Annotated in this window: 207 protein-coding genes, 1 tRNA gene and 3 pseudogenes; 115 read left to right on the top strand and 96 right to left on the bottom strand. The window is 73.6% G+C overall.

The window, feature by feature from the left end:
* Nucleotides 1–156: 156 nt before the first annotated feature.
* The gene (locus tag AC069K_RS01055; RefSeq protein ID WP_358836771.1) at nt 157–513 is read right to left on the bottom strand and encodes a PRC-barrel domain-containing protein; all 357 of its coding nucleotides are present in this window, start codon (nt 511–513) and stop codon (nt 157–159) included.
* 162 nt (nt 514–675) lie between these two features.
* Nucleotides 676–837, bottom strand: a complete 162-nt coding sequence (locus AC069K_RS01050) for a hypothetical protein (protein WP_030931772.1) — start codon at nt 835–837, stop codon at nt 676–678.
* Between the two features lie 223 nt (nt 838–1060).
* Here AC069K_RS01050 and AC069K_RS01045 point away from each other — a divergent pair, with 223 nt between their 5' ends.
* Together AC069K_RS01045 and AC069K_RS01040 are read left to right on the top strand one after the other, a co-directional pair.
* Nucleotides 1061–2071 (top strand): SDR family oxidoreductase, encoded by a 1011-nt coding sequence (locus tag AC069K_RS01045; RefSeq protein WP_365106664.1) that lies wholly within the window; start codon nt 1061–1063, stop codon nt 2069–2071.
* Between the two features lie 54 nt (nt 2072–2125).
* Nucleotides 2126–2800: an HAD family hydrolase gene (locus AC069K_RS01040; RefSeq protein WP_478610738.1), complete on the top strand. Its 675-nt coding sequence runs from the start codon at nt 2126–2128 to the stop codon at nt 2798–2800.
* Nucleotides 2801–2884: 84 nt separating this feature from the next.
* Here the strand turns inward: AC069K_RS01040 and AC069K_RS01035 are convergent, their stop codons facing one another.
* Nucleotides 2885–3271: a hypothetical protein gene (locus AC069K_RS01035; RefSeq protein ID WP_478610736.1), complete on the bottom strand. Its 387-nt coding sequence runs from the start codon at nt 3269–3271 to the stop codon at nt 2885–2887.
* Between the two features lie 235 nt (nt 3272–3506).
* Complete coding sequence (locus AC069K_RS01030) at nt 3507–5330, bottom strand: thiamine pyrophosphate-requiring protein (protein WP_365106865.1); 1824 nt, start codon at nt 5328–5330, stop codon at nt 3507–3509.
* Nucleotides 5331–5719: 389 nt separating this feature from the next.
* Here AC069K_RS01030 and AC069K_RS01025 point away from each other — a divergent pair, with 389 nt between their 5' ends.
* Nucleotides 5720–6673, top strand: a complete 954-nt coding sequence (locus AC069K_RS01025) for an LLM class F420-dependent oxidoreductase (protein ID WP_478610734.1) — start codon at nt 5720–5722, stop codon at nt 6671–6673.
* A 48-nt stretch (nt 6674–6721) separates the two neighbouring features.
* Nucleotides 6722–6973 carry a DUF6479 family protein gene (locus tag AC069K_RS01020; RefSeq protein WP_365106675.1) on the top strand — a complete coding sequence of 84 codons (252 nt, stop codon included), beginning with the start codon at nt 6722–6724 and terminating at the stop codon, nt 6971–6973.
* Nucleotides 6974–6994: 21 nt separating this feature from the next.
* Here AC069K_RS01020 and AC069K_RS01015 read toward each other — a convergent pair whose 3' ends face one another.
* Entirely contained in the window at nt 6995–7465 is a 471-nt protein-coding gene (locus tag AC069K_RS01015; protein WP_365106678.1) for a Dps family protein, read from the bottom strand.
* A gap of 224 nt (nt 7466–7689) precedes the next feature.
* Between AC069K_RS01015 and AC069K_RS01010 the strand changes: the two genes are divergently transcribed.
* A complete protein-coding gene (locus AC069K_RS01010) occupies nt 7690–8277 on the top strand; it encodes a nucleosidase (protein WP_358836986.1) in 588 nt (195 codons plus the stop codon).
* A gap of 26 nt (nt 8278–8303) precedes the next feature.
* Here the strand turns inward: AC069K_RS01010 and AC069K_RS01005 are convergent, their stop codons facing one another.
* Nucleotides 8304–9362, bottom strand: a complete 1059-nt coding sequence (locus AC069K_RS01005) for an aldo/keto reductase (protein ID WP_478610730.1) — start codon at nt 9360–9362, stop codon at nt 8304–8306.
* 127 nt (nt 9363–9489) lie between these two features.
* Here AC069K_RS01005 and AC069K_RS01000 point away from each other — a divergent pair, with 127 nt between their 5' ends.
* Complete coding sequence (locus AC069K_RS01000) at nt 9490–10113, top strand: TetR-like C-terminal domain-containing protein (protein WP_478610728.1); 624 nt, start codon at nt 9490–9492, stop codon at nt 10111–10113.
* Between the two features lie 313 nt (nt 10114–10426).
* Complete coding sequence (locus tag AC069K_RS00995) at nt 10427–12439, top strand: family 20 glycosylhydrolase (RefSeq protein WP_478610726.1); 2013 nt, start codon at nt 10427–10429, stop codon at nt 12437–12439.
* Nucleotides 12440–12454: 15 nt separating this feature from the next.
* On the opposite strand, the gene AC069K_RS00990 is transcribed toward AC069K_RS00995, so the two are convergent.
* The 3 genes from AC069K_RS00990 to AC069K_RS00980 are packed head-to-tail and all read right to left on the bottom strand — an operon-like array spanning nt 12455 to nt 14745.
* Complete coding sequence (locus AC069K_RS00990; protein ID WP_478610725.1) at nt 12455–12949, bottom strand: universal stress protein; 495 nt, start codon at nt 12947–12949, stop codon at nt 12455–12457.
* Between the two features lie 6 nt (nt 12950–12955).
* Nucleotides 12956–14212: an SLC13 family permease gene (locus AC069K_RS00985; protein ID WP_478611987.1), complete on the bottom strand. Its 1257-nt coding sequence runs from the start codon at nt 14210–14212 to the stop codon at nt 12956–12958.
* A gap of 59 nt (nt 14213–14271) precedes the next feature.
* Nucleotides 14272–14745 carry an SLATT domain-containing protein gene (locus AC069K_RS00980; RefSeq protein ID WP_478610723.1) on the bottom strand — a complete coding sequence of 158 codons (474 nt, stop codon included), beginning with the start codon at nt 14743–14745 and terminating at the stop codon, nt 14272–14274.
* Between the two features lie 140 nt (nt 14746–14885).
* Between AC069K_RS00980 and AC069K_RS00975 the strand changes: the two genes are divergently transcribed.
* The 18 genes and pseudogenes from AC069K_RS00975 (at nt 14886) to AC069K_RS00890 (ending at nt 27100) form a co-directional block, all read left to right on the top strand.
* Entirely contained in the window at nt 14886–15548 is a 663-nt protein-coding gene (locus AC069K_RS00975; protein ID WP_478610721.1) for a hypothetical protein, read from the top strand.
* A 79-nt stretch (nt 15549–15627) separates the two neighbouring features.
* Entirely contained in the window at nt 15628–16443 is an 816-nt protein-coding gene (locus AC069K_RS00970; RefSeq protein WP_478610719.1) for a maleylpyruvate isomerase family mycothiol-dependent enzyme, read from the top strand.
* Between the two features lie 143 nt (nt 16444–16586).
* Entirely contained in the window at nt 16587–17918 is a 1332-nt protein-coding gene (locus AC069K_RS00965; RefSeq protein WP_365106705.1) for an NAD(P)/FAD-dependent oxidoreductase, read from the top strand.
* A gap of 2 nt (nt 17919–17920) precedes the next feature.
* Entirely contained in the window at nt 17921–19780 is a 1860-nt protein-coding gene (locus AC069K_RS00960) for a transketolase (protein ID WP_478610716.1), read from the top strand.
* 58 nt (nt 19781–19838) lie between these two features.
* Complete coding sequence (locus AC069K_RS00955; protein WP_365106710.1) at nt 19839–20153, top strand: gas vesicle protein GvpO; 315 nt, start codon at nt 19839–19841, stop codon at nt 20151–20153.
* A gap of 82 nt (nt 20154–20235) precedes the next feature.
* Entirely contained in the window at nt 20236–20655 is a 420-nt protein-coding gene (locus AC069K_RS00950; RefSeq protein WP_358834757.1) for a gas vesicle structural protein GvpA, read from the top strand.
* Entirely contained in the window at nt 20652–21368 is a 717-nt protein-coding gene (locus tag AC069K_RS00945) for a GvpL/GvpF family gas vesicle protein (RefSeq protein ID WP_365106712.1), read from the top strand. The genes AC069K_RS00950 and AC069K_RS00945 overlap by 4 nt, the downstream gene beginning before the upstream one ends.
* Nucleotides 21369–21393: 25 nt before the next feature.
* The gene (locus AC069K_RS00940; RefSeq protein WP_358834759.1) at nt 21394–21630 is read left to right on the top strand and encodes a gas vesicle protein GvpG; all 237 of its coding nucleotides are present in this window, start codon (nt 21394–21396) and stop codon (nt 21628–21630) included.
* Complete coding sequence (locus tag AC069K_RS00935; RefSeq protein ID WP_478610713.1) at nt 21627–22175, top strand: DNA primase; 549 nt, start codon at nt 21627–21629, stop codon at nt 22173–22175. Before AC069K_RS00940 ends, AC069K_RS00935 begins: the two co-directional genes overlap by 4 nt.
* Nucleotides 22168–23337: an SRPBCC family protein gene (locus AC069K_RS00930; RefSeq protein WP_478610711.1), complete on the top strand. Its 1170-nt coding sequence runs from the start codon at nt 22168–22170 to the stop codon at nt 23335–23337. The genes AC069K_RS00935 and AC069K_RS00930 overlap by 8 nt, the downstream gene beginning before the upstream one ends.
* Nucleotides 23337–23699: a gas vesicle protein gene (locus AC069K_RS00925; RefSeq protein ID WP_365106721.1), complete on the top strand. Its 363-nt coding sequence runs from the start codon at nt 23337–23339 to the stop codon at nt 23697–23699. The genes AC069K_RS00930 and AC069K_RS00925 overlap by 1 nt, the downstream gene beginning before the upstream one ends.
* Nucleotides 23692–24489: a GvpL/GvpF family gas vesicle protein gene (locus AC069K_RS00920; protein WP_358834763.1), complete on the top strand. Its 798-nt coding sequence runs from the start codon at nt 23692–23694 to the stop codon at nt 24487–24489. The genes AC069K_RS00925 and AC069K_RS00920 overlap by 8 nt, the downstream gene beginning before the upstream one ends.
* Nucleotides 24467–24667 (top strand): annotated as a pseudogene (locus tag AC069K_RS00915) (gas vesicle protein); the annotation flags it as partial. The gene AC069K_RS00920 and the pseudogene AC069K_RS00915, both read left to right, overlap by 23 nt.
* Before the next feature lie 68 nt (nt 24668–24735).
* Nucleotides 24736–25056 (top strand): gas vesicle protein K, encoded by a 321-nt coding sequence (locus tag AC069K_RS00910; RefSeq protein WP_358834765.1) that lies wholly within the window; start codon nt 24736–24738, stop codon nt 25054–25056.
* On the top strand, nt 25053–26048 hold the full coding sequence (locus AC069K_RS00905) for a cation diffusion facilitator family transporter (RefSeq protein WP_478610707.1): 996 nt from the start codon (nt 25053–25055) through the stop codon (nt 26046–26048). The genes AC069K_RS00910 and AC069K_RS00905 overlap by 4 nt, the downstream gene beginning before the upstream one ends.
* 152 nt (nt 26049–26200) lie before the next feature.
* A complete protein-coding gene (locus tag AC069K_RS00900) occupies nt 26201–26377 on the top strand; it encodes a hydrophobic protein (RefSeq protein ID WP_358834767.1) in 177 nt (58 codons plus the stop codon).
* 137 nt (nt 26378–26514) lie between these two features.
* Nucleotides 26515–26691, top strand: coding sequence for a CsbD family protein (locus tag AC069K_RS00895; protein ID WP_406555088.1), 177 nt, complete (start codon nt 26515–26517; stop codon nt 26689–26691).
* 148 nt (nt 26692–26839) lie between these two features.
* Nucleotides 26840–27100, top strand: coding sequence for a DUF5133 domain-containing protein (locus tag AC069K_RS00890; protein WP_478610704.1), 261 nt, complete (start codon nt 26840–26842; stop codon nt 27098–27100).
* Nucleotides 27101–27184: 84 nt separating this feature from the next.
* On the opposite strand, the gene AC069K_RS00885 is transcribed toward AC069K_RS00890, so the two are convergent.
* Complete coding sequence (locus tag AC069K_RS00885; RefSeq protein WP_478610702.1) at nt 27185–28150, bottom strand: LLM class F420-dependent oxidoreductase; 966 nt, start codon at nt 28148–28150, stop codon at nt 27185–27187.
* Nucleotides 28151–28255: 105 nt separating this feature from the next.
* Complete coding sequence (locus AC069K_RS00880; RefSeq protein ID WP_358834771.1) at nt 28256–28852, bottom strand: TetR/AcrR family transcriptional regulator; 597 nt, start codon at nt 28850–28852, stop codon at nt 28256–28258.
* Nucleotides 28853–29042: 190 nt separating this feature from the next.
* Between AC069K_RS00880 and AC069K_RS00875 the strand changes: the two genes are divergently transcribed.
* Nucleotides 29043–29210, top strand: a complete 168-nt coding sequence (locus AC069K_RS00875; RefSeq protein WP_358834772.1) for a hypothetical protein — start codon at nt 29043–29045, stop codon at nt 29208–29210.
* 34 nt (nt 29211–29244) lie between these two features.
* On the top strand, nt 29245–30009 hold the full coding sequence (locus AC069K_RS00870) for an alpha/beta fold hydrolase (RefSeq protein ID WP_478610699.1): 765 nt from the start codon (nt 29245–29247) through the stop codon (nt 30007–30009).
* Between the two features lie 32 nt (nt 30010–30041).
* On the opposite strand, the gene AC069K_RS00865 is transcribed toward AC069K_RS00870, so the two are convergent.
* Together AC069K_RS00865 and AC069K_RS00860 are read right to left on the bottom strand one after the other, a co-directional pair.
* Nucleotides 30042–30596: an N-acetyltransferase family protein gene (locus AC069K_RS00865; RefSeq protein WP_478610697.1), complete on the bottom strand. Its 555-nt coding sequence runs from the start codon at nt 30594–30596 to the stop codon at nt 30042–30044.
* A 140-nt stretch (nt 30597–30736) separates the two neighbouring features.
* Nucleotides 30737–31000, bottom strand: a complete 264-nt coding sequence (locus AC069K_RS00860) for a UBP-type zinc finger domain-containing protein (protein WP_365106737.1) — start codon at nt 30998–31000, stop codon at nt 30737–30739.
* Between the two features lie 140 nt (nt 31001–31140).
* Between AC069K_RS00860 and AC069K_RS00855 the strand changes: the two genes are divergently transcribed.
* Entirely contained in the window at nt 31141–31413 is a 273-nt protein-coding gene (locus AC069K_RS00855; RefSeq protein ID WP_365106740.1) for a DUF1876 domain-containing protein, read from the top strand.
* A gap of 367 nt (nt 31414–31780) precedes the next feature.
* Nucleotides 31781–32521, top strand: a complete 741-nt coding sequence (locus tag AC069K_RS00850) for a class I SAM-dependent methyltransferase (protein ID WP_478610694.1) — start codon at nt 31781–31783, stop codon at nt 32519–32521.
* Between the two features lie 114 nt (nt 32522–32635).
* On the opposite strand, the gene AC069K_RS00845 is transcribed toward AC069K_RS00850, so the two are convergent.
* On the bottom strand, nt 32636–32998 hold the full coding sequence (locus AC069K_RS00845; RefSeq protein ID WP_358837212.1) for a cupin domain-containing protein: 363 nt from the start codon (nt 32996–32998) through the stop codon (nt 32636–32638).
* A gap of 401 nt (nt 32999–33399) precedes the next feature.
* Between AC069K_RS00845 and AC069K_RS00840 the strand changes: the two genes are divergently transcribed.
* Together AC069K_RS00840 and gcvH are read left to right on the top strand one after the other, a co-directional pair.
* Nucleotides 33400–34923, top strand: a complete 1524-nt coding sequence (locus AC069K_RS00840) for a chitinase (RefSeq protein WP_478610692.1) — start codon at nt 33400–33402, stop codon at nt 34921–34923.
* 187 nt (nt 34924–35110) lie between these two features.
* Nucleotides 35111–35494, top strand: coding sequence for a glycine cleavage system protein GcvH (gene gcvH, locus AC069K_RS00835; RefSeq protein WP_478610690.1), 384 nt, complete (start codon nt 35111–35113; stop codon nt 35492–35494).
* Between the two features lie 200 nt (nt 35495–35694).
* Here gcvH and AC069K_RS00830 read toward each other — a convergent pair whose 3' ends face one another.
* Together AC069K_RS00830 and AC069K_RS00825 are read right to left on the bottom strand one after the other, a co-directional pair.
* Entirely contained in the window at nt 35695–35901 is a 207-nt protein-coding gene (locus AC069K_RS00830) for an antitoxin (protein WP_365106753.1), read from the bottom strand.
* 164 nt (nt 35902–36065) lie between these two features.
* Nucleotides 36066–36668 carry a phosphoribosylanthranilate isomerase gene (locus tag AC069K_RS00825; RefSeq protein WP_478610688.1) on the bottom strand — a complete coding sequence of 201 codons (603 nt, stop codon included), beginning with the start codon at nt 36666–36668 and terminating at the stop codon, nt 36066–36068.
* An 85-nt stretch (nt 36669–36753) separates the two neighbouring features.
* Between AC069K_RS00825 and AC069K_RS00820 the strand changes: the two genes are divergently transcribed.
* Nucleotides 36754–36827, top strand: a tRNA-Met gene (locus AC069K_RS00820).
* A 74-nt stretch (nt 36828–36901) separates the two neighbouring features.
* Here AC069K_RS00820 and AC069K_RS00815 read toward each other — a convergent pair.
* From AC069K_RS00815 to AC069K_RS00800, 4 genes are all read right to left on the bottom strand, one after another.
* Complete coding sequence (locus AC069K_RS00815; RefSeq protein ID WP_478610686.1) at nt 36902–37657, bottom strand: dienelactone hydrolase family protein; 756 nt, start codon at nt 37655–37657, stop codon at nt 36902–36904.
* Nucleotides 37658–37904: 247 nt separating this feature from the next.
* The gene (locus AC069K_RS00810) at nt 37905–38813 is read right to left on the bottom strand and encodes a hypothetical protein (RefSeq protein WP_478610684.1); all 909 of its coding nucleotides are present in this window, start codon (nt 38811–38813) and stop codon (nt 37905–37907) included.
* 289 nt (nt 38814–39102) lie between these two features.
* On the bottom strand, nt 39103–40509 hold the full coding sequence (locus AC069K_RS00805) for a nitrosuccinate lyase (RefSeq protein ID WP_478610682.1): 1407 nt from the start codon (nt 40507–40509) through the stop codon (nt 39103–39105).
* Nucleotides 40506–42470, bottom strand: coding sequence for an FAD/NAD(P)-binding protein (locus tag AC069K_RS00800; RefSeq protein ID WP_478610680.1), 1965 nt, complete (start codon nt 42468–42470; stop codon nt 40506–40508). The genes AC069K_RS00805 and AC069K_RS00800 overlap by 4 nt, the downstream gene beginning before the upstream one ends.
* Nucleotides 42471–42813: 343 nt before the next feature.
* Between AC069K_RS00800 and AC069K_RS00795 the strand changes: the two genes are divergently transcribed.
* Nucleotides 42814–43596: a maleate cis-trans isomerase family protein gene (locus AC069K_RS00795; RefSeq protein WP_478610679.1), complete on the top strand. Its 783-nt coding sequence runs from the start codon at nt 42814–42816 to the stop codon at nt 43594–43596.
* A gap of 96 nt (nt 43597–43692) precedes the next feature.
* Here the strand turns inward: AC069K_RS00795 and AC069K_RS00790 are convergent, their stop codons facing one another.
* Nucleotides 43693–44667: an NADP-dependent oxidoreductase gene (locus tag AC069K_RS00790; protein WP_478610677.1), complete on the bottom strand. Its 975-nt coding sequence runs from the start codon at nt 44665–44667 to the stop codon at nt 43693–43695.
* A 146-nt stretch (nt 44668–44813) separates the two neighbouring features.
* On the opposite strand from AC069K_RS00790, the gene AC069K_RS00785 reads away from it, so the two are divergent.
* Nucleotides 44814–45179, top strand: a complete 366-nt coding sequence (locus AC069K_RS00785) for a winged helix-turn-helix transcriptional regulator (RefSeq protein WP_365106777.1) — start codon at nt 44814–44816, stop codon at nt 45177–45179.
* A gap of 61 nt (nt 45180–45240) precedes the next feature.
* Complete coding sequence (locus AC069K_RS00780) at nt 45241–46140, top strand: alpha/beta fold hydrolase (RefSeq protein ID WP_478610675.1); 900 nt, start codon at nt 45241–45243, stop codon at nt 46138–46140.
* On the opposite strand, the gene AC069K_RS00775 is transcribed toward AC069K_RS00780, so the two are convergent.
* Both AC069K_RS00775 and AC069K_RS00770 read right to left on the bottom strand, forming a co-directional pair.
* The gene (locus tag AC069K_RS00775) at nt 46110–46610 is read right to left on the bottom strand and encodes a GNAT family N-acetyltransferase (protein WP_478610673.1); all 501 of its coding nucleotides are present in this window, start codon (nt 46608–46610) and stop codon (nt 46110–46112) included. The two genes, AC069K_RS00780 and AC069K_RS00775, sit on opposite strands and share 31 nt — an antisense overlap.
* An 85-nt stretch (nt 46611–46695) precedes the next feature.
* Nucleotides 46696–47529 (bottom strand): ATP-grasp domain-containing protein, encoded by an 834-nt coding sequence (locus tag AC069K_RS00770; RefSeq protein ID WP_478610671.1) that lies wholly within the window; start codon nt 47527–47529, stop codon nt 46696–46698.
* 1151 nt (nt 47530–48680) lie between these two features.
* Here AC069K_RS00770 and AC069K_RS00765 point away from each other — a divergent pair.
* The gene (locus tag AC069K_RS00765; RefSeq protein WP_478610669.1) at nt 48681–48932 is read left to right on the top strand and encodes a hypothetical protein; all 252 of its coding nucleotides are present in this window, start codon (nt 48681–48683) and stop codon (nt 48930–48932) included.
* A gap of 95 nt (nt 48933–49027) precedes the next feature.
* On the opposite strand, the gene AC069K_RS00760 is transcribed toward AC069K_RS00765, so the two are convergent.
* The 3 genes from AC069K_RS00760 to AC069K_RS00750 all read right to left on the bottom strand — a co-directional run bounded on the left by AC069K_RS00760 (nt 49028) and on the right by AC069K_RS00750 (nt 52768).
* On the bottom strand, nt 49028–49369 hold the full coding sequence (locus tag AC069K_RS00760; protein ID WP_365106792.1) for a hypothetical protein: 342 nt from the start codon (nt 49367–49369) through the stop codon (nt 49028–49030).
* Between the two features lie 331 nt (nt 49370–49700).
* The gene (locus AC069K_RS00755) at nt 49701–50186 is read right to left on the bottom strand and encodes a lamin tail domain-containing protein (RefSeq protein WP_478610667.1); all 486 of its coding nucleotides are present in this window, start codon (nt 50184–50186) and stop codon (nt 49701–49703) included.
* Between the two features lie 356 nt (nt 50187–50542).
* Nucleotides 50543–52768: an FGLLP motif-containing membrane protein gene (locus tag AC069K_RS00750; RefSeq protein ID WP_478610665.1), complete on the bottom strand. Its 2226-nt coding sequence runs from the start codon at nt 52766–52768 to the stop codon at nt 50543–50545.
* A 695-nt stretch (nt 52769–53463) separates the two neighbouring features.
* On the opposite strand from AC069K_RS00750, the gene AC069K_RS00745 reads away from it, so the two are divergent.
* Nucleotides 53464–54312, top strand: a complete 849-nt coding sequence (locus tag AC069K_RS00745) for a hypothetical protein (protein ID WP_478610663.1) — start codon at nt 53464–53466, stop codon at nt 54310–54312.
* Between the two features lie 86 nt (nt 54313–54398).
* Here the strand turns inward: AC069K_RS00745 and AC069K_RS00740 are convergent, their stop codons facing one another.
* From AC069K_RS00740 to AC069K_RS00725, 4 genes are all read right to left on the bottom strand, one after another.
* On the bottom strand, nt 54399–55766 hold the full coding sequence (locus AC069K_RS00740) for a S1 family peptidase (protein ID WP_478610661.1): 1368 nt from the start codon (nt 55764–55766) through the stop codon (nt 54399–54401).
* A 194-nt stretch (nt 55767–55960) separates the two neighbouring features.
* The gene (locus AC069K_RS00735; RefSeq protein ID WP_365106804.1) at nt 55961–57112 is read right to left on the bottom strand and encodes a trypsin-like serine peptidase; all 1152 of its coding nucleotides are present in this window, start codon (nt 57110–57112) and stop codon (nt 55961–55963) included.
* Between the two features lie 204 nt (nt 57113–57316).
* Nucleotides 57317–57562 carry a WhiB family transcriptional regulator gene (locus AC069K_RS00730; RefSeq protein ID WP_365106807.1) on the bottom strand — a complete coding sequence of 82 codons (246 nt, stop codon included), beginning with the start codon at nt 57560–57562 and terminating at the stop codon, nt 57317–57319.
* A 116-nt stretch (nt 57563–57678) separates the two neighbouring features.
* Complete coding sequence (locus AC069K_RS00725; protein WP_478610658.1) at nt 57679–58917, bottom strand: phosphodiester glycosidase family protein; 1239 nt, start codon at nt 58915–58917, stop codon at nt 57679–57681.
* 254 nt (nt 58918–59171) lie between these two features.
* On the opposite strand from AC069K_RS00725, the gene AC069K_RS00720 reads away from it, so the two are divergent.
* Together AC069K_RS00720 and AC069K_RS00715 are read left to right on the top strand one after the other, a co-directional pair.
* On the top strand, nt 59172–59450 hold the full coding sequence (locus AC069K_RS00720) for a hypothetical protein (RefSeq protein ID WP_365106813.1): 279 nt from the start codon (nt 59172–59174) through the stop codon (nt 59448–59450).
* Nucleotides 59447–60139: a YoaK family protein gene (locus tag AC069K_RS00715; RefSeq protein ID WP_478610656.1), complete on the top strand. Its 693-nt coding sequence runs from the start codon at nt 59447–59449 to the stop codon at nt 60137–60139. Before AC069K_RS00720 ends, AC069K_RS00715 begins: the two co-directional genes overlap by 4 nt.
* A gap of 24 nt (nt 60140–60163) precedes the next feature.
* Here AC069K_RS00715 and AC069K_RS00710 read toward each other — a convergent pair whose 3' ends face one another.
* Entirely contained in the window at nt 60164–60691 is a 528-nt protein-coding gene (locus tag AC069K_RS00710) for an RNA polymerase sigma factor (protein WP_478610654.1), read from the bottom strand.
* Nucleotides 60692–60767: 76 nt separating this feature from the next.
* Nucleotides 60768–62072, bottom strand: a complete 1305-nt coding sequence (locus AC069K_RS00705; RefSeq protein ID WP_478610652.1) for a phthiocerol/phthiodiolone dimycocerosyl transferase family protein — start codon at nt 62070–62072, stop codon at nt 60768–60770.
* An 860-nt stretch (nt 62073–62932) separates the two neighbouring features.
* On the opposite strand from AC069K_RS00705, the gene AC069K_RS00700 reads away from it, so the two are divergent.
* From AC069K_RS00700 to ccrA, 4 genes are read left to right on the top strand one after another with little or no spacing between them, the layout of a single operon-like run.
* The gene (locus AC069K_RS00700; RefSeq protein WP_478610650.1) at nt 62933–71710 is read left to right on the top strand and encodes an amino acid adenylation domain-containing protein; all 8778 of its coding nucleotides are present in this window, start codon (nt 62933–62935) and stop codon (nt 71708–71710) included.
* Nucleotides 71703–75503: a type I polyketide synthase gene (locus AC069K_RS00695; protein WP_478610649.1), complete on the top strand. Its 3801-nt coding sequence runs from the start codon at nt 71703–71705 to the stop codon at nt 75501–75503. Before AC069K_RS00700 ends, AC069K_RS00695 begins: the two co-directional genes overlap by 8 nt.
* Before the next feature lie 53 nt (nt 75504–75556).
* Nucleotides 75557–75769, top strand: coding sequence for an MbtH family protein (locus AC069K_RS00690; protein ID WP_365106828.1), 213 nt, complete (start codon nt 75557–75559; stop codon nt 75767–75769).
* 56 nt (nt 75770–75825) lie between these two features.
* The gene (gene ccrA, locus AC069K_RS00685; RefSeq protein WP_365106877.1) at nt 75826–76986 is read left to right on the top strand and encodes a crotonyl-CoA carboxylase/reductase; all 1161 of its coding nucleotides are present in this window, start codon (nt 75826–75828) and stop codon (nt 76984–76986) included.
* Here ccrA and AC069K_RS00680 read toward each other — a convergent pair.
* Genes AC069K_RS00680 through AC069K_RS00670 form a run of 3 tightly spaced genes read right to left on the bottom strand, consistent with a single transcriptional unit; the run spans nt 76970 to nt 79543 of the window.
* Nucleotides 76970–77830 (bottom strand): 4'-phosphopantetheinyl transferase superfamily protein, encoded by an 861-nt coding sequence (locus AC069K_RS00680; RefSeq protein ID WP_478610646.1) that lies wholly within the window; start codon nt 77828–77830, stop codon nt 76970–76972. The genes ccrA and AC069K_RS00680 overlap by 17 nt on opposite strands.
* Nucleotides 77823–79292 carry a class I adenylate-forming enzyme family protein gene (locus AC069K_RS00675; protein ID WP_478610644.1) on the bottom strand — a complete coding sequence of 490 codons (1470 nt, stop codon included), beginning with the start codon at nt 79290–79292 and terminating at the stop codon, nt 77823–77825. Before AC069K_RS00675 ends, AC069K_RS00680 begins: the two co-directional genes overlap by 8 nt.
* Nucleotides 79292–79543: an acyl carrier protein gene (locus tag AC069K_RS00670; protein WP_358834453.1), complete on the bottom strand. Its 252-nt coding sequence runs from the start codon at nt 79541–79543 to the stop codon at nt 79292–79294. Before AC069K_RS00670 ends, AC069K_RS00675 begins: the two co-directional genes overlap by 1 nt.
* A 193-nt stretch (nt 79544–79736) precedes the next feature.
* Between AC069K_RS00670 and paaA the strand changes: the two genes are divergently transcribed.
* The 11 genes from paaA (at nt 79737) to AC069K_RS00615 (ending at nt 89433) form a co-directional block, all read left to right on the top strand.
* Entirely contained in the window at nt 79737–80732 is a 996-nt protein-coding gene (gene paaA / locus AC069K_RS00665; protein WP_478610642.1) for a 1,2-phenylacetyl-CoA epoxidase subunit PaaA, read from the top strand.
* Nucleotides 80729–81031 carry a 1,2-phenylacetyl-CoA epoxidase subunit PaaB gene (gene paaB, locus AC069K_RS00660; protein ID WP_067162897.1) on the top strand — a complete coding sequence of 101 codons (303 nt, stop codon included), beginning with the start codon at nt 80729–80731 and terminating at the stop codon, nt 81029–81031. Before paaA ends, paaB begins: the two co-directional genes overlap by 4 nt.
* The gene (gene paaC, locus AC069K_RS00655) at nt 81021–81794 is read left to right on the top strand and encodes a 1,2-phenylacetyl-CoA epoxidase subunit PaaC (protein WP_478610639.1); all 774 of its coding nucleotides are present in this window, start codon (nt 81021–81023) and stop codon (nt 81792–81794) included. The genes paaB and paaC overlap by 11 nt, the downstream gene beginning before the upstream one ends.
* Nucleotides 81791–82285 (top strand): 1,2-phenylacetyl-CoA epoxidase subunit PaaD, encoded by a 495-nt coding sequence (gene paaD, locus AC069K_RS00650; protein WP_365106844.1) that lies wholly within the window; start codon nt 81791–81793, stop codon nt 82283–82285. The genes paaC and paaD overlap by 4 nt, the downstream gene beginning before the upstream one ends.
* A gap of 27 nt (nt 82286–82312) precedes the next feature.
* Nucleotides 82313–83410 carry a 2Fe-2S iron-sulfur cluster-binding protein gene (locus tag AC069K_RS00645; RefSeq protein WP_365106847.1) on the top strand — a complete coding sequence of 366 codons (1098 nt, stop codon included), beginning with the start codon at nt 82313–82315 and terminating at the stop codon, nt 83408–83410.
* A 97-nt stretch (nt 83411–83507) separates the two neighbouring features.
* Nucleotides 83508–84290: an SDR family oxidoreductase gene (locus AC069K_RS00640; protein WP_358834448.1), complete on the top strand. Its 783-nt coding sequence runs from the start codon at nt 83508–83510 to the stop codon at nt 84288–84290.
* 32 nt (nt 84291–84322) lie between these two features.
* Nucleotides 84323–85168 carry a tryptophan 2,3-dioxygenase gene (locus AC069K_RS00635; RefSeq protein ID WP_478610637.1) on the top strand — a complete coding sequence of 282 codons (846 nt, stop codon included), beginning with the start codon at nt 84323–84325 and terminating at the stop codon, nt 85166–85168.
* Complete coding sequence (locus tag AC069K_RS00630; protein ID WP_478610635.1) at nt 85161–85979, top strand: alpha/beta hydrolase family protein; 819 nt, start codon at nt 85161–85163, stop codon at nt 85977–85979. The genes AC069K_RS00635 and AC069K_RS00630 overlap by 8 nt, the downstream gene beginning before the upstream one ends.
* A 133-nt stretch (nt 85980–86112) precedes the next feature.
* Nucleotides 86113–87585: an MFS transporter gene (locus AC069K_RS00625; protein WP_478610634.1), complete on the top strand. Its 1473-nt coding sequence runs from the start codon at nt 86113–86115 to the stop codon at nt 87583–87585.
* Nucleotides 87582–88157 carry a TetR/AcrR family transcriptional regulator gene (locus AC069K_RS00620; protein ID WP_365106859.1) on the top strand — a complete coding sequence of 192 codons (576 nt, stop codon included), beginning with the start codon at nt 87582–87584 and terminating at the stop codon, nt 88155–88157. Before AC069K_RS00625 ends, AC069K_RS00620 begins: the two co-directional genes overlap by 4 nt.
* A gap of 109 nt (nt 88158–88266) precedes the next feature.
* On the top strand, nt 88267–89433 hold the full coding sequence (locus AC069K_RS00615; RefSeq protein ID WP_478610631.1) for an alpha-hydroxy-acid oxidizing protein: 1167 nt from the start codon (nt 88267–88269) through the stop codon (nt 89431–89433).
* 83 nt (nt 89434–89516) lie between these two features.
* On the opposite strand, the gene AC069K_RS00610 is transcribed toward AC069K_RS00615, so the two are convergent.
* The 4 genes from AC069K_RS00610 to AC069K_RS00595 form a co-directional block, all read right to left on the bottom strand.
* Nucleotides 89517–90332, bottom strand: coding sequence for an AfsR/SARP family transcriptional regulator (locus AC069K_RS00610; RefSeq protein WP_478610630.1), 816 nt, complete (start codon nt 90330–90332; stop codon nt 89517–89519).
* A 292-nt stretch (nt 90333–90624) separates the two neighbouring features.
* A complete protein-coding gene (locus tag AC069K_RS00605) occupies nt 90625–91857 on the bottom strand; it encodes an alpha/beta hydrolase family protein (RefSeq protein ID WP_365112422.1) in 1233 nt (410 codons plus the stop codon).
* A 115-nt stretch (nt 91858–91972) separates the two neighbouring features.
* Entirely contained in the window at nt 91973–92647 is a 675-nt protein-coding gene (locus AC069K_RS00600; protein WP_478610627.1) for a TetR/AcrR family transcriptional regulator, read from the bottom strand.
* Between the two features lie 2 nt (nt 92648–92649).
* Nucleotides 92650–94245, bottom strand: a complete 1596-nt coding sequence (locus tag AC069K_RS00595; protein WP_478610625.1) for a DHA2 family efflux MFS transporter permease subunit — start codon at nt 94243–94245, stop codon at nt 92650–92652.
* 385 nt (nt 94246–94630) lie between these two features.
* On the opposite strand from AC069K_RS00595, the gene AC069K_RS00590 reads away from it, so the two are divergent.
* From AC069K_RS00590 to AC069K_RS00560, 7 genes are read left to right on the top strand one after another with little or no spacing between them, the layout of a single operon-like run.
* Entirely contained in the window at nt 94631–96427 is a 1797-nt protein-coding gene (locus AC069K_RS00590; RefSeq protein WP_478610623.1) for a fatty acyl-AMP ligase, read from the top strand.
* A 42-nt stretch (nt 96428–96469) separates the two neighbouring features.
* Entirely contained in the window at nt 96470–96784 is a 315-nt protein-coding gene (locus tag AC069K_RS00585) for an acyl carrier protein (protein WP_358834437.1), read from the top strand.
* Nucleotides 96781–99807, top strand: a complete 3027-nt coding sequence (locus tag AC069K_RS00580) for a type I polyketide synthase (protein WP_478610621.1) — start codon at nt 96781–96783, stop codon at nt 99805–99807. The genes AC069K_RS00585 and AC069K_RS00580 overlap by 4 nt, the downstream gene beginning before the upstream one ends.
* The gene (locus AC069K_RS00575; protein ID WP_358835019.1) at nt 99804–100835 is read left to right on the top strand and encodes a 3-oxoacyl-ACP synthase III family protein; all 1032 of its coding nucleotides are present in this window, start codon (nt 99804–99806) and stop codon (nt 100833–100835) included. The genes AC069K_RS00580 and AC069K_RS00575 overlap by 4 nt, the downstream gene beginning before the upstream one ends.
* Nucleotides 100832–102757, top strand: coding sequence for an HAD-IIIC family phosphatase (locus tag AC069K_RS00570; RefSeq protein WP_478610619.1), 1926 nt, complete (start codon nt 100832–100834; stop codon nt 102755–102757). The genes AC069K_RS00575 and AC069K_RS00570 overlap by 4 nt, the downstream gene beginning before the upstream one ends.
* Nucleotides 102758–102759: 2 nt before the next feature.
* Nucleotides 102760–102999: an acyl carrier protein gene (locus tag AC069K_RS00565; protein ID WP_365112403.1), complete on the top strand. Its 240-nt coding sequence runs from the start codon at nt 102760–102762 to the stop codon at nt 102997–102999.
* On the top strand, nt 102996–103790 hold the full coding sequence (locus tag AC069K_RS00560) for a thioesterase II family protein (RefSeq protein ID WP_478610616.1): 795 nt from the start codon (nt 102996–102998) through the stop codon (nt 103788–103790). The genes AC069K_RS00565 and AC069K_RS00560 overlap by 4 nt, the downstream gene beginning before the upstream one ends.
* A gap of 72 nt (nt 103791–103862) precedes the next feature.
* Here AC069K_RS00560 and AC069K_RS00555 read toward each other — a convergent pair whose 3' ends face one another.
* Genes AC069K_RS00555 through AC069K_RS00545 form a run of 3 tightly spaced genes read right to left on the bottom strand, consistent with a single transcriptional unit; the run spans nt 103863 to nt 107870 of the window.
* Nucleotides 103863–104714, bottom strand: coding sequence for an MBL fold metallo-hydrolase (locus AC069K_RS00555; protein WP_365112397.1), 852 nt, complete (start codon nt 104712–104714; stop codon nt 103863–103865).
* 50 nt (nt 104715–104764) lie between these two features.
* Entirely contained in the window at nt 104765–106699 is a 1935-nt protein-coding gene (locus AC069K_RS00550; RefSeq protein WP_478610614.1) for an AMP-binding protein, read from the bottom strand.
* Between the two features lies 1 nt (nt 106700).
* Nucleotides 106701–107870 (bottom strand): thiolase family protein, encoded by a 1170-nt coding sequence (locus tag AC069K_RS00545; protein ID WP_478610612.1) that lies wholly within the window; start codon nt 107868–107870, stop codon nt 106701–106703.
* 163 nt (nt 107871–108033) lie between these two features.
* On the opposite strand from AC069K_RS00545, the gene AC069K_RS00540 reads away from it, so the two are divergent.
* A complete protein-coding gene (locus AC069K_RS00540) occupies nt 108034–108669 on the top strand; it encodes a TetR/AcrR family transcriptional regulator (RefSeq protein WP_358835012.1) in 636 nt (211 codons plus the stop codon).
* 13 nt (nt 108670–108682) lie between these two features.
* On the opposite strand, the gene AC069K_RS00535 is transcribed toward AC069K_RS00540, so the two are convergent.
* The 4 genes from AC069K_RS00535 to AC069K_RS00520 form a co-directional block, all read right to left on the bottom strand.
* Nucleotides 108683–111649 (bottom strand): amidohydrolase family protein, encoded by a 2967-nt coding sequence (locus AC069K_RS00535; protein ID WP_478610609.1) that lies wholly within the window; start codon nt 111647–111649, stop codon nt 108683–108685.
* A gap of 67 nt (nt 111650–111716) precedes the next feature.
* Entirely contained in the window at nt 111717–112088 is a 372-nt protein-coding gene (locus AC069K_RS00530; RefSeq protein WP_358835010.1) for a toxin Doc, read from the bottom strand.
* Nucleotides 112089–112090: 2 nt separating this feature from the next.
* A complete protein-coding gene (locus AC069K_RS00525) occupies nt 112091–112339 on the bottom strand; it encodes a type II toxin-antitoxin system HicB family antitoxin (protein ID WP_358835009.1) in 249 nt (82 codons plus the stop codon).
* A gap of 94 nt (nt 112340–112433) precedes the next feature.
* Nucleotides 112434–113591, bottom strand: coding sequence for a serine hydrolase domain-containing protein (locus tag AC069K_RS00520; protein ID WP_478610606.1), 1158 nt, complete (start codon nt 113589–113591; stop codon nt 112434–112436).
* A 161-nt stretch (nt 113592–113752) separates the two neighbouring features.
* Here AC069K_RS00520 and AC069K_RS00515 point away from each other — a divergent pair, with 161 nt between their 5' ends.
* Entirely contained in the window at nt 113753–114667 is a 915-nt protein-coding gene (locus tag AC069K_RS00515) for an SCO4651 family lipoprotein (RefSeq protein ID WP_478610604.1), read from the top strand.
* A gap of 67 nt (nt 114668–114734) precedes the next feature.
* Here the strand turns inward: AC069K_RS00515 and AC069K_RS00510 are convergent, their stop codons facing one another.
* Nucleotides 114735–115568, bottom strand: coding sequence for a helix-turn-helix domain-containing protein (locus AC069K_RS00510; protein WP_478610603.1), 834 nt, complete (start codon nt 115566–115568; stop codon nt 114735–114737).
* 421 nt (nt 115569–115989) lie between these two features.
* Between AC069K_RS00510 and AC069K_RS00505 the strand changes: the two genes are divergently transcribed.
* Complete coding sequence (locus tag AC069K_RS00505; protein WP_365112375.1) at nt 115990–116613, top strand: histidine phosphatase family protein; 624 nt, start codon at nt 115990–115992, stop codon at nt 116611–116613.
* A gap of 196 nt (nt 116614–116809) precedes the next feature.
* Nucleotides 116810–117622 (top strand): SDR family NAD(P)-dependent oxidoreductase, encoded by an 813-nt coding sequence (locus AC069K_RS00500; RefSeq protein ID WP_478610600.1) that lies wholly within the window; start codon nt 116810–116812, stop codon nt 117620–117622.
* A 40-nt stretch (nt 117623–117662) separates the two neighbouring features.
* Here AC069K_RS00500 and AC069K_RS00495 read toward each other — a convergent pair whose 3' ends face one another.
* Complete coding sequence (locus tag AC069K_RS00495; protein ID WP_478610598.1) at nt 117663–118661, bottom strand: helix-turn-helix transcriptional regulator; 999 nt, start codon at nt 118659–118661, stop codon at nt 117663–117665.
* A gap of 167 nt (nt 118662–118828) precedes the next feature.
* Nucleotides 118829–121054: an RICIN domain-containing protein gene (locus tag AC069K_RS00490; RefSeq protein ID WP_478610596.1), complete on the bottom strand. Its 2226-nt coding sequence runs from the start codon at nt 121052–121054 to the stop codon at nt 118829–118831.
* A 553-nt stretch (nt 121055–121607) separates the two neighbouring features.
* Here AC069K_RS00490 and AC069K_RS00485 point away from each other — a divergent pair.
* Complete coding sequence (locus AC069K_RS00485; RefSeq protein WP_478610594.1) at nt 121608–122711, top strand: sugar ABC transporter substrate-binding protein; 1104 nt, start codon at nt 121608–121610, stop codon at nt 122709–122711.
* Nucleotides 122712–122823: 112 nt separating this feature from the next.
* On the opposite strand, the gene AC069K_RS00480 is transcribed toward AC069K_RS00485, so the two are convergent.
* Nucleotides 122824–123357 (bottom strand): hypothetical protein, encoded by a 534-nt coding sequence (locus tag AC069K_RS00480; RefSeq protein WP_365114445.1) that lies wholly within the window; start codon nt 123355–123357, stop codon nt 122824–122826.
* Nucleotides 123358–123826: 469 nt separating this feature from the next.
* Nucleotides 123827–124177, bottom strand: a complete 351-nt coding sequence (locus tag AC069K_RS00475; protein ID WP_358837289.1) for a VOC family protein — start codon at nt 124175–124177, stop codon at nt 123827–123829.
* Between the two features lie 335 nt (nt 124178–124512).
* Between AC069K_RS00475 and AC069K_RS00470 the strand changes: the two genes are divergently transcribed.
* A complete protein-coding gene (locus tag AC069K_RS00470; protein ID WP_365114441.1) occupies nt 124513–125982 on the top strand; it encodes a lipase maturation factor family protein in 1470 nt (489 codons plus the stop codon).
* Nucleotides 125983–126023: 41 nt separating this feature from the next.
* On the opposite strand, the gene AC069K_RS00465 is transcribed toward AC069K_RS00470, so the two are convergent.
* Nucleotides 126024–127664, bottom strand: a complete 1641-nt coding sequence (locus AC069K_RS00465; protein WP_478610590.1) for a phospholipase D-like domain-containing protein — start codon at nt 127662–127664, stop codon at nt 126024–126026.
* A gap of 307 nt (nt 127665–127971) precedes the next feature.
* On the opposite strand from AC069K_RS00465, the gene AC069K_RS00460 reads away from it, so the two are divergent.
* Nucleotides 127972–128535 carry a dihydrofolate reductase family protein gene (locus AC069K_RS00460; RefSeq protein ID WP_478610588.1) on the top strand — a complete coding sequence of 188 codons (564 nt, stop codon included), beginning with the start codon at nt 127972–127974 and terminating at the stop codon, nt 128533–128535.
* Between the two features lie 8 nt (nt 128536–128543).
* Here the strand turns inward: AC069K_RS00460 and AC069K_RS00455 are convergent, their stop codons facing one another.
* From AC069K_RS00455 to AC069K_RS00445, 3 genes are all read right to left on the bottom strand, one after another.
* Complete coding sequence (locus tag AC069K_RS00455) at nt 128544–128711, bottom strand: hypothetical protein (protein ID WP_478610586.1); 168 nt, start codon at nt 128709–128711, stop codon at nt 128544–128546.
* 145 nt (nt 128712–128856) lie between these two features.
* Nucleotides 128857–129378, bottom strand: a complete 522-nt coding sequence (locus AC069K_RS00450) for a SixA phosphatase family protein (protein WP_358989968.1) — start codon at nt 129376–129378, stop codon at nt 128857–128859.
* Nucleotides 129375–130103, bottom strand: coding sequence for a hypothetical protein (locus AC069K_RS00445; RefSeq protein WP_478610583.1), 729 nt, complete (start codon nt 130101–130103; stop codon nt 129375–129377). Before AC069K_RS00445 ends, AC069K_RS00450 begins: the two co-directional genes overlap by 4 nt.
* Nucleotides 130104–130281: 178 nt before the next feature.
* Between AC069K_RS00445 and AC069K_RS00440 the strand changes: the two are divergent.
* Nucleotides 130282–130653 (top strand): annotated as a pseudogene (locus AC069K_RS00440) (ATP-binding protein); the annotation flags it as partial.
* A 1366-nt stretch (nt 130654–132019) separates the two neighbouring features.
* On the top strand, nt 132020–132841 hold the full coding sequence (locus AC069K_RS00435) for a helix-turn-helix transcriptional regulator (RefSeq protein WP_478610581.1): 822 nt from the start codon (nt 132020–132022) through the stop codon (nt 132839–132841).
* 224 nt (nt 132842–133065) lie between these two features.
* On the opposite strand, the gene AC069K_RS00430 is transcribed toward AC069K_RS00435, so the two are convergent.
* Nucleotides 133066–133977: an NAD(P)-dependent oxidoreductase gene (locus tag AC069K_RS00430; protein ID WP_478610579.1), complete on the bottom strand. Its 912-nt coding sequence runs from the start codon at nt 133975–133977 to the stop codon at nt 133066–133068.
* Nucleotides 133978–134060: 83 nt separating this feature from the next.
* On the opposite strand from AC069K_RS00430, the gene AC069K_RS00425 reads away from it, so the two are divergent.
* The gene (locus AC069K_RS00425) at nt 134061–134432 is read left to right on the top strand and encodes a winged helix-turn-helix transcriptional regulator (RefSeq protein ID WP_478610577.1); all 372 of its coding nucleotides are present in this window, start codon (nt 134061–134063) and stop codon (nt 134430–134432) included.
* Between the two features lie 115 nt (nt 134433–134547).
* Here the strand turns inward: AC069K_RS00425 and AC069K_RS00420 are convergent, their stop codons facing one another.
* Nucleotides 134548–135435: an endolysin gene (locus AC069K_RS00420; protein WP_478610576.1), complete on the bottom strand. Its 888-nt coding sequence runs from the start codon at nt 135433–135435 to the stop codon at nt 134548–134550.
* A gap of 543 nt (nt 135436–135978) precedes the next feature.
* Here AC069K_RS00420 and AC069K_RS00415 point away from each other — a divergent pair.
* Nucleotides 135979–137265, top strand: coding sequence for an AMP-binding protein (locus AC069K_RS00415; RefSeq protein ID WP_478610574.1), 1287 nt, complete (start codon nt 135979–135981; stop codon nt 137263–137265).
* Here the strand turns inward: AC069K_RS00415 and AC069K_RS00410 are convergent.
* A complete protein-coding gene (locus AC069K_RS00410) occupies nt 137225–138193 on the bottom strand; it encodes an AraC-like ligand-binding domain-containing protein (RefSeq protein ID WP_365103138.1) in 969 nt (322 codons plus the stop codon). The genes AC069K_RS00415 and AC069K_RS00410 overlap by 41 nt on opposite strands.
* Nucleotides 138194–138427: 234 nt before the next feature.
* Between AC069K_RS00410 and AC069K_RS00405 the strand changes: the two genes are divergently transcribed.
* From AC069K_RS00405 to AC069K_RS00395, 3 genes are all read left to right on the top strand, one after another.
* The gene (locus AC069K_RS00405) at nt 138428–138745 is read left to right on the top strand and encodes a DUF2087 domain-containing protein (protein WP_478610571.1); all 318 of its coding nucleotides are present in this window, start codon (nt 138428–138430) and stop codon (nt 138743–138745) included.
* A 285-nt stretch (nt 138746–139030) separates the two neighbouring features.
* Nucleotides 139031–139861, top strand: a complete 831-nt coding sequence (locus AC069K_RS00400; protein WP_478610569.1) for a VOC family protein — start codon at nt 139031–139033, stop codon at nt 139859–139861.
* Nucleotides 139862–139972: 111 nt separating this feature from the next.
* Nucleotides 139973–140542 (top strand): PadR family transcriptional regulator, encoded by a 570-nt coding sequence (locus tag AC069K_RS00395; RefSeq protein ID WP_478610568.1) that lies wholly within the window; start codon nt 139973–139975, stop codon nt 140540–140542.
* Nucleotides 140543–140567: 25 nt separating this feature from the next.
* Here AC069K_RS00395 and AC069K_RS00390 read toward each other — a convergent pair whose 3' ends face one another.
* Nucleotides 140568–140969: a cupin domain-containing protein gene (locus AC069K_RS00390; protein ID WP_478610566.1), complete on the bottom strand. Its 402-nt coding sequence runs from the start codon at nt 140967–140969 to the stop codon at nt 140568–140570.
* A gap of 312 nt (nt 140970–141281) precedes the next feature.
* Here AC069K_RS00390 and AC069K_RS00385 point away from each other — a divergent pair, with 312 nt between their 5' ends.
* Genes AC069K_RS00385 through AC069K_RS00365 form a run of 5 tightly spaced genes read left to right on the top strand, consistent with a single transcriptional unit; the run spans nt 141282 to nt 146158 of the window.
* Nucleotides 141282–142403, top strand: a complete 1122-nt coding sequence (locus tag AC069K_RS00385; RefSeq protein WP_478610564.1) for a type III polyketide synthase — start codon at nt 141282–141284, stop codon at nt 142401–142403.
* A 31-nt stretch (nt 142404–142434) separates the two neighbouring features.
* A complete protein-coding gene (locus tag AC069K_RS00380; RefSeq protein WP_478610562.1) occupies nt 142435–143631 on the top strand; it encodes a cytochrome P450 in 1197 nt (398 codons plus the stop codon).
* 35 nt (nt 143632–143666) lie between these two features.
* Nucleotides 143667–144242, top strand: coding sequence for a cupin domain-containing protein (locus AC069K_RS00375; protein ID WP_365103158.1), 576 nt, complete (start codon nt 143667–143669; stop codon nt 144240–144242).
* The gene (locus tag AC069K_RS00370; protein ID WP_365103160.1) at nt 144239–145477 is read left to right on the top strand and encodes a cytochrome P450; all 1239 of its coding nucleotides are present in this window, start codon (nt 144239–144241) and stop codon (nt 145475–145477) included. Before AC069K_RS00375 ends, AC069K_RS00370 begins: the two co-directional genes overlap by 4 nt.
* Nucleotides 145478–145519: 42 nt before the next feature.
* Nucleotides 145520–146158, top strand: a complete 639-nt coding sequence (locus AC069K_RS00365) for a maleylpyruvate isomerase N-terminal domain-containing protein (protein ID WP_365103162.1) — start codon at nt 145520–145522, stop codon at nt 146156–146158.
* A gap of 28 nt (nt 146159–146186) precedes the next feature.
* Here the strand turns inward: AC069K_RS00365 and AC069K_RS00360 are convergent, their stop codons facing one another.
* Nucleotides 146187–146942 (bottom strand): S1 family peptidase, encoded by a 756-nt coding sequence (locus AC069K_RS00360; RefSeq protein WP_365103164.1) that lies wholly within the window; start codon nt 146940–146942, stop codon nt 146187–146189.
* A 294-nt stretch (nt 146943–147236) separates the two neighbouring features.
* Between AC069K_RS00360 and AC069K_RS00355 the strand changes: the two genes are divergently transcribed.
* From AC069K_RS00355 to AC069K_RS00330, 6 genes are all read left to right on the top strand, one after another.
* A complete protein-coding gene (locus tag AC069K_RS00355; RefSeq protein ID WP_478610558.1) occupies nt 147237–147920 on the top strand; it encodes a hypothetical protein in 684 nt (227 codons plus the stop codon).
* Nucleotides 147920–150082 (top strand): SEL1-like repeat protein, encoded by a 2163-nt coding sequence (locus tag AC069K_RS00350; RefSeq protein ID WP_478610556.1) that lies wholly within the window; start codon nt 147920–147922, stop codon nt 150080–150082. The genes AC069K_RS00355 and AC069K_RS00350 overlap by 1 nt, the downstream gene beginning before the upstream one ends.
* Nucleotides 150083–150184: 102 nt before the next feature.
* The gene (locus AC069K_RS00345; RefSeq protein ID WP_478610554.1) at nt 150185–150487 is read left to right on the top strand and encodes a hypothetical protein; all 303 of its coding nucleotides are present in this window, start codon (nt 150185–150187) and stop codon (nt 150485–150487) included.
* Between the two features lie 174 nt (nt 150488–150661).
* On the top strand, nt 150662–151159 hold the full coding sequence (locus tag AC069K_RS00340; RefSeq protein WP_358837847.1) for a peptidylprolyl isomerase: 498 nt from the start codon (nt 150662–150664) through the stop codon (nt 151157–151159).
* A gap of 146 nt (nt 151160–151305) precedes the next feature.
* Nucleotides 151306–151791, top strand: coding sequence for a hypothetical protein (locus AC069K_RS00335; protein WP_478610552.1), 486 nt, complete (start codon nt 151306–151308; stop codon nt 151789–151791).
* A gap of 47 nt (nt 151792–151838) precedes the next feature.
* The gene (locus AC069K_RS00330) at nt 151839–152390 is read left to right on the top strand and encodes a DUF2165 domain-containing protein (protein ID WP_478610550.1); all 552 of its coding nucleotides are present in this window, start codon (nt 151839–151841) and stop codon (nt 152388–152390) included.
* 12 nt (nt 152391–152402) lie between these two features.
* On the opposite strand, the gene AC069K_RS00325 is transcribed toward AC069K_RS00330, so the two are convergent.
* Nucleotides 152403–153926, bottom strand: a complete 1524-nt coding sequence (locus AC069K_RS00325) for an SDR family oxidoreductase (protein ID WP_478610548.1) — start codon at nt 153924–153926, stop codon at nt 152403–152405.
* 179 nt (nt 153927–154105) lie between these two features.
* Here AC069K_RS00325 and AC069K_RS00320 point away from each other — a divergent pair.
* Nucleotides 154106–154456: pseudogene (locus tag AC069K_RS00320) on the top strand (nuclear transport factor 2 family protein); the annotation flags it as partial.
* Nucleotides 154457–154487: 31 nt separating this feature from the next.
* On the opposite strand, the gene AC069K_RS00315 reads toward AC069K_RS00320, so the two are convergent.
* The 5 genes from AC069K_RS00315 to AC069K_RS00295 form a co-directional block, all read right to left on the bottom strand.
* Nucleotides 154488–154937 carry a VOC family protein gene (locus AC069K_RS00315; RefSeq protein ID WP_365103187.1) on the bottom strand — a complete coding sequence of 150 codons (450 nt, stop codon included), beginning with the start codon at nt 154935–154937 and terminating at the stop codon, nt 154488–154490.
* Between the two features lie 153 nt (nt 154938–155090).
* Nucleotides 155091–155453 (bottom strand): hypothetical protein, encoded by a 363-nt coding sequence (locus tag AC069K_RS00310; protein WP_478610546.1) that lies wholly within the window; start codon nt 155451–155453, stop codon nt 155091–155093.
* Between the two features lie 166 nt (nt 155454–155619).
* The gene (locus AC069K_RS00305; RefSeq protein WP_365103193.1) at nt 155620–155913 is read right to left on the bottom strand and encodes a hypothetical protein; all 294 of its coding nucleotides are present in this window, start codon (nt 155911–155913) and stop codon (nt 155620–155622) included.
* 104 nt (nt 155914–156017) lie between these two features.
* On the bottom strand, nt 156018–157055 hold the full coding sequence (locus AC069K_RS00300) for a PHP domain-containing protein (RefSeq protein ID WP_478610543.1): 1038 nt from the start codon (nt 157053–157055) through the stop codon (nt 156018–156020).
* A gap of 137 nt (nt 157056–157192) precedes the next feature.
* The gene (locus tag AC069K_RS00295; protein WP_358834359.1) at nt 157193–157645 is read right to left on the bottom strand and encodes a subtilase-type protease inhibitor; all 453 of its coding nucleotides are present in this window, start codon (nt 157643–157645) and stop codon (nt 157193–157195) included.
* Nucleotides 157646–158043: 398 nt separating this feature from the next.
* Between AC069K_RS00295 and AC069K_RS00290 the strand changes: the two genes are divergently transcribed.
* Nucleotides 158044–158250: a hypothetical protein gene (locus tag AC069K_RS00290; RefSeq protein ID WP_365103198.1), complete on the top strand. Its 207-nt coding sequence runs from the start codon at nt 158044–158046 to the stop codon at nt 158248–158250.
* A 31-nt stretch (nt 158251–158281) separates the two neighbouring features.
* Here the strand turns inward: AC069K_RS00290 and AC069K_RS00285 are convergent, their stop codons facing one another.
* From AC069K_RS00285 to AC069K_RS00265, 5 genes are all read right to left on the bottom strand, one after another.
* The gene (locus AC069K_RS00285; protein ID WP_365103200.1) at nt 158282–158812 is read right to left on the bottom strand and encodes an ATP-binding protein; all 531 of its coding nucleotides are present in this window, start codon (nt 158810–158812) and stop codon (nt 158282–158284) included.
* A 300-nt stretch (nt 158813–159112) separates the two neighbouring features.
* Nucleotides 159113–160414: a radical SAM protein gene (locus AC069K_RS00280; RefSeq protein WP_365103202.1), complete on the bottom strand. Its 1302-nt coding sequence runs from the start codon at nt 160412–160414 to the stop codon at nt 159113–159115.
* Nucleotides 160415–160632: 218 nt separating this feature from the next.
* Nucleotides 160633–161568, bottom strand: coding sequence for a hydroxymethylbilane synthase (gene hemC / locus AC069K_RS00275; protein WP_365103205.1), 936 nt, complete (start codon nt 161566–161568; stop codon nt 160633–160635).
* 220 nt (nt 161569–161788) lie between these two features.
* Entirely contained in the window at nt 161789–162235 is a 447-nt protein-coding gene (locus tag AC069K_RS00270) for an SPW repeat protein (protein ID WP_478610540.1), read from the bottom strand.
* 146 nt (nt 162236–162381) lie between these two features.
* On the bottom strand, nt 162382–163176 hold the full coding sequence (locus AC069K_RS00265) for a hypothetical protein (RefSeq protein WP_478610538.1): 795 nt from the start codon (nt 163174–163176) through the stop codon (nt 162382–162384).
* Between the two features lie 262 nt (nt 163177–163438).
* Between AC069K_RS00265 and AC069K_RS00260 the strand changes: the two genes are divergently transcribed.
* The 3 genes from AC069K_RS00260 to AC069K_RS00250 all read left to right on the top strand — a co-directional run bounded on the left by AC069K_RS00260 (nt 163439) and on the right by AC069K_RS00250 (nt 165691).
* A complete protein-coding gene (locus AC069K_RS00260; protein ID WP_478610536.1) occupies nt 163439–163957 on the top strand; it encodes a winged helix-turn-helix transcriptional regulator in 519 nt (172 codons plus the stop codon).
* Between the two features lie 64 nt (nt 163958–164021).
* Nucleotides 164022–164948: a ketopantoate reductase family protein gene (locus AC069K_RS00255; RefSeq protein ID WP_478610535.1), complete on the top strand. Its 927-nt coding sequence runs from the start codon at nt 164022–164024 to the stop codon at nt 164946–164948.
* On the top strand, nt 164945–165691 hold the full coding sequence (locus tag AC069K_RS00250; RefSeq protein ID WP_478610533.1) for a thioesterase II family protein: 747 nt from the start codon (nt 164945–164947) through the stop codon (nt 165689–165691). The genes AC069K_RS00255 and AC069K_RS00250 overlap by 4 nt, the downstream gene beginning before the upstream one ends.
* A 51-nt stretch (nt 165692–165742) precedes the next feature.
* Here the strand turns inward: AC069K_RS00250 and AC069K_RS00245 are convergent, their stop codons facing one another.
* The 3 genes from AC069K_RS00245 to AC069K_RS00235 form a co-directional block, all read right to left on the bottom strand.
* Nucleotides 165743–166444 carry a 4'-phosphopantetheinyl transferase family protein gene (locus AC069K_RS00245; RefSeq protein ID WP_358834375.1) on the bottom strand — a complete coding sequence of 234 codons (702 nt, stop codon included), beginning with the start codon at nt 166442–166444 and terminating at the stop codon, nt 165743–165745.
* 8 nt (nt 166445–166452) lie between these two features.
* Complete coding sequence (locus AC069K_RS00240) at nt 166453–167295, bottom strand: metallophosphoesterase family protein (protein WP_365103222.1); 843 nt, start codon at nt 167293–167295, stop codon at nt 166453–166455.
* Nucleotides 167296–167359: 64 nt separating this feature from the next.
* Nucleotides 167360–169504 (bottom strand): BTAD domain-containing putative transcriptional regulator, encoded by a 2145-nt coding sequence (locus AC069K_RS00235; protein ID WP_478610531.1) that lies wholly within the window; start codon nt 169502–169504, stop codon nt 167360–167362.
* A 258-nt stretch (nt 169505–169762) separates the two neighbouring features.
* Between AC069K_RS00235 and AC069K_RS00230 the strand changes: the two genes are divergently transcribed.
* A complete protein-coding gene (locus AC069K_RS00230) occupies nt 169763–171811 on the top strand; it encodes a sensor histidine kinase (protein ID WP_478610529.1) in 2049 nt (682 codons plus the stop codon).
* Complete coding sequence (locus AC069K_RS00225; RefSeq protein WP_478610527.1) at nt 171804–172496, top strand: response regulator transcription factor; 693 nt, start codon at nt 171804–171806, stop codon at nt 172494–172496. Before AC069K_RS00230 ends, AC069K_RS00225 begins: the two co-directional genes overlap by 8 nt.
* Before the next feature lie 189 nt (nt 172497–172685).
* Here the strand turns inward: AC069K_RS00225 and lanL are convergent, their stop codons facing one another.
* A complete protein-coding gene (lanL, locus tag AC069K_RS00220; RefSeq protein ID WP_478610525.1) occupies nt 172686–175466 on the bottom strand; it encodes a class IV lanthionine synthetase LanL in 2781 nt (926 codons plus the stop codon).
* A 179-nt stretch (nt 175467–175645) separates the two neighbouring features.
* On the opposite strand from lanL, the gene AC069K_RS00215 reads away from it, so the two are divergent.
* The gene (locus AC069K_RS00215) at nt 175646–176488 is read left to right on the top strand and encodes a helix-turn-helix transcriptional regulator (protein ID WP_478611984.1); all 843 of its coding nucleotides are present in this window, start codon (nt 175646–175648) and stop codon (nt 176486–176488) included.
* Between the two features lie 27 nt (nt 176489–176515).
* On the opposite strand, the gene AC069K_RS00210 is transcribed toward AC069K_RS00215, so the two are convergent.
* From AC069K_RS00210 to AC069K_RS00195, 4 genes are all read right to left on the bottom strand, one after another.
* Nucleotides 176516–176908 carry an SsgA family sporulation/cell division regulator gene (locus AC069K_RS00210; RefSeq protein ID WP_358834370.1) on the bottom strand — a complete coding sequence of 131 codons (393 nt, stop codon included), beginning with the start codon at nt 176906–176908 and terminating at the stop codon, nt 176516–176518.
* 496 nt (nt 176909–177404) lie between these two features.
* Complete coding sequence (locus AC069K_RS00205; RefSeq protein WP_344070880.1) at nt 177405–177653, bottom strand: DUF397 domain-containing protein; 249 nt, start codon at nt 177651–177653, stop codon at nt 177405–177407.
* 159 nt (nt 177654–177812) lie between these two features.
* The gene (locus AC069K_RS00200; RefSeq protein ID WP_358834371.1) at nt 177813–178316 is read right to left on the bottom strand and encodes a hypothetical protein; all 504 of its coding nucleotides are present in this window, start codon (nt 178314–178316) and stop codon (nt 177813–177815) included.
* A gap of 96 nt (nt 178317–178412) precedes the next feature.
* Nucleotides 178413–178871 carry a nuclear transport factor 2 family protein gene (locus AC069K_RS00195; protein ID WP_365103239.1) on the bottom strand — a complete coding sequence of 153 codons (459 nt, stop codon included), beginning with the start codon at nt 178869–178871 and terminating at the stop codon, nt 178413–178415.
* A gap of 123 nt (nt 178872–178994) precedes the next feature.
* Between AC069K_RS00195 and AC069K_RS00190 the strand changes: the two genes are divergently transcribed.
* The 3 genes from AC069K_RS00190 to AC069K_RS00180 all read left to right on the top strand — a co-directional run bounded on the left by AC069K_RS00190 (nt 178995) and on the right by AC069K_RS00180 (nt 184306).
* The gene (locus tag AC069K_RS00190) at nt 178995–179552 is read left to right on the top strand and encodes a TetR/AcrR family transcriptional regulator (RefSeq protein WP_365103241.1); all 558 of its coding nucleotides are present in this window, start codon (nt 178995–178997) and stop codon (nt 179550–179552) included.
* A 90-nt stretch (nt 179553–179642) separates the two neighbouring features.
* Nucleotides 179643–183089: a LamG-like jellyroll fold domain-containing protein gene (locus tag AC069K_RS00185; RefSeq protein WP_478610520.1), complete on the top strand. Its 3447-nt coding sequence runs from the start codon at nt 179643–179645 to the stop codon at nt 183087–183089.
* An 83-nt stretch (nt 183090–183172) separates the two neighbouring features.
* Complete coding sequence (locus AC069K_RS00180; RefSeq protein ID WP_478610518.1) at nt 183173–184306, top strand: serine hydrolase domain-containing protein; 1134 nt, start codon at nt 183173–183175, stop codon at nt 184304–184306.
* A gap of 23 nt (nt 184307–184329) precedes the next feature.
* On the opposite strand, the gene AC069K_RS00175 is transcribed toward AC069K_RS00180, so the two are convergent.
* Nucleotides 184330–185160, bottom strand: coding sequence for an alpha/beta fold hydrolase (locus AC069K_RS00175; protein ID WP_478610516.1), 831 nt, complete (start codon nt 185158–185160; stop codon nt 184330–184332).
* 144 nt (nt 185161–185304) lie between these two features.
* Between AC069K_RS00175 and AC069K_RS00170 the strand changes: the two genes are divergently transcribed.
* The 6 genes from AC069K_RS00170 (at nt 185305) to melA (ending at nt 191986) form a co-directional block, all read left to right on the top strand.
* Nucleotides 185305–185910, top strand: coding sequence for a class I SAM-dependent methyltransferase (locus tag AC069K_RS00170; protein ID WP_478610514.1), 606 nt, complete (start codon nt 185305–185307; stop codon nt 185908–185910).
* 346 nt (nt 185911–186256) lie between these two features.
* Entirely contained in the window at nt 186257–187609 is a 1353-nt protein-coding gene (locus AC069K_RS00165) for an ABC transporter substrate-binding protein (RefSeq protein ID WP_478610512.1), read from the top strand.
* Between the two features lie 11 nt (nt 187610–187620).
* On the top strand, nt 187621–188640 hold the full coding sequence (locus tag AC069K_RS00160) for a carbohydrate ABC transporter permease (RefSeq protein WP_478610510.1): 1020 nt from the start codon (nt 187621–187623) through the stop codon (nt 188638–188640).
* The gene (locus AC069K_RS00155; RefSeq protein WP_478610508.1) at nt 188637–189524 is read left to right on the top strand and encodes a carbohydrate ABC transporter permease; all 888 of its coding nucleotides are present in this window, start codon (nt 188637–188639) and stop codon (nt 189522–189524) included. The genes AC069K_RS00160 and AC069K_RS00155 overlap by 4 nt, the downstream gene beginning before the upstream one ends.
* Before the next feature lie 114 nt (nt 189525–189638).
* The gene (locus tag AC069K_RS00150) at nt 189639–190643 is read left to right on the top strand and encodes a carbohydrate kinase family protein (RefSeq protein ID WP_478610506.1); all 1005 of its coding nucleotides are present in this window, start codon (nt 189639–189641) and stop codon (nt 190641–190643) included.
* Nucleotides 190640–191986 (top strand): alpha-glucosidase/alpha-galactosidase, encoded by a 1347-nt coding sequence (gene melA, locus AC069K_RS00145; protein ID WP_365103261.1) that lies wholly within the window; start codon nt 190640–190642, stop codon nt 191984–191986. The genes AC069K_RS00150 and melA overlap by 4 nt, the downstream gene beginning before the upstream one ends.
* A 9-nt stretch (nt 191987–191995) precedes the next feature.
* Here melA and AC069K_RS00140 read toward each other — a convergent pair whose 3' ends face one another.
* Entirely contained in the window at nt 191996–192634 is a 639-nt protein-coding gene (locus AC069K_RS00140; RefSeq protein ID WP_478610504.1) for an NAD(P)-dependent oxidoreductase, read from the bottom strand.
* A 99-nt stretch (nt 192635–192733) separates the two neighbouring features.
* On the opposite strand from AC069K_RS00140, the gene AC069K_RS00135 reads away from it, so the two are divergent.
* Nucleotides 192734–193231: a MarR family winged helix-turn-helix transcriptional regulator gene (locus AC069K_RS00135; RefSeq protein WP_478610502.1), complete on the top strand. Its 498-nt coding sequence runs from the start codon at nt 192734–192736 to the stop codon at nt 193229–193231.
* A 177-nt stretch (nt 193232–193408) separates the two neighbouring features.
* Nucleotides 193409–193645 (top strand): hypothetical protein, encoded by a 237-nt coding sequence (locus AC069K_RS00130; protein WP_358836676.1) that lies wholly within the window; start codon nt 193409–193411, stop codon nt 193643–193645.
* Between the two features lie 27 nt (nt 193646–193672).
* Here AC069K_RS00130 and AC069K_RS00125 read toward each other — a convergent pair whose 3' ends face one another.
* The gene (locus tag AC069K_RS00125) at nt 193673–194404 is read right to left on the bottom strand and encodes an SDR family NAD(P)-dependent oxidoreductase (RefSeq protein WP_478610500.1); all 732 of its coding nucleotides are present in this window, start codon (nt 194402–194404) and stop codon (nt 193673–193675) included.
* 439 nt (nt 194405–194843) lie between these two features.
* On the opposite strand from AC069K_RS00125, the gene AC069K_RS00120 reads away from it, so the two are divergent.
* Complete coding sequence (locus AC069K_RS00120; RefSeq protein WP_478610498.1) at nt 194844–195335, top strand: DUF2269 family protein; 492 nt, start codon at nt 194844–194846, stop codon at nt 195333–195335.
* A gap of 115 nt (nt 195336–195450) precedes the next feature.
* Complete coding sequence (locus tag AC069K_RS00115; RefSeq protein WP_478610496.1) at nt 195451–195903, top strand: nitroreductase family deazaflavin-dependent oxidoreductase; 453 nt, start codon at nt 195451–195453, stop codon at nt 195901–195903.
* Nucleotides 195904–195961: 58 nt separating this feature from the next.
* On the opposite strand, the gene AC069K_RS00110 is transcribed toward AC069K_RS00115, so the two are convergent.
* Both AC069K_RS00110 and AC069K_RS00105 read right to left on the bottom strand, forming a co-directional pair.
* Nucleotides 195962–196153 carry a ferredoxin gene (locus AC069K_RS00110; RefSeq protein ID WP_358836672.1) on the bottom strand — a complete coding sequence of 64 codons (192 nt, stop codon included), beginning with the start codon at nt 196151–196153 and terminating at the stop codon, nt 195962–195964.
* Nucleotides 196154–196165: 12 nt separating this feature from the next.
* A complete protein-coding gene (locus tag AC069K_RS00105) occupies nt 196166–197353 on the bottom strand; it encodes a cytochrome P450 (protein ID WP_478610494.1) in 1188 nt (395 codons plus the stop codon).
* Nucleotides 197354–197548: 195 nt separating this feature from the next.
* Here AC069K_RS00105 and AC069K_RS00100 point away from each other — a divergent pair, with 195 nt between their 5' ends.
* Both AC069K_RS00100 and AC069K_RS00095 read left to right on the top strand, forming a co-directional pair.
* The gene (locus tag AC069K_RS00100; RefSeq protein ID WP_478610492.1) at nt 197549–198211 is read left to right on the top strand and encodes a transcriptional regulator; all 663 of its coding nucleotides are present in this window, start codon (nt 197549–197551) and stop codon (nt 198209–198211) included.
* A 208-nt stretch (nt 198212–198419) separates the two neighbouring features.
* Entirely contained in the window at nt 198420–199046 is a 627-nt protein-coding gene (locus tag AC069K_RS00095) for a histidine phosphatase family protein (RefSeq protein WP_365103282.1), read from the top strand.
* Here AC069K_RS00095 and AC069K_RS00090 read toward each other — a convergent pair.
* Together AC069K_RS00090 and AC069K_RS00085 are read right to left on the bottom strand one after the other, a co-directional pair.
* Nucleotides 198994–199830, bottom strand: coding sequence for an ATP-grasp domain-containing protein (locus tag AC069K_RS00090; RefSeq protein WP_478610490.1), 837 nt, complete (start codon nt 199828–199830; stop codon nt 198994–198996). The two genes, AC069K_RS00095 and AC069K_RS00090, sit on opposite strands and share 53 nt — an antisense overlap.
* Complete coding sequence (locus AC069K_RS00085) at nt 199827–200702, bottom strand: ATP-grasp domain-containing protein (RefSeq protein WP_365103286.1); 876 nt, start codon at nt 200700–200702, stop codon at nt 199827–199829. The genes AC069K_RS00090 and AC069K_RS00085 overlap by 4 nt, the downstream gene beginning before the upstream one ends.
* Before the next feature lie 608 nt (nt 200703–201310).
* Between AC069K_RS00085 and AC069K_RS00080 the strand changes: the two genes are divergently transcribed.
* Nucleotides 201311–202744: a PP2C family protein-serine/threonine phosphatase gene (locus AC069K_RS00080; RefSeq protein WP_478610488.1), complete on the top strand. Its 1434-nt coding sequence runs from the start codon at nt 201311–201313 to the stop codon at nt 202742–202744.
* Nucleotides 202745–202835: 91 nt separating this feature from the next.
* On the opposite strand, the gene AC069K_RS00075 is transcribed toward AC069K_RS00080, so the two are convergent.
* Complete coding sequence (locus tag AC069K_RS00075) at nt 202836–204329, bottom strand: DNA-binding protein NsdB (RefSeq protein WP_478610486.1); 1494 nt, start codon at nt 204327–204329, stop codon at nt 202836–202838.
* Between the two features lie 232 nt (nt 204330–204561).
* On the opposite strand from AC069K_RS00075, the gene AC069K_RS00070 reads away from it, so the two are divergent.
* Nucleotides 204562–205701, top strand: a complete 1140-nt coding sequence (locus tag AC069K_RS00070) for an aminoglycoside phosphotransferase family protein (RefSeq protein ID WP_478610484.1) — start codon at nt 204562–204564, stop codon at nt 205699–205701.
* Between the two features lie 123 nt (nt 205702–205824).
* On the opposite strand, the gene AC069K_RS00065 is transcribed toward AC069K_RS00070, so the two are convergent.
* From AC069K_RS00065 to AC069K_RS00055, 3 genes are all read right to left on the bottom strand, one after another.
* Complete coding sequence (locus tag AC069K_RS00065) at nt 205825–207156, bottom strand: N-acetylmuramoyl-L-alanine amidase (RefSeq protein ID WP_478610482.1); 1332 nt, start codon at nt 207154–207156, stop codon at nt 205825–205827.
* A gap of 149 nt (nt 207157–207305) precedes the next feature.
* The gene (locus AC069K_RS00060) at nt 207306–207806 is read right to left on the bottom strand and encodes a glycosyltransferase family protein (protein ID WP_101392197.1); all 501 of its coding nucleotides are present in this window, start codon (nt 207804–207806) and stop codon (nt 207306–207308) included.
* Nucleotides 207807–207862: 56 nt separating this feature from the next.
* Nucleotides 207863–210712: an ATP-binding protein gene (locus tag AC069K_RS00055; RefSeq protein ID WP_478611982.1), complete on the bottom strand. Its 2850-nt coding sequence runs from the start codon at nt 210710–210712 to the stop codon at nt 207863–207865.
* A 335-nt stretch (nt 210713–211047) separates the two neighbouring features.
* Here AC069K_RS00055 and AC069K_RS00050 point away from each other — a divergent pair, with 335 nt between their 5' ends.
* Entirely contained in the window at nt 211048–212109 is a 1062-nt protein-coding gene (locus AC069K_RS00050) for an isoafricanol synthase (RefSeq protein ID WP_358833952.1), read from the top strand.
* A 271-nt stretch (nt 212110–212380) separates the two neighbouring features.
* Here the strand turns inward: AC069K_RS00050 and AC069K_RS00045 are convergent, their stop codons facing one another.
* The 5 genes from AC069K_RS00045 to AC069K_RS00025 form a co-directional block, all read right to left on the bottom strand.
* On the bottom strand, nt 212381–212620 hold the full coding sequence (locus tag AC069K_RS00045; protein WP_101386816.1) for a DUF397 domain-containing protein: 240 nt from the start codon (nt 212618–212620) through the stop codon (nt 212381–212383).
* A gap of 135 nt (nt 212621–212755) precedes the next feature.
* Nucleotides 212756–213922, bottom strand: a complete 1167-nt coding sequence (locus AC069K_RS00040; RefSeq protein ID WP_478610479.1) for a thiolase domain-containing protein — start codon at nt 213920–213922, stop codon at nt 212756–212758.
* Nucleotides 213919–214974 (bottom strand): thiolase domain-containing protein, encoded by a 1056-nt coding sequence (locus AC069K_RS00035; RefSeq protein ID WP_478610477.1) that lies wholly within the window; start codon nt 214972–214974, stop codon nt 213919–213921. Before AC069K_RS00035 ends, AC069K_RS00040 begins: the two co-directional genes overlap by 4 nt.
* Nucleotides 214974–215918 carry a Zn-ribbon domain-containing OB-fold protein gene (locus tag AC069K_RS00030; RefSeq protein WP_478610475.1) on the bottom strand — a complete coding sequence of 315 codons (945 nt, stop codon included), beginning with the start codon at nt 215916–215918 and terminating at the stop codon, nt 214974–214976. The genes AC069K_RS00035 and AC069K_RS00030 overlap by 1 nt, the downstream gene beginning before the upstream one ends.
* Nucleotides 215919–215957: 39 nt before the next feature.
* On the bottom strand, nt 215958–216758 hold the full coding sequence (locus tag AC069K_RS00025; RefSeq protein WP_365103310.1) for a crotonase/enoyl-CoA hydratase family protein: 801 nt from the start codon (nt 216756–216758) through the stop codon (nt 215958–215960).
* 165 nt (nt 216759–216923) lie between these two features.
* Here AC069K_RS00025 and AC069K_RS00020 point away from each other — a divergent pair, with 165 nt between their 5' ends.
* A complete protein-coding gene (locus AC069K_RS00020) occupies nt 216924–218543 on the top strand; it encodes an acyl-CoA synthetase (protein ID WP_478610473.1) in 1620 nt (539 codons plus the stop codon).
* Nucleotides 218544–218602: 59 nt separating this feature from the next.
* Here the strand turns inward: AC069K_RS00020 and AC069K_RS00015 are convergent, their stop codons facing one another.
* Complete coding sequence (locus tag AC069K_RS00015) at nt 218603–220126, bottom strand: alpha/beta fold hydrolase (protein ID WP_478610471.1); 1524 nt, start codon at nt 220124–220126, stop codon at nt 218603–218605.
* 196 nt (nt 220127–220322) lie between these two features.
* Here AC069K_RS00015 and paaK point away from each other — a divergent pair, with 196 nt between their 5' ends.
* Together paaK and AC069K_RS00005 are read left to right on the top strand one after the other, a co-directional pair.
* Nucleotides 220323–221621 carry a phenylacetate--CoA ligase PaaK gene (paaK, locus tag AC069K_RS00010; protein WP_478610469.1) on the top strand — a complete coding sequence of 433 codons (1299 nt, stop codon included), beginning with the start codon at nt 220323–220325 and terminating at the stop codon, nt 221619–221621.
* A 272-nt stretch (nt 221622–221893) separates the two neighbouring features.
* A complete protein-coding gene (locus AC069K_RS00005) occupies nt 221894–224299 on the top strand; it encodes a penicillin acylase family protein (RefSeq protein ID WP_478611980.1) in 2406 nt (801 codons plus the stop codon).
* Nucleotides 224300–224401: the final 102 nt, after the last annotated feature.

The raw sequence follows: 224401 nt of genomic DNA, 5'->3' as shown, positions 1-224401 counted from the left end.
TTTTCCCCCAAAGAAAAAAACCCCCTCTCCTCCTCCCCCAAGGGGGCGTTCCCCCCCCCCCCCCCCCCCCCCCCCCCCTCCCCCCCCCCCCCTCCTCCCCCCCCCCCCCCCCGCTGAGGCAGGACTCGCTCTCGCTCGACGGTCCTGAAGCCGGTGTCAGACGACCGGCGGACGACCGCTGTAATAGCCACCGACCTGGTCGTGGTACCCGGCGTCGCCGAGGTGCTTCTCCCTGTCGAACTCGGGGGCGGCCTTGATCTCGGCCTTCGTGCGGTTCACGTAGACCTTCTTCTCCTCCGCGTCCAGCTGCGTCACCGTACCGGCGGGCAGGAGCACGTGCTTGCCGAAGATCCACACACCGGTGTCGACCACGATGTACGCGGAACCCACTTCGTCGGAGTGCTTGTCGACCTTGCCGATGCTGCCGTCGGTCGCCTCGACGCTCCACCCCCGCAGGTCCGCGCCGGCGAGGTGGCCGCTGGTGTCCGGGTAGCCCCAGATGTTCTCCGTCATGAAACGTGATTCCTTTCGTTTGTACGCCGGAAGAGCGTCGCCGTGTACGTCATTTCGGTGACGCCCTCTCCCGACGGACCGGGTGCCCAAATCCTCCCGGTCGACACATGGCGTTCCGGGCGGCCTTCCGGTCTTGCCGGATCCTTCCGCGCGGAAGGGCCGCTACCAGCGATACCAGCGGCCGGATCCGCCCTTGGGCCGGGCGACGAAGCCGATGAGCCACAGCACCAGTACGGCGATCGCGACCCACCACAGGATCTTGAGTGCGAAGCCGGCGCCGAAAAGGATCAGGGCCAGCAGAAGAACGAGGAGCAACGGGACCATGGAAATCAACCTCCAGCTCTTCGTGTGCCCTCATTGGCGGGGCACACACATTCAGGGAGACGCTTTATCGGTGGCCGCTTTCCGGGGGTTCAAACGGTCCCGGCCCAAGAGAATGAGAAAGCTTGTGCGGGGTACCCCTTCGCGGGACCCGCAGAGGTCCGCGGGGGCCCACCGGCACGAGGCCGGGGCCCACCGGCACGAGGGAAGAGAACAGGACGAGACCATGCCGCAGACCGTTGTGATCACCGGCGCCAGCGCCGGGGTCGGCCGCGCGACCGCCCGCCGGTTCGCGCGGCGCGGCGCCCGGGTCGTCCTCCTCGCACGCGGCCGGGCGGGGCTGGAAGCCGCCGCCGCCGAGGTGGAGGAGGCCGGGGGCCGGGCGCTGGTGCTGCCCACCGACGTCGCCCACCACGAGGAGGTGGAGAAGGCGGCCGAGCTGGCCGAGGCCGAGTTCGGCCCGATCGACGTATGGATCAACGTCGCCTTCACCTCCGTCTTCGCGCCCTTCACCGAGATCGGCCCCGAGGAGTTCCAGCGCGTCACGGACGTGGCGTACCTGGGCTTCGTCAACGGCACCCGCGCCGCCCTGGCCCGGATGGTCCCGCGCGACCGGGGCGCCATCGTCCAGGTCGGCTCCGCCCTCGGCGAGCGCTCCATCCCGCTCCAGTCGGCCTACTGCGGCGCGAAGCACGCCGTCAACGGCTTCACCTCGTCGGTACGGACCGAACTCCTGCACCGGGGCAGCCGCGTGCGGGTCACCGTGGTGCAACTGCCGGCGGTCAACACCCCGCAGTTCTCCTGGGTGCGCTCCCGGCTGCCGAAGCATCCCCGGCCGGTGCCGCCGATCTACCAGCCCGAGGTCGTCGCCGAGACCATCGCGTACGCCGCGGACCATCCGCGCCGCAAGCAGTACTACGTGGGCGCCTCCACGGTCGCCACGCTCTGGGCCAACCGGTTCGCCCCCGCGGTGCTCGACCGCTATCTGGCCCGTACGGGTTACGCGTCGCAGCAGACCGACACGGTCCCGCCCGTGGACGGGCCGGGCAACCTGTGGCAGCCCCTCGACGACCGCCCGGGCGACGACCACGGCGCCCACGGCGTCTTCGACGACAGCGCGACCGCCCGCTCCCCCCAGGCGGCGCTGGCCCGCCACCCCGCGCTCGCGGCCGGGGCGGGCGCCCTGGCGGGCGCCGCCGCGCTGCGGTGGGCGAGGGCGCGGCGCGGGGGCGGCTGAGGCACCCACCCCGTACGGTCGGATAAAGGCAGGGACAGACGAAAGGCAGCCGGAATGACACGCGCGGCGATCTTCGACGTCGACGGAACGCTCGTCGACACCAACCACCTGCACGTGGTGTGCTGGTGGGAGGCGTTCCGCCAGGCAGGGCACCGGGTGGCGACCCACGCCGTCCACCGGGCGATCGGACTGCCCTCGGAGGATCTGATCGCCCATCTGCTGGGCGAGGACCGCGACAAGGACCAGGACTCCGAGCTCAGCGCCGCCCACACGGCCCTGTACGCCACCTACTTCGAGCGCCTGGCCCCCATCGCGGGCGCCGCGGACCTTCTGCGCGCGCTGGACGGACGGGGCTGGAGGGTGGTCCTCGCCACCTCCGCGGGCGGCGCCGAACTGGGCGCGCTGCGCAAGGCGATCGACGCCGACGACGTGATCGCCGGAGTGGCCAGCGCGGACGACGTCGACTCCGGGAAGCCGGCCCCCGACCCGGTCCACCAGGCACTGGAGCTGGCCGGCGCGGACGCCGCCTCCTCGGTGTTCGTCGGCGACACGGTCTGGGACATGAAGGCGGCGGCGAAGGCGGGGGTGCGCCCCGTGGCGGTGCTGGCCGGCGGCATCCCGCGCCGCGATCTGGAGGAGTCGGGTGCGCAGGCCGTCTACGACGACCCGGCCGACCTGCTGGCCGCGCTCGACGACAGCCCGGTGGCGGAGCTCGAACGGCGTAACTGAGGGGACGCGGAACGGCGGACGCGAAAAGGCGGACGCGGACGGGCCCTGGGCTCCGTCCGCGTCCGCCGTCGGTTCCGGGCGCTCCTACCGGCCACGGAGGGTCAGCTGGAGGTCCACTTCCTGGTCGCCCGAGGCCGTTCCCGCGTCCTCGACCTCGAAGGTCCGGTGCAGGACGTCCCGGAGGCGGGCGACCGCGACGGGGCCGCCCTGGACGTCGATGGTCACCTTGTCGCCCAGCTCGGCGGGGCTGACGTCCTCCGGCACCTGGGAGGTGTCGAACGTCGCGGTCCACACGGTGGGGCGCGCCGGGTCGGGGGTCGTGGGGCCGTGGATCGCGCCACCGGCGGTGTCCGTCGAGAAGTACCGGCGCAGCGCGTCCAGCACCGTCTCGGCGTCAGCGGCCGAGCACGCGCTGAGCACCACCTGTACGCGCTGCTCGGGCGGCGCCTGGGATGCGGCGGTGGGCTTCATGGGAGAACTCCTCCTGCTTCGATCACTTCGGGTCTGCTTCGGGACTGCTTCGGTCGGTGACGGCCCGCGTCGGTCACCCGAGGCCCTCGTCGTTCGCTCCGGGCGGCTCGCGCCGATCGCGGTGCCCGGCGGCCGGCGGGCCGCGTCGCCCGTGCCCGGGCGCCGGAACCCGCCGTTGCCACTCTGCCCGCCTTCCCCGGTCGCCGCCTCTTCAACGGCGGCGGCAGCCACGGGTTCAGGAGCCGGCGTCGGCGCCCGGCCGGTCCTCCCGGTGCCTGCCGCCCGGCAGCATCTCCTGGACCTTCGCCTTCAGCCCCTGCCGGATCATGCCGACGCGGTCGCTGTCGCCCTTGACGATCGACGCCGCGGCGGCCTCGATCTGGTCCAGCGAGGCGTGCGGCGGGATCGGCGGCACGGCGGGGTCGGTACGGAACTCCACGACGCACGGCCGGTCCGCGGCCAGCGCCCGCCGCCAGGCGCCCTCGACCTCCTCGGGCTTCTCCACCCGTACGCCGTCGAGCCCGATCGAGCGCGCGAAGTCCGCGTACGGAACGTCGGGCAGCTGCTGCGACGGCAGGAACTGCGGGGCACCGGACATGGCGCGCATCTCCCAGGTGACCTGGTTGAGGTCCTGGTTGTTGAGCACGGCGACGATCAGACGCGGGTCCTCCCACTCCTGCCAGTACTTCGCCACGGTGATCAGCTCCGCGAGGCCGTTCATCTGCATGGCCCCGTCACCGACGATCGCGAGGGCCGGGCGGCGCGGGTGGGCGAACTTGGCGCCGATCACGTACGGGACACCGGGCCCCATCGTGGCCAGCGTGCCGGAGAGCGAACCGCGCATCGTGCCGCGCATCCGCAGGTGCCGGGCGTACCAGTTGGCGGCCGAGCCGGAGTCCGCGGCGAGGATGACGTCGTCGGGCAGCAGCGCGTCGAGGGCGTGCACCACGTACTCGGGGTTGATCGGGTCCGCGTCGACCGCGGCGCGCCGCTCCATCACCTGCCACCAGCGGGCGGTGTCCTTCTCGATCTTCTTGCGCCACTTGTCGTGCTTCTTGCGCTTGAGCCGGGGCAGCAGCCGCGTCAGCGTCTCGCGCGCGTCACCGACGAGGTTGACCTCGAACGGATAGCGCAGTCCGACCATGAACGGGTCGATGTCGATCTGCACCGCCCGTGCCTGACCGAATTCCGGCAGGAACTGTGAGTACGGGAAGCTGGATCCGACCACGAGCAGGGTGTCGCAGTCCTGCATGAGCTCGTACGAGGGCCGGGTGCCGAGGAGGCCGATGGCGCCGGTGACGTACGGCAGGTCGTCGGGGAGCGCGTCCTTGCCGAGGAGCGCCTTGGCCACACCCGCGCCCAGCACGTCCGCGAGCTGCTCGATCTCGGCCCGGGCGCCCCGCGCGCCCTGCCCGATCAGCACGGCCACCTTCTCGCCCGCGTTCAGCACCTCGGCGGCGCGGGCGATCTCGTCGTCCACGGGCACCGGGGCGTAGTGGGCGGCGCCGAGGCTGGAGGGCACCATCTTGAAGGCGTGGCCCGGGGGTTCGTAGTCGAGCTCCTGTACATCCGCCGGGATGATCACGGCGGTCACGGTCCGCCGGGCGGCGGCGGTGCGCATGGCCCGGTCGATGACGTTGGGCAGCTGCTCGGGGACGGTCACCATCTCGCAGTACTCGGACGCCACGTCCTTGTACAGGCTCAGCAGGTCGACCTCCTGCTGGTAGGAGCCGCCCATGGCGCTGCGGTTGGTCTGCCCGACGATCGCCACGATCGGCACGTGGTCGAGCTTGGCGTCGTAGAGGCCGTTGAGCAGATGGATCGCACCGGGGCCGGAGGTGGCCGCGCACACCCCCACCTTCCCGGAGAACTTGGCATAGCCCACCGCCTCGAACGCGGCCATCTCCTCGTGCCGCGCCTGGATGAACCGGGGCTTGTCCTCGGCCCGGCCCCAGGCGGCGAGCAGGCCGTTGATGCCGTCGCCCGCGTAGGCGAAGACATGCTCGACCTCCCATTGCCGCAGCCGTTCCAGCACGTAGTCGGAGACCTTCATCGACATGGGATGACCTTTCGGGGTGAGGAAACGGGAGTTCACGGCGACGGGCGGCACGGCGTCGCGGAAGCCGGCGTCCTCCAGGACCTTTACGGCGGAGTGGCCCGGTCCGGTCGACGACGCGGACCCCACCGTCCACCCGGTCGCGCAGCGCCTGCTCCGGCGAGAGGCGTTCGTCATGGCGCTCGCCGTCGCGCGGAGCGGTCCCGCAGGTCGCGCCCATGGCACACCCTCTCCGTCGACACCTCTTCGGCACCGGCCCGGCCGCCGCGGGGCCCGACCGGGCGCGTTGGCCCCGTACCCCCGCGAGGACGCCTCACACGGGCGTGCGAGCGATGTTTCCTTTCCCGTCCACCGGTCACCCGGCGTGCACGAGCGCACCGTGAGGAGCGGCCATGACCGAGTACGGCTACTTTCTGTCGAGCGAGGAGCACACGCCCGCCGGGCTGGTCGAACAGGCCCGGATGGCCGAGCAGGCGGGATTCACCTCGTTGTGGATATCCGACCACTACCACCCCTGGAACGACAGCCAGGGCCAGGCGCCGTTCGTCTGGTCGGTGGTCGGGGCGCTGTCCCAGGCCGTGTCCCTGCCGGTGGAGACCGCGGTGACGTGCCCGACCGTGCGGATGCACCCGGCGGTCGTGGCGCAGGCCGCCGCCACCAGCGCCGTCCAGCTCGGTGGCCGCTTCCGGCTCGGGGTGGGGTCGGGTGAGGCCCTCAACGAGCACATCCTCGGCGACGTCTGGCCCGAGGCCCCGGTGCGCCTGGAGATGCTGGAGGAGGCCATCCAGGTGATGCGCCTGCTGTTCACGGGTGACCAGGTCAGCCATCGGGGCAAGCACTACACCGTGGAGAACGCCCGGCTGTACACCGTCCCGGACGAGCCCGTGCCCATCGACGTGTCCGCCTTCGGCCCGCGGGCCGGGGAGCTGGCGGGCCGCGCCGGGGACGGTCTGGTCGCCATGGCACCGGACACCGCGCTGATCGAGCGCTTCCGGCGGAGCGGGGGCGGCGGCAAGCCCGTGTCCGCCGGGCTGAAGGTGTGCTGGGGTCCGGACCGCGAGAAGGCGGTCCGCGAGGCGCACCGGCTGTGGGCCAACGAGCAGCTGCCGGGCGAGCTGCCGCAGGTGCTGCCGACGCCCCGGCACTTCGAGCAGGCGTCCGAGCTGGTGACGCCCGAGCGGGTCGCCGCCAATGTGACCTGCGGGAACGACGTGGACCAGCACGTCGCCGCGGTGCGCGAGTACGCCGACGCCGGATTCGACACCGTGTACGTCAACCAGATCGGCAAGGAGCAACGCGGTTTCTTCGACTTCTACCGCACCAAGGTCCTGCCGCGACTGGCGTAGGACGCCGGCCGCCCAGGACCACCAGCACAGCAGGTTTAGGAGCCACCCATGAACACCGTCACGCTGTCCCAGACCCTCGCCGCGAGCACCTCGTCGTCCTGGCTGTTCGTGATCGTGGGCGTCCTCGTCGTGGCCGTCCTGATCGGGGCCTTCTGGTACGGCAGCCGCCGGGCCTCGCGACGCCCGGCGCCCCCGCAGGAGCCCCAGCCGCGCGCGGATTCCTGGCAGACGCCGGACGCGGAGGCCCCTCCGGGGCATCCGCAGGGTCCGGACGCCCCGGAGCACGACCACCACATCTGACGCCCCGGGGGGCGGCCGGTGTCAGGCGTTCTCCGCCTGGAACATCCAGGCGTGCTTCTCCAGCTCCCCGGTCAGGGAGATGAGCAGGTCCTGGGTGACGGGGTCGGGCTTCTCGGTCGCGGCGATCCGCTCGCGCATGCGCTCGACGACCTTGCCGAGGGCCACCACCAGCACCTGCACGGCCTCGTTGTCCTTGATCCAGCCCTCCGGGACGGTGCCGATCGCGGAGGTCTCCGCGACGGTGGCGGCCCGTCCGTCGGGGGCGATGCCGAGTGCGGAGGCGCGCTCGGCGACGATGTCGGAGTGCGTACGCGCCGTGGTGACCACATCGTCGAGCTGAAGGTGGACCGAGCGGAAGCGGGGGCCCACCACGTTCCAGTGCACCTGCTTGGCCGCCAGCGACAGGTCCACCAGGTCCACCAGGGCGCCCTGCAGCGCCTCCCCCACGACCTTCAGGTCGGCATCCGGCAGCGAGCTCTTCACGGCAGCCATGGCGTTCTCCATTCCTCACATACTGGTCCCGGTGTGCGGGAGGTGTGCGGGAGGCGTGTTGTGCCGTCCCATCGCTGCGCCTTCCTTGAAACGCGAGGCTCAAACCGGGCGCAGGCAGACGGCACACATCGGACGGCAATAGATCGGACAGCACTCCTCCCGGCCGCCCGCGCGCACCGCCCCCGCCTCCCGGGCCCGGAACCCACGCAAATACCCTGGTCCCCATGGACCTCTCCGGACACATCGCCACCGATCGCCCGCTGCTCGTGCTGGCCGTCAAGGAGGAGGCGCAGTTCCTCGACACGGATCTGCCCGTCCTCCTCACCGGCATCGGCAAGGTGAACGCGGCGAGTGCGCTGGCCACCGTCCTGGCACGCGGCCCGCACCCCTCCCGCGTCGTCAACCTGGGCACGGCCGGTGCGCTGCGCCCGGGCTGGACGGGCACCCACGTCATAGGTTCGGTGCTCCAGCACGATCTGGACAGCGACGTCCTGGCGGCGCTCACCGGTGAGCTGTACGGCCCGCCGCTCGACGTGTCCGGTCCGGGCGGCCCGACGCTGGCGACCGGCGACACCTTCATCGCGGACGAGGAGACACGCGCCCGGCTGGCGCTGCGCGCCCACCTCGTCGACATGGAGGGCTACGCGCTGGCCTCGGTCGCCCAGCGGGCCGGGCTCCCCCTCCAGATGGTCAAGCACGTCAGCGACGAGGCGGGCGAGGGCGCGGCCAGGACCTGGCGCGAGTCGGTGGCCGAGTGCGCCCGTGTTCTCGCCGCCTGGGCACAGGAGAACATTCCGGAGTACGCCGCCTGAGCCGGGCGGACGCCGGGCGGATGCGCCTACGCCTGCCCGCCCGGCGCCCGGCCGGTCAGCGGCGGGTTGAGCCGGGCGAAACCCTCCTGGCGCTCGTAGGGGAAGTACGGGTAGGGCGCGGTCCGGGCGCTCGCCGCGTCGAGGCGGGCGACCTGTTCGTCGGTCAGGGTCCAGCCGAGCGCGCCGAGGTTCTGCCGCAGCTGCTCCTCGTCGCGGGCGCCGATGATGACGGAGGAGACGGTGGGGCGGCGCAGCAGCCAGTTGAGGGCGATCTGCGGGATCGTCCTGCCGGTCTCCTCGGCCAGCTCGTCGAGTGTGTCGACCACCCGGTAGAGCAGCTCGTCCTCGACGGGCGGGCCGTAGTCCGCGGTGCGGTGCAGACGGCTCTGCTCCGGCAGCGGCTGTCCGCGGCGGATCCTGCCGGTGAGCCGTCCCCAGCCGAGCGGGCTCCACACCACCGCGCCGACGCCCTGGTCGGCGGCGAGCGGCATCAGCTCCCACTCGTAGTCCCGGCCCACCAGGGAGTAGTAGACCTGGTGGGCCGCGTAGCGCCGGTAGCCGTAGCGGTCGGCGGTGGCCTGCGACTTCATCAGCTGCCAGCCGGAGAAGTTGGAGACGCCGGTGTAGCGGATCTTTCCGGCCCGTACGAGATCGTCGAGGGTGGACAGGACCTCCTCGACCGGGGTTCCCGCGTCGAAGGCGTGGAGCTGGAAGAGGTCGATGTGGTCCGTGCCCAGCCGGCGCAGCGCGTCCTCGACGCTGCGGATGAGGCGTGAGCGGGAGGTGCCGGCGTCGCCCGGCCCGTCGCCCATCGGCAGTCCCGCCTTGGTGGAGATGAGCACCTCGTCCCGCCGCCCCTTGATCGCCGCGCCGAGCACCTCCTCGGAGGCGCCCGCGGAGTAGACGTCGGCGGTGTCGAACATGGTGACCCCGGCCTCCAGGCAGATGTCCACCAGCCGGCGCGCCTGCTCCGCGTCGGTGTCGCCCCAGGCACCGAAGAGCTCGCCCCGGCCGCCGAACGTCCCGGCGCCGAAGCTCAGTGCCGGAACCAGCAGTCCCGACGCGCCCAGCCTCCTGTATTCCATGACAGATTCCTCTCCGTGCACAGTCGGCGCGGCCACCGGTCGGCAGCCACTAACGGTTCTGCTGTTCCGTTAGGATGTGCCCTCACCGTAGCAGAGCACAACCCTTTAATGGAACAGGAGTCCCGTTATGACGTCCGCAGCCGACGCAGACCCAGGGACCGTCCGGCCCGGCGGCCGGACCGCCCGCGTACGGGCGGCGGTCCTCGCCGCCGCCGGTGACGCGCTGGCGCGCGGCGGCCTCGCCGGTCTGGACCTCGCCGAGGTGGCCCGCCGCGCCGAGGTCGGCAAGACCACGGTCTACCGGCGCTGGGGCACTCCGGCCGGTCTCGTCGCGGACCTGCTGGCGGAGATGGCCGAGCAGTCGCTGCCGCGTACGGAGACGGGGACGCTCCTGGGCGATCTGCGCGCCAACGCCCGGCTCGTCCAGAGCACTTTGGCCGACGCCCGCCAGGGTGCCCTCTTCAAGGCGGTGATCGCCGCCGCGACCTGCGACGAGCAGACGGCCGCCGCCCTGCACCGCTTCTACGAGACGCGCGTCGACGAGTGGGCCGTGTGCGTCCAACAGGCCGTCGACCGGGGCGAGTTGCCGGAGGGCACCGACACGCGCGAGGTGATCCGCGCCGTCTCGGCCCCCCTCTACTACCGCCTCCTGACCACCGCCGCCCCCCTGGACCAGGCGACCGCCGACCGCGCCGCCGAGGCCGCGGCCGCCGCCGCGCGCGCGGGGGTGTTCACGGCCGCGCGGGACTGAGACGCACGGCGGGCCCGGTCGGCCGGCCGTCGGCTACCGGGGTGCCGCGTCGGACCTCGGGGCCGCCGACGGGAAGGGCGGGGTGCCGGTCGCCGGACGGGCACACACAGGATCCCTCCGGCACGGTCGAGGCCGTATACGCGACGCACCGGGTGCGGCCGCGCGGGCCGCACCCGAAGCGCCACGCCTGCGCGATCATGCTCGCTACAGCGGACTTTCGAGCATCTATTGACATGTACGCGCTACTGCGCTGCACTGTTGCGCCATCTGCCCCCGCACCGCCCCCTGCCCCTCCCACGACCGGGGATACGCCATGCGACTGCTCAGATTCCTGATCGCCGCGGTCTGCGCACTGGCCGCACTCACCCTGCCCGGCGTCGCCGCCGCGCCCGCGCGGGCGGCGGCCGCTCCCCCGCAGACCGTTCCCGCGCTGCGGCAGTGGACGGCCGGCTCCGGCGCGTACACCTTCACCAACACCAGCCGCATCGCCGTCGACCCGGCCTCCACCGCCCAGCTCGGCGACGAGGCGGCCACGTTGGCGGACGACCTGGCCGCCCGGACCGGGCGGACCGTCGCCGTCGTCACCGGCGCCCCGGCCATCGGCGACATCGCACTCGGCCTCGGTGACACCACGCTGCCCGCCGAGGGCTACCGGTTGACCGTGGGCGCGGCCGTCACCATCCGGGCCGGGACCGACACCGGCGCCTTCTACGGCACGCGCACCCTCCTGCAACTGCTGCACCAGTCCGCCTCGGTGCCCGCCGGAACGGCGGTGGACTGGCCCACCAAGCCCGAGCGCGGGCTCATGATCGACCAGGGGCGGAAGTTCTTCACCGTCGCCTGGGTCCGGCAGCACATCAAGGAGCTGGCCTACCTCAAGCTCAACTACTTCCACTTCCACCTGTCGGACACCTTCGGCTTCCGGCTGGAGAGCTCCACCCATCCCGAGATCGTCTCCACCGACCACTACACCAAGCAGGACATCGCCGGTCTGGTGGCGCTGGGGCAGAGGTACCACGTCACCATCGTCCCCGAGATCGACACCCCCGGGCACATGAACGCGATCCTGGCCGCCCACCCCGAACTCAGGCTCAAGAACCGCTCCGGCACGGCCAGCGCGGAGTTCATCGACCTCTCCCTGCCCGGCTCGTACACGTTGATCAAGGACCTGGTGAACGAGTACCTGCCGCTCTTCCCGGCCCGCTACTGGCACATCGGCGCCGACGAGTACGTCACCGACTACGGCAGCTACCCCCAGCTCCTCACCTACGCCCGCGCCCACTACGGGCCGGGCGCCACCGCCAAGGACACCTACTACGGATACGTCAACTGGGCCGACGCGCTGGTGCGCGCGGGCGGGAAGACCACCCGGATGTGGAACGACGGCATCAAGTCCGGCGACGGCACCGTCACGCCGAACGCGGACATCGTCGTCGAGTACTGGTACAACTACGGCCTCACGCCCCAGCAGTTGGCGGCGGCCGGGCACACCGTGGCCAACGAGTCCTGGACACCCACCTACTACGTCCTCGGCGGCGCCAAGCCCGACACCAGGTGGATGTACGAGACGTGGACCCCGGACCTCTTCCAGGGCGGCACCACCCTGAGCGACCCCGCCCGCAACCCCGGCTCGCTGATCCACGTGTGGTGCGACAACCCGGGCGCCGAGACGGAGGACCAGATCGCGGGCGGCATCATGTACCCCCTGCGCGGCCTCGCCCAGCAGACCTGGGGCTCCCCCAAGCCGGTGGCCTCGTACGCCGCGTTCACCCCGATCGTCGCCGCCGTCGGCCACAACCCCGCCTGGCCGGGCCTCTCCCAGCCCGGCAACCTCGCCCGCAACCGCCCCACCACCGCCTCCAGCACCGAGACGGCGAACTTCCCGCCCGCCTCGGCCACCGACGGCGACCCGGCGACCCGCTGGTCCAGCGCCTACAGCGACCCGCAGTGGCTCCAGGTCGACCTGGGCTCCTCCCAGAGCGTCGGCCGGGTGGTGCTGCGCTGGGAGGCGGCGTACGGGAAGGCCTTCCAGATCCAGCTCTCCGACGACGCCACCGTCTGGCGCACCCTGTACTCCACCACCGGCGGCAGCGGCGGCGTCCAGGACCTCACCGGCCTCTCCGGCTCCGGGCGGTACATCCGGCTGTACGCCACCCAGCGGGGCACCTCGTACGGGTACTCGCTGTACGAGTTCGAGGCGTACGGAGGGCAGCCGAGCGGTGCGCACACCCTCACCGCGGCCGGCGAGGCGCTCGACGACCCGGCGAGCTCCCCCGCGTCCGGGACGCCTGACGGTGCGGCCTACCAGCAGTGGCGGATCGGCTGAGCCGTCGGACAGGCCCTAGGCAGGTGGTTCCGGGGGAAGCGGGGGGAGCGTCGTGACCCCCGGGGCCGGTTCGGGCCAGACGAGCAGGACCGGGCAGGGGGCGTGGTCGAGGACGAAGCGGGAAGCCGGACCCAGGCTTCTCGGCCCGAGCCGGGAGCGGTCGCCGTCGCGGGCGAAGATCAGCAGGTCGGCGCCCTCGGCGGCGGCGACGACCTCCCGCTCCACCCGCCCGCTGCGCTCCTCGCGCCGGCACGGCAGGCCGAGCCGGTCGGCCGCGGCGTCCAGCAGGTCGTGGGCGGAGGCGTCGGCGAGGTGCTCCAGGCGGGTGCCGGGGTCTCGCTCGCGGTGACCGCGGCCGAGGAGCCCGGCGAAGGCGCCGTGGGCCACGCCGGGGACGTCGTGTCCGGTGACATGGAGGAGCATCACGTCGGCGCCTTCACGCGTGTGGGCGCGGGCGGCGTCGACGCACGCGGGCCAGGAACCCTCGGTGATCCAGACGACGACGGTCATGGTGCATCAGCCTCCGAGCGCGTGCAGCGACCCCCACAGTGCCAGTACGGCGAGCGCCAGCGCGAGGGGCACGACGAGAAGACCGAGCACGGTGAACTCCCGCAGGTCGACGTCGCTGTCGTGCTCGCGGACGATGCGGCGCCACAGCAGGGTCGCCAGCGAGCCGGCGTAGGTCAGGTTGGGCCCGATGTTCACCCCGAGGAGCACGGCGAGCACCGCGCCGGGGCCGGTCGGCGCGGTCAGCGGCAGCAGGACCAGGACGGCGGGCAGGTTGTTGATGACGTTGGCCAGGACGGCGGCCAGCGCGGCGACGCCCAGCAGCGCGAGCAGCCCGGTGCCGCCCGGGACCAGATGGGCGAGGCCCGAGGCGAGGCCGTTGTCGACGACGGCGCGGACCACGACGCCCAGGGCGAGGACGAACGCGAGGAACGGCAGGGCCGCGGCCCCGACGAGCGCGGCGGGCGTGGTGCGGCGCCGTACCAGCGCACGGGTCGCCAGGACGAGCGCCCCGGCCGCCGCCGCCCAGGCCGGGTCGATCCCGACCGCCGAGGTGAGGACGAACCCGGCCAGGGTGCCCACCACGGTCAGCAGCGCGAACAGCGGCAGTTCGGGCGGCTCGCCCCCGGACGGGACCGGCGCGCCGGCGTCCAGGTCGGTGGCGAAGAACCGCCGCAGCACCACGTACTCGACGCCGATGGCCGCCAGCCACGGCAGGGTCATGAGCGCGGCGAAGCGGGTGAAGCTCAGCCCGCTGGCGGTGAAGGCGAGCAGGTTGGTGAGGTTGGAGACGGGCAGCAGCAGCGACGCGGTATTCGACAGATGGGTGCAGGCGTAGACATGGGGCTTGGGCCGCACCCCGAGCCGCGCCGCGGTGGCGAAGACGACCGGGGTGAGCAGCACCACGGTGGCGTCGAGGCTGAGCACCGCGGTGATGGCCGAGGCGACGGCGAACACCTGCGCGAGAAGGCGGCGTGGTTTTCCGGCGGCGGTGCGGGCCATCCAGGCCCCGCACGCCTGGAACAGCCCCTCGTCGTCGCAGAGCTGGGCGAGGACCAGCACCGCGGCCAGGAAGCCGACGACGGGACCGAGCCGGGCGGCCTCGTCCTGCGCGTGCCCCCAGGAGATCGCCCCGCAGGCGATGACCACCCCCGCGGCCGGGACCGCCACGACCGCTTCGGGCCAGCCCCATGGGTGTACCACCGCGCACACCAGGACCGCCAGCAGCAGCCCGGCCGACACAACCTCCGCACCCCAGGTGTTCAGGGCCAACTCCTCGCAGACAGCTCCGGTGATCAGCCTCTATGGAAACAGATGCCGAACCGTCACTGCGGCAGCCCGCCCCCCGGCAGCGGGCCCGGCTGGAGTCCGCGGCGGCCCGCCGCCCAGTTCCGCAGCTCGGTGGTCGCCACGTCCTCGATCTCCTCCTGGAGCCGTCCGCGCAACTCTTCGTCCCGCTCCGCCTCGGGGACCAGCCGGTAGCGGCGGACCGCCAGCCGCAGTCTCGACCAGGCCTCGGCGGCGAGCACATGGCGCTCGGCGTGGTTGAACACCTGGCGGAACCCGCCGATGAAGACGGTGAGTCCGGCCAGGGTGGCGGTGGTCGCGGCGGGCGCCCGGATACCCGCGGCGACGACCGTGGCGGCGCCGGTGAGCAGGGCGCTCAGCTCGGTCGCCCAGTGCCAGCGGCGGGCCCGGTCGCGGGTGCGGGCATACCAGTCGAGATCGGCGAGGGCCTGCTCCAGGAGGGGGTCGTCGACGGGGGCGGGCTGCGGTGGGGTTCGTCTGCGTATCGGCACGCCCCCATGGTCCCCCCGTCACGCCCGTGTTGGGCACGGGGTGGGTATCCCGGTGCGGAACCGGCCGGGTGAGCATCTGAGTACGGAACTGAGTACGACCGCTCAGGTCCGCGTGCCACGGTGGGAGGGAGGCTGGTGCCATGACTACGCCGCCCTTCGTCAGCCCGCCGCCGCTCCCCCCGACGCCCCCGCTCCGGCCCGGACCGTCGCGCGCCAGGCGCGCCGGGATCATCGGTGCCGTCTGCGCGCTGGTCCTGGCGCTCGCCGCCGGGGCGGCGTGGTGGCTGACACGGGACCACGACAGCTCGCCGCTGGCCGGGCGGCCGCGCGTCACGGACACCGCGGCCGGGCTCTCGTACGCCGTGCCCGAGGGCTGGAAGAGCAACGAGGGCAAGGACCTGATCCAGGCCTTCACCTCCTCGATCACCACCAAGGGCGCCGACGGCACCGGCGGAGCCGCCGTGCTCGCGGGCCGGGGCGCTCCTCTCGACGAGTCCGCGCTCCGGGCGCGCACCGAGACCGCGGCCCGCTCCAACGCGGAGTTCTTCTACCCGGACAGCAGGTCCAGCGTGGAGGAGTCCCGGGCCACGGAGGTCAGCGGCCGTCCCGCCTACACGGTGGTGCTGCGCACCCAGGACGAGAACGGCAGGGCGGGGCGGCTGCGCCTGACCATCGTGGCGCGCGGCGAGGACCGGTCGGCCTTCCTCCTCGGCGTCACCGAGGCACCCGCATCAGGCGCATCGGCCGGATCGGCCGAGAGCCGCGAGGTGGACGAGGTGCTGGCCGACGCCGCCGTACGGTAGCGGCACCGCCCGCCACCGGCCCCGGCCGCTGTGACAGGCTGCCCGGGGAAAGAACCGGTCTGCCAGGAGGCGCGACACCATGAACACAGCCGAACCGCTCGACCACCGCGCGGCCGTCGCCGCGGAGAGCGCCCGGTTCGCGGGTCTGGTCGAGGGCGCCGACCTGTCGCTCGCCGTACCCACCTGCCCGGGCTGGACCCTGGCCGACCTGATCAGGCACACCGGCGGCGCGCAGCGCATGTTCACCGCGCTGGTGCGCGCCCTCGTCCAGGAGCGGCCCGCGAGCCGGGGGGACCTGCGGCTGCCGGAGCGGGAGGACGACTACGCCGACTGGCTGGCGGCGGGCGCGGCCGAGGCGGATCGGGTGTTCGCCGGCACCGACCTCGACGCGCCGATGTGGGTCTGGGGCGCGGACGGCCGCGCCCGTTTCTGGGTGCGCCGGATGCTGTTCGAGACACTGGTGCACCGCTTCGACGCGGAACGGGCGCTCGGGCTGCCCTCCGCGATCGACCCGGCGCTCGCCCGGGACGGCGTCGACGAGTTCCTGGTCAACCTGCCCTTCGCCGCGTTCTTCGCGCCCGGGGTGGCCGAGTTGCGCTCCGCCGGGCCCGTCCAGCACATCCGGTTCGCCAGTACGGACACGGACGACGAGTGGCTCGTCCGGTTGCGTCCCGACGGCTTCGGCCTCGTGGACGGCCAGGACGGTCCGGGCCACGGGGATCCGGGCCACGGGGGTCCGAACCACGGGGAGATGACCGCCGACGCCACCGTCCGGGCCGGCGCCGCCGACCTGCTGCTGCTCGTCTACGGCCGCCTCGACCGCTCGGCCGGAGCGGTGCGGACCAGCGGGGACGAGGAACTGCTCCAGCGCTGGTTCACCCACTCGGCCTTCTGATCCCGGAGGGAGAGGAGCGGCCGGATCTCCTCCGGTGAGGCGGCGTCGCGCGGTGGCGCGGCGCCGCCTCACGGTGTTTGGCCCCGCCGACCCAGGGCACGCGGGAACCCTGTCCGCCTGCACCCAGCCCACGGGAGCCGAACGTGACCACCCCTACTCCGGACCGTCCCCGCATCCTCATCGTCGGAGCCGGGTTCGCCGGGTACCAGGCCGCTCGCACCCTCTCCCGCCGCATGCGCGGCCGTGCCCGGATCACCCTGCTCAACCCCACGGACTACTTCCTCTACCTCCCCCTGCTGCCCCAGGTGTCCGCCGGCATCCTGGAGCCACGCCGCGTCACCGTCTCGCTCAGCGGGACCCTGCCCGGCGTACGGCTCGTCCTCGGCGAGGCCGGGCGCGTCGATCTGGACGCCTCGACGGTGCACTACACCGGGCCCGAGGGCAGGGCGGGCGAGCTGGAGTACGACCGGCTCGTGCTCGCCGTCGGCAGCGTCAACAAGCTGCTCCCGGTGCCCGGCGTCACCGAGCACGCGCACGGCTTCCGCGGGATGCCGGAGGCGCTGTACCTGCGCGACCACATCACCCGGCAGATGGAGCTGGCCGCCCAGGGCACCGACACGCTTCGGGAACAGGGCGCGCGCCGCACCTTCGTCGTGGTCGGCGGCGGCTACACCGGCACCGAAGTGGCCGCGCAGGGAAAGCTGTTCACCGACGCCCTCGACCGGCGCCGGCCCGCCCGCTGGGTCCTGCTCGACATCGCCGACCGGCTGCTGCCCGAACTCGACCGCAGGATGTCCACCACCGCGGGGCGGGTGCTGCGCCGCCGCGGTGTCGACGTCCGCACCGGGACCTCCGTCAAGGAGGCGACCGAGGACGGCGTGCTGCTGGACGACGGGGAGTTCATCCCGACCCGCACCCTGATCTGGTGCGTCGGTGTGCGCCCCGATCCGCTCGTCTCCGAGCTCGGTCTGTCGGTGGAGCGCGGACGGCTGCTGGTGGAGCCGCAGTTGAGCGTGCCGGGCAGGCCCGAGGTGTTCGCCTGCGGCGACGCGGCGGCCGTGCCCGATCTGACCCGGCCGGGCGAGTTCACCCCGATGACCGCGCAGCACGCCGCCCGGCAGGGCAAGAGGGCCGCGCTCAACGTCGCCGCCTCGCTCGGCCACGGCGAGCAGCGGCCGTACAAGCACAACGACCTGGGGTTCGTCGTGGACCTCGGCGGGGTGCAGGCCGCGGCCAACCCGCTCGGCGTGCCGCTCTCGGGACCGCTCGCCGGGGCCGTCACCCGCGGCTACCACCTCGCCGCCATGCCCGGCAACCGGGTGCGCGTCGCCGCCGACTGGCTGCTGGACGCCGTACTCCCCCGTCAGGGCGTCCAGCTGGGCCTCGTGCGGTCCTGGTCGGTCCCGCTGGACACGGAGACGCCGGAGCTGGCCCGCGTCCCGGGCGGCCCCGCACCCACGACCCGAAAGGACTGACCATGAAGAGCGACCGTACGGCCGACCTCGCCCGACTCGCGGAACTGGGACAGCAGTTGCGGGTCGACGCGGTCCGTGTCGCCGACGCCGCGGGCTCCGGCCACCCCACCTCGTCGATGTCCGCGGCCGATCTGGCGGCCGTGCTCCTGGCCGGGCACCTGCGCTACGACTTCGACAAGCCCGAGCACCCCGCCAACGACCGGCTGATCCTCTCCAAGGGGCACGCCTCGCCGCTGCTGTACGCGATGTACCGCGCGGTCGGCGTCGTGGACGACGAGGAGCTGCTCACCTTCCGCAAGCTCGGCAGCCGGCTGGAGGGACACCCCACACCCCACCTGCCGTGGGTGGACGTGGCCACCGGCTCACTGGGGCAGGGCCTGCCCGTCGGGGTCGGGATGGCGCTGGCGGGCAAGCACCTCGACCGCCTCCCCTATCGCGTCTGGGTGTTGTGCGGCGACAGCGAGCTGGCGGAGGGATCGGTGTGGGAGGCGGCCGAGCACGCCGGGGACCAGCACCTGGACAATCTGACGCTGGTCGTGGACGTCAACCGGCTCGGCCAGCGCGGCCCGACCCGCCACCAGCGCGACCTCGCCGCGTACGCGCGCAGGTTCCGCGCCTTCGACTGGCACACCATCGAGGTGGACGGCCACGACGTGGAGGCGGTCGACGCGGCGTACCGCGAGGCGGCGCAGACGTCGCGCAGGCCCACCGCGATCCTCGCGGGCACCGTGAAGGGCAAGGGCGTCGCCTCCGTCGAGGACCGCGAGGGCCTGCACGGCAAGCCGCTGCCGGACGCCGTGGCGGCCGTCGAGGAGCTCGGCGGCCCCCGCTTCATCCGCGTGGACGTCCAGGCCCCGCCCTCCGCCCGCGCGCCCCGGCCGTCCTCGGGCCGGCTGGAGCTGCCCCGCTACGAGGTGGGCGAGAAGGTCGCCACCCGCACGGCGTACGGGCAGGCGCTCACCGCGCTCGGCACGGCCCGCGGCGACGTGGTGGTGCTCGACGGCGAGGTGGGCGACTCGACGAAGGCGGAGCTGTTCGCCAAGGAGCACCCCGAGCGGTACTTCGAGTGCTACATCGCCGAACAGCAGATGCTGGCGGCGGCCGTGGGCCTGGCGAGGCGCGGCTGGCGGCCGTACACGTGCACCTTCGCCGCGTTCCTGACCCGCGGCCACGACTTCCTGCGGATGGCCGCGATCAGCCGGGCCTCGCTGACCGTGGCGGGCTCGCACGCCGGGGTCGCCATCGGACAGGACGGGCCCTCGCAGATGGGGCTGGAGGACCTGGCGATGTTCCGTGCGCTGCACGGCAGTACGGTGCTCTATCCCTGCGACGCCAACCAGACGGCGAAGCTCGTCGCGGCGACGGCGGACGGCGAGGGCATCCGCTATCTGCGGACCACCCGGGGCGAGAGCCCGGTCGTCTACGGGCCCGACGAGGAGTTCCCCGTCGGCGGCGCCAAGGTGCTGCGCTCCTCCCCGCACGACAAGGTGACCCTGGTCGCGGCGGGCGCCACCGTCCACGAGGCGCTGGAGGCCGCGGACGCGCTGGAGGCGGGCGGCATCCCGGTACGGGTGATCGACCTGTACTCGGTCAAGCCGGTCGACGAGCAGGTGCTCCAGGAGGCCGCCGCCCTGACGGGGTGTCTGGTGACGATCGAGGACCACCACTCCCAGGGCGGCATCGGCGACGCGGTCGCGGAGTGCTTCGCGGACGGCCGCCCCATGCCCCGGCTCGTCCGGCTCGCCGTCGAGAACATGCCGGGGTCCGCGACCCCCGAGGAGCAGCTGGCCGAGGCCGGCATCGACGCTGCGTCCGTCACCGCGACCGTCCGCGTGCTCTACGAACGCGTCGTCACGAGCTGATCGGCGGGTTTGCTCCGCCGTTGCGGGGCAACCCGGAAAGCATCACACGCGAGGAGCCATGGCGAACACATCTGAGAACCAGTCCGGAAACAAGCGCAAGGCCCAGGAGGACCTGCCCGGCGCGATGGACGTGCTGCGCGGCGCCCGGGCCCAGCTCGCCGAACTCACCGGCATGGAGGCGGAGTCGGTCTCCTCCTTCGAACGGTCCGAGGACGGCTGGCTGTTGTGCGTCGAGGTCCTGGAACTCGCCCGGGTCCCGGACACCATGAGCCTGCTCGCCTCGTACGAGGTGGAGCTGGACCCGCACGGCGAGTTGACCGGATACAAGCGACTGCGCCGGTACGAGCGGGGACGGGCCGACCGCAACACGTGACCCCGGGCGGAACCCCTTCCCCCGGGGCCGCACGGCCCCATCCGACCCGCACACCACTGACAGCGAAGGAGGACCGGACACCATGACGGTTGTCCCGGCACAACAGGGCGGCAGCGGCGGGACCAGTGGTCTCTACGACGTCCTTGAACTGGTACTGGACCGAGGGCTCGTGATCGACGCGTTCGTGCGCGTCTCCCTCGTCGGCATCGAGATACTCAAGATCGACGTCCGTGTCGTCGTCGCGAGCGTCGACACCTATCTGCGCTTCGCCGAGGCGTGCAACCGCCTCGACCTGGAGGCCGGCCCGCGCAAGAGCCCGGGGCTGCCCGACCTGGTCGGCGAGATCACCGAATCCGGAGCGCGCGGCAAGTCCAAGGGCGCGCTCTCGGGCGCCGCGCAGACCATCTCCGACGCCTTCCAGCAGGCGCGTGAGGAATCCGAGCCGGAACAGCGACCCCGCAGCCGGCGGACCGCCGCGCGCCGTAAGGAGGAGCAGGAATGACCACGTACGTCTACGGGATCGCCCACCGCACCCACACGCGGCTGCCCGAGGAGATGGGCGGCGTCGGGGATCCGCCGCGTCCGGTGCGCACGGTGGCCGAGGGCGAGCTGGTGGCCCTGGTGAGCGACGCGCCCGAGGACCTGCGGCCCAAGCGACGTGACCTGATGGCCCATCAGAGCGTGCTCGCCGAGGCGGGTGCGGGCGGCGCGGTCCTGCCGATGCGCTTCGGCGGCGTCTCGCCCGACGACGAGGCCGTCCGGGCCGCGCTCGCCGAGCACGGCGAGCGGTACCTGGAGCGCCTGAAGGCTCTGGAAGGCCGCGTCGAGTACAACATCAAGGCCGCCCACGACGAGGAGGCGGTGCTGCACCAGGTGCTCTCGGAGAGCGCGGAGCTGCGCGCCATGAGCGAGGCCAACCGCAAGGCGGGCGGCGGCACCTACGAGCAGAAGCTCCAGCTCGGCGAGCGGATCGCCGCGGCCGTGCAGCAGCGGGAGTCCCGTGACGCCACCCTGCTCCAGCAGGCTCTGGAGGGCGCCGCCGAGGAGCAGCGGCCCGGCCCGCAGTCCACCGGCTGGCTCGCCAACCTCTCGTTCCTGGTCTCCCGCGACCGCGCCGACGAGTTCGTCGCGGCGGTGGAGACCCTGCGCAAGGAGGCGCCGCACCTCGTCGTCCAGGTACACGGCCCGCTGCCTCCGTACAGCTTCACGGAGTGACCGGCCCGACCGACGGGAGGCCCGCGTGGGCCTGATCAAAGAGCTGCTGCTGCTCCCCGCGGCACCCGTGCGCGGCACCTTCTGGGTGCTGGAGCAGGTGGTGTCGCAGGCGGAGCAGCAGTACTACGACCCCTCGGCCATACGTAACGAACTCGCCGCGCTGGAGGAGAAGTTGATGGCGGGTGAGATCGACGAGGCCGAGTTCGACCGCCGCGAGGACGAGCTCCTCGACCGGCTGGAGAACAGGAATCCCTCACGATGAACAACCGGCTGGCAGTAGGGCTCGCGGTAGGCGCGGGCTATGTGCTAGGTCGCACCAAGAAGGCCAAGCTCGCTTTCGGCATCGGCACCATGGTGCTCGGCAAGCGCCTCAAGCTCAGCCCCGGGGCGCTCGCACAGTTCGCGGCCGGGCAGCTGGAGAACAACCCCCAGTTCAAGGAGATCGGCGACCAACTCCGCCAAGACCTGCGCGGGGTGGGCAAGGCGGCGACCGGCGCCATGGTGAACCGGCGCCTGGAAGGGCTCGCGGACCGGCTGCACGACCGCACCCTCGACGTCCAGGACCGTATGTCCGCAGTGGCGAAGGAGGGGGCCGACAAGGCCGAGGAGGCCTCCGCCCCCGCGAGGAAGACCGCCGACCGGGCGAAGCGGTCCGCTCCGGCGAAGAAGGCGCAGTCGGCGGCGAAGAAGTCCGAGCCGGCCCGCCGGGCCGTCGGCGCGAAGAAGACCGCGGCTCGCCGGACCTCCGGATCCAAGCCCCGCTCCTCGGAGCGCGCCGAGACGAAGGAGGGCCGCGACCGTGAGTGAGAACGGCAAGAATCAGGGGACGGGGCTGATCGACAGCGCGGTCACCGACCGCCTCAAGTCCGAACTCCAGTCCCTGGCGCTCGCCCAGGTCGAGCGGGCCCTGGTCGGCATCGGGCGCAAGCTCGGCGAGTCCACGGTGAAGCTCAACGACATAGCCGAGGGGCGCAGCCCCGGATTCGCCGAGCTGGCCCTGAAGGGCGGGCGCAAGCTCACCGAGGGCAAGGGCCCGATGCGCGCCGCCCTGGAGCTGGGCGCCGACCACCTGAAGGAGAATGTCACGGACGCGTTCAAGAACCTGGGCGGCAAGCGCGGCAAGAGCGGCGGCGGCCGCAAGCCGACGGTCATCATGGAGTCGGTGGACGTGGGCGTACCGGTCCGCGACGCCTACGACCAGTGGACGCAGTACCAGGAGTTCTCCCACTTCGCCAAGGGTGTGCGCAGCGCGGAGAGCGCGGACGACACCACGTCGGACTGGAAGCTGAAGGTCTTCTGGTCCACCCGCAGCTGGAAGGCGCACACCACCGAGCAGATACCGGACGCGCGGATCGCGTGGACCTCGGAGGGCGCCAAGGGCACCACCAAGGGTGTCGTCACCTTCCACCCGCTGGGCGCCTCGCTCACCCGGGTGCTGCTGGTGATCGAGTACTACCCCAAGGGCCTGTTCGAGAAGACCGGCAACATCTGGCGCGCCCAGGGCCGCCGGGCCCGCTTGGACCTGAAGAACTTCGCCCGCCACATCGCCCTGCGCGGGGAGGCCCCGGAGGGCTGGCGCGGTGAGATCCGCGACGGCGAGGTCGTCCTGAGCCACGAGGACGCGCTGGAGCGCGAGGAGAAGACGCGCGAGGCCTCGCACGAGGGGGACGCGCACGAGGAGGACGCGGACGGCGGCGGCAAGGCCTCGCAGGACACCTACGAGGAGGCCTATGACGACGAGGAGCCGCTGGAGGGCGAGTACGACGAGGAGGTCGAGGAGGGCGAGGAGCCCGAAGAGATCGAGGAGCCCGAGGACGTCCCGGAGGACGCCCACGACGAGGCTCCCGAGGACGACTCCGTCGAATACGCCGGCGAGTGGGAAGAGGACGAGGCCGAGGAGCCCGAGCCTGAGCCCGAGCCCGAGGAATCCGGGCGGCGGCCCGCCAAGTCCGGTTCGCGGAGGCGTTGATGACGACCCCGGGACGGCTCTCCGATCCGTATGCGTCGGACGGCGGCAGCGCGAACCTCGCCGATATCCTCGAACGCGTCCTCGACAAGGGAATCGTCATAGCCGGGGACATCCGCATCAATCTCCTCGACATCGAGCTGCTCACCATCAAACTGCGCCTCATCGTGGCCTCCCTCGACAAGGCGAAGGAGATGGGAATCGACTGGTGGGAGGACGACCCGGCGCTCTCCGGTGCCGCCCGACGCCGTGAACTCGCCCGGGAGAACGAGCAGTTGCAGGCCCGGGTGGCCGAGCTGGAGAGCCGCTACGGCTCCCGGGAGGCCGAGCGCGAGGAACAGGCGGAGGCAGTACGTGATGAGTGACGCGCTCTGGTACGTGTACGCGGTGGTGCGCCCCTTCGAGGGGGTGCTGCCCGAAGGGGTGCGCGCCCTGGACGGCGAGCCGCCGCGGCTGATCGACCACCGCGGGCTGTGCGCCGCGGCGAGCCCGGTACCCGCCGAGGACTTCGACGCGGCGCCGCTGCGCAGGCACCTGGAGGACCTGGACTGGCTCTCCGGCACCGCCCGCGCCCATCAGGCGGTGGTGGCCGCGCTGTCCTCGGTGACGTGCGCGGTCCCGCTGCGGCTCGCGACGGTGTGCCGCGACATCAGCGGGGTGCGCCGGCTCCTCGACTCCGGGTACGACAGCTTCACCGCGGCCCTGGACCGTCTGGACGGGCGGGTGGAGTGGGGCGTCAAGGTGTACGCGGACGCCCGTGGCCCCGAGCCCGCGGCGGCGCCCGCGGGCAGGCCCGCGTCCGGGCGGGACTATCTGCGCCGCAGGCTCGGCCAGCGCCAGGCCCGGGACGACACCTGGCGCCAGGCCGGCATCCTCTCCCGCGATCTGCACCAGGAGCTGTCCGGGCACGCCGAGGCGGAGCGGCTGCACCGGCCGCAGAGCGCGCAGGTCTCGGGGCAGCCGGGCGAGAACGTGCTCAACGCCGCCTATCTGGTACCGCGCGAGCGCAGCGCGGAGTTCATCGCTCTGGTGGAGCGGCACAGGTCGCGGGTCGAGGGCGTGCGCGTCGAGGTGACGGGGCCCTGGGCGCCGTACTCGTTCGCGGGCGACCTGGACGCGGAAGGAGGAAGTGGTGACCCGGACGGTATCGGCTGAGGCCGTACCCGCCGAGCGGCAGGTGGCCCTGGTCGACCTGCTCGACCGGCTGCTCGCGGGGGGCGTGGTCCTCGCGGGCGACCTCACCCTGCGCATCGCGGACGTGGACCTCGTCCGGATCGACCTGAACGCCCTGGTCAGTTCGGTGAGCGCGCGGGTCCCCTCGCCGTTCGAGGACGGCGGCGAGAGCGACGCGTCCGCGCTGCCGGCGCCCGGTGGAAGCCGCGGCCTTCCCGGGGAGGGCGTGTGAGCGGGCCGAGGCGGGTCGAGCTGGACCCGGACACGGTGGAGCGCGATCTGGCGCGACTGGTCCTGACGGTGGTCGAGCTGCTACGACAGCTGATGGAGCGTCAGGCCCTGCGGCGGGTCGAGACCGGCGAGCTGACAGAGGATCAGGAGGAGCGCATCGGCCTGACGTTGATGCTCCTGGAGGACCGGATGGGCGAGCTCAGGTCGAAGTTCGGCCTGCGGCCCGAGGACCTCAACATCGACCTGGGCCCGCTCGGCCCGCTGCTGCCCGTGGAGCCCTCCGCCGGTGGCGACGGATCGCAGGAGGGCGGGCGGTGAGCGGGAACGGTGACGGCGCGTCCACCGCGCCGGTCGGGAGCAAGGACTCCGGCGGGTCGGGCGGCAGCAAGGACTCCGGCACCCGGCTCACGGTCTTCGTCGCGCTCGGCGCGAACCTGCTCATCGCGGCGGCGAAGGGGGCCGGCGGGGTCGTCGCCGGCTCCCCCGCGCTGCTCTCCGAGGCGGCGCACTCCGTCGCGGACAGTCTGAACGAGGTGTTCCTGCTGGCCGCGCTGCGCCGCAGCCGCCGCCCGCCGGACCGCCGCCACCCCTTCGGCTACGGCAAGGAGCGCTTCTTCTGGTCCCTGCTCGCGGCCGTGGGCATCTTCGTGATGGGCGGCTGCTTCTCCGTCTTCCAGGGCATCGAGGCCCTGCGCTCGGGTGCCCACGAGACGCACTCCGGGTACATCGCCGGGCTCGTCGTCCTCGCGGTGGCCCTCGTCGCCGAGGGCGCGTCCCTGTGGCGGGCCCTGCACCAGGTGCGGACGCAGCCGGGCGGCATCGGGAGCGACCCGGCGCTGCGCACGGTCGTCGCGGAGGACGGCACGGCTGTCCTCGGCGTCGCCCTCGCGATCATCGGGATGGCGCTGCACATGGCGACCGGGCAGTCGGTGTGGGAGGGCTCGGCCTCGCTGGCCATCGGCGTGCTCCTCGGATACGTGGCGTACCGGCTCGGCAAGGAGGCCCGCGACCAGCTGATCGGCGAGGCGGTGGACCCCGAGATGCGCGACCGCATCCGGGCGCTGCTGGCGGCGCAGCCGGAGATCGACAGCGTGGAGGCCCTGCTCACCATGCGGCTGGGCACCGACTCCGCGCTCGTGGCGGCCCGGGTGGACCTGATGCCGGGAATGGAGAGCGAGGAGATCGAGCTGGTCTGCGAGCGCATCAAGGCATCGGTGGCCAACATCTGGCCGGACGCCGACCAGGTCTTCCTCGATGTGACCGACGCGCCCACGGCCGACGCCCGGGCGCGCGGCGAACGTATCGCCTGAATCGCCTGAACCGCTCGTCGCCCGGCCGCGATTGACCGGGAAAAGGCCTGGGACAAAGGCCGGGACAAGGCCAGGAACAATGCCCCTGTCCGGAATTCACCGTGCATGACACGGCCGGGCGGGGGCACTCGACTGGGTGGAGGTGCATGGGCATGGTTCCCCTGCTTGTCGTTCTGCTGCTCGCGCTGCTTCTCTTCGGCGCCGGCTTCGCACTCCAGGTCCTGTGGTGGGTCGCCCTCGTCGTCCTCGTCCTGTGGCTCGTCGGTTTCGTCGCACGTCCCGCCGCGGGCGGCGGCCGAGGACGGCGGGGGCGCTGGTACCGCTGGTGACGCGACCTTCGGAGCGGCTCGCCAGGCGCGCCCCGCGAAGGTGAGGTACACGTTGTCGCTGTACGCGTTCGAGGAACGGCCGAAAGGGCGGGCCCGGACGTGACCGCCGAATTCCGAGAGATCAGGGTGTGAGTACCGTGACCGCAAAGAACGAGAAGGCCAAGGCGAAGGCCGAGCAGGCCAAGGGAAAGGTCAAGGAGACCGTGGCCCGCGCGGTCGGCAACGAGAGCAAGACCGCCGAGGGCCGCACGGAGAAGTCCAAGGGCGATCTCCGCCAGGCCAAGGAAAAGGCGAAGGACGCTTTCAAGAAGTAACCGTCTCCCGGCCTTGCGGGGCCCCGCGACCAACGCGTCGCGGGGCCCCTTTTCCATGGCTCGTCACGGAGCGCAGTCCTACGGCTCGCGTGGTTCGCCGAACCCGGTCAGGATGGGTGGGCTGGGCCCGCCCCATGTTCAGGAGGACATGATGCTGCTGCCCGACAAGGAGACCCTCGCGCGGCTGCTCTCGCACTACCGGGCGCACGAACGCGCGGTCCTCGTCCAGCCCCACGAGCCTGCCCTGCGCAGGCGCTTCGAGGACACCGCCTACACGCTGTGTGTGCTCATGGGCGAGCGCACCGCACGCGAGGCCGTACACGCCGCCGAGCGCTATCTGGCCCTCGGCCGCCCCGCGCCGCGCCCCCCGTTCGCCCCGACGGCTCCCCCGCCGTCGGCGTCCAGGTAGCGCTCCCCCGACGTACCCGGCCGTACACCGTACGACCGGGTACGTCAGGACGCGTCCGTCCCGGAGAAGGGGGCCGGCGCGGTGTCACAGCTCGCGCAGCGCGGGCAGCAGCTTCGCCTCGGCCCACTCGATGAAGGGGAGCTGGTGCTCGCCGCCGATCTGGACGAGGGCGACCTCGGTGAAGCCCGCCTCGACGTACGGCCGCACCGCGTCGACGAAGGCGCCGACGTCGTCGCCGCACGGGATGGACTCCGCCACGTCCTTCGGGGTGACGAACTGCGTGGCGCCCTCGAAGCCGGACGGTCCGGGCAGCTCGGAGTTGACCGGCCAACCGGAGGCGAACCACCGGAACTGGTCGTGGGCGCGGGCGACCGCCGCGTCCCGGTCGGGGTCGTAGCAGACCGGCAGCTGCCCCACCCGGGGCTTGCCGGCGCCGCCGTGCCGGTCGAAGGACTGGAGCAGCTCCGCCTTGGGCTCGGTGGCGATGACGAGGTCGGCGGAGCGGCCCGCCAGCGCGCAGGAGACCTCGCCCGACACGGCGATCCCGATGGGCGGCGGCTCGTCCGGCAGGTCCCACAGCCGGGCGTTGGACACGTCGAAGTGGGTGCCCTGGTGGTTGACGTTGCCGCCTTCGAACAGGGCGCGGATGATGTCGACGGCCTCGTCCAGCATGTCGAGGCGGACCTGGGGCGAGGGCCATCCGGTGCCCACCACGTGCTCGTTGAGGTTCTCGCCGGAGCCGAGGCCGAGCCGGAACCGCCCCTCGGACAGCAGCTGCATCGTCGCGGCCTTCTGCGCGACGACGACGGGGTGGTAGCGGACGGTGGGACAGGTCACGTACGTCATCAGCGGGATGCGCGTGGTGGCCTGGGCGGCCGCCCCGAGCACGCTCCAGGCGTACGAGGCGTGGCCCTGGGACTCCAGCCAGGGGAAGTAGTGGTCGGAGGTGACGGAGAAGTCGAAGCCGGCGCGCTCCGCGGCGACCAGGTCGGAGACGAGGGCGCGGGGGCCGGTCTGCTCGGTCATCATCGTGTAGCCGATTTGCACCATAACCTCACGTTTACCTGGCTCCTCGGATCGAAAACCTCCGGGCTGCGCCATCGCGGTCACCCTCTTGCGGGAGGCCCGCGAATGGCCCACTCCACGCCGCCGTGGTCAGTCCGGCTGGAGCGAGCGCCACACGCGGTCGGGCAGGAGCCGGTAGGCCTGGGCGAGGTCGATGTCGTACGTACTGGACAGCCAGCGGCGCGCTGTTTCGGCCGGGGGTCCGAGGACGAGGACGTCGATCAGGGGCGAGGGCAGCGGCACGATCTCGCCCGCCTCGATCCGGGGCCCCAGCCAGGCGGCGATCGCGGCCAGCTTGTCCGCCTTGACCCGGCGGATCTCGTCGGCGTGGGCGGCGAGGTAGCCGGAGTAGGCGGAGGCGTGCAGGAAGAGCGCCACGTCGGGGTGCTCCTCGGTGAAGCGCAGATAGCACTGGACGAGCGCGCGGATGCCGGTGCGGGCGGTGCGGGCCCGCATGAGCACGGCGGTCATCTCGTCGAAGAGCTGCTCCATGCAGCGGGTGTAGAGGGCGGCGGCGAGACCGTCGAAGCTGCCGAAGTGGTGGTAGAGGCTCCCGAGGCTGACCCCGCTGGCGCGGGTGACGGCGCTGACCGTGAACCCCTGCTGGCCCGACTCGGCGAACACCCGCAGCGCCGCCGTCAGCAGCCGGTCGATCGTCGCCTCGCCGCGCTGCTGCCTAGGCGACACGGCCGTGCTCCGCGCGGTGCCTGCCGGGCCCGTTCCGTCGCGCTCGGGCGGTGGGGGTGCTCCAGGGGGCACCGGTCGGGACGCTGTCTGCCATGGCGGCAACCCTAGCGCAGCGATCTCCGCCGACCTGTAGAAGACTGTTCTAGAAATCGACTCCCCAACGCCGCTTCCAAGCACCACACTTGCCGGTATGACTCGACTGACGCGACGCCCGACCGGCGAACGGCCGGAGACCGACGCAGCCACCGAGGACGGCATCCTGGACGACTTCTGGTGGCCGGTGGCCACGCTGCCCGCCGCCGGTGAGGGCACCGAGGCGCAGCACCCGGCCGACTCGCTGACGGCGGGAAAACGGTGATGCGCGCGACGGAAGCGGCGTCTACTGTGGCGCGGTGACTCTTTCCCATGATGTGGCCGGAAGCGGCCCGGCGGTTCTCCTGCTCCACTCGACGGTCTGCGACCGGCGGATGTGGGAGCCCAACGTGCCCGCGCTCGTCGACGCCGGCTACCAGGTGGTCCGCTGCGACCTGCGCGGCTTCGGCGAGACCCCCATGCCCGACCGGCCGTACAACAACGCGGAGGACGTCGTCGCCCTCCTGGACACCCTCGGTATCGAACGCACGGCGCTGGTCGGGTCCTCCGGCGGCGGCCGGGTCGCGCTGGAGATCGCGGCCCGCCGGCCCGAGCGGGTCACCGCCCTCGCGCTGCTCTGCACCGCGCTGGCCGGGCACGAACCCGGCGCCGAGCTGCGGGCGTTCGGCGAGCGCGAGGACATCCTGATCGAGACCGGTGACATAGCCGGGGCGACCGACCTCAACGTGGACGCCTGGGTGGGTCCGGAGGCCGACCAGGCGGTCCGCGAGCTGGTGCGCCGGATGCAGCGCAACGCCTTCGACGTCCAACTGGCCGCCGAGGAGGAGTTCGGCCAGATCAGGGTGGAGACCGACCCCGCCTCGATCAAGGCCCCGGCCCTGCTGGTCTCCGGCGACCACGACTTCGCGGACTTCCACGACATCGCCGTCCGCCTCACCGGTCTGCTCGGTGACGCCCGGCACGTCGCGCTGCCCTGGGCGGGCCATCTGCCCAGCCTGGAGCGCCCGGACGAGGTGAACTCCCTGCTCGTCGGCTTCCTGCGCGAGACGCACGCGGCGGGCTGAGCCGGGGCGGGTCCCGCCGGGCCCCGGCACCGTCAGCCGCTCGCCGCGTAACAGCGGACGGCCACGGTCAGCCGGGGCCCCCACTCCTGCTCGACCTCGGCCAGCAACTCCCAGCCCAGCCGCTCGTACAGGGCGATCGCGGCGGTGTCGGAGGCCACCACGTCGAGCACCGGATGCAGCCCGCGCGCCCGGGCCTCGCTGACCGCGCGGGCCAGGAGCAGCCCTCCGATGCCGTGGCCGCGCGCCCCGGGGGCGACGAAGAGCCGGCCGACCACCGCGGTCGCGTCGGGGCCCACACCCGCGCGGGCGCTCCACAGGCCGGGCGCCACATCGCCCGTACCACTGAGCGCCAGACCGACGTGCCCGGCCACCCGGCCGTCCAGTTCGGCCACCCAGGCCGAGAGGAGCGAGGGCGGGGCGAGCCAGTCGGCGGGGCGCTGGGGCCAGTTGACGGGGTAGCCGTCGCGCTCGTGCACGGCGGCGAGCGCCCGGACACAGGCGTCCAGGTCGCGGTCGGTCCGGGGACGGAGGTACGGGTGGGCGTGGGACGGGTGGGCGTGGGACGGGACGGGGCTCTCGTTGTTCACCGCGTCATGGAAACACGGGCCCGGATCCGGTCGGTTCGCCGCCTCCGGGTGCCAGGGGCACGACGGGGGCCGCTGCCCATGAGGTGGGACGCTCGGCATCGGGCCAGCGGGGACGACGGAAGGCTCGCAGGGGCCGCGGGTCAGACCAGCGCGTCGTGGACGAAGCACCAGCGCCAGTCCTCGCCCGGCTCGAAGGACCGCATGACCGGATGGTCCTCGCTCGCGGCGTGCGCGCGGGCGTGCCGGCGCGGGGAGGAGTCGCAGCAGCCGACATGGCCGCAGACGAGGCAGAGCCGCAGATGGACCCAGGGGGAGCCCTCGCGCAGACAGTCCTCGCACCCCTGCGGAGTGCGGGGCTCCACATCGCGGATCATGGCCAGATGCGGGTCGGGCTCGGTGGTCATCGCGTCCTCCGTCGGGGGGTGGCCTCCTGCGTCCTCCAGGGTAGGAACGCCCGGCACCGGCCGCACTCCGTCGCCGCTCGCTTCCGGGGCGCCGCGGAGGGACCCTGGGAGTACGTGGGCGAGCCCTGGAGGTGACCGCCATGACCGCACTCGCCGGGTGGCATGTGGAGCTGGAGTTCTCCGAGGTCGGGGACCGCACCAGTGCCGTGGGCCTGCTCAGACTCGCCGACGGCACCGAGATGAGGGGGCGCGGCTACGCCATGCGCCACCCCTTGGACCCCGAGCAGGTGCGGGTCGGCGAGGAGATCGCCGGTTCCCGGGTCCTGATGGACCTGGCGTCCCAGCTGCTCCAGAAGGCGCACACCGAGATCGACGAGGCGGTGGGACACCGGACCCGCCCGCTGACCCGCTGACCCGCTCACCCACTGACCCGCCGATCCACTGACCCGCCGATCCACTGACCCGCCGATCCGCTGACGCGCTGACCCGCCGATCCGCTGACGCGCTGACCCACTGAACCGCTGACCCGCTGACCCGCTGTCGTTGCGGCCACTGGCCGCGAACACCGTCGAGAAACCCTCTCCGGACCCCCGGCCCACGCCCCCGTGACGGCCTTGGAGGGTGGGCGCGGCGCCCCCGCGCCCCCGCCCCGGGGCGGGCTCCTCTCCCCCGCCGCCCCAGGCCCGCACCCGACCCCGCACGACCTCCCCGCACCCCGTCTGATCTGGCCTTTCGTACGCGCGAAATTTACGATCACAGGACAGGGAAAGGGGGGACCGGATGGACCGGAACATCCGCACCATCGACGACGTACTCAAGCTCATGGACGGCCTGTTCGCGCCCGAGGCCGACCGGTGGACCGCCGGTGCGGCGTCCTGGTGGGACGAGTTCTACGCGGACCACGCCAAACCGGTGCCGTTCTTCGTGGCCAAGCCGGACGAGAACCTCGTGACGTATCTCGACCGCGGTCTGATCACCCCGGGCCGGGCGCTCGATCTGGGCTGCGGGCCGGGCCGCAACGCGCTCCACCTCGCCTCGCTGGGGTTCGAGGTGGACGCCGTCGACCTCTCCCCCGGGGCCGTCGAGTGGGCCGAGGAGCGCGCCAAGGAGGCGGGGGCCGACATCCGGTTCCACCGGGGCGACGCCTTCACGCTCGCCGACACGGTGCTGAGCGGTCCGTACGACCTGGTGTACGACTCCGGTTGCTTCCACCACCTGCCGCCGCACCGCCGTATCAGCTACCTCGGCCTGCTCGACCGGGTACTGGCGCCGGGCGGCCACCTCTCCCTCACGTGTTTCGCGGCCGGTGAGATGGGCTCCGAGCTGCCCGACGGCGACTTCTACCGCCAGAAAGGGCTCCACGGCGGCCTCGCCTACACCCCGCAGTCCCTGCGCTGGATCTTCTCCGACCTCGCGGAGGTCGAGCTGCGCCGGATGCGCAACGAACCCCCGGACTCGCCGCGCTTCGGTGAGCCGTTCCTGTGGACCGCGCTCTTCCGCCGCGAGCCCGAGGCGTCGTAACGGACCGACGGAATCAGGCCGTGCACGACGCGGCACGCCACGGCGCACCGCATCCCCTCCGGGTGGAGGGGGCGCGGTGTGTCCGCGGGTGCGGGGGTCATGCCGTGCGTACGGCTACCGCTTCGCGTAGTCCGAGTAGCCCATCCAGTCGATGATGACGCACGGCTCGTCGCCGAGGACCCAGGCGTCATGGCCGGGTGCCGCGTTCATGTAGTCGCCGGGACCGAAGTCCTCCTCCTGGCCGTCGTTCATGACGACCTTGATACGCCCGGAGATCACATAGCCTGCGTGGGCGACCAGGCAGCTGTCCGTCTGCGCGATCGGTTTGATGTGCTCGGACCAGCGCCAGCCGGGCTCGAACGTCGCGCGGCCGACCTGCCCCCCGCCGACGTTGACCAACTCCAGACGCCCCTTGCCGTCCTCGAACGGACGGACCTCCTCCGGCGCTTCGAAACTCTTGCGTACGAGACCGGCCATGAGTGCTTCTCCTCGGGCGGCGGGGTGGTGGGGGAACGAACGACGCTCCGAACGTAACCAGGGCCGGGGAGGGCCGCACACGGCATGGGCCGTCCGGGTGACGAGTGTGAAGGGTGAGGGCCTACGGGTGACGGGCGACGGGTGACGGGTCACGGGTGAGAGGCGAGGATCCGGGAGCGCCGCGGCGGACGCGTACCGTCCGCCCCGCGAATTCCCCCGGGCAGTGGTCCAGTACACGCCACCCCCGGTGACCCACGCCGTAGCCGCCCTGCGCCCGAAATTGGTCTAGTCCTGTTTTGGTCCAGTCCATTGACATGTCTCTGATCACGGGGATATCCCATACCCAACACCGCTGCGCCCCACGGGAATTGGCGGGCCCTCCCCTCACACCTTGGACAGACATGAGACGCATGCGTACCCTCCGCGCGGTTCTCACCGCGACCGTCACCGCCGTGGCCACCGCGGGCCTCGCCGTGCTCGGCGGCGGCTCCGCCCAGGCCGCCACCCCCCTGCCGGCCCATGTCTTCGCCCCCTACTTCGAGGCCTGGACCGGCGACAGCCCCGCCGCCCTGGCCGCCCAGTCCGGCGCGAAGCACCTGACGATGGCGTTCATCCAGACGGCGTCCAAGGGCTCCTGCACGCCGTACTGGAACGGCGACAGCGGTATGCCGATCGCCTCCTCCACGTTCGGCGCCGACATCAAGACCATCCAGTCGCGCGGCGGGGACGTCATCCCGTCCTTCGGCGGCTACACCGCGGACACCACCGGCACCGAGATCGCCGACAGCTGTACCGACGTCAACCAGATCGCCGCCGCGTACGAGAAGGTCATCACGACCTACGACATCTCCCGGCTCGACATGGACATCGAGGTCGACTCGCTGGACAACAGCGCGGGCATCGACCGGCGCAACAAGGCGATCAAGCAGGTCCAGGACTGGGCGGCGGCCAACGGCCGCAAGGTGGAGATCTCGTACACCCTCCCCACCACCACCTCGGGCCTCGCCTCCAGCGGCCTCGCCGTGCTGCGCAACGCCGTGAGCAACGGGGCGCGCGTCGACGTCGCCAACCTCATGACGTTCGACTACTACGACAACGCCTCCCACAACATGGCCAACGACACCCAGACGGCGGCCCAGGGGCTCTACAACCAGCTCGCCCAGCTCTACCCGGGCAAGTCCCCGGCCCAGCTGTGGGGCATGATCGGCGTCACCGAGATGCCGGGCGTCGACGACTTCGGCCCCGCCGAGACGTTCACGCTCGCCAACGCCACCCAGGTGTACAACTGGGCGGTCTCCAAGGGCATCAACACCCTCTCCTTCTGGGCGCTCCAGCGCGACAACGGCGGCTGCCCCGGCGGCGCCGCCGCGGACAACTGCTCCGGCATCCAGCAGAACACCTGGGACTTCAGCCACATCTTCGAGCCCTTCACCTCGGGCAGCACCGCTCCCGCCAACGACTTCTCCGTGGCGGCCTCACCCGCCACCGGGTCGGTGACGGCCGGTGGTTCGGCCACGACGACGGTCAAGACCGCGGTGACGGCGGGCCAGGCGCAGTCCGTGAACCTCACCGTCAGCGGCGCCCCGGCCGGGGTGACGGCCTCGCTCAGCCCCACCTCGGTGACGGCGGGCGGCTCGTCCACGCTGACCGTGTCGACGACCTCGGCGGCCGTCTCGGGCACGTACACCCTCACCGTGACCGGCTCCAACGCCGCCGCGAGCCACTCGGCGACGTACACGCTGACCATCACCGGCGGCAGCGGCCACCAGTGCACGGCCACCCCGTGGAACACCACCTCCGTCTACACCGGCGGGACGCAGGTGTCGCACAAGGGCCACAACTGGAAGGCCAAGTGGTGGACGCAGGGCGAGGAGCCCGGCACCACCGGCGAGTGGGGTGTGTGGCAGGACCTCGGGGCCTGCTGAACGCGGCGCTGCTGAAATGGGGGTGTCCGGTGCGGTGCTCCGCGCCGGACACCCCCGCGTGCGGGCGCGGTGCGCCCTGGGTGTCTCAAAAGCGTCTGCCACGGGCCACCGGCCCGGCAAGCTTCTCGGTGATCGTCCACAGCGGACGACATCTACATGTGCCGTGTGTGCCGAATGGAGCCCGAGCATGTCGAACATCCCCGCCGACCTGCGCTACACCCTGTTCCACCAGTGGGTCCGAGACGAGGGCGACGGCGTGCTCGCGGTGGGCCTCACCGACTATGCCCGACAGGCCCTCGGCGACATCGAGTTCCTCGACCTGCCCGACGCGGGGAAGACCGTCTCCCGCAAGGAGGCGGTGGGCACGGTGGAGTCGGTGAAGGCCGCGAACGACATCTACGCGCCCCTCGCCGGCGAGATCGTGGAGACCAACGCGGACGCGGTCGCCACCCCGCAGACGGTCAACACCGAGCCGTACGGCGTCTGGCTGTTCAAACTCTCCCCCGCCGAGGGCGAGCCGGTGGATGAGCTCCTGACGGCGGAGCAGTACCGGGCGGCCACGGGCGCCTGAGCGGCGCAACTCCGTTCGCCGCGGCGGGCGGTGGCGACCGGTGCCGGGGCGGGGTCCCCCGCCCGTGTGCCGGGCGGCGACCGCCGGGACGTGAGCGGGTGTCGGAACGTGCGCCGGCGCCGGGACGTGCGCGGGCGCCGGGACGTGCGCGGGCGCCGGCCCCGGTCGTGCCGGGGCCGGCGCCCATGCGCTCGGGTACGTCACGCCATGGGCGGAGTGTTCTGCCCACCGCCCTGCTCGCCCTCCGAACCCAGTTGCTGCTTGAGCCTGTCCTGGGCCGTGTCCACCTGGCCGCTGTACTTGCCCTGCGTCCTGTCGTCGACGAAGTCACCGGCGCGGTCGACACCCTTACCCGCCTGGTCCTCGTGCCCCTTGAGCATTTGCTTGAGCTTGTCCATGACGGACATGTCGTGTCCTCCTAGAGCAGGCAGCCCCCGGACTCCAGGATCACCCCATCCCCCGCCACTCCGCATCCGGGCGGAGGAACGCGGGAGGTCACCGGCCGGACAGGGCCACCACCGCAGGGACGCCGCTCCCCGAAGCCACCGGGCCCTCGGCGGTCTCGCGCGGTCTACCGGCGTGCCGCCGCCACGAAGGCCCGGATCAGCCGCTCCGACTTCACCCCGCGTGCGCTCTCCACCCCGCTGGAGACGTCCACCCCCCACGCCCCGGTGGCCTCGACCGCCTGCCGGACGTTCTCCGGGTGCAGGCCTCCCGCGAGCAGCCAGCGGCCGGTGGGGGCGGTGAACCGGGGCGAGGCCCAGTTCCAGGGTGTGCCGGAGCCGGGGTCGGGGGCGTCGAGCAGCAGCATGTCCTCCGTCAGCTCCCCGCAGCGCACCGGGGTCTCCCCGGCGGAGGTGGCCCGGATCAGGGTGCGGCCCGGTGCGCGCAGGGCCCGGTAGTACTCGGGGCCCTCGTCGCCGTGGAACTGGACGGCGCGGATCCCGCTCTCCCGCGTCAGCCGCAGGACCTCCTCGACCGGCTGCCCCCGGAAGACACCCACCGTGAGCACGTGCTCCGGGACCCGTTCGCCCAGGCGCCGGGCGGTCTCGGTGTCCACCGTGCGCGGGCTCTCGGCGAAGACGAACCCCACCGCGTCGGCCCCGGCCTCCACGGCCGCGTCCACATCGCGCTCGGTGCGCAGCCCGCAGATCTTGACGAAGAGATCACTCATGGCCCCAGTCAACCAAACCCCCGGCCCCGGGCCGGCCCGCCTGGTCATGGGGGCGCGCGAAGTGCCGTACAGTTGTGTTCACCGACGCGGGGTGGAGCAGCTCGGTAGCTCGCTGGGCTCATAACCCAGAGGTCGCAGGTTCAAATCCTGTCCCCGCTACTGCCCGAAGAGGCCCGCATCCCCTGGATGCGGGCCTCTTCGTTCGTCCCCTCGCGTCTACGGGTCCGTACGCCTCACAGCGCGCGGTCCAGCAGCGCGAGCAGGGCCTCCCAGTGCCGGGCGTCGGCGGCCGCGTCGTAGGCCGCGGTGTCGGCCTGGGTGAAGCCGTGCTGGGCGCCCGTGTAGACCTCGGCCCGGTGGCGTACCCCGGCCGCCGAGAGCGCCTTGTCGAGGCGGTCGATCTGCTCGGCGGGCATGCCCGGGTCCTGGTCGGCGTGGCCGAAGTACAGCTCCGCGGTGATCCGCTCGGCGAGCAGGTGCGGGCTGTCGGGGGCGTCGGTGGCCATCCGGCCGCCGTGGAAGCCGGCGGCCGCCGCGACGCGCTCGGGGAACGACCCGGCGGTGCGCAGGGCGAGGCTCGCGCCCATGCAGTAGCCGGTGACACCCACCGGCCCGTCCGTGGTCAGCGGGGACCGCGCCAGCCAGCTCAGATACGCGTCCGCGTCCCGTACCACCAGCTCGGAGGTGAGGGCGAATATGTGCGGGCCCAGGGTCTCGAAGAGGTCCGGGCGCTGCTGGGGGTCGATGAAGTCGGGCAGCTCGGCGATCGGCGCGCGGCCCGCGCGGTAGAACACGTTGGGGACCAGGACGGTGTATCCGGCCGCCGCGATGCGGTCGGCCATCCCGTTGAGGTGGGGGCGGAGCCCGAAGGCGTCCATGTAGAGCAGGACCCCGGGGTGCGGGGTGTTGTCGTCGGGGTGGACGAGGTAGGCGTCGGCGGTGCCGTCCTGCGTGGGGATGTCCACGGAGGATCCGAGCACTGTGGTCATGAACGTCTCTCTTCTCGTTCGGTGTTGCACGCGGGACACCTCGCCAGCGTGTCACAACGACCGGGACGCGAAGATCCTTTTCTTGCCGTTCCGCACCGGTTGGGCGGATCCGCTGTGCGGCGTTTTCCGGCCGTTTCCCTTTCCCCGGGCCGGAATTGACCCCGCCGGGGCGGTGGCGGCGGTGGAGCCGCCGCACACCGTCCCGGCGCGTCCGCCGGCCCGGGGCCGGTTCGGTTGCCGCAAGGCGTCAGGTCAGGACCACGACCTTGTGCATGCCCTCGGCGACGTGCGGAATCCCGGTTTTGTCGTCCGGCACGAAGCAGAGCAGCGCGTAGGTACCCGGCGGCAGGTGGTGGGTCTGCAGCAGGGCGGTGCGCCCCGGCGAGATGGCGCCGAGGCCGAGCGAGGGTCCGGTGAAGGGCGGTTGGCCGGAGGGGCTGGAGGCGAAGAACTTCTGGAGCTGGGCGTCGGTGGTGCCGCGCTTGACGGGCTGGAGGCCCATCTCGTGGATCTCGTCCGAGGCGTTGTGGACGAGGACGTTCTCGCCCGCCCGGCGCAGGCCGTTGACGTCGAAGCGGGGGCCCTTCGCGGTCTCGCGGGTGATGACGATGCTGTCGGGGAAGTCCGCCAGGTCGCCGGACGAGCCGTCGCGCAGGTGCAGCACGCGGGTGACGGGGTGGGCCGGGTCGGCGAGGAAGGCGGTGAAGTCCAGGAGGACGACGGGGCCGGCGCCGACGGGGGTGGTGAAGGTCTCCGGCACGGACGGGGTGACCTGGGCGCCGCCGAGCAGCTCGGCCTCGTCCCGCACCGCGGAGATGCCCCGCGCGGCGGCGGCGGGCTTCCTGCTGACGGCCTTGCCCAGATCGGCCAGGACCTTGCGCACGGAGACACCGCGGTGCGGCCGGAAGGCCTGGAGGAAGTGGCCCTTGGGGTCGTCGGTCCGTACGTGGAAGGCCACCAGGCCGGCCTGTGCGGTGTCCGGGGCGTGGATGCCCGAGGCCCCGATCGCCACCTCCACCCGGCTGCCGTAATGGCCGCCGTGGTCCTCGCCACGTGCGGTGGCGTCGGCGGTGGCGGCGCCACCGAGGGCGGTGGCGAAGGCCAGGGCGGCGGCGGCCGCCGCCCTGGTTCCGCTGCGCAGCAGTGCGGTACGCATGAGTCTCCTGTCGTCGTGTGACCCCCCGTCACAGGGCAGCACCTCCGGAGCTGAGCGACCGTCAGCCACGCAGACGACGGGGCCGATCGGGGTATCCCCGCACCGGCCGGGCTCAGAGCCTGTCTTGAACCCCCGTCGTCCGCCCGGAGGGCGGGCGCAGCGGCGGTCGGTGCGTGCGATCGGCGTGCGGCGTCCCAGGTCATGTGGCGGAGCCACCTGTCCTGGGACGCCGTGCGGTGAGCGTGCGTGCCGGGCGTCGGGGCGCAGACGGGGGTTCAACGACAGGCTCTCAGTGCGGGGCGTCCACCGCCCGGTCCACGAGTGCCGCGGCGGCGCCGGTGTACCGCGCCGGGTCGCAGAGCTCGGCCAGTTCCGCGGGGGTGAGGTGGCCGCGCAGCTCCTCGGACTCGGCGAGCACCTCCGCCAGCGGCCGGCCGGTGCCCGCCGCGGTGTGGGAGGCCCGGGAGAGTGTTTGCTTGGCCTCCGCCCTGCCGAGCCGCGGTGCCAGGACGGCCGCGATCCGCTCGGAGACGATCTGGCCGCCGGTCAGCGCCAGGTTCCCGGCCATCCGCTCCGGCCGCACCTCCAGCCCCTCGGCCAGTTCGACCAGGGTGTGGGTGGCGCCGCCGGTCAGCCGCAGGCACTCGCGCAGCAGCTGCCACTCCGCGTGCCAGGCGCCGGCGGAGCGCTCGTCCTCGGAGAGCACGCACTGGGTGACGCCCGCGGCCAGGACGGGCACCTGGAGGGCCGCGCTGCGCAGCAGGGTCGCCAGGACGGGGTTGCGCTTGTGCGGCATGGCCGAGGAACTCCCGCGTCCGGTGACGGCGGGCTCGGCGACCTCCCCGACCTCGGTGCGCGTCAGCGACTGCACGTCCACCGCGATCTTCCCGAGGGCGGCGGCGGTGAAGGCCAGGGCGGCGGCGAGGTCGGCGACCGGGGTGCGCAGGGTGTGCCAGGGCAGGCCGCCCGCGGCGAGCCCGGTCTCCTGGGCGAACGCCTCGGTGAGCCGTGCCGCGTACTCCCCCGGGTCCGGCGGGGCCGCCCCGTCCAGCCGCGCGTACTCCAGATATCCGGCGAGCGTTCCCGCCGCCCCGCCCAGGGAGACGGGCAACCCGCCGTCCAGGACGCGCTCCAGCCGCAGACCGGCGTCGAGCAGCAGCTGCCGCCAGCCCGCCGCCTTCAGCCCGAACGTGGTGGGGACGGCGTGCAGGGCCAGGGTGCGGCCGGCCATGGTGGTGCCGCGGTGGCGCCGGGCGAGATCGGCCAGCGCGTCGGCGGACCTGGCGAGGTCGGCGCGCATCAGCAGCAGCGCCCGCCGGGCCACCAGCATCGCGCCGGTGTCGAAGATGTCCTGGCTGGTGGAGCCGCGGTGGACGTAGTGCGCGGCGGCCGGGTCCACGGCGGCGACGCGCCCGCTCAGCGCCTGCACCAGACCCACGACCGGGTTGGCGCTCTCGCGCGCGGCCAGCGCCAGCGCCCGCAGATCGAGGTGCTCGGCGCGGGCCTGGGCGCCGATGACCTCGGCTGCCTCCTTCGGGAGCGTGCCGAGGCGGGCCTGGGCCCGCGCCAGCGCGGCCTCGGCGTCGAGCATCGCCTGGAGCCACGCCAGGTCGCCGACGGCCTCCTCGACCGGGGTTCCGGCGCGGACCGGTGAGAGCAGACCGGAGTCGGGCGGGCTGTCGGGGCGGCCGGTCATACGAGAGCTCCTTGCAGACGGTCGGCGGCGGCCGACGCGGCGGGACGGGGGGCGAGGGCGAGTACCGCGCGGGCGATGGCGTCGGAGTCGGCCAGGGTCACCGAGTCCACCCCGGGCCGGATCCCGGCCGCGGTCACCCAGTGCACGGCCTCCGTGGGCACCCCGTAGGCGAACCGGCGCGGGTGGGCCCGGCCCCGGGCGTCACGGACGCGGTAGGGCCGCTCGGCCACGGCGAGGCCGCCGGTCTCGTACCAGGCGCCCCCGGCGGTGGGCACGCGGTGGTTCACGGCCTGCCCGGTGGCGACCAGGTGCTGGAGGAGCGGGTCGGCGGCGCGCCGCAGATCCGCCTCGGGCAGCCGTGCCTCGATCAGCACCCGGGCCCGCAGGGGCGGTCCGGGGACGGCCCGGGAGTGGGCGACGAAGGCGGGGTCGACCGTGTCGATACGTATCTCGGTCGCCGGGCCGGTCAGTTCCAGGACGCCCGCCTCGATGAGCGCGATCATCTCCTCGATGCGCGAGGTGGGCGGGCCGATGGAGAGGAAGGCGTTGAGCGGTGTGTACCAGCCGTCGAGCTCGTCGCGGTGCGAGTCGCCGTGCAGTCCGCTGTGGTCGACCGCGAGCCGGACCTCGTTGCGCAGGTCGCGCAGGACGTCGAGGGCGGCCTTGAGGGGGCCGCTGAGGTTGCCCCGCCGGGCCTCGCGCACATCGGCGCGCAGATAGCGCAGGAGCCAGTCGCGGAACGCGTCCCGGTCGCCGAACTCCCGCTCCCCGTACGGGTGCGAGAGCCGCTCCCAGCTCCAGCGCTCCGCCTCGGGGATGCCGGCGGCGTCGAGCAGCGCGCCGCGGCCTTCGGCGCTCTCGCACGCCAGGAACCGGTCGACCAGGTCCGGGCGCTCGGCGTCGCGGCCGTGGGCGGTGAGCCAGGTGCCGTAGTAGACGCTCTCCACCTCACGGGCGATCAGCGGCCATAACTCCTCCCGGAGCCCGATCCGTTGGCCGTGTGCGGCCCGCTCGCGCAGCTTCTCGACGTGCTCGGGGGTGAGCAGCCGGGGGAGATGGCGCTCGGAGGCGCCCTTCTCGTTCTCACCGCGGGCGTGGTACGGCACACCCCGGCGCGACGTGGCGTACATCCTGGGCTCCTGCCCCGAGGGCCGGTACACCAGCCGTCCCTCGACCCGGGCGAAGGAGCCGCCGCGGCCCTGGGTGAGCAGGGTCATGTGGTCGAAGAAGGTGAGGCCGAGCCCGCGCAGCAGGACCGGTTCGCCCGCGGCGACGGCACCGAGGTCGAGGTCGGCGGGGTTGGCGGGCTGGAGGTAGCGCAGACCGTGGACCCGGGCGAGGCTGGCGGTCCGCTCCTCGCGGGCGGTGGGCCGCACCGGAACGTGGCCCTGGGCGAGCACCACCGCGTCGAGACCGCTGAGCCAGGTCCCGTCGGAGAGGCCGACGGCCTGCTCGCAGTCGGCCTCTCCGTGGCTGTCCGCGAGGGCGACGGCACGCGAGCGGTGGATCTCGACCGTGACGTGCGCCGGGGCGCGCCGGACGACCTGCTGGAACATCGCGGAGAGGTAGCTGCCGAAGAAGGCCCGGCTCGGGTAGGTGTTCGGCCCGAGGTCGCGGGCCTCGGCGAGGGTCTGCTCGTCGTGACCGGCGCGGTCACCGGACGCGGCGATCTCCCGCGCCCACTCCTCCAGGGTGGGACCGGACTCGATGGGCCCCTCGATGCACGAGCCTGCGTCGGTGTGGACGGTGATCTGCGAGGCCACCGTGTTCATCAGCAGCAGCCGGGACTGGTCGGTGCGCCACACGGCGCCCGCGCCGGGCTCGCAGGGCTCCACCACGTGGATGGTCACCGCGGAGTGCGCGGGCCGCGCGCGTTCGTTGGCGCACAGCCGCTCCAGCACCGACAGACCGCGCGGACCGGCGCCGACCAGGCACACCGTCCTGGGAACCTCACTCCTCATACCCACACTCTCCTGTCGTCCTGCCCGGTGCCTTCGGGGGTGGCGTGGAGCGACTTGCGGGGAACCGGGTGGTTCGGCGCCGCTTGTCGTTCCTCACAGCGGGACGATAGCCACGGTGAGGTCCCGGGATCCAAGGAGACCGATCAACTGCGGCACGGCGCACACGCGTTGACGGGACCGCGCCCGGCTCGGACGGTCACGAAGAAGCACAGGTCACCGCGGCGGAGCCGGGCGCACCCGGATGGCGGCGGCATATCGCGCGGGCGGTCGTCCGCCCGCACGATGGACAAGCGGAAGTATGCGGTCCGCACAGCAGAGCCGTCCGTGTGGAGGTGCGGAAGCGATGTGGCGACCTGATGGCTGGGACGTACGGGTGCGCGTCGGCGTGCTCACCCCGCACGCCGACGTGGGCCCCGAGTCGGAGTTCCGCGCCATGGCGCCGCCCGACGTGGGTGTGCACACCGCCCGGGTGCCGTTCGGCGCCATGCGGTCCGGCGGCGCCATGGACGCCACGATCCCCCTCGCGCCGGTCCGGGCCTTCGCGGAGCCGCCGCACGTGGACGAGGCCGCCGCCCGGCTGGCCGCCGCGCCGCTGGCCGCCATCGGCTACGCCTTCACCAGCTCGGCGTACGTCATCGGCGCGGACGGCGAGGCGGCGATGCTCGACCGGCTCGCGGCCGGCGCCGACGGGCTGCCGGTGGTCGCCACGTGCGCCTCGACGGTGGAGGCCCTGCGCCTGCTGGGCGCCACCCGGATCTGCCTGGTCGACCCACCCTGGTTCGACCGCGAGCTCAACGACCTGGGCCGCGCCTACTACGAGGCCGCGGGTTTCGACGTACGCTTCTCCGCCCCCTGCGACCTCCCCAGCGGCCAGTCCCTCATCCGACCGCGCGCGCTGCACGACTGGGTGGCCGCCCACACCCCCGAGGAGTCGGAGGCCGTCGTGGTGGGCGGCAACGGCTTCCGCGCGGTGGGGATGGTGGAGCGCCTCGAATCCACCCTGGGGCGCCCGATACTGACGGCCAATCAGGTACTGCTGTGGGCGGTCCTGCACGCGGCCGACAGCCACACCGAGGCGATCACGGGGTACGGCAGGCTGTTCGCCCTGGACACGCCGTCCCTGTAGGAGGGCGCGGCCCCGGTGGCGTCCTTCGCGTACGGAGAGCACCCAGCCCCCCTGCGCCGGACACCACCGGGGCCGCACTCCTTCACGGCCGTACGCTCACTCGGCCACCCGCAGGACGATCTTGCCGCGGGTGCGGCCCGAGGCCTGCTCCCGGTGGGCCCGGGCGACCTCCACCAGCGGCAGGACCGACGCCACCTCGACCTTGATCGCGCCGGCGTCGATCAGCCCCGCCAGGGTGGTGAGGGCCGCACCGTCCGGCTCCACCAGGAACGGCCTGGCGCGCACACCGGCCGCGGCGGCCTTCTCGGCGAGTTCGCCGGACACCCCGGAGGGGACGGCGACCAGCAGGCCGTCCGGGCGCAGCACGCCGAGCGAGCGCGTGCTGGTGCTGTCGATCTCGTCACCGACGAGGTCGACGACCACGTCGACGCCCGAGACCGCCTTCTCGAAGGGGGCGGCGGTGTAGTCCACCACCTCGTCGGCGCCGAGCTCGCGCAGCCAGGCGTGCTTGCCCGCGCTGGCGGTGGCGATCACGTGGGCGCCGAGGTGCTTGGCGATCTGGACGGCGAAGTGGCCCACACCGCCCGCGGCGGCGTGGACGAGCACGCGCTGACCGGGGCGTACGTCGGCGGTGTCCACCAGGATCTGCCAGGCGGTGAGCGCGGCCAGCGGGACGGCCGCGGCCTCGTCGTGGTTCAGGGAGGCGGGCTTGCGGGCGAACTGGCGGGCGGGGGCGGTGACGAACTCGCCGTAGCCGCCGGCGGCGCGGGGGAACCACGGCATGCCGTACACCTCGTCGCCCACCTCCAGGGTGTGCACGCCGAAGCCGACCTCCTCGACCACACCGGCGACGTCCCAGCCGAGGACGAACGGCGGCTCCCCGAGGACGCCCGCCATACCGCCGCCCTCGCGCGTCTTCACGTCGACCGGGTTGACCCCGGCGGAGACGACCCGTACCAGGACCTCGGTCGGCAGGGGTGCGGGCCGGGGCGCCTCGGTGACCTCCAGGACCTCGGGGCCGCCGAAGGCGGACTGGGTGACGGTGCGCATCGTGGGGGTGGGGTGGGACATGGCTGACTCCTCGGATGCGGGCGACCGGCGCCCGCGCGGTGAACGATGCGGCCAAGCTATGGGAGGGGTAGTAGTAACCTGCAAGGGCGTCTACTATCTTTTGGATAGCATCAACTCGATCGCGCCCCCGCGCGGAGGAACCGTCCATGAGCACGAACTGCGGCACCGGCACCCACGACAAGCACGACGTCTACGCGGCCCTGTGCCCCTGCCGGAACGTGCTGGAGCTGCTGGCCAACAAGTGGAGCGCGCTGGCGATCGGTGCCATGGAGGACGGTCCCGTACGGTTCGGCGCGCTCCAGCGCGTACTCCAGGGAGTCAGCCCCAAGGTACTCACCCAGACGCTGCGCCGCCTGGAGGAGGCGGGACTGGTGTCCCGCACGGTCTACCCGGCCGTGCCCCCGCACGTCGAGTACGCCCTGACCGAGCTGGGCCGCAGCGCCGCCGAGCCGCTGGCGCACATGCGCGACTGGGCGGAGCGGAACGTGGATCTGCTGTACGCGGGTCAGTAGCGCGGGCGGAGGGCGGCGAACGCCCTTGCCATGATCGTCGCGGGGCCGTGAGGATGACGCCATGCCTCACTTCACCGCTCCCGACGGGACCCGGCTCGCCTACCACGTGCGCGGTGAGGGCGAGCCGCTGCTCTGTGTGCCCGGCGGGCCGATGCGCGCCTCGGCCTACCTCGCAGACCTCGGCGGGCTCTCGGCACGGCGCCGCCTGATCCTGCTCGACCTGCGCGGGACCGGTGACTCGGACACCCCCGCCGACCCGGCGACGTACCGCTGCGACCGGCAGGTGGCGGACGTCGAGGCCCTCCGCGAGCAGCTCGGCCTCGACCGCGTCGACCTTCTGGCGCACTCCGCGGGCGGCGACCTCGCCCTGCTGTACGCGGCCCGCCACCCGCACCGCGTCCGTACGCTCACCCTGGTCACCGCCCGCGCGCGTGCCCTCGGCATCGACTTCACCGAGGAGCACCGCCGCGAGGCGGCCGCCCTGCGCGCGGGCGAGCCGTGGTTCGAGGACGCCCACGCGTCCTTGGAGCGGATCTGGGCCGGCTCCGACGCGGACGCGGACTGGGACGCCGCCGGCCCGTTCTTCTACGGCCGCTGGGACGCGGCGGCCCGGGCACACGCCGCGAACGAGGTGGAACAGACCAACGCCGAGGCCGCCGAGGCGTACGCGTCGCCCGATGCCTTCTCCCCCGCCGCCGCCCGCGCCGTGATGGAGACACTCGACGCACCGGTCCTGCTGCTCACCGGGGAACTGGACAGCGGGCCGCGGCCCCGGGTCGCGGCGACGATCGCCGCGCTGTTCCCGAAGGCGCGGCTCGCCGTGCAGCCGGGTGCGGGCCACTTCCCGTGGCTCGACGACCCCCAGGGTTTCACGCGGACGGTGACGGCGTTCCTGGAGTCGGGCGGTGGCCGGCACCGGTACGCGGAAGGTCACACGTCCGGCAGCCACTCCACCGCGTAGTACTTCAGCCACGCGTCCTCCGCGACCAGGCTCATCCCCGCGGCGGTCATCACCCGCTGGGAGGCGATGTTGGCATGGGCCGTGTCGCCCTTCACGCGGGTGACGCCCTGGGCGCGGGCGAACAGCAGCAGTGCGCGCAGGGCTTCGGTGGCGTAGCCCCTGCCCTGCACCGACGGGACCAGGCCGTAGCCGATGGTGACGGTCCCGTCGAGGTCGGGGGCTCCGTGGAAGCCCAGACCGCCGATGGCGCGGCCGTCCTCGCGGCGGAGGATCTCGTACGCGCCGAACGGCTGCGGGTCCCCCGCGCCCTCGCACGTCTCCAGGTAGCGCAGGGCCCCGGCGGTGTCCGCCTCGGTGGGGTATCCGGGTGCCCAGTGCGCGCTCCCGCCCGGCTCGTCCGCCGTCAGCCTCAGCGCCTCCTCGACGCTCATGGGGTGGAGGACGAGCCGTGGTGTGACGAGACATTCCATACCCGGTGGGATATCACCGGGTATGGCGCGTCGCCAACGGTTTGCCCGAGGCGATCGCGCGCAGGGCCGCGAATACCCCTGGCTGCTAACGGAGTTCATCGGCTGGGCCGAGGGTCGCGCGGATGCCCGGCAGCACCTTCTCGCCGAGGGTCTGCCGGAGCTGCCACTCGATCAGGTCCACGCCTCTCGCGCCGGTGACCGCGTTCACGGGTACGCCGCCGCCGGTGCGCAGACGTGTCGCGGTGACACGCGGTCCGTGTCCGGTGAGGACGACCTCGGTGTGAGTGGGTCCGAACTCCACGCCCAGCGCGTCCAGCACGGCGCGGACATGCCGGTCGACCGCCTCCGTCTGCGCCGGCTCCAGCGGCGCGGGCGTCACCCGCTCCCGCGCGAGCGGGTCGCCGGGATCGGAGTGTGTACGGGTGATGGCGACGACCACATGTTCACCTCGCTCCGAGAAGGCCTCCACGCCGTACGGGACACCGGCACGCCCCAGGGCCGTATCCACCTCGGCCTGCACACTGGCCTGCATACCTGCCTGCACACCGGCCTGGGCGAGCCGCCGTCTCATCGCCTGCTGGTCCATGACGAGGTCGACGAGCTCGGGGGTGTGCCAGTCCAGCCCCAGCACCTGGGCGACCAGTGCGGCCCGCGGCAGGCAGTCGTCGAAGAAGCAGCCGATCCGGGTCACCGGCTCGACGGCGTCGACGGCCCGGGCCAGCGCGATCCACTCCTCGTCGGAGGCGTCCGGACGCAGGACGACGATCCGGCCGTGGTCCTCGGTGTCGTCCATCGCGGCGAGGTGCCCGGGCCAGCACAGGACGGACGTGGTGACCTCCTGTCCGGCCGTCTCGCCGAACGCGCGCATACGGGCCGGTATACCGCCTCCGACGCCGAACACCAGCACATGCTCCGTCACGGCAACCCCTCCCCTCCGTGATCTTTTCCGTAGCCCCCTCAACTGTCAAGCTCCGTACGTCACTTCACGGGTCCTGGGGTGGGTGGGAGCGGCGGAACGCCGTTCCCACCCACTCCACGGGCCGCGCCCCGCACTGCTTCGCGGTGGAGACCTTCACCTTCGCCTTCACCTTCGAGGAGGGCGGCATCCTGCCGCACCGCACGGATGGCGTGATCGAGGCCCGCGACGGCACAGGGGTTTTCCACCCCCTGGCCGAACGCGTGGCCGCCTGGGCGCCCACCGGCCCTCCCACCTCGCATGCGCGGCAATCGCGCGACTGGGGTGAACCCGGGCTGAGCCAACAGGGCGGCGTGACTAGCCCGATCCGGCGACTGACCAGCGTGTTTGCGGCTCTGCGGGCACATGTCACCCCGCGAAACGGGGATGCCTGCGACGGGCGTTCGCAGAACGCGCCGTTCGTCCCCCCAAGAGGAAGCACACGCATGAACGCTGATCGCAGGTCGGTGTCACCGCTCGGACCGCTGCCGCATCGCGGCACCTGGCTCGCCGGTAGAGCCCTGGCGTCCCTCGTCCTGATGCTGGCCGGCGCGGCCGGGCCCGCCATGGCCGCCGAGGCGCACGGAACCGGAACCCGGGTCACCCTGGCGGGGGGAGGCGGAGACGACCACTGCCGACCGTCGCACAGACCCGACGACGGCCGGAAGGAGACCCCTCCGGTGGCCGCCGCCGGGGGTGGTGGCGGTGGTGGTGGGTGCCAGGGTCCCCCCGGCCCCCAGGGCCCCAAGGGCCCGCCCGGCCCTCCCGGACCGAAGGGCAACACGGGTCCGCAAGGCCCCGCAGGTCCCGCGGGTCCCACCGGGCCGCAGGGACCCTCGGGCCCCACGGGACCACAGGGTCCGACGGGTGACACGGGTGCGACCGGCCCGGAAGGGCCGACAGGACCGCAGGGGCCCATCGGGTCCACGGGTCCGCAAGGGCCCACCGGGGCCACGGGGCCCACCGGCCCGAAGGGCGACACGGGTCCGCAGGGGCCCGCCGGACCGTGCTACGAGATCGACAGCAACGCTCCGTCGAACACCGAGACCTTCAACGCGGCACTCATCGACGGGAAGGCGTTCGCCGGTCGCCAGGCCTCCCCCGGTGGCCCGGTCGTGTGGACCGATCTGACCGACGACGACAACCCGGACTACCCCGACCACGCCTGCGGGATCTCCATCAACTCCCAGGGCAACGACACCTGGATCAAGGTGGTCACGACGGACGGCACGGTCTACCAGACCCACGGCGACACGAACGGGGCGACCTTCGTCTGGAACGAGGGCTGGACCCAGCTCGACTCACCGGCAGCGAGTGCCCTGCGCACGGACGGACGACCGAAGGCCGGGCGGCCCAGGACGTCCTGAAGTCCTCACGTCCCGACGCCCGAACATACGGCGGAGCCCCGCGCGTGCCGTGGTCCAGCGGCACGCGCGGGGCTCCCCCGAGCCGGCTCGTCGCCTTACGGCTTGATGTTGACGACCTTCATCTCCAGCGGGTAGCCGGACGAGCCGCAGTTGAGCGTCGACGCCTTCTCCGTGCCGAGCTTGCGGTAGCCCTGGTCCCCCTTGTACGGGCCGTTCACCCGGCCCGGACCGCCGCACTTGGCCTGCACGTACCAGGTGCCGTTGCCGTGCGAACACCAGCCGACAGCCACGTGGTCGTTGGTGTGCGACACATAGGCGCTGCACCCCGTGGGACCTACGGCCGCGTTCGCCGAGGAAGCGGTGCCCAGCATCACACCGGCCGCCAGCAGACCCACCGCCGACGCCATGCCGCCCAGCTTCTTCACCATGTCGTTCATACGTTCTCACTCCCCGCGTAATTTCGACTTGCGTGAGTGAGGCTAGTGCGATTGTCGTGTACGCGCGTCCTCCTGAAAGACGATGACGAACTGCGCTTCATGCCCCTCACATCGCGCCAACCATTGGCTTCCCGAGCGTAGTTGTACACATACGTCACATCCGTGCCGGGCCGACGCCGCTCGGGAGTTGAATCCGCCCGGAAAACGGAGCGCGGCGCGCCCGGCGGCCGAAGTGGCCGCGGGACGCGCCGCGCGGGAGTGCGAGCGTCCGGTGGTGCGAGGGTTGCGCGCGGTGGACCGCCCCTGTCGCGGGGCGGTTCACCGACCGGCGTCAGTGGTGCCGGTTGCCCTCGTGGTGGGTGCGGCCCCACATGGCGGTGTCGAGGATCCGGCCGTTGTCGTTGCGCAGGGTGGCGGTGTCGCGGTGGTTGTCCCAGACGTAGTTGTGACGGTCCTGGTAGACGTCACGGCTGGTGTCGTGGCCCACGCCCGTGTGGACCTTGACCGCCGAGTGCCCCTCCAGGCGCATGGCGTGGAAGCGGTAGCGGGCTCCGTCGCCGGCGGTCAGGGTGAAGCCCCGCAGGTTGACGGCGTGGCGCCCGGTGTTCATGACCTCCACCCACTCGCCGTTGAGGCTCCGGTTCGAGCGGTCGTCGCGGCCGGGGCTGTTGTACTGCACCTTGCCGATGACCACGGTGGAGCGGTCGGCGTGCCGGTGGTGGCCGTCCGCAGCGGCGGGCAGGGCGGCGGCGCCGATCAGGGCGCCCCCGGCGAGGACGGTGGCGAGGATACGGCGGCTGGTGCGCGAAGCAGTCATGTGCGTGCTCTCTCAAGGACAAGCCCCGGACCAGGCTCTGGTCGGACCGGTGACGGGGCGGGCCAGGTTCCCGGCTGGTGCCGAGGAGCCACACTCTGGCCCGCCGGAGCGATCAAGACCCGTCGACCCGACGCTCTTTACGAATTCCGGACATTTCCGTAACCACCACTTATGTCAACTCCCCAGCGTCCGTACGCCACCCGCTCGGCCGCCCCGCCCTTCTGTAACAGGGCCGCGTGTCGCGCGTCGCCCCGACGGACGACCGGGCCCGGGCTCGCGCCGGGCGTCAATCCCCGGCCGCCGCCGCTACCACCGGCGGGGGACGCCCGCTTCCGAGCACGGCACCGCCCTGTCACTCAGCCCACCGCCGCCGCCCCGCGTTCCAGCCTCGCCACGTGCCTGCGCAGGCCCAGCGAGAACGCCCAGGCCGCCAGGAACAGGGCGGTCGCGATGGCCAGGGTGCACCAGCGCAGATCCTTGGAGACCACGAATCCCGGACCGAGGCCGGGGTGTACGGAGTTCAGCAGGACGTGGAAGAACAGCGTCAGGGCGAGCAGATACAGGCCGTACCACGCCGGTTTGCTCCAGCTCTTCAGGGCGCGTCCGTCCATGCCGGAGAGCGGCAGCATCCCGAACACCACGACCTCGATACCGCCGACGACCACCAGCCCCACCGTGTACGCGAGCGCGTGGTGCAGGCCGTCGGGCCTGGCCGTACGCCCCGCCTCGATCAAAGGTGTCCCGAGGACCCACACCAGCAGGGAGGCGCTCAGGACGCAGATGCCACTGATCATCACCGCCTGCCCCTTCGGCATGGTGTGACGCGTGGTGCGCGGGGCGGGAGGTGTGGTGCCGAGCACCATGTAGACCGCCACCAGCCCGTACACGTACGGGACGGGGAACGCCAGGCCGCGCGAGAGGGTCGCCATCAGCACCGCCAGGACAAGGCCCGCCGGAACCACCCTCAACTCGGCTCGTATACCGCCCCGCCCGGGACGCAGCAGGGAGTCCTTCGTCTTCTCGTACGTCACCAGGACCAGCAGGGTGCCCACCGCCGCTCCCAGTACCTTGCCCACCGTGGACCCGTTCCAGTGGGCCGTGGCGTCGGCCCAGACGATGAGCGCCCCGCCGAGCAGGGCGAAGCAGCCCATCCGCAGCCAGCCCGGCAACCGGGCCGCGCCCGTCGACACCGACCGCTCCGCCCGGCGTTGGCGCCACCAGCGGCTGAGCGCGTTGTCCGCCAGCTGCGAGGGGAAGGCCTTCTCCAGCAGCAGCACGAGCAGCAGGAACCACGCGGCCATACCCACCGACCCCGCGATGTCCTTGAGCGCCCAGGACACGTCCGCCGGGGTGCGCATACTGCCCACCAGCCCGGCCGGGCGACCGTGGTGTCCGTCCTGCTCGCCCCTGTCCGGTGGTTCGGCGGATCCACTGGGCCCCGGGGACGCCTCGGGCCCGGCCACACCGTTGTGCGAGTCGGTGCGGCCGGAGTCGGGGGTGTTCGAGGCGGACGTGGCGGTGGGGGTTGGGGTGGGAGACAGAGGTGTGATCCCGGGCAGGTCGGGTTTGGGCAGGACGCCGGACCTGGACTCCTTGTGGTGTTCGACCGGAGAGCCCTGGGGCAGGAAGTACGCCGTGAAGGGTTCGGGCGGCAGGTCGATGGTCCCCGCCCGCTCCACCGCGCGTTCCGGACAGTCGAGGTCCACCGGCTGGTGGCCCCTCATGTCCGGGGGAATGTAGGCATGGAGGTCGATGAACCTCCAGTGGCCGGGCGCGGCGTCGCCCTTGTACGAGTCCGCGTCCAGCCAGGGGTCGAGCAGCCCCTTTCCGCCGATCAGGATCCTCCCCCAGGTGCAGGCGGCGGGGTAGTCCGTCATATGGATGGTGATCTCGTACTTCCCCGTGGGCGGCGGGGTGACGGGGGGTGGGGTCACCGTGAAGGTCCGCGAGGCGGAGAGCGCTTCGGCGGCCCCCACCTGTGCCTCCCCCGGCCGAGCACCGGTGGTGCTTCCGCCACCGGCGGGCGCGGCTTCGCAAGTCGCCGTCACCCGGTACGTACCCGCGCCGGCGCCCGGCGGGACGACGAAGGAGCCGGAGAGTCCGCCATCCGTCCCGGCGGTCGCGCTGGAGCCCGGCAGGTCCGCCGTGTCCCACAGGAGACGGGCGGGGCTCCCGCACAGGAACCCCTTCCCGGACACTTCCACCTTCGTCCCGGGAGCCCCGGTGCCGGGCGAGAGCGTGAGGGACGGGGTGGGGCGCGGAGGTCGGACCACCGGATCCGCCGCCGCCACTTCATAGGTGACCTTCTGCGTCATGGCGGGGCGCGCGTCACAGGTCGCGACCACGCGGTACCGTCCGGGCGGTGCCTTCGCGGGCACCTTGACCGGTTGCGAGAACCCACCGGACGCGTCGGTGCGGAGGGCGATCGGAGCCGGTAGGTCGCCGGTCAGGGTGAGCGGGCCCGCCGGTGTCCCGGCGTCCGCCCCGCAGTCGAAGCGGCTGCCGGACACGACCACGGTCCCGCCCTGTTTCACCGTCCTCGGCTGCGCCGAGAGCAGCGGAGACAGGGGAGGGTCGGTCACCGTCACCGTCGGCGTGGGCTTGACGGGTGGTGTCGTGGACTTGGACGGGGCGGGTTGGGACGGAGTCGGTTTGGACGGGGTGGCCTTGGACGGGCTTGGCTTCGGCGTGACCGGATCCGGCTCCGCCGCCGGTGATGTCCGCTCCGCCGGAGACGTGGACCCCGAAGGTTCCTGCTCAGCCTGGGACTTGGCGGGAGCGGGACCCGCCACAGGAGACGACAGTGCGTGGTCCGACAGCAATGGTGTCCGTCCGGCCGCTACGGTCGTCACCCCCGCCACCCCCCGCACACCACTGGCGGTGCTCGGCCCCGCCATACCCAGGAGCGACACCCCTGTGAGCAGCACCGTCAGCACCGCCACCGGTAATCCGCACGTCTTCCGCCTGCGTCCCACAGTGTCCCCCTCGTAACCGCACGGCCTCCCCAGCCGTCCCCGTTCGGGTGCACTTGTTTGACGCTCCGGCGCCACCTCTTCGTTTCCCTCGCGGGTACGGCGCACGGGAGTGCAGGGCGGAAAGAGGCACGCTCCGCACGCCCCCAGGGCCGGCAACCGTCTCCAACCCCCCACCTCGGCGACGGCGGTGTACGGCCCGCGGTGTCTCCAACGTGTGAATCTTGTGCGCACTCACCTGTGCTGTTGCCGCAGAGATGGGTAGCATCCGGCGGCAACATCCAGCACGAGGAAAGCGAATTCTCATGGCGGACGAGCCGGACTTCACCACACTCAAGGACCAGTACGCGGCGCGCGTCACCGCCGACCTGGAAGCCAACCAGCAGGACCAGGCACGCATCCGCGCGGAACTCGACACACTGAAGGGGCAACTCGAAGCCCTGGAGCGGGACCACGGTCTGCTGCAAACCATGCAGCACACCCTCGTCAGCACGGCCGGCGCGGCGGCGCAGGCGTCGGCGGCGGCCGAAACGGCGAAGGGGACGCGCAAGCGCACCACCAAGGCGCAGCCCACCACCAAGGCACAGTCCACCGCCAAGGCACCGGCTCCCGCCGCGGCCTCCGCCTCCTCCTCCGCGGCCACACCCACCGCCGCGGCGGTGCCCAAGCCGCGCAAGGCCCGGGCCCAGAAGCCGGAGGCGAAGGAGGTGGAGGAGGCGACGAAGACCAAGACGGCCAAGGCGGCCAAGGGCGCCAAGACGGCTCCGAGCCCCAAGAAGGCCGCCGCCCGGCCCAGGAAGTCGGCCTCCAAGGGCGCGGAAAGCAGTGGGCCCACCCTGCGCGAGGTGGTGCTCGGTCTCTTCGCGGGCCACCAGGAGCCGCGTACGGTCGCCGACATCCTCACCGAGCTGACCACCGCCCACCCGGACCGCAAGACCAGCCCCCAGGTGGTCCGCAACACCCTCGAAGCACTCGTCGCCAAGGGCGAGTTGGAGCGCGAGCGCAAGCAGGGCTCCGTCTTCTACACGGCCGGCCGCACGTCGGCGCCCGCCGAGAAGTCGGAGGAGAAGGCCGAGGCACCCACCGCCGCGCCGGAAGCCGTGGATGCCCCCGCCACGGCTTCCGCCTCGGCGCCCGCGGCCGCGACCGCCTGACGGAGGCGGGCGGCCCTCACGTCGTAGCCACCCCGGTGCCCAGACATCCGCAACGGGGTGGCCACGTCCCTCTCAGCCGGCCTCGCTCATCGCCGGTCGCCATCCGGGACGGGGTTCATGGTGATCATCCCGGCCCCCGCACCGGAGCCGGCCGAGTCATCCGAGCCACCCCAGCCGCCCGAGCCGCCGGTGGCATCGGAGCCGCCAGAGGCATCCGAACCACCCGAACGACCCGAGGCACCTGACCCACCGGATTCCTGACCTTGGCCTTGGTCCTGACCCTGGCCCTGGCCCTGGTCCTGCCCGTCGCCCTGGCCCTGGCCCTGGCCCTGGCCTCCGTCCCCGATCGTCGCCCCCGTGGCCGTCAGCGCGGTGGTGACCGGTTGGAAGAACGTCTCGCCGCCGGCGGTGCAGTTCCCGCTGCCGCCCGAGGTGAGTCCGATGGCGCTGCCGTCCGCGGTGAACAGGGACCCGCCGCTGTCGCCCGGCTCGGCGCAGACATCGGTCTGGATCAACCCGCTGACCGTGCCCTCGGGGTAGTTCACCGTGGCGTCGAGACCGGTGACCGTACCGTCGTGCAGACCGGTCGTGCTGCCCATACGCAGGACGCGCTGCCCCACGGTCGCGTCGGCCGCGCCGGTGATCTCGACCAGTTTCCCCGCCCCCGTGTCCACTGCGCTGGGAGCCTGCGTTGCGGCGTCGTCGTAGGTGAGCAGGGAGAAGTCGCCGTTGCCGGGGAAGGTCGCCTTCTGGACGGTCGCGGCGGGGGCACCACCCGCGTTCAGGGACCACTTCTTGGCCGCGACACCGCAGTGGCCCGCCGTGAGAAACCCCGGCTTGCCGTCCTGGGTCGTGACGTTGAAGCCCAGCGAGCAGCGCGCGCCGCCGCCGAAGATGGCGTCACCGCCCTCGCTGAACGCCTTGAACTGCCCGGCGGACTTCTGGATCCGGGCCGTGTCGGCACCGAGGGCGCGTACGGCCTTCTCCAGTCTGGCCCACTGCGCGCCCTTCACCGTCCGGTCCGCCGAGACCACGATGCGGTTGGTCCGGGGGTCGACGGCCCAGGCGGTCCCCGGGATGGTCGCCGTACGGGCGAGGGTGTGCGCCGCCGAGCGCAGTTCGGCCGCGCTGTTGCGCACCGCGCGCGGTACCGCCCCGGCCTTCTTCACCTGGGCGTCGGCGTTGCGGTCGTTACCGGCGACGTTCACGATGACCTGCTGCTTGGCGGCGTCGTAGTACGAACCCGCGAACGTGTCACCGAGCTGTTGGGCCAGCCCGCGCACCGCGAGCGCCGCCGCCGCGGTGTTCATCCTTCCGTTCGCGGCTCCGGGCGGGGATGCGGACTGTGGCTGTGACGCGTTCGCACGTGGGAGCAGTACGGCCGCTGCGATGAGGCCCGCGGCCCCCGCTCCCGCCATCACGGCCCGCCGCTTGGGTATGCGCCTGTGAGTCAACTCGCCGCCTCCTGGTATCTGTTCCGTAACCGATCGGAATGGGGTGGAAGGTGTGCGCTCCTAGGTACGGACGGGACGCGTGTGGTGTTCACCTTCGTTGCGGAAGAACACTATTGACGATCAGTCAGCAAAGTCGCACAGCCGTCCAACTGGGCCCGACCGCTGCACACGAACCGGCACTCCGCCCCGCCTCGTCACCGGCCCGCGAACCTGCCGCTCACCTCCGTGAGGAGCCGGCGTGCGTCCGCACCGAGATGGGGTCCCGCGAGCCATGCGGCCGGACGGGAGCCGAGCGAGGTGTTGGAGACGAGGACCAGCCCCCCGTCACCCCGGCGCACCAGCCAGCCCCCGCCGGAGGAGCCCTCGGTCATGGTGCAGCCCATGCGGTACATGTCCGGTTGCTCGGCCGCGACCGAGAACGACCCCGGCCGGTCGGCGCAGTGGAAGAGGGACGAGCCGTCGAAGGGGCGGCCCGCCGGGTACCCCACGATGTCGACCGGGCCGCGGGACCCGGACAGCTCGGCGTCGAAACCGACGTCCGCCGCCGCCCCGGCCGTCTCCTCCAGCGACTTCACCGCCCCCGCCGCCGGGCGTACGTGCAGTACGGCGAAGTCGAAGGCCGCTCCCGCTCCGGCGCCTGCCGTACCGCGGTCGATCCACTGCTGGGACGTCTGCGCCCAGTCCGCCCACCAGATGCCCAGCGGGGCGGCGCTGTTGGAGGCCCCGGCCGCCGTCGGCCCCCGTTTGTCGAAGCCGGGGACGAAGACGATGTTCCGCAGCCATCCGCCGTCCTTGCCGGAGTGGACGCAGTGTCCGGCGGTCCACACCAGGTTGGACCGGCCCGGGTGGGCGGGGTCGCGCACCACGGTGCCCGAGCAGGCCGCGGGTCCCTTGGGGGTGTCGAAGAAGAGCCGGCCCGCGGTGGGCTCGTGGTCGCCGTAAGGTCGGGCGACGGGGCGGGCGGGCACGGCGTCCGGCTCGGGGTCGGAGACACCGCGGGGCATGTGCCGGCCGTCGAAGGCGCGCTCGCCCTCGGTGGCGCCGGCCATCCGCTCCGGCCCCCACAACCCGTCCACCACGGGGTTGACGAAGTCCGCGGCGCCCCGCAGCCACCGCCCCACACTCCAGTCCTGCCAGCCCCCCGGTGTCCGGCCCGGGTCGGCCTGCCGCGCGGCCCCGGCCGGACCGGCGGAGCCGATCGGGCCGGAACCGCCCTGTGGTCCTGTGGAGCTCTTGGTGACGGTGTACGCGAGTCCACCGGCCACCACGGCGACGAGCAACCAGACGACCGGCCCCCGAAGGCGACGGCGAAGACGGCCGACCATGCGAAGACGGCGAAAAGGCACGGGCTCCTCCTCGGGCGCGACACGCTACTGCCCGGTTGATACGGCACCGCGCCCCCGGGCGTTCAACCACCCCTTGCCGTTCGGCCAACCGGCTCTGCCGAAGCGGCTGTTGTGGCGCCGCAGGCGTTCGGTCGCTGCGGCTCGGCACCGGGCCGCCACCACGACCCTGTGGACCGCAGTTCGGGCCCACCCCCGCACGCCGGATCAGACGATGTCCAGCCGCACCGAGATCCGCTTCAGCCTCCGCAGTTCGCTTTCGCTGAGGCCGCCCCACACCCCGCGCTTCTCGTTGTTCGACAGCGCCCACTCCAGGCAGGCGGTGGTCACCGGGCATCTGCGGCAGATCGCCTTGGCCTCGGCCAGCTGCTGGTCCGCGCAACGCCTGCTGTACGTCGGGAAGAACAGCTCCGGGTCCTCGGTACGGCACGCCGCACGCTTTCGCCAGTTCACAAGAAGGCTCCCTCCTCGGCAACGAGTGACGCGATCGACTCCCGTAGGGGTCTTGCGCGTTGTTACGTCGGCCGCTGACGGTCCGTTCAAAGCGGACCGCGTCCGAGGAGGCCGGCTCACCGCCGGGCGAAGACCCCGATGCCGTTGGCGACGGCGCGTTCGAAGCTGCCGGGGGGCCGGTTGCGTACGACGACGCCCGGGTCGCCGGGGCCCCGGGTGGCGAGGGTGGAGGAGCCGCCGCCGTCGAGGTTGACCGCGTCGTCGGCGCCCATGTCCGCGAGCAGGCGGGCGAGTTCGGCCAGGGTGAGGCCCGCGTCGCTCTCGGCCGCGCCGTTCAGGGTGACGAGGTAGAGGCGGTGTCCGTGGCCGCCGATTCCGGCGCCGGTACGGGTGGCGGCCGTACGGTCGTCGAGCCCGGTCAGCGGGGTGCCGTCGCGCAGCACGGGCATACCTCCCACCGCGAAGGTCAGCGGGCCCCGGGTGCTCTGCAGCCGGTGGCCGAGCGTCGCCCGGTCGCCGGGTTCGAGCGCGCGCAGGGCGGACGCCCCCTTCTCACGCCCCACCAGGACGGTCGTACCGGCCGGGATCGGTCCCGCGCCCAGGACGTCCGAGGTGCTGACGACGCGGCCGCGCCGTACCGTCACCTCGTAGGTGTCCGTGGTGCAGGGAGCGCCGCGCACCACGTCGGTTCCGCACGCGGCCCGCGCCCGGGAGGCGGAGCCCCACTTGGTGGTGAAGGCGCCCACCCCGTCCACCGGCACGGCGTACTGGTTGAGGCCGTCCAGGCGCAGCCGTCCCCGGCGGGTGTCGACCGCGCCCTCCAGGGTGAGGCGGTCGAGGCGTCCGGTGCGGGCCGGGCCGACGCCGATGACGTCCCGGGCGCTGGTGCCGGGCGGCAGGGCGGGGCCGAACCGCTGGCCGTCGGGGACGGCGGCCTTCAGCGGGCGGCCGGAGGCGATGGCCGGGCCGGAGGAGGCGCCGGTGGCCTCCACACCGGGGTGCTGGGTCTCGCTGATGTTGAAGAAGTCGCCGTTGACGGCCGCGACCGCGCCCTGGGCGTCGGCCATCGCGGTCACCTTCGCCCGGGCGGCCACCGCGCCCGGGGTGAGGAGGTCGACCTTGACGCGGGGGTTGTCCAGCTCCGCCACCACGAGGTGACCGCGCGTCAGGCCGTGGGAGGCGGTGACGGTGAAGCTCCGGTAGGAGACGCCGGGGGCGACGGCCACCGAGCGCCCGTATCCGACGGCCGGTGCGCCCCGGGCGGCGCCCGGGGCGAGCGCGCCCTGGCCCACGACCATGCCCACCGCCGCGATCCCGGTCACCGCCACGCGTGTCCAGCCCCAGGACCACCCCATCGCGCCTCTTCTCCTGAGACCCACTCAGCACCGGCAGCCGCAGCCTAGCGAGGGGCGCGGCGGCCCACGGGCAGGCTCGACACGATGGCCGGGAACGGCCCCCGGAAGCCGGTGCGGTGGCTCCGGCGGCGGCTTCGGATCGAGCGGCATGCCGCAGTACGCTCAGAGGCGTCCCGCTCCCCCGGGAACGGTGCTGAACCGGGCCGCGTCCCACAGGGCGGCGAAGCGGAAAACCAGCAGACCTGGAGAAGCACATGAGCACTTCACCGACCGGCTCCACCCCGGGTGAAGTTCATGGCACCACGCCCCCGGCGCCCTCCACGGTGGTGACACCGGAGATCACCCACGCCGAGTGCCGCAAGTGCGGGACGCGTGTGGCCGGGCTGGACGGGCGGTATGCCTGTGGCGTGTGCGGGTGGACCAACGACTGGTCCGAGGGGCACCGGCCGTTGCCGCGCGCCGAGGACGACCCCGACTTCCCCGGCCCGGGTATCGTGCCGGAGAACCCGCTGGCGGATGAGGGAGGCGTGTGAGGGCCCTTCGTCCGCACGTCGTCGCCGTGCTGCGCCGCTGGGGCGCGCGGATGTTCCCCGGCGCCCCGGAGCACCACGGCGTGCTGCCGCCGCTGCTCGTCGTGCTCACCTTCGTCACCGGTCTGGTGGACGCCGTGAGCTATCTGGGTCTGCACCATGTCTTCGTCGCGAACATGACCGGCAACGTGGTCTTCCTCGGATTCGCGCTGGCGGGCGGGACGGGGCTGTCCGCCGTCGCCTCCACCGTGGCGGGCGTGTCGTTCCTGGCGGGCGCGACGGCCGGCGGCCGGATCGCGCCGCTGATCGCCCGGCCGGTGCGGCTGTTCGCCCTGCTGGTGGCGGTGCACGCCGTACTGGTGGCGGCGGCGCTGGTGACGGGTTTGGCGGACCACACGGCGTACGTACTGATCGTGCTGCTCGCGTTCGGCATGGGGGCGCAGAACGCGGTGGTCCGCACGATCGCGGTGCCGGATCTCACCACCACCGTCCTCACGCTCACCCTCACCGGCCTGGCCGCCGACCGGCCGGGGCCGGCCACCGTTCGCCGGGTGCTCTCGGTGGCGGCGATGTTCGGCGGGGCGCTGGCGGGCGGGCTGCTGCAGACGCGGCACGGCACGCCCGCGGCGCTGGCCCCGGCGCTGCTCCTGCTCACGGCCGTCGCTTTGGCGGCCTGGTCCGCCCAGGGGTGAGCGGCGGCGGGGCGGGCCGCCCTCTCACGCCGACTGCTGGTGCCAGGCGTCCTGGAAGTTGCGGCGGGCGCGGTGCAGCCGCGAGCGGACGGTGCCGACGGGGAGGGCGAGGGTCCGGGCCATCTCCTCCTCGTTCATGCCGTAGACGGCGCGCAGCACGAGGACCTGCCGGTGGTGGTCGGGCAACCGGTCCATGGCGTCGGAGATGTGGACGGTGTCCAGGGGGTTGCCGTCCAGGGCGCGGTCGGTCAGGTCGTCGGTGGGGCCCTGGCTGAGCCGCTTCGAGGTGCGGACCGCCTCCCGTACGGTGACGGCGCGGACCCAGCCGTAGAAGGCCTCGGGTTCGCGCAGCCCGCGGATGCCGCGGAATATGGCGAGCATGGCCTCCTGGGCGGCGTCGGAGCTGTGGCCCTGGGCGATCGGCAGGCAGAGCCGGCCGACGAAGGGGGCGATGTGCAGGAGGATGTCGTTCATGGCCCGGTCGTCCCCGGCCTGGGCGCGCGGCAGCAGGGCCGTGGTGACGGGGGCCTGCGTGTCGTTCATCGTGGTCACCGCGGGAGTACTCCTGGGCTCGGTCTGCTCGTACGAGTGCGGGGCGGGTGCGGGCCGGGCGCCGGCCGCGCGTCGCTCACGCGGGCACCGCCACCGCGCCCCCGGCGTCGTCGCGATGCGCGGCGAAGGCGAGCAGGGAGGTGTGCAGGGCGGAGCGCAGGTCCTCCATCTGCTCGTGGGTGAAGCAACCCGCGCTGTAGGGGAGTTCGATGCCGAGCCGGCCCTCGAAGGAGACCACGCACACCATCACCGGGCCGCGTCCTGCCTCGGGGAAGTAGTGCTCGCGGGCGGGGGCGAGGCGTACGTCGGTGACCTGGAGGCCGTCCGGGGTCACCGGGCCGGGGACGCGGCCCATGTTGGTCACGATGACGCTGGTGGCGAGGAGGGCGGGGTGCCGCGGGACCTGGGGCAGGAGGTGGAGTTCCTGGAGGTGGTCGCCGCGGGTGATGGCGGTGTGCAGGTTCTCCGTGACCCGGCGGGCCAGTGCCAGCGGGTCGGCGTCGTGTGCCACGTCGAGCACGTCCAGGCAGGAGGTGACCGCGGGCACCATCACTTCGCGGGCCAGCGGCGGGTCGAGCCGGGCGCGCAGGTCGACGGGGGACATGCAGCCGAGGGTGCGCGTCCCGGGCTCGCCGCCGAGGCGGCGGCGTACGGCGGTCAGGGCGGCGGCGGCGATCAGTCCGTGGACCGAGACACCCTCGGCCTTCGCGAAGCGTCGCAGCCGCTCGGTGTCCTCGGTCTCCAACAGCAGGCGCCGGACGCCGAGTTCGGGCTCGCCGGGCGGGCGTTCGGCACCCACGGCCTCGTAGGGCAGGCAGACGACGGGCCGCTGCCGGGTGCGCTCGACGCGGCCCGCGAGATACTCCTCGGCCTCCGTCGCGGAGACGGCGGGCAGCAGTTCGGAGACCGGGGCGGGCCACTCCTCGTTGTCCTGGGCCGCCACGCCCGGTACGTCACCGGCCAGCCGGGTGTAGGTGTCCCAGAGCGCGTTCTGGAGGGCGATGGCGCTGTGGCCGTCGGTGATGGTGTGGTCGACGCTGAGGATCACGGTGTGCTCGTCGCCGCCGCGCAGCAGGACGGCTCGGGCCAGGGGGCCGCCGACGGGCAGCGGGGTGTTGAACTCCTCGGTGAAGGAGTCACGTCCGCCCTCGCGCACCAGCAACCGCGGCACCTCGTGCTCCGCCAGCGGCTGAAGCACCGGCACCCCGTCCTCGACGGCGATCCGGCAGCGCAGCGAGGGGTGCTCGGCGACCTTGGCGGCGAACGCGGCGGCGAGCAGCTCCTCGTCGAGGTCGCCGCGGACGGTGCAGGAGAGCACGGCACGGCTCCGCTGCGCCACGTAGAGGGTTTCGACCGGGCATAACCTGCGCTGCATCCCCATGACCTTTCGACTTTCCTTTCCCGGCGGTATACCGGGCCCGGCCGCGCCCCGACCGCCCGCAAAGGGCCACTTGCACGGATCGGCGGGAGCGGGGCGCACGCATACGAAGCACGCATACGAAACACGTATACGGAGACGGAACCCTTTCCCCCTTGCGCGCCGACCGTATTGGCCGGTGCGCGGATCCCGAATCGCGCTTCAGTGAAGCGGCAATTCCATTCCCCCGCAAGGGTTTTGGAAGAGCCCGCGAAGTGACGTATCCCTCAACCGCCGCGAACCCGGCCCGCTTCCGCAGTCGGGGGAATACCCACCGCGTCCCGAGCGCTAACCCGGCCGGACCCCGCACCTCCGTGACGCCACGCGATATGGCTCAACTTCGGCGTTTGACGAGTCCTGCCGAGCGCTCGTATACCGCGTTTCCCTCAAGGGGCACATGCCAACAGCACGGTCTCACCTCCCCACATGGCCGGTTTATTGACACAAAGTAAATTCCCCAAGCTGGCTCGAATCGTACGGCCGTGCCCATGACATAGGACGAGCGAAACCGGTCAACCGGCTGGGTTTTGACGACCTGTCGGAAGACACGCCCGGCCAGATCATCCCCTTGACCCGCCGACTTCCCCTCATGCAGGGTTGCTGTTCCGAGGAAGGCCGCGCCCCGTCACGGCACGGCCCGCTCTCACCGGAGTTCCGCACCCGCAGCGGTATTCCGGCGACGCATTCCCCCTTTCGTTCCCATGCCCATTTCCGCTCTTCCGGCGGGCGGATCGTCCACGCCTGCCCAGCGGCTTCCCGGTAAGGGCCCGTCGGCTCCTTCCGCGTGCCGAGAATGCCAAAGACGCCTAACAAGGGTTGGTGCCATGTCTGTCCAGGAGGACACCAGTAGCCCGCTGACCGGGGCCCAGCAGGGACTCTGGTTCGCCCAGCGGCTCGACCCCGCGAACGCCGCCTACAACACCGCCGAGTACGTGGAGATCCACGGGCCCGTGGACACCGCGCTCTTCGAGACCGCGCTGCGCCGCACGGTCGGTGAGGCGGACACCTTCGCCCTGCGGTTCACCGACACCGCCGACGGGCCCCGCTCCGCGCCGGCCACGGACGACGACTGGCCGCTGCACCTGGCGGACGTCAGCGGTGAGGCCGACCCGCGCGCGGCGGCCGAGGCCTGGATACGCGCCGACATGGCGACGGCGGCCGACCTCGGCGAGGGCCCGCTGTTCACCCACGCCCTCTTCAGGGTGGCCCCCGACCGCTTCTTCTGGTTCCTGCGGGCCCACCACATCCTCCTCGACGGCTACAGCTACAAGCTCGTCGCCCGCCGTCTTTCCGAGGTCTACACGGCGCTCGCGGACGGCAGGGAGGTGCCCCGGAGTCCGTTCGCCCCGGTGAGCCGGCTGCTCGACGAGGAGGCGGCCTACCGCGCCTCCGACCGGTTCGTACGCGACCGTGCCCACTGGACCGGCCGGTTCGCGGACGCGCCGGGAGCCACCGGGCTCACCGAGGGCACCGCACCGCCCGCCGCCTCCTTCCTGCGCCGTACCGCCCTGCTCTCCGCCGCCGACACCGAGCGCCTGGCCGCCGCCGCGGCCCGTCTGGGCGGGGCGCGCAACGACCTCGTGGTCGCGGCCGTCGCCGCCTATCTGCACCGGGTCACCGCACAGCGGGACATCGTGCTGGGCCTGCCCACCATGAGCCGGCTCGGCTCCACGGCGCTGCGCACACCCGGCACGGCGTCCAACATCCTGCCGCTGCGCCTGGCCGTCACCCCCGCCACCACGGCCGGGGACCTCGTCAAGGCGGTCGCCGCCGGGTTGCGCGACGTCCGCAGGCACCAGCAGTACCGCGCCGAGGACCTGCGCCGCGACCTCAGACTCGTCGGCGGGGCACGGCGGTTGTACGGGCCGGTCGTCAACCTCGTCCCGTTCGACGAGGAACCGCCCTTCGGCGGCCACCGCACCACCTCGCACCACCTGTCCGGCGGCGCCGTCGAGGACCTCCAGATCAACGTCCGGCCCGGCGCGGGCGGCGAAGGGCTGTGGATTGCCTTCGACGCCAACCCCGCCCTCTACACCGAGGCCGAACTCAACGACCACCAGCGGCGGTTGCTGCACCTGCTCGACCAGCTCGCCGAGGCCGACGCCACCCTGGCCCTCGCGCGCACGAGCCTGCTGCTCCCCGGTGAGAGCCGGGCCGACGCCCCCGCCGAGCCCGCACGCACCGCGCCCGACACCGACCTGGCCACCCGCTTCGAGGCCCGGGCGGCGCGCACCCCGCACGCCGTGGCCGTCACCTGCGAGGGCGCCTCGCTCACGTACGCCGGGCTCAACGCCCGTGCCAACCGGCTCGCCCGCCTCCTCGTCGAGCGCGGCGCGGGTCCCGGCGAGGTGGTGGCCCTGGCGCTGCCCCGCTCCCTGGAGCTCGTCACCGCCCTGCTGGCGGTGGTCAAGTCCGGCGCCGCGTATCTGCCGCTGGACCCCGGCTACCCGGCCGAGCGCATCCGCGCGGTGGCCCGCGACGCCGCGCCCGCGCTGCTCGTCACCGACGCGGCCACCGCGCCGACGCTTCCCGGGACCGGCGCCGACGTCCTGGTCCTCGGCGAACCGGCTCTCGAAGGCGATCTGGCCGAGCGGCCGGACACCGACCTCACCGACGCCGAACGCACCGCCCCGCTCACGCCCGGCGCCCCGGCGTACATCATCCACACCTCCGGCTCCACCGGCCGCCCCAAGGGCGTGGTGATCCCGCACTCCAACGTCGTGCGGCTCTTCGAGACCTCCGCCGCCCACTTCGCCTTCTGCCCGGACGACGTGTGGACCCTCTTCCACTCGTACGCCTTCGACTTCTCCGTCTGGGAGATCTGGGGGCCGCTGCTGCACGGCGGCCGGCTCGTCGTCGTCCCGTACGCCACCAGCCGCTCCCCGCGCGACTTCCTGCGGCTGCTGCGCGACGAGGGCGTCACCGTCCTCAACCAGACGCCCTCCGCCTTCCAGCAGCTTATCGAGGCCGACCGGGAGGCCGGCGACGAGGACGGCCCGCTCGCCCTGCGCTACGTGGTGTTCGGCGGCGAGGCCCTGGAGCCCGCGCACCTGCGCCCCTGGCTGGAGCGGCACGGCGACGCCTCGCCCGTCCTGGTCAACATGTACGGGATCACCGAGACCACCGTGCACGTCACCCACCACCGCGTCACCCGCGAGCTGATCGAGGGTCCGCCCGGGCGCAGTGTCATCGGCACCCCGCTCCCTGACCTGCGCGTATACGTCCTCGACCACTGCCTCCAGCCGGTCGTGCCGGGCCGGGTCGGCGAGATGTACGTGGCGGGCCCCGGACTCGCCCTCGGCTACCTGGGCCGCCCCGGACTCACCGCCGAGCGGTTCGTCGCCGACCCGTTCGGGGCTCCGGGCGAGCGCATGTACCGCACCGGTGACCTGGCCCGGCGCGCGCCCGACGGCACCCTGGAGTACGCGGGCCGCTCGGACCAGCAGGTGAAGATCCGCGGGTTCCGCATCGAACCCGGCGAGATCGAGGCCGTGCTCGTCGGCCACCCGGACGTGGCCCGCGCCGCCGTGGTGGCCCGGGAGTCGCAGGGAGCCGCCGACCGGATCCTGGTGGCGTACGCCGTGCCCGCCCCGGGCTCGCGTCCCGAACCGGCGGCGCTGCGGGCCCATCTGGCCGAGTCGCTGCCCGAGCACATGGTTCCCGGCGCGTGCGTCGTCCTGGACGCGCTGCCGCTGACCGCCAACGGCAAGCTGGACACCAAGGCGCTGCCCGCCCCCGACTTCGCGGCCGCGGCGACCGGCCGCGCCCCGGCCTCCGGGCCCCAGGCGCTGGTGTGCCGGCTGTACGAGGAGCTTCTTGGGCTGCCGGAGGGGACGGTCGGCGCCGAGGACAACTTCTTCGACCTCGGCGGGCACTCGCTGCTCGCCACCCGGCTGATGACCCGGCTGCGCGCGGCCACCGGCGCCGAGGTCTCCATGGCCGACTTCTTCGCCCGGCCCACCCCGGCGGCGCTCGCCGGCCGGGTCCCCGCCGAGGGCGGCCCGGCCGCCAGGCCGCCGCTGGTGCGCGCCGAGCGGCCGGACCCGCTGCCGCTCTCCGCGACCCAGCAGAGCATGTGGTTCCTCAACCAGCTGGACGGGGCCGCCGCCACGTACAACATTCCGCTGGTGGTCCCGCTGGAGCGGGAGGTCGACGTGGACGCGCTGCGCGCGGCGCTGGCCGATGTCGCCGACCGGCACGAGAGCCTGCGCACCCTGCTGCCGGAGACCGGCGGCACCCCGCGCCAGGAGATACGTCCGCCGGGCTCCCTGCGTCCCGTGCTGCACGTGGTGGACTGTCCCCCGCAGGAGGTGGAGGCGTATGTCGCCCTGGCACGCGGACACCGCTTCGACCTGACCCGGGACCAGCCGCTGTGGGCCGGTCTCTACGGGACGGGGGCGGCCCGGACACTGGTGGTCGTCCTGCACCACAGCGCGGCCGACGGCTGGTCGCTGCGCCCGCTGGCCGAGGACCTGTCCACCGCGTACGCCGCCCGCGCCGAGGGCCGCGACCCGGGCTGGGACGAACTTCCCGTCCAGTACGCCGACTACACCCTCTGGCAACGCGCGCTGCTCGAAGGCACGGATGCTGAGGGCGGGTTGAGCGAGCGTCAGCTCGCCTTCTGGACGGAGGCGCTCGACGGTCTGCCGGTGGAGATGCCGCTGCCCACCGACCGGCCCCGCCCCCAGGCGCCGGCCCGCCGGGGCGCCCATCTCACCCTCGACGTCTCCCCCGGTCTGCACCGCGCCCTGCTGCGGCTCGCCGACGAGAGCGGCGCGAGCCTGTTCATGGTGCTGCAGAGCGCCCTCGCCGCCCTGCTCACCCGCTGGGGCGCGGGCACGGACATCCCCATCGGCACACCCGTCGCGGGACGCGCCGACGAGGCACTCGACGACCTCATCGGCCTGATGGCCACCTCGCTGGTGCTGCGTACCGACACCTCCGGCGACCCGGAGTTCCGCGACCTGATCGCCCGGGTACGGGACGTCGACCTCGCCGCCTACGACCACCAGGACCTGCCCTTCGACCGGCTCGTGGAGGAGCTCAACCCGCCCCGCACTCCCGCCCGTCACCCGCTCTTCCAGGTCATGCTGGCCCTCCAGAACAACACCGAGGCCGTGCTGCGGCTCGGCGGCAACGAGGCGCCGCTGCGGCCCAGCGCCACCGGCACCGCCAAGTTCGACCTGTTCGTGGACGTGGTGGAGCACCGCGCCGAGGACGGGTCCGCGGACGGGCTCGTCTGCCACATCGAGTACGCCGCCGACCTGTTCGACCACGCGACCGTGGACCGCGCCGCCCACGCCCTGCACGCGCTCCTGACCGCCGTGGCGGACGACCCCGGGGTGCGCCTCGGCGCGCTGCCCGCCCCCGAGCCCGTCGTACGGGCCGAGGAGGCGGCGGACACCGCGTCCGGCACGGCGGAGCTGGAGCGCGCCCTCCTCGCCCGGGGCGATCTGCGGGACGCGGTCGCCGTGCCGGGAGCGGACGGGCGGACGGCCGTGTTCGCCGTGCCCACCCGGGCCGCCGCGGCCGAACAGGCGGCCCGCGCCCTGCGGCGCACCGGAGCGGACTCCGGGACCGTGCCCAGGGTCACCGCCGTCAGCGATCTGCCCAGGCACGCCGACGGCACCCTGGACACCGACGCCCTCGGCCAACTGCCCTTCATCGACACCGAGGCCGCCGAGGAGTGGGAGCGCGGCCTGACCGCGCTGCCCGGCGTGCGCGCGGCGACCGTGACCCTGGAGGAGGTCACCGAGCCGATCGGCCGGCTCTACATCGGCTCCTCCGGTACCCGCGCCGACGCCCCCGCCCACTCCCTGGGCGACGGCGCCGCCACCGCCGTGCCCGCGCTCAGCGAAGGGCCCGAGCTGCCGGAGCCCACGGTGAGCGGCTGGGCCGAGGCGCTGCGGAGGGCGGCCGCGGGCGGCCCGCACGCCGAGGTCGTCCACGTCCGGGCCGACGGCACCGAGACCCGGCGGAGCTACGCCTCGCTGATCGAGGAGGCCTCCCGCGTCCTCGGCGGCCTGCGGCAACTCGGGCTGCGCCCCGGTGACCAGGTGATCCTCCAGTGCGAGGACACCGAGGACTTCCTCGCCACGCTGTGGGGCTGCGTCCTGGGCGGGTTCGTGACCGTACCGCTGACCGTCCCCGTGTCGTACGCGACGTCCTCCGCGCCCGTGGCGAAGCTGGAGGGCGTGTGGGAGATGCTGCACCGCCCCTGGGTGGTCACCTCCGCCTCCGGTGAGGAGGGGCTGCGCGACCTGGCGCGGCGCCGGGAGTGGCAGGGGCTGCGGCTCACCACGACCGACGCGCTGCGGGCCGGACCGCCCGACGGGGACTGGCACCCCGCGCGGCCCGACGACGTGGTGCTGATGCTGCTGACCTCGGGGAGCACCGGGCTGCCCAAGGCGGTCCGGCTCAGCCACCGCAACGTGCTGACCCGGGCCGCCGCGACCGCCACCCTCAACTCCCTCACCGAGCACGACGTCTCGGTCAACTGGATCCCGCTGGACCACGTCACCGGTGTGGTCATGTTCCATCTGCGCGACGTGTATCTCGGCTGCCGCCAGGTGCACGCGCCGACCTCCTGGATCCTGGAGGACCCGCTGCGCTGGATGGACCTGGCGCACCGGCACCGGGCCACCGTCACCTGGGCGCCCAACTTCGCGTTCGGCCTGGTCAGCGAGCAGGCGCACCGGATGTCCGGGCGGCCCTGGGACCTCTCCCCGATGCGGCTGGTGATGAACGCGGGCGAGGTCGTCGTCGCGGCCACCGCCCGGCGCTGGCTGGAGGTGATGAAGCCGTTCGGGCTGCCGCAGGACGTCATGCACCCGTGCTGGGGCATGTCCGAGACGTCGTCGGTGGTCACCGACACCGTGCTCTCGGCGCGACCGCTGCCCGGCGAGGAGGCGTTCGTCAGCTGCGGGCTGCCCTATCCGGGCTTCGCCATGCGGATCGTGGACGACCAGGACCGTATCGTCGCGGAGGGCACCGCGGGCCGGCTCCAGGTGCGCGGCACCACCGTGACCTCCGGCTACCACGACAACCCGAAGGTGAACGCCGAGTCGTTCACCCCCGAGGGCTGGTTCGAGACCGGTGACCTGGCCTTCCTGCGGGCGGGCGAGCTCTACATCACCGGCCGCGCCAAGGACGTCATCATCGTCAACGGCGTCAACCACTACAGCCACGAGATCGAGACCTGCGTCGAGGAACTGCCCTTCGTGGTACGGAGTTTCACCGCGGCCTGCGCGGTGCGCACCGACCCGGCGGCGGGCACCGACGAGCTCGCGCTCTTCTTCCACCTGGAGGAGGGCACGGACACCGAGCGGGCGCTGCGGGCGATCCGGGGCAAGGTGACCCGCGAGATCGGCATCAGTCCGGCGCATCTCATGCCGGTCGAGGCGGCCGTGATCCCCAAGACGGAGATCGGCAAGATCCAGCGCACCCAGTTGCGCAAGCGGTTCGAGGCGGGCGAGTTCGACCCGGTCGCGCAGGCCTCGGAGATCCTGCTCGGCAGCACCGCGACCGTGCCCGACTGGTTCCTGCGCCCGGTGTGGCAGCGCGCCGAGCGCCTCCACGCCCCTGCGGCGCCGGGCGGCCACATCCTGGTGCTGGCCGGGCGGCACGGCCCGGCCGCCGAGGTGGCGGCCGCCGTCGCGGACCAGCTGCGCGAGGGCGGCGGCCGGTGCACGGTGGTCACCGCCGGTCCCGATTTCGCCCGGAGCGACGCGGCCGCCTACCGGGTGCGCGTGGACGCCGCCGAGGACTACGGGCGCCTGCTGGACGCTCTCGCGGCGGACGACCGGCCGGTGGAGACCGTCCTGCACCTGGGCGCGCTCGGCGCCGGGAGCGGCGAGCCGGAGAGCGCGGCCGAGCTGCTGGAGGCCCAGCGCGACGGCGCCGACGCGCTGCTCTGCCTGGCTCAGGCCCTGACAACCCGTCACGAGGACGGCCACCGGGTCGCCCTGTACGTCGTGGGCGCCGGCTGCCAGGCGGTGGGTGCGCACGAGCGCCCCTCCTACGCCCACGGAGCCGTCGGCGGGCTCCTCAAGAGCCTGCGCGAGGAGCTGCCCTGGCTGAGCACCGTCCAGGTGGACCTGGCGCCCGGGGGCGGCCCCGGGGAGCGCGCCGGGGTACTGGTGGCGGAGGCCGCCGCTCCCGTGGCCGACGCCGAGGTGGCCTTCCGCGACGGGCAGCGCTGGATCCGCCGCCTGGCGCCCCTGCCCGACCCGCTGCCGCGCTCCGCCGCGCCCGCAATCGAAGGGTTCCACCTGCTCAGCGGCGGTCTGGGCGGGGTCGCCGGACGTCTCGCCGAGCATCTGCTGAAGACCCCCGGCACCCGGCTGCTCCTGGTCGGGCGCACCCAACTGCCCGACGAGGACGCCTGGGACAAGCACCTCGCCGAGGGAGGTCCGCTCGCCCGCCGTATCCAGACGTACCGGAGCCTGCGCGAGCTGGGCGAGGTGCGGTACGCGAGCGCCGACATCACCGACCCGGACGCGCTGCGCGCCGTCGTCGACGAGGCGGCAGCCGCCTGGTCCGTCCCGCTCGGCCAGATCGTGCACCTGGCGGGCCGCTTCGAGCAGCGGGCGGTGACCGACCTGTCCCTGGACGAGTGGCGTGCGGCGCTCGCCGCGAAGGTCACCGGCGGCTGGGCGCTGCACCGCCTCGCCCAGGAGCGCCCGGTCCGCTCCTTCGTCTCGTTCTCCTCGGTCAACGGCTTCTTCGGCGGCTCCATGAGCAGCTCCTACGCGGCCGCCAACGCGTTCCTCGACGCCCTCGCCGCCCATCAGCGCGGAGCCGGCCTGGACGCGCAGAGCCTGGCCTGGAGCATGTGGGACGAGCTCGGCATGAGCGAGGGGTACGGCCTCAAGTCGCTGACGGAGGCGCGCGGTTACCGCGTCCTGGACGCGTCCGCGGCCCTGCGCTCCTTCGACCTGGCCCGCACCCTGGACGAGCCGCACCTGCTGATCGGCACCGACCGGTCGCTGCCCTGGGTGCGCGGGCACGTCCGGGCGGCACCGCGCCCGGTGCACCGCCTCGCGGGCCGGGTGGCCCTGGAGGACGACGCGGACCTCGGCGCGCTGTACACGGCGGCCGGGAAGAGCGCCGAGGCGGCCGGGGCGAGCGGCAACTGGGTGCTGCGGGCGGCCGGTTCGTCACAGGCCGAGGCACCCGGGGCCGCCGACGGCGCGGCCGAGGGGCTGCGCAAGCTGGAGAAGGTCCTGAGCGCCATCTGGTGCCGTGTCCTGGAGCGCGACCGGGTCGGCGTCGAGGAGAACTTCTTCGACCTCGGCGGCCACTCCCTGCTCCTCGTCCGCGCCCAGGGCGCGGTCAACGAGGAGCTGGGCTGCGAGCTGAGTGTGGTCGACCTGTTCAGTCACCCCAGCGTCCGGGCCCTGGCCCGCCACCTCAGCGCCCTCGGTGTCGGCGTCGGCGGCGCCGCGCCGCAGGCCGCGCCGGCGGCGGCGGACAGCGCCCCGCCCACCGGACTCGACCGCGTACGGCAGCGGGCCGAGCGCCAGCGTGCCGCCCGTGCCGCCCGCCGTCCCGCCCCGAACACCCCGCACCCCGAGCACGAAGGACCCCGCAACGATGGATGAGACAGACCGGCCGGAGTACGGGCCCGAGACGGCGGTCGCGGTCGTCGCCATGGCGGCACGCTTCCCCGGCGCCGACACGGTCGAGGAGTTCTGGGAGAACCTGGCGGCCGGCCGGGAGTCGATCCGGCCCGTCACCGACGAGGAGTTCCTCGCGGCGGGCGGCGACCCCGCGCACCTGTCCGACCCCGATCTGGTGCGGATGGCCTCGGTGGTCGAGGGCATCGACCGCTTCGACTCCGCCTTCTTCGGCTACAGCCCGGCCGAGGCCGAGGTCGTCGACCCGCAGCAGCGCCTCCTGCTGGAGTGCGCCTACCACGCGCTGGAGGAGGCGGGGTACGCGGGCGGGCACGGCGACCTCCAGGTGGGGGTGTACGCGGGAGCGGGCGACAGCCGCTACTACCCCGGGCACGTCCACCCGCGCTTCGCCGGGCAGAGCGCCTCGGTGGCCCTGGTCCACGCGGCCACCAGCAACTCCCTGGGCACCCTGGCCACCCGTATCTCCTACGAACTGGGGCTGACCGGGCCCAGCCTCTCCCTCCAGACGGCGTGCTCCACCGCCCTCGTCGCGATCCACACCGCCTGCCAGGACCTGATCGACTACCGCTGCGACGTCGCCCTCGCGGGGGCCGCCTCGCTCAACCCGTCGGCGCTGCTCGGCTACCGGCACGTGCCCGACGGACCGTTCTCGCCGGACGGCCGCTGCCGGGCGTTCGCCGCCGACGCGGCGGGCACCTCCTCGGGCGACGGCGTCGGCATGGTCGTCCTCAAGCGCCTGGAGGACGCCCTCGCCGACGGCGACCGCATCCGGGCGGTGGTGCGGGGCTCGGCCATCAACAACGACGGCCGCCGCAAGGTCGGGTTCACCGCCCCCAGCACCGAGGGCCAGACGGAGGCCGTCCTCGCCGCCCAGGTCGCCGCGGGTGTCGACGCCGACTCGATCGGCTACGTGGAGGCCCACGGCACCGCCACCAGGATCGGCGACCCGATCGAAGTGGCCGCGCTGACCCGGGCGTTCCGCGAGAGCAGCGACCGCGAGGGGTTCTGCGCCCTGGGGTCGGTCAAGAGCAACATCGGGCATCTGGGCGCCGCCGCCGGGATCGCCGGCTTCATCAAGGTCGTGCTGGCGCTCCAGCACGGGCAGATACCGCCGACCCTCCACGTCGAGCGGCCCAACCCGCTGATCGACTTCGCGGCGAGCCCGTTCCGGGTGCCGACCGCGCTGGAGGAGTGGGACGCGGGGGCAGCGCCGCGCCGGGCCGCCGTCAGCGCCTTCGGCGTCGGCGGCACCAACGCCCATGTGATCGTGGAGGAGGCCCCGCCCGCCGCACCCGCCCCGGCCCCGCGCCAGGGGGACGGCGAGCGGTGGCACGTCCTGCCGCTCTCCGCCCGCACCCCGGGCGCCCTGCGCGGCCAGGCGGCGAACCTCGGACGCCACCTCACCGCGCACCCCGGCCTCGACCTCGCCGACGTCGCCCACACCCTGCGCACCGACCGCCCCGCCATGCCCCACCGGGCCGCGGTGGCCGCGCGGAGCGCCGAGGAGGCCGCGCGGATCCTGCTGCACCCCCTCCAGGCCCCGGCCGAGGTGCGCGGCCAGGAGGCGCCGCTGGTGGCCTTCCTGCTGCCCGGCGGCGGCACCCAGTACACCGGCATGGGCGCCGGGCTCTACCGCGAACTCCCCGTCTACCGGGACGCCGTCGACCACTGCGCCGACATCCTGCGCCCCGCGACCGGCCGCGATCTGCGCACCGCGCTGTACGAGCACACCGAACCCGGCGGCGTCGACGCCTTCCTGGCTCTGGTGGTCACCGAATACGCCCTGGCCACCGCGCTGATGGAGCACGGTGTACGGCCGGCCGCGTTCATCGGGCACTCGCTGGGCGAGTACACCGCGGCCACCCTCGCCGGGGTGATGACCCTGGAGGAGATGCTGCCGCTGGCCGCCGAGCGGATCCGGCTGATCAGCTCGGCCGGGGGCGCCACGGTCGGTGTCGCCCTCGGTGAGGAGGCCCTGCGCGGCTACCTCACCGACGATCTGTCGCTGGCCGCCGTCAACGGCCCGGCCGCCTGTACGGTCGCGGGGCGCGCGGAGGCGGTGGCGGCCCTGGAGGCGCGGCTGCTCGCCGACGAGGTCGCCTTCCGGCGGCTGCGGATGCCGGCGGCCGCGCACTCCCACGTCCTGGACCCGATCCTGCCGGGCTTCGCGGACCTCCTGCGGACCGTGGCCCTGCGGGCGCCCACCATCCCGTACGTCACCAACGTCACCGGGACCTGGGTCACCGACGAGCAGGCGACGAGTGTCGGGCACTGGCTCGACCACACCCGCCGCACGGTCCGCTTCGCGGACGGCATCGCCGCGCTGTGGGAGCGCGGCAACCCGCTCTTCGTCGAGATCGGCCCCGGCGACGGCCTCGCCAAGCTGGCCGCGGCCCGCCTCGCGGACGCACCCGTGACCACGGTGCCCACCATGCGCCACGCCAAGGCCGCGAGCCCCGACGGACAGGTCTTCGCGGAGGCGCTGGGCCGGCTGTGGAGCGCGGGCGTGCCCGCCGACATCACCGGCCCCGGCGAGGCGCGCGAACCGCGCCGGGTGCCGCTGCCGGGGTACGCCTTCGACCGGCGCCGCCACTGGATCGAGGCGCCCGGCGCCAAGGCGCCCGCCGTCGGGGACGACGTAGCGGACGGGCCGGACGGCGCCGGCCGCGCGCCCCGGCCGTATCTGACCACCGAGTACGCGGCGCCCCGCACCCCCCAGGAGCGCGCCGTGGCCGCGTGCTGGGAGGAGGCCCTGGGCATCGAGGGCATCGGCGTCCACGACAACTACTTCGACCTGGGCGGCGACTCGATGCGCGCCGTGATGCTGGCGGGGCGGATGCGTACCGAGGGCGTCCTCGACGTCCCGGCCGCCGCGTTCCTGTCCGCGCCCACCATCGCCGGGCTCGTGGCGCTCGCCGGGCGCGCGGGCGCCGCCGGGCGGGACGCGTTCGCGCCGCTGCTGCCGCTGCGCGCCGACGGCGACCAGCGCCCGCTGTTCTGTGTGCACCCGGGCGCGGGCATCGCCTGGCGCTACACCGGGCTGCTGCCCCATCTCGGCGCCCGCCAGCCGGTGTACGGGCTCCAGGCGCACGGCCTGGACGGCACGCTGGAGCCGGCCGCCGACGCCAAGGAGATGGTCGACTCCTACCTCGCCCGGCTGCGCGAGGTGCAGCCGCGCGGCCCGTACCGGCTGATGGGCTGGTCCTACGGCGGCTTCGTCGCCCACGCGATGGCCACCGCCCTGCAACGGCAGGGCGAGGACGTCGAGTTGCTGGCGATGCTGGACGCGCCGCTGACCGGGGACGAGCCGGCCGATCCGGCCGCGACCGAGCGCCAGGTGGCGTCCCTGCTCGTCCGGGTCGCGGGCGTGGAGATGCCTGAGGGCGGCGCGGACGTCGACGAGGTGGTCCGGCTGATCGGCGAGGACGGCGCGGAGCGCGGCCCCTCGCCGGTGACCCGCGAGGAGGCGCTCGCCATCGCCCGGGTGATGCGCAACAACCTCGCCGTCGCGAGCGGCTTCGCCCCCGAGGTGTTCCGCGGCGACGTGCTCTTCTTCAGCGCCACCGAGGGCGCCGGTGCCGCCGACCCGGCCGACGTCTCCCTGGCGGCCGGGAAGGCCGACAGCTGGCGCCCGTACGTGAGCGGCGTCCTCACCGACCACGCCGTGCCCTGCGGCCACTACGAGATGACCGAGCCGGAGCCGATGGCCCGGATCGGCGCGGTCCTGGCCGCCGCCCTGCGGCCCGCCGCCGGATGACCCCCCGCACACCGCGCCGCACACCCGGCTGTGCGGCACCGAAGGGAGCAGCCGTGCCCAGTCCGTTCGACCCCGGCGACGACGAGCCGTCGCACCTGGTGCTCGTCAACGCGGCGGGAGAGCACTCCCTGTGGCCCGCGTTCGCCGCCGTACCGGCCGGCTGGGAGGCCACCGGCCCCGCCGCGGCCCACAGCGTCTGCCTCGCCCGCCTGGCGCGGGCCCACGCCCACCCGTCCCCCGCTACCCCCTCAGGAGCCCTCTCGTGACCCAGGACCTGTACGAACTCGGTGACGCGCCGCCGCTCGGCGAGGCGCCCAAGCGCATGTACGCCTCGCTCATCCGGCCCGAACGCTACGGGCAGCCCATCGACGCCTTCCGTACCGAGGTCGTGGACGTGCCCCCGGTCGGGCGCGGCCAGGTGCTCATCAAGGTGATGGCGGCGGGCGTCAACTACAACAACGTGTGGGCCTCGCTCGGTGACCCGGTCGACGTCATAGCCGCCCGGCAGAAGCGCGGCGCGGTGGAGGACTTCCACATCGGCGGCTCCGACGCGTCCGGCGTCGTCTGGGCGGTCGGCGAGGGCGTACGCCTGAAGCCCGGCGACGAGATCGTGCTGCTGGCCAGTGTGTGGGACGAGAGCGCCGAGGACATCCGGCTCGGCGCCGACCCCTGCACCTCCGCCTCGCAGAGCGTGTGGGGGTACGAGGAGAACTACGGGTCGTTCGCGCAGTTCGCGGTCGTCGACGAGTACCAGTGCCACCCCAAGCCGAAGCGGCTCTCCTGGGCGGAGGCCGCCTGCTACATGGCGACCGCCGCCACCGCCTACCGCCAGCTCTTCGGCTGGGAGCCGCACACCGTCCGCCCCGGCGACGTCGTGCTGATCTGGGGCGGCGCGGGCGGCCTGGGCTGTATGGCGATCCAGTTGGTCAAGCAGCGCGGCGGCATCCCCATCGCGGTCGTCTCCAGCGACGAACGCGGCGAGTACTGCGTGGAGCTGGGCGCCAAGGGCTACATCAACCGCCGGGACTTCGACCACTGGGGCCGACTGCCCGACACCTCCGACGACGACGCCATGGCCCGGTGGCTCAAGGGCGCGCGCGCCTTCGGCCGCCGCTTCTGGGAGGTGCTCGGCGAACGCCGGGCGCCCAGGATCGTCCTGGAGCACTCGGGCGCCGACACGATCCCGACCTCCATGTACCTGTGCGACAACGCGGGCATGGTCGTCATCTGCGGTGGCACCACCGGCTACAACGGCGACGTGGACCTGCGCTTCCTGTGGATGCGCCAGAAGCGGCTCCAGGGCTCCCACGTCTCCAACGCGCGCGAGGCCCGTGAGGTCACCACGCTCATCGACCAGGGGCTGCTCGACCCGTGTCTGTCGCTCACCCTCGGCTTCGAGGAGATCGGCAAGGCCCACCAGCTGATCCACGACAACCAGCATCCGGCCGGGAACATGGCGGTCCTGGTCAACGCCAAGGAGTAGCGGTTCCGTCGGGCCGCCGCACCACGGGGGCGGCGGCCCAGCTGAACACCCCCGGCCCGGCCGGGCGCACCCGGACGTCGAGGACGTGGCCGGGCAGCGCCCTCGGCCGGGCGCGGAAGCCGCCAGGCACCGGCCGTGCCTCGATCGCGAGCAGAGTGGCCGGTGCCCGTCCGATGGGGAGCAGGGCGGCGAACGCCTTGAAGGCCGCCTCCTTCGCCGAGAACGCGGCGAGGAGCCGACGCGCCGCCGTCGGGGCGGGTGTGCCGTCCGTCCAGGTCCGCTCGTCGGGCCCGAGCACGATGTGCGCGCTCTCCAGGGGCAGTTCGCGCAGTTCGAGGTCGCACCCCACGGCGTGGAAGCGGGTGAGGGAGGCGGCGAGCGCGACGGCGAGGCCGCCGGAGTGGCTGATCGAACCCACCCGCCCGGCGGGGAACCGGGGCCGTCTGCCGTCGCGGAGGATCTCCGGTACGGGATGCCCGGGCCCGGCCAGCGCCCGGCGGGCGGCGAGGCGTCCGGCCAGGAAGTCACGGCGGCGCGGCGGCGGCATGGCGGCGGCGAGTTCACGCTCCCCGGGCCCCGCCGGGCACGCCTGCGGTTCGCCGGCCCGTGCCACGCCGAGCGAGAGCCCTTCGGCGTGCAGGGCGGAACGCAGCGGAAGCAGCGCGTGCTCAGCGGCTGCCCGGCCGGGGTCCGGGTCCGGCCGGATGCCGGCTGAGCCCGGGTCCGGCCGGACGCCACCTGACTCCGGGTCCGGCCGGGTGACCCCGAAGGCCGGGTCCGGCCGGGTGGTACGGGTGCCCGGCGCCCGGTCCGCCGCCTCGCCGCGCCCCGCTGCTTCACGCACGCAGCAGCTTCTTGATGATCTTCCCGGCCGGGTTGCGCGGCACCTGGTCGATGAACTCGATGCGCCGGGGCCGCTTGTACGAGGCGAGCCGCTGGGCGAGATGCCTCTGCAGCTCGGCGGCCCCGGTGCCCTCCTCGGCGACGACGTACGCCAGCGGGACCTCGCCGAAGTCCTCGTCCGGCACCCCGACGACCGCCGCGTCGCGTACCGCCGGGTGGGCCTGGAGGGCGCGCTCGATCTCCGAGGGGTAGACGTTCTGACCGGCCCGGATGATCAGATCCTTGCTGCGGTCGATCAGCCGGATCAGTCCGTCCCGGTCGATGTGCCCGAGGTCGCCGGTGCGGATCCAGCCGTCCACGGTGATCTCGGCCGTGGCCGCCTCGTCGCCCCAGTAGCCGCGCATCAGCCCGGGGCCGCGCACCCAGATCTCCCCGATCGCGCCGGGCTCCGCCTCCTGGCCGTGCTCGTCCAGGGCGCGCGCGGACATCCCCGGGACGACCCGGCCGGCCGGGATCACCTCGGGCACCGCGTCGGGTGCCGGGTGCTCCTCGGGGCCCAGCGTGACGAACGGGCCGCCGACCTCGGTCATCCCGTACACCTGGCGGAAGCCGCAGCCGAGCCGTTCGACGGCCTCGGCGTAGATGTCCGGCGGCATGGGCGCGGCCCCGTAGAGGATCTCGCGCAGGGTGGAGAGGTCCGTGGTCTCGGCGGACTTGGCGCGCAGCAGGAAGCGCAGCATCTGCGGGACGAGCCAGACGTGGGTGGCGCGGTGGGTCTCGATGGCGGCGAGCGCGGTCTGCGGCTTGAAGCCGGGCATCAGGACCACGGTCGCGCCGGCCGCCATGTAGGTCAGCGAGACGACCATGCTGCCGTGGTAGAGCGGGCAGCAGTTGACCAGCACCATGGCGTCGTCGGGCCGGGCCACGGCCAGCCAGCCGAGCGCGATGGCGCGGAACGAGGCGTGGTCGACGGTGACGCCCTTGGCCTGCCCCGTCGTCGCCGAAGTGTGCAGGATCGCCGCGGGGGCGTCGTCCGGGATGTCGTCGAGCGCCGGGCCGCCCTCGGCACCGAGCGCGGCGAACGCCTCGTCGTCCAGCCGGATACGGGTGCGCACCGGCAGGTCCGGGTGGCGGGCCAGCAGCGCGGCCTCGCCGATCACCGCGACGGCCCCGGTGCGTTCGGCGATCCCGGTCACCTCGGCCGGGGTCAGGCTGTGGTTGAGCGGGACGAAGAGCGCGCCGATACGGGCGAGCGCGAAGTACGTCTCCAGGACCTCGACGCGGTCCAGGGAGAGCACGGCGACGCGGTCACCGCGCCGGATGCCGAGCCCGGCGAGTCCGTGGGCGAGGGCGATGCCGCGGTCGTGGAACTGGGCCCAGGTGACGGAGCGGTGCTCGTCCACCAGGGCCGTCCGGTCGGGGAAGCACTGGCGGTTGCGCTCCGCCAACTGGGTCAGCCACATCAGGCGGCGCCCGGCTGCGGGGTGGCGGCGTCGCGGCCGGCGATGAACCGCTCGTAGTCGGCGATGGTGGTCAGGCCCTCCATGTCCTCGGCCGTCACCTCGACGCCGGTGCGCTGCTCGATGAGCAGGATCAGCCGGACGAGGTCGCCGGAGTCGATCCCGCTGGCGCTGAGGTCCTCGTCGTCGCCGATGGCCTCGGCGAACTCCGGTGTGCCGGTCAGCTCGACCAGCATCGTCCTGATGGTGCTCATGGGCGTACCCCTCTCGTTGCACGGACTACCGAAGAGAGAGGCGCGGCCGGTCCCGCGCACTCCCCCGCCCCCGCGTGACCTTCGTCACGGGCCGACGGCATGTGCCCGGGGATTGGGCGCCCCGGGCCCGGCCTCTTCCTTCTGTGAAGGCACCGCCACCGCGGCGGTACGGGACGAAGGGGTGGTCGACGGCGTGGAGCAGCTCAACGCGCACTTCGAGGCGCTGCTCGCGGCCGGGGAGCAGATCGAGCCCCGGGACTGGATGCCCGACGGCTACCGGCGGATGCTGATCCGGCAGATCTCCCAGCACGCGCACTCCGAGTTCATCGGTATGCAGCCCGAGGGCTCCTGGCTCACCCGGGCCCCCTCGCTGCACCGCAAGGCCAGTCTGCTGGCGAAGGTGCAGGACGAGGCCGGTCACGGGCTCTACCTCTACTCGGCGGCGGAGACCCTCGGGGTGTCGCGCGCCGAGCTCCTCGACGCGCTGCACAGCGGCCATCAGCGGTACGCGGCCACCTTCAACCACCCCGCCCTGACCTGGGCCGACACCGGTGCCATCGCCTGGCTCACGGACGGCGCGGCCGTCGTCAACCAGGCCCCGCTGTGCCACACCTCGTACGGGCCGTACGCGCGGGCGATGCGCCGGGTGTGCCAGGAGGAGGCGTTCCACGTCCGCCAGGGCTACGACGTGCTGTGGTCGCTGTGCCGGGGGACGCCCGAGCAGAAGCAGATGGCGCAGGACGCGGTCGACCGCTGGTGGCTGCCGGCCGTGGCCCTGATGTTCGGGCCGCCGGACACGGTGGCGGGCGGCGCGGACGACCGCACCGCCGCCATGGGCGCCGCCGTCTCGCAGCGGTCGATGGCCTGGGGCATCAAGCGGCACACCAACGACGAGCTGCGCCAGCGGTTCGTCGACAACGTGGTGCCGCAGGCGGAGCGGATGGGGGTGACCCTGCCCGATCCGGCGATCCGCTGGAACGAGGAGCGGGGGCACTACGACTTCAGCCCCATCGACTGGCAGTTGTTCCGCGGCGCCCTCGGCGACGGCTCGCACTGCAGCCGCCGGCGGCTCGCCCACCGGGTGGCGGCCCACGAGGACGGTGCCTGGGTCCGCGAGGCCGTGGACGCCTACGCGGCGGGCCTGGCCGAGGAGACGGACGGCGACGACGAGGAAAGGCGCGTGGCATGAGCGAACGGTCCGCACGGGTGCTGACGCCGTGGGAGGTGTTCATCCGGCCGCGCCGGGGCCTGGCCCACCAGCACGTGGGCTCGGTGCACGGCGCCGACGCCGACATGGCGCTCGCCAACGCCCGTGACCTGTACACGCGCCGGGGCGAGACGGTGTCGGTGTGGGTGGTGCGCTCCGACGCGGTGCACGCCGCCTCACCGAGCGAGAAGGACCCGTTCTTCAGCAACGCCGCCCACAAGCCGTACCGCTACCCCGAGCACTACATCCCGCTGAACGAGGAGAGCGGCCATGACGGCTGAGCCCTCCCGTACGGACGCGGACCTCGCCGCCTACGTGCTGCGGCTCGGCGACGACGCGCTGGTGCTGTGCCAGCGGCTGTGCTCCCTGGTGACCCGGGCGCCCACCATCGAGGAGGACCTGGCGCTCGCCAACATCGCGCTCGACCTGCTCGGCCACGCCCGCACCCTGCTCGCGTACAGCGGCCGGCTCGACGGCACCGGCCGCGGCGAGGACGAACTGGCCTACCGGCGCACCGATCGCGAGTTCCGCAACGTCCTCCTGACGGAGCTGGCGCCCGCCGACTTCGCGGTGACGATCGCCCGCCAGCTGGTGTACGCGCACTACAGCACGCTGCTGTGGAGCGCGCTGGAGAAGTCCCGCGACGACACCCTGGCCGCCTTCGGCGCCCGCGCCGCCCGTGAGGCGGAGTACCACCGGATGCACGCCGACCAGTGGACGGTCCGCCTGGGCCGGGGCACCGCGGAGAGCCGTCGCCGGATGCGGGCCGGGCTCGACCTGGTGTGGCCGTACGCGGACGAACTCTTCGCGACGGACGCCCTGGTGGAGCGGCTGGACGCGGACGGGACCGCCGTCGCCCCGGCGCGGCTGCGCGAGGAGTGGGAGCGGGGCGTGACCGCCGTCCTCGACGACGCGCGCCTCACGGTGCCCACGGTGTCGTGGCGCGCCACGGGCGGCCGGGACGGGCTGCACACCGAGGAGTTCGCGCCGCTGATGGCCGAGTTCCGGTCCGTACGCCTCCAGTACCCGGGAGGCACCTGGTGAGCGCCGCCCGGCTGGACGCCGACGAGGTGCGGGCCCGGGTGAACACCGTGCCCGACCCCGAACTCCCCATGATCACGCTGGCCGACCTCGGGGTCATCCGCGCGGTCGCGGCGGCGGACGACGGCGCCCTGGAGGTCGTCATCACCCCGACCTATCTGGGCTGCCCCGCCATGCCCGAGATCGAGGCCGGGATCCGGGCCGTGCTCACCGAGAGCGGCCACCCCGACGCCCGGGTGCGCCAGGTGCTCTCGCCCGCCTGGACCACCGACTGGATCACCGAGGAGGGCCGCCGCAAGCTGTCCGAGCACGGCATCGTGCCGCCCGGCTCCGCCCGGGCTCCCCTGTCGGTCCGGCTCGGTACGGGGGTGCCCTGCCCGCACTGCGGCTCGGTGGCGACCCGGCCGCAGAGTCCTTTCGGGGCGACCCGCTGCCAAGCCGTCCTGGTGTGCACCGCGTGCCGGGAGACCTTCGCGCATCTGAAGGCGATGTGACGCACCCTCATGACGACAGTGACGCCAGTGACGACTGACGGCGCCCCGGCGGCCGCGCGCCGGGCGACCGGCTGGTACCGGCTGCCGGTCACCTCGGTGGAGGCGGTGGGCGAGGAGTCGGTGGCGATCGGCCTGGCCGTGCCCGGCCCGCTCACGGAGGTCTTCGCGCACCGCGCCGGGCAGCACGTGGTCGTACGGCACCGGCCCGAGGGGCGCGAGCTGCGGCGCAGCTACTCGGTCTGTCTGCCGCCCCGCGATCCGGCGGGCCTGCGGATCGTGGTCAAGCGCCTGGGCCCGGACGGCTTCGCCGACTACGCCACCACGGACCTCGCCGTCGGCGACACCCTCGAACTCGGCCCGCCCACCGGCGACTTCCGGCTGGCGGACGTGCCCGGCGCGCACCATGTGCTGGTGGCGGGCGGCAGCGGGATCACTCCCCTGCTGAGCATGGCGGCCGCCGCCCTGCGCCAGGACCCCGCCTGCCGGGTCTCGCTGGTCTACGCCAGCCGCAGTGCCCAGTCGGTGCTCCTCGCGGACGAGCTGACCGACCTCAAGGACGCCCACGTCGGCCGGTTCTTCGCCCTGCACGTGCTCTCCCGCGAGGAGCGCGAGAGCGAGCTGCTGTCGGGACGGATCGACGCGGCCCGGCTGCCCCGGCTCCTCGCCCTGCTGGGCGCCGAGCCCGACCCGCGCACGCACTTCTACCTGTGCGGGCCGTGGGGGCTGGTGGAGACCGTCCGCGAGGCGCTCGCCGCGTGGGGCGCGGACGAGGCGCGGGTGCGCTTCGAGCTCTTCTCCACCGGCGGCGGCCTGCCGCCCGCTCCCCCGCCCGAGCCGCTGGGCCGCACCGGTCTCATCTCGGCCCGGTTGGCCGGCCGTACCACCGAGACGGTGATGCGGCCCGAGGACCGGGTGGTGCTGGACGCGGTCCTGCGGGCCCGGCCCGAGACCCCGTACTCCTGCCGCGACGGCCTGTGCGGCAGCTGCCGCGCCAAGGTGGTCCGGGGCAGTGCGGTGATGGACCGTCAGTACGCGCTCGGTCCGGCGGAGTTGGCCGCCGGTTACACGCTGCCCTGCCGGGCCCGGCCGGAGTCGGACGAGATCGCGCTCGACTTCGACGCCTGAGAGGGCCGCCCCGGCGCCCGCGCCCAGCACACGCAGGGCCGTTTCCCCGGCCGCCGCGACGAACCGCGCGGCCCCCGAGATCACAGGAGTGTGGAGCATGACCAGTACGGGCAGGCTGAGCGGCCGGACGGCGCTGGTGACCGGCGGCAGCCGCGGGATCGGCCGGGCGATCTCGCTGCGGCTCGCCGCCGAGGGCGCCCTGGTGGCCGTCCACTACGGCTACCGCACCGAGACGGCCGAGGAGGCCGTCGCCGAGATCGAGGCGGCGGGCGGCCGGGCGTTCGCGCTCCGCGCCGAACTCGGCGTGCCCGGCGACGCCGAGGCGCTGTGGACCGCCTTCGACAAGGGGCTCTCCGAGTACGGCGCCCGGCCCGGTCTGGACATCCTCGTCAACAACGCCGGCATCACCCTGCCGAAGCGGATCTCGGACGTGAGCGAGGAGGAGTACGACCGGCTCTTCGCCGTCAACGTCAAGGCCCCCTTCTTCGTGATCCAGCAGGGGCTCGGCCGGCTGCGCGACGGCGGCCGGATCATCACCATCTCCTCCGGCGTCACCCGGATCGCCATGCCGAACATCTCCGCGTACGCGATGACCAAGGGCGCGCTCGACACCCTCACCCTCGCCCTCGCCCCCGAGCTGGGCCCGCGGGGGATCACCGTCAACGCGGTGGCACCCGGCTTCACCTACACCGAGATCAACCCGACGCTGAAGGTGCCCGAGGTGCTGAACGCGTACGCCGCCGCCTCCGTCTTCAACCGGATCGGCCGCCCCTCGGACATCGCCGACGTGGTGGCGTTCGTGGCGAGCGACGACGCGCGCTGGGTCACCGGCCAGTGGCTGGACGCGACCGGGGGCGCGCACATCGGAATGCCGGCCTGACCGCCCGGCCCGCCCACGACCTACGGAGACCCATGACCGAGCAGACCAGCGCCCCCGCCCCGCCCCCGGCCGACGCGCCCCAGGTGCGGTTCGAGGGGACGACGCCGTACGAGGACTACATCCACGCCTCGCTGCTGTCCTCCCTCCAGCGGCCGCTCTCCCACGATCCGGGCGAGATGGCGTTCATCGTCACCACCCAGGTGATGGAGCTGTGGTTCACCCTCATCGTGTACGAGTGGCGCACGGCCCGGGACGCGCTGCTCAAGGACGACCTGGAGCAGGCCATGGACGCGCTGCGCCGCAGCCGCCGCTCGCACCGGGCGCTCAACGACTCCTGGGCGCCGCTCGCGGCGCTGACCCCGGCCCAGTTCAACGGGTTCCGCGCCGCGTTCGGCGAGGCCTCCGGGTTCCAGTCGGCGATGTACCGGCACATGGAGTTCCTGCTCGCCGACAAGTCCCGCTCCATGGTGCAGGCGCACCGGGGGCACCCGGCCGTCTACGCCGAGCTGGAGCAGGCGCTGTCCGAGCCATCGCTCTACGACGAGGTGCTGCGCTTCCTCTACCGGCGCGGTCTGCCCGTGCCGGAGCACGTGGTGGAGCGGGACGTGACCGAGGCGTACGAGCCGGACTCGTGGGTCGAGGAGGTGTGGCGGCGGATCTACGCGGGACCGCAGGACGATCCGCTGGTGCGTCTGGGCGAGGAGCTCACCGAGGTCGCCGAGCTGGTGCTGCGCTGGCGCAGCGACCATCTGCTCGCGACCCGCCGGGCGATGGGCGCCAAGGCGGGCAGCGGCGGCTCCCCGGGCGTGGCGTGGCTGGAGAAGCGCGCCCGCCGGTCGGTGTTCCCCGAGCTCTGGACGGCACGCAGCCATGTCTGAGACACCCGCGCGCCGGAGCCCCTCGGCGTTCGCGCTGGAGGAGGAGCGCCGGGTGCTGAGCATCCGCCCGGTACTGGCCCCCGTCCACCGGAAGTACGGCCCGCATCCGCACCAGGTGTACGACCTGTGGCCGGCCGAGGATCCCGGCGCGCCGCTGGTGATGCTGCTGCACGGCGGCTACTGGCGCTACGACCGCATGCATCTGACCCCGTTCGCGGCCCATCTGGCGCGGCACGGGTTCACCACGGTCCTGCCGGGCTTCCGCCGCTCGGGCGGGGCGGGCGGCTATCCCGCGACCTTCGACGACATCGCGCTCGCCGTGGACACGATCCCCGAGGGCCGGCCGTTCGTGCTGGCGGGCCACTGCTCGGGCGGCCATCTCGCCCTGTGGGCCGGGGCGCGCGGCCTGCTGCCCGGGAGTTCGCCCTGGTACACGACCCGGCTCCCCACGGCGGTCCTGGGCCTCGCCCCGCTCACGGACCTGGCGGCCACGATCCGCGACGACCTCAGCGACGGCGCCGGACTGCAACTGCTGGGCGGCGCCGAAGAGGCCGAGGCGCGGCTGCCGCTGGTCGACCCGCTGACGCTGCTGCGGGGCGCGGGGACGACCGGGGTGCGGACGGTGGTGCTGCACGGGGAGGTGGACGAGGAGGTGCCGCTGGGGCAGTTCGCCGACTACGTCGCGGCGCACCGGGACGCGGAGCTCGTGGTGCTCCCCGGGACCGGGCACTACACGCTCATCGAGCCGGGCTCCGAGGCTTCCCTCGCGGTGATCGGGACGCTGGGGCGGCTGGCTTCGGCGTTCGGCTGAGCACTCCGGCCGTGGTGCTGTCCGTCCGGCGTGTCCGGCCGCTTCCGAACCGGGGACACGGGGGTGCACAAGCGTTTACCCTGGAGGGGGTGAACACGCGTGCACCCCTGTCCCGACCAGCCTCTGGAGCAGCATGACCGCGGCGCCCGCCGACCCCCCGCACCAACCCCGCACCCGCTTCGTGGTGCCCGTGCTCGCCTTCTGCGGCGTGGTCGTCGCCGTGATGCAGACGCTGGTCGTGCCCCTGCTGCCGCATGTCCCGGAGCTCACCGGCAGCACCCCGGGGGCGGCGGGCTGGCTCGTCACCGTCACCCTCCTCACCGGCGCGGTCTTCACCCCCGTCCTCGGCCGGGTCGGCGACATGTACGGCAAGCGGCGCGTCCTGCTCGCCTCGCTCGGCGTGCTCACCGCCGGCTCGGTGCTGTGCGCCGCCACCTCCGACATCGGCGTGCTCATCGCGGGCCGGGCCCTCCAGGGCGCCGCCCTCGCCGTCATCCCGCTCGGCATCAGCATCATCCGCGACGAGCTGCCGCCCGCCCGGGTGCTGCCCTCCATAGCCCTGATGAGCTCCACCCTCGGCATCGGCGCCGCCGTGGGCCTCCCCGTCGCGGCGCTGGTCGTGGAGAACTTCGACTGGCACACCATGTTCTGGGCGTCGGCCGCCCTGGGCCTGCTCGATCTGCTCCTGGTGCTCCGGATCGTCCCGGAGTCCCCCGTGCGCACTCCCGGCCGCTTCGACGTGCTCGGCACGCTCGGGCTCACCGCCGCCCTGGTCGGCCTGCTGCTCGCGATCACGCAGGGCTCCGACTGGGGCTGGACCTCGGCGCCCACCCTCGGCCTGCTGGCCGGTTCGCTGGTGATCGCCCTCGTCTGGGGCCGCTACGAGCTGCGGACCGAGTCCCCGATCGTCGACCTGCGGGTCTCCGCGCGGCCCACCGTCCTGCTCACCAACATCGCCGCGCTCTTCATCGGCTTCGCCTTCTACGCCAACTCGCTGGTGACCGCCCAGATGGTGCAGGAGCCCAAGGCGACCGGGTACGGACTGGGCGCCTCCATCGTCGTCAGCGGACTCTGCCTGCTGCCCGGCGGCCTGTCGATGGTCGCGCTGTCACCGGTGTCGGCCAGGATCTCCGCCACGTACGGCCCCCGGAGCGCGCTCGCCCTGGCCGCCTGTGTGATGGCGGTGGGCTACGTCGTCCGGTTCTTCACCAGCCACAGCCTCTGGCTGATCGTGGCCGGTGCCACCGTGGTCTCCGCCGGCACCGCCATCGCGTACTCGGCGCTCCCGGCCCTGGTGATGCAGGGCGTCCCGGTGAGCGAGACCGGCGCCGCCAACGGACTCAACACCCTGATGCGCTCGGTGGGTCAGGCGTGTTGCAGCGCCGTGGTCACCGCGGTCCTCGCCAACGTCACGTTCGTGGCGGCGGGCCGCACCGCGCCCACCCTCCACGCGTATCTGCTGATCTTCCTGATCGCGGCGGGCGCCGCGCTCCTGGCCGTGGTGGCGACGGCGTTCCTGCCCGCGCGGCGGCCCGACCGCGCCGGGGCGGCCGTCCCCGGTACGGTCGAGGGGACGACAGCGCCCGCGGCCCAGGAGGGCAGATGACCACCGCCGAGCACACCGCCACCGGCGCGGCCGAGCACGGCACGGGCCGCGACGCCATCCTGCGGGCCGCGCGCCGCGCCTTCGCGCTGCGGGCCTACGCCGAGGTGACCCTGCGCGGCATCGCGGCCGACGCCGGCGTCAGCCCCTCCCTGATCGTGAAGCGCTTCGGCAGCAAGGAGCAGCTGTTCCACACGGTCGCCGACTTCCAGCCGGTCGCCGACGAACTGTTCGCGGCGCCGCGCGCCGCGCTGGGACGGCACCTGGTGCTCACGGTGCTGCGCCTGCGCGAGGAGTTCCGGGGCGATCCGCTGCTGCGGGTCGTCTTCTCGCTCGGCCGGGACGACGAGCGCACCCTGCTGCGCGACCGGTTCCGCGAGCAGATCACCGCACGGCTGGCCGCGCTGCTCGCGGGGCGGGACGGGGAGCTGCGGGCCGAGTTGATCGCCGGGCAACTGCTGGGGCTCGGGGCGACCTTGAGCCTGCACCGCCCCGGCGCGGGGAACCTCGCCGCGGCGGAGCGCGTCGCGGACCTGTACGCGCCCGGTCTCCAGCGGCTGATAGACGGCGACTGAGCGCTTCGGGCTCGCGCACCCCCGTCTGCCGGGCAGGCGCGACAGGGCAGAGTGGGGTCCGCGCCCGGGCGCGTGCCCGGAGCCGGGGATCGAGGGAGAGGGCCGCTTGATGAACCAGCCATTCGGTTTCTACCAGAACGAGATCTACTTCGAGGGCCTCGGCGGTGTGGTGTCGCGGTTCCCGTTCACCTACGAGGAGTTGGAGTCCCGGGCCCGGGCGGCGCTCGGGCCGTCGCTGTGGTCGTACGTGGCGGGCGGCGCGGGCGACGAGCGCACCCAGCGGTCCAACGCCTCGGCCTTCGAGCGCTGGGGGCTGTTCCCCAGGATGTTCGTCGGGGCGGCGCAGCGGGATCTGTCGGTGGAGCTGTTCGGGATGACGCTGCCGTCGCCGCTGTTCATGGCGCCGATCGGCGTCGTCGGGCTGTGCGCCCAGGACGGGCACGGGGATCTGGCGACGGCCCGCGCGGCCGCCCGCACCGGCGTCCCGATGGTCGCCTCGACGCTGTCCGTCGATCCCCTGGAGGAGGTGGCCGCCGAGCTCGGCTCCACGCCCGGCTTCTTCCAGCTGTACACGCCCACCGACCGGGAGCTGGCCGAGAGCCTGGTGCGGCGGGCGGAGAAGGCGGGGTTCAAGGCCGTCGTCGTCACCCTGGACACCTGGGTCACGGGGTGGCGCCCCCGCGATCTGAGCACCGGCAACTTCCCCCAGCTGCGCGGCAACTGCCTGGCCAACTACACCAGCGACCCGGTCTTCCGGGCCGCCCTGGAGCGTACGCCGGAGGAGGACCCCAGGGCCGCCGCCGGGCGCTGGGCGCAGATCTTCGGCAACCCGCTCACCTGGGACGACCTGCCCTGGCTGCGGTCGCTCACCGAGCTGCCGCTGATCGTGAAGGGCATCTGCCATCCCGAGGACGCCCGGCGCGCCAGGGACGGCGGGGTGGACGGCATCTACTGCTCCAACCACGGCGGACGCCAGGCCAACGGCGGGCTGCCGGCGCTCGACGCGCTGCCCGGGGTGGTGGAGGCGGCCGGCGGCCTGCCCGTCCTGTTCGACTCGGGGGTGCGCACCGGGGCGGACGTGGTGAAGGCCGTCGCCCTGGGCGCCACGGCGGTGGGTGTCGGTCGCCCGTACGCGTACGGGCTGGCCCTGGGCGGTACGGACGGTGTCGTCCACGTCCTGCGCTCACTGCTCGCGGAGGCGGACCTGCTGATGGCGGTGGACGGCTATCCCGCCCTCGCCGACCTCACCCCCGAAGCCCTCCAGCGGGTTCTCTGAGGAGGCTCACCGGCCGGGTCCGGCCGCGCGAGCACCGGCCCGGGTGGTGGTCCGGGCCGGTGCTCGCGCGGCCGGTGGCCGCGTCAGCGTGCCGAGGCCGTCACGCCGACGGCTTCCAGCCGGGCCGGATCGGCCCGCAGGATGGCCTCCTGGGTGAGCCGCAGCGGCGGGCCCGGCTCGACGCCGAGCTCCTCGCGGATGACCTGGCGCGCGCTGCGGTAGACGCCGAGGGCGTCGCCCTGGCGGCCCACCCGGTACAGGGCCGCCATCAGCTGCCGGTAGAAGGGCTCGCGGAGCGGGTGCTGGACGACCAGTCCCTTGAGCTCCTCTATCACGGCGTGGTGGCGGCCGAGCGCCAGGGCGGATTCGATATTCAACTCGATGCAATTGAGCCGTTTCTCGTCCGCCACGGCGGCGAACGAGCTGATCTCGGAAGACCCCGACATGCCGTCCAGAACAGGCCCCCGCCACAGTGCGAGGGCATTTCTCAGACACTCGGACGCGGCCGGGTAGTCGGCCGCCAGGTAACGGGCCCGGCCGCTTTCATACAGCCTCTCGAAGGTCCGGACATCGAGTTGGTTCGGACCGGCTTCGAGAATGTAACCCGGGGAAACAGTGACGATGGGCGAGGCGCGTCCGGGCGCGGCGAGCAGCTTGCGCAGCTGTGACACATAGACCCGCAGGCTGGCCGCCGCACAGCGCGGCGGATGCTGTTCCCAGAGCTCCGCCATGAGTTTGTCGCCCGGTACGGTCTCCCCTGCCCGGATCGTCAGCAGAGCCAGCAGCTTGGCGATCTTCGGTGGCGCCGGCGTCAGATCGACGTCGCCGCGGGTCACCCGGAGCCGCCCCAGTACCTCGTAGCGCAGCGGATGACTGGGTCGTGCAGAGGACAGGGACACGTGACGCAACCCCCTTGAATGCATGCCGGGCATTCAACTAGTTCGGATCTCCCCGTTCATCCCGGGCTCTCGCGCCCACGATGCACGCGATTGCCGATAAACATCGTAGTCGAGCAGTCGTTACGTCACCATTAAAAGGGCGCTAACACCTGGAGCGCAGCACCCACGAGTCATTTCGGCCATCAATCAGCGGGAATTCGATTACTAATTCCGGGCGCCGTATACGGACGGCGGAGGCGGGCGGCCCGGGGGTCACCGGGGCCGCCCGCCTCGGGCGCGGGAGCGGATACGCTCAGACGGACGGCGCCGGTTCGGGCTCCGGGGCCCCGGCCTTGGGCGTCTCGGCGAGCCAGGAGAAGACCCGGTCGTGGAAGAGGGTCATGGAGCCGGAGTGGCAGTGCGCTCCCCCGCCCTCGTCCGCGCTGAAGACATGCAGGGTCTTGGGACTGTTGAGGCCGGTGTACACCTTCTTCGCGTGTTCCAGACCGGCGAAGAACATGTCCTCCTCGGCGTCGAGCACGAGGACCGGACAGCGCACCCGCCCGATCACGTCCGCGAGGCTGAACGCGGGCATCCGGCGCAGCAGTTGGGCCGGGCTGTGCGCGCCGAACGTCCACATCGCCTGCCGCAGCAGCCAGCGCGTGAAGGTCTGCTGGACGGCGATCCCGTACATCACCGGATTGGCGAAGTCGTCGCAGCCCTGCTCCACCCACTCCAGGACGAAGGGCGGCAGCCACACCACGTCACCGAGCTGCCAGACCGCGTCGTGGACCACGCACCCGGCGAGCCGGTGCTCGAACGCGGCGGCCCGGACGGCGAGCAGCCCCCCGAGGCTGGTCCCCATCAGGGTGACGCGCTCGGGGTCCACTCCCGGCTGGGCGAGCGCGAAGTCCACCACGGGTGTGACCACCTCCTCCCAGTCCGGCCGGAAGGTGAGGCCCTGTTCGCGCAGGACCGAGCCCTGGCCGGGCCCCTCGAAGCAGAGGCAGTGGTAGCCGCGCGCCTGGGCGGCGGCCGCGACGAAGAAGTAGCCCTCTTCGAGCGTGGAGTCGATGCCGCCGTGGTGGACGAGGGTCGGGCGGGGCCCCTGGGAGTCGTCGGCGCGGTAGAAGTACCCCGGCAGCGAACCGTCGCCGTACGGGATGCGCACGAACTCCGGTGGGCGCTCCATGAGGCGGGCGGCCTCGGCGAAGGTCTCCTTGGAGAGCCCCATCAGCCGCGCCGCCTCGGGGTCGTGCGCCGGGTCGTCGCGCAGGAAGAACTCGGCGGTGCGGTAGTAGGTGTGGGCGCGCAGCAGGGCGGCGCGGGCGTCGACGGCCCGGTCCCGGGCGAGGGCGGCGGTGGCGAGGTGGTGGACGCGTTCGGCCAGCGCGGTCCACTCGCGCCGCCAGGCGTCCGTGTCCCCGTCGGGGATGCGCGAGGCGACGGCGATGACCTCGCCGAGCTGGGCGCCGCCGAAGTCGGCGTAGCCGGCCGCCCGTAAGGCCTGGTAGTCGAAGGCGGGGTCGTCGAAGAGGAACTTCATGGGTGCGGCTCCTGGGTGGGGAGGCGGTTCGGGACCCGTCCGCGGGGACGGGCGGATGGCCGCGTGCGCGCGGCCGACCAGTGCGTAGCGATGCCCGGCCGGGTGGTGCGCCGGGCTACCGGGGTGTGGGGCGGTTCCTGGCGCCGTCGAGGAAGGTGTCGACGATGGCCTCGGCGAAGGCCGCCGACTCCACCGGACGCTGGCGCAGGATCAGCCGCGCGAGCATCGGTCCGGTGAGCAGTTCGATGGCCTGGTCGACGTCGAGTCCGGGACGCAGCTCCCCGCTGTCCAGACCGTCGCGCAGCACCTGCCGCATGGCGTCCCTCCGCGCGGCGACCGCGGTGTCCTCGTACCGCTCCACGAGCTGCGGGCGGTGGACCGCCTCCCCGAGGAGGCCGGCCAGGAGGCGGTGCAGATTGGTGTCCTGGCCGCGGTGGCGGATCTGGTCGACCAGGTCCACGAGCCGGTCCCGCAGGGGCAGTCCCTCGGAGGGGGTGACGGGCACGTCGAGGCTGCTCAGGGCCGCGAGCACCAGCTCTTCCTTGTTGCGCCAGCGGCGGTAGACCGTGGCGCGGGCGACTCCGGCCCGCTGCGCCACCAGGTCCATCGACAGCGCGCTGAAGCTGAGCCCCTCGCCCAGCAGGCCCAGGGTGCTCTCCAGGATGGCGCGGTCGGCGGCGGGGTCGCGCCGGCGCCCGCCGCGGGCGGGGCTCCGGGCGGGTGGCGCGGGGACGGGCCGGAGGCCGGCGGGCGCGGCGCCCTCGGCCTCCGGTGACACGGGTGGGGGCATGCTCAGACCTCCGTGGGGTGGTGGACTCTGGTGGTTTCCTCCGCTCCGGCGTGCCCGTCCGGGGTGCGGGCCGGCAGCAGGAGCAGGCTGATGAGGGCGCCGAGGAGGGTGACTCCGGCGGCGACCAGTGCGGTGAGGTGCATCGCCGAGACGAACGCGTCGACGGCGTGGTCCGCGAGGGCGGCGCCGCGCGGACCCAGCCCGTCGGCAACGGCGAGGCTGCTCTGCACGGACTCCCCGGCCCGGTCGCGCAGGTCGTCCGGTACGGCCGCGAGGTGGCCGGACATCCGTGAGCGGTACGCGGTGGAGAGCACCGAGCCGAGGACCGCGACGCCGAGCGCCCCGCCCACCTGGCGGAAGGTGGTGTTGACGGCGGAGCCGGTGCCGGCCCGCTGCCGGGGCAGGGCCGACATCACGGCCGCCGTGGCGGGCGGCATCACACAGGCGATGCCCACCCCGAGCACGAAGAAGACGGATTCGAGCAGCCACAGCGAGGTGTGCTCGTCGACGGTGGCGACGGTGACGAAGGCCAGGGTGGTCAGCAGCATCCCGGTGGTGCACACCGGCCGTACCCCGATCCGCTTGGCCGCCAGGGTCGCGGGCGGTGAGCACGCCAACTGGGCCACGGCCAGCGGCAGCAGGCAGTACCCGGCCTCCAGGGGCGTCCAGCCGCGCACGCTCTGGAGGTAGAAGACCAGGAAGAACGTGGCGCCGAGCAGCGCGAAGAAGACCAGGCCGATGACGGTCACGGCGGCCGAGAAGCGCGGGACGCGGAACAGCGCCACGTCCAGCGCGGGGCGCGCGGTCCGCCGCTCCCAGGCGACGAAGGCCGCCAGGACCACGAGCCCGCCGAGCATCGTCGCCCAGACCCGGGCCGCCGCCCAGTCGTCCTTCTCGCCGCCCTGGATCACCCCGTACACCAGCAGCGTCAGACCCGCCACGGACAGGGCGACGCCCACCGGGTCGTAGCCGCCGCGTCCGGGGTCGCGGGACTCCGGCACGACGACGAGCGCCGCGATGACGCCGATGACGACGATCGGGATGTTGATGAGGAAGACCGAGCCCCACCAGAAGTGCTCCAGGAGCGCGCCGCCGGTGATGGGGCCCACCGCGACCGCCAGTCCGGCCGCGCCGGCCCAGATGCCGACGGCCTTGGCGTGTTCGGCGGGCGGGAAGACGTTCATGATGATCGCCAGCGTGGCCGGCATCACCAGGGCGCCGCCGACGCCGAGTCCCGCGCGGGCGGCGACGAGTTCGCCCGCGCTGCCGGCGTAGGCGGACCACAGCGAGCAGCCGCCGAAGACGACGAGCCCGGCCACCAAGGTGCGTTTGCGGCCCCAGCGGTCGGCCAGGACGCCGGTGCTGAAGAGCAGGGCCGCGAAGACGAGCGTGTAGGAGTCCACCGACCACTGGAGCGCGCCGGAGGAGGCGCCCAGGCCCTGGGGTGCGGGCTCGGCGAGCGTCTTGAGCGCGACGTTCAGGATCGAGGTGTCGAGGACCACGAGCAGGAGGCTCACCACGAGGACGCCCAGGACCCACCAGCGGTGGGCGGCGGCCTGGTCCTGCTCGGCCGGACGGGATGCGAGCTGAGTGGTCACGGATGCCGCTCCTCGGAAGGAAGAGGGTGCTGCGTGAACTGCCGTCTGTCGCTGTGCGGTTACCGACGCTAGACCCGGCCACCAATCGAGTCAATGCCGTATCGAAACAGTGCTGACTCCTATCCGGACGGCTCCGGACGGACACACGAGAGCGCGGCACTGGGTGCCAACTCCCCCTCCTCGTACGTACGGACAGCCTCCGCACCCCCCTCTCCACGGCACGCTGCGGGAAGGCCCGAAGCTGCGACGTGCGGCGCAAGGCTGCCTTTACAGGTCCTTTTCACTTCCCGCCAACGATGGTTCGACAGATGGCACTTGGTGCCGCGAGAGCCCGGATCCAGCGCCACCGGAACCAGCGCCACCGGACCCAGCGACAGGGGAAGAGATGCACAGGACGTTGACCGAGGCCGTACGCGCCGGAGCGGAGCAGCACCCCGACCGGCCCGCGTTCGTGTACCTGCACGAGGACGGCCGGGCCATGCGGCCCGAGGAGCTCACCTACGGCGAACTGGACCGCCGCGCCCGGCTGATCGCCACCCGGCTGCGCCGGGAGTCGCCGGGCGACCCGAACCGGCCGGTGCTGCTGCTCTACCCGCCCACCCTGGAGTTCGTCACCGCCTTCCTCGGCTGCTTCTACGCCGGGCGCACGGCCATCCCGGCGCCGCTGCCGGACGAGCCGGGCGAGCGCATCGCCCGGGTCAGCGGCATCCTGCGGGACGCCTCGGTCGGCGCGGTCCTCACCGTCCCCGGGCAGCGCCAGGCGCTCGCCGCCTGGCTGGCCGCGTCGGGCGAGCGGGACGTGGTGTGCCTGGCGCCGGAGGACGACGGCGAGGACCCCGCGCTGTGGCTCCCGCCGCAGGTCCGCGACGACGACATCGCCTTCCTCCAGTACAGCTCGGGCTCCACCAGCCGCCCCAAGGGCGTCATGGTCACGCACGCCAACCTGGCCGCCAACCAGGAGGCCATCCACCGCGCGATGCTCACCGGGCCGGGGGTCGTCACCGGCAGCTGGCTGCCGCTCTACCACGACATGGGCCTCATCGGGATGACGCTGCACCCGCTGTGGATGGGCGGCACCAGCGTCCAGATGTCGCCCATCTCCTTCATCAAGCAGCCGCACCGCTGGCTGCGGATGATCCACGACTACCGCGTCGAGGGCACCGCCTCGCCCGACTTCGGCTACGAGCTGTGCGCCCGCCGCACCACCGACGAGCAGGCCGAGGGGCTCGACCTGTCCAGTCTGCGGGTGGCGCTCAACGGCGCCGAGCCGGTGCGCGCCGCCACCATCCGTACGTTCACCGCCCGCTTCGCGGCCCACGGGCTGCGCCCCGAGGCCCTGTTCCCCTGCTACGGCCTGGCCGAGAACACCCTGCTCGCCTCCGCCGGGGACACCACGGCCCACCACGTCGAACTGGTCGTCGACGCGCACCTGCTGGAGCAGCACGAACTGCGCCCCGCCCGCCCCGACCGCACCTCCAGGACCCTGGTCGGCTGCGGCGCGCCGGCCGGCAGCGAGGTGCTCATCGTGGACCCGATGACCCGCGAGGCCCTGGCCGACGGCCGGGTCGGGGAGATCTGGCTGCGCGGGCCCTCCGTCGCGCGCGGCTACTGGAACCGCCCCGAGGCCACCGAGGAGACCTTCCGCGCCGAGACCGCGGACGGCCGCCCGGGCTATCTGCGCACCGGCGACCTCGGCGCCCTGGTGGACGGGGAGCTCTTCGTCACCGGCCGCATCAAGGAGATGCTCATCCACCACGGCCGCAACCTCTACCCGCAGGACATCGAGCAGGCCGTGCAGGACTCGGGCCCGGCCCTGCGCCGAGGCGGCGGCGCGGTGTTCACCGTCGGGGACGAGGAGGACGACCGCAGCCACGTCGTGGTGGTGCAGGAGGTGCGGCCGAGCCGCCAGGGCGAGCACGACCTGCCCGCCCTCGCCGCGCAGGTCCAGGCGGTGCTCAGCCGCAGGTTCCAGCTCCCCGCCACCAGTGTGGTCCTGGTGCGCCCCGGCGCGGTCCGCAAGACCACCAGCGGCAAGACCCAGCGCACCCTGATGCGCCGTCTGTTCCTCGACGGCTCCCTGTCCGTACTCCACCAGCGCCTGGAACGGCCGGTGGCGGCCCTCGTCGCCCCGCCCGCCGAGAGCGCCGAGCAGTCCGCTCCGCTGGCCGCCCCCGGCCGCTGAGCCCGCCCGGCCCACCGAGCGCCCCCAAGGAAGAGGTTCCTCATGTCCATCGCGCCCGACACCCGCACCGCGATCCGCCCGCAGACCCCCGTCCTGGCCCCCGCCGACCTGGAGAAGTGGCTCATCGACCGGGTCGCCTTCCATCTGCACCGGCCCGCCCGGGAGATCGACCCGACGACCCCGCTCGCCGACTACGGCATCGACTCCGTGGCCGCCATCGGCATCTGCGGCGAGATAGAGGAGCGCCATCTGCTGGCGGTCCCGCCGACCCTCGCCTACGACTTCCCGACGGTCCGCGCCATCGCCGGGCACCTGGCCGCACTGCTCGCCGTGGGGGACGCCGGGGCCGCCTCATGAGCGCACCCGAACCGGTCGCGGTCGTCGGGCTCGACTGCCGCTTCCCCGGGGCCCGGGACGCCGGCGAGTTCTGGCAGCTCCTGATGGAGGGCCGGGACGGCACCCGGCGCGTCCCCGAGGAGCGCTGGGAGGCGGACCGCTACCGGCTCGACGAGCCGGCGGCCCCCGGCGCGGCCCGGCCCCCCGGCCGCTCCAACACCGTGCGCGGCGGGTTCATCGACGACCCCGACGCCTTCGACCCGGCCTTCTTCGGGATCGCGCCGCGCGAGGCGGCCGCCATGGACCCGCAGCAGCGGCTCCTGCTCCAGTGCTCCTGGCGCGCCGTCGAGGACGCGACGGTGGCCCCCGAGGACCTGGCCGGCACCGACACGGGCGTCTTCGTGGGGGTGATGGCCAACGAGTGGGCCCATCTGCAACTCGCCGACTACGACCGGATCACCGCCCGGCACGGCTCCGGCAACGGCTACTTCATGGGCGCCAACCGCGTCTCGTACCACCTGGACCTGCGGGGTCCCAGCCTCGCCGTCGACACGGCCTGCTCGTCCTCGCTGGTCGCCCTGCACCTCGCCGCCGCAGCGCTGCGGGCGGGCGACTGCGACTACGCGCTCGCCGGGGGCACCAACCTGATCATGACGCCGGTCCTCAACATCTTCTACACCCAGGCGGGCCTCTCCGCGCCGGACGGCCGCTGCAAGCCGTTCAGCGCCTCGGCCGACGGGATCGGGCGCGCCGAGGGCGTCGCCGTCCTGGTCCTGCGCCGGCTCGCCGACGCGCTGGCCGACCGCCAGCCCGTCTACGCCGTGCTGCGCGGCACCGGCGTCAACCAGGACGGCCGCAGCAACGGCATCACCGCGCCCAACCGGTGGGCGCAGCAGCAGCTCATCGAGCGGGTGTGGCGGGCCGCCGGGGTGGGGGCCGACGACATCGGCTTCATCGAGGCGCACGGCACCGGCACCCTGCTCGGCGACATGATGGAGGCGCAGGCGCTCGGGCACCTCACCGGCGGCCGCAGCGGCGGCGACGTCGCCCTCGGCTCCGTCAAGAGCAACTTCGGGCACGCCGAGGGTGCCGCCGGGATCGCCGGGGTCGTCAAGACGGTCCTGGCGCTGCACCACCGCACCGTGCCGCCCAGCCGGTTCGCCGACGACGAGAACCCCGCGCTGCAACTGCCCGAGCGGCGACTGAGGTTGCTCAGATCGCCGCTGCGGCTGCCGTCCGGCACCGTGCACGCCGCCGTCAGCAGCTTCGGCATGGGCGGCACCAACGCGCACGCCGTACTGGCCTCGCCGCCGCGCGCGGTGCACCGTTCCGGCGCGCGGGTGCCGGGCGTGTTCACCGTCTCGGCCCGCTCGGCACGTCAGCTGGGCCCCAATCTGCTGGCCCAGGCCGACGCGCTGGCCCGGCTGCCCGAGGACCGGCTCGCCCAGCTGTGCTGGACCAGCAACCGGGTCAAGTCCCGGCTGCCGCACCGGGCCGCCGTCGCCGCGGGCGACATGGCGACCCTGGTGGCGGGGCTGCGCGAGGCGGCCGCGCGCACCCGTGACGAGGACGGCGGGGTGCGGCGCACGGCGCCCGCGGTGGCGTTCGCGTTCACCGGCCAGGGCGCCCAGCACCCCGGGATGGCCGCCTCCTGGTACGCCTCCTCCCCGGTCTACGCCCGCCTGTTCGACGAGATCGACAAGCAGCTCTCCGTCCACGTCGGGCGCTCGGTGCGCGACGCGGTCCTGGAGGGCGATCCGGGGGTGCACCGCACGGGCCTGGCCCAGCCCGCGCTCTTCGCGGTCGAGTACGCGATGGCGGGCGCCCTGGCCGACGCCGGGATCCGGCCCGCCGCCGTCATCGGCCACAGCATCGGCGAGTTCGCCGCCGCCTGCGCGGCCGGGGTGCTCGACCCCGCCGACGCGGCCCGGCTGGTCGCCCGCCGCGGGGCCCTCATGGAGGCGCTGCCGGACGGCGGCGGCATGCTCTCCGTACCGCTGCCCGAGGCGGAGACGCGGGCGCTGCTCGGCGAACCCGCGCGGGTGTGCGTCGCCGCCGTCAACGGCCCGCGCACCACCGTGGTCGCCGGTGAGCTCGCCGAACTCGACCGGCTGCGCGCCGAGTTGGCCGACCGGGGCGTCACCGCCCGCCCCCTGACCGTCTCGCACGCCTTCCACTCCCCGCTGATGCGCCCGGCCGTCGAGCCGTTCCGGGCCGAGGGCGCGGACCTAGCGGTGCGCCCGCCCGCGGTGCCGGTCTTCTCCACCCTGTACGGACGGGTCATGGGCGACAAGGAGCGTATGGACGCCGCGTACTGGGCGCGCCAGCTCACCGCGCCGGTACGGTTCGCCGACGCCGCCGCCGAGCTGCTGGCCTGCGGCGTCACCCACGTCGTGGAGATCGGTCCGCGCGCCGTGCTCACCCCCCTGCTGGCCCGGCTCGGGCCCGCCGACGCGGACCCGGTGCACTGCCTGGCCGCCCACCCGGGCGAGCGCGCGCCCCGCCACCCGCTGCACCACCTGCTCGGCGAGCTGTGGAGCACGGGGGCCGACCCCACCTGGGACAGCCTCTACCCGGAGGCGGACCGCGTGCCGCGCCGACTGCCGCCGTACGTCTTCGACGACACCTTCCGCGCCTGGCGCTCCGCCACCGCCCCCGAACCGGCCGCGCCCCGCCTGGCCGCCCCGGAGGCGGCCTCGGAGCCGGTGGACCCCGCGTCGGCGCCGCCGGACGGTGACGCCCCCGGCCGGGTGTCCGAGGTGACCCGCCGCCTGGTGTGCCGGGTCGGCGGACACGACCCGTCGGTTGTACGGGACCGCTCCCGCCTCGCCGAGGACCTCGGCTTCGACTCGATCCAGGTCATGGAGCTCAAGACCCGCGTCGAGAACGAGCTGCCCGAGCTCGGCAGTCTGCCCGTCGAGGAGCTGCTCGCGAGTCTGGAGACCGTGGGCGACCTCAGCCGCTACCTCACCGAGCGCCTGCTCGTCCCGGCCGCGTCCGCGGCGGCGCCCGAGCCGTCCACCCCGGAAGGACCGCGCACATGAGCCCGTCACCCGCACCCGTCGCCCACCTGGTCTCGGTCGGCACCTGTCTGCCGGGCGAACCCGTGGACAACGCCACCCTGGCCAAACTCGTCGGCGTCGACGAGCAGTGGGCCGAGATGTTCATCGGCAACGTCAGCCGGCACTTCGCCGTCGACCTGGAGACCGGCCTGGTCCGCCACTCCCTGGCGGACATCGCCTCGACCGCCGCCGACCGGGCCCTGGCGGCGGCGGGCCTGGAGGCGGCCGACATCGACTGCGTCGTCATGGGCACCGCCACCCCGGACCAGCTGATGCCCGCCACCGTCAACCTGGTAGCGGACCGCCTCGGCATCGACAACGTCCCCACCTACCAGCTCCAGTCCGGCTGCGCCGGGGCCGTCCAGGCGCTCGACGTGGCCCGCACCCTGCTCCTGGCCGGGCGCTGCTCGACGGTCCTGGTGATCGGCGGCGACGTCTGCGCCAAGCACCTGGAGACCGACTTCGACGCCGGCTCGCGCACCCCCGCCGAGCTGGTCAACTACATCCTGTTCGGCGACGGGGCGGGCGCGGCCGTCCTCAGCGCCGAGTCCTTCGGGGAGCGCGTGGAGATCCGGCAGGTCCTCAACCGCCTGGTGGGCCTGGGCAAGGCGCCCGGGCAGGTCATCGACTGGTTCGGCCTGGGCGACCGGCACAGCGAACGCACCGCGGTCAGCGAGGACTACAAGGCGATCGAGGCGGCCGTGCCGGTCCTGGCGACCCAGATGTTCTGGGAGCTCATCGGGGACGTGGGCTGGACCGCGGACCAGGTGGACTACCTGCTCCCGCCCCAGCTGTCGGGCCGGATGAGCGACCGCATCTCCGACGCGATGCCCGCCCCGCTCGCCCGGCGCGTCAACGTGGTGCGCACGGTGGGCAACAACGGCAACGCCCTGCCCTTCCTCCAGCTCGCCGAACTGCTCGGCCAGTGGGAGGGCGGCGGACGGGCCGTCACCGTCGCCGTGGAGTCCAGCAAGTGGATCAAGTCCGGTATCGCCCTGGAGCGCGCATGACGACCATCGAACCGCTCAACGCCCCTGTCGGCACCGGCAGTTGGCTAGACCCGCAGGCGCTGCGGACCCTGCGCGGTCTGTACGCGGCCGGACGCCTGGAAGCCGAATACCCCTCGGTGCGGACCCTGCTCGCCCGGCTGCCCGGGGCGCAGCTGCCCGCCGCGGGGCAACTGCTCGCCCGGCTCGACCGCGAGGACGTCGCCCGCCACCACCCGGACGTGCCCGTGGTCACCGTCGCGGTGACCGGCCAGTCCACCGTCGCCCCGCTGGTGGCCCCGCTCACCGCAGAGCTGGCGCGCCACGGGCTGCTCCTGGACCCGGTGCTCTCGCCGTACGGCTCGTATATGGCGGACCTGCTCGGGCCCGGCACCCCGGGCAGTGCCCCGCCACGCCTCACGCTGTGCCTGCTGGACGCGCACACCGTCTTCGAGGAGGTGCCGCTGCCCTGGCGGGTCGAGGACGTCCGGGCCGCGGCCCGGTCCCGGCTCGCCCTGCTCGGCCGGGCCGTCCGCGCCCACCAGGACGCCGGGCGCGGCCCGCTCGTCCTCAACACCGTCCCGCTGCTGCACGGCCACGCCCGCCAGCTCGTCGACCTGCGCTCCCGGGCCCGGCTCGGCGTCGTGTGGCGGGAGTTCAACAGCGGGCTGCTCGCCCTCGCCGAGGAGCACCCCGGGCTGACCGTGGTCGACCTCGATCCGCTGGTCGGCCAGGGCACCCCCGCGTACGAGCCGCGCACGGGCCTGTACGCCAAGGCGCGCCTCGCCGAGGGCCTGCTGGCGGCCTACGCCCGCGATGTCGGCCACCTCGTCACCGGGCTGCTCGGCCGGACCCGCAAGTGCCTCGTCCTCGATCTGGACGGGACGCTGTGGGGCGGCGTGCTCGGTGAGGACGGCGTGGAGGGCGTGGAACTCGGCGGCGGTTTCCGGGGGGAGGCGTTCATCGAGTTCCAGCGGGTCCTCGCCCAGCTCGGCTCCCAGGGCGTGCTGCTCGCCGTCAGCAGCAAGAACGACGACGACCAGGTGCGCCGGGCGCTGCGCGAGCACCCCTCCATGCTGCTGCGCGAGGACGACTTCGTCCGCGTCAACGCCAACTGGTCGGCCAAGCACGACAATCTGCGCGACATCGCCGAGCGGCTCGGGATCGGTCTGGACAGCTTCGTCTTCGTCGACGACAGCACCTTCGAGTGCGGTCTGGTACGGGAGCAGCTGCCGCAGGTCGCGGTGGTCCGGGTCGACGAGGAGCCGGCCCTGCACCCGGCCGCGCTGCTCGCGGACGGCTGGTTCGACCTGCCCGTGCTCACCGACGAGGACCGCGAGCGGGCCGGCCGCTACCGCACGGAGGCGCGGCGCCAGGAGTTCCGCGAGGACGCCGGCTCCTACCAGGACTACCTCGACGGCCTCGGCATCGAGGTGACGGTCCGCCCGCCGGAGCCCGCGGAGCTGCCCCGGGTCTCCCAGCTCACCCTGCGCACCAACCAGTTCCACCTCGCCCCCGAGCGGCTGCAACTGCCGCAGGTGCGGGCGTGGGTGGAGGATCCGCGGCGCACGGTGCTGGTGGTCCACGCCCGCGACCGGTTCGGCGACCACGGCCTGGTCGGCGCGGTGTTCCTGCGCCGCGACGCCGAGGACCTGCACATCGACAACTACGTGCTGAGCTGCCGGGTGTTCTCGCGCGGCATCGAGAGCGGCTGCCTGGCGGCCGTCCTGGAGCACGCGGCCTCCTCCGGCGCCCGCGGCGCACGGGCCCGCCACCGGCCCACCTCGCGCAACGCCGCCTTCTCCTCCTTCTATCCCGACCACGGCTTCGTCCCCACGGGCGTGGCCCCCGACGACCCCACCACCGTGGTCTTCCGCCACGCCCTGCGCGACCTCACGCCCGCCCCCGCCCATCTGCGGCTGCACACCGCCTTCGAGGAGAGCTGACCATGACCGCCACCGCCATCGCCGACACCGCCGGGTTCTGCGCGCTCCTGGAGGACGAGCTCGGCATCCGCCTCACCCCCGAGGACCTCGACCGGCCACTGGACGAAGTGGCCGAGTGGGACTCGGTCCATCTGCTGCGCCTGGTCACCGTGGTGGAGAGCGTCACCGGCCGCCGCGTCCCGGTGGCCGGTCTCCTGGAGGCCGCGACCTTCCAGCAGATGTACGAGGTGGTGCGCGCGTGAACGCGCCCGCCGCGGTTCCCCGGTGCCTGGTCCGGGCGCCGCGCGAGGACGCGGCGCTGCGGCTGTTCTGCTTCCACCACGCGGGCGGCGGCGCCTCGTTCTACGGCCCCTGGCCGGCCCGGGTGGTGGACGGCGTGGACGTCCTGCCGGTACAGCTGCCCGGCCGCGAGTCCCGGCTGCGCGAACCGCGCTTCCAGGACGCGGGAGCCGCGGCCGGGGCCCTGGCCGGGGAACTCGCCCCGTGGCTGGACCGGCCGTACGCGGTCTACGGGCACAGCATGGGCGCGCTGATCGCCTTCGCGGTGGTGGCGGCCCGGATGCGGGCGGGGGGCCGGGCACCGCTCGCCCTGTTCGTCGGCGCGTACGCGGCCCCGCACCTGACCCCGCCGCTGCCGCCCGCCGAGCTGTACGGGGACGCGGACCTCGCCCGGCTGCTGGTGGACGTCGGCGGGCTGCACCCGCAGTTCCTGGGCCGCGCCGACTGGCTGCGCGCGCTGCTCCCGGTCGTCCGGGACGACCTGCGGATCTGCGCCAGCCACCGGAAGGCGGGGCTGCCGGACCCGGACGAGGAGGGGCGGCCGTTGCTGGACATCCGGGCCTTCGCGGGCGCGGACGACGCGCTCGTGGACGCCGGCGCGGTGTACGCCTGGGAGCGGTACGCGCGCGAGTTCCGGCTCACGACGGTGCCGGGCGGGCACTTCTTCCCGCGCGAGGCCCCCGAACCGTTCTTCGAGGAGCTCAACCGCTCCCTGGCCGGGCTGCTCGACGAAGCCCGGCGGGCCCCGGTCTGACGGGCCGCCGCCCGACGGGCCCCCGCCTGACGGGTCCCCGTGTGAGGGGTCCCCGTGTGAGGGGCGGCCGCCTCACCGCGGCCGCACCACGCGGGGCACCCCGGCCATGCGCCGCCGTGCCTCCTCGGCGTTCTTCTCGTACAGCGCGCGCTGCTCGGCCACGCCGGGCATGACCCACAGGGGGCGTGTGGTGCCGTCGGCGAACGCGAGCCCCTCGGTGTCGGGGCTCAGCCCGGTGAGGGTGAGCGCGAACGGCTCCTGGTAGTCGACGGCGCCGTCCGCGGTGAGCCGGAAGGGGCGGTCGTGGCCGGGGTAGATGACGTCGGCCTCCCGCACCACCCGGTCGATGCTGCGGGCCGCGAGGTCGGCGTCCCAGAAGACGAGGGGGTTGCGGCCGGTGGTGGCCACGTACGCGAAGTGCAGGGCGTCGCCGGTGATCGCGGCGACCCCGGCGTCGGTGTCGACCAGGACGCCGATGCTGCCGGGCGAGTGGCCGGGCAGGGCGATGACGCTCACGCCGGGCAGGATCTCCTCGCCGTCCGCCACCTCCCGGATCGGCAGTTGTTCGAGCAGGAGTCCGGTCCAGGCGGGGGTCGCCCAGTCGTTGGAGTGCGGCGCGTGGGCGTAGCGGCGCTCGTCGCCGTGGAGGAGGAGCTCGGCGCGGGGGAACAGGTCGATGTTCTGCACGTGGTCCCAGTGGGCGTGGGTGAGCACCACGGTGTCGATGTCCCGCGCCGTCAGGCCGCGGGCGGCGAGCGCCGCCCACAGGTGGGGGCGCCGCCCGACGTGGGCGGCGTCGACGAGGACGGTGCGGAGGCGGCCGGTGGCGTCGGCGCCCCGGACGAGGAAGACGCCGCAGAAGGCCGGGTAGCCCTGGTCGGTGTCGAGGGCGAAGCCGGGCAGGAGGATGTCGATCGTCGGCATGGGACTCCCTTGGGTGTGGCCGCCGGGAAGGCGCGGCGGCCGGTCCGGTGTCAGCCGTCGGCCGCCTCGTGGAGGGCGGCGCGCAGCGCCTGGAGGCTGTGCGGGTTGGCGAGGGTGGACAGGTCGCCGGGGACGTCCTGGGTGACGCAGTCGCGGATGAGCCGGCGCATCACCTTGCCGGTGCGGGTGCGCGGCAGTTCGGGCAGGGCGACCACCCGGCCGGGCCGGAAGGCGGGTCCGAGCGCCTCGGCCACCCGCGCCCGGATCCGCTCGGCCTCCGGCGCCGACAGCGTCCCGGACGCGGGCACCACGAAGCACCACAGGGCCTCGCCCTTGACCGGGTGGGGCACCCCGACCGCCGCCGCCTCGGCCACGGCGGGGTCCTTCAGCGCGGCCTCCTCGACCTCGGCGGGGCCGAGCCGTTTGCCGGCCACCTTCATCACGTCGTCGAGGCGGCCGTGCACGAACCACTCCCCGTCGGAGCGGGACACCAGGTCGCCGTGCGACCACCGGCCGGGTCTGCGGCCGAAGTAGGTGCGGGCGAACCGCTCGGGTGCGCGCCACAGGCCCCGGGTCATGCCCGGCCAGGACTGGCGCACCACCAGCTCGCCCAGCTCGCCCTCGCCCGCCTCGGCGCCGTCCGCGTCCTCGATGACCGCGTCGATGCCGAGGCACGGCCCGGTGAAGCCGCACGGGGTCTGGGGGACGGTGGGCGCGGACGCCAGGAGCGAGCCGCCGACCTCCGTACCGCCGCTGATGTTGATGACGGGGCAGCGCCCGCCGCCGACCTCCTCGAAGTACCAGCGCCAGGCGGCCTCGGTCCAGGGCTCGCCGGTGGAGCCGAGGACGCGCAGCCCGGACGCGGCGGGCCCCGGGGCGCCGGTGGCCATCATGGCGCGCGCCAGACTGGGCGAGCTGCCGAAGACGCTGACCCGGTGCTCCTCCAGGAGCCGCTCCAGCCGGTCCGGGCCCGGATGGTCGAGGGCGCCCTCGTACGCGAGGACGCAGGCGCCCGCGAGGGTGCAGCCGATGACGACGAGGGCGAACATGATCCACCCGGGGTCGGTGACCCAGAACGCCACGTCGTCGGGGCGTACGTCGAGGTTGTAGCGGACCTCCGAGCCGACCTGCACGGGGAAGCCGCCGTGGGTGTGGACGGCGCCCTTGGGGCGTCCGGTGGTGCCGGAGGTGTACAGCAGGAGGAAGGGCGCGCCGGCCGCCAGCGGAACCGTCTCGGCGGGCTCGGCCTCGGTGAGCGCCCGCCAGGCGGTGGTGGCGACGGCCGCCGTCGGCGCGGTGCCGGGCGGCTCGTCGACGACCACCAGGTGGGCCACGTCCGGGACCTTCTCCGCCGCGGCGCGGGCGACCGGCAGCATCTCGTACCGTTTCCCGCGCCGGGTGGTGGCCCCGGCCGTGACCAGCACCCGGGCCCCGGCGTCGGCGAGGCGCACCGCCAGGGCGTCGGTGCCGAAGCCGGAGAACATGGGGACCAGGACCGCGCCGATCCGGGCGCAGGCGAAGAGCAGCAGGAAGGCCTCGGGACCGGGCGGCAGATACCCCGCCACCCGGTCCCCTTCCCCCACTCCCAGGCCGCGGAGTCCCGTCGCGACCCGGGCGCTCAGGCGCGCCGCCTCGCGGTAGCCGAGGCGTCCGCGTGTGCCGTCCTCGCGCTCCCACCGCAGCGCGGTGGCGTCCGGGCGCCCGCGCCGCACGTGGCGCTCCAGACAGGAGTCGACGAGGTTGGTGCGCCCGCCGGGGAACCAGCGGGTGGCGGCGATCCCGCCGCTGCCGTCGCGGGCGCAGAGCGGCTCCTCGTGCCAGACGATGCCGATGTCGCGGGCGGCGGCCGTCCAGTACCACTCCGGGTCGGCGACCGAGCGGGCCTGCAACGCCCGGTAGCCGTCCAGGCCGTGGGCCCGGCAGAACCGGGCGACGTTGCTGTGCTCGGTCAGCTCCCGGCCGGGGTACCAGGCGTACTCGCCCATCTCACGCCTCCGGGTTCTCGACGAGCGCGGCGATGCCCTGGCCGCCGCCGACGCACAGCGCGACGACGGCGAACCGCCCGCCGGTGCGGCGCAGTTCGTGGGCGGCCTTGAGGAGGAGGATCGTGCCGGTCGCGCCGACCGGATGGCCGAGCGCGATCGCCCCGCCGTTGGGGTTGACCCGCTCGGGGTCCAGCTTGAGGTCGTCGAGGACGGCGAGGACCTGTGCGGCGAACGCCTCGTTGAGCTCGACCACCGCGATGTCGCCGGCGTCGAGCCCGGCGCGCCGCAGCAGCTTCCTGATGGCCCCGGCGGGCGCGAAGCCCATGATCTCGGGCTCCAGCGCGGTGACCACCACATCGCGCAGCAGACACAGCGGGACCGTTCCCGCGCGCAGGTCCGTGACGCGCGTCAGCACCACGGCGGCGGCCCCGTCGTTGATCCCGGCCGAGTTCCCCGCGGTGACGGTGCCGTCGGGGATGAAGGCGGGGTCGAGCCGGGCGAGGCGCTCCGCGGTGGTGCCGGGACGCGGGTGCTCGTCCTGCTCGACCGTGCCGTCCGGGGTGGGTACGGGGACGGTCTGGGCGGTGAACCGCCCCTGTGCCAGGGCCTCGGCGGCCCGCTGCTGGCTCCCGGCGGCCCAGCTGTCCTGGCGCGCCCGGGAGATGGCGAACCGCGCGGCCACCGCCTCTCCCGTGAGCCCCATCGGGCCACCCGAGAAGGGGTCGGTGACCAGCGAGAACGTCCCGTCGATCCGCGGCTCCCCGGGGAGTTCGTCGGCCGCCCGCTCGCCGTAGTCGAGCAGCGGCTGACGGGTCATCGACTCGTTGCCGCCGGCCACCATGACCTGCGCCTCGCCCAGCGCGAGCGTCTGGGCCGCGGACCAGACGGCCTGGAGGCCCGAGCCGCACAGCCGGTTGACGTTGTACGCGCGGACCCCGGTGGGCAGTCCGGCGGCCAGGGCCGCGCGCCGCGCGTTGAAGGCGTCCGGCCCGACCTGGCCGACGCAGCCGAGGACGACCTCGTCGACGGTGTGCGGGTCGACGTCCGCGCGCAGCAGCGCCTCCCGGATCACCAGGGCGCCGAGCCGGTGCGCCGGGACGGACCGCAGCGCCCCCTTGAAGCGGCCCACGGGGGTGCGCGCCCCCTGGACGACGGCGATGTCGGACAGCATCGGATGTCCCCGCCCCTCTGGCCGGTCGACGACCACTGGTGGAGGTGGAGGGCCGCGCCCTCCCTGCCGGACTGACGGAACGGCACCGTTCCGGCTCGTCGGCGTGAACGTACACCCGCCCGTAACGGAACGCAACCGTTCCGTTCCGTGTTAGTCTCCGATCATGACCGCCCTCCCCGACCACGACGTGCGCCACGACGGCGACGCGCGCCGCCCGCCCGCGGGCGCGGGTGTGCTGCGCGAGTCCGTGACCGAGACGATCCGCCGCGCGATGTTCGAGGAGTTGGCGGAGTCCGGGTACGCGCGGATGTCCATGGAGGCCGTGACACGCCGCGCGGGGGTCGGCAAGGCCGCGCTCTACCGGCGCTGGCCGTCCAAGGAGGCCATGGTCGTCGAGCTGGTCTCCGAGGCGGCCGCCGCCCACATCCCGACGACCGGCGACTCGGGATCGCTCCACGGCGACGTCGAGCGGTTCCTCCGCGAGACCCTGAGCGCGCTGCGGCACCCGCTGGTGGGCCGGATCATCCCCGACCTGCTGGCCGAGTCGGCCCGCAGCGCCTCGCTCCACGAGGCGCTGCACCTGGCCGTCCTCGGCCCGCGCCGCGCGGCCGTCGCCACCCTCCTGGACCGCGCGGCGCTCCGGGGCGAACTGCCGCCCGGCATCGACACGGCCCTGGCCACCGACCTGTTCGGCGCGCCGCTGTACTTCCGCGTGCTCGCGGCGGGCGGCCCCACCGACGACGCCTATGTCACGCGCCTGACCCACGCCGTCGTGGCGGCGGTCGCCGCGAGCCGCTGACCGCCGGGCGCGCTCACCCCGGCAGCGGCGCCGCCTCCATGTCGCAGCATCCGCCGCGCCGCATCAGCCGCCCCACCGCCAGCCACGCCTCGTCGGCGTCGGCGTCCTCGTGCCGCTCCGGCGGCTCGAAGTCCGGCGGCTCGAAGGCGGCCACCAGCTCCTCGGTCTCGTACGGCACTCCGCCCCGCAGCACCGAGACGGTCCGCACCAGCGCGTCGAAGTCCTCGAACGGGTCGCCGTCCACCACCGTCAGATCGGCGATCTTCCCCCGCTCCACGGTCCCGAGGTGCCGCTCGACCCCGAAGAGGCGGGCCGGGAGCACGGTCGCGGTGCGCAGCGCCGCCGCCGGGGAGAGCCCGCCGCGGTGCAGCGCGCGCAGCCCCAGGTGGAGCGAGAGGCCCACGGGCACGATCGGCGCGTCCGTGCCGAGCGCGACCAGACCGCCCGCCGCGAGCACCCGCCGGTAGACGTCCGTCTCGGTGCGCAGGGTGGCGAGCTGGGCCGCGGTCGGCGGCACGCCCGCCGACTGCCGTACCGCCGCGGAGTCCCACGGCGGCATCACCACGGTGACCCGGGGATCCGCCGCGAGAGCGGGGTCGGCGCCGATGAGCGGCGCCGAGGTGAACGGGGTGGCGATGAGCGCGAAGTTCACCCCGCGCGCCGAGTAGACCTCCACCACGTCCTCGTACGCGTGCCCCGACGCGGTGGTCGCGTGTCCGAACTCGGCACGCTGGGTCGCCTGGAGATGGGTCGTCAGGTCCTGGCCGAGCTGGACACCGGGGGAGAGCAGATGGCTTCCACAGCGCACTCCGATGCGCTCGTGGGCGAACCGCGCCGCCTCCTCCATCACCCAGCTCGGCGCCCGTACATAGGTCTTGACGAAGTCCCAGTCGAGTGCGGCGGCCCGCTCCAGCGTCCGCCGCAGCCCGTCCCGGGTGCGATGGGCGCGCCCCATGCTGTACGCCACCCGGGAGCCGTCGAGCAGCTCCCCCGTGGTCAGCAGCCGGGGCCCGGCGAGCTGCCCGGCGGCGACCGCCTCGCGGATCCTGGCCTGTTCGTACGCGAACCCGCCGAGGGAGACGGCGGTGGTGATCCCGTAGGTGAGCTGGCCCACCGTCTGACGGCCGCCGTAGGTGCTCTGCCAGGGGTGGGTGTGCGTGTCCCACAGTCCGGGCACGACCGTACGCCCCGAGGCGTCGATCCGCCGCAGCGCGCCCCGGCCGGCCCGGTGCGGCTCGACGGAGGCGACGCGCCCGTCCCGCACGACGATGTCGACGTCGTCCCGGACCGTCTCGCCCGTGCCGTCCCACAGCCGCCCGGCGTGCACCACGGTGTCGGCGGGCGCGGGCCGGCGCGCCTCCAGGGGCACCCGCACGGTGCGCGCCGGCCCGCCGTCGACGCCGATGAGCCGCAGGCGCGAGCCGGACAGGTACAGCAGCGTCCGGGAGTCCCCGGACCAGGAGGGGTGGTCGGCGGGCTCGTCGGTGAGGGTGCGCGGCGGGCCCTGCGGGGTGCCGTCGGGGGCGACGGGCAGCAGACAGAGCGCGGACTCGACGATCACCGCCATCCAGCGCCCGTCCGGCGACCAGACGGGCCCCGAGTCGTACCGGTCGGAGAGGGACGCGTGCGGCGCCACCGCGTGCAGTCGGGCGGTTCCGGCCTCGGTGTCGACGACCCGGATGAGGTTGTAGCCCTCCCTGAAGCGCGCGTTGAGGCGGTTGCGGTCGCAGAACGCGAGATGGCGTCCGTCGGGCGACCAGCTGGGACGGCCGGGCAGACCTCCGCCGCCCAGGGGCGCGGCCAGGACGCGTTCGGCGCCGGAGGCGAGGTCGCGCAGGAGGAGGCGGCCGGTCATGTCGAAACAGGCGAGCCGTGTGCCGTCGGGCGAGAGCGCGGGCAGATGGATGCCCCGCACCGGCCGCACCCGGCCCTCGCCGAGGTCGTACTCCTTGACCCGGTACCGCGGCCGCTCCACGGGCAGCACACCCTCGAACGGGATCGCCTCCGCGGCACCGGGCCGTTCCGGCCGTACGAGGGTGAAGCGTCCGTCGACGGTCAGGAGCAGCTCGCCCGCCGCCGTCCAGCGCGGCGGCACGGGCGCGACGTCCCCGGCGACGGCCACCGCTTCACCGTCGACGACGAGCACGCAGGAGCCGTTCGGCGCGGCCGTGGTGCGCAGGTACGCGAGCCGGCGGCCGTCGGGCGCGAGCGCGGGGCACATGACCTGCGCGGCCGCGGTCTCCGTGTGCACGACGCCGACGGGCCCGGTTCCCTCCGCCGCGACGGCGGCGACGGTCCGCGCCTCCACTCCGAGCCCCAGCGCGGTGGTGACGACCTTGGCGCGCACGAACAGGACGCGTGTCCCGTCCGGCGACCAGGTGGGGTCGAAGTCCTCCCAGGCGCCGTCCTGGAGCGGACCGTCCTGGCCGGGGAGCCCGGTGAGCCGGGTGAGCCGGCCGGTGCGCAGGTCCAGCACATGGACGCGGTACGCGCCGCCGGCCACCGGGTCGCCCGCGCGCTCGGACGCGAACGCGATACGCGTCCCGTCGGGCGACCAGGACGGCCCCCGGTCGTCCCACGGACCGTCGGTGCGCCGGCGCAGGTCCGAGCCGTCCGGCCGCATGGTCCACACGTGGTAACCGCCGCCCCGGTAGGCGCAGAAGGCGATCAGCGACCCGTCGGGCGCGTGGACGGGCCGCACCGGTTCCAGCCCGGCCGGGGTGAGCGGCACGGCCTCGCCGCCGTGCCGGGGCAGCGACCACAGCACGCTCTGGACCTCCGCGACGAGCCGGTCCCCGGCGGGCGACAGGCTCGCGGAGCCGTTGGTGGCCGCGCCGAACGACAGGGAGAGCCCCGCGCGTCGACGGGCCGCCGCGGGTGTCGTCCCGACGGCGGTCACGGCCCCGGCGGCACCGGCCGCGGCGAGCAGTTGGCGACGGGAGAGGGAACTCGCGGCGGGGCCGCCGGTGTCACGATCCATGCCCCCACACGCTGGCGCACCACGCTCCCCAGCGGCAACGGTGCCATTCCGGCCAGACGGGCGACGGTCAGATCCGCCAGGACCGTATCCGGTCGGCCGCGTCGTACGCGTCGGTGTGGCCCGCGTCCATGTCACGGGCGAGGTCGATGAGGGCGCCGTAGGGGGCGTCCAGGCCCTCGCCCGCCGCGTTCATGTACGCCACGACCACGGCCGCGCCGAAGAGCGCGTTGCGGGCGGGCAGCGGGCGCAGACGGATGATCGCGTGCATCAGGGCCCCGGCGCGCCAGGAGTTGTCGACGGTCGCCTCCACCCGGGGGGTGTTGACGCGGTGGCGGCCGACGGCGGCCACCAGGCCGGAGAAGTCGTGGACGGTGGGCTGTTTGGGCAGCACTTCCGTCTGGCGCTCCAGCAGCCAGCGGATGTCGATGTGGAACTCCACCGTCAGGCGGCCCGCCCCGAGGTGTCCCCCCGGCCGGGCGCGTCGTCCGGGAAGGCCGCGTCGAACGCGTCGCCCTGTTCGGCGATGAAGGAGCGGAAGACCTCGGCCGCGCCCTCCAGCCGTGGATCGCGCACCGCCTCGTACGCCGCCTGTGTGATGAGCGCGGTCACCGTCGACCCCTCCGCGGCCGCGCGCTCCTTCAGCAGCGCGTGCAGATGCTCGTCGACGCGGATCGTCACCGACTTGGACATGCTTTGACCGTACCGCAGGGCGCGCGGCGCGGGACCGCCTCGTCCGAAACGGTCCCGGCGCGCGGGCGCCCGCCGGGCAAGTCCGGTCCGGACGTCAGCCGTTCGCCGCGTACCGCCAGAAGTCGTTCATCGCGTCGGGGAGCGGGCTGGGGCCGGTCAGCTCCAGCTGGGTGAGCAGGATCGTGACCGTGCCGGTGGAGGGGACGATGTGCGAGGCCGTGCCGGTGCCGCCGATCCAGCCGTACCGGCCCGGCACGTTCCACGGCTCCCGCGGCTCGACGTCGACCGAGCCGCCGAAGCCCCAGCCCTGGCCGAGCAGGAACAGCTTGCTCCCATCGCGCTGGGCCGGGGTGAGGTGATCGGTCGTCATCTGCCGTACGGCGGCCGGCGACAGGACGCGGCGGCCATCCAGCGTCCCCTCGCCGAGCAGCATCCGGGCGAAGGCGTACACGTCGTCGACGGTCGAGACGAGGCCGCCCGCTCCGGACGGGAAGGCGGGCGGGGTGCTCCACTGGCCGTCCTGGGGGTCGACCAGTTCGAGCCCGCCGCGGTCGGCGCTCCCGGCCCGGTAGTACCCGGTGAAGCGGCCCAGGTCGGCGGCCGGGACCGCGAACCCGGTGTCGGTCATGCCCAGCGGCTCGAAGATCCGCTCGGCCAGGAAGTCGGGGAGCGGGAGCCCGCTGACCCGGGCGGCCAGCACGCCCTGGATGTCCGAGCACGCGTTGTACAGCCAGGCCTCGCCCGGCTGGCACAGCAGGGGGATACGGCCGAGCGCCGCCATCCACGCGTCCGGGGCCGCCACCGCCTGCGGCTGCGGGGGGCCCTGCAGCAGTTCGGCGAAGAGCGGCGCGACCGCCGGGAGCGAGAAGTCGTCCGGGAAGCCGTAGCCCGCGCGGAAGGTGAGCAGGTCCTCCACCGTGATGGGGCGGGCGGCCGGGACCACGTCGTCGAGGGGGCTCTCGGGGGTGCGCACCACCTTCGGGGACGCCAGCTCCGGCAGCCACCGCGCCACCGGGGAGTCCAGCGCGATCCGGCCCTCGTCGACCAGCGTCATCACCGCCGCCGCCATGATCGGCTTGGTCAGCGAGGCGACACGGAAGATCGAGTCCCGGGCCATCGGGGTGCCGCCCCCGGCGTCGGTGGAGCCGACGGCCGCCACCTCCACCCGGCCTCCCCGCGCCACCAGGGCCACGGCCCCCGGCGCGCGGCCGTCGCCCACGTGCTTGCCGAGGATGTCGTGCAGCTCGCTCATCGGTCCGCCTTCACAAAGTAGGTACTGGGCAGTCGGAAAGAAGACCGCCGGCCGCCCCGAAACTCATCGGTCCCGCCGCCGCAGCACCAGCGCGACCCTTCCCACCTGCGCAGACGGCTAGGATCACAAGGATTTTTCACCACGGGGAAGGAAGACGACCGGTGCGCGTTCGGGGCAGGGGCATCGCGCTGGCGACCGCGGGAGCGGCGCTGGCGGTGATGCTGGCGGGGTGCGGAAGCGGGGAGTCCGAACACGAGGCCGCGGGCGGCGGTTCGGGCGCGCCCGAGCCGGAGCGGGGCGAGGGCGAGGGAGCGCCGGGCAAAGGGGCGGGCGCGGGGAGCGGCGGACGGGCCGATGTCCGCGCCGCGTTGACGGCCGCGGCCAGGAAGACGGGCGAGCAGAACTCGTACAAGACGCTCCAGAGCGGGGAGCCGGGCGCGGGCCGCTCCGAGATGGTGTTCCAGAAGTCGCCGTCCGCGAGCGTCATCAAGGCGTGGAACACGCCCTCCAAGGCGAACCCCAGCGGCTTCACCCAGGTGATCTCGCTCGGCGGGAAGACCTACATCCACACCGACGACGTGCCCGGCAAGAGCTGGTACACGATGGACGACACCGCCGACACCGCCGACACCGACGACACCGGCGGGGACAAGGGCTCCGGCGGGCCGCGGGCGGCCGGGTACGTCCCGGAGTTCGCGGGCGCGCTCGCCGCGTCCACGTCCACCCGGCGCGTCGGGGAGGAGCGGGTCGGCGGGCGGGCGGCCGACCACTACCGGGGCACGGTCGTCATGGACGAGCTGGCCGCCTACACCGGGCCCGCCATCGACCGGCGGGTCCGCGACGGCTATGTCGCCTCCTCCCGGCAGCAGGGCATGAAGTCGGTCGTCATCGACCTGTGGGTCGGCAAGGACGGACTGGTCCTCAAGTCCCGTGAGGCCGGGCGGGGTCCGATGGGGACCGAGCTGCTCGTGGAGGAGTACTCGGACTTCGGCGCGGTCCCGCCGATCACGGCGCCCGCGGCGGACACGGTCGCCACCTGGAAGGAGTTCGTCGACGGCCTGTCGCAGCGGTCGTAGGCGGCAGGGACGCGCGTGAGGGGTGCCGCCCGGCCGGGCGGCACCCCTCGGTCGTCGTGGACGGGGATCAGCGGTTGAAGACGCTGGTGCGGCTCCCTTCGACGACCGCCGTGCCGTCCAGCGGTGCCTGGTTGGCGAGTCCGCACAGCTGCGCGGGCGTCAGACCCGCCAGCGCCTTGAAGTCGCGGTTCAGATGCGCCTGGTCGTAGTAGCCGCACGCCGCCGCGAGTTCGGCGAGCGACTTGTGCGAGCCGTACGGGAGCGTCAGCGCCCGCTGGAACCGCAGGATCCGGGCGACCGACTGCAACGGCAGACCGATCTGCTCCCGGAAGAGCACCTGGAGCCGGCGCCCGCCGCGGCCGGTGGCTCCGGCGAGTTCACCCAGCGTCATCCCGCCGTGGCGGGCGCTGAGCCTGCTCCACGCCTCGGCGACCACGGGTGACGGCGCGGGTCCGTCGGCCAGCAGGCTCGCCAGGGCGTCGTCGAGGAGCGTCCAGCGGGCCTCCCAGTCGGGCGCCGCGGCCAGCCGTTCGGTCAGCCGCTCCGTCCATCTCCTGCCCAGCAGCTCGTCGGGGTGGACGGTCTCGTTGGCCAGGTGGTGCATGGATATGCCCAGGCACATATAGGCGCCCAGCGGAGTGAAATCCACTTCGACGGCCTGCCCCGAGCCCCGGTACCCACCGAGGACGGGTGAGGTCCGCAGACCTCCGACCAGCGAGTACCACGACCCGCCCGCTCCGCGGTCGGCGGCGTCGAACAGGTGCAGCGGGTCCCCCCAGCCGACGATCAGCGTCACCGTGGCGGCGGGCAGGGTCAGCCGCGCGGGCATGCCCCCCGGTGTGCGCCGGCCCCGGTACTTGACCACCTGGCCCCGCAACCAGTCGGGCGCCGCTCGTTCCACACTCTCCCCTCGGTCTTCGGTAATCAAGGATGCTTTGGCCTCCACCTGCAACCCTCTCCTCACCATGCGCGTGTTCCGCCGACCGGAATCCGGCAAGGCAGTGCGCCTTCTTACAAGACCAGCGGTCGGCCTCGGCAGCAGTCTGGGATGGCACAGGCAGTGAAGGCCAGGAATGGACGAACCCCTGGCCGAATATCGGCCATCACCCGAGGCCGGGCGCATATGCCTCTGGTCTACGGCCAGTCGGGCGGTGGTACGGACGGCCCGGCGCGGGCCGGTCCGTCTCCCTGCTGCCACCCGCCCACGGGGGTGGCGGGTGGCAGCAGGAGGGCGGACCGCGCCGGGGGAACCGCGCGGCCGAGCCCCGGCGTCCTCCCCGGCGTCCGGCTGATCACCGCCTGCCGCACGGAGGACGTCCCCCATGGCCGCACCGGCTGACCGCTACCTCTACCTCGCCCGCCACGGCGAGGCCCTGCCCGACGAGAGCGGACTGACGGAGAACGGGCGCCGCCAGGCCGTCCTCCTCGGCCGGCGGCTCAGGGGCAGCCCGCTCTCCGTGGTGCTGCACAGTCCGCTCACGCGCGCGGAGCAGACCGCGCGCCTGATCCACGGCGAACTCGACGGCGTCCCCCTGGAACCGTCGGAACTCGCCGGCGACTACATCCCCTACGTACCGCGCGCCGAGGAACTGCCGCCGCGGTGGGCCGAGGGGATGCTCGACCGGCTCGCGCACTACCCGGCGGAGATGCGCGAGCGGGGGCGGGAGCTGGCGCCCGCCGCGCTGGAGCGGTTCGCGCGGCCCGCCGAGGGGGACGGACCGCGCCACGAACTGGTCGTCACCCACAACTTCCTCATCGGCTGGCTCGTCCGGGCCGCCCTCGACGCCCCGGACTGGCGCTGGCAGGGCCTCAACCACGCCAACGCGGCGCTGACCGTGATCCGTTACGCGACCGACCGCCCCGCCTCCGTCGTCTTCTTCAACGACATGGGCCATCTGCCCCCGGAGCTGCGCTGGACCGGCTTCCCCCCGGAGTTCCGCGTCTGAGCGGCGCCACCGCGGCCCGGCGGTGCCGTCGGCCGTACGCCCCCGGTGGGCGGTGAGCGCGGATGGCCGGATTCCGGGCGGCGGTACGCCCATGCCGTCTGCCTATGATCGTTTCGGAGATCCGGGCGGGGCGCCGATCCGGCGACCGGGGTACCGGCTCGGCGCGACCGCACACGACCACGGAGGCTGAACGGGCATGGCTGAGCGACAGGTTGTCATCGTCACCGGAGGCGGGACCGGGATCGGCGCCGCCACCGCCCGGCTGCTGGCCGACGCCGGACACCGCGTGGTCGTGGCCGGGCGCCGGCCCGAGCCGCTGCACAAGGTCGCCGAGGAGACCGGCGCCCTGGCCCACCCCTGCGACATCGGCGACCCCGAGGCCGTCCAGGGCCTGGTGGACGCGGCCCTCGCGGCGTACGGGCGGCTCGACGGTCTGGTCCTCAACGCCGGGACCGGACGCAGCGGGGCCGTCGGTGACACCTCCGTGGAGGACTGGGAGCTGGTGATGCGCACCAACCTCACCGGCCCGTTCCTGCTGCTGCGCGCCGCGCTGCCGCAGCTGGTCGAGGCCCGCGGCTCCGTCGTCGCGGTCGCCTCGGTGTCCGCGCTGCGCAACGGGGTGGGCAACGCCGCCTACGCCACGTCGAAGGCCGCGCTGCTCCAGCTCTGCCGCTCCCTGGCCGTCGACTACGGGGCGCGAGGACTGCGGGCCAACACCGTGTGCCCGAGCTGGGTGCGTACCGAGATGGCCGACCGGCGCATGGCGCGGTTCGCCGAGGAGGCGGGCCTCGCGGACATCGACGAGGCGTACGAGACGGCCACGCGGCTGCTGCCCGCCCAGCGCCCGGGCGAGCCGCGCGAGGTCGCCGAGGCCATCGCGTGGCTGCTCTCCCCGGCCGCGTCGTTCGTCAACGGCGCGACGCTCACCATCGACGGCGGGGCGACGGCGCTCGACCCCGGGACCGTGCCCTTCGGCTACCGCGTCGAGCGGCGCGGGGAGGCGACCTGACCTGCGGGGACCGGCCCCGTCGGCCGCCGGGGTCGGCCTCTCAGGCCAGGCCGGTCAGCAGCTCCTCGCGGCTGTTGACGCCGGTCTTGCGGTAGATCGCCTTGAGGTGGTCGTTGACCGTGTGCGGCGACAGGTCGAGCCGGCGGGCGATGTGCTTGGTGGGCAGGCCCTGGAGCACCTCCCGCATCACGGTCCGCTCCCGGGTGGTGATCCCGTACCAGACGGAGACGGTCGGCAGCAGCAGCCGGCCGGCCGCGGGCTGGATGGTGACGGCCACCGCGCCCGGCTCCGGGCCTTCGAGCAGCTGCCCGTGGAGGGCGATCCAGCCGTCGCGGGTGGGGACACGGCTGAGCGCCTGTCCGCCCGCCCGGCGCGCGAGGTGGGCGATGTTCCAGACGGTCGCGGTCAGATCGCGCTCCCCCACCGGGTCGGCGACGGGGCCGAGCAGCCGCATCCACTCGTACGCCGAGGGTGTGGCCGAGGCGACCTTGTCGTCGGCGCCGACGACCGCGACGCCGGGCGAGAGGCCGTGGCGCGACGGCCGCAGCGGGGCACTGGCCACGAACCGCTTCAGCACGGCGGCGAGCGGTTCGGCGAGCGTCTGCGCGTGCGCCGCCTCGGCGGCCGAGAAGGGCCGGTCGTCCCCCTCCCGTACGAGGATCAGTCCGCCCCAGGCCACCCGCGCGTGGGTGAGCCCGATGCGCATCTCGGCGCAGGACCCGTCGGGGACGCTCACGTTGCGCAGGCGCACGCGGTGGCGCCGCCCCGCCGGGACGGCCCGGGACGGGTCCGCGGCCGGCCGCTCGGCCGCGGAGCCGTCGAGCGCCGTCCGGCGCGAGGCGGCCTCGCTGTAGTCGTGTTCCTCGGTGAAGAGACAGCCGGATCTGTTCGGCGGGTCGAGTCCGGCCAGCAGGTAGCCGTCGTGCGGCACGATCCGCGCCAGCTCGTCCGAGAGCGCCCGCCCGAGGTCCGGGACGGTCGCGGCGGCCGACGCCTGGGCCGACAGGGCACGAAAAATCGCTTCAATTCCCCCGGTCACCCCACGAGCGTAGCCCGTGGGGGTCGCGCGATCGCGGCGATTACGGTGGGTCCATGGTCATCCCACCCGAGACGCCGCGCCGGAGCGCACGTCGCCGCCCGGTTGCCCGGATTTCGGACAATTCACGGGCGGCGCGCCGTGGTTGCCAGGGCCGCCCCGGCTCGCGGTCAGGGGCCCGAGACCAGGTTCACCACGTTGCGGGCGGAGTTGGCGGTGCCTCCGTTGTTGTTGATGACGTGGTTGATCGTTCCCGTACCGCCGAGTGAGACCGTCACCATGTCGTGGAAGCGGACGCCGGCGGTGTTCGGCGCCTCGAAGGCCCGCTCGGCCACCACCGACGGGTTGGCGTTGAAATAGCAGTAGCTGCCCAGGCCCCACGCCTCATGGCTGGTCACCGAGCTCGCGACCTGGTAGGCGTCGTAGCCGCGGGTGGAGCCGTTCATCCACGCGGACTGGTTCGGCGGGTCGTAGGGCATCTCGTTCTGGAAGAAGTACGTACGGCCGCCGTCGCCGTTCCAGATCACCTGGTGCTGCTGGTAGTGCTCGACGAACAGGCCGTACATCGTCACGGCGGTGCCGTTGACGACCAGTCCGTTCGCGGCCGTGTTGCTGGCCCAGCCGACGCCGCTGCCGTGGTCGGCGCGCCACAGCCACATGTGGTCGCCGATCACGTCCGAGCTGTTGATCACCAGGCTCTGGGTGGCCCGGCCGACGCCCGCGCCGCCGACGCGGAAGAAGACGTCGTGCAGCGAGGTCGGGTCGGCGGTGTGCCGGGCGGTCGCGCCCGGGGCGCCCACCCGCATCAGGAGCGCGGAGTTGGTGGGTCCGGCGTCGATGAGCAGTCCGGCGACCTTGACGCCGTCGACGTCGGCGACGTTCATGGCGGTGATGCCGTTGTCGGGTATCAGGGTGGCCAGGCCCAGGCCGAGGACGACGGTGTCCGGGCGGTTCACCTCGATGGTCTGGTTCAGGTGGTAGACCCCGGGCGTGAACAGCAGGTTCTTGCCCTGCGCCAGCGCTCCGTTGATGTCCGCCGCGGTGGCGCCGGGCTTGACGACGAAGAACTGGCCGATCGGGAGCGAGGTGCCCGCGGGGGTGCCGCCGGCCCAGGTCGTGCCCTGGGTCGCGGTGCGCAGCGCGGGCACGAACACCTTGTACGCGCCGGCCGCGTCCACGTACAGGAACGGCTTCTCCCGGGTCACCGGGCTCTGCGCGACCGTGGTGTAGGGCGGGTTGGGGAAGGTGTTGGCCGGGGCGTTGGTGTCACCGACGAAGACCATGTTCCAGTTCGAGCCGTTCCAGCTGCCCCACTGGCTGTTGCGCGAGAGCCACTGCTGCTGCGAACCGGACCGGACCTGTCCGTCGATCCTGGAGTCGGCCATGAACCCGCCGCTGGACCAGCCGCCGTCGTCCAGCTGGAGGTTGCCGCGCACATGCATACGGCGGTACGGAGCGGCCTGCGAGACGGCCCAGCGGTCGCTGCCGCCGGTGGGGGTGACCGACAGGTTCTCGGCGGAGCGCCAGAAGTTCTGGGTGGCGTTGCCCTGGAACCAGTCGGCCTCGGCGTGCACGGCGCCGTTGATGGTCACCGCGTCCGGGGTGAGGCCGAGCCCGGCCACCTGGGTGTAGAAGCCGACGTTGGCGTCCACGGTGTAGCTGCCCGGCTTGAAGAGCAGGGCGTAGCGCTGGGCCCCGAACTGGTTGGACTCCTGCTGGCCGAAGACCTGGTCGAGCCTGCTCTGGACGGTGGCCGGGGACATCGACGGGTCGAAGACGGACACATGGGGTCCGAGGTCGGGGTCGCCCCCGCTCGGCGGCTGGCTGTCGACGGCGCTGACCTGGAACGACTGGGCCGTGCTGCCGTTGCACGCGTACTGCTGCACCCGTGCCCCGTCGGCGGTCGAGGCGCCCGGGACGTCGAGGCACTTGCCGCTGTTGCGGTTGACGAAGTGGTACCTGCCGCCCGCCTCCTCGACGGGCTTCCACTGCTGGTTGCCCCCGCCGCCGTACGTCCAGAGCTGGACCGGCGCCCCGTCGGCGGTGGAGACGTCGGTGACGTCCCAGGACTTGGCGGTGTCGTTGCGGCTGTCCACCCGGACATAGCCGTCGCCGGTGGCCTGGAACCGCCACTGCTGTGCGGTGGTCGTGTTGCAGGCGTACTGCTGGACGGCCGTGCCGTCGGCGGTGCCGGCCGCCGCCGCGTCCACGCACTTGCCGCTGTGCTGGGCGGACACGGTGACCCAACCGGTGGGCAGGGTCGCGGCTTCGGCTCGGGGGGCGGTGAAAACACCGGTGGTCAAGGAGGCGGCGAGCGCCCCTGCGGCCACCAGTGAGGCTGCTCTGCCACGCGCGCTCCGACGGTCGGGCGGAGTGGGGGTTGCGGGAATGGTCATGGCCTCACCCTTTCTTCAAGGCGTGAAGTTAGGGCTCCCTCATGAACACGTCAATGGTTCAGACCTCGAACGTCTGGTCTGAACCAGGGGCTTGACAAGCTGTTACCTCACCCCTTAAGTCATGGGATGAAAGAAGAGGGTTCCGCCGAGGTGTAGACCAATTTCCGAAGAGAGGGCACCCCGGGGACTTTCGTACAATACATGAACGAATAATCCCCGCATTGCGTGAGTGGGGCACATCCTCTGAAGGCATAGACGCCGGACTAGACCACCTGAAGCCCCGTCATGACCAAAGCCCCGCTGAGCTGCGAGAGTGTCATTCGACCGCCCGTCAAATTGACGAACCATCAGGAATTATCCGGACAAGCGAAACGCTCCTGAAAGACCGATTCACCCCGTATTGCGGGGCAGATTAAGCCCGTCCGGCCCGTATCCGAAAATTCCGTTGTCATCTCGTTAAGGGCTAACTTCTTGACGGCATCCCCCAGGCACGGTTGGCTTCCAGCCACCTCGGCCGAAATTTATGCGGCCATGTCAGGGAGGTTGTTTTTCAGTGAGCACGCGTACCGGCCGTGGAGCGATGACAGCAGGTGTCATCGCGATGGCCGTCACCCTCGCCGCATGCGGCGGCGGGAGCAAGTCCGGTGGGTCCGGCGAGGCCTCCAAGAAGAAGGACCTCAAGATAGGTCTGCTGCTGCCGGAGAAGCAGGCTGCTCGCTACGAGAAGTCCGACAAGCCGCTGATCGAGAAGATGGTCGGCGAGCTGACCAGCGGCAAGGGCCAGGTCGTCTACGCGAACGCGGAGCAGGACGCGGCCCGGCAGAACCAGCAGGTCGATGCCATGATCGCCAAGAAGGTCGACGCGCTCATCATCGACGCGGTGGACTCCAAGGCCATCGGTGGCGCGGTGCAGCGGGCCAAGGACGCGGGCATCCCCGTCGTGGCCTTCGACCGGCTCGCGGAGGGCCCGGTGGACGCCTATGTGTCGTTCGACAACGAGGACGTCGGCCATGTGCAGGCCAGGGCGCTGCTGGACACCCTGGGCACGAAGGCCAAGGACGGCCAGATCGTGATGATGAACGGTGCCCGCACCGACCCGAACGCCGCCCAGTTCAAGAAGGGCGCGCACGCCGAGCTGGACGGCAAGGTGAACATCGGCAAGGAGTACGACACCAAGGAGTGGAAGCCGGAGAACGCCGCCGCGAACATGCGCAGCGCGATCGCCGCGCTGGGCAAGGACAAGATCATCGGCGTCTACTCCGCCAACGACGGCATGGCCGGCGGTGTCATCAGCGCCCTCAAGGCCGCGGGTGTCTCCAAGCTGCCGCCCATCACCGGCCAGGACACCGAGCTCGCGGGAGTCCAGCGCATCGTGGCGGGCGAGCAGTACATGAGCGTTTACAAGTCGTACGCGGAGGAGAGCCCGATCGCCGCGCAGATGGCGGTCGCGCTGGCCAAGAAGCAGAGCCTCATCTCCATCGCCAACTCCAAGACCAACAGCCCGACCAAGAGCGACATCCCCACCGCGCTCGTCCCGGTCGTCGCCGTGATCAAGGAGAACATCCGCTCCACCGTCGTCAGCGACGGCCTCTACACGATCGACGAGATCTGCACGGCCAAGTACAAGGCCGCGTGCAAGTCCGCCGGACTGCAGTGACGGCCGCGCCCGCGGCGCGCGCACTCCGACCGTGAAGACCTCTGGCCCAGCCCGCATGACGCGGGCCGGGCCAGAGGTCTACGTGCCGTACGGGAACGGACCTGCGGGCCGCTCAGCCGTCGTAGGCGGCCTTCGGCGGGCGGCGCAGCCGGGGCTCCGGACGCGCCGCACCCGAGGCGCACGGCTCGAACCCGAAGGGCGCGAGCAGCTCGGCCTGGAAGGACGCGGGGGCCGTGGCGTACGCCGGCAGGGACGCGCCGTCCACGATGCGCAGGACCGGGTCCAGGACGGCCTCCAGGGCCGCCGGGTGGGCGGTCGGGGAGATGCCCACGGCCGCGAGCAGCCAGTGGTCCTCCTCGCCCGGTATCCGTCCCTCGTGGTCGCGCGCGGGCATCAGGGTCGGCCGCAGTCCGTGCAGCCGCAGCAGCGCTCTGTGTTCTTCCTCGTCGATGGAGACACCCGGCGGGATCCACACCGCGGCCGCCTCGGGCGCTCCCGACCCCGACTCGGCGACCCACACCTTGCCGGTCTCCAGACCGAAGTGCGCGAGGATGAGCCGGAGTTGGGCCTGTGATGCCGAGACGAGAGCGGCGGTCTCGGGCGGCAGCCCGTGGTCGCCGGAGAGCAGGCGGACTATCGCGTTCACATCCTGCAGGGACGCACGCCGAGCGCTGACCCTGTGCGCAAAGGTGAGGGCCATAAGCCGTGCCTTTCGCTGTGGTGCGTGAGGACGACTGTGGCCTCACGCACCTCTTTGGCTTCTCTTTACCGAGGCTACCCGCCCAAGGGTAAGGGCATCGTATGAATCCGGGACCCCTCGTCCGGCTGAGATTTGTGCGCCGAGGGAGGCGCCCGGGGCGCACGATGCCATCCGGGCGCCGCCGGGTGGCCCCTCGAAGGACCGGGGTCCGGACGGACGGCCGGGTCGGCGTCCATTTCCCCCCGGCCCAGCCTGCGGCGGGGGCGGCCCGGCCGCCCCCGGCCGCCCGCGCGGGCGGGCACCGCGAGGCGTGGACGACCCCGCTCAGGGGGAAAGGCCGGGGCCGCGACCGACGCCCCGTACGCGCCCCGGACCCGGCGACGTCCTCCGCGTCTCTGAGGCCGTGGGCGACGTCTCAGAGACTGTGGGCGACCGGGTGGCGGGGTTCGTAGAAGGCGAGCTCGGCCCCGCTGGGCAGCCGGACCGCCGCGATCCTCCCCCACGGCTGATCGGTGACGGGGCGCGTGATCGCGACGCCCTTGGCGAGGAAGTCCTGCACTTGGGCGTTGATGTCGTCGCACATCAGATACAACTCGTGCCTGGGCTCGTCCGTGGTGGGGTGGACGGCCAGCTCGGCGGGCGGGAGCCGGAAGATGAGCCAGCCCTGGCCCGCGTCCACCCCGGGGAAGCCGAGCACGTCCCGGATGAAGGCCCGGTCGGCGTCGGCGTCCGTGCTGTAGAAGATGGCGTGCGCGCCACTGAACATGCTGCCCTCGCTTCGTCGTTCTTCCGCACCGGCTCGTTCCCGGCATCCTCACAGCGGGGCCGCGGGCCCCGGGCCGACACGCGCGACCCGGCCGGACCCTATCCGGTCCGGGTGCGGCGGGAGTGGAGCGCCGCTGGAGCGGGGCGAGGCGCCGCGTCTCGGCTCAGCTCAAGCTCAGCCCAGCCCGGCCCGGCTCAGCCCGGCCCAGCCCAGCTCGCCTCGGCTCAGCCCGGCCCAGCCCAGCTCGCCTCGGCTCGCGGTTTCCACCTGTGGGCACCTCACTCCCGTGCCCCGCCCCCCAGGCCACTCGCGTCACCCAGCGTCACAATGGGACCGTGGAGTGGTTCGTCGCACCCGACTACTGGCTGAGCCGCCTGGTCTTCCAACGTACGCTCGCCGCGATCTACCTCGTCGCGTTCCTGGGCGCGGCCCGGCAGTTCCGGGCGCTGATCGGCGAGCGCGGCATGCTCCCGGTGCCCCGCTACGTCGAGCGGGTCCCCTTCCGGCGGGCGCCCAGCGTCTTCCACTTCCGCTACTCGGACCGCTTCTTCGCCGCATGGGCGTGGGCGGGTGTCCTGGTCTCGGCGGGCCTGCTGGCGGGGGTCGACGGACGGGTGCCGCTGTGGGGCGCGATGCTGCTGTGGCTGCTGCCCTGGGCGCTGTACCTGTCGATCGTGAACGTGGGCCAGACGTGGTACGCCTTCGGCTGGGAGTCACTGCTCCTGGAGGTCGGATTCCTCGCGGTGTTCCTCGGCAACGATGACGTGGCGCCGCCGGTCGTCGTGCTGTTCCTGATGCGCTGGGCGCTGTTCCGCGTGGAGTTCGGGGCGGGGCTCATCAAGATGCGCGGCGACGCGTGCTGGCGCACCCTGACCTGTCTGGACTACCACCACGAGACGCAGCCCATGCCGGGCCCGCTGAGCTGGTTCTTCCACCATCTGCCGAAGCCGTTCCACCGGGTGGAGGTCGCCGCCAACCACGTCACCCAACTGGCCGTGCCGGTCCTGCTCTTCACCCCGCAGCCCATCGCCACGGCAGCCGCCTCGCTGATGATCCTCACCCAGCTGTGGCTGATCCTGTCGGGCAACTTCTCCTGGCTGAACTGGACGACGGTCGCCCTGGCCGTCACCGCCGTCGACTTCTCCCCGCTAACCGGCGACCGGCACTTCGCGGCGCCCCCGCTCTGGTACGAGGTGGTCGTCCTGGCCGTGGCCGCGGGCCTGCTCGCCCTGAGCTACCGTCCGGCCCGCAACCTGTTCTCGCGCCGCCAGATCATGAACTACTCCTTCGACCCGCTGCACCTGGTCAACACCTACGGCGCGTTCGGCAGCGTCAGCCGGCTGCGGCTGGAGGTCGTCATCGAGGGCACGGCGGACGCGCTGCCCCGCCCCGACTCCGACTGGCGCGCGTACGAGTTCCGGGGCAAGCCCGGGGATCTCCGGCACTGGCCCCGCCAGTTCGCGCCGTACCATCTGCGGCTCGACTGGCTGATGTGGTTCGCCGGTCTCTCCCCGGGCTACGCGCGGCCGTGGTTCGGCCCCCTGGTGGAGCGCCTCCTGGACAACGACCGCGACACCCTGCGCCTGCTCAGGCGCTCCCCGTTCCCGCCCGACAGCCCGCCCCGCCACATCCGCGCGCGGCTGTTCCGCTACCAGTACACGACGTGGCGCGAGCTGCGGACGACGGGGGCGTGCTGGAAGCGGAGTTACGTACGCGACTTCCTGCCGCCGACGCGCCTCGGGACGACCGGGGGCACACCGGAGGGCACGACCGGGAACACGACCGGGAGCGGGAGAGCGGGCTGACGGGCCGGCGGGCCGGCGGGCCGGCGGGCCGGCAGCCGGGATCAGGCCTGGCAGACGCCGCGCTCGTAGTCGAACGTCGCGGTCGCGCGCGAGTACCGCCACTGCGGGGCGAGCAGCTTCGCCGTCAGCTGGGCGGCGGCCTCGGGGCTCTCCACCACGTATCCGAAGTCCTGGAGCCAGGAGGGGTACAGGTTCTTCGAGCCGAGGTAGAAGGCCGAGCCGTCGACGGAGACCAGCTTGTGGTGCTGGGCGTACGGGTGGCCGTCGGCCCACTTCGGGCTGTCCGAGCTGCGGAAGGTGGCCAGCTGGAGGGTGGAGCACATCGTCGCTCGGGCGGCGCCCTTGTCGCCGGTGAGCAGGGCGAGGCGGTCGCGCAGGGTGTCGCTGATCTCGGAGAGCGACTTGATCTGCGAGTAGCCGCCGCTGCCGACCGCGCCGCGGTTGGCGGGGTCGCTGACGACGATCCGCACCTTCACCCCGGCGGCCATCCTCGCCGCGAGCGCGTCGTAGAGGCGGATGTCGTAGCGCGGGAGCGGCGGACAGGTGGCGTTGAGGTCCTGCTGGGAGATCTCGATGTGGTCGCGGGCGCCGGCGACGAGCGCGCGCAGGGCGCTCTCCTCGGGGTTGACCGTGTCGTAGTCCCGGTCGGCGTTGGTGTTGTCGTGCAGCCCGACGACGCACTTGGTGTCGGCGGCGGTGGGCAGGGTCGGACGGAACGCGGAGGCCGGGTCGCTGCTCCTGATGCCGACGCCGAGACCGCCGACGGCGATCACGGGCACACCGCCCGTGGCGGTGGCCGGGGCGGGGGCGTCCTGGGCCAGTGACGGCATGCAGCCGGCGCCGTTCGAGGAGGCGAACCAGACGCCGGCGATGTTCGACTTGTTCCGGCAGGTCCAGGCCCACAGCGTGTCGAGGTACCTGCCCGCGGAGCCGGCGGCCGGTCCCGTCAGCGCGAGGTCGACGTCCGACACCGGGTGGGCGGTGTCGAGGTAGTCGTCCTTCCAGCCGTTGATGCCGCCGGTGACCACCGAGCGGTTGTCGACGACCAGCAGCTTGGAGTGGTTCCAGGAGAACGCGGTCTTGGAGGTCGTCATCGACGCCACGTTGAGCGTGATGTTCCTCGCCGCGTCGCCCAGCCTGCCGACGAGCTCGTCGCGGTACTTGGAGGGGACCACGTTGAGGTGGTAGATCGGCGCGGCGCCGACGAGGACGCGGACCTTGAGCCGGTGCCCGGCGGCGGCCGAGGCCTTGAGGCCGTCGACGACCGCGTCCTCGAACGCCCCGTTGGGGAACGGCGCGAGGGTGGATATGTCGACCGTGTGCTCGGCCGCGGCGATGTTCTCGGTCGTCTTGGCGAGCAGCCGCTTGGTCCCGGGCCGCTCGGCGCACGTGTCGTCGCCCCAGCAGCCGGGGGTCTGGAGCAGCCAGTCCGAGGGGTCGGCGCCCGAGGCGTCGAGCCGGTTGCCCGTGGTGCGCTCCCAGACGCTGCCCTCAAGACCGGGCGAGACCTGGCGCAGAGCCTGTTCGACGGCGTCCAGGTGGGCGGTGGTCGTTCCCGGGGCGGCCGGGGTCGCGCCGGAGTCGGCGAGCGCCGGGGCGGCGGGCAGGACCGCGAGCACGGTGGAGCAGGCCACCAGGTGCCCGGCGAGACGGGTGCGGCGGCGAAGCTGACGGTGAGCCAATGGTTTTCGCATTCTGGTCGGGGAGGGGCGTTCGCGAACGCCCGCGCGGGGTCGGCGAGTCGGGCCCATGGGGCCTGCCCACCAAGATCAACTCCCCAGGTTACCCATCGGTCGGAAGCGGTCGGACCGGAGCGGGGAGGCGGGCCGTGACGATGGCCGAGAACCGCCGGTCGGCGGGTCGCCCGGGCCCGCCCCGAGCCTCCCGGGGCGCGCGTCCGTGACCACCCCGCGCGCCCCGGCCCCCACCCCGCCGCGACGCGCGTATCGTCGCGGCCGTACCCGTCAACCCGACTCCGGCGAGGCTGCCATGCGAAAGATCATCCTGATGATCGGGGTGTCCCTGGACGGATTCTTCGAGGGGCCCGGGCGCCGGATCGACTGGCACCGCGTCGACGACGAACTGCACGAGCACTTCAACGAGGAGCTGCGGGCGATGGGCGGCTTCCTCCACGGCCGCGTCACCTACGAGTTGATGGCCGGGGTGTGGCCGACCGCGGAGGCCGATCCGGCGAGCACCGCGCCGATGCGGGACTTCGCCCGGATCTGGCTGGACAAGCCGAAGTTCGTGTTCTCGCGGACCCTGGAGCGGGCGGAGTGGAACACCACGCTCGTACGGGAGGTCGTCCCCGAGGAGATCCGGGCGCTCAAGGACCAGCCGGGCGGTGACCTGACGCTGGGCGGACCCGACCTCGCCGCCACGTTCCTGCGCCACGGCCTGGTCGACGAGTTCCGCGTCTACGTCCACCCCGTCCTCGTCGGACAGGGCAGGGTCCCCTTCCCGCCCCTGGACGCGGAGGTCGCGCTCCGGCTCACCGAGAGCCGGAGCTTCGGCAACGGCGTCGTCCTCCTGCGCTACGAGCGCGCCGGCTGAACCTCCGCTCAGCCGCGCCCCTTCCGGTCCTGCTCGCGCTTGCGGGGACCTGCGTTCGGGGACGGGTGGGGGTCGAGCTCGTGCAGCTGTACGCGGTGCAGCAGATCGGCCAGATCGGCGCCCGGCCGACGTGCCTCCGCGCGCAGGGCGTCACAGCCCGGACAGCCGTACTGCATCGCCCTCTGTCCTCTCCCAGCGGCGTGACGGACGCGACAACTCCATCACGCGGCCCCCGCTCCGGCCCCGCAGCGAAACACGTCATCACCCCGATGGCCGGTCCGAACTCCGATGGCCGGTCCGGCCCCCGCGCCCCGCGCGCCGTTAGGCACGCGCCCCGCGCGGGACGGCGAAGTCGGTGAGCAGGGCCGTCCCGGGCGCCAGGTCCGACCAGGCGCCGCGCCAGGTGAGCACCGCGATCGCCGCGGTGGGGAACTTCGCCCCCACCCGGTCCAGGCTCTCCCCGAGGGCCTCACCGGTGAGCAGCAGGGTCAGGTCCTGCACGCCGGGGTTGTGGCCGACCAGGAGCAGCGTCCCGACGTCGGCGGGTCCCTCGCGCACCGCCCCGAGCAGAGCGCGGGCGTCGGCCGCGTACAGCCTCGGGTCGTGCCGGACCGGGGGCGGGCTGCCCAGCTCGGCCGCCGCCAGCTCCCAGGTCTCACGGGCCCGGCGGGCGGTCGAGCACAGGACCAGGTCGGGCAGGCAGTCCGCCGCGCTCAGCCAGCGCCCGGCGGCGGGCGCGTCGCGCAGCCCGCGCCGCCCGAGCGGCCGGGCCGGGTCGGGCACGCCCTCGGGCCACGCCGACTTGGCGTGCCGCAGGACCACGAGCCGCCGCAGAGGGCTCATGCCCCTACTCCCCCGGCGGGCGCGGTACCGATCTCGCGGGTCAGCTCCAGGCCGAGGACGCGGTCGAGCCGGGCGAAGGTCTCGAACTTGGTGCCCGCCGGTACTCCGCCGTCCGCTGCCAGGTCCTCCAGCGCCCGCAGCGCCGCGGCCGTGTCGAGGCTGTCCTCCAGTCCCTCGCGTGCGGTGCGCACCAGCGCGTCCAGGAGCGGCTTGGACGGCTCCTCGGCCCACCCGGCGACAGCACGCCGCCACCGCGCGAGACGACGGTCGGCGTCCTGGACGGCCCCGGCCGTGAGCGTGACGGGCCGGTGGTACGGCTGGCCGAGCAGCGCCATCCGTACGGCCAGGCCGTCCCCGTCCTTGTCCCGGTACCCGTCTCCGCCCTCACGCACGGCTTCGGCGACGCGCAGGGAGAGGCCGCCGCCGCCCTCGTACGGCCGGCCGCTGAGCTGCACGGCCGGCGGGCCGCCCAGGGCCTCGGCGATCTCCTCCGGGCTGCCCTCGGCGTCGGCGGGGTGGATGCCGGCCGCGGCGGCGCCGGGGACCTCCGGGCCGGTCCGGCCCGTCAGGACGGCCCGGCCGCGCAGTTCGACGACGCGCGCGAGGACGTCGGCGGTCAGCAGGACCCGCAGCCCGGTGAGGTCGCCCGGGCCGTCGGCGGACGGCACATGGGCACAGATCCGCAGCGGCCCCCGGCCGACGAGGTGATCGAAGATGCGCAGCACGTCCCCGAGCCTAGGCGTTCACCCGGCCGCCGACAGGGACTCCGTCAAGCGGAAGCGAGCGGAATCCGACCTTTCCGCACCGGTTCCGGCCAAAGGGACGCCGGATCAGGCGGCGGCGCAGCCGGATGCGGGACCGTGGTCCGGGCGGGAAGCCCGATCGCCCGCGCGGGGGTGAACGATGCCGTACGACCTGGTACCCGGGGTCTTCGTCGCCAGGGAGCGGGAGCGGCAGCGGGTGCTGGGGGCCGTGCTGGCCGGCAGAGGGGCCGCGGTCGTCGGGCCCGGCGGCGTCGGCAAGACGGCCCTGCTCGCGGCCGTCACCGCACGGCTCGGCACCTCCCGCTTCGCGGTCGTCCGGACCGCCGCCACCGAAGCCGGCCGCCGGGTCCCGTTCGGGGCCTTCCGCGCCCTGCTCGGGGACGGGGGCGGCCTCGACGAGGGCCGGGCGTACAAGCTGCTGCGAGGCGAACTCGCCCGCCGGGCGGGGCGGCGCGTGCCGGTCCTCGTCATCGACGACGCCCACCAACTCGACGACGTCTCCGCCGCCCTGACGCTCAGTCTGGCCGCCGAGGGGGGCCCGCGCCTCGTCGTCACCGCGCGGCCGGGACTGCCCGCCCCCGACGCGGTCGTGGCGCTCTGGAAGGACGGCTATCTGGAGCGCCTGGACCTCGCCCCGTTCGGCGTCGCCGACACGGCCCGGCTGGTGCGCGCGCTGCTGGACGGCGCCGCGGCGCGCCCCACGGTGGAGCTGCTCCACCGGTGGACCGGCGGGAACCCGCTGTTCCTCACCGAGCTGGTCCGCCACGGCCACGCCGCCGGGCACCTGGTGAGCGGGGGCGGGGTGTGGTGGTGGCGCGGCCCGCTGACCGCGCCACCCCGGCTGGCCGAGCTGTTCGAGCGCGAGCTGCGCGGCCTCGACCCGCGCCACAGGGACGCCCTGGCGGCGGTGGCCCTGGGCGAACCGCTCCCGCTGCCGGTACTCGAAACGGTCGCCCCGGACGTCGTGGAGAGCCTGGAGGAGCGGGGCCTGGTGGACACGGCGGAGACCGGCGGGGAGATCCTGGTCCGGCTCGAAGGGCCGATGCTGGGGGCGGCGCTGCGCGACCGGCTGCCCCGGCTGCGGCGCCGGCGGCTCGCCGCCGCCCTGCTCGACGCGTACGCCCCCGGCGGACCGGACCCGGTGACCTGGGCGCGCTGGCAGCTCGACGCGCACGGCCCGGTCGACACGGCGCTGTTGATCCGGGCGGCGCGGGCGGTCTGCGGCCAGGACCCCGAGCTGGCCTGCCGGTTCGCCCGCCGGGCGCTGGAGCGCTCCGGCGCCGCCGCCGTCCCGCTGGCGCACGCGCTGGTCGAGCTCCGCGACGCCGGACAGGCCCGCAAGGTGCTGGAACGCGCCCGCGAGGAGGCGGCCGCACCGGGCGGGCGGCTGCGGCTGTCCGCGGCCCTCGCCGCCCACCGCTGCTGGGCCGAGCGCGACCCGGCGGGCGCCGCCGACGAACTCCTCGCCCTGCGCGCCGCCGCCACGACCCCCGCCGCCCGGGCCGCGCTGGACGGCGCCCGCGCCCTGGTCCTGCTCTTCGGCACTCGTACGGACGCGGCGGCGCGGCTGGCCGAGCGGGTCCTGCACGACGCCCCGCACGGGGCGGGCGCCGCCGCGGCCCGCCTGGCGCTCGCCGCCTCCCTCGCCCTCACCGGGCGTACGGCGGACGCGGCGGCGCTGGCCGGGGCCCCCTTCCCGGACCGGGCCCCGCCCGCGTACCTGCCCGAACTCGCCGGCCCGCTGCGCGCCTTCGCCCCGGCTGTGGCCCGCCTCCGGTCCGCGCGGGCCCGCCGGCTCCCGGCGCACGGACCGCCGGACGGGCGAGGACGGGCCGTCCGGTGGGGAGGGGGCGCTGCTCGGCGGCCACCTCCAGTGGGTGCGCGGCCACCGCGCGGACGCGATGGAACGGCTGCGCGAGGCGGTCGTCCAGCAGGCGGCCGGTCCTCGGCCGTTCCTGACCGAGGCGTCCGGCTGGCTCGCGGTCTGCCTGGCCGAGGACCGGCGCCCCGACTGCGCCGAACAGGCCGTCGCACCCTGCCGGACGGACCCGGTGGCGGTCGTCCCCGGCCAGGTGCACCGCGCGGACGCGGCGATCGCGGAGGCGCGCGGGGACGTGACGGGCGCGGTGGACGCGCTGTTCCGCGCGGTCGCGGCGGCGCGGGAGGCCGGGTGCTGGGCGGTGGAGGCCGAGTATCTGACCGCCCTGGCGTGGCTGCCCGCGACCGGTCCGCCGCCCGCCGTCCTCGACCGGCTGGCCGAGGTCGTCCGCCAGGTCGACGCGCCGCGCCTGGTCACGGCGGCACGCGGCGTCCTGGCCCTGGCCCGCGGGGCCGGCGGCGAACTGCTCGACCACGCGGTGCGCCTGGACGAGCTGGGCCTGAGCACCCAGGCCTGGCGGCTCGCGGAGCACGCGGCCGCGGTGCTCCAGAAGCAGGGCGGCAGCCGCCGCGGTGACGCCGTGGTGCTGGTGGGACGGTTGCGCGAGCGGCTGAACGTGGCGGCGCCGGCCGCCCGGCCGGTGGCGCTCACCACCCGCGAGGTGGAGATCGCCGCCCTGGCGGCCGGTGGGCTCTCCGACCGCGCGATCTCCCTGCGGCTCGCGCTGTCCGTCCGTACCGTGGAAAGCCATCTGACCCGGATCTACCGCAAGCTCGGCGTGCACTCCCGGCGCGACCTGCCACCCGTGCTGCGCGGCTGAGGGCCCGGCGGACGAGCGCGGTGGCCGCTCCGGGACAGAAGCGGCCACCGCCTTCGGACATCAGCGACCGGTACCGACGGTCGGGGGCGGATACATCATGGGAGTCACCTCCTCGACGCTCGACGTCACCGGAGAGGAACGTAACCGGTGGAGCGGGGAGGGGAGATCCGTAGCCGACTACGCAACTCGGCGCCGCCACTACGTAGTCGGCGTCTCCGCGCCGCTCAGCGCGGCTCGCGGATGCCGTCGATGATGCGGGTCCAGTTGTCGCCGCCGTGCCCGTCCGCGACGGCGCGCCGGTAGTGGCCGCGCACGGCCAGCGGGAGCGCGAGATCGAGGCCGAGTGACGTACTGGTCTCGACGATGTGGTCGGCCGTCGCCCCCATCATGGTCACCGTGCTGAGGTCGCCCGGGTGCTCCCCGGCGTCGAGCGCGGTGCCGGGGCTGTCCTCACCGGCCCGCAGGATGGCGCCGGTCGAGTCGGCGGAGGCGAGCAGCTCCGGCAGCGCCTCGCTCGCCTTCATCCCGGCGGTGCCCAGCATGGCGGTGGCGTGCATCAGCGCGGACAAGGTGGTGAGGAAGACGGCCAGTTGGGCCTGGTACATCATCTGGGCGAGCCCCGGGTCCTCGCCCAGGTACCTGGGTGTGCCGAGCAGCGCCAACGGCTCACGGAAGCGCTCCATCGCCTCGCGCGGGCCGCTGTAGTAGACGTGGGCCGCGTCCGTGCCGACCATCGGGGCGGGGACCATGACCCCTCCGGTGAGGAAGACGGCGCCGTGGCGGGCCGCCCAGTCCGCCGCCTCGCGGGTGCGGTCGGGGGTGTCGGAGCTCAGGTTGACGAGCGTCCTGCCGGCGAGCGAGCCGGTGGCGCCGTCGAGGACGTCGTCCATGGCCCGGTAGTCGGTGAGGCTGAGGATCACGAGGTCGCTCGCCCCGACGGCCTCGGCGGGCGTCGCCGCGAGGGTCGCGCCGTCGGCGACGACGCCCTCGGCGCGGGCGGCGGTGCGGTTCCAGACGGTCACCGGATGCCCGGCGGTGAGGAGGGTACGGGTCATCGCCCGGCCCATCGGGCCGAGTCCGATCACGGTGACGGCGCCGGGCTGTCCGGCGGGGGTGCTGGTGTGTTGTTCGTTCACCCCTCCATGCTCGAAGAGCACCACTATTCTCGGAAGTACCCACTATTTACTGCGGTACTTACCTTTTAGTAAGGGGACTGGGGATGGCCAAGGGGCCGAGGAACGGGCCGTACATCTGCGGCATCGACGCCGCGCTCGACGTGGTGAGCGGCAAGTGGAAGGGGCTGATCCTCTGGGAACTCGAAGCCCACGGGGTACGCCGCTTCGCCGAACTGCGCCGCGGCCTGCCGGGGGTGAGCGAGAAGATGCTGACGCAGCACCTGCGCGAGATGGAGGCGGACGGCCTGGTCCACCGGGAGGTCCACGCCGAGGTGCCGCCACGGGTGGAGTACTCCCTGACCGAGCACGGGCGCACCCTCAACCGGGCCCTCGCGCCACTCGGCGTCTGGGGATCGGAGCGGATGCGCCGGGAGGGCTTCGAGACGGTGGACGTGGCCTCGCCCTCGCACGGCTGAGCCCGGGCGTCCCGTCCCCGCGCGTCCCCGCCCGCGGGGCGGTCCCGGCGGTCGTCGCCGTGGTCGCGGCCGGCCGCCGGAACCGCCGGCCGCGGGTGCGGCGGCGCGAAGGCGGTCAGGCGACCGTGAATCCGTGGCGGGCGCCGAGCCGGGTGAGCGAGTCACGGCCGGGGATGCCGTCCGCGTCGGGGCCCGAGTAGCCGCAGCGCCGCTGCCAGGCGGCGTACGCCGTCTTCGTCCTGGTGCCGAAGGAGCCGTCGACCCAGGTGGCGCTGAGCAGCCCCTCGGCCTGGAGGGCGCGCTCGACGACCAGGACCTCGCTCTTGTACGTGGTGCCGCCCTGCGGGAGGCCCGGGTCGCGCCGGGCCGCGGCGATCACATGGGCCAGGGAGACCCTCGCCGTCGGCGGGGCCCCGGTGAACTGGGGCCAGGAGCCGGGGTCCTGATGGGTGTTCTCCGGCACGTGCTGGTGTCCGTACCAGCCGCCGTGCGTCTCCCAGACGCGTTCGTCGCGGTGGGAGGTGAAGTCGACCGGCCGTCCCATCGGCCAGGTGTCGGGCACGCCCCAGGAGCGCACCCAGGCGTTCAGCGTCGCCCAGCCGGCGCACGGGGTGTCGACGAGCCTGGCGTACACCTTGCCGTTGACCCGGCAGTACGGGAAGAAGTGCGCCTCGATCTGGATAACGACGGTCCCCGCTCTGTTGGTCCGGGTGCCGCCGGACAGGTCGACCAGCGATTTGGAGCGCGAGTTGGCCGGGAAGAACTGGGTGAACGCGCCGGTGAACGGCGACCAGAGCAGGTGGGGGGCGGACCCCTTGCCGTCGGGGTTGCGGCCGAACCAGTCCTGGAGGTTGCCGTAGGGGACCTGGTCCAGCGGGTGGGCGGCGGTGGCGTTCTTGTCCCAGGTGATGTGGGCGATGGCCTTGGCGGGGTAGGTGCTGTCGGTGGGGGCGTGGTCGCCCACGTCGATCCGTTGTGCGCCGGGCAGCCAGAGGTCGGGCATCGGTGCCTCCAGAGCGGAGCCCCGGTCGTGCGGGGGCCCGTGGGGGGAATGGGTGGGGGGAATGGGTGGGGGGCCGGCTGGTGACGTCGAAGCTGAAGGCCCCCACGGGCGCGTCCCCGCCCGAGGTCTTCCGTGACTCTCCGTCGACCAGCCGGTGGGTCGAGGCGGAGTTGGCCTGTCATGAACAGTGTTACGCGCAACGGCACCGCCGAAACGGCTCAACGGGCTTCTGTGTCAACGGCGTTGCCGTCCGGCCCCGGCCGCACGGGAACGATCCCCGACGGCTCCGGCCATTCCTCGCCCCTGGAGCACACCCCCGTCCCACCGGCACCGACCGTCACGGTGTGCACGATCCGGCAAGGAGCACGCACGGATCGTCAAGGACATCTCTAGTCGACCCTCGTTGAATGAGGCACAAGTCGACCAGGAGGGGGCAGGCGGTTGAACACCCCATCGCCAGCAGACCATCGATCCGCCCACACGGACACCTTCGTACGGGACCACTTACCATCCGGGCCGCTCCGGCCCGACCTGCTCCTCGGCATGCCCTCCCTGCGCTTTCCCGCGCGGCTGAACTGCGCGTGGGAACTCCTGGAGGGCGGTGGGGCGCTGGACCGGGCACAGCGGCCCGCCGTGCTGTCCCCGCACGGCGTGCGCTGGACGTACGGGCAGCTGACCGCGGTCGTGGCCCGTGTGGTGCACGTCCTGACCGAGGACATGGGCCTGGTGCCGGGCAACCGGGTGCTGCTGCGCGGCGCCAACACCCCGATGCTGGCGGCGATCTGGCTGGCGGTGGTGCGGGCGGGCGGGGTGGTGGTGACGACCGCGCCCGCCCTGCGGGCCGAGCAGCTGACCCGGGTGATCGACAAGGCGCGGGTGACCCACGCGCTGTGCGAGTGGGGCCTGCGCTCCGAGCTGGAGTCGGCGGGCCGCGCGCCCCGGACCCTGTTCTTCCTCGGCGGGGCGGGCGCCGGGGCCGGTCTGGAGCGGGCCATGGCGGACAAGCCCGGCTGGTCGCTCCCCGTCGACACCGCCGCGACCGACCCCTGCCTGATCGCCTTCACCTCCGGCGCCTCGGGGCCGCCCAGGGCCGCGGTGCACTCGCACCGGGACGTGATGGCCGCGTGCAACTCCTTCCCCCGGCACGTGCTGCGGGCCACCGCCGACGACCGCTTCATCGGCACCCCCTCGCTGGCCGACACCTACGGACTGGGCGGACTGCTCCTCTTCCCCCTGCACGTCGGCGCCTCGACGGTGCTGCTCGACACCTCCTCGCCGCGCCGGCTCGCCCGCGCCGTCGCGGAGTTCCGCGCCACCGTCTGCTTCAGCGGGCCCGCCCGCTACCAGGCGATCTGCGCCGACCCCACCCCGTACGACCTGGCGTCGCTGCGCGAGTGCGTCTCCTCCGGGGAGGCGCTGCCGCAGGAGACGCGCCGCAGATGGAAGCAGCGGACCGGCAACAGTCTGATCGACGGGCTGGGCTCCACCGAGATGCTCCACATCATCGTGTCGATGCGCGGCGAGCAGGCCTGGTCGCACCCCGGCGCGATCGGGCGGCCCGTGCCCGGCTACCTCACCGCGATCGTCGACGACACCGGGAGACCCGTCCCGTACGGCCAGGTCGGCGCGCTCGCCGTCAAGGGGCCCACGGGCTGCCGCTACCTCGACGACGACGAACACCAGCGGGACACCGTGCGCAACGGCTGGACCTTCACGGGCGACGCCTGCTGGACGGACGAGTACGGCTTCCTCTACTACCACTCCCGCGTCGAGGACGGGGAGGACCCCGTCAGCGATTCAGGGCTGCCTCGCGGTAGTCACGCGGGCTGATCCCGTAGGCCGCGCGGAAGGCGCGGCTGAAGTGGGACGGCTCGACGAACCCCCAGCGGGCGCCGATGGCGTACACCGGGCGGCGGCGCAGCAGCGGGTCGGCGAGGTCCCGGCGGCAGCACTCCAGCCGCCGGGCCCGGATCCACGCGGCGACCGTGGTGCCGCGCGAGTCGAAGATCTGGTGGAGGTGGCGCAGGGAGATCCGGTGCGCGGCGGCGACGGTCGCGGGCGTGAGGGACGGGTCGCCGAGATGCCGGTTGATGAAGTCGCAGACCTCCACGCGCAGGGCCTGTCTGCGCGCCTGCGGGCTCAGCTCGTCCTCGACGGCCAGCCGCCGCCCCAGCACCGCGGCGAGCAGGTCCACCGTCACCGAGGCGAGCGCCGGGATGTCGGCGGGCGCGCACTCGTCGGCGCGGGCGTCGAGGTCGGCGAGCCAGCGGCCGAACACCCCGCCCAGCCCCCGGTCGGCGGCGATGGGAATGGCGGCGACCCGTTGGACCACGTCCTGGGGCAGCGGCAGCCGGGTGCGGGGCAGTTGCACCACCGTCATGGACGAGTACCCGCCGTCGAACCGGCCCTCGAAGGGGCGGCTGCTGTCGACCAGGACCAGCTCCCCTGCGCGCAGGGAGGCCTCCCGGCCGCCCTGCGCCGCGCGGCCGCTGCCCGACGTCAGGACGTTGACCTGGTAGACCTCGGGGTCGTCCTGCCGGATCAGCTTGGGTGTGCGCGTGATCTCCACGCTCGGGTACGTCAGGGTCGACACGCGGACGTCGCCCAGGTCGAGGACGCGCAGCCAGGCGTGGAAGTCCTCGGCGCACTCGCTGCTGAGCCAGTTGCGCACGTGCGACTGCGCGGCCAGTTCGGTCCACAGCGCGAACCGCTCGGCCGCCGGCACGACCGCGGTGCTGAACTCGCTCGTCAGACCCATCCCCCACCCCCCTCGTGCAGCCGGTCCACCCCGCCACGACGATGGCACATGTGTTCGCCGGACGTCGAGCGCATGATCGGCCATCCACTCCCGCCGGACGGCCGCGCCCCGGCCGGATCGCCGGATCCGGAACGCCGGGCGAGGGCCGGGGGAGCCCCCCGCCCGGGGCGTGCCGGCTCGGGGCGGGCCGAAATCCGTTGCCGTGCGGCCGCCGTATGAGGAAGGCTTCCGGGCATGTCAGCGAACTCCCCCGGCGACACGTCGGCGCACACCACCGACGCCCCTGCGCGGACCACCGGCTCGCACGCCGTGGCCGCGCTCTTCTCCCACGGCCGTCTGACGGCGATCCCGCGCAAGGCGGCCCGCCGCGAGCAGCTCCTCGTCCACCTCACGAAGACGCTCTTCGAGGCGGGACGGCAGTACACCGAGCGCGAGGTCAACGAGGCGCTGCTCACGGTCCACGACGACTTCCCGGCGCTGCGCCGCTATCTGATCACGGCGGGCCTGCTGACCCGGACCCGGGACGGCGCCCGCTACGAGCGGGCCGCGTAACCACCCCGCCGCCTGCCCGGGGCCGGGCCCGGGCGGGCGGGACCGGTTGCGGGGTGCCGGGGAACGACGCAAGGTGAGTCGGGTGCCGCCGATTCGGGTGCCACTTACACGAAACGGGGTACCCGTACCGGGAAGCCCCTCCGATACGGTGAGCGGCATCATACGCAGCGTAGCCATTACACTGCGCGACGGCACACCACCACAGGCGGCTGGGTGCGGTACGCCCGATGTGCGGGAAAATGGTGACCGCAGGAAGCCGCCAAGCGAGAGCGATCGGCATCAGTGATGGACAGGACAACCACGGTCCCGGACTGCAAGGCCTCGTCGAGTGCGGCGGTGCTCGGGGCACCGTGCTGGGTGAGCCTCATGGCGCGCGAACTCGAACCCGCGCTGCACTTCTACGGAGCCGTCTTCGGCTGGACTTTCCGGGGTGGGCGCCTCGGCGAGCAGTTCCGCGTGGCGCTGGACGACGGCGAGCCCGTCGCCGGGATCGGGGCCCTGGCGCCCGCGCTCCAGGTGGCGGTGGCCTGGACGCCGTACTTCGCGGTCGAGGACGCCGACACCACCGCGTCACGCATCCGCGAGCGGAGCGCCACGGTCGCCGTGGGCCCGGTCGCGTTCCAGACGGGGCGCGGCGCGCTCGCCGCCGACCGGGACGGCGCGGTCTTCGGCATCTGGCAGGGCAAGCTCGTCGACGACTGGGAGTCCTGGCGCGACCGCGAGCCCGCCTGGCTGCGGCTGCGCACCCGCAACGCCTTCGAGGCGGCCATCTTCTACGGCGAGGTCCTCGACTGGGCGACCGAGCGGCCCGGCTGCTGCGACGTGCGGTACGAGGCCGAGGAGGTCGTGCTGCGGCACGGCGGCCACATCGTGGCCCGCCTCAGCTCCGGCGCGCTGGAGGCGGCACCGGATCCCACCATCCGGCCGCACTGGGAGGTCCACTTCGTGACCACCGACGTGCCCGCCAAGACGGCGACGGCCCGCGCCCACGGCGGCATGGTCATCGCCCAGGGCACGGCCGCGAACGGTCCGTGGGCGACGATCCGCGACCCCGACGGAGCCACCTTCACCATCAACACGCGCGCGACGGCCCCGGCGGGACCGGCACCCTCGTAGAAGCCCCCTCGCCCCCTCGCCCCCCGGTCGCCTCCGTCGGCGCGCACCCGGGGCTCAAACGCGGCGATTACTCAGCGAATTGACTGGTAACGGAAGTGATAGCTTGGCGCGATGGCACTGCGCAACGCCGTTCTCGCCGCCCTCCTGGAGGGCGAGGCCTCCGGATACGACCTGGCCAAGGGGTTCGACGCGTCCGTCGCCAACTTCTGGATGGCCACTCCGCAGCAGCTCTACCGCGAACTGGAGCGGATGGAGTCCGAGGGCCTGGTCCGGGCGCGGCTCGTCCAGCAGGAACGCAGGCCCAACAAGCGCCTGTTCTCCCTCACCGACGCGGGCTTCGCGGCCCTGCGCTCCTTCACCGCCGAGCCACCCCGCCCCAGCGCGATCCGCGACGAACTCCTGGTGCAGGTGCAGGCCGTGGACGCGGGCGACACCGCGGCGGTACGGGACGCGGTGGCGGAGCGGCTGGAGCGGGCCCGCGCCAAGGCGGCCCGGTACGAACGGCTGCGGGACCGTCTGCTCGACGGCCGCACCGAGGACGAGTACCTGGCCTGTTCCGCACGCGTCGGCCCCTACCTCACCCTGATGCGGGGGCTCTCCTTCGAGGAGGAGAACATCCGCTGGGCCCGGCGGACGCTGGTGGTCCTGGACCGCCGCGCGGCCGCGGCCGGGCAACCCTGAGCCCCGGGCCCGGCCGGGACGGGGCTCAGCCCACCCGGTAGCCCGGCACCGATGGCCAGCGGACCGTGAGGACGACGGACTCCTCCTCCGCGTACCAGGAGTGGTCCACCCCCTTGCCCCACACGACGTAGTCGCCCTGTTCGGTCAACGTCACGTCGCCGTCCGGCAGTTCCACCCGGAAGCGGCCGCTGATGAGCACGAGCAGCGCCGTGCGCTCCTCCCCGGTCACCCACCGCGCCCGCTCGTCCCCACGGGGGTGGACGCCCCATTTGATCTCCACGGCCTCGCTGTGCCGCGGGTCCCCGGCGTCCTTGAAGTGCCCGAGCAGCCACCCCCGGTCCAGCGCGGCGTCCTTGCCCGCGTTGCCCGTGTACACCCCGTCGGCGCGTACGCCACCAGCGGATACACCCTTGATGTCCGTGTCCATGGCGTTGAACCCTAGCCGCCGCCTCGGCTCGGCGTGCGCCCCCGTCCAGCGGCAGGAACGCGCCCGTGGCCTTGCCGCAGAGCCCGCTCGCCGGCAGCACCACCGCGTCGGCCGCGGCGGCTCCGTGCGCGCCCGGCGCGCGGACGCGGTCCGGCGTCACTCCCGCCACCCGTATGACACTTTTGTGTACTTTCATCCGGATACGAGAAGTCTTCCCGCACAGGTCTGGAATGATCCACCACGGCTGTCCGGCAGCCCGCCCGACCCCCGTCACGTGACCGGGCGCCGCCTACTTCTCAGGATGTTCCGCCCATGGCCGTCTTGTGCCGACCTGCCGTCGCCGTGCCCGAGCACGTGATCACCTCGGAGCAGACTCTCGATCTGGTGCGCACGGTTCACGCCGACCATCCCCAGCTCGCACTCGCGCTACGCCTGATCGAGAACACCGGCGTGGCCAAACGGCACCTCGTCCAGCCGCTTGAGGACACGCTGCGCCACCCGGGCTTCGAGGTGCGGAACAAGCGCTACGAAACGGAGGCCAAGGCACGGGTTCCGCAGGTGGTGCGGCAGGCGCTGGAGACGGCCGAGCTGTCGCCGCGCGACATCGATCTGATCGTCTACGTCTCGTGCACGGGCTTCATGATGCCCTCCCTGACGGCCTGGCTGATCAACACCATGGGTTTCCGGCCGGAGACCCGGCAGGTCCCGATCGCCCAGCTCGGCTGCGCGGCGGGCGGCAGCGCGATCAACCGGGCGCACGACTTCTGCACCGCCTACCCCGGGGCCAACGTCCTCATCGTGGCCTGCGAGTTCTGCTCGCTCAGCTACCAGCCGACCGACCTCGGCGTCGGCACCCTGCTGTCCAACGGCCTCTTCGGCGACGCCGTGGCCGCCGCCGTCGTCCGGGGCTCCGGCGGCACCGGGATCCACCTGGAGCGCAACGGCTCCTACCTCGTACCGGGCACCGAGGACTGGATCGCCTACGCGGTGCGCGAGACCGGATTCCACTTCCTGCTCGACAAACGGGTCCCCGGCACCATGGAGGCCCTGGCACCCGTCCTGAGCAGCCTCGCCGACCAGCACGGCTGGAACGCCTCCGGCCTGGACTTCTACATCGTCCACGCGGGCGGCCCGCGCATCCTGGACGACCTCTGCGCCTACCTCGGCGTGCCGCCCGAGGCCTTCCGTTTCAGCCGCGCCACGCTCACCGAGTACGGGAACATCGCCAGCGCCGTCGTCCTCGACGCGCTCGGGCGGCTGTTCGACGAGGGCGGCGCGGAGCACCGGGCGAAAGGCCTGATCGCCGGGTTCGGGCCGGGCATCACCGCCGAGGTGGCGCTGGGGCACTGGACTGTCCAGGGCGCGCCCCGGCGGGCCGTGGCACCTCAGGAATCCGCCGTGGCGAGGGCCGCCGTGCCGGAGCCGGCGGTCTGACACCGCACCCACCGAGACAGGAGAGAACGCCATGGCCGCATCGCAGATCCACTTCTGGGCGCCGCCGGACCTGCCCGGCCTCGCCTTCGATCCGCTGCTCGCACGGCTGCTGCACGAGGAGCCGGTGGCCCGGGTGCGCCTGCCCAACGGCGAGGGCCACGCCTGGCTGGCGACCCGCTACGACGACGTGCGGTTCGTCTCCGTGGACCCCCGCTTCAGCCGGCAGGCCGTGATGGGACGCCAGGTCACCCGGCTCGCCCCGCACTTCATCCCGATGGACGGGGCCGTCGGGTTCGCGGACCCGCCGGACCACACCCGTATGCGGCGCGTGGTCGCCAGCGCCTTCACCGCCCGCTCGATGCGCCGGCTGCGCGACCACGCCCAGCAGGTCGCCGACCGCCTCCTCGACAAGATGGCGGACCGGGGCGGACCGCTGGACCTGATGGCCCACTTCAACCGGCCCTTCCCGCTCGCCATGGTGTGCGCGCTGATGGGCGTGCCGGACGAGGACCAGGCGAAGATGGCGCACTGGTCGGACACCATCATCTCCGCCGCGCGTGGCCGCGAGGCCAGCGAGCGGGCCAAGGCGGAGATGGCCGCGTACTTCCGCGACCTCATCGAGCGGCGCCGGGCCGAGCCCGAGGAGGATCTGGCGGGTGTGCTGGCGGGCGCCCTGGAGAACGGGGTGCTCGACCAGGACGAGGCCGTCGGCCTCGCCGTGCTCATCCAGATCGGCGGCGCCCACGCGGTCCGCAACAACAGCGCCAACATGGTGTACGCGCTGCTCACCCGGCCCGGACACCTGGCCCGGCTGCGCGCCGAGCCCGAACTCCTGCCGCAGGCCGTGGAGGAGCTGCTGCGCTACATCCCGCACCGCAACGCGGTCGGCCTCTCGCGGATCGCCCTGGAGGACGTCGAGGTGGGCGGGGTGACGATCCCCGCGGGCGACCCCGTCTACGTCTCGTACCTCACGGCCAACCGCGACCCGAGGGTGTTCGCCGACCCGGAGCAACTCGACTTCGACCGGAAGCACAACCCGCACGTCGCCTTCGGGCACGGCCCCCACTACTGCCCCGGCGCGACCCTGGCCCGGATGGAGTCCGAGATCCTGCTGCGCTCGCTGTGGGACCGCTTCCCCGGCCTGCGGCTCGCGGTGCCGGAGCAGGAGCTGGTGTGGGAGCGCGGGGCGCTGATCCGCGGGCCCAGAGAACTGCCGGTGCAGTGGTGAGCGCGGCCGACGTGCCGTACCGAGAGGAGACAGCCGTGGACGACCCCGGCCCGTACACCCGCCCCACCGAAGGTCTGGTGATCCCGCCCGGCGGCGGGCGGACCGTCAGGACCGCCGCCCAGCAGGTGACCTTCAAGGTCACCGGGGCGCACTCGACGGTCGCCTCCACCTTCGAGGTGGTGGTGCCGCCCGGCTTCGACGTCGGCGCGCACGCCCACAGCCGCAGCGAGGAGCTGTTCTACCTGCTGGAGGGCGAGCTGGACGTGATGGCCTTCGAGCCGAAGGTGCGCACCCCCGACGACTGGCGGGAGTGGGAGTCGCCGTCCGGGCAGCGCCACATCCGGGCCACGGCCGGGACGATGATCCTGGTGCCGCCGGGCTGCCCGCACGCCTTCGCCAACCCGACCGGCCGCCCCGCCCGGATGCTCTTCCAGGCCGCCCCTCCCCCGGACCACGAGCGCTACTTCGAGGAGCTCCTCGAACTCCTCAACAGCGGCGGCGGGTTCGACCCGGCGGCCGTACAGGAGCTGCGGGTGCGCTACGACATCGAGCAGCTGACCCCGTTGCGGCACTCCTCCGCCGCCCAGGCCCCGACGGCGGTGACGTCATGAGCGAGGACCTCATCACCGGCGAGCTGAGCCGGCGCACCTCCGAGGAGGCCACCGAGCACTTCTGGCCGGTGGAGCACCTGCACGAGCTGGAGTTCGACCCGCTGCTGCACCGGCTGCTGCGCGAGGAGCCCGTCGCCCTGGTGCGGATGCGGTTCGGGGAGGGCAACGCCTGGCTGGTGACCCGCTATCAGGACGTCAAGGAGGTCACCTCGGATCCGCGCTTCAGCCGGGCGCTGACCGTCGACCGGCCGGTGACCAGCATGACCCCGCACGTCGTGGCCCCCGCCGGCGGTATCGGCCGCACCGATCCGCCCGACCACACCCGGCTGCGGCGGCTCCTCGCCCAGACCTTCAACCGCAAGCGGGTCGCGGTCCTCAGGGTGGAGGCGGAGGCGATCGCTGAGCGGCTGGTCGGGGAGATGCTGACGCGGGGCGCGCCCGCCGACCTCACCGAGTACGTGACCGGGCCGATGCCGGAGCAGGTGATCGGGAAGCTCCTCGGGGTGCCGGAGGCCGACCTGGGCCGGCTCCAGACCTGGCGCGGCGTCATCCTCTCCAGCGACCACTCCCTGGAGGAGAGCAACGCGGTCAAGGCCGAGATCGCCGGGTACTTCAGGTCACTCGCGGACCACCGCCTCGAACACCCCGGCGACGACCTGTTCAGCGAGCTGTCCCAGGCACAGGCGGAGGGCGCGCTCAGCCGCCCGGAGCTGATCTCGCTGGCCGTGATGATCGTCCTCAACGCCCTCGACCAGGTCCGCAACCAGTGCTCCACGATGGTGTACACCCTGCTCACCCACCCGGCGCAACTGGCACGGCTGCGGGCCGAGCCGGAGCTGCTGCCCATGGCCATCGAGGAGTTGCTGCGGTTCATCCCGCAGCGCAACGGTGTGGGGCTGCCCCGGATCGCCACCGAGGACGTGCCCGTGGGCGATGTGCTCATCCGCGCCGGGGAGGCCGTCTACGTCTCGTATCTGGCCGCCGACCGCGACCCGGAGGTCTACACCGAGCCGGACCGCCTGGAGCTGACCCGCGACGAGTCCCCCAACCTCGCCTTCGGGCACGGCGCGCACTACTGCCTGGGGGCCGCGCTGACCCGGATGCAGCTGGAGGTGATCCTGTCCACGCTGCTGCGCATGGCACCCGGTCTGCGGCTCGCGGTCGCGCCGGAGGAGGTGCGCTGGCGCCGCGGCTCGATCAACCGCGGCCCGGAGACACTGCCACTTGCCTGGTGAGGGCGCTTGCCCGGTGAGGGTGGCGGACGGCATCGTACGGGGATGACCTCACCCCGGAACGACTTCCTGTCCCTGGCGAACACCGTCCCGGACCTGCTGCGCGACCCGGCCGTCGCCGCCGCGTGGTCCGGGCCGAGCGCGCTCGCCGAGTTCTCCGTGGCCGGTCTCGCGGGCCATCTCGCCTACCAGGTCCTGTCGATCCCGCCCGCGCTGGCCGATCCCGTACCGGCCGAGCCCGTGGTCCCGCTGCTCGGGCACTACGAGCGGGTGGAGTGGATCGGGGCGGAGCTCGACGCCGAGATCAGCGTACGGATCCGGCGCGGCGGCGAGAGCGATGCCGTGGACGGCCCGAAGGCGCTGGCGGACCGGGTGGCCGAGGCCGTCGCCGAACTGACCGACACCCTGGCCTCGGTGGAGAACCGGCCGGTCCGCATCTCCCTCTGGGGCCCGTGGTCGCTGCTGCTCGACGACTTCCTGACCACCCGGACGATGGAGATCGCGGTGCACGGCGACGACCTGGCGGTGAGCGCGGGCATCCCCACGCCGCCCTGGGCGCCGGACGCGGTGGAGGGCGTGCTCGACCTGCTCGCGCGTCTGGCCGTGCGCCGGCACGGCCCGACCGCGGTGCTGCGGGCGCTCAGCCGCGAGGAGCGGGCGCCCCGCACGATCGCCGCCTTCTGACCGCGGCGGGGCCGCCCCCGCGCACCGGTTACAGCCCGAGCTCCGGCGCCACCGTGCTCACCTTGGTGAACACCGAGACCGGGTGCTGGGTGTCGCAGTACTTGTTGCCGGTCGACACGATGCCGATCAGCTTGCCGTCCGCGACCAGCGGGCCGCCCGAGTCGCCCGGGCAGATGCTGTCGGTGGTGCCGGTGCGCGGCAGCCCGCAGACGCGGAGGTCGCGGGTGTCGGCGGGGTCGGTGTACGGGGCGCACGAGGCCTGCGGGGCGAGCCGCAGCGTGGCCTGCTTGAGCCGGGTGCCGGGGGCGCCCGGGCCGGTCATCCCCCACCCGTACACGGTGGCCGTACGGCCGTCCCGGTAGAGGGCGGTGTCCTCCTTCTTCGCCAGGGGCAGCGGCTTGTACGGAAGGGGCTTGTCGAGGGTGATCAGGGCCGCGTCGTGGTCCAGGTTCCAGTTGAAGTCGGGGGCGACCTCGAAAGCGGCCACGTGGCGCACCCGGCCGCCGGTGGAGGACAGGTCCGCCCGGCCGCCGACCACCAGCAGGGCCTTGGGGTCCGCCGCGTTCCCGAGGCAGTGCCCGGCGGTCAGGACCTTGTCCGGCGCGATCAGCGTGCCGCCGCACCACTGCGAACCGTCGGGGTTCTCCAGGACCACCGCGAACGAGGGCGTGCCCGTGGCGGTCCCGCCCCCGTGCACGGCGGAGGCCGGGACGGCACCGGCCGCCACCAGCGCGGCGGCGGCCACGACCGCGCCCAGGACGGCCCGGCTCGTCTTCTTCGACATGGCGATCTCACATTTCGTCAGGAAGGGCGCGGGACCGGCCGGTCCCGCGGCCCCACACTCCCCGCGGCGCCGTCCCGGCTGCCAGCCCCGGCGGCGAGTTGGGGACGCCGGGACGTTCCGACGGCTCTGACCTGCGCGTACGCGGGTCCCTGGAACAGGGAACTGGAACGCGTACGGCCCGGGTCCGCCTCTTCTCGCCCCGCGCGGGAGGAAGTTCCGACCGTCTGACAGGGCGTTCGCTCCGCCGATACGGTGTGCGGGCGAATCCGTATGCGGTGTCCGGGACGGAGTGCGATGGCGAGACGTGGGGGGCGCGGCCGTGCCTGGCTGGTCGGCGGCGCGGGGGCGGCGGCGGTCGGCACGGTCCTGGTCCTGGCCCCGGGCGGAGTCCTGTCGTGGTCGGGCGGGGTGGCGGCGGCCGCGGCCGCCGCGTATCTGAGCCAGGACCTGCCCCGGCGGTTCAGCGACCGGCTGGCACGGCGCAGGGCGGGTGAGGACGCCGGCACGGCGATCCCCGTCCTCGTCTCCGCACAGGTCAGGAACCAGGACTACGTGGTGCTGGACGAGGGCGGCCGGACCGTGGAGGTCCCCGCGAGCGGGCACACGCTCCGGCTGGTCGTGACCGGCGCGGGACCGCTGCCGGTGGTGCTGACGGACCTGCGCGTCGAGGTGATCGCGCGGGCCGACCGCGGCGGGGACCTCTCGCGGCACGCCGCCGAGATCCCGCTACGGCGGTTCGAGGTGCTGCTCGACGCCGATCCGCCGCGCGTCCGCCCGCTCTCCGGCAGCGACTTCCCGTACCAGGTCGGCCAGGAGGCGGTCGAGGTGTTCGACCTGGAGGTCAGGACCGGGACCGGGGACGTCACCTGGGTGCTGTGGCTCGACTGGTCCTGCGGGGGCCGGACCGGGAGCGTACGGGTGGACCTCGGCGGCCGTCCGTTCCGCACCGCCGCCCGCCACGCGCGTCCGGCCGCCTGATGGCGCCGGACCCCACGCCGCGCGGCGTGGCCCTCGCCGCCCTCGCTCCGCTCGTCCTGGGCGGCGCGGTCCTGCTCGCGGGCGGCACCGACGCGTGGCCCGCGTGGGCGGGCGTCTTCGCGGTCGCCGCCGGGTCGGGGACCCTGGCCGCGCGGCGCCGGAGGTCCGTACGGCCCCCTTCCCCGCCGGCCCCTCCCCCGCCCGAGGGAAGCGGCTCCGCGATGTACGCGATGCAGCGGCCCGTCCGGGACGTGCCGGCGACCGGGCTTCCCGACGACGTGCCGTACACGCTGAAGGTGACGAGCCGCAGCCAGCTCGCGCTGATCGGGCCACCCGGTTCGGGGACCGGCTCCGACGCCGCGTTCATCCCGCTCACCGGCCACAACCTGGTGCTGTCGCTGACCGCGGACGGCCCGTCGGAGGTCACGCTGGTCCGTCTGGAGGCCCGGGTCACCGAGCGCGCCTCGCTCGTCGCGGACGGCGTCAGCATGGCGCACAGCCGGGTGCCGGACATGGTGCTCAGCCCCGATCTGCTGGAGTCCATCCAGCGGTCCGTGGAGGCGTACGAACCGTTGCGGCGGCCGGACTTCGAGGTTCTGCTCGACGACGGCCCGGCGGCCGTCCGGCCCGTCGACGAGGACGCGCCCGCCCTCCCGCTCACCGTCCCCCGGGGCGGCGGCGCCACCCTCGTGCTGGCGCCCCTCACCGCGTCCGGCGCCTGGGTGCACTGGCGGCTCGACGCCGAGATCGTCTGCGACGGCCGTACGTACAGCCCGCGTTGGGAGCTGACCGTCACCGCCAGGACCGGCATCTCGACCTACCAGCCGGGCGGCGCCTCGACCAGCACCCCGGTGCACCAGCTCCACCCGGACCACTGGGACCCGGCCACCCGCGACGAGCCGCCGGGCCAGGACGCCGTGTCGCGGAGCGCCTTCGCGGTCGCGGCCCACGCCAGCGCCGACGGCACCGGCATCCTGCGCGGCCCCTCGCGCACCGGCCCGGACCCGGAGACCGGTGAGGGCCTGCGCCTGCGCGAGGCGGGCGACCGGCACCTGGCGGCCGGCCGGCCGCGCGAGGCGGCGGACGCCTACCGGGCCGCCGCCGGGGCGGGCAGCGGCCAGGCCGCGCTCACCCTGGGCCAGTTGCTCCACGACCAGGGCGACCTCGCGGGCGCGCGGCGCTGGTACGAACTGGCGGCCGAGCGCCGGGTCGGGAACGCCTTCAACAACCTCGGCCTGGTGGCGCTCCAGGACGGCCGGAGCGAGGAGGCCGAACACTGGTACCGGCGCGGCATGGACGAGGGCGACTGGGCCGCCGCCGACGGGCTGGCCGCCCTCGTCGCCGAACGCGGCGACACCGCGCAGGCGGAGACGCTGTGGCGGCTCGCCGCCGCGGGCGGGCGGACCAACGCGGCGCAGAACCTCGCGGTCCTGCTCAACCGCCAGGGGCGCACCGCCGAGGCCGAGGAGCTGTGGATCCGCGCGGCCGGGGAGGGCAGCGACGAGGCCGCCGTCCACGCCGGGTTCCTGCGGCACCGGGCCGGGGACCTCGTGGCGGCCGAGCGCTGGTGGCGCGAGGCCGCCGAGCGGGGGCACGGCCGGGCGGCCTACTACTACGGCATGCTGCTGGCCCGGGACGGCCGCACCGATGAGGCGGAGCGCTGGTGGCGGCGGGCCGCCGAGCGGCTCACCGCCCCGGAGCGGCCCACCGGGAGCGGCCTGCGCCACCGGATCGGCGAGAGCGGTGACTCGGGCGAGGCACTGTGCGCGTACGAACTGGCCTGCCTGCTCGACGAGAAGGGCGACCGGGCCGGGGCGGAGCGGTGGTGGACCGCCGCGGCCCGGGCCGGGCACGTCGAGGGGGTGCTGCGGGTCGCGCAGGTGGCGATGAACGACCACGACGACCTCGACGGGTGTCTGTCCTGGCTGCGGATCGCCGTCGAGGACGAGCGGACGCCGGTGGACCGGCTGGCGACGGCGGCGGACGCGCTGCGGCGGCTCGCGGAGGGGCTGTACGACGCCACGCGCCCCGACAACCCTGACGCGCTCGCGGCGTGCGCGCTGGCGGTCGAGGCGTACGCGCGGCTGCGCGGTCTGGATCCGGTGGCCCACGAGGAGGCCTACGGCCGGGTGCTCGCCTTCCGGGCACGTCTCGGCCGGTAGGGGAACCGGCTCGATCCGGCTGTCCGCGCGGCGCGTTGGCTTGTCGGTCGGGCGCACGGGGCATAGCCCTACCGTTCGCTGTGCACCCGGCGAGGAGGGCGTGTGGACAAGGACGAGGAACGGCGGCTGCGGGCCATCGCGCCGGAGATCTCCCGTACCACGATCGATCTGCTGCGCACGGTCGTCGGCATGGAGCCCGCCGAGCGGGTGCCCGAGGAGGCACTGAGGGCGGCCGACCGGGTGCTGGCCCGGCACGGTTCCGACGGGCTGCGGGTGCTGGTCATGAGCATGGCCGGGTGGGCGGCGATCGGTATCGAGGCGAACGCGCGCCTGACCGGCAAGACGCACGAGGCCTACCTCGACGAGATGGAGCTCACCTGCCTGGAGGCCAATCCCGACGGCTGACACGGACGGCCGACGGGGGCCGGTGACGGGCCGGTGTAAAGGGCCGCGGCCGCGCGCCGGACCGGTCCCGGCACCCCCTCCGACCTGGGCCGCCGCCCCGCCCGAACCGGTGCGCGGGCCCCCGCGAGGGTGCCCGGAGCGCGGGTTCGCCGGACGGGATGTCAGGATGGGGGCATGACGACCAAGGTCTACTTCGACATCACCATCAACGACGAGCCCGCCGGGCGGATCAACTTCAACCTGTTCGACGACGTGGTCCCCAAGACCGCGGAGAACTTCCGCGCGCTCGCCACGGGCGAGAAGGGCTTCGGCTACGCCGGTTCCTCCTTCCACCGTGTGATCCCGGACTTCATGCTCCAGGGCGGCGACTTCACCCGCGGCGACGGCACGGGCGGCAAGAGCATCTACGGCGAGAAGTTCGCCGACGAGAACTTCACCCTCAAGCACGACCGCCCGGGCCTGCTGTCCATGGCCAACGCGGGCCCGAACACCAACGGCTCGCAGTTCTTCGTCACCACCATCGTCACCGGCTGGCTGGACGGCAAGCACGTCGTCTTCGGCGAGGTGGCGGACGAGGACAGCATGAAGCTCGTCCGGAAGATCGAGAGCCTCGGCTCGCAGAGCGGCAAGACCAAGGCGAAGATCACCATCTCCGCCTCCGGCCAGCTCTGACGGTTTCCCTCCGTCAGCTGTGCGCCGACGGCGGTCCGAGGGGCGCGCGTCCTGCGTGAGCCCCTCGGCGCCCGGCGGCCCACCGCACCACCCGAGTGGACGATCCCGATCCGGCCTCCCGCGTGATCGGTGCTTGACTCGACGGCATGATCCTTCGTACGCGAGTCCACGCCGCCGGGATCGCGGCGGCCGCCGCGCTGCTCGGCCTGCCGGCCGCCGGGCCCGCCGCCGCCGGCCCCACTCCCGGCCCCGACCCCGTTCAGGCCACCGCGCCCGCGCCCGTGTCCGCCCTCGCCGCGCAGGACCAGGTCGAGGCGTTCCTCACCGCTTACCTCAAGGCCCGTATGGGCACCACCGAGAACGCCACCCCGGACGAGGTGCGCAGGACGTTCCTCACCCCGGAGCTGAACCGGGCGCTCACCGCCTGGGCGGCGGCCCACCCCGCCCAGGACCCCGTGTTCCGCGCGCCGAACGCCCCTTCCTCCTGGACGTTCCGGGGCGCCGGACGCGACACGTCGAGCGTCGTCGTCACCCAGCGGTGGGGCGACGGCACCACGGCGGACGTGCTGTACACGGTCCGGCCGGGTGACCTCCTGATCACCTCCATCGCGGACCGGACCGCCACCGGCTGATCCCGGTCCGCGGGTTTCACCCGCGGCACCGCCGGGGAGAGTCGGGCATGACCCCAAGGCCCTCCGCCAGGCCCTCGCTGCGCCACCGGGCGGGCGCGCTCCCGGTGCTGCCCCTGACCGCGGCCCTGCTCACCGCAACCGTCGCCCTCTACATGGCACTTGTGGCGCTCGGGAACATCACGGACTTCGGCACCAACCGCGCGTTCGTCCACCATGTGCTGGCCATGGACACCACGTTCAAGGACCCCGACCTGACCTGGCGGGCCATCGACTCCACCGCGCTCCAGGACGTCGCGTACGTCCTCATCATCGTGTGGGAGACGGTCGCCGCGCTGGTGCTCGTCGCGGCGGGCGTGGTGTGGGCGCGGGCGCTGCGGGGCGGCGGCGCCTTCGTGCGGGCGCGTCGGCTGAGCACGGTGGGGCTGCTGATGGTGCTGCTGCTCTTCGGCGCCGGGTTCATCGCGATCGGGGGCGAGTGGTTCGCGATGTGGCAGTCCAAGACCTGGAACGGACTGGAGGCGGCGACGCGGAACTTCGTCCTGGCCGCCGTCACCCTGCTCGTCGTCCACCTCCCGGGTGTCGAGGAGCGGAGCGTCTGACGCGGGCCAGCGTCAGCCCTCGCGGCCCGCTCCCGCCCGCTCGGCCTCTTCCACCCGCATCGCCGCCCGGGTGATGTTGCGCGCCATTCCTCCGAAGACCACGGCGTGGAACGGCGACACGCTCCACCAGTACGCGTGCCCGAGGAGACCGTGCGGATGGAACAGGGCGCGCTGGCGGTAGCGGGTGCGGCCGTCGGGTTCGCGCTCGGCGTACATCTCCAGCCAGGCGAGCCCCGGCAGCCGCATCTCGGCGCGCAGCCGCAGCAGACGCGGCCGGGTGATCTCCTCCACGCGCCAGAAGTCCAGCGAGTCCCCCACCCGCAGCCGCGCCGCGTCACGGCGTCCCCGGCGCAGCCCCGCGCCGCCGAAGAGCCGGTCCAGCCAGCCGCGTACGGCCCAGGCGAGCGGGAAGGAGTACCAGCCGTTCTCGCCGCCGATGCCCTCGATGACCCGCCACAGGGCCTCCGGCGACGCGTCCACCACGCGCTCGCGGCAGTCGGTGTAGAGGCTGCCGCCCGCCCAGTCGGGGTCGGTGGGCAGCGGCTCGCTGGGGGCGCCGGGGAGCGCGGCGGAGGACCAGCGGGTGACCACGTTGGCCTCCTTGATCCTCCCCAGGGCGAGCGCGATCGCCTCGTCGAAGCCGATGGGCGTGCCGGGCGGGTCGGGCACGTACCGCGCGATGTCGTGTCCGTGGCAGACCATCTCGTGGCGCAGGGACTCCGCGAGGGGCCGTGCCAGACCGCTGGGGACCGGGGTGACCAGGCCGATCCACTCGCTGGAGAGCCGGGGCGGCAGCATCGGCACCCGCAGGATCAGCCGGTGCGGCAGCCCGGCGACCTCGGCGTACCGGCGCATCATCTGCTCGTAGCTGAAGACGTCGGGGCCGCCGATGTCGAAGGTCCGGCTGACATCGGCGGGCAGCCGGGCGCACCCCACGAGATAGCGCAGCACGTCCCGTACGGCGATGGGCTGGACGCGGTTGCCCAGCCAGCTCGGGGTGATCATCACCGGAAGGCGTTCGGTCAGATGGCGCAGGATCTCGAACGAGGCCGAGCCGGAGCCGATGATGACGGCGGCACGCAGCACGGCCGTCGGCACGGCCGAACCGAGCAGGATGTCGCCCACCTCGGCGCGGGAGCGCAGATGCGGCGACAGTTCCCGCTGCGGTACGCCCGCGGGGATGAGGCCGCCGAGGTAGACGACGCGCCGGACCCCGGCGGCCGCGGCCTGCTCGGCGAAGATCCGGGCGGCCGAGCGGTCGGTGGTCTCGAAGCTCCGCCCGGTGCCGAGCGAGTGCACCAGGTAGTACGCCACGTCCACGCCGCGCAGCGCCGCCCCGACCGACTCCGCGTCCGTCACGTCGCCCCGTACGGTCTCCACGCGCCCGGCCCACGGGTGGTCGCGCAGCTTGCGCGGGGTACGGGCCAGGCACCGCACCCGGTACCCGGCGTCCAGGAGCTCGGGCACCAGCCGGCCGCCGATGTAGCCCGTCGCGCCGGTCACCAGGACGAGTTCCGGGCCGTCGTCGCTCTTCATTCCGCCTCCGCCGCTCACCGTGCCCTGCGCCCACGATCTCCCGCGGGCACCGTTTCCGCACGGCACGACACCGTTTCCGGCCGCACGGTTTGCTCCGGGCGCCCCGGCGGAGGAGGCTCGAAGCGTAGGCCCCTCGCGGCCCACCAGGCGCGGGCCGCGACCTTCTGGAGGAGGTCATCATGGGCACCGCCTTCGACACGGAGACACTGCGCCGCGGCATCGAGAACCACGACGCGAAGGCCCTGCTGTCGCTGTACGCGGACGACGCGGAGATCCGCGTCGTCGACCGCAACAGCCAGCCGAGCCGCCCGATGGTCATGCACGGCCAGGGCGAGATCTCCCGGATGCTCGACGACGTCTACGGCCGGGACATGACGCACAAGGTGGAGCAGTGCGTGGTCCAGGAGGACACCGTCGCGTACACGGAGTCCTGCGAGTACCCCGACGGCGTACGGGTGCTGGCCAGTTCGATGATGTCGCTCAAGGACGGCAAGATCGTCGACCAGACCGTGGTGCAGGCCTGGGACGAGAAGTCCGCCCGGGGACGAGGTGCCGGAGGGGCTACTGCACGCAGAACTCGTTCCCCTCCGGGTCCGCCATGACCACGTGGTTCGTGCCGGGCTCCACGACCACCTGGAGCACGGTCGCCCCCAGACCCTCCAGCCGCTCGACCTCCGCCTCGCGGTGCTCGGGGCCGAAGTGCAGGTCCAGGTGGAGGCGGTTCTTGACCCGCTTGGGCTCGGGAACGCTCTGGAAGAGCAGCCGTCGGCCGAGACCCATGCCGGAGGCCGCGTCCACGGGGTCGTCGGGGTGGCGTACGGCGGCCAGGGTCCGCCAGGCCGTGCGGCCTCCGGTCCGCGTGTACAGCTCCTCGGTGACCGCGCCCGCCGCTGCCAGCCGCTCGATGAGCGCGGTGTGGTCCTCCACCTCGTAGCCCAGGGCCTCGGCCCAGAACGCGGCGAGGCTCTGCGGCCGGGCGCAGTCGACGACGAGCTTCCAGTGGACGGCCATGCGGCTCTCCCAGTGGGGGGACGGTTGCTGCGGACGTTGCGGCGCAGGGAGGGTCGGCGCGACGCGTGGTGGCGCCCGGCGCCCGGTGCGCGGGACGACGGAACGGGGCGCCCCGGCCGCGTGGGCGCGGGCGCCCCGTCCCGTACGGGTGGTTCAGTTCGTTCTGACGAGGGTCCAGGAGTTGGGGTCGAAGCTCGGGACCACCGAGTAGCGGCAGGCGCTGTTGTAGAACGTGCTGGTGATGGTCCAGCCCGCGGGCGGGTACGTGGAGGCGCAGGCGTTGACCCTGGTGCCGACCGGGTAGCCCGTGAGCTGCGTGATCCTCTTGCTGTTCGGGCTGAAGCCGGATCCGCAGCCGGCGCTGTTCCACCACTGGGTGTCCACCCACCCGGTCGGGGTGAGCGTCGAGGCGCACATGTTCAGGGTGTCACCGGGCGCGGCGTTGGCGGGGGTCGTCCCGGCGACGCAGGCCGCGGCGGCCAGAAGGGCGAGACAGGCGAAACGGGTCCGTATCACGGGCGGTCTCCTCGTCAGTGCGGCGGAGGTACGCCGGCCGTGCCGGCGTCCGGTCACTTGCGCTGAGCAATTCCTACCGGCACGTGCGGCCCGCGGACAGCCACCTTTCGGCCCGGGCGGCGAACAGGTATTCGGCCGCTGTCCGCCGTCCGGCCACCCGTGCCCGTTATCCGAGGCCCGGCATCAGGCCCATGATCGGCGCGACCGGGTCGGTGACCTGGTGGAGCTGGTTGAGGTCGTTCAGCTTGTTCAACTGGGAGAGCTGGGGCCCCACGTGGGGCATACGGGCGCGCTCCTCGGCCGGGACGGAGCTGTTGACGAGCCCGTCGAGCACGGCGATCGGGGAGAGGCCCGGGGACTTGGCTCCGGCCGGGCCCGCGGCGTCCGCCGCGGAAGCGCCGAGGCCCGAGACTCCGGCGGCGAGGGCGAGGACTGTGGCGATACGTCGTGTTGAGATCACGCCCTGACAACCGGCCGACACCGCCGATGGACACGGCCACCCGCCCGCCTCACCCGAGAAGACGACGCCGCCCCGCCACGGCGGCCGCCGGTCCCGCTCGTACGTCAACCGCGCGCGGGGATACGGCCCTCCCGCGTCCACGCCAGCAGTTCCTCGCGCGTCCACGTCGTGACGACCCGCTCGGCCGGGACCCCGCACTCCTGCGCACGGGCGCAGCCGAAGACCTGCCAGTCGAGTTGGCCGGGGGCGTGCGCGTCGGTGTCGATGGAGAACAGCACCCCCGCCTCGACCGCCCGGCGCAGCAGCCGGCGGGGCGGGTCCAGGCGCTCGGGGCGGCTGTTGATCTCGACGGCCGTGCCCGACTCGGCGCACGCGGCGAAGACCTCGTCCGCGTCGAACTCCGACTCGGGCCGCTTGCCCCGGCCGCCGGTGACCAGCCGGCCGGTGCAGTGCCCGAGCACGTCGGCGTGCGGGTTGCGGACCGCGGCGACCATGCGGCGGGTCATCGCGGCGGCGTCCATGCGGAGCTTGGAGTGGACCGACACCACCACGACGTCCAGCCGCTCCAGGAGTTCCTTCTCCTGGTCGAGCGAGCCGTCCTCCAGGATGTCGCACTCGATGCCGGTGAGCAGGCGGAACGGCGCCCACCGCTCGTTCGCCTCCGCCACCACGTCCAGCTGCCTGCGCAGCCGTTCCGGGGAGAGGCCGTTGGCGACGGTCAGCCGGGGCGAATGGTCGGTGAGGACCGCCCACTCGTGGCCGATCCCCGCGGCCGCCCGCCCCATCTCCTCGATGGGGCTGCCGCCGTCGGACCAGTCGGAGTGGAGGTGGCAGTCGCCGCGCAGGGCCGCGCGCAGCCGCTCACCGCCCTCGGCGAGGGGCGCGGCGGCGCCTTCCTCCTCCAGCCGCCGCAGATACCGGGGCTCCTCGCCCGCCAGGGCCTCCACCACCACCTGGGCGGTCTTCGGGCCGATCCCCCGCACGGACTCCAGCGACCCGGCGGCCTCCCGCTTCCCGACCTCGCCGTCCGCCATGTCCGCGATCACGTCGGCGGCCGTACGGAACGCCTTGACGCGGTACGTGGGGGCCTGGGTGCGCTCCAGCAGGAACGCGATCCGCCGCAACGCCGTCACCGGGTCCATCGCCACCTCCGACCGTCCCCATTGTCCGCCGCCGTCCCGCCCGGCGCACTCCGCGCGCGGGCCGGACGGCACGGAGGCGGGGCACCCCCTCGGGGGTGCCCCGCCGTTCGTACGGATGCAACCGGGAGCGCGCTCGGTCAGAACGCGAAGAGAACGCCCTGGCCCGCCTGCTTCAGGCAGGGGTTGCCGAAGGTGTACTTGTACGAGACGCGCTGGCCCTCCCACACGCCGTCGGCCGTGACCGTCATCGGCTTCCACTCCTTGGTACACACCACCCCGGCCGGCGGGCCCGCCGTGATCGCGGCGAAGTTCCCCTGGTTGCGCCGGAGCTCCTGGCAGGCGTCCTTGGGCGCCGGGTGCGTGCCGGAGGGGGCGGGCGCGCAGGTGAGGGTGACCGCGCGCAGCACGGAGGCGCCGTCGTCCCCGGTGCCGGGCGCCACGGTCAGGACGAGCGCGGACGGCGCGTACAGGCTCATCGCGGCACCCCGGGTGTCGTGCTGATCGGCGCCGGCCGCACCCGGTACGGCGACCGCGGCACCGGCCAGAGCCAGCGCGGCCACCAGAGTCGTACGCCCAAGCGTCTTACGCATATCGAACACTCCTGTCATTCAGGGACGGATGAACGAGGGCGAGTCTTGTCCAGGTCCGGGCGGGCCGCAGCGCGTCGTATACGGATCCGGTCACCCTCCGCCACGCCTCGATCGCGTAAAGTTGCAGGCCAGCGCCACCCGAACGATCGGACGGGCTGATGGGTGCCTGCGGAGAAGAAGGCGCAAAGCCGCCTCTGCTTGGGTTTCTAAAGCAACGAGAACATTGAATCTTGAATAGTAAGGTTTCCACGCGCATTCATGCGCGGGCCACCACCCGGCTCCCCGGCCGTGCCCGAGTGGCGCCGCCGGACGTGCGCGGACCCGGGGCGGGCGTCAGAGTGGGGGCGGTGCCGCTCCCCCACCCGGCACCCCTGGGCCCCACGAAGGAGCAGCACGCGATGGAACACCGCATCGTCGCCGAGATGACCGAGCCCGACGACACGCTCAAGGAGTGGCACATGGTCCGCGCCGGCCAGGAGGTGTCCATGTGCGGCCGCGCGCTCGACATGAGCCGGCCCCAGCTGCCGTCGGACGCGTGGGGAACCGAGCAGGCACGGCCGTTCTGTCACACCTGCGGCGCCCTGTTCCTGCGCGAAGTGCCGTGAAACAGGACGCCGGGGCCGTACCGCGGTCCGTTCATCCGCACAGATGCGGCTCGCGCTCCAGGGGGATCCCCACCGGGCGGCGCACCACCGTGGCGGGCGGGCGCTGCGCCGCCGCCGCCAGGACGGGCAGGGGCTTCGTGCGGACCAGGGCCTGCGCGTCGGGCGCCTCGGCCCGCAGCGTGAACCAGACGACCTTGCCGCCGTCCGTGGCGTGGGTGCCCCAGCTGTCGCTGAGCGAGGCCACCATCGCCAGACCGCGGCCGCGGGCCGCGAGGGGCTCGTCGCCGCCGAGGACGGGCAGGCGCGGGTCGCGGTCGAGGACGGCCGCGGTGAGCCGGCGGCCGGTCCAGCGCAGTTCGAGCGTGCAGTTCTTGTCACCCTCGGCGTGCCGGAACACGTTGGTGAGCAGCTCGCACACACCGAGGCTGACCGGCTGGATCAGACACTCCAGCCGCCAGTACCGAAGGTGTGCGGCGACGATCCGGCGGATCTGCGGCACCCGCTCGGGGGCCGCTTCCAGGTCCAGGGTGTACTGACGGTTGACTTCGACGACCACGCCCACGACTGCGCTCCTCATCAGGACGGCCGGCGGAACCGGCTGCTGCCGCTTTGACATGACAGCCCCGAGAAAGCGGTAAGTAGTCACTCAGATACAGAGCGAACGCAATCAGCGTGACCCCAACCGGGTGAACGCGCAACACAGGCGGTCGGCCGGCCCCGCTCCATCCCTGGTCAGGGCGGCAAAAGAGCCCCGGCAGGACGGGGGAGACCTGCCGGGGCTCGTACATGGGGCGGGTGAACCGGCGCCTCAGCGCGGCCCGCATATAGATGAATCATAAACCATGGCTGGAGTACCGCTCGACTAGGCCGGCAGGCTGTCCATGAAGGAGCTCACCGAGAACACCGCGTTCCCCGGCCCCGCGGGCCCGTAACCGGGCGGGGAGGCCAGGCCGTACTCGTCCATCGTCGCCCGGTACGCCTCCAGCAGGCGGATGTGGTACTCCAGCGGCGCGCCCTGCGGGTTGGCCTTGCCCAGCGGGGTCGTCGGCTCGGGGCACCAGGTGGTGAAGCGCGGGGTGATCCCGCGCGACATGAAGAAGCGCAGGCCCTCGACCGTGGACGCGATCGCCTCGTCGACGCCGGTGAAGCCGAAGGGCTCGGCCATCTCCACGCCCGCGACGAAGTTCGGGATCACATGGCGCGGGCCGAAGATCTCCGCCGAGTCGAGGATCCGCCGGTGCCACTCGTCGCGGCCGACGTACTCCTCCTTGCCCGGGCAGTACAGCTCGAACAGCCGCCGGTCCCACACCTCGTAGTTGGGGTGGTAGATCCGTACGCCGTAGTCGTGGAAGCGCCGCACGTCCTCCTTGGGAAGGGCCTGGGCGACGACCTTGCCCGTCCAGCGGCCGGGGAAGCGCTCCTCGATCGCCTTGGCGTACATCCCGTAGAAGTCGGCCTCGTCGCGCCCGCCGACGTGCGAGGTGATCGCGCCGCCGGTGAGGGTGTACGCGGTGGACGCCCTGGCGGTGTCGTACCGGTCGATGATCTCCAGCGCCTCCAGGATCTCCTCGACCGGTTTCACGCCGGTGTAGGGGCGCCCGGCGGCCTTGTGCTGGCGCCAGTTGTGGTTGATGTCGCAGTACTGGCACTCCTGCTTGGCGCCGAAGTACTGGCAGACCCGGAAGACGGTCAGATAGATCAGATAGCCCCACTGGATCGTCGGGGCCACCTCCATCACGGACTTGCCGTTGGACAGCTTGTGCTTGTAGTACTCCGGCATCGGGGGCAGCCCCACGTCCGAGATCCGAGTGCCGTCCAGATACAGACCGAGCATGCCGTGGTCGTCGGCCGCGACCCGGTACGGGGACGCCGGGTTGACGCGCACCGACACCACCGTGCGGCGCAGGTCGTACGGGCCGCCGGTCAGCACGATCTCCTCCGGCGGGCGGCGCAGCGCGGCCGCGCCCAGCTCCGGGAGGGTGCGGTGGTCGAAGGAGAAGATGAAGTACGACTTCGGCTTGACCTCTCCGGACTCGTTGTCGCTGAGCGCGGAGTCGTCGAAGGCCATGCCCCCGCGCAGCAGATCTTCCTTGATCACGGCTTCCCGGGGCACTCCCGGGAACCGGGCCATCAGTGATTCGACCTCATCGGTACGGCTGAGCATCTGCGGGCGTCCTCCGGTCCAGTCGCTTGTCTGTCCCACTGAACCTATGCTCTCGCCGGCTTCGCCGATGGACTGGGCATCGACGACGAAGCCGGCGAGCGGGAGCCATGCTAGCGGCGGGGCGATCTTCGCCGGATCGGTCCCAGGTCGCGCTTGTCCTCCGCCCAAAGGCGTAGGCACCGCGGGAGCGGCCCGGGCGTCCGTCGCCCGGGCCCGCTTCAGTGGGCGATCGAGTCGATCAGCTCACGGGCCCCCTGGCGCAGCAGGGTGACCGCGACGGAGGTGCCGAGGGTGGCCGGGTCGAGCGGGCCCGCCCACTCGTGGGCGTTGAGGACGGTCTTGCCGTCGGGGGTGAACACACAGGCGCGCAGCGAGAGGTCGCCGTTGCGGGCGGCTCGCGCGTATCCGGCGATCGGGCTGTTGCAGTGGCCCTGGAGGACGTGCAGGAACATCCGCTCGGCCGTCGCCTCCCGGTGGGCGTCGGGGTCGCCGAGGTCGCTCACCAGGTCGATCAGGTCGCGGTCGCCCTCGCGGCACTGGAGGGCGAGGATGCCCGCGCCGATCGGCGGGCACATCACCTCCGGGGAGAGCACCTCGGTGATCGCGTCGGTACGGCCGATGCGCTCCAGACCGGAGGCGGCGAGCAGCAGGGCGTCCGCCTCGCCGGCGGCCAGCTTCTCCAGGCGGCGGTTGGCGTTGCCGCGCATGGGGACGCAGCGCAGCTGGGGGTGGGAGGCGGCGAGTTGGGCGACGCGGCGGACGGAGGAGGTGCCGATACGGGTGCCGTCGGGCAGCTCGTCGAGGGTGCGGCCGCCGGGGTGGATCAGGGCGTCGCGGATGTCGTCGCGCTTGAGGAAGGCGGCGAAGACGGTCCCGGCGGGCAGCGGGCGGTCGGCGGGCACGTCCTTGACGCAGTGCACGGCGAGATCGGCTTGGCCCGCCAGCAGCGCGGCGTCCACCTCCTTGGTGAAGGCGCCCTTCCCCTCGACCAGCGAGAGATCGCCCATCCACTTGTCGCCGGTCGTCCTGACCGGGACGACCTCGGTGGCCACCCGGGGGTGCAGGGCCGCGAGTTCGGCGCGTACGCGTTCCACTTGCGCGAGCGCCATGGGCGAGTCTCGCGAGACGATCCGGATCAGCTCGGGGGTGGACATGCGTCCACGATAGGGGCAGCGCGCGGATATCGCGTACAACACCCCTGGGGCTCCAGAGGCTGTGCCGGGCACGGGAGTTGACGCGCGGCTGTGACGATCAGCAGAGACGATCAGCAGACGGGGAAAGCCGACGGCCCCGCCGGACGCGGGCGGGCCCCCGGCCGCGGCCGGCGCGGGCGGGGACCCTCGGAAGGGCGGCTGTGCGGGCAGCCGCCGCGGATCAGGTGGCCCTCTTGTTCTTGCTCATCAGCATGCCGCCCGCGACCAGCGCGAACAGGCACACCGCGCCACCGGTGACGACGTTGCTCAGGACCGCGCCGGTACCGGGGTGGCGGGCGACCACCCAGGGAGCGACGATCAGCCAGGCGCCCATCAGCAGGACCACGAGGTTCAGGTCCTGCGACCGCTCCGGGACGATGGACATGCACAGACCCACGACCGCGAGAGCGATGCCGACGATCAGGTTGGTCAGGGCGAGCGTCGGCAGGGAGTTGGAGAAGTGCACGGTCCAGCCGGAGATGGCCGCGTAGATGCCGGCGAGGATCACTAGTTCCTCGACCGCCGCGACCCCTCGGGTCTGCAGCACCGCCGCGTACCTGTCCCGCATCTCCGGTACGTCGGGGTGCCCGGAAAGGTCACCTGGTCGGTGGTGAGAGACGTCGGCCATGTGACTCGCCTCCTTCTGGTCTCCGCAAGTCTTGGCCCCGATGCGACATCCGGTCGCGGTTCCAGTGTGCTCTTATCTGCCCTTTATGCGAAGTTTTACCGTTATCCGATATCTACAGAACTTATGAGTGTTCTGTGTGGAGATGCTCAGGCCAGGGCCTCGGCGGCGGCCACCGCGCGCCGGTTGCGCCACCGCGACCAGCCGCGGCGCAGGGCGGCGGGCCCCAGATCGACGCGGCCGTGCAGCAGGCCGAGCACGATGGCCGTACCCACCGCGATCAGATGCTCACGCCCGGCCAGATTGGGCTTCACGACCGCTTCGAAGAGCATCGAGCCGCCGGTCAGCGCGAAGACGACCGGGGCGCGGCGGACCACCGAGAGATAGGTGAACAGACCGACCACGGCCGCCGACGGGCCGGTGTCCAGCACCTGCCCGATCTCGCGCGGCAGGCCCAGACCGCCCCAGGTGCCGGGGCCGAGCGCGATCATGACGCGGGCGCTGAGCGTGCCGGCCAGTGTGGTCACGTACGCGATCACCAGCGTCCGGGTGCGGCCGATCGCCAGCTCGGCGAGGGCGAAGCCGAGGAAGAGCTGGGTCAGGCCCGCCCAGACGGGCAGATCGAGGGCCGGGACGAAGAGCGAGACGGGGGTGCGCAGCAGCGCCAGCCACAGCGGCAGATCGGCCCTCACCTCGCCGGTCAGCCGGACCACCACCGCGCCGGCGTGGGTCAGGTGGATGGCGTGGAAGACGGTCACCGCCACACAGGCGAGCACGCCGAGGAAGAGGCCGCGCAGACCCCGGTGGACCAGCTGCCGTACGGGGTCGACCACGATGCCCTGGAACTCGCCGCGCAGGGTGCGCGCCACGAACCGGACGCACCGCGCGGACAGTTCGGCCCCTCGCCCGGGTCTCTTGCCGCTCGTCGCGGGCGGCGCGTCCACCGCACCGGCTCCCCGGACGGCGTCGCCGCCCCCCACCCCGTCACGACGGCCGTCGGCAAGTCGGAACACTGGTCGATCAACCCCTCAACGCTGCAACGCCCGGCGGTCAAGACATTCGGCGCGTAGCTCCCCACGTACCCCCAGATCGTGCACCAGGTCGGACACGCGCCGCGCACGGGGGTCCACACCAAGGTAATCACCGCGGAAAGGGGCTTCAAGGATTTGGTTCACTCACCGAACTGTTCTGGGTTAGGGTCGGCCCATGACGCTGCCGCGCGACTACACCGGCCAGTCCTGCTCCCTCGCGCGCTCCCTGGAGATCGTCGGGGAGCGCTGGACGCTGCTGATCGTGCGGGACGCCTTCTACGGGGTGCGCCGCTTCGGCGAGTTCGCGGCGCATCTCGCGATCCCCCGCGCCGTTCTGGCCGACCGGCTCACCACCCTCACCGAGGAGGGCGTCCTGACGAGGGTCCCGGCCGGGCGCCGCGAGGCGTACGAGCTCACGCCGAAGGGCGTGGCGCTGTGGCCGGTGGTGCGGGCGCTCACCTGCTGGGGCGACGAGTACTACGCGCGGGGCGGCCCGCGCCGGGTCTACCGGCACGCGGCCGACGAGGCGCCGATCGCGCCCGACGGGCGGTGCACCCGCTGCGACCTGGCCGTGGAGGCGGCGGACATCCTCGTCACCCCCGGCCCCGGACTGGGCCCGGCGGGTGCGGACGACGACCCGGTGACGGTGGCCCTGAGCCGCCCCCACCGGCTGCTCCGGCCCCTGCGCGCCTGACACCGCTCCCCCCTCTCGTACGACGAGTCCACGACGATGTCCACGACGAAAAAGGTGTACGCATATGAAGATCCTGGTCGTCGGCGCCGGAGCCACCGGTGGCTACTTCGGCGCCCTGCTCGCCCGCGCGGGACGCGACGTCACGTTCCTGGTGCGGCCACGGCGCGCGGCGGTGCTGCGCGAGCGGGGCCTGCGGCTGACCGGCTCGGGCGAGGACGAGGTGCTCACCCCGCGTCTGGTCACCGCCGACGAGATCACGGGGCCGTACGACCTGGTCCTGCTGTCGGTGAAGTCCACCGCCCTGGAGCAGGCCGTCGAGGACCTCGCCCCGGCGGTCGGTCCGGGCACCGCGATCGTGCCGCTGCTCAACGGCATACGCCATCTCGACGTGCTCAACGGCCGCTTCGGCAAGGAGGCGGTGCTCGGCGGGGTCGCCAAGGTCATCACCACTCTGAACGACGAGGGCGACATCGTCCGCCTCGCGCCGCTGGCGGTCCTCGTCCTCGGGGAGCAGGACGGCGGCACTTCCGCCCGTACCGAGGAGATCAGCGCCGTGCTGGCCGGGGCGGGCATCGACGCGAGCGTGTCGCCCGACATCCTCGCCGCGATGTGGCACAAGTGGGTCTTCATCACCACCCTGTCGACGGTGACCTGTCTGATGCGCGGCGAGGTCGGTGACGTCGTGGCCGTCCCGGGCGGCGCCGGGATCGGCCCGGCCGTCCTCGCCGAGGGGGCGGCGGTGGCGGCCGCGGCGGGGTTCCCCGTTCCCGAGAGCGAACGGGAGTTCACCACGTCCCTGGTCACGCAGGCCGGCTCCACCTTCGCCTCCTCCATGTACCGCGACCTGGTGTCCGGTTCCCCCACCGAGGTGGAGCACGTCTTCGGGGACCTGACCGCGCGGGCCCGCGCCCTGGCGGTGCCCACGCCACTGCTCGACCTGGCCACCGCGCACCTGCGGGTGCACCAGCACCGGGTGGAGGCCGGGCGATGACGACGAGCCCCTGGATCAAGCGGTTCCATCCGGCGCCGCAGGCCCCGACCCGCCTCGTCTTCTTCCCGCACGCGGGCGGCTCGGCCACCTCCTTCTTCGCCGCCTCCAGGGCGCTGGCGCCGGAGGTGGACGTGCTGGCGCTCCAGTACCCCGGGCGGCAGGACCGGCTGGCCGAGCGCCCGGTCGAGGACATGGGCACGCTCGTCGACCGCGTCACCGAGGAGCTGATGCCGTGGACCGACCGGCCGCTCACCCTCTTCGGCCACAGCATGGGCTCCTCCGTCGCCTACGAGGTGGCGCTGCGGCTGGAGGAGAAGGGGATGCCACCGCTCGGCCTCTTCGCGTCCGGCCGGGCCGCTCCCCGCGTGCCCGTGACCCGTCGGCTGCACCTCGCGGACGACGACGAGCTGATACGCCACCTCGGCGAGCTGTCCGGCACGGACTCCCAGCTCCTCGCGGACGAGTCGCTGCTGCGGATGGTGCTGCCCGCGCTGCGCGGCGATTACCGCGTCCTGGAGACGCACCGCCCCGAGCCGGACCGGTCGCTCAGCTGTCCGGTGGTGGCCCTGTGCGGCGACGCCGACCCGGTGGTCGACCCCGCCGACGTGGCCCTGTGGGAGCGGCACACCTCGGCGTCCTTCCGGATGCGGGTCCTCACCGGGGGCCACTTCTTCCTGGACGCCCATCTGCCCGTCGTGGTGCGGGAGGTCCACGACCACATCGCGGCGGCGACCGCGCGCTGAGGGACGGGCGCGGGGGCGTGAGCGGGAGCGTGGGCGTTCACGCCCGCGTGCTCACTCCCCCGCGCCCGCCCGCGCCACGACCACACCGGTGGCCACCAGTTCGCCGCTCTCCCCCTCCACCGTGCGCCACCGGCCCCGGAACACGTCGTGGCGCACCCCGTCCACCACCGGGCCGGGCACCCGCAACGCGCCGGTGAACGTGCCGCGTTCGGGGTCGGGGGTGATCACGCAGTCCTCGAAGTCCAGCCAGCGGCCGGTCAGCGGGAACCACGCCTTGAAGACGCTCTCCTTGGCGCTGAACAGCAGCCGGTCCCACGCCACCGCCGGGTGCGACACGGCGAGCCGGTCCAGGACCAGGCGCTCCTCGGGCCGGGTGACCATCTCCCGTACCCCGTCGGGGACCGGCGCGTTGGGCTCGGCGTCCACCCCGACCGAGGCGATGGCCGAGGCGGGGGCGACGGCGGCGGCGCGGTAGCCGTCGCAGTGCGTCATGCTGCCCACCACGCCGTCCGGCCAGCGCGGAGCGCGCTGCGCCCAGGCCGGGCCCTCCATCACGGGCAGGATCGGGACCGGCGGGTGCCCCAGCCGGGCGAGCGCGGTCCGCGCGCACAGCCGTACGGTCGCGAACTCCCGTCTGCGCTTGTCGACCGCCTTCGCCACCAGCTCCGCCTCCTGCGGGAACAGGTCGACCGACGACGGGTCGGCGAACAGCTCCGCCACGACCACCTGGGCCGGCAGCAGCCCGTGCAGCAGCGCGCGGCTCACCATCGCCGCACCGAGGACGGCCCGGGCAGCACCCGGCACAGCCCCTGCGGCGGCGCCGACCGGCTGCCCCACTCCCGGGGATAGCCGAGCGACACCTCCAGGTGCGGCACCCCGTCCACCTCGATGGCGCGCGGGATGTGCAGATGCCCGTAGACGACGGCGGCGGCCCGGTAGCGCACGTGCCAGTCGGCGGTGGCCTCGGTGCCGCACCACTGCGCGAACTCCGGATGGCGCAGGATCCGGGTGGGTTCGCGCACCAGCGGGAAGTGGTTGACCAGCACGGTCGGCAGCGCCGGGTCGACGGCGTCCAGGCGCGAGCGGGTGTACGCGAGCCGGGCCCGGCACCACGCGTCGCGGCTGGGATGGGGATCGGGGTGCAGCAGGTACTCGTCCACGCACACCACACCGGTCGAGTGGGCTACGGCCAGCGCCTCCTCCTTGGTGTGCGCGCCCTCGGGCCGGAAGGTGTAGTCGTACAGCACGAAGAGCGGCGCGACGACCACCGGCCCGTCCGGGCCCGGCCACTGGAGGTAGGGGTCCTCCGGGGTCGCCACCCCCAGGTCCCGCAGCCGCTGGACGAGATAGGCGTAGCGGGCCTCGCCGCGCAGCCCCACCGGGTCGGCCGGCGGGGTCCACAACTCGTGGTTGCCGGGGGCCCAGACGACGGTGGAGAAGCGCCCCGCGAGGAGCTCCATCGCCCGGAGCACCTCGTCGGCCTTCTCCCCCACGTCCCCGGCGACGACGAGCCAGTCCTCGGGCGAGTCCGGACGCAGTGCGTCGAGGATCGCGCGGTTCTCCGCATGGCCGACATGCAGATCGCTGATGGCTAGAAGACTCATGATGACCGCAGCCTACGGGGGGCCGCCCATCGCCCGGTCACCGTCGGCCGGTTCCGGCCGCCGCCTACCTGCCGCCCGCCGGAGTCCGGCCGGAGCAGTCCCGGTCGCGGTGGGCCGGGCGGGCGAGGCTCCGGGCGCGCCGGTCCGGGCGCGGGAACGGGGACGGCTCGACGTCGATCTCCTCCATCCGCTCCACGTACAGCAGGTGGCGGCGCCGGGCCTCGCCGTGCCGGCCCGCCGCGGCGAGCAGGGCGATCAGGGCGAGATGGGTCTCCTCGTCGTACGGGTCGCGCGCCAGCAGGCGCAGCCGGAAGTGGACCTCGGCGTGGTGGTCCCCGCGCTCGGCCGCCGCGGTGGCGAGCCGGGCGAGCAGCTCCGCGTGGACGGCCCGGGCCTCCTCGCGCAGGGCCGCCGCCCACTCCGCGTACGGCTCGTCCTCCAGCACATCGCCCCGGTAGAGCTGTTCGGCGTCGGCCAGCGCGGCGTGGGCGTCGCCGCCGGGGCGGTCGGCGAGGGCGAGGGCGTGCCGGGCGGCGCCCAGGAAGTCCCGGACGTCGACGCGGAGCCGGGCGATGGCGATGACGTGCTTGTCGGCCGCGATGAAGTGGTCCTGCGGCAGCCGCCGTTCCGGGTCGAGCACCATGCGCAGGATCGACAGCGCCACCGAGAGGCGGTTGGCGCACCGGGCCGGGTCCTCCCCCGGCCACAGCGCCTCCACGACCAGCTCTCTCGGGGTCGGCGCCCCCCGCCGGGCGACCAGGAGTTTGAGCAGGTCGCGGGCCTTCTTGGACTGCCACTCCTCGGGGCCGACCGGGACGCCGTCGCGCAGGACCCGGAAGCCGCCGAGGACCCGTACGGCCGCCGACGGCCGCAGCGGCGCGGTCGCCCGGTTGAGCAGGCCCGCCGCGTCGGCCGCGTGCTCGCCCACGCCGTACCGCCGCAGCCCGGTGACCGCTTCGCGCAGCCGGGGGCCGCCCGCGCCGGACAGCAGGGCACGGGCGGCGGCCACCCGGGCCACGGCCACGGGCCGGCGGGCGGCGGTCCACATCGCCTGGGCGTCCTCCAGGAGCCGGTCCCGTACCGGTGCTTCGCGGGTGCACATCGCCTCCAGCTCCAGCAGCTCCGCGAAGACGGGGCGGCATGCCTGGGCGCCGGGTTCGCCCGCCGCCCGTCGGGCCGCGTCCGCCGCGACGTCCGGCCGTTCGTCGGCGAGCGCCACCCAGCCGGCCGCGACGAGGGCCCGGATCCGGGTGCGGCCGGGGCACTGTCCGGCCGCGTGCCGCGCCAACCGGGCCGCGGCGCGCGGCTCCGCGGCGCCGCGCGCCAGGGCGAGCCCGGTGAGCGCCGCCGCGAGGACCTGGCGGTCGCCGCACTGCTCGCCGCGTACCACCGCCTCCTGGTAGGCGGCGCGGGCCGGGCCGAGGGCGCCGCGCTCGCGGTGCACGTCGCCGAGCCCGAGCAGCGCCCGGGCGCCGAGCGCCGTGTGCCCGGTGGCCTCCCCCAGCTTCTGGCAGCCGGCCAGCGCGCTCCCGAACTCCGCTGTCGCGTAGCCGAGTTCCCCCAGGGCCAGATGCGCGGAGCCGCGTACGCAGCCGGCGGCGAGCAGGAGCTCCGGCAGCTCGGGTCCGTCCGCCGCGAGCGCGGTGAGCGCGGTGTCGAGACCGGCCAGGACGCGGCGGGCCTCGCCCTGTTCGATGCGCTCGCGCGCGGCGCAGGCGCGCACCAGCAGGACGAGCGCGGGGTCCCCCGACCCGCACGCCGCCTCCTCCGCCTGCTCCCGGTGGTGCTCGGCCACCGCATCCCGCCCGTCGCCCCCCGCCACCACGGCCGCGACCGCGTGGGTGACCGCCCGCGCGCCCGGGTCGGCGCAGTGGGCGAGCGACCGCAGCGCGCGCCGCACCGACGCCTGTGCGCGGCGCGGCTCGCCCTGGGAGCAGTACGCGGCCGCCGCCCACGCGAGCGCCGTGATCTCGTCCGGGGTCGCGGCGCCCGTCAGAGCGGTGCGCCGGTGGACCTCCAGCGCCCGTGCCGGCTCGCCCAGCAACTGGTGCGTCATCGTCAGCCGCCGCCCCGTGGCCGCGTCCAGGGCCCCGGTGCCCGGCGCCACGGCCGCCGCGCCGCCGGGGTCCGGCAGATGCCCGGAGCGGGCCGGCTCACCCCGGGCCGCGGTGGACTCCCGCTTGTGCTCCTCCAGCTGAGCCGTACTCATCCGTTCCCCCCTCGCCCGTCCCGTCGGACGGGTCCGATGCGTTCGTACGCCCGCGGGTGGGTCCGCCGGCCGCGCTGGTCGGACGCGAGGGGCGGGGGTGTCCGCCGCCCGCGCCGCCGGACTCCACCACCCCAGTGTCGGCACGCGCGCCGCACCCGGGAATCAGGGCCGCCTCGCTCCCCTGTGGAGGCTGTCCGCCATACGGGTGGTGAGGGAGGCTTTCTGTACAGCGTCCGCGCGGGCCGGGAAAATGGCGGAATGGCGGAGCCTGAGGGACGGCCGTTGCGCGTTCTCGCGATCTGCGGCGGGCTGGGGGTGCTCTACGGAGTGCCGGTCGGAGCGGGGATCTCGACGGCGCAGACACTGCCGTGGACGATGGCCTGCATCCTGCCCACCTATGTGGCCGGGCTCTCGCTGTCCTGGCACTCCCCTCGGCACCCGGTCGCGCGAAGGCTGCTCGCGGCCGGGTCGTTCGCGGCGATCGGCATGGCCGTGCGGTTCACCCTGGGCAAGCCCCCGGCGACCGGATGGCACGCCTCGACGCCGCACGAGTGGACGTTCCTCGCCGTCGCCCGGACCCTCGACGTCCTGGCCGCGCTCACGCTCTGCCGGCTGGTGGCGCTCCTGCCGGACGGGCGGACGCGGTACGCGCACGAGCGCGTGGTGCTGCGGGCGCTGTGGTGCGTGCTGCCCTACCCCGTCGTGCTGATGTCCCTGCCCGTCCCGGACCGCTCGCTGCCGTGGCTGCTCGTCCAGCCGGAGGCGTGGGCGCCGGGACTGGGCGCCGGGCTGCTCCTGATCCGCTCGCTCCTGGACCGGCGCGCGCGGACCCGGCGCGGTGAGCCCGCCGACCGGCTGTGGGTGATCGCCCTGGGCGCCCTGGTGGTGTTCGGCGCGCGCGGCTCGACGCGGCTGTTCCGGCTGTGGCTGGCCGGCAAGGGCCTCAGCTACTTCGCCGGTTCCGCGCTCGGGGCGCTGCCGTACATCACCATCTCGGCGGGTCTGGTGTTCGCCGCGTTCCGCCACCGGCTGCCGGGCATGGACTTCGCGATCCGGCGCTCGCTGGTCTACGGGGTGCTGTGGACCATCATCGGCGCCTGGTACCTGGGCATGACCACCGCGCTCGGGCTGACCGCGGGCCAGTACCTGCCGATCGGGCTAGCGGTGTTCGTCGCGGTCTCCGCCACCGTGCTGTTCCAGCCGGTGCACCGCCGCCTCAACCGGCTCGCCGCGCGCAGTGTGTTCGGGGCGCGGCCCTCCAACTTCGAGCTGCTGGTGCAGTGCGGCACCACGCTGGAGCACGCCTACGACCTGAGCCGGCTCGGTCCGCAGCTCGCGGTCTCCCTGCGCGAGGGGCTGGATCTGCGCTGGGTGCGGGTGCGGCTGGGACCCGCGGGCCCCGCGCGGGCCCCGCTCGGTTCGGGGTCCGCCGGGGCCGACGCGGACGGGCAGCTCCCCTGGGGCGAGGTGCGGCTGCGGTACGGGGAGGAGGTGCTCGGCGCCATCGAGTACGGGCCCAAGGAGGAGGGCAGGTTCAGCGCCGAGGACCAGGACGTGATCGAGACGCTGGCGCGGCAGGCCGCGCTCGCGGTCCACAACGCGCTCCTGACCGCCGAACTGTCGACCCGCGTCGAGGAGGTGCAGCGCCAGGCGTGCGAGCTCAACGCCTCGCGCACCCGGATCGTGCAGGCCCAGGACACCGAACGGCGGCGCATCGAACGGCGGTTGCACGACGGCATCCAGCAGGAGCTGGTGGCGCTGGTCGCCAAGCTGCGGCTCGCCCGCAACCAGCTCTCCCGTACCGGCGACACCGTCCACACCACGCTCACCGAGCTCCAGGACGACGCCTGCCGGGTGATCGACGAGTTGCGCGAGGTCGCCCACGGCATCCACCCGCCGGTCCTCACCGACCAGGGGCTCGCGGCCGCGGTGATCTCCCGGGCCCGCCGGCTGCCGCTGCCCGTCACCGTCGAGGTGGAGCCCTCGGTGGCCGCGGCGCGGTTCGCGCCGGAGATCGAGGAGGCGGCGTTCTTCCTGGTCTCCGAGGCGCTGACCAATGTGCTCAAGCACGCCCGGGCCGACGGGGTGACCATCCGGATCGCCCGCGCCGACGGCTCGCTCCTGCTCGACGTCAGCGACGACGGGGTGGGGCTGCCCGCCGCCTCCCGGCACGGCTCGGGGCTGACCGGGATGCGCGACCGGATCGAGGCGGTCGGCGGCCGGCTCACCATCGCCGGCCGTCCCGGCGGCGGCACCGTGCTCCGCGCCGAACTCACCGAACGCTCAAGAGAGGCGGCCCATGCCTGACGCCACGGACCGGATGCGCATCGTGATCGCGGAGGACCACTATCTCGTACGGGAGGGAACGCGCCGGCTCCTGGAGGACACCGGCGAGGTCGACGTGATAGCGGCGGTGGGCACGGCGGAGGAACTCCTCGACGCGGTGGAGCGGTTCCGCCCGGACGCGGTGATCGCGGACATCAGGATGCCGCCGAACCACCACACCGAGGGCATCACCGCCGCGCACACCATCCGGGCCGTGCATCCGGGCATCGGGGTGGTGGTGCTGTCCCAGCACGCCAACGAGCAGTACGCCTTCGCCCTCTTCCAGCAGGGCACCAACGGTCTGGCCTATCTGCTCAAGGAACGGATCGGGGAGCTGGAGGAACTCCTGCGCGCCCTGCGCGAGGTGTCGGCCGGGCGGTCGGTGATCGATCCGCGGATCGTCGAGGTGCTGGTCGGCAGCCACATCCGTACCGTCGACGCGCCGCTGGCCCAGCTGACGCGGCGGGAGCTGGACGTGCTGCGGCAGATGGCGCAGGGCAAGAACAACCGGAACATCGCCGAGTCGCTCTCGCTCTCGGAGTCGACCATCGAGAAGCACGTCAACTCCACCTTCGCCAAGCTGGGCCTCGCCGAGGAGTCCCAGCTGCACCGCCGGGTCACGGCCGTGCTCACCTATCTGCGGTACGGGCCGACCAGGACGGCGTGACAGGGGCGTCGCGGCGCGTTGGTCACCGCCGCCCGCGCGGGGAGGCGGAGGGCGGCGGTGACCGGGGACGGCGGGGTCAGAAGGTGCTGCAGCACGAGCCCGCGGTGGGCGGCGGCCAGGACTCGCAGTCGGGCGCCTCCTCCTCTTCCAGCAGCTGAAGAGCGGTCACATCACATTCCCTCACGGTGTTCACCCCCTTGGCGCGGTCGCTCGGACCGGCACCGCCGGGGCGCCGGAGTACGGGGCGGGCGGGGCGGTGAGCACGCGCGGGAGCCAGAGCCTCGGGCCCCCGCACGCGGACCTCAGCAGGAAGGCGAGCACCCCGGACAGGCCGGTGCCGTAGTCGGCCCACACCTGGGTGCCGGTGTCGTCGGGCACCAGGGTGCGGCCGTCGCGGACGACGTTGCGGGCGTGGAGGCCCACCGCGAGCTCCGCCGCCCAGCTCCGGTACGCCGGGTCCGCGCAGGCGTCCGCCAGATCGAGCAGGAAGTCCCCGTCCCCGGCGAGGCCGTGGCACTGGGCGGTGCCGGCGTGCCGGCGGGAGCGGCGCACGGCGACGGCCGCCCGGCGCGCCGCCACCAGGAAGTCGTCCTCGCCGCTGTCCTGCCAGGCCCGCACCAGGAACGTCCCGATCCCCGAGGAGCCGCTGCACCAGTGCGTCCTGCGCGGCCCGCCCCGCTCCCCGGCGGGCCAGTACGCCGCCCCGTCGGCCACTTCGGCGACGCCGAGCAGCGTCCGGGCGCCCTCGGCGGCCAGCTCGGCGGGCTCCGGGTCGCCGGTGGCCCGGGCGAGGGCGAGCAGGAACGCGCCGATGCCCGCGATCCCGTGGGCGAAGCCGTAGTGCACGACGTCGGCCGGGGTGGACAGGACCGTGCGCGGCACCGGCCAGAGCACCCGGCCCGCGCGCCGCAGGGCCGTGCGGGCGAGCGCCGCGCCCGCCTCCCGGGCCCGGTCGAGGTAGCGCCGCTCCCCCGTGGCCTCCCAGAACCGCAGCTGGGTCAGTCCGGCGCCGGCCGTCCCGTGGCAGACGTCCGGGCTGGGCCACCGGACCGGGACCCGGGCCGCCAGCTCCATCGCCCGGTCCAGCAGGGTCTCGTCGCCCAGGAGCTGGGCCGCGTCGAGCAGCGCCCAGGCGGTGCCCGAGCGCCCGTAGTGGAGGCCGGGCAGGGTGCGGGGCTCATGGCCGAGCCGGTCGGTGATCCAGGTGGCGGCGGAGCGTACGGCGTCGAGGACCGCCGGGTGCTCGGCCGCCTCGTAGGCGCGGACGAGCACGCCGAGCACGCCCGCCGCGCCGTGCTGGACGTTGAGCGGGTCGGTGGCGCCGCCCACCGGTCCCGACGGCCAGAGCCGGTCGGCCGCCTCCGGATCGGCGGTGGCCAGCAGATGGTCGATCCCGTCGGCCACCAGCTCCTTCAGCTCGGGCCCGGTCAGGGTGCGCGCCACCGGCGCCCCGGCGGGGCCGGCGGTGGCGGGGACGGTCCCGGCCAGCCGGTCGAGCACCTCGTCGAGTCCGGGGCGCCGGGCCGGGTCGTCGTCGAGCAGGTCCACGATCAGCGGGGCGAGCAGGCGTGCGGCCTCGTTGCCGGGCAGGAGGCGGCCGAGCCAGCCGGCGAGGCGCCCCGCGTCGCCGCGCGGTCCCGGGCCGTCGGCGGCGAGCAGCGGGTCGACCCCGGTGGCGAGGTGGAAGAAGGTCGCGCCGAGGCTGTAGAGGTCGGCCGAGAAGGCGGGGGCGGGGCCGTGGGGCGGGGCGTTCACCTGTTCCGCCGCCGCGTACCCGGGGGTGTGGACGCGCTCGGCGGGTTCGCCCGGGCGGGCCAGCGTCTCCAGGTCGATCAGGCGTACGTCGCCGTCGGCGGTGACCATGACGTTGTTGGGGGTGAAGTCCCGCAGCACCCACCCCTCGGCGTGCACCAGCCCCATCAGGCAGGCCAGCGAGCGCGCCCGGCGCAGGGCGTCGGCGGCCGGTACGCCCCACCGCTCGTCGCCGCTGAACTCCATGTGCTGCCGCACCCACTGGCGCAGCGTCACCCCGTCGACGGCCTCCTGGACGAGGAAGAGGTCCCCCTGCTGGACGAAGAGGGCGACCGGGGCGGGGGTGAAGCCGCTCCCGGCGAACGCCTCCAGCATGGCCGCCTCGTGGCGCCGCAGGTCCCGTGCGTCCCGGCCGGTCAGGGGGGCGGCGGTGTGCGGGCGCGCCTGCTTGATGATCACGGGGGCGCCGGTGGACTCGTCGACGCCCCGGAAGACACCGCCGCCGAAGGCGTGCCGGATCACCGCGTGGACGAGGAAGCGGCCGTCGAGCAGCACCTCTACCGGCGCGGTCCGGTCCGGCGCGGCGGGCTCGCGCCGGGTGAACGGGTCGCGCGGGGCCCACGCGGGTGGCGCGAACCAGGCCCGGCGCCGGTCGGGCACCAGCCGGCCGTCGGGGGCGACCAGCATGGCGCGGCGGATCCCGTCGTCGCCGAGCGCGGGCACCCCGCCGAACACGCCGTACCGGTAGTGGACCAGGCTGCCGGGGAAGCAGGGGCGGTCGGAGAGGATCGCGGGGCCGGGCAGTCCCAGGGTGGCCCGGTGCAGTGCGGCGGCCAGCTCCCGCAGCCGGGTGTCGTCCTGCTCGGGGTAGACGGTGAGGAACTTGCCCCCGCCGCCCCGGTCGTGGCGGCGCGCGACGAGGTCGCCCGCGCGGCCCGTGGTCCCGGCGAACTTGAACCGGCATCCGTGGCGCACCAGCACCTCGGCGGTCCGCGCCAGGACCAGGGGCGCGGCCAGCGGTGTCGCGGCGACGTGCAGCTTCCAGCCCTGTGATCGCCCGGCGTCGCCCGGCGGTGAGACATGGCACCAGAAGTCCCCCTCGCGCAGCCGCCACGCACCGCCGGTGCCCGGCCCGACCCCCGTGCGGGCCAGCACCGCTTCCACGATCTCCACGAGCAGCCGCCCGGCCGGCTCGTGGTTCCCCGTCGCAGACTCCATGCCCCCAACTGTGGCCGCGGCTCTGTCGGTTGCCTTACGCCTGCCTTGCGGGCCGCCTCCCCGGGCGGAACACAGCGGTACCGGGCCGGAGGGGGTCCCGCCGTGCCACGGGATCGAGCGCGGGTCCGGCGGAGCGTGGTACCGACGGTCCCTGGTTCCGGTGGCCGGCGTCCGCCATGATGTTGATCATGACGACCGACCGCCGCCAGCTCGCCGATTTCCTGCGCCGCTGCCGTGACCGGGTCACGCCGCGGGACGCCGGGCTGCCCGCGGGGCCGCGTCGGCGCACCCCGGGGCTGCGGCGCGAGGAGGTCGCGCAGCTCGCCGGGATGTCCGCCGACTACTACATCCGCCTGGAGCAGGCACGGGGGCCGCAGCCCTCGCCGCAACTGCTCGCCTCGCTGGCCCGCGCCCTGCGGCTGAACGACGACGAGCGCGACCACCTGTTCCTGCTCGCCGGACACCGCCCGCCCGCCGCGCACTCCGCGGACGGCGAGGTGAGCCCGGGTCTGCTGCACCTGCTCGACCAGCTCGGGAGCACCCCGGCGGTGGTCCTGAGCGACCTCGGTGACGTACTCGTCCAGAACGCGATGGCGCGGGAGCTCCTGGGCGAGGTGTGCACGGTCACCGAGCACGGCCGCAACGTGGTGTGGCGCTGGTTCACCGAGCCGTCCGCCCGCCTCCCGTACCCGAGGGAGGAGCACAGCTATTACAGCCATCTCCATGTGGCGGATCTGCGCGCCGCCGCCGCACGCCGCTTCGGCGACGCGGAGTCGGCGCGGCTGATCTCCCGGCTGCACGGCGTCAGCGCCGAGTTCACCGAGCTGTGGGAGCTGCACGAGGTCGCCGTCCGCAGACGCGACCGGGTCCGCGTCCTCCACCCGCGGCTCGGCCCGTTCGACCTGTTCTGCCAGGTGCTGCTCGCCCCGGAGGGCGATCACCGCCTGGTGCTCTTCACCCCCGCGCCGGGGAGTGCGACCGCGGACCGGCTGGCGCGGTTCGGTGGCTCGCGGCGCGGCTGAGGAGCGGGCCCGCGCGGCGCGTCCGGCTCATTCGGCCCCGTGGTCCAGGCAGGGGTACTCGCGGCCGCACCAGCAGCGCCCCTGCATGGGCGTGGTGGCGAGCAGCAGGCGGATGACCTCGTCCACGTCGAAGCCGTCCAGCTCGCTGCCCTCGGGGACGAGTTGGTAGGTACGGGAGAGGAATTCGGCGACGTCCTCGATCTCGGCGAGGAGGTCGGCGCTGCCCTCGTCCGAGTGCAGCCGGATCCGCAGTCCGCTGTCGCCGTACTGCCAGACCCGGACGTCACCGAGGCCGACCGGGCAGCGGGAGATCAGTCCCTCCGCCACGAGGTCGCGCCCCATGGTCCACGTCGTATGCAGGCCATTGCCGCAGACGAATTCCACCGAAACGGCGAGCGGGTCGGCGGGATCGTAAGCCATCAAGGCCTCCACGGGGGTCATGGCATCACCCTCGTGCAGTAGTTCGACATACAACGGAACGCAGATCTCTTCCATGTCGCCCCCCTCGTCGGGACAGTCCCCGGCGGCCGGTCGCCGGGCGTTGTTCGGTATACGCATCTATGACGTACTCAACGGCCGTGATAGTGACCGACTTCGCGAACAAATTCGCCCCGGGTTGTGGAAACTGTGCGGACGGTGACGCAAATTCGCATGCCCGCAGGGATCGCATACCCCGTACCGCGCCGCTCGATCCCCCCGTTCCCGGTTCCGCTTCCCCGGCTCCCGCCCCGGCCACCAGCGGGGGCACGGGTTCCGGGGACGGCCGGGCCCTGTGTGATGAAGGCTTCACAATCCCCGCCACCGCACCGCCGATTCGGCCGGAACAGTGCGTTCAGCGGCGTGTCGTGATCCCGACAGCCGACCGCCCGCGGCCGCGTCGTCGGCGGCCGCGGGCGGCGGGGGGAAGCGGCGGGGCTCAGCAGAACTTGTCCAGTTGCCCCGCTTTCGCCGCGCGAACCATGGCGGCGATCTCGGACCGGGTGTACCGGAGCACGGGCGCTTCGGTGTCCTTCGTATGCGTCACGGCGATCCGGTCACCGTCCACGGCGAATCCGACGCAATCCTTGGAGTAGTCCAGGTCGCTGAATGACGACTTCTCGAATGCGAGGTGAGGGGCATTGCGGTTGACGTATTCGGTGACCTCGACAAGGCGCGAGTGGTCCACGGAAGAGCTCCTTCGTGCAGCAGTGGGGGCTGTTCAGCACGCTACGAGCCCGAGTCCGCGTATTTCTAGTGGTCTTGACAGCCGGACACCTGATGCGCTAGCGGTTCCTGGGACCCGCGGCCGGGGGCACCCGCGCGCCGCGGATCCCCTCGGGACGCCCTACACGAGGCCGAGGTTGGCGGCGGGCGAGCCCTGGAGCGTCGGGGCGAGGAGCCCGGCCTGCGGCTCGCTCAGCTCGGGCAGCCCGAAGAACTCCGCCTGCGGCGGGGTGAGGGGCGCGTCCAGGATCGCCCCCGGGCTCTCCGCGCGCAGCGGCGAGGACGGCGTGGTGACGGTCGCCGAGCCGATCTTGTCCTCGGTGAGCGGGTCGGCCAGCGGCACCTTGACCAGGGTCGGCGGCACCTCCGAGGTGACCGGCAGCGCGGGCAGCACGGGCGAGGGCATCAGGGAGCCGACGACGTGGCGCGGCCCGCCGGGGGAGCCCGGCACGGGGATCGGGACGGCCGTGCTCACCGTGGGGGCTTCGAGCGGCAGCGCCGTCTCCAGGCTTTCCAGCGGTACCCCGACGGGAGCGGACACTCCGGCCGCGGCGGGGGTGACCGCCGCCGCCGTGGCCATGCACGTCATCATGGCCGCGAGGCCGGCCCGCTTGGTGAGCTTCATAGGTACTTCCATCCCTCTTGGGTCTCGGATCACTGACGGACAGGTGCCGTCTGGAAGAACGAGAGCGCAGGGCCGATCACTCCAAAATTCGCCTGTTCAGCGGAGCGGAAAAGGAACTCCCCGCTCGGAATCGGGGCGTGTTCCGAAGATCCGACGTTCCGATTCGCCGATCGGCACATCATTGATGCTCGCCTCGCGCCGGGCCATGAGACCGTTCCCGTCGAACTCCCACAGCTCGTTGCCGTAGCTGCGCCACCACTGCCCCGCCGCGTCCCGGCTCTCGTACTGGAAGCGCACCGCGATGCGGTTGCCGTCGAACGCCCACAGCTCCTTGCGCAGCGCGTAGTCGAGTTCGCGGGCCCACTTGGCGGTGAGCAGCTCCACGATCGCCGCGCGCCCGGTGACGAACGTGTCCCGATTGCGCCAGCGGGAGTCCTCGGTGTAGGCGAGCGAGACCCTCTCGGGGTCCCGGGTGTTCCAGGCGTCCTCGGCGGCCTGGACCTTCTGCCGGGCGGTGTGCGCGTCGAAGGGGGGCAGGGGCGGGCGGGCGGTCATGGGCGGATCCTCCGGTCGAAGGGGGCGGACGGCCAGGCGGGACGGCCCGGGGAGAACGCTCGTTCTCCCCGTCCTGCGGCTACCCTAGAGAACGGACGTTCTCAGGACAAGGAGGGGTGGGGCATGGACAGCGCGGTCGCACAGGAGCGGGTGCTCGAAGCCGCCGGGACGCTGTTCTACGAGCGGGGTGTCCAGAGCGTCGGCATGGACGAGATCCGCACGGCCTCGGGCGTCTCGCTCAAGCGTCTCTACGCCCTCTTCCCCGCCAAGGAACAGCTGGTGGAGGCGTATCTGGAGCGCCGGGACACCGAGTGGCGGAGCAGTCTGGCGCGGGACGTCGAGCGGTGTGCGCGGCCCGAGGAGCGCGTCCTGGCGGTCTTCGACCATCTGCACCGCTGGTTCGGTGAGCCCGGATTCCGCGGTTGCGCGTGGATCAACGCGTACGGCGAACTCGGCGCGACCTCGGCCCGGGTCGCGGCGCGGGCACGGGCGCACAAGAGCGCCTTCCGCGCCTACCTGGGCTCGCTCGTCGAGGACGCGGGGCTGCCCGAGCACCTCGCCGACCACCTGGCGCTGCTCGCCGAGGGCGCGATGGTCACCGCGGGCATCTTCCGCACCGATGAGCCCGCGCTCCGGGCCCGCGAGGCGGCGGCCGCGCTGATGGCCGCGGCGCGGGACTGAGCCACGGCGGCGGGGCGCACCCGTCTTCACGGGTCGTTCACCAACTGGCCCCCGTCCGTTGGTCGAAACCGGTACCGGACGCTCATCACCATGATCCTCATGTCGTTCACCCCGTACAACCCACCCGCACCACCCGGCGCACGTGCCGCGTGGTGCGGCCCGTCGGCCGCCCGGGCCGTCGCGGGCCTGGTCGCCCTCGCCCTCACGGCCGTCGGCGTCCTGTTCGCCGCGCCCGCCTCGTACGCGAGCGGACCGCTGGTGTCCTCGCGCGCCCTCGTCGGCGCCGAGCAGGTGCTGTTCCGCTCCGGTGTGGGCGGTTACGGCTGCTACCGCATCCCGGCCCTGGTGAAGACGAAGGCGGGCAGTCTGCTCGCGTTCGCGGAGGGGCGCAAGTCGCCCACCTGCGCCGACCGCGGCGACATCGACCTGGTGATGCGCCGCTCCACCAACGACGGCCGCACCTGGGGCCCGGCCCACGTGGTCCTGGAGGGCAGCCCCACCGACGGCACCGCGCCCTTCACCCGGGGCAACCCGGCGCCCGTGGTGGACCGCGAGACCGGTTCCGTCCTCCTCCTGTCCACCTCCAACGAGCAGACCCCGACCGGCCGCCGGCTGCCCTGGGTGCAGCGGAGCGACGACGACGGGGTGAGCTGGGGCGCGCCCCGGGCGCTGCCGACGTTCAGCGGCGCCAACACCGGCTGGTTCGCCACCGGCCCCTCGCACGGCGTCCAGCTCACCGAGGGCGCGCACGCCGGACGGCTGGTGGTCGGCGCCCACCAGAACCCCGACGCCACCACCCGCTACGCCGGCGTCCTCTACAGCGACGACCACGGCGCCACCTGGCAGGCGAGCGCCACCGCCAACTCCTATGCGGCCGACAAGGTCGAGCCCGGCGAGGTCTCCGTGACCGAACTGCCCGGCGGCAGCGTGTATCTGGCCGCCCGCAACGAGATCGGCGGCAGCACCGACCACCGCACCCGCGCGGTGAGCACCGACGGCGGCACCACCGTCCCCGCCTCGGCCGTCGTCCCCGGTCTGATCACCCCGGAGGTCCAGGGCTCGGCGCTCACGCTGCGCCGGACCTACCAGCGCACGCCCGGCGACACCCTGGTCTTCTCCGCGCCCTCGGACGCCTCCGACCGCAAGCTGATGAAGATCCGCTACTCCACCGACCAGGGCACCACCTGGACGGCCGCCTCCAACGGCCTGATCAGCAACGACCGGGCCTCCTACTCCGACCTGGCCGAACTCGACACGGGTGAACTCGGACTCCTCTACGAGGGCGGCCCGGCCAACTCCGCCGACGAGATCCGCTTCAACGTGACCACGCCCGGGGCGCTCGGCATACCCGGCACCTTCACCGGCAAGGCCTCCCCGCAGAAGAGCCCCACGGCCGGCCGCACCAGCCCGGACGCGGGGCCGGACGCCAACGACGCCTATCTCCAGGGCAACGCGGCCCTCGGGAGCGGACGGTTCGGGCAGGGCCTGGTCCTGGACGGCACCGGCGACTACGCCGACGTGCCGTACGGCAGAACCCTCGACCCGGGCTCGGGCGACTTCACGTACACGCTCTGGTTCAAGTACGCGGCGACGGCCGCGAGCAGGCAGCAGGCGCTGTTCTGGGCGTACGGGCAGGGGAGCGCCAAGCCGCAGGTGTGGCTGCGCGCCCAGCCCGCCGACGACCGGCTCTACGCCTGGGTGCAGGGCGCGGACGGCGGCGCCTGGCTCACCCTCCCCGACCCCTCGCCGGGGGCGGCCTTCGGCGACGACCAGTGGCACCACGCGGCGCTGATCCGCTCGGGCGCGCAGATCCGGCTCACCGTCGACGGGACGGTCACCGGCACGGCGACGGGGGTGGCCGGGGCGGTCACCGACGCGCCGGGCAACGGCGTCGAGGGGATCCGGATCGGTGCCAAGTCCGACACGGGCGCGAGCGACGCCTTCGGCGGCTCCGTCGACGAGTTCCGGCTCTACCGCACGGCACTGACGGACAGTCAGCTCAGCCAGATACGTGCCAACGCGGCACAGCTGGACACCGACACCGCCACCCGTTCGCTGGGCGCGCGGCTGCCCTTCCAGGTGATCGACACGGCGGTCGTCCCGGACCGGCGCCGCGTCACCATCGAGGACGACGTCTCCGGCCACTGTGCCCCCGGCACCCTGCTCGGGGGCGTGCCCGCCCTGCCGGCGGGGCGGATCGGCTCGCTCGCGGCGACGGTCGACAGCGCCCACCCGGGCACCGAGACCGGGTTCTCGCCGACGCTCGACGTCGGCGCGGGCGACTTCACGTACTCCCTCTGGTTCCGGTACGCGGCGGGCTCCACCAGTCCCGACCAGGCGCTGGTGTGGGCGTACGGCACGGGCAGCGGCAGTCCGCAGCTGTGGGTGCGCGCCCAGCCCTCCCAGGACCGGCTCTACGCCTGGGTGCAGTCGGACGCGGGCTCGGTGGCCGTCGCCCTCCCGGACACCACCTCGGCGCGGTCCTTCGGGGACGGCGCCTGGCATCTGCTGACGCTGACGCGGTCGGCCGACCGGGTCACGCTCGGCGTGGACGCGCGGCCCCCGGCCACCGCCACCGGTCTCACCGGCTCGCTCACGCCCGCGCAGGGCAACGGGCAGCAGGGGGTGCGGGTCGGCTCGAAGCCCGACGGCACGAGCGTGTTCGCCGGTGACGTGGACGAGTTCCGCGTCTACCACCGGGCGCTCACCCCGGCGGAGACCGCGGCGGTCGCGGGCTCCACCGCGGGCTCGTCCGGCTCCTACCCGGGCGATCTGCCCGCGCTGTGGTGGTCGTTCGAGAACCAGTACACCGGCGCCAGGGACGTGGTGCGGCCCGCCGCGGGTCCGGCCACCCCGGACTCCACGGTCCACTGCGGCCACGGCCTGGTGCGCGGCGGCGCGGCCACCACGCCGGGGAGGTTCGGCACCGCGCTCGCCCTCGACGGCTCCGACGACGCCGTCGACCTGCCCTACGGCGCGGCCACCGCGCTCGGCTCGGCCGACTTCACGATCAGCACCTGGATCAAGTACACGGCCACCGGCGCCGACGCGGACCAGGTGCTGGTGTGGGCGTACGGGACGGGCGCCTCGGAGCGGCAGCTCTGGCTGCGGGCCCAGCCCGCGCAGGACCGGCTGTACGCCGCGTTCGAGACGGACACGGCGACCACGGTGGTGGCCGCGGTGGACGGCTCGGCGGCGGCCGGCTTCGGCGACGGCGCCTGGCACCACGTGGCCCTGGAGCGGGCCGACGGCCGGCTCCTGCTGATCGTCGACGGGCAGACGCTCGGCAGCGCCGCGGTCCCGGCGGGTTCGGTGACCACCGGGGACACCTACGCCGTGGACGGCTTCCGGCTGGGCGCCAAGCCCGACGGGACCACTGCGCTGACCGGGGCCCTGGACGAGTTCCGGATCACCCGCAAGGCCCTGTCCGAGGAGGAGCTGACCGCGCTGCGGACGCGGAACAGCCTCCCGGGGACGGCCACGTCGACGTGGCTGCCGTTCCAGGTGGTCACGGCCTCCGAGTTCGCCCGGATGTGACCGGTTAGCCTGGCGGCACGAACAGGGTGGCCGTCCGTCGCAGCGCGCGGCGGGCGGCCACCGGCGCGAGGGGGGAGCAGGGGATGACCGGGGCACGACCGCGCAACGCCGCCCAGACGCGGGCCGAGGAGATCCTGGCCGAGGTGACCGCCTCCGGCGAGGAGACGGGCGTCCAGGTGGCGGCCTACCTCGACGGTGAACTCGTCGTCGACGCCTGGGCGGGCCTGGCCGACGTGGAGGGCGCCAGGCCGATGGAGGCGGAGACGCTGGTGCCCGCCTGGTCGACCGGGAAGGGGGTCGCGGCGGCGCTGGTGGCGGTCCTGGTGGACCGGGGCGTGCTCGCCTACGACACCCCGATCGCCGCGCACTGGCCCGAGTTCGCCGCCCGGGGCAAGGAGAGGATCACCCTCGGCCAGGTCCTCTCGCACTCGGCGGGGCTGCCGCACCTGCCGCCCGGGGTGACCCCCGAGGAGCTGTTCGACGTCCCGGCGACCGGCGCCTGGCTGGCGGCACAGGCACCCCTGTGGGAGCCGGGCACGGCGAGCGGCTACCACGGCTGGACCTACGGCGTGCTGCTCGCCGAAACCCTGCGCCGGGCCACCGGCCGCACCTGCGACGAGCTGCTGCGGGAGGAGCTGGCCGGGCCGCTGGGGCTCGCGGACTCGCTCCTGTTCTCGGTCCCGGAGCACCTGGAACACCGGGTGGCCCGCTGCTACGACGGCGGCTGGTCGGAGTATCTGGACCGGATGCCGCCCGACTCGCCGTTCCTGGTCTTCGCGCCCCGGCCGGTGCTGCCGGTGGCCGCGCTCGCCAACCGCGCCGACTACCGCCGGGCCGCGCTCCCGGCCAACGGGACGATGACCGCCCGGGCCGCCGCCCGGATGTACGCGGCACTGGTCGGCGGCGGACTCGACGGCGTACGGCTGGTGTCGCAGGCCATCCTCGACGAGGCGACGACGCCGAGGACCTCGGGTGAGGACCGCTCGCTGGGCTTCCCGCTCCTGAAGGGCTACGGGTTCATGCTCGGCGGTGCGGGCTCCGTGGTGCGCTCCCCCGACGGCGGTTTCGGCACCAACGGCTCGGGCGGCAGCGCCGCCTCCGGCGACCCCGCCCACCGGTTCTCCTTCGCCCTGACGAAGAACCGGATGAGCGTGAACGGCCTGGACAAGCGGCTCTTCCGGGAGGTCCGGGCGGCGCTCGGCATCCGCCACGGCTGAGCGCCGTTGTCCCGGGGCGGCCGTCAGCGGCCCGCGAACTCCCGCAGGTCGGCGGTGAGCCGGTCGGCGTGGGTGACGAAGAGACCGTGGCCGGCGTCCTCGTACACGTGGAAGGTGCTGTCGGGGATCAGCCGCGCGGCCCGCTCGCCGGTCAGGTGGATCGGGGCGGAGGCGTCGTGGGTGCCGTGGACGACGAGCGCCGGTACGTCGATCCCGGCGAGTTCGGGGGCTGTGTTCAAGGTGGCCACGAGGTCGCCGAGGGCGTTGGCGGCGCGGGCCGTGGCGCCGGCGCAGCGGTCCTCCCAGTACCGGACCATGGCGGGCGAGAGGTCGTTGCCGGGCCGGTCCAGGGCGAAGAACGGGGCCGCGCCCCGGGCGAAGAAGCCCGGCCGGTCCTTGCGGAAGACCTCGTTCCCGGCGGCGAGGAGCGCCGGGGCGACGCCCTCGGGGTGATCGGCCGAGCGGACCGGACCGGGCACCATCCCGGCCACCAGGGCGATCCGCGCCACCCGGCCGCCGCCGCTCAGGGTGAGGTGGCGGACGACTTCGGCGGTCCCGAGCGAGTGGCCCACCAGGGTGATGCCGGTGAGGTCGAGGTGGTCGAGGAGCGCGCCGAGGTCCCCGGCGAGGGTGTCGAGGTCGAAGCCGTCCCAGACGTCGTCGGAGCGCCCGTGCCCGCGCCGGTCGAGCCCGACGCACCGGAAGCCCTCGGCGGCCAGCGGGAGCATCTGGAACTCCCACATCTCGGTACCGAAGTAGGAGCTGTTGACGAAGACGACGGGACGCCCTTCGCGGGGGCCGTAGTCGACGTAGTGGAGACGGGTGCCGTCGGTGGTGGTCTCGAAGTACGGCATGACGCCGGGTCCTTCCCCCTCGTTCACCGCCCGGGAGCGGGCGGTGTCTGTGGGACCAATGGTGCGCAGGGCGCGGGCCGTTGGTCGATGACGTCACAGGTCATGGCCCCGCCCGCGTCCCGACTGATCGTTTAGCCTGACCGTATGAACGACAGCGTCGCCGGAACCCAGGGCTACGGCGAGGACGCCGACGCGCTGGCCGAGCAGTACGAGAGCGTCACCTTCGAGGAGGTCCACGGCGCGCTGCTGCACCTCTACCCGGCGCCGCCCGGACGGGTCCTGGACCTGGGCGCCGGGACCGGGCGGGACGCGGCGGCGCTGGCGCGCCTCGGCCACACCGTCACCGCCGTCGAGCCCACCGCCCAACTGCGCCGCCACGGGGCGCGGTTGCACGCGGAGACCGCCCTGACCTGGCTGGACGACGCGCTGCCCGGGCTGCCGGTGCTGGCCGGGCGGGGCGAGCGGTTCGACCTGGTCCTGCTCACCGCCGTGTGGATGCACCTGGACGCCGCCGAACGCGCCCGCGGCATGCGGAGCGTCGCCGCGCTGCTCGCCCCCGGCGGCACCCTGGCGATGACCGTGCGCAGCGGTCCGGTGCCGCCCGGGCGCCGCATGTTCGACGTGCCCGAGGCCGAGACGCTCGCGCTCGCCGGGGCGGCGGGGCTGCGGCTCGTCCACCGGGGCGGGCGGGCCGATCTGCACGGGCGCCCCGGGGTGCGCTGGTCGGAGCTAGTGTTCACCGCTCCCTGACCCGGCACGCCACGGACCCCCACCCGTCCCTTGTCCCCGGCCCGTTGGCCCTCCCGTACCGCTGGGTGGGCCGAAAGCGGACCCGTCCCGGCCGAAAGCGCGCTGTTGCGCCACACGGGGGCGCGTGGTGCCCCGCGGCACGCGGACGGCGGGCCCTCTCGGGTACTTGACGCGTGCTCCCCGAGGCGCTTTCATCCAGCCAGTGCCGGGCCTTTGTGCGGCCCGTCGCTTCGAGAGGTGCGCCCAGCCGGTAGCGGATCCCGACCCGATCCGGAGTCCGGCCCGAGTCGCCAGGACGTGTGTCCCGCGTCCGAGGCGGGGCGCGCCCGCTAAGGGATGGACGACCATGCCCGCCGGTCAGGACCGCACCAGCAAGCCCCACCCCGTCCCGGGCCTCCCGCGCCGCCGGGTGCTGCGCACCGGGGCGGGCGTCGTCGCCGGGGCCGCGGCCCTTCCTCTGCTCGACGCCTGCGCCGCGACCACCTCCGACGGCGTCGGCCCCGACGGCCGGGTCACCATCGAGATGTGGCACGGCCAGAACGAGATCGGCAGCAAGGCCATCGAGGCGCTCGCCGCCGACTTCAACCGCTCGCAGTCCCGCATCCGGGTGAACGCGAGCGGCGGCGGCGTGGTCGCCGACGCCATGCTCCAGAAGGTGACGGCGGCGCTCGCGGCCGGCGCCTACCCCGACATCGCGTACATCTTCGGCTCGGACCTCGCGAGCATCGCCCGCAGCCCCAAGGTCGTCGACCTGACCGGCGCGCTGCACGGCGGCTCACCGCCGTGGGCCGACTTCTGGCCCTCCGTCAGGGAGGCCGTCACCCTGCACGGCAGGGTACGGGCCGCGCCCTCGCTGCTCGACTCGCTCGCCGTCGCCTGCAACACCACGCTCTTCCGGAAGGCCGGCATCCCGCTGCCGAAGGCCGGCTGGACCTGGCCGGAGTTCGTGGCGACCGCCAGGAAGCTCACCGACGCCCGGCACGGCGTCTTCGGCACCGCCTGGCCGGGCGCGGGCGACGAGGACACCGTGTGGCGGCTGTGGCCGATGATCTGGGACCTCGGCGGTGACGTGATCGCCCCGGACGGCAAGAGCATCGGCTTCGCCGGGGCCGGGCGGCGGGCCCTGGAGACGGTGGCCCACCTGGTCGCCGACAGAAGCGTCTACATCGATCCCAAACCCGGCAGCGAGCAGATGTACCAGGTCTTCGTCTCCGGCCGGATGGGCATGGTGATCACCGGGCCGTGGCAGCTGCCCAACATCGTGGAGTCCAAGCTGCCGTACGAGGTGGTGCCCATGCCCACCTACAGCGGCCGGCCGCTGACCATCTCCGGGCCGGACACCTGGACCGTCTTCGACAACGGCGGCGCGCGTTCGAGGGCGGCGGTGGAGTTCGTCCGCTGGCTCATCTCTCCGGCGCAGGACGTGCGGTGGGACATAGGGGGCGGCAGTCTGCCGCTGAGCAGACGGACCGAGCGGGAGAGCGCCTGGCAGCGGCACTCCGCCGACACCGTCGGCCTCCCGGTGTTCACCAAGGCCCTGGAGACCGCACGGGTGCGGCCCATCCACCCCGCCTATCCGCAGATCTCCCAGGCCACCGGCGAGGCCGTGGTGTCCGTGCTGCTCGGCCGCGCCTCCCCCGCCAAGGCGGTGCGCCGGTGCGCCGACAAGGCCGACGCCGCCCTGCTGATTCCCCGATGAGGAGGGTCGTCGTGGACCGAGGATCCCGTACGGGCGCGCCCCGCCCGCTCACCCTGGCCCCGGCCGGCCCGGGGCCCGCCGGACCCGAGCCGGCCGAGCGGCGCCGCGCCCGGCGCCGACGGGCGCGCGGCGAGACCGCCACCGCCTGGGCGTTCATCACCCCGTCGGTCCTGGTGATCCTGGGGCTGAGTGTCGTGCCGGTCGTCTGGTCGCTGCTGCTGTCGTTCCGCGCCGACGACCTGGTCACCCCCGGCCGCTGGGTCGGCCTGGACAACTACCGGGCCCTGTCGAAGGACCCGGGCTTCCGCAAGGCGGTGGAGAACACCCTGACGTACGCGGCGGTCTACGTGCCGCTCAGCCTGGCCGGGGGGCTCGCGCTGGCTCTGGCCCTCAACCGGCGGATCCGCTTCGTCGGCGTCTACCGCACGCTCGTCTTCCTGCCGTTCGTCATCTCGGCCGCGGCCCAGGGCGTGCTGTTCTCCTTCATCTTCGACCCGCAGTTCGGCGCGGCCAACTCGATCCTGCACAAGCTGGGCGTCTCCCCGCAGGGGTTCCTCACCGACCCGGGCCAGTCGCTGTACGTGCTGCTGGCGATCTCGCTGTGGAGCGGGACGGGCTTCTGCGTCGTCGTCTTCCTCGCCGCGCTCCAGGACGTCTCCGCCGAACTCATCGAGTCGGCACGGCTGGACGGGGCGAACCGGGCGCAGGTGCTGCGGTACGTGACGCTGCCGACGCTCGCCCCGGTCACCGCGTTCCTGGTGCTGTGGCAGCTGATCACCTCGCTCCAGGTCTTCGACCTGGTGTACGTGACGACCAAGGGCGGGCCGCTGGAGTCGACCACGGTCATCGTGTACTTCGTCTGGCAGCAGGCGTTCCGCACGTTCACCGCGGGCTACGGCGCCGCCGCCGCGTACGTCCTGGCGGTCGCCCTGCTGCTCGCGGGCACGGCGGTGACGCTCTACCGGCGCCACCGCGAGCGCGCCACCGGCGGCGCGGCCGGGCCCCTGCGCGCGGAAGGAGCGGCCCGATGACGGCCTCCACCATGGTCGGCGAGGGCGCGGCGCCCGCGGCGGCGCCGGCGGCGCGCGCCGTCCGGCGGCGAAGGCTGCCCTTCAGTCCCTGGCACCTGCTGCTGGCGCCGCTGTCGCTCGTCTTCGCGCTGCCGCTGGTGTGGCTGGTGCTCAGCTCGGTGATGACCAACGCCGAGATCAACCGCTTCCCCCCGGCCCTGTGGCCGCGCGGGATCGACTTCGGCGGGTACCGCTATGTGCTGGGCAACGCGATGTTCCCGCGCTGGTTCGCCAACTCCTGCATCGTCTCGGCCGTCGCCGTCGGCTCGAACCTGGTGCTCGGCTCGCTCGGCGGCTACGCCTTCGCCCGGATGCGGTTCCGTGGTTCGCGGGCGCTGCTCGCGCTGATGCTGGCGACGATGGTGATCCCGTTCCAGCTGACGATGATCCCCACGTTCCTGGTGATGAAGTGGCTGGGGCTGATCGACACGCTGGGCGCGCTGATCGTGCCGTCGCTGGTCACCCCGTTCGCGGTGTTCCTCTTCCGGCAGTTCTTCCTCACGTTGCCCAGGGAACTGGAGGAGGCCGCCTGGATCGACGGGTGCTCACGGCTGCGGGTGCTCTTCTCGATCGTGCTGCCGCTGGCCCGGCCCGCCCTGGCCACGGTCGCGGTCCTGACCTTCCTCGCCACCTGGAACGACCTGTCCTGGCCGCTGATCGCCATCAACCACGACACCCAGTACACCCTCCAACTGGGGCTGACCACCTTCCAGGGGCAGCACCACACGCAGTGGGCGGCGGTGATGGCGGGCAATGTGATCACGGTGCTCCCGGTCCTGCTCGCCTTCCTGTTCGCCCAGCGGACCTTCATCCAGTCGCTGACGTCGAGCGGACTGAAGGGCTGAGGCGGCCCCGCCCTCTTCGCCCTTCCGCCCGCCACCGACACCGACACCGGCCGGGGCCCCCGCCCGGCGGGGCTCCCCCCGACTCCACTCCCCCGGACCAGAAAGCCCTTCGCCATGCCGTCACCACCGCTGCCACCGGCACCCCCGCCCTCTTCTCGCCCCTTCGACCTGCTCGTCGTGGGCGACGCCAACCCGGACGTGGTCCTCGGGCCCGTACCGCGCGACCTCGCCTACGGCCAGCGCGAACAACTGGTCGAGCGGGCCGACCTCGTCCTCGGCGGCTCGGCCGCGATCATGGCGTGCGGGGCGGCCCGGCTCGGGCTGCGCGTGGCGTTCGCGGGCCGCGTCGGCGACGACCCGGCGGGCGCCTTCGTCCGTACGGCCCTGGGCGCGCGCGGAGTCGACACCTCGGCCCTGACGACCGACCCCGACCGGGCCACCCCGCTCACCGCCGTCCTCACCCGGGGCGCCGACCGGGCGATCCTCACCGCGCCCGGCTGTCTGGCCGCGACCGGACCCGGGGACGTCCCCGAGGCGCTGCTCGCCTCGACCCGGCACGTCCACGCGGCCTCCTTCTTCCTGATGCCGAGGCTCGCGGGGGCGCTGGCCGGGCTGTTCGGGCGGGCGCGCGAGCTCGGCGCGACCACCTCGCTCGACACCAACGACGACCCCTCCGGCCGCTGGGACCCGGAGCTCCTCGACCCGGTCCTGAAGGTGACGGACCAGGTGCTGCCGAACGCGGCCGAGGCGCGCGCCCTGACCGGGATCGCCCGAGGGGTGGCCGAGGCGGCGGCCGCGCTCGCCCGGCGCGGGCCGCTCGTCGTGGTCAAGAACGGCGCCCGGGGCGCGCTGGCGCACGACGGGACGCGCGTGACGGCCGTGCCCGCGCTGCCCGTCGAGCCGCTCGACACCGTGGGGGCCGGGGACAGCTTCGACGCCGGATTCGTCGCCGCGGTGCTGCGCGGGCTCGGCCTCGCGGACGCGCTGGCCGTCGCCGCGGCCTGCGGCTCGCTGTCCACGCGGGGCCGCGGCGGCACCGCGGCCCAGCCCACCTGGGACGAGGCCGTCGCCCACGTCCCGGGCCCGGGAGCCAGGGAAGGTACGGGAGTTCACGCATGACCGAGACGAGAGGGGTCACCGAGATGGCCGGACCGGCCGAAGTGAAGATCGCCTTCATGGGCGCGGGCAGCGTGGTGTTCACCCAGGGGCTGCTCGCCGACCTGTTCGCCTTCCCCGAGTTCGGCAGGCTGCGGATCGCGCTGCACGACATCGATCCGGAGCGGCTGGCGACCGCCGAGGCGGCGGCCCGGCACATCGCGGGGGCGCTGGAGGTCGCGCCCGTCGTCACCGCGCACCCCGACCGGCGCGGCGCGCTCGACGGCGCGCACTTCGTGATCAACACCGTCCAGGTCGGCATGAACGCGGCGACCCGTACCGACTTCGCCGTCCCCGCGCGGTACGGACTGCGCCAGACGATCGGGGACACGCTGGGGATCGGCGGTGTCTTCCGGGCGCTGCGCACCTTCCCGGTGCTGCGCGGGATCGCCGAGGACATGGCCGAACTGTGCCCGGACGCCTGGCTGTTGAACTACACGAACCCGATGGCGATGAACCTGCTCTATCTGCACCGGATCGCCCCCCGGCTGAAGGCGGTGGGCCTGTGCCACTCGGTGTACTGGACGATGCACGACCTGTCCGAGCTGGTCGGGGTGGACTTCTCCGAGGTGTCGTACCTGGCCGCGGGGATGAACCACCAGGCGTGGGTGCTGCGCTTCGAGCGCGACGGCCGCGATCTGCACCCGCTCCTGGACGCCGCCATCGACAAGGACCGCGAACTGCTGCGCCGGGTCCGCGTCGACATGTACCGCAGACTCGGCCACTACCCCACCGAGACCAGCGAGCACTCCTCCGAGTACGTGCCGTGGTATCTGCACCACGACAGCGAGGTGGAGCGGCTGCGGCTGCCGATCGGCGCGTACCTCGACATCATCGAGGACAACACGGTCAGCTACGAGCGCACCCGCAACGCCCTGGCGGCGGGCCGGCCGCTGCCGGTCGAGGGCACCATGGAGTACGCCCCGCAGATCGTCCACAGCATCGTCACCGGCACGCCCCGCACGATCTACGGCAACGTCCCCAACAGCTCCCTGATCCCCAATCTGCCCGCCGACTGCGTGGTCGAGGTGCCGTGCCTGGTCGACGCCTCGGGCGTGCAGCCGACCCATGTGGGGCCTCTCCCGCCGCAGTGCGCCGCGCTGAACCGCACGTACGCGAGCGTCACCGATCTGGTGGTCCGGGCCGCCACCGAGGGCGAGCCCCGGCATGTGCGGCACGCAGCGATGACCGACGCGGCGACCGCGGCCACGCTGACGGTGGAGCGGATCTGGGATCTGTGCGACGACCTCGTACAGGCCCACGGGGAGCTGCTCCAGCCCGAGTTGCGGGTGCTGCTCGGGCACTGAGCGCGCGGTTCAGTACGCCACGGTGAACCGGGTGCGGTGGTGGCGGGGCTCCTCGGCCTCGTCGAGGAGCGCCACCGCGAGGTCCTCCATCGAGATGGCGGACTCGCCGTTCCCGTCCACGACGAGTTCGTCCGCTCCCAGGCGGTAGGCGCCGGTGCGCTCGCCAGGCTCCAGGAGGGCGGCGGGGCTGAGGTAGGCCCAGTCGACCTCGGTCTCCGCGCGGCAGACGGCGAGCTGCTCGGCGCAGGCGTCCGCGATGGGCCGCCAGTCGGCGGGGAAGTCCGGGTCGTCGACGACGGTGGCGCCGTCCTTGCCCGGCAGGGTCAGGGTGCCGGCGCCGCCGACGACCAGCACCCGCACACCGGTCCCGGCGAGCCCGGCCAGCAGCGCCTTGGTCACGGTGACGAGGTCGCCCTCGCTGCCGGGGGCGGGCCGGGTGGCGCTGACGACCAGGTCCTGGCCGGCGCTCAGCCCGGCTATGTCCTCGACGTCGGTCGCGTCACCGGTACGGGCGTGGGCCGCCGGGTGGAGTTCGGGGAAGCGGGCCCGGTCGCGCACGACGGCGGTGACCTCGTGCCCCCGGGCGACGGCCTCGGCCACGACGCGGCTGCCGACGTTGCCCGCTGCTCCGAAGACGGTGATGCGCATGAGTGTCCGCTCCTTCTGGGTGGTCCGGTCGCCGCGAGAAGTTCCCTTAGCGCTAAGAGAAAAGTATCTCATCGCTAAGAGATTGGCTAGGGTGGATCCGTGACCGACCATGTGGACCTGCTGCTCGCGCAGTGGGGCGAGCGCCGCCCCGACCTCGACGTGTCGCCGATGGCGGTGATCGGACGGCTCAAACGCCTCTCCCGGCTCATCGAGACCGAGCTGCGCCGCACCTTCGCCGAGCACGGTCTCGACCCCGCCTCCTTCGACGTGCTCGCGACCCTGCGCCGCAGCGCGCCGCCCCATCTGCTCACGCCCGCCGAGCTGATGCGCTCCGCGATGGTCACCTCGGGTGCCGTCTCCCAGCGCCTCGACAAGCTGGAGGAGCGCGGTCTGGTGACCCGCTCCCCCAGCCCCACGGACGGCAGGGTCGTCCAGGTCGCCCTCACCCCCGAGGGCCGCGCGCTGATCGACTTGGCCCTGCCCGACCACCTCGCCACCGAGGAGCGGCTGCTCGCCGCGCTCGCCCCGGACCGGCGCGTCGCCCTCGCCGACACCCTGCGCGAACTCCTCGAATCCCTCGGGGACGGCGTGGACTGAACCCGGCCACCCGCGCGGGCGAACCCGTCGCGGTGTGCGGCGGGTGACGGATGGAGTACGGCCGACGCGCGTGGGCACGTGCTGGAGGAGACAGTGGACACGACGTCGGCCCGGGGCCCGTTCCCGGGCGCGCGGGCCGGCGCCGCGCCCATCGGCCCGCGTAAGCAGGAGGTTTCCATGACCCAGCCGCCCTACCCCGACCCCAACCCGCCCACGCCGGGGCCCACCCCCGGCCCGACGCCGGGGCGCCCCGATCCGGTGCCGCCCACGCCCGGGCCGACGCCCGGCCCGCCCGCGCCCGAGCCGGGACCGCTGCCGGGGCCCCTGCCCGTACCGGAACCGGATCCCGTGCCCAACCCGCCGGGGCCCGACCCCGTACCGGACCCGACGCCCTCGCCCGGACCCGTCTCCTGACACCGCGGCGCGGGAGCCGGGCGCCCGCTACATCCCGCCAGCCACCCGTATGACGGTGCCCGTCGCGTACGAGGCGTCCTCGGAGAGGAGCCAGGCGACCGCTCCGGCGATCTCGTCCGGCCGCCCGGCGCGGCCCATCGGGATGGCGCCGGCGAGCTTCGCGGGGCGCTGCGGGTCCTCGTGGAAGCCGGTCCAGATGATGCCCGGCGCCACGCAGTTGACCCGGATCCCGTCGGCCGCGACCTCCTTGGCGAGGCCGACCGTCATGGCGTCGACCGCCGCCTTCGTGGCGGCATAGTGCACGTACTGACCGGGGCTGCCCAGGGTGGCGGCGGCCGAGGAGATGTTGACCACGGACCCGCCGCCCCGCACCGCCATGTCGCGCACGGCCCGGCGGGCGCAGAGCAGATAGCCGAGCACATTGACGTCGACGGCCCGGCGCATCCCCTCCGCGTCGGCGTCGGCGAGACGGCCGTTGGGGCCGCTCACGCCCGCGTTGTTGACCAGCCCGGTGACCGGGCCGAGCGTGGCGGCGGCGTCGAAGAGCCGGTCCACCGCGTGCTCGTCCGCCGTGTCGACCGCCACCGCGAGGGCCGCGCGGCCCTCGCTCCGCACCTGTTCGGCCACGGCTTCGGCGGCTTCCGCGTCCGAGCGGTAGCCCACGACCACGTCGTGGCCGTCGGCGGCCAGCCGGGCGCAGACCGCGGCGCCGATCCCCCGGCTGCCGCCGGTGACCACGGTGACGAACCTCTGTTCCACGAAAGGACCTCCGGCGCCGGGCGGACGACCACTCCCGCAGAAGTGATCTTTCCCCCATCGTAGGGCCGGGCGCCGACAGCGCTCCGGGGCCTGTGGACGAACGCGAACCGCCGGGCGCGATCCGCGGGCCCGGCGGAAATCCGTGGGACACCGGACCGGGACACCGAATGCGCCCAGGGCGGTCCCGGACGGACGGTCCCGGACGAGCGGTCCCGGACGAGCGGTCCCAGAGGGACGGTCCCAGAGGGACGGTCCCGGACGGACGGTCACAGACGAGCGGTCCCGGAATGGACTGCGGAACCTGTGGGCGCCCCCACGGCCCTGGCGAGAATCGGTTGGAGGCTGGCACTTCCGCCACTTCTCCGCCGCCCGGGCACGTCATAACGTCGGCCGGGGCTTTCGTCCGGAAGCCCGCCCGCCCGTACGAAAGCGCTCCCCCGTGACGAAGTTCCTGCTCACCGTGCACATCCTGGCCGCGATCCTCGCCGTCGGACCGGTCGCCGTGGCCGCCAGCATGTTCCCGCCCACCGCCCGGCGGGCCCTGGCCGCGCCCGGCGACGCGCAGGCGCTCGCGTCGGTGCGGCTGCTGTACCGGATCTGCCGGGTCTACGCCCTCGTGGGCGTCGCGGTGCCCGTCTTCGGCTTCGCCACGGCCAGTAACATGCGCATCCTCGGCGACACCTGGCTGATCGTCTCCATCGTCCTGACGACGCTCGCGGCGGTCGCGCTCATCGCGCTCGTCCTGCCCCGCCAGGACGCCATACTCACCGGGCTCGACACCGCCGCCACCGAGGCGCGGACCGCGCCCGCGAGCACCGCCGAGGAGCGCCGCACCGTCCAACTGGCCATGTACACCGGGGTGTTCAACCTCCTGTGGGCGGCGGTGACCGTCCTCATGGTCCTGCGGCCCGGATCCACCACCGGAGGCTGACGGTCGCGCCGGGGCGCGAGGGACCGTTTCCGGCCGCCCCGGTGCGCCCCGACGGCACGCCCCCGTCCCGTGAGGCAGGCTGGAAGGCGACTCACCCTCGGCGAAGGAGGACCCAGTGGCTCTGAAACCCGGCGACGGCGGCGCGGTGGAGATCAGCCCGACCGGTTGGGTGGCCGAACAGGCCCGGCTGTACGAGGAGTCGGGCGGCACCAGGGGAACGACCCTGCACGGCGCCCCGTGCCTGCTCCTCGACTACGTCGGCCGGCGCACCGGCACCGTACGCCGCACCGTGCTGATCTACGGGCGCGACGGCGACGACTATCTGATCGTGGCCTCCAAGGGCGGGTCCGACGAGCACCCGCTCTGGTACCTCAACCTCCGGGAGGAGCCGGACGTCAGCGTCCGGATCGGCACCGAGCGGTTCCCCGCCCGCGCCGAGACCCTCTCCCCCGAGGACAAGGCGCGGGTGTGGCCGCATCTGGTGGAGGTGTTCCCGCCGTACGCGGACTACCAGAAGAGGACCGAGCGGGACATCCCCATCGTCCGTCTGCGGCACACCGGCCACTGACGACCGCGCGGACCAGGTGGTACGGCGCGGCGTCCCGTGCCGTACCCCGTACGCGGCGTCAGTCCTCCAGCGAGATGGCCTGCACCGGGCAGGCGCGGGCCGCCTCGCGGACCATGGGGTCGCCCCCGCCGTCCGCGCGCCCCGGCAGCAACGCGCTGAATCCGTCGTCGTCCTGGGTGAACACCCCTGGCGCCGTCAGGGCGCACTGCCCCGAGCCGATGCAGACGTCGTCCTTGATGCTGATCCTCATGAGCCCACTCCACTACCAAGTGACGGGGAGTTCCAGCATCCCCTGGAGGGTGTCGCCCGGTTTGAACGGGATCCGGTCGGCGGGCACCGCCAGCCGCAGCCCCGGCAACCGCGCGAGGAGGGCGCCCAGCGCGATCTCCATCTCGGCCCGTGCCAGGTTCTGCCCCAGGCACTGGTGGATGCCGAAGCCGAACCCCACGTGGTGGCGGGCCGGGCGGTGCCAGTCGAGGGTGTCGGCGTCCGGGTAGACCGAGCCGTCCCGGTTGATCATGGAGGTGGCGAGCACGACGCCCTCGCCGGCGCGGATCACGCTCCCGGCCACCTCGATGTCCTCGGTGGCCACCCGCGGGATGCCGTCGGCGATGGAGAGGAACCGCATCAGCTCCTCGACCGCGACCGGCGTCAGCGAGGGGTCCGCCCTCAGCTCCGCCAGCCGCTCGGGGTGTTCGAGCAGCGTGAAGGTCCCCAGCGACAGCATGTTCGCGGTGGTCTCGTGCCCGGCGACGAGCAGCAGCACCGCCATCCTGACCAGTTCGGTGCGGTCCATGCCGCCGGTGCGCATCTGGTCCTCGACCAGCTCGTCGAGCAGCCCGTCACCCGGCTCGCGGACCTTCCGGTCGATCAGTTCGCCCAAGTAGGCGTCCAGCCGGTCGCGGGCGTCCTGGGTGTCGGCCGGGGCCGGACCGCGCAGCAGCCGCCGGGACTGCTCCTCGAAGAAGTCGTGGTCGTCGTAGGGGACGCCGAGCAGCGCGCAGATCACCATGGACGGCACCGGCAGCGCGAACGCGGTGACCAGGTCGGCCGGCGGCCCCTTCTCGACCAGGGCGTCCAGGAGCCCGTCCACGGTCGCGCGGATCATCGGGCGCAGGGCGGCGGTGCGTTTGAGGGTGAAACCGGGGACGACCTTGCGGCGCTGGGTGCGGTGCTCGGGGTCGTCCACGCCGAGGAGTTCGGTACGGCGTTCGTTGAGCGCGGCGAACCGCTCGGTGGCGACGGGGAAGTCCGGGCGGAGCCGGTCGGAGGAGAGCCGCGGGTCGGCGAGCAGCGCCCGAGCCTCGGCGTGGCCGGTCACGAACCACGCGGCGCGGCCGTCGAAGAGCCGTACCCGCGAGAGCGGACCGGCCTGGCGCAGCGGCTCGTACGCGGTGGGCGGGTGGTAGGGGCAGGTGCGGTCCTGGGGGAAGGAGACGGTTCCGGTCATGGGTGAACCTCGCAAGCGAAGAGTCCGTCTTGCCGATCTCCACTACATGCCCAAGGCAGCTAAATGGTCTACGCGCAGTTCGGCCGAATCACCCGCCCAGCGCGATCCGGCCGGTTTCCGCCCGGTCCGGCCCTCGCCCCCCGTGCCCGCGTGAGAGTCTGGGCGGCACGAGCGCACACGGAAGAGGGGTCCCGTATGGCGGACACGGCCCGGGAACTGGTGGAGCGGATCACGGCGGAGCTGGCCCCCGCGAAGGACGCCAACCGGCTGGTGCCGCGGATCGCGGACGGCTCGGCGACGATCCACACACTGGGCGCGCTGGCTCTGGAGCAGCGCCATGTCATCGGCTCCGACCTGCGCGCCTTCGGCTTCCTCGCCGAACGCTCGGCGGACGCGGGCAACCCGGCGTGCGCGGAGTTCTTCGCCTCGCTCGCCGCCGGCGAACGGATCGCCCTGGAGCGGCTCGGCGCGTATGAGAGCGCCTGCGGGCTCGACGCGGACAGCGTCGCGCGGTACGAGCCGCTGGCCGGCTGCCAGGCGTATCCGGCCCAGGTGGCCTGGCTGGCGCTGAACGGTGAACCGCCCTCGGTCGCCCTGGCGCTGACCGCCAACTTCGCGGCGTGGGGCGGCTACTGCGCCACCGTGGCCGAGGCGCTGCGCGTCCGCTACGGCTTCTCCGAGGAGGCGTGCGGTTTCTTCGACTTCTTCGCCGAGCCGGCGCCCGACCTGGAACGCCAGGCCCTGGCCGCGGTCGCCTCGGGGGTCCGCTCCGGGGCCGAGGCGGTGTCGGCGCGCCGCTACGGCCGTCTGCTCCAGACGTACGAGGCGATGTTCTGGAACACGCTGGCCGACCGGTGAGCGCGCGGAGCGCCCTCCGCGCCCGCTGACGCGGCTCCCGCGCGCGTCCGGCCCTCACCGGCTCCAGGCGCCGCCCTGCTCACCCCCTGAGCGTGACCCGTGCCACCGGTCCCACCTGCCGGAATGCCCTCCGGTACCGTTTGGTTGTGCCGTACACGGTCCGGCGGGAGGAGCCCGTCGGGCCCGTCGCGGAGAACGGGAACGATCCATGGGCGAGCTGATCCTCATCCGGCACGGCGAGACGGCGTGGACCCTGACGGGGCAGCACACCAGCCACACCGACCTGCCGCTCACCGAGCACGGCGAGGCCCAGGCCCGCGCGGTGGCGCCGCTGCTCGCCGGGCACCGGATCGGGCTCACCCTGGTCAGCCCGGCGGCCCGGGCGCGGCGCACCGCCGAACTCGCCGGCCTCACCGCCGCGCGGGTGCGGCCGGACCTGCGCGAGTGGGAGTACGGCGGGTACGAGGGCGTCACCACGCCCGAGATCCAGCGCGAGCGCCCGAACTGGAACCTGTGGACGGACGGGGTCGCCCCCGGGCCCGCCGCGCACCCGGGCGAGAGCGCCGAGCAGGTCGGCGAACGGGCCGACCGGGTGCTCGCGGAGGCCAGGGCAGCCCTGGGGGACGCCGAGACCGGGAGCGATGTGGCCCTCGTCGCCCACTCGCACTTCCTGCGCGTCCTGACGGCCCGCTACCTCGGGCTGCCCGCCACCTCCGGGGCGCTGTTCCTGCTCGGCACCGGAGCAGTGTCGCGGCTGGGGACCGAGCACGGACGGCCGGTGCTCACGGCGTGGAACACGACTCCCCCGCGGCACGTGCCCGCGGCCTCGGGATGAGCCGTCCGCTCCCCGCCGCCAGGGCCAGCTCCGCGAGCGCCTCGGGGGCGCCGAGCTGACCCCGGATCCCGGGAAAGGCGTTGACGTCCACGATGAGCGGACCGCCGTCCGCGTCGACGATGTCGACCCCGTACACGTCCAGGTCGTACACCTCCCCCACCCGCAGCGCCAGCGCGGCCCAGCCGGGCGGCAGCGCGTCCAGCGGCAGCGGGCGGGTGGGGCCGCGGCCCCCGGGCGCGAGCTCGGAGCGGCGCAGCGCGGCGAAGACCCGGTCGCCTATCACCCACAGCTTGTGGTCCCAGCCGCTGTTGGGGGCGAACTCCTGCACCACCACCGGCTCCCCGGCCCACTCCTCGGCCAGCGCCCGCAAGCCCGCGCTGTCGTCGGCGCGGGCCACCAGGTCGTGGCGGCGGCTGTGCCGGCTCTTCACCACCAGCGGATAGCCGAGGTCCGGGTCGTCCGGCAGCGGGGCGAGCGCGGCGAAGGTGCGGGACGCGGCGAACGGCAGCCCGGCCCGGACGGCGCGGTCGGCCATCGCCGTGCGGTCCTGGACCAGGCCCGTCGCGGACGCGGAGTTCAGCACCGCGGCCCCGCGCGCCTCCAACTCCCGGGCGAGCGCGAGGGCCCGGGGGGTACGGGACTTGAGCAGGTAGACGTCCGCGACGCGGTCCGGAGGCGCCGAGGCCGGGTCGACCGCCTCGACCACGTGCTCGCGGGCGAGCAGGGCGGTGGTGGCGGCGAGCAGCGGATGGCCGGGTTCGGGGGTGAGGAGACCGATCCTCATACGGCCGCCCCGGGCTGCTCGGGGATGATGGCGGCCGGGAAGACGTCCGGGGCGCTCGCGCGGCCGGTGCGGGCCAGTTCCAGCACGGCCCGCGCCACCCGCGCCGCCGCCTGGGGGACCTGGCGGAAGCTGGGGAAGTCGTTCACGTCGACCACCACCGGCCCGTCGGGGCCGAGGAGCACGTCCACGCCGTACAGGTCCAGGCCGTAGACCGCGCCGACCCGGGCGACGGTCGCGGCCACCTCGGCGGGGAGCGCCACCTGCCGCTCGCGGACCGCGTGGTCGGGGTGGAGCGGGGAGCGGCGCTCGGTGGCGTACAGCTCACCGCCCACGCAGTACACCTTCAGGTCCACGCCCGCGTTGGGCACGTACGGCTGGGCCACCAGCATGCCCTGGCCCGCCAGTTCCTCCGTCATGGCGGCGAGCCGGTCCGGCGAGGGGACCAGGCACACTCCGCGCCCGGCACTGCCGTCGGCGGGCTTGACCACCAGCGGGAACTCGGACTCGGGTATCTCCGCGAGGAGTCCGGGGACGGCCGCCGCGTACGTCGTCGGCATCGGCAGGCCCCGGCTGCGGCCGATCGCCGCCGCGAGCGCCTTGTCCCGTACGCCCCGGATCGACCGGGCGTCGTTGACGGTGGTCAGGCCCACCGCGGCGGCGGCCTCCAGGAGCGTGAGCCCCGGGCCACCGGACACCGTCTTGAGCACCCAGGCGTCATGGCTGCCCGCGGTGACCGCCTCGGACATCCGCAGCAGGGAACCGCCGGGACGCAGGACGTCCACCCGATGGCCCCAGGCGACGAGTTGGCGGATCACCTCCACCGGCATGCCGTCGTGGCGGTAGTGCTCCTCCACCAGAAAGCAGAGCCTCATCGACCTTCCCCTGTAACCCCCCGGACGTCCGCCGATCCCATCTGTCCGGCGAGCTGTGACGACACAGGATGTCATGAACGGGCAGGAACCTCGCTCCCCGCCCCGGAACGGGTTCCGGCGCAGGTCAGCGCGGTCCCCGGAGAAGGCAACGCGCGCCCCTGCCGCTCACGCTCCCGTCACGGGCCGCGACGGGCGCCCGACCCCCCTCGTGGGCGCACTGGCTGACCGGCGGTCGCGCGCCGCCCCGCCGTGCGCCCCGGCCCGATCACCCTCGTCCCGGCGGCACTCGGCGTGTGGGGGCGGGTCACGGCCGTGCCGCCGGGCGCGGTCGCGCCGCGGTGCGCCGCCTTCGGAGGGGGCGCGGGAACGCCCTGGGCGCCCTTTCCCCTCCGCATCGGTGCTGTACTGGTGGTTTGAGGCGCGCGCGTCCGTGGTTTCCCGGTTCGGCGGCGCGTGCGCTGATCGCCCACGGAAGGCCCCAGGCATATGCCGGAAGCACCACCGTATCGAGTGTTGCCAAATCCCTTACGGGGCCTCGCTCCCTGTGCAACAGTCGTTACCGGTCCATCCTTCCGACTTGCAGTGCCGCGCCTGTATCGGAGTACGTCATGCCGTCCCATCTGTTCGCGGACCGTCCCAGCCCGCAACCGCCGGAGCGGGAAACGGTCGACGCGCTGATCTCACAGACCCGCCGGCTCCGCGGCGGAGTGGACGCCGTACGGCGGGACGCGGTCGTGGACGACGACGCGCACGGCCGCTGGCAGCGCGCCCTGTGCGATCTGGCGGTCCACCACCTCGACGACCTCGGCACGCACTTGGACCAGCTGAAGGAGGGTCTGCCCGAGCCCGCGCCGGAGGAGGCCGTCGAGGAGGAGCCGGCGCCCGGCTCCGAACCCGACCCGCTGCCCGGCTCCCTGCTCAGCCGGGTGGGCAGCGCCGAGTGGAACCTGCTCACGGACGCGGTGGACTGGTCCGACGAGCTCTTCCAGATCTTCGGACGGGACCCCGGGAGCGGGGCGATGTCGCTCGACGAACTGCCGTCGATGGTCTTCGCCGAGGACCAGGCGCTGCTGACGGCCATGGTGACGGACTGCCTGGTCGACGGGAAGCCGATCGACGGCGAGTTCCGGATCGTGCGCACCGACGGACGGGTGCGCACCCTGCACATGATGGGCGAGCCGGTCCTCGACGCCGACGGCTGCACCGCCTCGATGTGGGCCGTGCTGCGCGACGTCAGCGAGCTGCGCCGCAGCCAGCGCGCCGTCCGGGAGTCGCGCGACTCGCTGGCCCGCGAGCGGCACATCGCCAGGACCGAGCACCGCCTCGCGGTCGAGCTCCAGGAAGCCGTCCTGCCGCCCTGGCGCGGTTCGCTGCGGCTGCCCCAGGGCAACCCGGCGGCGCTCGACGTCGCGGCGCACTATCTGCCGTCCGCCACCAGCGCGCTCATCGGCGGCGACTGGTACGACGCGCTGGAACTGCCCGACGGCAGGTCTTTACTGACCGTCGGAGACCTCACCGGCCACGGCGTGACCGCCACCGGCGCCATGGCGATGCTCCTCGGCGCGCTGCGCGGCATGGCGGTCGCGGGCATCCGCCCCGGCGACCTCATGGGCCACCTCAACCAGCTCCTCGACCACTCCGTCCAGCCGGCCCTGGGCAGCGCCGTCTGCTGCCAGTACGACCCGGCCACCCGCGTCCTCTCCTGGGCCCAGGCAGGACACCCCGCCCCGCTGCTGTTCCGCGGCGGGACGGGGTGCGCGCTGACGTCCCCGGACGGGGTGCTCCTCGGAGCGACGTCAGGAGCCGGGTACGGACAGGCCGAGGTGCAGCTGAGGCCCGGCGACCTGCTGGTCCTGCACACCGACGGGCTGACCCGGCGGGGCACCTCGGACGAGCCGGGGTGCCGCAGGCTGCTGGAGCTCGCCCCCCGCCTCGACACGATCCGCACCGCGCAGGACGGGGTGCGCATGGTGGTCGAGGAGTTCGGCGAGACGGACCGCGAGGACGACGCCTGCGTACTGGTGGCACGCATCGGGTCGTGAACGCCCCGGCGGCAGAGGTCGGTTGAGGGCGATACGGATCGAGTGGACGGTTGGTGGGACGAGGGCGGGTCCGGTGCTCCGGGCCCGCCCTTTACAGGTCCATGCTCCCGCTCCGGCGCGTCGGCGCCTTCGGCAGGGCCAGCTGGATCTCCTCGCGCAGGTCCTGGATCTTCTGGAATCCGGAGTACTGCCCGGTGAGCCGGTACATCTCGCGCAGCCGGTCCCAGGTGCGGTGGGAGGAGGTCTCCCCCATCGACACCAGGGCCAGCCGGGCGTAGCGGTCCGCCTGTTCGGGGTCGTCGGCGATGAAGCACGCCGAGGCGAGGGAGATGTAGTCGAAGATCTTCGAGCGCTGGCGCCCGTTGACCCGGAGTTCGAGCGCCTGTTTCGCATGGCGGGCGGCGATGTTCGCGGCGCTCGGGTCGTGCTCGGCGAGCGTACGGAACGCCAGCGCCTGCATGCCGTGCATGTCCGCCTCGTCGAACATCTGCATCCAGCTGGGCGGGGGGACGTCGCCCCGGTCCGAGACGAAGAGCTCCTCGGCCTCGCCGAGGGTGCGCCGCATCGCCTGCCCCTGCCCCATCGACGCCTGCGCCCAGGCCTCGATGGTGTGCAGCATGGCCCGGGTGCGCGGCAGGGTCTCGTCGCCGGAACCGGACTTGGCGAGCTTCATGAGGTCGAGCGCGTCGTCGGGACGGCCCAGATGGACCATCTGACGGGCCGCGCGGGAGAGGGCTTCGCCGGCGCGCGGACGGTCGCCGCCCTCGCGGGCCGCGTGCGCGGCGATGACGAAGTACTTCTGGGCGGTGGGTTCGAGGCCGATGTCGTGGGACATCCAGCCGGCCAGGACGGCCAGGTTGGCGGCGACGCCCCACAGGCGCCGCTGGAGATGGTCGGGGTGACGGTAGGCGAGCATGCCGCCCACCTCGTTGAGCTGACCCACCACGGCCTTGCGCTGAAGTCCGCCGCCCCGGGACGCGTCCCAGGCGCGGAAGACCTCCACCGAGCGCTCCAGCGCGCCGATCTCCTGCGACCCGATCGGGGCGGCCTCATAGCGGTCGTACCCGGCGGGGTCGGCGTGCAGGGGATCGTCGAAACGGGGGGCGTCGGCCGCGAGTACGGGGTCGGTGTGCAGCCAGTCGTGCATGGCGCTGCTGAGTGTGGAGCCTGCGGCGAGCGCGGCGCCCGCACCCACCAGACCGCGTCGGTTGAGCATGAGGTCCATTCCCGTGAATTCGGTGAGGACCGCCGCCGTCCGTTCAGGCGCCCACGGAAGGCCGTCGGGGTTGTTCTTGGGTCCGACGTCCCGCCGCTTCCCGGTGCGCCCTTGCCGGTCGAAACCGAGGTCCTCGATGGTCACGACACGGCCGAGCCGCTCGGTGAACAGCGCCGCCAGCACCCTCGGCACCGGATCGCGCGGGGACTCCCCCATGTCGATCCACCGCCGCACCCGGGAGGTGTCGGTGGCCAGCTGGGGGTGGCCCATCGCCGCCGCCTGCCGGTTCACCAGCCTCGCGAGTTCGCCCTTGGACCAGCCGGCGAGGCCGAAGAGGTCGTTCAGGCGAGTGTTGGGTTGTCCGTTCACTTCAAGCCCCCAGGTTCTCGGCTGAGTTGACAGTAACCCCCTGTCAGATGCGGTGGGACTATTCGCCAGGGTTCGCCAGGGTGCGCCAGATGGTGTGCCACCCGCGGTCGGGTGTCAGGTAAGAAGGCGCCACCCCGCCCCGGCAGGCGGACCCCATTCCCCAGGGTGGGATCGGGCCACCGGGCCGGGCTGGCCAGCAACTCGTCGGCGCACGAAGGGATCTGTCTCGCCCATGTACACAGCATCGTCCTCCGTGTCAGCCCCGCCCCGGCCGCACCGCCACCTGGTGACGGGCGGCGGACCCTACCTCGACCCCACGCACGCCGCTCCGGCGGCGCTCGGCGCCGGCCGGTCCGCGCGCCGCCCCGGGGCGGGCGTCCAACCGCTCAGCGGGAGGATCGACTTGTCGGGCCCGCAGGGCGCGCAGCTGCGGATGGCCATCGCGTCCGTGCACCGCATCTGCCCGGAGTTCAACCCGGTGCAGGTCCTGCGGCGCAGCGGCCGGTCCGTGCTGCTGGTCGGCACCACCGGCCGGGCCACGGCGGTCGCCAAGTGCCTCCTGGACCACTCGCCCGCCTGGGCCGAGCGGTTCCGGCACGAAATAGCTGCTTACCGCGCGTTCGTCCGGCACCGCCCACCCGTGCGAGTGCCCCGACTGATCGCCGCGGACCCGGACAACTGCACCCTGGTCATCGAGCGGATGCCCGGCCGGGCGGCGGCCCTGGCCCGGCACCCGGTCGAGGCGCCGCCCCGGGCCGACATCCGGGCCGCCCTCGGGGCGATCCGTCGGGTCAACGACTGGCGGCCGCCGGCCGAGATGTTCACCCGGCCGCTGGAGTACGCGCCACGGATCGCCCGCTACCACGAGCTCGGGCTCTTCACCGACCGGGATCTGAGCGACCTCCAGAAGCTGCTGCACGGTCTGGCCCACGCCGGCCGCCCGGTCACCTGGCAGTTCTCGCACGGTGAGGCGCTGCTGACGAACATCCTGCTGTCGCCCGCGGGCCCGGTGCTCGTCGACTGGGAGCACGCCGGCTGGTATCTGCCGGGGTACGACCTGGCGACGCTGTGGGCGGTGCTCGGGGACGCTCCGGTGGCCCGGCGCCAGATCAGCCAGGCGGCCCAGGCCGCGGGCCCGGCCGCGCGGGACGCCTTCCTGGTGAACCTGATGCTCGTACTGACCCGGGAGATCCGGACGTACGAGACGGCCGTACAGCGCGCCATGCGCGATGCGACGCCCTCGGGCACCGCCTCGCCGCAGCAGCCGGGTGTGCCCTCGGCCGGAGAGCAGCAGCGGTTGCTGCTGCGCAGGCTGCACGACGACTGCGCGATGGCGCGTCGGGCCGTGCGTGCGGCGGTCGGGACCCGCTGACCGCCGCGTGAGGGACCCCTCCGGCCGCCTGCTCCGCCGGAGGGGTCCGGGAAAGGGGCGCGCCGCGCTCCCGGTGCCGACACACCGGGCGCGCGGCGCGCCGCCGTGTGCGGGCGCCCTCCCTCAGCGCACCCGTACGACGTCCACGTCGGCGGCCCGCACCACGGCGACGCGGTGGCCGATCTGGACGGTGACGTACTTCGCCGTGCCGGGGAAGTACGTGTGGTCGTACGGGAGCGAGGAGTCGATCGTCGGCGCGTAGAAGTAGCCGCTGGGCGCCTCGCCGCCGCCGGGGTAGGACTGGCCCGCCTTGATGGTGTACGGGAGCGGGGCGCCCACGCGCGGGGCGGTGAAGTCGGCCGGGTAGTCGGCCCTGTCGGGGTAGGCCACGCCGTACACCGGCACCTGTGCCACTCCGGGTTTGGGCCGGACGACCTGGCCGGCCGTCGGGGTGGTGGTGCGGCTGTGTCCGGGCGTCCGGAGCCAGGCCTTCTGGCCGTACCACCAGATCGCCGTCCAGCCGGGTCTGCGCTCGGCCACCACGGCCTGCTGGGTGGCGCTGATCTTGCTGCCCCAGTCGTTGACGCAGTTGGTGCCGGACTGGCCGGGCGGATGCAGGCCGGGGTCCGGGAACAGGGGGGCGGTCGTGGACGGCTCGGTGTACAGGGGGACGGCGCTGCTGCCCTGGAGGGGCAGGTCGGTGTTCTTCTCGCAGTCGCGGAAGACCTGCTGGTTGGCGGTGAACGCGGGGCTGATGGTGACCAGTTGGCTGCCGGGGCGGGCGGTGGGGTGGGTGGGGGCGCCGAGCACGGCCATGAAGCGGTTCCAGTCCCAGTACGGGCCCGGGTCCCAGTGCATGTTCTTGGTGCCCCCGGCCGTGGTGGGCGGCACGTTCTCATGGCCGATGATGTGCTGACGGTCGAGGGGGATGTCGTACTTGGCGGCGAGGTAGCGCACCAGCGCGGCCGTGGAGCGGTACATCTGCGGGGTGTACCAGGTGGCGCCCTCCACGGCGACGCCCTCCTGCTCGATGCCGATGGAGTGCGTGTTGACGTACCAGTTCCCGGCCTGCCAGGCGACGTCCTTGGTCTTCACCATCTGCGCCACATGGCCGTCCGAGGAGCGCACCACGTAGTGGGCGGAGACGGCCCGCCGGGGATCCTGGAAGATCCGGATCGTACCGGCGTAGTCCTCTTCGGTGTCGTGCAGGACGATGTACTTGACCGGGTTGGTGGACGGCCGGTCGGCGATGTCGTAGTTCCCGTACGCCTGTTTGTTGGCCGGGTCGCCGTTCTGCTGGTAGGCCGCCGGAACCCAGTCGCAGGACAGGACGCGCGGGCACTCGGTGGCGGGCTGCTGGGCTCCGGCCGGTGACGTGGGGGCGAGGAGGGCGAGGCCGAAGGCCCCGGTGGCGGTCAGTGCGAGCGCGAGCCTGGTCCTGTGCGGGGATGTCATGGCGGCCCTTCCTGCGGGGAGTTCACCTGGGGTGCGGTGCGCGCACACTGTGTGACCCCGGGTGAGGGCGCGTCAAGAGCGCTGCGGGAAGGGTGTGTCGTGTCAGTGGAGGAGACCAGTGGCAGGCCGCTGACCTGCCACTGACGCCGTCAGCCCTGCTGGAAGAGCTCGGCCGGGAGCGGCTTGAGGAGTGCGTACAGGTCGTCGGTGATCGGCCGGTCCCAGCTGGCGATGGTGACGAGCACGTTGTCGCTGCGGTCGAACTGGACGCAGGAGACACGGCTCTCGGAGAGCTTGAGGCGCCGCACGATCAGCAGGTTGTCGCCCTGCATCACCGGGATGTCCTCGGAGTCGACGACCTCGACGGGCTCGTCGTTCTCCAGCGCCAGCAGGAGCTGGGCGACCTCGAAGGGCACCTGCCCCTCGTCGAGCTCCCGGGCCGGGGAGCCCTCGGGCAGGTTGCCGATGACCATCGCGGGGCCCCGGCCGCCGAACAGGTCGTAGCGCAGGAAGACGCCCTGGCAGCTTCCGTCGGGCGCGGGCAGCAGCCCGGCCCCGAGGTTTCCGGGCCAGTCGCCCGGGTCCATGGCCAGGACATCGAAGTCCGGGCCCGCGGGAGTGGCGGAGCTGCGGCGGCGGAGGAACGACATGCCGCCATGGTACGTGGCCGGGGCACCGCGACGGGCCCCGGCCCACGTACGGCCGGTCAGTGCGGCGGAGTCCCGGGGCCCGGGTCCGTCCCGGTGTGCCGCAGGAGCTCCGGCAGTCCCGCCCGGTCGGTACCGAGCTTGCGGAAGACGCCCGAGAGCAGCAGTTCCACGCCCCGCTCCCGCAGGCCCAGCTCCTCGGCGATGCGGGTGTTGTCCCAGCCCCGCGCCGCCCGGTCGGCGGCCGTCTTCTCCTGGGCGGTCAGCGAGTCCGTGCCCACCGCACGCAGCCGCAGCGGGCGCAGCCCCGAGGCGGCCAGTTCGTCGCGGGCCCGGGCCGCCAGCGCGTCGGCGCCGCAGCTCGTCGCGTTCTCCATGCCCCGGACGAGCAGCTCCGAGGCGTCCTGGGGCAGGCCGGCGCGGCTGAGCGCGGTGCCGTGGTCGACCAGCGCGCGGGCCAGCTCGTACGCGGACGGCGAGCGCTCCAGGTACTGCACGGCTTCCGCGAGGAGCTTGAGGCTCTTCGCGCCGGTGGCGACCTTGGCGGCCGAGTGCAGGGCCCGGCCGATGGCGCCGGCCGTACCGAAGCGGCGGGCCAGCTCCACGCCCTCGTCGGCGATCTTCTGGGCCTCCGCCGGGTCCGCCTGGGCCAGGGCCTCGGCGAGCAGCGGGCGCCAGGGGCACCACGCCGGGTTGCGCATGCCCCTGCGGTCCAGGCGACGGCCGACCGCGCGCAGCCGCTGCTCGGCGTCGCTGCGCAGACCCCGGGCGAGCAGCAGCTCGCTGTAGACGGTCTCGGAGTCGGGGTAGACCACGGCGTTGGGGACGACCTGGCCGTAGTTGTAGCGGTCGGAGAGCTCCTGCGCCTCGTCCACCCGGCCCCTGGCCAGCAGGATCTCCATGAGGATGCCGAGGGCGAACCACTGGGCGGGGATGCGCTGGCCGACCCGGTCGGCGATCCGCAGGCCCCCGTGGACCAGGTCCTCGGCCTCGGCGAGCCGGCCGCGGCAGAACCGGATGTAGCCGAGCAGGGTGAGCCCGAAGGAGAGGTGGGCGCCGCGCCAGCCCCGGTTCTCGCACTCCGCGATGCCCCGGCTGAACAGCTCGTCCGCGCGGCCCGGCTGGTCGCAGTACATGAAGGTCAGCGCGACCATCACGGGGACCTCGAAGCCCCACTCCTCGTCGGTCCAGGAGAGCCCGTCGCCGAGCGCCTCCTCGGCGTAGGCCAGGGCGGTGGCGGCGGGCTCGCCGCGGACCATGGCGTCCCAGGCGCGCAGCCCCAGGATGTAGCGCTCGGCCATGCCGCGGGTGGTGAGGTGGTCGGCGAGGCGGGCGAGCCTGCGCGAGCGGGCGGCGGAGTCCTCCTCGTCGGCGCGGAAGGCGTTCCACTTGAAGCCCTCGGCCTGCATGCGCAGCCGGGTGCGCGGGTTGTTGGAGTTCCTGGCCTCGACGGCGACCAGCTCGGCCGCCTCGCCCATCCGGTCGGTGTGGGCGAGCGCCTGGGCGAGGCGGCAGGTGATGGCCTCGCGCAGGGCGGGGTCGAGCTCCGGCTCCTCCAGGGCGGCCTGGAGGTGGTTGACGGTGGTGGCCGGTTCGTTCAGCAGAGCGGAGCAGCCGAGCTCGAACAGCACCTCGGCCCGGTCCTCCAGGGAGGGCGGCTCGCGCAGGGCGCGGGCCAGACAGCGCCGGGCGGCCTCGGGTGCGCCGGCCCGCATGCACTCGCGGGCCGCGGCCCTGAGCTGCTGCACCGCCCAGCGGTCGTCCTCCGGATGCATCTCCAGGAGGTGGCGGGCGGCCACCGTGGGTCCGAGGCCCGCCTCGGTGACGCGGACCGCGGCCTGGCCGTGCATCGCCACCCGCATCGCGGGCGGGATGGCGCGGTAGACGGCGGTGCCGACCAGCGGGTGGAAGAAGTCGAGCCGGTCGGTGTCGCCGGTGCGCTCGGCCAGGATGCGGGCCTCGCGCAGCCGCTGGATCGCGTCCACCGACTCCTCGGCGCCGAGGCCGCCCACGCTGCTCGCCATCTGCGGGTCGACCGAGGTGCCCAGGATGGCGACGGCCCAGGCCAGTCTGACCGGCGAGGGGCCGAGCCGCTCCAGGCGCTCGACGAGTCCGCTGCCGCGGGCGGAGGAGGCGAGTTCGCGCAGCTCGGCGGCGTTGGCGTAGTGCGGTTTGATGTTCCGCTCGTGGATCTTGGCGATGAGCTCGACGGCCTCGAAGGGGTTGCCTCCGGTGAGTGCCCAGCACTCGCGGGAGAAGAGGTCGTCGGCGCCGTTCTGCAGGACGTCGTGGACGAGCCTGCCCACGCCGTGCGGGGAGAGCGGGGCCAGGGTCACCGGCCGGGAGCCGTGCCGTTCGGCGAGCCTGCGGAACTCCACGGCCTGCGCGGGCAGTTCCTCGGGCCGGTAGGCCGTCACGATCAGGATCGGCAGTTCGGCGGCGCGCAGGGCGAACGAGCTCAGCCAGCTCAGGGACTCGTCGTCCGCCCAGTGCGCGTCGTCGACGATGAGCACGACGGGCGTGTGCTGGACGGCGAACCGGGTGACCAGCCAGTCGAGGCCGTCGCGCACGCCCTGCGGGTCGGGCGAGCCGCCGCCCGGGACCGCGACCAGGCCGACCGCGGGCGCCACGATGTCGTACCAGGTCCCGAGTATCCGGCGGTGTTCACTCTCGCCGGTCGCGGCCAGTACGGGCTGCACCAGCTGGCGCACCACGTGGAAGGCCACGCCCTGCTCCTGTTCGCCGCCGCGGGCCGTCAGCAGGGTGCAGCCGCGTGCGACGGCCTCCCTGCGGATCTCGGCGATCAGACTCGTCTTGCCGAGTCCGGCCCCTCCCGCGATCGCGAGCAGCCCGCCGCTCGGCGCGGTCGTATCCCCTTCGGCTCCGGTGCCGCACAGGTCGTCCAGCATGCCTTCGAGAAGCAGGAGTTCGTTCTCCCGCTCGAACAGTCGCCTGCGCGCACCACCGGTCCGCCGGCCTTTCGAGTCCGCCACAACCGTCCCCTTTTGCCAGTAGGGCCGAGCCTACGCTTTCGGACACGCACCGTGACACCGATGTGACTGTCTTGCAAACCCGGCTTGACTAACTGGCTTGGATCTGCTGGGGCGTTGGCCCGCTTGCGGGGGCGCGAAGCACCGGCCCACACGCCGCTTGTGCGGTTCCGGCCACGGGCGCACTATGAGTTTTCCGGACAGCAGCTCCGCCCAAGGCTGCTCACTCCCTTCGGCGTTCAGGAGGCGGAGCGATGGCGTCCCCATCAGGCTCACAGCTGTCGGACGACCGCACGGGGCTGGTGGACATCCCGTTCCCCGCCCGCTGCCATCCGCGCCACGGGCTGGCGCGTCAGCACACGCTGGACTGGCTTCACCGGTTCGGGATGCTCTCGGGCCAGAAGGCCACGGACGAGTACGACGCGATGGGGCTGGAACGCCTGATGGCGTACTTCTATCCGGACGCCGACGACGCCGATCTCGCGCTGGCGACCGACCTCAACGCCTGGTTCTTCGTCTTCGACGACCAGTTCGACGGGCCGATCGGCCGGCAGCCCGACGCGGTGGCCCGGCAGATCGACATCATGCTGCGCACGATGAGCGAGCGGGGTCCCGCCCCGGGCGACCCCACCAGCCATCTCGCGGGCACGCTGGCGGAGTTGTGGAAGCGGCTGAGCGACGGCACCCCGCTGCTGTGGCAGAACCGCTTCCGCGAGCACTGGCGGGACTATCTGACGGCCTATCACTGGGAGGCCGTCAACCGCACCCGTACCGGGCTGCCGTCGCTGCCGGGGTTCCTGCGCGGGCGCCGTGACTCCATAGGCGTGCAGCCCTGTCTGGATCTCGTCGAGCGGTGCGGCCGCTACACGCTCCCCGACGAGCTGCACCGGGGCAGCCCGCTGGCCGAGATGCGCTGGATCACCGCCGATGTGGTGATCTTCGTCAACGACATCGTCTCCGCGGACAAGGAGCTGGCCGCCGGGGACGTCAACAACAGCGTGATCATCCTGCACCGGGGGTCCGGGCTCTCGGTGGACCGCGCCGCGCGCGAGGTCGCCCGGATGGCCAACTCCCGGGTGGAGCGCTTCCAGACGCTCGCGGCCGAGCTCTCGGACACCCTCGCGGGCACCGGCGTCTCGGACCAGCTGCGCGCCCAGGTCGACGACTACGTGGCGGGGATGCGGGCGCTGATGAGCGGCAACCTGGCGTGGTCGCGCACGACGGCCCGGTACAACAGGGCAGGCGTCGAGGCGGCGGGCCGGGGGCAGCGGCCCTGGGCGCACCTCTTCGAGGAGGCGGACGCGCTGGACGCCTGAGAGCCGTGCGGCCGTCGGTGCCGCCGGCGCCGGGCGTTCCGGGCGCGGGTGCCGCGGGACGGCCCGCGCGCTCCTGGCGCGGGTGCTCCTTGAGGAAGTACCGCACGCGCCGGGGCGGGTGGCAGGCACGCGGCTCGTCGTAGCCACGGGCGCGGGCCCTGGACCGGGACGGCTTCGCGGGTCTCGGCGGGCGCCGCTCCCGCCCGGCGCGTGGGCCGGGCGGGTGCGCGGTGGGCCGCGACCGGGCCGGTGGCCCCGTCCGGCCGGTGCCTCAGGTGAGGTCGAACTCGCCGTCGCGCGCGTTGAGTACGAAGGCGCGCCACTCGGCCGGGCTGAAGATCAGCGAGGGGCTGCCGGGGCGGCCCCCGTTGCGCATCGCGATGAACCCCTCCACGAACGCGATCTGGACGTCTCCCGTCCCCTGGCTGCTCGACCTCCAGTCGGCCTTGCTGAGATCGAGATCCGGCTTGTCCCAGCCCACTAGGGTCTGCTGGGTGGTGCTCTCGGCCACGTCCTGCTCCTCCCGGTTCCCTGTCGTCCGGGCCAGACTAGCGAGCGCGTCCGGTCCCGGACAGGCCACGGAAGGAGTACCGCGCCCCGCCCGCGACGACGGGCCCGCGGCGCCCCGGTGCACGGCAGGCCGCCCCTACCTGTCCGGCGGTTCGGAGCCGACCAGCCACATCGCGAAGAACTGCGAGCCGCCGCCGTAGGCGTGCCCGAGCGCCCGGCGCGCCCCCTCCACCTGGTGCTCACCGGCCCGGCCCCGCACCTGCAGGGCCGCCTCGGCGAAGCGGATCATGCCGGAGGCGCCGATGGGGTTGGTGGAGAGCACACCGCCCGAGGGGTTGACCGGCAGATCCCCGTCGAGTTCGGTGACGCCCGACTCGGTGAGTTTCCAGCCCTCCCCCTCCGCCGCGAAGCCCAGGTTCTCCAGCCACATCGGTTCGTACCAGGAGAACGGCACGTACATCTCCACGGCGTCGATCTCGCGGCGCGGGTCGGAGATCCGGGCCTGCCGGTAGACGTCGGCGGCGCAGTCCTTGCCCGCGCGCGGGGAGACGAAGTCCTTGCCCGCGAAGAGCGTGGGCTCGCTGCGCATCGCCCCGCCGTGCACCCAGGCGGCCGGATGGGGCGAACGGGCCGCGCCCGCGCGGTCGGTGAGGACCATCGCGCACGCCCCGTCCGAGGAGGGGCAGGTCTCGGAGTAGCGGATGGGGTCCCAGAGCATCGGGGACGCCTGCACCTTCTCCAGGGTGATGTCCCGCTCGTGCAGATGCGCGTACGGGTTCAGGAGCGCGTTGCGCCGGTCCTTGTACGCGACGAGCGAGCCCACGGTGTCAGGGGCGCCGGAGCGCCGCATGTACGCGCGGACGTGCGGCGCGAAGAAGCCGCCCGCCCCGGCGAGCAGCGGCTGCTGGAAGGGGACGGGCAGGGACAGGCCCCACATGGCGTTGGACTCGGACTGCTTCTCGAAGGCGAGGGTCAGGACGGTGCCGTGGACGCGCGCGGCCACCAGGTTCGCGGCGACCAGCGCGGTGGAGCCGCCGACCGAGCCGGCGGTGTGCACGCGCAGCAGGGGCTTGCCGACCGCGCCGAGCGCGTCGGCGAGGTACAGCTCCGGCATCATCACGCCCTCGAAGAAGTCCGGGGCCTTGCCGATGACGACCGCGTCGATGTCGGCCCACCCCACCTGCGCGTCGTCGAGGGCGCGCTGGGCCGCCTCGCGGACCAGGCCCGCGATCGAGACGTCGTGGCGGGCGGCGACGTGCTTGGTCTGGCCGATCCCGACGACGGCCACGGGTTCCCTGCTCACGACGGCTCCCCCTCCAGTACGGCGACGAGGTTCTGCTGGAGGCACGGCCCCGAGGTGGCGTGGGCGAGCGCCCGGTGGGACTCGCCCCGGTGGATCCCGGCGGCGGCCTCCCCGATCCGGATCAGTCCGGCGGCCATCACGGGGTTGGCGGCCAGCGCGCCCCCGGACGGGTTGACCCGTACGCCGTGGTCCAGCCGCAGCGCCTTGCGCAGGACGACCTCCTGCGAGCTGAAGGGCGCGTGCAGTTCGGCGGTGTCCACGGGCCGTTCGAAGGCTCCGGCGCGCTCGGCCGCGAGCCGGGCGGAGGGCGAGTCGGTGAGGTCGCGCACGCCCAGGGCGTGGGCCTCGACGCGGTGGTCCATGCCCCGGATCCAGGCGGGCCGTTCGCACAGCCGGCGTGCGAGGTCCCCCGCCGCGAGGATCACGGCGGCGGCCCCGTCCCCGACCGGTGGGCAGTCGCCGGTGCGCAGGGGCCGTACGAGGTAGTCGCCCTGCGGCCGTGAACCGCGCACCTGGGCGCGGGGGTTGGCGGTGGCGGAGTCCCGGCTGCGGGTGGCGATCACGGCGAGGGCGCGCTCGTCGGTGTCGCCCGCGTCGATGAGGGCCTGGGCCTGGAGGGCGGCCAGCGCGACGGAGTCGGGCCACAGGGGCGCCAGGTAGTACGGGTCGAGCTGGCGGGTCAGGACGTCGCGGAGCTCGCCGGGCGAGGACTTGCCGTAGGAGTAGACGAGCGCGGTGTCGGCCTCGCCGGTGAGGATCTTCACCCAGGCCTCGTAGAGCGCCCAGGCGCCGTCCATCTCCACGTGCGACTCGGCGATGGGCGGCCAGGCGCCGACGCCGTCCAGGGCCATGGTGAAGGAGAACGCGCGCCCCGCGAGGTAGTCGCAGGAGCCGGAACAGGTGAAGCCGATGTCGCCGGTGCGCAGTCCGGTGCTCGCGAGCACCTGATGCAGCACCGGCATCAGCATCTCGACCTCGGAGAGCTCGTCGGTGCGGCGCCGGTGGTCGCTCTGCGCGAAGGCGACGACGGCCACATCCCGTGCGGGGCCCATCAGATCAGCTCCTTGTAGGAGTCGTAGTCGGCGTCGGGCTCGCCGGTGGGGCGGTAGTGGTCGGGGTGGCGGCCGCCCTCGCTCCACACCGGTTCGACCCGCAGCCCCATCCGCACCTGGTCGTAGGGGATGCCGCCGATCCGGCCGTGCAGGGCGAGGTCGGCGCCGTCGAGGGCGATGTGCGCGTAGACGTAGGGCACCTCGATGTCGAGGTTCCGGGCCTTGATGTTGACGATGCAGTACGTGGTGACGGTGCCGGCCGGGCCCACCTCCACGCGCTCCTCGGTGGCGACCCCGCAGGTGGGGCAGGCTCCGCGCGGCGGCACGTACACCTTGCGGCACGAGGGGCAGCGCTCGCCGACGGTCCTGTGTTCGGCCAGTGCCTCGATGTACGCGGTCTGGGCGCGGCCCGGGCTGTAGGTGTAGTCGAGCCGGGCCGGGGCGACGATCCCGGTGACCGGGTCCGCGAACCGCCCGTCGTGCGGGCGCGGCTCCCCCGCCGCCTCGCCGTCGTACGGTTCGAAGCACGCGATGTCCGTGATGGCGCCCGCGCGCTCCCCGGCCCACCGCACGCGGACCCGCATCCCGGTCCGCACGGCCTCGGGGCCCGGCGCGTCCAGGGCGTGCAGGAGGGCGGTGTCGGCGCCGTCGAGCCGGACCAGGACCCAGGCGAAGGGGTGGGACAGGGGCTGGCCCCGGCGCGGGGCGGGGTTCCAGGCCCAGGTGGTGACGGTGCCGGTGGGGGCGACTTCGACGAGGTCGCGCAGCTCCTCGGCGGTGACCGGGTCGTATTCGACGGGCGGCACGAGCGTCCTGCCGTCGGAGGTCGTCACCCCGAGGACGGTCCGCTCGCGCAGCCCGGTGAGGAAGGCGCTCTGTACGGGGCCCAGGGAGCGGGTGAACGGGAACTCGACCACCAGGGGGGCGCTGAGGACTTCGGGCATCGTCGGTCTCCTTCTCGGGCGCGCGGCACGGGTGCGCGCTCAGGCGCGCCGGTAGACGGGCGGGCGCTTCTCGGCGAAGGCGCGGGCGCCCTCCTTGGCGTCGGCGGTGTCGAAGACCGGCCAGCCGCGCTTCAGTTCGGCGGCGAGGCCGTCGGTCTCGGTCATCTCGGCGCTCTCGTACACCGAGGCCTTGACGGCTTCGACGGCGAGCGGGCCGCAGGCGTTGATCTGCTCCGCGATCTCCAGGGCCCGGGCGAGGGCGGTGCCGTCCGGGACGACATGGCCGATCAGGCCGATGGCGGCGGCTTCGCGCGCGGCGTAGGGCCGCCCGGTGAGCAGCATCTCCAGGGCGTGGGTGCGCGGGATCTGGCGCTGGAGGCGGACGGTCGAGCCGCCGATGGGGAAGAGGCCGCGCCGGACCTCGAAGAGCCCGAAGGTGGCGCTCTCGCCCGCCACGCGGATGTCGGTGCCCTGGAGGATCTCGGTGCCGCCCGCCACACAGGGGCCCTCGACGGCCGCGATCACGGGTTTGCGGGGGCGGTGGTGGCGCAGCATCGCCTTCCAGTGCAGATCCGGGTCGGCCTTGAGGCGGTCGCGGTGCTCCTCGCCCTCCATCCCCTTGCCCGCGAGGGCCTTGAGGTCCATGCCCGCGCAGAACGCGCCGCCGGCGCCGGTGAGGACGACCGAGCGGACCGCGTCGTCGGCGTCGGCTTCCAGCCAGCCGTCGTGGAGGCCGACCAGCATCGACAGCGAGAGCGCGTTCCTGGCCTCGGGCCGGTTGAGCGTGAGTACGAGTGTGGCGCCCTCGCGCCGCACGGTGAGGTGTTCGGTGCCACCCATGGACCTGCCTCCCGTCGTCGGACTGGAACAGGTTGCAGGAGCCGGGGGCGCAGTTCAATAGTTTTCTGACAGGCAGTCAGATTCTTTGGCCGGGGCCCCTTCCCACTTGTGGCGGGCTCTGCTCTGATGACGGCCACACGGATGGCGCCGGGGTCAGGAGGAGCGGTGGAGTACAACCTTGCCGACCTGTTCGAGTCGGTCGTCGACGTGGTCCCCGACCGCGAGGCGCTGGTCCACCTCGACCACCCCGGCACGGGCGCGGAGCGCCGGCTCACCTACCGTCGCCTGGACGCCGCCGCCAACCGGATCGCCCACCACCTCATCGGCAGCGGCCTCCGGCCGGGCGAGCACCTGGGCCTGCATCTGTACAACGGCGTCGAGTACCTCCAGACCGTGCTCGGCTGCCTCAAGGCGCGGATCGTCCCGGTCAACGTCAACTACCGCTATGTGGAAGAGGAGTTGTCCTACCTCTACCGGGACGCGGATCTGGCGGCGCTGGTCTTCGACGCGGAGTTCACCGGACGGGTGGCGGGCGCGCTGCCGCACTCCGGGAGGCTGCGCCATCTCGTACGGGTGGGGGAACCGCCGGAGGGCGCGCCCGCGCTGGACGCGGTGCCGTTCACCGAGGCGGAGGCGTCAGGGTCAGAGGAGCGGGGGTTCGCGCCCCGCTCCCCCGACGACCTCTTCATCATCTACACCGGCGGCACCACCGGCATGCCCAAGGGCGTGATGTGGCGCCAGGAGGACCTGTTCTTCTCCGGGCTCGGCGGCGGCGCGCCGACGGGCGAGCCGGTCTCCCGCCCCGAGGAACTGGCCGAACGGGTCGCGGCGGGCGGTGAGGGCATCACCTTCTTCCCCACTCCCCCGCTGATGCACGGCACCTCCACCCTCACCGCGTTCATCGGCTTCCACTTCGGCCAGCGGGTGGTGATCCACCGCAAGTTCGTGGCCGAGGAGGTCCTGCGGACGATCGAGAAGGAGAGGGTGACCAGTGTGTCGCTGGTGGGGGACGCGATGCTGCGCCCGCTCATCGACGCGCTGAACGGCCCGCTGAAGGGGGTCGACTGCTCGTCCCTGTTCAGCGTCTCGTCCTCCGGGGCGATCATGTCGGAGACGGTCCGCGCCCAGTTCAGCGCGCTGGTGCCGAACGCGATGCTGCTCAACAACTTCGGCTCCTCCGAATCCGGCTTCAACGGCACCGCCACCGACGACTCCGGCCCCGACAGGGGCTTCAGGCTGCGCGTCAACTCCCGCACGGCGGTGGTCGACCCGGCCACCCACGAGCCGGTGAAGCCCGGAGAGCCCGGCCGGCTCGCCCAGCGCGGCCATGTGCCGCTCGGCTACTACAACGACCCGGCGAAGACCGCCGAGACGTTCTTCCAGCGGGACGGGGAGCGCTGGGTGCTCCTCGGCGACATGGCCACGGTCGACGAGGACGGCATCGTCACGGTCCTCGGGCGCGGCTCGCAGTGCATCAACACCGGCGGCGAGAAGGTGTATCCGGAGGAGGTCGAGCAGGCGCTCAAGTCCCATCCGGACGTGTACGACGCGCTGGTGGCGGGCGTTCCGGACGCCACCTGGGGCCACCACGTCGCGGCGGTGGTGCAGGTGCGCGAGGGCGCCGAGGCGCCGACGCTCGACGCCATCCAGAGCCACTGCCGGGCCCGGCTGGCCGGGTACAAGGTGCCGCGCCGGCTGGTCATCGCCCCGAGCATCCAGCGCTCACCCAGCGGCAAGGCGGACTACCGGTGGGCGCGGGCGGTGGCGGCGGAGTCGGCGGGCTGACGCTGCGGGGCCGCCCGCCAGAAGCCGCCCGTCAGATGTCGGCCGTCAGATGTCGGCCGTCAGATGCCGAACTCCCGCAGTTCGGCCAGGAACGCGGCGGGCTGTCCGGCGTGGACCGAGTGGCCCGCCTCCAGGGTGACGAGCCGGGCACCGGGGATGAGGGCGGCCAGCTCGGCGATCGCCTTCTGGTCGATGTGGCTGTCCGGGCCGCCCGCGACGATCAGCGTCGGTGTGGCCAAGGACGCGCAACCCGCGCGCCAGGCCGGATCCGGCTCGTTGAGCTGGGCGTCCACGTCGGTGACGACCGGCCAGTCGAAGGAGAGCTCCCCGTCGGGCAGGTCCAAGACCCCGCGCGGCGGATCGAGGGGGACCAGCGGCGGGCACTCCTCCAGGACGAGCCGTCCGACCAGCTCGGGCGCCCCGATCGCGAGCAGGAGGGCCGCCGCGCCGCCCATGGAGTGGGCCACCACATCGGCGCCGGCCAGGCCGAGCGCGTCGACGAAGCCGCGCAGATCGTCGCGGAACCCCTCGAACGAGTAGCGGCCGGGCCAGTCGCTGAGGCCGTGGCCGCTCAGGTCGAGCGCGTACACCCGGCGCGTGGCGGCCAGGGCCTCGGCGATCCCGCTCCAGTCGGCGCCGGTGCCGCCCCGTCCGTGGACGAGGAGGACCGGCGGCGCGGACTCCTCGCCCAGGACCCGGTAGGCGAGACGGATACCGGATGCCGTGCGCACGCTGCGCACGTCCGGCTCCAGGAAGGCCGCGAGCGTCCGTACGAAGTCGCCGGGCGCGTCCAGCCACGGGAAGTGCCCGGCGCCCGGCAGCACGGTGACCTCGCCCCGGGGGAAGAGCGCGGCGAACTCGGCGGCCCGCTCGGGGGTGGGGGTGGCGTCGTACGCCCCCGCGAGGACCAGCACGGGCGCGTCCACGGCGGCGAGCGCGGCGGTGGTGGCGGCCGGGTCGAAGACCCCGTCCTGGCAGTAAAGACCGGCCGCCGCGCGGTTGGTCTGGGTGTCCTCGTCCGCCGCGTGGGCGCGCGCGGCCTCGTCCCACCGCCCGTACACGAACGGTTGGACGGCCGTCCCCACCTCGCGCGGGTCGCGCCCGCCCCGGATCTCCTCCAGCGCGGCGCGGCCCTCCTCGTACCAGCTCTCGCCCGCGCGCAGCGCCGCCGCGGCCTGCCGGTCGTCGGCCGTGGTCTCCAGGCCGACGGCCCGGAGGCCGGGGGTGACCAGCACGAGCGAGCCGACGCGCCGCGGGTGGGCCGCCGCGTAGAGGGTGGCGAGGTTGCCGGAGGCCGAGTGGGCGAGGAGGTCGACGCGCTCCAGGCCGAGGTGCTCGCGCAGCGCCTCGACGTCGTCGGTCATCCGGTCGCAGCGGTACGAGGAGGGGTCCCGCGGCACTGCCGAGTCGCCCGTTCCGCGCGGGTCGAGCAGCACCAGCTGCCGGTGGGCGGACAGGCCGCCCAGGTCCCCCAGACAAGCAGAGGCCCCCAGGTCGCCGCCGGGCAGACAGATCAGTGGCTGACCCGTCCCCGCCAAGTGGTAGGCGAGCTCGGTTCCGTCGTACGCGGTGAACTTGGGCATGCGGGCGATCCTCACAGCCGGCGGCGAGCGGGCCAAGGCGGTTTCGCCCACAGCGCGAAAGGCGCGCTGCGGGCGCGTTGTCCACAGGGCTTGACGGTGCGGTCCGGTGGCTGGATTACTGAACCCGAGCAGATCTACCGAATGATCGGTCGGTGGATGTTGGCGGAGTGACGACCGGCGAGGACGGGAGCGGCCCATGGAACCCCTGCTGGACGCGGCGGAACGGCTGAGCCGGGTGGAGCTGGAGGCGCTCCAGCTCGACCGGCTGAGGGCGTCGCTGAGCCATGCGTACGAGAACGTGGGCTTCTACCGGGAGGCGTTCGACAAGGCGGGGATACGGCCGGAGGACTGCCGTTCGCTCGCCGACCTCGCCCGCTTCCCCTTCACCACCAAGGCGGACCTGCGCGACCACTACCCGTTCGGGATGTTCGCCGTCCCCGAGTCCGAGATCCGCCGCGTCCACGCCTCCAGCGGCACCACCGGCCGCCCGACCGTCGTCGGCTACACCGAGCGCGATCTGGACACCTGGGCGGACGTGGTGGCCCGCTCGATCCGCGCGGCGGGCGGACGCCCGGGCCACAAGGTGCATGTGGCGTACGGCTACGGGCTGTTCACGGGCGGTCTGGGCGCGCACTACGGGGCGGAGCGGCTCGGCTGTACGGTGATCCCCGCCTCCGGCGGTATGACGGCCCGCCAGGTCCAGCTGATCCAGGACTTCCGCCCCGAGATCATCATGGTGACCCCGTCGTACATGCTGACGCTCCTCGACGAGTTCGAACGGCAGGGCGTCGACCCCCGCACGACCTCGCTGAAGGTGGGGATCTTCGGCGCCGAGCCGTGGACGGAGGAGATGCGCCGCGAGATCGAGGAGCGCTTCGCCCTCGACGCGGTCGACATCTACGGGCTGTCGGAGGTGATGGGGCCCGGGGTGGCGCAGGAGTGCGTGGAGACCAAGGACGGGCTGCACATCTGGGAGGACCACTTCTACCCGGAGATCGTCGACCCGCTCACCGGGGAGGTGCTGCCCGAGGGCGAGCGCGGCGAGCTGGTCTTCACCTCGCTCACCAAGGAGGCCATGCCGGTGATCCGTTACCGGACGCGGGATCTGACCCGGCTGCTGCCGGGCTCGGCCCGGGTGTTCCGGCGGATGGAGAAGGTGACCGGCCGCAGTGACGACCTGGTGATCCTGCGCGGGGTGAACCTCTTCCCCACCCAGATCGAGGAGATCGTGCTGCGCACCCCCGGCCTCGCCCCGCACTTCCAGCTGCGGCTGACCAAGGACGGCCGCCTGGACGCGCTGACGGTACGGGTGGAGGCGCGGGCCGGCACCGCGCCCGGGCAGCGCGAGGCGGCCGCGCGGTCGGTCGTGACGGCGGTGAAGGAGGGCATCGGGGTCTCGGTGGAGGTGGAGGTCGTCGACCCCGACACGATCGAGCGGTCGGTGGGCAAGTTCCGACGGATCGTGGATCTGCGCGGGGGCGGCGGGGCGGCCTGACGCGGAGGGTGCGGGGGGCGGGTGCTGGCCGGGCTGTTGACAGGCGTGGGCCGGGCTGACTGAGTGGCTGGCGGCACTTCGTGTGTCATGGGCAACCACCCGTGTCATTCCCTGAGTTGGGAGGAACGTTGGCTCTCCGCGCCCGTACCGCCGCACGCACCGCCGCACGCACCGCCGCACGCACCGACGACGGCGCCGACACCGGCCGAGGCACCACCCGTACGCGCACCCGCCCCGCCGGTCCAGGCACGCGCACCCGCACCCGCACTCGGATCCGGCGCCTCGCGCTGGCCGGTGTCGCTCTGCTCACCGCCTCCGCCTCGCTGTCCCCGACCGCCTCGGCCGCGCCCGGCGACCGCGAGCACCATCCCTCCGGCGGCGGCCTGTCCGCCGTCATCCGCTATACCGAGTACGGCATCCCGCACATCCTCGCCGACGACTACGCGGGCCTCGGCTTCGGCACCGGCTACGCCCAGGCGGCCGACCAGGTGTGCACCCTCGCCGACGGGTTCGTCACGCTGCGCGGGGAGCGGTCGAAGTGGTTCGGCCCCGACGCGGCCCCCGACGGCTCGCTCTCGGCCGCCACCAAGAACCTCTCCAGCGACCTGTACTTCACCTCCGTACGCGACTCCCGCACGGTCGAGAGACTGCTGGCCACGCCCGCGCCCGCCGGGCCGAGCCGGCGGTCGGTGGAGCTGATGCGCGGCTGGGCGGCGGGCTACAACGCCTGGCTGAAGCAGCACCGCGTCACCGACCCGGCGTGCGCGGGCGCGCCCTGGGTGCGCCCGGTGAGCGTCACCGACGTGGCCGCGCGCGGCTTCGCCATATCCGTGCTGGGCGGCCAGGGACGCGTCACCGACGCCCTCACCGCCGCCCAGCCGCCCGCCGCCGCGCCCGCGCCCGCACCCGCCGCTCCCGACCCCGGCGAGGCGGCGAAGGCCGCCCAGCGTCTTTTCGCCGCCGACCAGGCCGACATGGGCTCCAACGCCGTCGCCTTCAGCGGGGCCGCCACCGCCGACGGGCGCGGGCTGCTCCTGGGCAACCCGCACTATCCGTGGCACGGGGGCCGCCGGTTCTGGCAGATGCAGCAGACCGTCCCCGGCGAGCTGAACGTCTCCGGCGCCGCCCTGCTGGGCACCGCGACCATGAGCATCGGCTTCAACGACCGGGTGGCCTGGAGCCACACCGTCGCCACCGGCGTCACCCTCAACCTCCACCAGCTCACCCTCGACCCGGCCGACCCCACCGCGTACCTCGTGGACGGCCGCTCCGAGCGCATGACCCGGCGGACCGTGACGGTCGCCGTCAAGGGCGGCGCCCCGGTGACGCGTACGCAGTGGTGGACGCGGTACGGACCGGTGGTGACCGGCCTCGGTCCGACGGTGCCGCTGCCCTGGACCAGGGCCACGGCGTTCGCGCTCAACGACCCCAACTCCCTCAATCTGCGCGCCTCCGACACCGCGCTGGGCTTCTCCCGGGCGCGGAGCACGGACGACGTCCTCGCGTCGCTGCGCCGCACCCAGGGCCTGCCCTGGGTGAACACGGTCGCCGCCGACGCGCACGGGCACTCCCTGTTCACCCAGTCGCAGGTGCTGCCCCGGATCACCGACGACCTGGCCGGGCGCTGCTCCACCCCGCTGGGCAAGGCCCTCTATCCGGCCTCGGGCGTCGCCGTCCTCGACGGTTCGCGCGGCGACTGCGCCCTCGGCTCGGACCCGGACGCGGTCCAGCCCGGGGTCTTCGGGCCCGCCCGGATGCCGGTGCTCAAGGACACCGCGTATGTGGAGAACTCCAACGACAGCGCCTGGCTGACCAACGCCGGTCATCCGCTGACCGGTTACGAGCGGATCTTCGGCAACGTCGCCACCCCGCGCTCGCTGCGCACCCGTGGGGCCGTCGAGGACGTCGCGGCCATGGCCGCGAAGGGGCGGCTGACCGTCGCCGACCTCCAGCGGCAGGAGTTCGCCGACCGGGCGCCCGCCGGGACCCTGGCGGCGGCCGACACCGCCAAGGCGTGCGCCGCGCTGCCCGGCGGGACCGCGACGGACAGCGCCGGCAGGAGCGTCGACGTGTCGGGGGCGTGTGCGGTGCTGGCCCGCTGGGACCGTACGGTCGACGCCCGCAGCCGGGGCGCGCTGCTCTTCGACCGCTACTGGCGCAGGCTGACGGCCACAGTGCCGGCGGCCCAGCTCTGGAAGGTGCCGTTCTCCGCCGCCGACCCGGTGCACACGCCGAACACCCTCGACACCGCCTCGCCCGGTGTCGCCCGGGCGCTCGCCGACGCGGTCGGTGAACTGCGCGCGGCGGGCATCCCGCTCGACTCGGCGCTGGGCGGCCACCAGTACGTGGTACGGAACGGCGAGCGCCTTCCCGTGTCGGGCGGGACGGAGGCGCTGGGTGTCTGGAACAAGGTCGAGGGCGTGTGGGACCCGGCGCGCGGCTACACCGAGGTGTCGACCGGGTCGAGCCACATCCAGGCGGTCGGCTGGGACGGCGGGCGCTGCCCCGTCGCCCGCACCCTGCTGACGTACTCCCAGTCGGAGAACGTCCGCTCGCCCCACTACAGCGACCAGACACGGCTCTACTCGCGCCGGCGCTGGGTCGCCTCGCGCTACTGCGAGCGCGACATCCTCTCCTCGCCCGCCCTGCGGGTCGTCCGGGTGCGCGAGCACCGCTGACGGCCGCGGGGGGGGGGAGGGGGGGGGGGGGGGGGGGGGGGGGGGGGGGGGGGGGGGGGGGGGGGGGGGGGGGGGGGGGGGGGGGGGGGGGGGGGGGGGGGG

The sequence above is a fragment of the Streptomyces sp. NPDC043908 genome (assembly GCF_056435525.1).
This window is presented reverse-complemented; position numbering and strand designations above follow the sequence as displayed.

Coding starts and splice junctions, on each gene's coding strand:
- AC069K_RS00235 (WP_478610531.1), bottom strand. CDS start 169,504: ATGAGTACGGCTCAGCTGGAGGAGCACAAGCGGGAGTCCACCGCGGCC.
- AC069K_RS00520 (WP_478610606.1), bottom strand. CDS start 113,591: ATGAGCGAGCTGCACGACATCCTCGGCAAGCACGTGGGCGACGGCCGC.
- AC069K_RS00210 (WP_358834370.1), bottom strand. CDS start 176,908: ATGGCTTACGATCCCGCCGACCCGCTCGCCGTTTCGGTGGAATTCGTC.
- AC069K_RS00960 (WP_478610716.1), top strand. CDS start 17,921: ATGAAGAGCGACCGTACGGCCGACCTCGCCCGACTCGCGGAACTGGGA.
- hemC (WP_365103205.1), bottom strand. CDS start 161,568: ATGTCCACCCCCGAGCTGATCCGGATCGTCTCGCGAGACTCGCCCATG.
- AC069K_RS00625 (WP_478610634.1), top strand. CDS start 86,113: ATGACCGCGGCGCCCGCCGACCCCCCGCACCAACCCCGCACCCGCTTC.
- AC069K_RS00500 (WP_478610600.1), top strand. CDS start 116,810: ATGGCTGAGCGACAGGTTGTCATCGTCACCGGAGGCGGGACCGGGATC.
- AC069K_RS00810 (WP_478610684.1), bottom strand. CDS start 38,813: ATGCGTACCGCACTGCTGCGCAGCGGAACCAGGGCGGCGGCCGCCGCC.
- AC069K_RS00920 (WP_358834763.1), top strand. CDS start 23,692: ATGAGTGACGCGCTCTGGTACGTGTACGCGGTGGTGCGCCCCTTCGAG.
- AC069K_RS00555 (WP_365112397.1), bottom strand. CDS start 104,714: ATGCCGACGATCGACATCCTCCTGCCCGGCTTCGCCCTCGACACCGAC.
- AC069K_RS00825 (WP_478610688.1), bottom strand. CDS start 36,668: ATGAGTGATCTCTTCGTCAAGATCTGCGGGCTGCGCACCGAGCGCGAT.
- AC069K_RS00070 (WP_478610484.1), top strand. CDS start 204,562: ATGTACACAGCATCGTCCTCCGTGTCAGCCCCGCCCCGGCCGCACCGC.
- AC069K_RS01045 (WP_365106664.1), top strand. CDS start 1,061: ATGCCGCAGACCGTTGTGATCACCGGCGCCAGCGCCGGGGTCGGCCGC.
- AC069K_RS01050 (WP_030931772.1), bottom strand. CDS start 837: ATGGTCCCGTTGCTCCTCGTTCTTCTGCTGGCCCTGATCCTTTTCGGC.
- AC069K_RS00955 (WP_365106710.1), top strand. CDS start 19,839: ATGGCGAACACATCTGAGAACCAGTCCGGAAACAAGCGCAAGGCCCAG.
- AC069K_RS00035 (WP_478610477.1), bottom strand. CDS start 214,974: ATGGGCCCCGCACGGGATGTGGCCGTCGTCGCCTTCGCGCAGAGCGAC.
- AC069K_RS00845 (WP_358837212.1), bottom strand. CDS start 32,998: ATGGCCGGTCTCGTACGCAAGAGTTTCGAAGCGCCGGAGGAGGTCCGT.
- AC069K_RS00745 (WP_478610663.1), top strand. CDS start 53,464: ATGGCGGACGAGCCGGACTTCACCACACTCAAGGACCAGTACGCGGCG.
- AC069K_RS00360 (WP_365103164.1), bottom strand. CDS start 146,942: ATGTCGAAGAAGACGAGCCGGGCCGTCCTGGGCGCGGTCGTGGCCGCC.
- AC069K_RS00170 (WP_478610514.1), top strand. CDS start 185,305: ATGAACGACAGCGTCGCCGGAACCCAGGGCTACGGCGAGGACGCCGAC.
- AC069K_RS00945 (WP_365106712.1), top strand. CDS start 20,652: ATGACCACGTACGTCTACGGGATCGCCCACCGCACCCACACGCGGCTG.
- AC069K_RS00165 (WP_478610512.1), top strand. CDS start 186,257: ATGCCCGCCGGTCAGGACCGCACCAGCAAGCCCCACCCCGTCCCGGGC.
- paaB (WP_067162897.1), top strand. CDS start 80,729: ATGAGCGAACGGTCCGCACGGGTGCTGACGCCGTGGGAGGTGTTCATC.
- AC069K_RS00950 (WP_358834757.1), top strand. CDS start 20,236: ATGACGGTTGTCCCGGCACAACAGGGCGGCAGCGGCGGGACCAGTGGT.
- AC069K_RS00175 (WP_478610516.1), bottom strand. CDS start 185,160: ATGCCGTACTTCGAGACCACCACCGACGGCACCCGTCTCCACTACGTC.
- AC069K_RS00670 (WP_358834453.1), bottom strand. CDS start 79,543: ATGAGCACCATCAGGACGATGCTGGTCGAGCTGACCGGCACACCGGAG.
- AC069K_RS00410 (WP_365103138.1), bottom strand. CDS start 138,193: ATGGGTCTGACGAGCGAGTTCAGCACCGCGGTCGTGCCGGCGGCCGAG.
- AC069K_RS00260 (WP_478610536.1), top strand. CDS start 163,439: ATGACGCTGCCGCGCGACTACACCGGCCAGTCCTGCTCCCTCGCGCGC.
- AC069K_RS00580 (WP_478610621.1), top strand. CDS start 96,781: ATGAGCGCACCCGAACCGGTCGCGGTCGTCGGGCTCGACTGCCGCTTC.
- AC069K_RS00390 (WP_478610566.1), bottom strand. CDS start 140,969: ATGGACACGGACATCAAGGGTGTATCCGCTGGTGGCGTACGCGCCGAC.
- AC069K_RS00150 (WP_478610506.1), top strand. CDS start 189,639: ATGCCGTCACCACCGCTGCCACCGGCACCCCCGCCCTCTTCTCGCCCC.
- AC069K_RS00405 (WP_478610571.1), top strand. CDS start 138,428: ATGTCAGCGAACTCCCCCGGCGACACGTCGGCGCACACCACCGACGCC.
- AC069K_RS00055 (WP_478611982.1), bottom strand. CDS start 210,712: ATGCTGGACGACCTGTGCGGCACCGGAGCCGAAGGGGATACGACCGCG.
- AC069K_RS00395 (WP_478610568.1), top strand. CDS start 139,973: ATGGCACTGCGCAACGCCGTTCTCGCCGCCCTCCTGGAGGGCGAGGCC.
- lanL (WP_478610525.1), bottom strand. CDS start 175,466: ATGGAGTCTGCGACGGGGAACCACGAGCCGGCCGGGCGGCTGCTCGTG.
- AC069K_RS00675 (WP_478610644.1), bottom strand. CDS start 79,292: ATGTGGCTGACCCAGTTGGCGGAGCGCAACCGCCAGTGCTTCCCCGAC.
- AC069K_RS00015 (WP_478610471.1), bottom strand. CDS start 220,126: ATGCCCAAGTTCACCGCGTACGACGGAACCGAGCTCGCCTACCACTTG.
- AC069K_RS00505 (WP_365112375.1), top strand. CDS start 115,990: ATGGCCGCACCGGCTGACCGCTACCTCTACCTCGCCCGCCACGGCGAG.
- AC069K_RS01010 (WP_358836986.1), top strand. CDS start 7,690: ATGGACCTCTCCGGACACATCGCCACCGATCGCCCGCTGCTCGTGCTG.
- AC069K_RS00365 (WP_365103162.1), top strand. CDS start 145,520: ATGACCTCACCCCGGAACGACTTCCTGTCCCTGGCGAACACCGTCCCG.
- AC069K_RS00400 (WP_478610569.1), top strand. CDS start 139,031: ATGGACAGGACAACCACGGTCCCGGACTGCAAGGCCTCGTCGAGTGCG.
- AC069K_RS00105 (WP_478610494.1), bottom strand. CDS start 197,353: ATGACCGGAACCGTCTCCTTCCCCCAGGACCGCACCTGCCCCTACCAC.
- AC069K_RS00090 (WP_478610490.1), bottom strand. CDS start 199,830: ATGAGGATCGGTCTCCTCACCCCCGAACCCGGCCATCCGCTGCTCGCC.
- AC069K_RS00025 (WP_365103310.1), bottom strand. CDS start 216,758: ATGGGTGGCACCGAACACCTCACCGTGCGGCGCGAGGGCGCCACACTC.
- AC069K_RS01055 (WP_358836771.1), bottom strand. CDS start 513: ATGACGGAGAACATCTGGGGCTACCCGGACACCAGCGGCCACCTCGCC.
- AC069K_RS00200 (WP_358834371.1), bottom strand. CDS start 178,316: ATGAAGCTCACCAAGCGGGCCGGCCTCGCGGCCATGATGACGTGCATG.
- AC069K_RS00340 (WP_358837847.1), top strand. CDS start 150,662: ATGACGACCAAGGTCTACTTCGACATCACCATCAACGACGAGCCCGCC.
- AC069K_RS00525 (WP_358835009.1), bottom strand. CDS start 112,339: ATGTCCAAGTCGGTGACGATCCGCGTCGACGAGCATCTGCACGCGCTG.
- AC069K_RS00225 (WP_478610527.1), top strand. CDS start 171,804: ATGCCTGACGCCACGGACCGGATGCGCATCGTGATCGCGGAGGACCAC.
- AC069K_RS00700 (WP_478610650.1), top strand. CDS start 62,933: ATGTCTGTCCAGGAGGACACCAGTAGCCCGCTGACCGGGGCCCAGCAG.
- AC069K_RS00355 (WP_478610558.1), top strand. CDS start 147,237: ATGGCGAGACGTGGGGGGCGCGGCCGTGCCTGGCTGGTCGGCGGCGCG.
- AC069K_RS00050 (WP_358833952.1), top strand. CDS start 211,048: ATGGCGTCCCCATCAGGCTCACAGCTGTCGGACGACCGCACGGGGCTG.
- AC069K_RS00490 (WP_478610596.1), bottom strand. CDS start 121,054: ATGACCATTCCCGCAACCCCCACTCCGCCCGACCGTCGGAGCGCGCGT.
- AC069K_RS00215 (WP_478611984.1), top strand. CDS start 175,646: ATGTTGATCATGACGACCGACCGCCGCCAGCTCGCCGATTTCCTGCGC.
- AC069K_RS00230 (WP_478610529.1), top strand. CDS start 169,763: ATGGCGGAGCCTGAGGGACGGCCGTTGCGCGTTCTCGCGATCTGCGGC.
- AC069K_RS00140 (WP_478610504.1), bottom strand. CDS start 192,634: ATGCGCATCACCGTCTTCGGAGCAGCGGGCAACGTCGGCAGCCGCGTC.
- AC069K_RS00190 (WP_365103241.1), top strand. CDS start 178,995: ATGGACAGCGCGGTCGCACAGGAGCGGGTGCTCGAAGCCGCCGGGACG.
- AC069K_RS01035 (WP_478610736.1), bottom strand. CDS start 3,271: ATGAAGCCCACCGCCGCATCCCAGGCGCCGCCCGAGCAGCGCGTACAG.
- AC069K_RS00640 (WP_358834448.1), top strand. CDS start 83,508: ATGACCAGTACGGGCAGGCTGAGCGGCCGGACGGCGCTGGTGACCGGC.
- AC069K_RS00475 (WP_358837289.1), bottom strand. CDS start 124,177: ATGTTCAGTGGCGCGCACGCCATCTTCTACAGCACGGACGCCGACGCC.
- AC069K_RS00065 (WP_478610482.1), bottom strand. CDS start 207,156: ATGACATCCCCGCACAGGACCAGGCTCGCGCTCGCACTGACCGCCACC.
- paaK (WP_478610469.1), top strand. CDS start 220,323: ATGGAACCCCTGCTGGACGCGGCGGAACGGCTGAGCCGGGTGGAGCTG.
- AC069K_RS00805 (WP_478610682.1), bottom strand. CDS start 40,509: ATGACCGGCCGCCCCGACAGCCCGCCCGACTCCGGTCTGCTCTCACCG.
- AC069K_RS01020 (WP_365106675.1), top strand. CDS start 6,722: ATGAACACCGTCACGCTGTCCCAGACCCTCGCCGCGAGCACCTCGTCG.
- AC069K_RS00540 (WP_358835012.1), top strand. CDS start 108,034: ATGACCGCCCTCCCCGACCACGACGTGCGCCACGACGGCGACGCGCGC.
- AC069K_RS00885 (WP_478610702.1), bottom strand. CDS start 28,150: ATGGTGCAAATCGGCTACACGATGATGACCGAGCAGACCGGCCCCCGC.
- AC069K_RS00780 (WP_478610675.1), top strand. CDS start 45,241: ATGCCTCACTTCACCGCTCCCGACGGGACCCGGCTCGCCTACCACGTG.
- AC069K_RS00450 (WP_358989968.1), bottom strand. CDS start 129,378: ATGAGCCCTCTGCGGCGGCTCGTGGTCCTGCGGCACGCCAAGTCGGCG.
- AC069K_RS00900 (WP_358834767.1), top strand. CDS start 26,201: ATGGTTCCCCTGCTTGTCGTTCTGCTGCTCGCGCTGCTTCTCTTCGGC.
- AC069K_RS00455 (WP_478610586.1), bottom strand. CDS start 128,711: ATGCAGTACGGCTGTCCGGGCTGTGACGCCCTGCGCGCGGAGGCACGT.
- AC069K_RS00855 (WP_365106740.1), top strand. CDS start 31,141: ATGACCGCACTCGCCGGGTGGCATGTGGAGCTGGAGTTCTCCGAGGTC.
- AC069K_RS00875 (WP_358834772.1), top strand. CDS start 29,043: ATGACTCGACTGACGCGACGCCCGACCGGCGAACGGCCGGAGACCGAC.
- AC069K_RS00635 (WP_478610637.1), top strand. CDS start 84,323: ATGACCGAGCAGACCAGCGCCCCCGCCCCGCCCCCGGCCGACGCGCCC.
- ccrA (WP_365106877.1), top strand. CDS start 75,826: ATGTACGCCTCGCTCATCCGGCCCGAACGCTACGGGCAGCCCATCGAC.
- AC069K_RS00850 (WP_478610694.1), top strand. CDS start 31,781: ATGGACCGGAACATCCGCACCATCGACGACGTACTCAAGCTCATGGAC.
- AC069K_RS00695 (WP_478610649.1), top strand. CDS start 71,703: ATGGATGAGACAGACCGGCCGGAGTACGGGCCCGAGACGGCGGTCGCG.
- AC069K_RS00970 (WP_478610719.1), top strand. CDS start 15,628: ATGAACACAGCCGAACCGCTCGACCACCGCGCGGCCGTCGCCGCGGAG.
- gcvH (WP_478610690.1), top strand. CDS start 35,111: ATGTCGAACATCCCCGCCGACCTGCGCTACACCCTGTTCCACCAGTGG.
- AC069K_RS00250 (WP_478610533.1), top strand. CDS start 164,945: ATGACGACGAGCCCCTGGATCAAGCGGTTCCATCCGGCGCCGCAGGCC.
- AC069K_RS00630 (WP_478610635.1), top strand. CDS start 85,161: ATGTCTGAGACACCCGCGCGCCGGAGCCCCTCGGCGTTCGCGCTGGAG.
- AC069K_RS00335 (WP_478610552.1), top strand. CDS start 151,306: ATGATCCTTCGTACGCGAGTCCACGCCGCCGGGATCGCGGCGGCCGCC.
- AC069K_RS00535 (WP_478610609.1), bottom strand. CDS start 111,649: ATGGATCGTGACACCGGCGGCCCCGCCGCGAGTTCCCTCTCCCGTCGC.
- AC069K_RS00815 (WP_478610686.1), bottom strand. CDS start 37,657: ATGACCACAGTGCTCGGATCCTCCGTGGACATCCCCACGCAGGACGGC.
- AC069K_RS00325 (WP_478610548.1), bottom strand. CDS start 153,926: ATGAAGAGCGACGACGGCCCGGAACTCGTCCTGGTGACCGGCGCGACG.
- AC069K_RS00100 (WP_478610492.1), top strand. CDS start 197,549: ATGGCGGACACGGCCCGGGAACTGGTGGAGCGGATCACGGCGGAGCTG.
- AC069K_RS00300 (WP_478610543.1), bottom strand. CDS start 157,055: ATGGACCCGGTGACGGCGTTGCGGCGGATCGCGTTCCTGCTGGAGCGC.
- AC069K_RS00180 (WP_478610518.1), top strand. CDS start 183,173: ATGACCGGGGCACGACCGCGCAACGCCGCCCAGACGCGGGCCGAGGAG.
- paaC (WP_478610639.1), top strand. CDS start 81,021: ATGACGGCTGAGCCCTCCCGTACGGACGCGGACCTCGCCGCCTACGTG.
- AC069K_RS00080 (WP_478610488.1), top strand. CDS start 201,311: ATGCCGTCCCATCTGTTCGCGGACCGTCCCAGCCCGCAACCGCCGGAG.
- AC069K_RS00550 (WP_478610614.1), bottom strand. CDS start 106,699: ATGGGCGAGTACGCCTGGTACCCCGGCCGGGAGCTGACCGAGCACAGC.
- AC069K_RS00890 (WP_478610704.1), top strand. CDS start 26,840: ATGATGCTGCTGCCCGACAAGGAGACCCTCGCGCGGCTGCTCTCGCAC.
- AC069K_RS00085 (WP_365103286.1), bottom strand. CDS start 200,702: ATGAGGCTCTGCTTTCTGGTGGAGGAGCACTACCGCCACGACGGCATG.
- AC069K_RS00420 (WP_478610576.1), bottom strand. CDS start 135,435: ATGCCCGACCTCTGGCTGCCCGGCGCACAACGGATCGACGTGGGCGAC.
- AC069K_RS00570 (WP_478610619.1), top strand. CDS start 100,832: ATGACGACCATCGAACCGCTCAACGCCCCTGTCGGCACCGGCAGTTGG.
- AC069K_RS00925 (WP_365106721.1), top strand. CDS start 23,337: ATGACGACCCCGGGACGGCTCTCCGATCCGTATGCGTCGGACGGCGGC.
- AC069K_RS00185 (WP_478610520.1), top strand. CDS start 179,643: ATGATCCTCATGTCGTTCACCCCGTACAACCCACCCGCACCACCCGGC.
- AC069K_RS00775 (WP_478610673.1), bottom strand. CDS start 46,610: ATGGAATGTCTCGTCACACCACGGCTCGTCCTCCACCCCATGAGCGTC.
- AC069K_RS00755 (WP_478610667.1), bottom strand. CDS start 50,186: ATGACTGCTTCGCGCACCAGCCGCCGTATCCTCGCCACCGTCCTCGCC.
- AC069K_RS00330 (WP_478610550.1), top strand. CDS start 151,839: ATGACCCCAAGGCCCTCCGCCAGGCCCTCGCTGCGCCACCGGGCGGGC.
- AC069K_RS00380 (WP_478610562.1), top strand. CDS start 142,435: ATGGCCGCATCGCAGATCCACTTCTGGGCGCCGCCGGACCTGCCCGGC.
- AC069K_RS00295 (WP_358834359.1), bottom strand. CDS start 157,645: ATGCGTAAGACGCTTGGGCGTACGACTCTGGTGGCCGCGCTGGCTCTG.
- AC069K_RS00095 (WP_365103282.1), top strand. CDS start 198,420: ATGGGCGAGCTGATCCTCATCCGGCACGGCGAGACGGCGTGGACCCTG.
- AC069K_RS00370 (WP_365103160.1), top strand. CDS start 144,239: ATGAGCGAGGACCTCATCACCGGCGAGCTGAGCCGGCGCACCTCCGAG.
- AC069K_RS00720 (WP_365106813.1), top strand. CDS start 59,172: ATGAGCACTTCACCGACCGGCTCCACCCCGGGTGAAGTTCATGGCACC.
- AC069K_RS00425 (WP_478610577.1), top strand. CDS start 134,061: ATGGCCAAGGGGCCGAGGAACGGGCCGTACATCTGCGGCATCGACGCC.
- melA (WP_365103261.1), top strand. CDS start 190,640: ATGACCGAGACGAGAGGGGTCACCGAGATGGCCGGACCGGCCGAAGTG.
- AC069K_RS00240 (WP_365103222.1), bottom strand. CDS start 167,295: ATGAGTCTTCTAGCCATCAGCGATCTGCATGTCGGCCATGCGGAGAAC.
- AC069K_RS01015 (WP_365106678.1), bottom strand. CDS start 7,465: ATGGCTGCCGTGAAGAGCTCGCTGCCGGATGCCGACCTGAAGGTCGTG.
- AC069K_RS00290 (WP_365103198.1), top strand. CDS start 158,044: ATGGAACACCGCATCGTCGCCGAGATGACCGAGCCCGACGACACGCTC.
- AC069K_RS00785 (WP_365106777.1), top strand. CDS start 44,814: ATGAGCACGAACTGCGGCACCGGCACCCACGACAAGCACGACGTCTAC.
- AC069K_RS01000 (WP_478610728.1), top strand. CDS start 9,490: ATGACGTCCGCAGCCGACGCAGACCCAGGGACCGTCCGGCCCGGCGGC.
- AC069K_RS00605 (WP_365112422.1), bottom strand. CDS start 91,857: ATGAAGTTCCTCTTCGACGACCCCGCCTTCGACTACCAGGCCTTACGG.
- AC069K_RS00995 (WP_478610726.1), top strand. CDS start 10,427: ATGCGACTGCTCAGATTCCTGATCGCCGCGGTCTGCGCACTGGCCGCA.
- AC069K_RS00060 (WP_101392197.1), bottom strand. CDS start 207,806: ATGTCGTTCCTCCGCCGCCGCAGCTCCGCCACTCCCGCGGGCCCGGAC.
- AC069K_RS00565 (WP_365112403.1), top strand. CDS start 102,760: ATGACCGCCACCGCCATCGCCGACACCGCCGGGTTCTGCGCGCTCCTG.
- AC069K_RS00545 (WP_478610612.1), bottom strand. CDS start 107,870: ATGCTGTCCGACATCGCCGTCGTCCAGGGGGCGCGCACCCCCGTGGGC.
- AC069K_RS00760 (WP_365106792.1), bottom strand. CDS start 49,369: ATGAACGACATGGTGAAGAAGCTGGGCGGCATGGCGTCGGCGGTGGGT.
- AC069K_RS00800 (WP_478610680.1), bottom strand. CDS start 42,470: ATGAGGAGTGAGGTTCCCAGGACGGTGTGCCTGGTCGGCGCCGGTCCG.
- AC069K_RS00460 (WP_478610588.1), top strand. CDS start 127,972: ATGCGAAAGATCATCCTGATGATCGGGGTGTCCCTGGACGGATTCTTC.
- AC069K_RS00790 (WP_478610677.1), bottom strand. CDS start 44,667: ATGTCCCACCCCACCCCCACGATGCGCACCGTCACCCAGTCCGCCTTC.
- AC069K_RS00415 (WP_478610574.1), top strand. CDS start 135,979: ATGCCCTCCCTGCGCTTTCCCGCGCGGCTGAACTGCGCGTGGGAACTC.
- AC069K_RS00830 (WP_365106753.1), bottom strand. CDS start 35,901: ATGTCCGTCATGGACAAGCTCAAGCAAATGCTCAAGGGGCACGAGGAC.
- AC069K_RS01030 (WP_365106865.1), bottom strand. CDS start 5,330: ATGTCGATGAAGGTCTCCGACTACGTGCTGGAACGGCTGCGGCAATGG.
- AC069K_RS00110 (WP_358836672.1), bottom strand. CDS start 196,153: ATGAGGATCAGCATCAAGGACGACGTCTGCATCGGCTCGGGGCAGTGC.
- AC069K_RS00585 (WP_358834437.1), top strand. CDS start 96,470: ATGTCCATCGCGCCCGACACCCGCACCGCGATCCGCCCGCAGACCCCC.
- AC069K_RS00860 (WP_365106737.1), bottom strand. CDS start 31,000: ATGACCACCGAGCCCGACCCGCATCTGGCCATGATCCGCGATGTGGAG.
- AC069K_RS00590 (WP_478610623.1), top strand. CDS start 94,631: ATGCACAGGACGTTGACCGAGGCCGTACGCGCCGGAGCGGAGCAGCAC.
- AC069K_RS01040 (WP_478610738.1), top strand. CDS start 2,126: ATGACACGCGCGGCGATCTTCGACGTCGACGGAACGCTCGTCGACACC.
- AC069K_RS00350 (WP_478610556.1), top strand. CDS start 147,920: ATGGCGCCGGACCCCACGCCGCGCGGCGTGGCCCTCGCCGCCCTCGCT.
- AC069K_RS00725 (WP_478610658.1), bottom strand. CDS start 58,917: ATGGGGTGGTCCTGGGGCTGGACACGCGTGGCGGTGACCGGGATCGCG.
- AC069K_RS00620 (WP_365106859.1), top strand. CDS start 87,582: ATGACCACCGCCGAGCACACCGCCACCGGCGCGGCCGAGCACGGCACG.
- AC069K_RS01005 (WP_478610730.1), bottom strand. CDS start 9,362: ATGGAATACAGGAGGCTGGGCGCGTCGGGACTGCTGGTTCCGGCACTG.
- AC069K_RS00270 (WP_478610540.1), bottom strand. CDS start 162,235: ATGGCCGACGTCTCTCACCACCGACCAGGTGACCTTTCCGGGCACCCC.
- AC069K_RS00840 (WP_478610692.1), top strand. CDS start 33,400: ATGAGACGCATGCGTACCCTCCGCGCGGTTCTCACCGCGACCGTCACC.
- AC069K_RS01025 (WP_478610734.1), top strand. CDS start 5,720: ATGACCGAGTACGGCTACTTTCTGTCGAGCGAGGAGCACACGCCCGCC.
- AC069K_RS00975 (WP_478610721.1), top strand. CDS start 14,886: ATGACTACGCCGCCCTTCGTCAGCCCGCCGCCGCTCCCCCCGACGCCC.
- AC069K_RS00280 (WP_365103202.1), bottom strand. CDS start 160,414: ATGCTCAGCCGTACCGATGAGGTCGAATCACTGATGGCCCGGTTCCCG.
- AC069K_RS00155 (WP_478610508.1), top strand. CDS start 188,637: ATGACGGCCTCCACCATGGTCGGCGAGGGCGCGGCGCCCGCGGCGGCG.
- AC069K_RS00575 (WP_358835019.1), top strand. CDS start 99,804: ATGAGCCCGTCACCCGCACCCGTCGCCCACCTGGTCTCGGTCGGCACC.
- AC069K_RS00615 (WP_478610631.1), top strand. CDS start 88,267: ATGAACCAGCCATTCGGTTTCTACCAGAACGAGATCTACTTCGAGGGC.
- AC069K_RS00385 (WP_478610564.1), top strand. CDS start 141,282: ATGGCCGTCTTGTGCCGACCTGCCGTCGCCGTGCCCGAGCACGTGATC.
- AC069K_RS00600 (WP_478610627.1), bottom strand. CDS start 92,647: ATGCCCCCACCCGTGTCACCGGAGGCCGAGGGCGCCGCGCCCGCCGGC.
- AC069K_RS00315 (WP_365103187.1), bottom strand. CDS start 154,937: ATGGCCGTCCACTGGAAGCTCGTCGTCGACTGCGCCCGGCCGCAGAGC.
- AC069K_RS00705 (WP_478610652.1), bottom strand. CDS start 62,072: ATGGGGATGCAGCGCAGGTTATGCCCGGTCGAAACCCTCTACGTGGCG.
- AC069K_RS00990 (WP_478610725.1), bottom strand. CDS start 12,949: ATGACCGTCGTCGTCTGGATCACCGAGGGTTCCTGGCCCGCGTGCGTC.
- AC069K_RS00030 (WP_478610475.1), bottom strand. CDS start 215,918: ATGCCCGAAGTCCTCAGCGCCCCCCTGGTGGTCGAGTTCCCGTTCACC.
- AC069K_RS00130 (WP_358836676.1), top strand. CDS start 193,409: ATGACCCAGCCGCCCTACCCCGACCCCAACCCGCCCACGCCGGGGCCC.
- AC069K_RS00255 (WP_478610535.1), top strand. CDS start 164,022: ATGAAGATCCTGGTCGTCGGCGCCGGAGCCACCGGTGGCTACTTCGGC.
- AC069K_RS00935 (WP_478610713.1), top strand. CDS start 21,627: ATGAACAACCGGCTGGCAGTAGGGCTCGCGGTAGGCGCGGGCTATGTG.
- AC069K_RS00795 (WP_478610679.1), top strand. CDS start 42,814: ATGTGGCGACCTGATGGCTGGGACGTACGGGTGCGCGTCGGCGTGCTC.
- AC069K_RS00195 (WP_365103239.1), bottom strand. CDS start 178,871: ATGACCGCCCGCCCGCCCCTGCCCCCCTTCGACGCGCACACCGCCCGG.